The 182,027-nt window shown below is 57.1% G+C and carries 146 protein-coding genes and 1 tRNA gene (1 of these 147 running past the window's edge); 85 read left to right on the top strand and 62 right to left on the bottom strand.

Annotation, left to right across the window (positions count from 1 at the left end):
- Nucleotides 1–897 carry the start of a lectin-like domain-containing protein gene (locus K3G63_RS15225; protein WP_220614941.1) on the bottom strand. The gene continues 1,254 nt to the left of window position 1, outside the view, so 897 of the gene's 2,151 nt are visible here — the first part of the coding sequence; the start codon lies at nucleotides 895–897; the stop codon falls past the left edge of the window.
- Nucleotides 898–1,401: 504 nt separating this feature from the next.
- Between K3G63_RS15225 and radA the strand changes: the two genes are divergently transcribed.
- Nucleotides 1,402–2,790, top strand: coding sequence for a DNA repair protein RadA (radA, locus tag K3G63_RS15230; protein WP_220614942.1), 1,389 nt, complete (start codon nucleotides 1,402–1,404; stop codon nucleotides 2,788–2,790).
- 290 nt (nucleotides 2,791–3,080) lie between these two features.
- Nucleotides 3,081–4,535 carry a redoxin family protein gene (locus K3G63_RS15235; protein WP_220614943.1) on the top strand — a complete coding sequence of 485 codons (1,455 nt, stop codon included), beginning with the start codon at nucleotides 3,081–3,083 and terminating at the stop codon, nucleotides 4,533–4,535.
- A 90-nt stretch (nucleotides 4,536–4,625) separates the two neighbouring features.
- Here the strand turns inward: K3G63_RS15235 and K3G63_RS15240 are convergent, their stop codons facing one another.
- Nucleotides 4,626–4,988: a hypothetical protein gene (locus K3G63_RS15240; protein WP_220614944.1), complete on the bottom strand. Its 363-nt coding sequence runs from the start codon at nucleotides 4,986–4,988 to the stop codon at nucleotides 4,626–4,628.
- A gap of 275 nt (nucleotides 4,989–5,263) precedes the next feature.
- On the opposite strand from K3G63_RS15240, the gene K3G63_RS15245 reads away from it, so the two are divergent.
- The 3 genes from K3G63_RS15245 to K3G63_RS15255 all read left to right on the top strand — a co-directional run bounded on the left by K3G63_RS15245 (nucleotide 5,264) and on the right by K3G63_RS15255 (nucleotide 8,276).
- The gene (locus K3G63_RS15245) at nucleotides 5,264–6,286 is read left to right on the top strand and encodes an SPASM domain-containing protein (protein ID WP_220614945.1); all 1,023 of its coding nucleotides are present in this window, start codon (nucleotides 5,264–5,266) and stop codon (nucleotides 6,284–6,286) included.
- Nucleotides 6,287–6,536: 250 nt separating this feature from the next.
- The gene (locus K3G63_RS15250) at nucleotides 6,537–7,169 is read left to right on the top strand and encodes a helix-turn-helix domain-containing protein (protein ID WP_220614946.1); all 633 of its coding nucleotides are present in this window, start codon (nucleotides 6,537–6,539) and stop codon (nucleotides 7,167–7,169) included.
- 132 nt (nucleotides 7,170–7,301) lie between these two features.
- Nucleotides 7,302–8,276, top strand: coding sequence for a hypothetical protein (locus K3G63_RS15255; protein WP_220614947.1), 975 nt, complete (start codon nucleotides 7,302–7,304; stop codon nucleotides 8,274–8,276).
- 121 nt (nucleotides 8,277–8,397) lie between these two features.
- Here the strand turns inward: K3G63_RS15255 and K3G63_RS15260 are convergent, their stop codons facing one another.
- The 7 genes from K3G63_RS15260 to K3G63_RS15290 form a co-directional block, all read right to left on the bottom strand.
- Nucleotides 8,398–9,693: an erythromycin esterase family protein gene (locus tag K3G63_RS15260; RefSeq protein ID WP_220614948.1), complete on the bottom strand. Its 1,296-nt coding sequence runs from the start codon at nucleotides 9,691–9,693 to the stop codon at nucleotides 8,398–8,400.
- A 92-nt stretch (nucleotides 9,694–9,785) separates the two neighbouring features.
- Complete coding sequence (locus K3G63_RS15265; RefSeq protein ID WP_220614949.1) at nucleotides 9,786–10,124, bottom strand: hypothetical protein; 339 nt, start codon at nucleotides 10,122–10,124, stop codon at nucleotides 9,786–9,788.
- A 133-nt stretch (nucleotides 10,125–10,257) separates the two neighbouring features.
- Complete coding sequence (locus K3G63_RS15270) at nucleotides 10,258–10,458, bottom strand: FeoB-associated Cys-rich membrane protein (RefSeq protein WP_180754373.1); 201 nt, start codon at nucleotides 10,456–10,458, stop codon at nucleotides 10,258–10,260.
- 166 nt (nucleotides 10,459–10,624) lie between these two features.
- Nucleotides 10,625–11,419 (bottom strand): inositol monophosphatase family protein, encoded by a 795-nt coding sequence (locus K3G63_RS15275; protein ID WP_220614950.1) that lies wholly within the window; start codon nucleotides 11,417–11,419, stop codon nucleotides 10,625–10,627.
- A 130-nt stretch (nucleotides 11,420–11,549) separates the two neighbouring features.
- Complete coding sequence (gene lnt / locus K3G63_RS15280; RefSeq protein ID WP_310794592.1) at nucleotides 11,550–13,244, bottom strand: apolipoprotein N-acyltransferase; 1,695 nt, start codon at nucleotides 13,242–13,244, stop codon at nucleotides 11,550–11,552.
- Nucleotides 13,244–13,981, bottom strand: a complete 738-nt coding sequence (gene rsmI / locus K3G63_RS15285) for a 16S rRNA (cytidine(1402)-2'-O)-methyltransferase (protein ID WP_220614951.1) — start codon at nucleotides 13,979–13,981, stop codon at nucleotides 13,244–13,246. The genes lnt and rsmI overlap by 1 nt, the downstream gene beginning before the upstream one ends.
- A 204-nt stretch (nucleotides 13,982–14,185) precedes the next feature.
- Nucleotides 14,186–14,446: a 4a-hydroxytetrahydrobiopterin dehydratase gene (locus tag K3G63_RS15290; RefSeq protein WP_110976132.1), complete on the bottom strand. Its 261-nt coding sequence runs from the start codon at nucleotides 14,444–14,446 to the stop codon at nucleotides 14,186–14,188.
- 246 nt (nucleotides 14,447–14,692) lie between these two features.
- Here K3G63_RS15290 and K3G63_RS15295 point away from each other — a divergent pair, with 246 nt between their 5' ends.
- Nucleotides 14,693–15,964 carry a multidrug effflux MFS transporter gene (locus K3G63_RS15295; protein ID WP_310794593.1) on the top strand — a complete coding sequence of 424 codons (1,272 nt, stop codon included), beginning with the start codon at nucleotides 14,693–14,695 and terminating at the stop codon, nucleotides 15,962–15,964.
- Nucleotides 15,965–16,203: 239 nt separating this feature from the next.
- Here K3G63_RS15295 and K3G63_RS15300 read toward each other — a convergent pair whose 3' ends face one another.
- Nucleotides 16,204–16,716: a hypothetical protein gene (locus K3G63_RS15300; RefSeq protein WP_220614952.1), complete on the bottom strand. Its 513-nt coding sequence runs from the start codon at nucleotides 16,714–16,716 to the stop codon at nucleotides 16,204–16,206.
- Between the two features lie 12 nt (nucleotides 16,717–16,728).
- Complete coding sequence (locus K3G63_RS15305) at nucleotides 16,729–17,886, bottom strand: zinc-dependent alcohol dehydrogenase (RefSeq protein WP_220614953.1); 1,158 nt, start codon at nucleotides 17,884–17,886, stop codon at nucleotides 16,729–16,731.
- Between the two features lie 379 nt (nucleotides 17,887–18,265).
- On the opposite strand from K3G63_RS15305, the gene K3G63_RS15310 reads away from it, so the two are divergent.
- From K3G63_RS15310 to K3G63_RS15320, 3 genes are all read left to right on the top strand, one after another.
- Nucleotides 18,266–18,772, top strand: coding sequence for a hypothetical protein (locus K3G63_RS15310; protein ID WP_220614954.1), 507 nt, complete (start codon nucleotides 18,266–18,268; stop codon nucleotides 18,770–18,772).
- 74 nt (nucleotides 18,773–18,846) lie between these two features.
- A complete protein-coding gene (locus K3G63_RS15315; RefSeq protein ID WP_110976128.1) occupies nucleotides 18,847–19,062 on the top strand; it encodes a hypothetical protein in 216 nt (71 codons plus the stop codon).
- Between the two features lie 99 nt (nucleotides 19,063–19,161).
- A complete protein-coding gene (locus tag K3G63_RS15320) occupies nucleotides 19,162–19,860 on the top strand; it encodes a metallophosphoesterase family protein (protein ID WP_220614955.1) in 699 nt (232 codons plus the stop codon).
- Nucleotides 19,861–20,083: 223 nt separating this feature from the next.
- On the opposite strand, the gene K3G63_RS15325 is transcribed toward K3G63_RS15320, so the two are convergent.
- The 3 genes from K3G63_RS15325 to K3G63_RS15335 form a co-directional block, all read right to left on the bottom strand.
- A complete protein-coding gene (locus K3G63_RS15325; protein ID WP_220614956.1) occupies nucleotides 20,084–20,887 on the bottom strand; it encodes a tol-pal system YbgF family protein in 804 nt (267 codons plus the stop codon).
- Nucleotides 20,888–20,994: 107 nt separating this feature from the next.
- Nucleotides 20,995–21,507, bottom strand: a complete 513-nt coding sequence (locus K3G63_RS15330) for a hypothetical protein (RefSeq protein WP_220614957.1) — start codon at nucleotides 21,505–21,507, stop codon at nucleotides 20,995–20,997.
- A gap of 322 nt (nucleotides 21,508–21,829) precedes the next feature.
- Complete coding sequence (locus K3G63_RS15335) at nucleotides 21,830–24,067, bottom strand: beta-1,3-glucanase family protein (RefSeq protein ID WP_220614958.1); 2,238 nt, start codon at nucleotides 24,065–24,067, stop codon at nucleotides 21,830–21,832.
- A gap of 477 nt (nucleotides 24,068–24,544) precedes the next feature.
- On the opposite strand from K3G63_RS15335, the gene glyA reads away from it, so the two are divergent.
- The 3 genes from glyA (at nucleotide 24,545) to rpiB (ending at nucleotide 27,386) form a co-directional block, all read left to right on the top strand.
- Nucleotides 24,545–25,837 carry a serine hydroxymethyltransferase gene (gene glyA, locus K3G63_RS15340; RefSeq protein WP_220614959.1) on the top strand — a complete coding sequence of 431 codons (1,293 nt, stop codon included), beginning with the start codon at nucleotides 24,545–24,547 and terminating at the stop codon, nucleotides 25,835–25,837.
- 137 nt (nucleotides 25,838–25,974) lie between these two features.
- The gene (gene tatC / locus K3G63_RS15345) at nucleotides 25,975–26,832 is read left to right on the top strand and encodes a twin-arginine translocase subunit TatC (protein ID WP_310794594.1); all 858 of its coding nucleotides are present in this window, start codon (nucleotides 25,975–25,977) and stop codon (nucleotides 26,830–26,832) included.
- A gap of 125 nt (nucleotides 26,833–26,957) precedes the next feature.
- Nucleotides 26,958–27,386: a ribose 5-phosphate isomerase B gene (gene rpiB, locus K3G63_RS15350; RefSeq protein WP_220614960.1), complete on the top strand. Its 429-nt coding sequence runs from the start codon at nucleotides 26,958–26,960 to the stop codon at nucleotides 27,384–27,386.
- Between the two features lie 163 nt (nucleotides 27,387–27,549).
- Here the strand turns inward: rpiB and K3G63_RS15355 are convergent, their stop codons facing one another.
- Nucleotides 27,550–28,965 carry a hypothetical protein gene (locus K3G63_RS15355; RefSeq protein WP_220614961.1) on the bottom strand — a complete coding sequence of 472 codons (1,416 nt, stop codon included), beginning with the start codon at nucleotides 28,963–28,965 and terminating at the stop codon, nucleotides 27,550–27,552.
- Between the two features lie 276 nt (nucleotides 28,966–29,241).
- Between K3G63_RS15355 and K3G63_RS15360 the strand changes: the two genes are divergently transcribed.
- The 5 genes from K3G63_RS15360 (at nucleotide 29,242) to K3G63_RS15380 (ending at nucleotide 37,856) form a co-directional block, all read left to right on the top strand.
- Nucleotides 29,242–29,694: a ribosome-binding factor A gene (locus K3G63_RS15360; RefSeq protein ID WP_220614962.1), complete on the top strand. Its 453-nt coding sequence runs from the start codon at nucleotides 29,242–29,244 to the stop codon at nucleotides 29,692–29,694.
- A gap of 132 nt (nucleotides 29,695–29,826) precedes the next feature.
- Entirely contained in the window at nucleotides 29,827–30,636 is an 810-nt protein-coding gene (locus K3G63_RS15365) for a bifunctional 2-polyprenyl-6-hydroxyphenol methylase/3-demethylubiquinol 3-O-methyltransferase UbiG (RefSeq protein WP_220614963.1), read from the top strand.
- 428 nt (nucleotides 30,637–31,064) lie between these two features.
- Nucleotides 31,065–32,294 carry an FtsX-like permease family protein gene (locus tag K3G63_RS15370; RefSeq protein WP_220614964.1) on the top strand — a complete coding sequence of 410 codons (1,230 nt, stop codon included), beginning with the start codon at nucleotides 31,065–31,067 and terminating at the stop codon, nucleotides 32,292–32,294.
- A 387-nt stretch (nucleotides 32,295–32,681) separates the two neighbouring features.
- On the top strand, nucleotides 32,682–35,567 hold the full coding sequence (locus K3G63_RS15375) for an SNF2-related protein (RefSeq protein WP_310794595.1): 2,886 nt from the start codon (nucleotides 32,682–32,684) through the stop codon (nucleotides 35,565–35,567).
- A 594-nt stretch (nucleotides 35,568–36,161) separates the two neighbouring features.
- Nucleotides 36,162–37,856, top strand: a complete 1,695-nt coding sequence (locus K3G63_RS15380; RefSeq protein WP_220614966.1) for a T9SS type A sorting domain-containing protein — start codon at nucleotides 36,162–36,164, stop codon at nucleotides 37,854–37,856.
- Between the two features lie 153 nt (nucleotides 37,857–38,009).
- Here K3G63_RS15380 and K3G63_RS15385 read toward each other — a convergent pair whose 3' ends face one another.
- Nucleotides 38,010–38,456: a hypothetical protein gene (locus K3G63_RS15385; RefSeq protein ID WP_220614967.1), complete on the bottom strand. Its 447-nt coding sequence runs from the start codon at nucleotides 38,454–38,456 to the stop codon at nucleotides 38,010–38,012.
- Nucleotides 38,457–38,807: 351 nt separating this feature from the next.
- Here K3G63_RS15385 and K3G63_RS15390 point away from each other — a divergent pair, with 351 nt between their 5' ends.
- From K3G63_RS15390 to K3G63_RS15400, 3 genes are all read left to right on the top strand, one after another.
- Nucleotides 38,808–39,263, top strand: a complete 456-nt coding sequence (locus tag K3G63_RS15390; RefSeq protein WP_220614968.1) for a hypothetical protein — start codon at nucleotides 38,808–38,810, stop codon at nucleotides 39,261–39,263.
- Nucleotides 39,264–39,372: 109 nt separating this feature from the next.
- Nucleotides 39,373–39,921 carry a hypothetical protein gene (locus tag K3G63_RS15395; RefSeq protein ID WP_220614969.1) on the top strand — a complete coding sequence of 183 codons (549 nt, stop codon included), beginning with the start codon at nucleotides 39,373–39,375 and terminating at the stop codon, nucleotides 39,919–39,921.
- A 99-nt stretch (nucleotides 39,922–40,020) separates the two neighbouring features.
- Nucleotides 40,021–41,211 (top strand): class I SAM-dependent rRNA methyltransferase, encoded by a 1,191-nt coding sequence (locus tag K3G63_RS15400; protein ID WP_220614970.1) that lies wholly within the window; start codon nucleotides 40,021–40,023, stop codon nucleotides 41,209–41,211.
- Nucleotides 41,212–41,576: 365 nt separating this feature from the next.
- Here K3G63_RS15400 and K3G63_RS15405 read toward each other — a convergent pair whose 3' ends face one another.
- The 6 genes from K3G63_RS15405 to K3G63_RS15430 all read right to left on the bottom strand — a co-directional run bounded on the left by K3G63_RS15405 (nucleotide 41,577) and on the right by K3G63_RS15430 (nucleotide 52,846).
- Nucleotides 41,577–42,437: a family 16 glycosylhydrolase gene (locus tag K3G63_RS15405; protein WP_220614971.1), complete on the bottom strand. Its 861-nt coding sequence runs from the start codon at nucleotides 42,435–42,437 to the stop codon at nucleotides 41,577–41,579.
- Nucleotides 42,438–42,550: 113 nt separating this feature from the next.
- Nucleotides 42,551–43,357 carry a PKD domain-containing protein gene (locus K3G63_RS15410; protein ID WP_220614972.1) on the bottom strand — a complete coding sequence of 269 codons (807 nt, stop codon included), beginning with the start codon at nucleotides 43,355–43,357 and terminating at the stop codon, nucleotides 42,551–42,553.
- A 37-nt stretch (nucleotides 43,358–43,394) separates the two neighbouring features.
- A complete protein-coding gene (locus tag K3G63_RS15415; protein ID WP_220614973.1) occupies nucleotides 43,395–44,933 on the bottom strand; it encodes a RagB/SusD family nutrient uptake outer membrane protein in 1,539 nt (512 codons plus the stop codon).
- A 28-nt stretch (nucleotides 44,934–44,961) separates the two neighbouring features.
- Complete coding sequence (locus K3G63_RS15420; RefSeq protein WP_220614974.1) at nucleotides 44,962–48,093, bottom strand: TonB-dependent receptor; 3,132 nt, start codon at nucleotides 48,091–48,093, stop codon at nucleotides 44,962–44,964.
- 827 nt (nucleotides 48,094–48,920) lie between these two features.
- Nucleotides 48,921–50,924 carry a 7TM diverse intracellular signaling domain-containing protein gene (locus K3G63_RS15425; RefSeq protein ID WP_220614975.1) on the bottom strand — a complete coding sequence of 668 codons (2,004 nt, stop codon included), beginning with the start codon at nucleotides 50,922–50,924 and terminating at the stop codon, nucleotides 48,921–48,923.
- A 35-nt stretch (nucleotides 50,925–50,959) separates the two neighbouring features.
- Nucleotides 50,960–52,846 (bottom strand): cellulase family glycosylhydrolase, encoded by a 1,887-nt coding sequence (locus K3G63_RS15430; RefSeq protein WP_220614976.1) that lies wholly within the window; start codon nucleotides 52,844–52,846, stop codon nucleotides 50,960–50,962.
- 1,180 nt (nucleotides 52,847–54,026) lie between these two features.
- On the opposite strand from K3G63_RS15430, the gene crtD reads away from it, so the two are divergent.
- The 3 genes from crtD to K3G63_RS15445 all read left to right on the top strand — a co-directional run bounded on the left by crtD (nucleotide 54,027) and on the right by K3G63_RS15445 (nucleotide 56,975).
- Nucleotides 54,027–55,520: a 1-hydroxycarotenoid 3,4-desaturase CrtD gene (gene crtD, locus K3G63_RS15435; RefSeq protein WP_310794596.1), complete on the top strand. Its 1,494-nt coding sequence runs from the start codon at nucleotides 54,027–54,029 to the stop codon at nucleotides 55,518–55,520.
- A 90-nt stretch (nucleotides 55,521–55,610) separates the two neighbouring features.
- Complete coding sequence (locus K3G63_RS15440; RefSeq protein WP_220614978.1) at nucleotides 55,611–56,294, top strand: carotenoid biosynthesis protein; 684 nt, start codon at nucleotides 55,611–55,613, stop codon at nucleotides 56,292–56,294.
- A gap of 69 nt (nucleotides 56,295–56,363) precedes the next feature.
- Complete coding sequence (locus K3G63_RS15445; RefSeq protein ID WP_220614979.1) at nucleotides 56,364–56,975, top strand: TetR/AcrR family transcriptional regulator; 612 nt, start codon at nucleotides 56,364–56,366, stop codon at nucleotides 56,973–56,975.
- Between the two features lie 163 nt (nucleotides 56,976–57,138).
- Here K3G63_RS15445 and K3G63_RS15450 read toward each other — a convergent pair whose 3' ends face one another.
- The 7 genes from K3G63_RS15450 to K3G63_RS15480 form a co-directional block, all read right to left on the bottom strand.
- The gene (locus K3G63_RS15450) at nucleotides 57,139–57,381 is read right to left on the bottom strand and encodes a DUF6952 family protein (RefSeq protein ID WP_220614980.1); all 243 of its coding nucleotides are present in this window, start codon (nucleotides 57,379–57,381) and stop codon (nucleotides 57,139–57,141) included.
- A gap of 9 nt (nucleotides 57,382–57,390) precedes the next feature.
- A complete protein-coding gene (locus tag K3G63_RS15455) occupies nucleotides 57,391–57,708 on the bottom strand; it encodes a co-chaperone YbbN (protein WP_220614981.1) in 318 nt (105 codons plus the stop codon).
- Between the two features lie 125 nt (nucleotides 57,709–57,833).
- Nucleotides 57,834–59,351, bottom strand: a complete 1,518-nt coding sequence (locus K3G63_RS15460; protein ID WP_220614982.1) for a T9SS type A sorting domain-containing protein — start codon at nucleotides 59,349–59,351, stop codon at nucleotides 57,834–57,836.
- A 23-nt stretch (nucleotides 59,352–59,374) separates the two neighbouring features.
- The gene (locus tag K3G63_RS15465; protein ID WP_310794597.1) at nucleotides 59,375–60,049 is read right to left on the bottom strand and encodes a tail fiber protein; all 675 of its coding nucleotides are present in this window, start codon (nucleotides 60,047–60,049) and stop codon (nucleotides 59,375–59,377) included.
- A gap of 2 nt (nucleotides 60,050–60,051) precedes the next feature.
- Complete coding sequence (locus K3G63_RS15470; protein WP_259404455.1) at nucleotides 60,052–60,744, bottom strand: phage tail protein; 693 nt, start codon at nucleotides 60,742–60,744, stop codon at nucleotides 60,052–60,054.
- Nucleotides 60,745–60,756: 12 nt separating this feature from the next.
- Nucleotides 60,757–61,416 carry a phage tail protein gene (locus K3G63_RS15475; RefSeq protein ID WP_259404456.1) on the bottom strand — a complete coding sequence of 220 codons (660 nt, stop codon included), beginning with the start codon at nucleotides 61,414–61,416 and terminating at the stop codon, nucleotides 60,757–60,759.
- Between the two features lie 45 nt (nucleotides 61,417–61,461).
- Nucleotides 61,462–62,556, bottom strand: a complete 1,095-nt coding sequence (locus tag K3G63_RS15480; protein ID WP_220614983.1) for a hypothetical protein — start codon at nucleotides 62,554–62,556, stop codon at nucleotides 61,462–61,464.
- Nucleotides 62,557–62,756: 200 nt separating this feature from the next.
- Here K3G63_RS15480 and K3G63_RS15485 point away from each other — a divergent pair, with 200 nt between their 5' ends.
- Entirely contained in the window at nucleotides 62,757–63,353 is a 597-nt protein-coding gene (locus K3G63_RS15485; protein ID WP_220614984.1) for an arylesterase, read from the top strand.
- Nucleotides 63,354–63,495: 142 nt separating this feature from the next.
- Here K3G63_RS15485 and glgP read toward each other — a convergent pair whose 3' ends face one another.
- Entirely contained in the window at nucleotides 63,496–65,148 is a 1,653-nt protein-coding gene (gene glgP / locus K3G63_RS15490; protein ID WP_220614985.1) for an alpha-glucan family phosphorylase, read from the bottom strand.
- Nucleotides 65,149–65,541: 393 nt separating this feature from the next.
- On the opposite strand from glgP, the gene K3G63_RS15495 reads away from it, so the two are divergent.
- The 6 genes from K3G63_RS15495 (at nucleotide 65,542) to K3G63_RS15520 (ending at nucleotide 74,790) form a co-directional block, all read left to right on the top strand.
- Nucleotides 65,542–66,987 carry a hydrolase gene (locus K3G63_RS15495; protein WP_220614986.1) on the top strand — a complete coding sequence of 482 codons (1,446 nt, stop codon included), beginning with the start codon at nucleotides 65,542–65,544 and terminating at the stop codon, nucleotides 66,985–66,987.
- Between the two features lie 258 nt (nucleotides 66,988–67,245).
- Nucleotides 67,246–69,153 carry a glycoside hydrolase family 13 protein gene (locus K3G63_RS15500; protein ID WP_220614987.1) on the top strand — a complete coding sequence of 636 codons (1,908 nt, stop codon included), beginning with the start codon at nucleotides 67,246–67,248 and terminating at the stop codon, nucleotides 69,151–69,153.
- An 89-nt stretch (nucleotides 69,154–69,242) separates the two neighbouring features.
- Complete coding sequence (locus K3G63_RS15505) at nucleotides 69,243–69,950, top strand: SDR family oxidoreductase (RefSeq protein WP_220614988.1); 708 nt, start codon at nucleotides 69,243–69,245, stop codon at nucleotides 69,948–69,950.
- 127 nt (nucleotides 69,951–70,077) lie between these two features.
- Complete coding sequence (locus K3G63_RS15510; RefSeq protein WP_220614989.1) at nucleotides 70,078–71,925, top strand: alpha-amylase family glycosyl hydrolase; 1,848 nt, start codon at nucleotides 70,078–70,080, stop codon at nucleotides 71,923–71,925.
- A 111-nt stretch (nucleotides 71,926–72,036) separates the two neighbouring features.
- A complete protein-coding gene (locus K3G63_RS15515; protein ID WP_220614990.1) occupies nucleotides 72,037–73,455 on the top strand; it encodes an MFS transporter in 1,419 nt (472 codons plus the stop codon).
- Between the two features lie 285 nt (nucleotides 73,456–73,740).
- Nucleotides 73,741–74,790: a glycosyltransferase gene (locus tag K3G63_RS15520; RefSeq protein ID WP_220614991.1), complete on the top strand. Its 1,050-nt coding sequence runs from the start codon at nucleotides 73,741–73,743 to the stop codon at nucleotides 74,788–74,790.
- A gap of 7 nt (nucleotides 74,791–74,797) precedes the next feature.
- Here K3G63_RS15520 and K3G63_RS15525 read toward each other — a convergent pair whose 3' ends face one another.
- Nucleotides 74,798–75,205, bottom strand: coding sequence for a hypothetical protein (locus K3G63_RS15525; protein ID WP_220614992.1), 408 nt, complete (start codon nucleotides 75,203–75,205; stop codon nucleotides 74,798–74,800).
- Nucleotides 75,206–75,447: 242 nt separating this feature from the next.
- On the opposite strand from K3G63_RS15525, the gene K3G63_RS15530 reads away from it, so the two are divergent.
- From K3G63_RS15530 to K3G63_RS15575, 10 genes are all read left to right on the top strand, one after another.
- Nucleotides 75,448–78,480: a pitrilysin family protein gene (locus K3G63_RS15530; protein ID WP_220614993.1), complete on the top strand. Its 3,033-nt coding sequence runs from the start codon at nucleotides 75,448–75,450 to the stop codon at nucleotides 78,478–78,480.
- 235 nt (nucleotides 78,481–78,715) lie between these two features.
- On the top strand, nucleotides 78,716–82,159 hold the full coding sequence (locus K3G63_RS15535; RefSeq protein WP_259404457.1) for a DUF4175 domain-containing protein: 3,444 nt from the start codon (nucleotides 78,716–78,718) through the stop codon (nucleotides 82,157–82,159).
- 49 nt (nucleotides 82,160–82,208) lie between these two features.
- Nucleotides 82,209–82,673, top strand: a complete 465-nt coding sequence (locus K3G63_RS15540; RefSeq protein WP_220614994.1) for an ATP-binding protein — start codon at nucleotides 82,209–82,211, stop codon at nucleotides 82,671–82,673.
- 12 nt (nucleotides 82,674–82,685) lie between these two features.
- A complete protein-coding gene (gene ybeY, locus K3G63_RS15545) occupies nucleotides 82,686–83,171 on the top strand; it encodes an rRNA maturation RNase YbeY (RefSeq protein ID WP_220614995.1) in 486 nt (161 codons plus the stop codon).
- 171 nt (nucleotides 83,172–83,342) lie between these two features.
- Nucleotides 83,343–84,071 carry a GNAT family N-acetyltransferase gene (locus K3G63_RS15550; protein WP_259404458.1) on the top strand — a complete coding sequence of 243 codons (729 nt, stop codon included), beginning with the start codon at nucleotides 83,343–83,345 and terminating at the stop codon, nucleotides 84,069–84,071.
- Nucleotides 84,072–84,329: 258 nt separating this feature from the next.
- The gene (mnmG, locus tag K3G63_RS15555) at nucleotides 84,330–86,198 is read left to right on the top strand and encodes a tRNA uridine-5-carboxymethylaminomethyl(34) synthesis enzyme MnmG (RefSeq protein WP_220614996.1); all 1,869 of its coding nucleotides are present in this window, start codon (nucleotides 84,330–84,332) and stop codon (nucleotides 86,196–86,198) included.
- Nucleotides 86,199–86,742: 544 nt separating this feature from the next.
- Nucleotides 86,743–87,639, top strand: coding sequence for a bifunctional 2-polyprenyl-6-hydroxyphenol methylase/3-demethylubiquinol 3-O-methyltransferase UbiG (locus K3G63_RS15560; RefSeq protein ID WP_220614997.1), 897 nt, complete (start codon nucleotides 86,743–86,745; stop codon nucleotides 87,637–87,639).
- A gap of 196 nt (nucleotides 87,640–87,835) precedes the next feature.
- Nucleotides 87,836–89,461, top strand: coding sequence for an Ig-like domain-containing protein (locus K3G63_RS15565; RefSeq protein ID WP_220614998.1), 1,626 nt, complete (start codon nucleotides 87,836–87,838; stop codon nucleotides 89,459–89,461).
- A 1,114-nt stretch (nucleotides 89,462–90,575) separates the two neighbouring features.
- Nucleotides 90,576–91,067: a DUF4385 domain-containing protein gene (locus K3G63_RS15570; RefSeq protein ID WP_220614999.1), complete on the top strand. Its 492-nt coding sequence runs from the start codon at nucleotides 90,576–90,578 to the stop codon at nucleotides 91,065–91,067.
- Nucleotides 91,068–91,128: 61 nt separating this feature from the next.
- Nucleotides 91,129–91,611, top strand: coding sequence for a hypothetical protein (locus K3G63_RS15575; protein ID WP_220615000.1), 483 nt, complete (start codon nucleotides 91,129–91,131; stop codon nucleotides 91,609–91,611).
- Nucleotides 91,612–91,803: 192 nt separating this feature from the next.
- Here K3G63_RS15575 and K3G63_RS15580 read toward each other — a convergent pair whose 3' ends face one another.
- Nucleotides 91,804–93,207, bottom strand: a complete 1,404-nt coding sequence (locus K3G63_RS15580) for an inorganic phosphate transporter (RefSeq protein WP_220615001.1) — start codon at nucleotides 93,205–93,207, stop codon at nucleotides 91,804–91,806.
- A gap of 376 nt (nucleotides 93,208–93,583) precedes the next feature.
- On the opposite strand from K3G63_RS15580, the gene K3G63_RS15585 reads away from it, so the two are divergent.
- The gene (locus K3G63_RS15585) at nucleotides 93,584–95,101 is read left to right on the top strand and encodes a glycine--tRNA ligase (protein ID WP_220615002.1); all 1,518 of its coding nucleotides are present in this window, start codon (nucleotides 93,584–93,586) and stop codon (nucleotides 95,099–95,101) included.
- Between the two features lie 89 nt (nucleotides 95,102–95,190).
- Here K3G63_RS15585 and K3G63_RS15590 read toward each other — a convergent pair whose 3' ends face one another.
- The gene (locus K3G63_RS15590; protein WP_220615003.1) at nucleotides 95,191–95,586 is read right to left on the bottom strand and encodes a hypothetical protein; all 396 of its coding nucleotides are present in this window, start codon (nucleotides 95,584–95,586) and stop codon (nucleotides 95,191–95,193) included.
- Between the two features lie 236 nt (nucleotides 95,587–95,822).
- Between K3G63_RS15590 and K3G63_RS15595 the strand changes: the two genes are divergently transcribed.
- Together K3G63_RS15595 and ileS are read left to right on the top strand one after the other, a co-directional pair.
- On the top strand, nucleotides 95,823–98,261 hold the full coding sequence (locus tag K3G63_RS15595; RefSeq protein ID WP_220615004.1) for an RND family transporter: 2,439 nt from the start codon (nucleotides 95,823–95,825) through the stop codon (nucleotides 98,259–98,261).
- 146 nt (nucleotides 98,262–98,407) lie between these two features.
- Nucleotides 98,408–101,854: an isoleucine--tRNA ligase gene (gene ileS / locus K3G63_RS15600; protein WP_220615005.1), complete on the top strand. Its 3,447-nt coding sequence runs from the start codon at nucleotides 98,408–98,410 to the stop codon at nucleotides 101,852–101,854.
- 184 nt (nucleotides 101,855–102,038) lie between these two features.
- Here the strand turns inward: ileS and K3G63_RS15605 are convergent, their stop codons facing one another.
- Nucleotides 102,039–103,823, bottom strand: coding sequence for a hypothetical protein (locus K3G63_RS15605; RefSeq protein ID WP_220615006.1), 1,785 nt, complete (start codon nucleotides 103,821–103,823; stop codon nucleotides 102,039–102,041).
- Nucleotides 103,824–104,168: 345 nt separating this feature from the next.
- Between K3G63_RS15605 and K3G63_RS15610 the strand changes: the two genes are divergently transcribed.
- The gene (locus K3G63_RS15610; protein WP_220615007.1) at nucleotides 104,169–104,822 is read left to right on the top strand and encodes a lipoprotein signal peptidase; all 654 of its coding nucleotides are present in this window, start codon (nucleotides 104,169–104,171) and stop codon (nucleotides 104,820–104,822) included.
- A gap of 82 nt (nucleotides 104,823–104,904) precedes the next feature.
- Here the strand turns inward: K3G63_RS15610 and K3G63_RS15615 are convergent, their stop codons facing one another.
- Entirely contained in the window at nucleotides 104,905–105,891 is a 987-nt protein-coding gene (locus K3G63_RS15615; protein WP_220615008.1) for an aldo/keto reductase, read from the bottom strand.
- A gap of 205 nt (nucleotides 105,892–106,096) precedes the next feature.
- Here K3G63_RS15615 and K3G63_RS15620 point away from each other — a divergent pair, with 205 nt between their 5' ends.
- The 3 genes from K3G63_RS15620 to rnr all read left to right on the top strand — a co-directional run bounded on the left by K3G63_RS15620 (nucleotide 106,097) and on the right by rnr (nucleotide 111,591).
- Nucleotides 106,097–108,109, top strand: a complete 2,013-nt coding sequence (locus K3G63_RS15620; protein WP_220615009.1) for an ABC transporter ATP-binding protein — start codon at nucleotides 106,097–106,099, stop codon at nucleotides 108,107–108,109.
- Nucleotides 108,110–108,153: 44 nt separating this feature from the next.
- The gene (locus K3G63_RS15625; RefSeq protein ID WP_220615010.1) at nucleotides 108,154–108,879 is read left to right on the top strand and encodes an ATP-grasp domain-containing protein; all 726 of its coding nucleotides are present in this window, start codon (nucleotides 108,154–108,156) and stop codon (nucleotides 108,877–108,879) included.
- 174 nt (nucleotides 108,880–109,053) lie between these two features.
- Entirely contained in the window at nucleotides 109,054–111,591 is a 2,538-nt protein-coding gene (gene rnr / locus K3G63_RS15630) for a ribonuclease R (protein ID WP_220615011.1), read from the top strand.
- 147 nt (nucleotides 111,592–111,738) lie between these two features.
- Here the strand turns inward: rnr and K3G63_RS15635 are convergent, their stop codons facing one another.
- Nucleotides 111,739–112,197: an energy transducer TonB gene (locus K3G63_RS15635; protein ID WP_220615012.1), complete on the bottom strand. Its 459-nt coding sequence runs from the start codon at nucleotides 112,195–112,197 to the stop codon at nucleotides 111,739–111,741.
- Nucleotides 112,198–112,412: 215 nt separating this feature from the next.
- On the opposite strand from K3G63_RS15635, the gene K3G63_RS15640 reads away from it, so the two are divergent.
- The 3 genes from K3G63_RS15640 to K3G63_RS15650 all read left to right on the top strand — a co-directional run bounded on the left by K3G63_RS15640 (nucleotide 112,413) and on the right by K3G63_RS15650 (nucleotide 114,434).
- Entirely contained in the window at nucleotides 112,413–113,384 is a 972-nt protein-coding gene (locus K3G63_RS15640; protein ID WP_220615013.1) for a polyprenyl synthetase family protein, read from the top strand.
- Between the two features lie 33 nt (nucleotides 113,385–113,417).
- Complete coding sequence (locus tag K3G63_RS15645) at nucleotides 113,418–114,047, top strand: rhomboid family intramembrane serine protease (protein ID WP_259404459.1); 630 nt, start codon at nucleotides 113,418–113,420, stop codon at nucleotides 114,045–114,047.
- Nucleotides 114,048–114,158: 111 nt separating this feature from the next.
- A complete protein-coding gene (locus K3G63_RS15650) occupies nucleotides 114,159–114,434 on the top strand; it encodes a PLD nuclease N-terminal domain-containing protein (protein ID WP_220615014.1) in 276 nt (91 codons plus the stop codon).
- Between the two features lie 79 nt (nucleotides 114,435–114,513).
- Here K3G63_RS15650 and K3G63_RS15655 read toward each other — a convergent pair whose 3' ends face one another.
- Nucleotides 114,514–115,134, bottom strand: coding sequence for a DUF2939 domain-containing protein (locus K3G63_RS15655; RefSeq protein ID WP_220615015.1), 621 nt, complete (start codon nucleotides 115,132–115,134; stop codon nucleotides 114,514–114,516).
- Nucleotides 115,135–115,275: 141 nt separating this feature from the next.
- On the opposite strand from K3G63_RS15655, the gene K3G63_RS15660 reads away from it, so the two are divergent.
- The 3 genes from K3G63_RS15660 (at nucleotide 115,276) to K3G63_RS15670 (ending at nucleotide 117,574) form a co-directional block, all read left to right on the top strand.
- The gene (locus K3G63_RS15660) at nucleotides 115,276–116,118 is read left to right on the top strand and encodes a glycerophosphodiester phosphodiesterase family protein (RefSeq protein ID WP_220615132.1); all 843 of its coding nucleotides are present in this window, start codon (nucleotides 115,276–115,278) and stop codon (nucleotides 116,116–116,118) included.
- Between the two features lie 262 nt (nucleotides 116,119–116,380).
- A complete protein-coding gene (locus K3G63_RS15665; protein WP_220615016.1) occupies nucleotides 116,381–116,779 on the top strand; it encodes a helix-turn-helix domain-containing protein in 399 nt (132 codons plus the stop codon).
- A gap of 297 nt (nucleotides 116,780–117,076) precedes the next feature.
- Complete coding sequence (locus K3G63_RS15670) at nucleotides 117,077–117,574, top strand: acyl-CoA thioesterase (protein WP_220615017.1); 498 nt, start codon at nucleotides 117,077–117,079, stop codon at nucleotides 117,572–117,574.
- A 121-nt stretch (nucleotides 117,575–117,695) separates the two neighbouring features.
- Here K3G63_RS15670 and K3G63_RS15675 read toward each other — a convergent pair whose 3' ends face one another.
- Together K3G63_RS15675 and recF are read right to left on the bottom strand one after the other, a co-directional pair.
- Nucleotides 117,696–118,019, bottom strand: a complete 324-nt coding sequence (locus tag K3G63_RS15675; RefSeq protein WP_220615018.1) for a DUF721 domain-containing protein — start codon at nucleotides 118,017–118,019, stop codon at nucleotides 117,696–117,698.
- A 65-nt stretch (nucleotides 118,020–118,084) separates the two neighbouring features.
- Nucleotides 118,085–119,197 carry a DNA replication/repair protein RecF gene (recF, locus tag K3G63_RS15680; protein ID WP_220615019.1) on the bottom strand — a complete coding sequence of 371 codons (1,113 nt, stop codon included), beginning with the start codon at nucleotides 119,195–119,197 and terminating at the stop codon, nucleotides 118,085–118,087.
- A 68-nt stretch (nucleotides 119,198–119,265) separates the two neighbouring features.
- On the opposite strand from recF, the gene pdhA reads away from it, so the two are divergent.
- The 12 genes from pdhA (at nucleotide 119,266) to recJ (ending at nucleotide 134,278) form a co-directional block, all read left to right on the top strand.
- Nucleotides 119,266–120,429: a pyruvate dehydrogenase (acetyl-transferring) E1 component subunit alpha gene (gene pdhA, locus K3G63_RS15685; protein WP_220615020.1), complete on the top strand. Its 1,164-nt coding sequence runs from the start codon at nucleotides 119,266–119,268 to the stop codon at nucleotides 120,427–120,429.
- A 51-nt stretch (nucleotides 120,430–120,480) separates the two neighbouring features.
- The gene (locus K3G63_RS15690; RefSeq protein ID WP_220615021.1) at nucleotides 120,481–121,260 is read left to right on the top strand and encodes a tol-pal system YbgF family protein; all 780 of its coding nucleotides are present in this window, start codon (nucleotides 120,481–120,483) and stop codon (nucleotides 121,258–121,260) included.
- A gap of 161 nt (nucleotides 121,261–121,421) precedes the next feature.
- Nucleotides 121,422–121,898: a 6,7-dimethyl-8-ribityllumazine synthase gene (ribH, locus tag K3G63_RS15695; protein WP_220615022.1), complete on the top strand. Its 477-nt coding sequence runs from the start codon at nucleotides 121,422–121,424 to the stop codon at nucleotides 121,896–121,898.
- A 286-nt stretch (nucleotides 121,899–122,184) separates the two neighbouring features.
- On the top strand, nucleotides 122,185–122,568 hold the full coding sequence (locus K3G63_RS15700) for a TraR/DksA C4-type zinc finger protein (protein ID WP_139925056.1): 384 nt from the start codon (nucleotides 122,185–122,187) through the stop codon (nucleotides 122,566–122,568).
- Nucleotides 122,569–122,742: 174 nt separating this feature from the next.
- On the top strand, nucleotides 122,743–124,521 hold the full coding sequence (locus K3G63_RS15705) for a pseudouridine synthase (RefSeq protein ID WP_220615023.1): 1,779 nt from the start codon (nucleotides 122,743–122,745) through the stop codon (nucleotides 124,519–124,521).
- 150 nt (nucleotides 124,522–124,671) lie between these two features.
- A complete protein-coding gene (locus K3G63_RS15710) occupies nucleotides 124,672–125,412 on the top strand; it encodes a type III pantothenate kinase (RefSeq protein WP_220615024.1) in 741 nt (246 codons plus the stop codon).
- Entirely contained in the window at nucleotides 125,399–126,751 is a 1,353-nt protein-coding gene (locus K3G63_RS15715) for a hypothetical protein (protein WP_220615025.1), read from the top strand. Before K3G63_RS15710 ends, K3G63_RS15715 begins: the two co-directional genes overlap by 14 nt.
- Nucleotides 126,752–126,767: 16 nt before the next feature.
- Nucleotides 126,768–127,358, top strand: coding sequence for an LPS export ABC transporter periplasmic protein LptC (lptC, locus tag K3G63_RS15720; protein WP_220615026.1), 591 nt, complete (start codon nucleotides 126,768–126,770; stop codon nucleotides 127,356–127,358).
- 7 nt (nucleotides 127,359–127,365) lie between these two features.
- The gene (locus tag K3G63_RS15725) at nucleotides 127,366–127,632 is read left to right on the top strand and encodes a hypothetical protein (RefSeq protein WP_220615027.1); all 267 of its coding nucleotides are present in this window, start codon (nucleotides 127,366–127,368) and stop codon (nucleotides 127,630–127,632) included.
- 232 nt (nucleotides 127,633–127,864) lie between these two features.
- Nucleotides 127,865–129,994, top strand: coding sequence for a peptidylprolyl isomerase (locus K3G63_RS15730; protein ID WP_220615028.1), 2,130 nt, complete (start codon nucleotides 127,865–127,867; stop codon nucleotides 129,992–129,994).
- Between the two features lie 204 nt (nucleotides 129,995–130,198).
- Nucleotides 130,199–132,031 carry a tetratricopeptide repeat protein gene (locus tag K3G63_RS15735; protein WP_220615029.1) on the top strand — a complete coding sequence of 611 codons (1,833 nt, stop codon included), beginning with the start codon at nucleotides 130,199–130,201 and terminating at the stop codon, nucleotides 132,029–132,031.
- 525 nt (nucleotides 132,032–132,556) lie between these two features.
- Complete coding sequence (gene recJ / locus K3G63_RS15740; protein ID WP_220615030.1) at nucleotides 132,557–134,278, top strand: single-stranded-DNA-specific exonuclease RecJ; 1,722 nt, start codon at nucleotides 132,557–132,559, stop codon at nucleotides 134,276–134,278.
- A 27-nt stretch (nucleotides 134,279–134,305) separates the two neighbouring features.
- On the opposite strand, the gene K3G63_RS15745 is transcribed toward recJ, so the two are convergent.
- Nucleotides 134,306–134,788, bottom strand: coding sequence for a hypothetical protein (locus K3G63_RS15745; protein WP_220615031.1), 483 nt, complete (start codon nucleotides 134,786–134,788; stop codon nucleotides 134,306–134,308).
- 596 nt (nucleotides 134,789–135,384) lie between these two features.
- On the opposite strand from K3G63_RS15745, the gene K3G63_RS15750 reads away from it, so the two are divergent.
- The 4 genes from K3G63_RS15750 to K3G63_RS15765 all read left to right on the top strand — a co-directional run bounded on the left by K3G63_RS15750 (nucleotide 135,385) and on the right by K3G63_RS15765 (nucleotide 140,449).
- Nucleotides 135,385–137,223, top strand: a complete 1,839-nt coding sequence (locus K3G63_RS15750) for a peptidase M61 (protein WP_220615032.1) — start codon at nucleotides 135,385–135,387, stop codon at nucleotides 137,221–137,223.
- Nucleotides 137,224–137,473: 250 nt separating this feature from the next.
- The gene (gene lptB / locus K3G63_RS15755) at nucleotides 137,474–138,205 is read left to right on the top strand and encodes an LPS export ABC transporter ATP-binding protein (RefSeq protein ID WP_110976052.1); all 732 of its coding nucleotides are present in this window, start codon (nucleotides 137,474–137,476) and stop codon (nucleotides 138,203–138,205) included.
- A gap of 182 nt (nucleotides 138,206–138,387) precedes the next feature.
- The gene (locus K3G63_RS15760) at nucleotides 138,388–139,914 is read left to right on the top strand and encodes a GH3 auxin-responsive promoter family protein (RefSeq protein WP_220615033.1); all 1,527 of its coding nucleotides are present in this window, start codon (nucleotides 138,388–138,390) and stop codon (nucleotides 139,912–139,914) included.
- 31 nt (nucleotides 139,915–139,945) lie between these two features.
- Nucleotides 139,946–140,449 (top strand): toxin-antitoxin system YwqK family antitoxin, encoded by a 504-nt coding sequence (locus K3G63_RS15765; protein ID WP_220615034.1) that lies wholly within the window; start codon nucleotides 139,946–139,948, stop codon nucleotides 140,447–140,449.
- Nucleotides 140,450–140,946: 497 nt separating this feature from the next.
- On the opposite strand, the gene K3G63_RS15770 is transcribed toward K3G63_RS15765, so the two are convergent.
- The 9 genes from K3G63_RS15770 to K3G63_RS15810 all read right to left on the bottom strand — a co-directional run bounded on the left by K3G63_RS15770 (nucleotide 140,947) and on the right by K3G63_RS15810 (nucleotide 149,978).
- A complete protein-coding gene (locus tag K3G63_RS15770) occupies nucleotides 140,947–141,729 on the bottom strand; it encodes a TIGR00266 family protein (protein ID WP_220615035.1) in 783 nt (260 codons plus the stop codon).
- A gap of 180 nt (nucleotides 141,730–141,909) precedes the next feature.
- Nucleotides 141,910–142,281 (bottom strand): hypothetical protein, encoded by a 372-nt coding sequence (locus K3G63_RS15775; protein ID WP_220615036.1) that lies wholly within the window; start codon nucleotides 142,279–142,281, stop codon nucleotides 141,910–141,912.
- A gap of 219 nt (nucleotides 142,282–142,500) precedes the next feature.
- Nucleotides 142,501–144,045 carry a glutamate--tRNA ligase gene (gltX, locus tag K3G63_RS15780; protein WP_220615037.1) on the bottom strand — a complete coding sequence of 515 codons (1,545 nt, stop codon included), beginning with the start codon at nucleotides 144,043–144,045 and terminating at the stop codon, nucleotides 142,501–142,503.
- Between the two features lie 135 nt (nucleotides 144,046–144,180).
- Nucleotides 144,181–144,792, bottom strand: coding sequence for a pentapeptide repeat-containing protein (locus tag K3G63_RS15785; RefSeq protein ID WP_220615038.1), 612 nt, complete (start codon nucleotides 144,790–144,792; stop codon nucleotides 144,181–144,183).
- Nucleotides 144,793–144,987 (bottom strand): hypothetical protein, encoded by a 195-nt coding sequence (locus K3G63_RS15790; RefSeq protein ID WP_220615039.1) that lies wholly within the window; start codon nucleotides 144,985–144,987, stop codon nucleotides 144,793–144,795.
- 232 nt (nucleotides 144,988–145,219) lie between these two features.
- A complete protein-coding gene (locus K3G63_RS15795) occupies nucleotides 145,220–145,609 on the bottom strand; it encodes a RidA family protein (RefSeq protein WP_220615040.1) in 390 nt (129 codons plus the stop codon).
- Nucleotides 145,610–145,748: 139 nt separating this feature from the next.
- Complete coding sequence (gene glmS / locus K3G63_RS15800) at nucleotides 145,749–147,584, bottom strand: glutamine--fructose-6-phosphate transaminase (isomerizing) (RefSeq protein WP_220615041.1); 1,836 nt, start codon at nucleotides 147,582–147,584, stop codon at nucleotides 145,749–145,751.
- Nucleotides 147,585–147,697: 113 nt separating this feature from the next.
- A complete protein-coding gene (locus tag K3G63_RS15805; protein WP_220615042.1) occupies nucleotides 147,698–149,182 on the bottom strand; it encodes a DUF4270 family protein in 1,485 nt (494 codons plus the stop codon).
- The gene (locus K3G63_RS15810) at nucleotides 149,166–149,978 is read right to left on the bottom strand and encodes a glycogen/starch synthase (RefSeq protein WP_220615043.1); all 813 of its coding nucleotides are present in this window, start codon (nucleotides 149,976–149,978) and stop codon (nucleotides 149,166–149,168) included. Before K3G63_RS15810 ends, K3G63_RS15805 begins: the two co-directional genes overlap by 17 nt.
- A gap of 119 nt (nucleotides 149,979–150,097) precedes the next feature.
- Here K3G63_RS15810 and panC point away from each other — a divergent pair, with 119 nt between their 5' ends.
- From panC to K3G63_RS15845, 7 genes are all read left to right on the top strand, one after another.
- Nucleotides 150,098–150,949: a pantoate--beta-alanine ligase gene (gene panC, locus K3G63_RS15815; RefSeq protein WP_220615044.1), complete on the top strand. Its 852-nt coding sequence runs from the start codon at nucleotides 150,098–150,100 to the stop codon at nucleotides 150,947–150,949.
- Nucleotides 150,950–151,070: 121 nt separating this feature from the next.
- The gene (gene panD / locus K3G63_RS15820) at nucleotides 151,071–151,418 is read left to right on the top strand and encodes an aspartate 1-decarboxylase (RefSeq protein WP_220615045.1); all 348 of its coding nucleotides are present in this window, start codon (nucleotides 151,071–151,073) and stop codon (nucleotides 151,416–151,418) included.
- Between the two features lie 126 nt (nucleotides 151,419–151,544).
- Nucleotides 151,545–152,561, top strand: a complete 1,017-nt coding sequence (locus K3G63_RS15825; protein WP_220615046.1) for a lysylphosphatidylglycerol synthase transmembrane domain-containing protein — start codon at nucleotides 151,545–151,547, stop codon at nucleotides 152,559–152,561.
- A gap of 15 nt (nucleotides 152,562–152,576) precedes the next feature.
- A complete protein-coding gene (gene rfaE2, locus K3G63_RS15830) occupies nucleotides 152,577–153,056 on the top strand; it encodes a D-glycero-beta-D-manno-heptose 1-phosphate adenylyltransferase (protein WP_220615047.1) in 480 nt (159 codons plus the stop codon).
- 69 nt (nucleotides 153,057–153,125) lie between these two features.
- Entirely contained in the window at nucleotides 153,126–153,824 is a 699-nt protein-coding gene (locus K3G63_RS15835; RefSeq protein ID WP_220615048.1) for a zinc metallopeptidase, read from the top strand.
- Between the two features lie 286 nt (nucleotides 153,825–154,110).
- Nucleotides 154,111–155,250 (top strand): acyl-CoA dehydrogenase, encoded by a 1,140-nt coding sequence (locus K3G63_RS15840; RefSeq protein ID WP_220615049.1) that lies wholly within the window; start codon nucleotides 154,111–154,113, stop codon nucleotides 155,248–155,250.
- 157 nt (nucleotides 155,251–155,407) lie between these two features.
- On the top strand, nucleotides 155,408–156,331 hold the full coding sequence (locus tag K3G63_RS15845; protein WP_110976036.1) for an AraC family transcriptional regulator: 924 nt from the start codon (nucleotides 155,408–155,410) through the stop codon (nucleotides 156,329–156,331).
- A gap of 178 nt (nucleotides 156,332–156,509) precedes the next feature.
- Here K3G63_RS15845 and K3G63_RS15850 read toward each other — a convergent pair whose 3' ends face one another.
- Genes K3G63_RS15850 through K3G63_RS15860 form a run of 3 tightly spaced genes read right to left on the bottom strand, consistent with a single transcriptional unit; the run spans nucleotide 156,510 to nucleotide 158,414 of the window.
- The gene (locus K3G63_RS15850; protein WP_220615133.1) at nucleotides 156,510–157,289 is read right to left on the bottom strand and encodes a geranylgeranylglyceryl/heptaprenylglyceryl phosphate synthase; all 780 of its coding nucleotides are present in this window, start codon (nucleotides 157,287–157,289) and stop codon (nucleotides 156,510–156,512) included.
- Nucleotides 157,267–158,019 carry a hypothetical protein gene (locus tag K3G63_RS15855; protein ID WP_220615050.1) on the bottom strand — a complete coding sequence of 251 codons (753 nt, stop codon included), beginning with the start codon at nucleotides 158,017–158,019 and terminating at the stop codon, nucleotides 157,267–157,269. Before K3G63_RS15855 ends, K3G63_RS15850 begins: the two co-directional genes overlap by 23 nt.
- Before the next feature lie 8 nt (nucleotides 158,020–158,027).
- A complete protein-coding gene (locus K3G63_RS15860) occupies nucleotides 158,028–158,414 on the bottom strand; it encodes a phage holin family protein (protein WP_220615051.1) in 387 nt (128 codons plus the stop codon).
- Nucleotides 158,415–158,559: 145 nt separating this feature from the next.
- On the opposite strand from K3G63_RS15860, the gene K3G63_RS15865 reads away from it, so the two are divergent.
- Entirely contained in the window at nucleotides 158,560–159,714 is a 1,155-nt protein-coding gene (locus K3G63_RS15865; protein ID WP_220615052.1) for a J domain-containing protein, read from the top strand.
- 181 nt (nucleotides 159,715–159,895) lie between these two features.
- Here the strand turns inward: K3G63_RS15865 and K3G63_RS15870 are convergent, their stop codons facing one another.
- The 4 genes from K3G63_RS15870 to K3G63_RS15885 all read right to left on the bottom strand — a co-directional run bounded on the left by K3G63_RS15870 (nucleotide 159,896) and on the right by K3G63_RS15885 (nucleotide 167,002).
- Nucleotides 159,896–161,410, bottom strand: coding sequence for a SusD/RagB family nutrient-binding outer membrane lipoprotein (locus tag K3G63_RS15870; protein ID WP_220615053.1), 1,515 nt, complete (start codon nucleotides 161,408–161,410; stop codon nucleotides 159,896–159,898).
- A 24-nt stretch (nucleotides 161,411–161,434) separates the two neighbouring features.
- Nucleotides 161,435–164,923, bottom strand: coding sequence for a SusC/RagA family TonB-linked outer membrane protein (locus tag K3G63_RS15875; RefSeq protein WP_220615054.1), 3,489 nt, complete (start codon nucleotides 164,921–164,923; stop codon nucleotides 161,435–161,437).
- 189 nt (nucleotides 164,924–165,112) lie between these two features.
- Nucleotides 165,113–166,225 (bottom strand): FecR family protein, encoded by a 1,113-nt coding sequence (locus K3G63_RS15880; protein ID WP_220615055.1) that lies wholly within the window; start codon nucleotides 166,223–166,225, stop codon nucleotides 165,113–165,115.
- Between the two features lie 126 nt (nucleotides 166,226–166,351).
- Nucleotides 166,352–167,002, bottom strand: a complete 651-nt coding sequence (locus tag K3G63_RS15885; protein WP_220615056.1) for an RNA polymerase sigma-70 factor — start codon at nucleotides 167,000–167,002, stop codon at nucleotides 166,352–166,354.
- Nucleotides 167,003–167,593: 591 nt separating this feature from the next.
- Here K3G63_RS15885 and K3G63_RS15890 point away from each other — a divergent pair.
- From K3G63_RS15890 to K3G63_RS15905, 4 genes are all read left to right on the top strand, one after another.
- Nucleotides 167,594–167,938: a hypothetical protein gene (locus K3G63_RS15890; RefSeq protein ID WP_220615057.1), complete on the top strand. Its 345-nt coding sequence runs from the start codon at nucleotides 167,594–167,596 to the stop codon at nucleotides 167,936–167,938.
- Between the two features lie 238 nt (nucleotides 167,939–168,176).
- Nucleotides 168,177–169,436, top strand: a complete 1,260-nt coding sequence (locus K3G63_RS15895; protein ID WP_220615058.1) for a site-specific integrase — start codon at nucleotides 168,177–168,179, stop codon at nucleotides 169,434–169,436.
- A gap of 100 nt (nucleotides 169,437–169,536) precedes the next feature.
- Nucleotides 169,537–169,914 carry a helix-turn-helix domain-containing protein gene (locus K3G63_RS15900; RefSeq protein ID WP_220615059.1) on the top strand — a complete coding sequence of 126 codons (378 nt, stop codon included), beginning with the start codon at nucleotides 169,537–169,539 and terminating at the stop codon, nucleotides 169,912–169,914.
- A 76-nt stretch (nucleotides 169,915–169,990) separates the two neighbouring features.
- Nucleotides 169,991–171,013 (top strand): hypothetical protein, encoded by a 1,023-nt coding sequence (locus K3G63_RS15905; protein ID WP_220615060.1) that lies wholly within the window; start codon nucleotides 169,991–169,993, stop codon nucleotides 171,011–171,013.
- Between the two features lie 131 nt (nucleotides 171,014–171,144).
- Here K3G63_RS15905 and K3G63_RS15910 read toward each other — a convergent pair whose 3' ends face one another.
- The 6 genes from K3G63_RS15910 to K3G63_RS15935 form a co-directional block, all read right to left on the bottom strand.
- Complete coding sequence (locus K3G63_RS15910; RefSeq protein WP_220615061.1) at nucleotides 171,145–172,065, bottom strand: hypothetical protein; 921 nt, start codon at nucleotides 172,063–172,065, stop codon at nucleotides 171,145–171,147.
- Between the two features lie 12 nt (nucleotides 172,066–172,077).
- Entirely contained in the window at nucleotides 172,078–172,803 is a 726-nt protein-coding gene (locus K3G63_RS15915) for a DUF5131 family protein (protein ID WP_220615062.1), read from the bottom strand.
- 18 nt (nucleotides 172,804–172,821) lie between these two features.
- Entirely contained in the window at nucleotides 172,822–174,213 is a 1,392-nt protein-coding gene (locus K3G63_RS15920) for a three-Cys-motif partner protein TcmP (protein WP_220615063.1), read from the bottom strand.
- 416 nt (nucleotides 174,214–174,629) lie between these two features.
- Nucleotides 174,630–175,034 (bottom strand): hypothetical protein, encoded by a 405-nt coding sequence (locus K3G63_RS15925; protein WP_220615064.1) that lies wholly within the window; start codon nucleotides 175,032–175,034, stop codon nucleotides 174,630–174,632.
- Nucleotides 175,035–175,056: 22 nt separating this feature from the next.
- A complete protein-coding gene (locus K3G63_RS15930) occupies nucleotides 175,057–175,584 on the bottom strand; it encodes a Panacea domain-containing protein (protein WP_220615065.1) in 528 nt (175 codons plus the stop codon).
- A gap of 327 nt (nucleotides 175,585–175,911) precedes the next feature.
- Nucleotides 175,912–175,984, bottom strand: a tRNA-Phe gene (locus K3G63_RS15935).
- Nucleotides 175,985–176,173: 189 nt separating this feature from the next.
- Here K3G63_RS15935 and K3G63_RS15940 point away from each other — a divergent pair.
- The 4 genes from K3G63_RS15940 to K3G63_RS15955 all read left to right on the top strand — a co-directional run bounded on the left by K3G63_RS15940 (nucleotide 176,174) and on the right by K3G63_RS15955 (nucleotide 181,199).
- Complete coding sequence (locus tag K3G63_RS15940) at nucleotides 176,174–177,571, top strand: 4Fe-4S dicluster domain-containing protein (RefSeq protein WP_220615066.1); 1,398 nt, start codon at nucleotides 176,174–176,176, stop codon at nucleotides 177,569–177,571.
- 83 nt (nucleotides 177,572–177,654) lie between these two features.
- Nucleotides 177,655–178,509, top strand: a complete 855-nt coding sequence (locus K3G63_RS15945; RefSeq protein ID WP_220615134.1) for a (Fe-S)-binding protein — start codon at nucleotides 177,655–177,657, stop codon at nucleotides 178,507–178,509.
- Nucleotides 178,510–178,673: 164 nt separating this feature from the next.
- Entirely contained in the window at nucleotides 178,674–179,171 is a 498-nt protein-coding gene (locus K3G63_RS15950; protein ID WP_220615067.1) for a hypothetical protein, read from the top strand.
- Nucleotides 179,172–179,267: 96 nt separating this feature from the next.
- Complete coding sequence (locus K3G63_RS15955; RefSeq protein ID WP_220615068.1) at nucleotides 179,268–181,199, top strand: OmpA family protein; 1,932 nt, start codon at nucleotides 179,268–179,270, stop codon at nucleotides 181,197–181,199.
- Nucleotides 181,200–182,027: the final 828 nt, after the last annotated feature.

Raw genomic sequence — 182,027 nt, forward strand, 5'->3', positions numbered from 1 at the left:
TTCCATCGTCGCCCCCGACTCGTCGGCATCAGCAATGCCGTCGTTGTCGTCGTCCGCGTCCTGGTTATCGGTCAGGCCGTCGGTATCCAAATCGTAGTTAAAATTCAGACTGCACGCCTCCATTTTATTGGTAGCCCCACCCGTAGATGCTGTAAAGCCCCAATACACCAGCGGATTCTTGCCGAATATAGTGTTTACTATATCCTCGGTATAGGTAGCGCGTAGGGCCCCGTTAAAGTATACCTGCAACGTTTTAGTGTTCACGTTCCACGTTACCCTGACGGGGTAGTAGGTATTATTCTCGATATCGAGAGCAGTGCCGCTGGCATTAACGGCAGCCGGGGTAGAGGTAGTAGCGCCGGAAGCGCCCGTGAACGTCTGCGGCTCCGCAAAGTCTCCATTTTTGATAATGGCAAGATGGTCGGCCGAGATGTCGCCGATACCGCTACCGTTATCATAGGTATCAAACTCTACGCTGATGGACGGGGAGATGGCCGCCATGCCCATATTCTGGCCACCACCGCCCAAGGCATTGACACCGTTGGCGTTACGTTGCAGCGCGAATACCATGCCGTCGCCCCCATCGTGGTTGCCCAGGTATACGTTGAAGTTGAAAACAAAGGACTTAGCCAACGTTATCTGCTGCAGGCGCCACACCGAGCCCGCTTGGTTGCCCGCATCCGGCGTCAGGGTGTATCCTCCCGAGCAGGTAGTGCTGGTCGTGGCGTTACCGTTGGTTTTGAACAGCCCCTGACCCGCTGCCGCCGGGGCGTACAATGAGGCAAGACCTAGCATTGCTCCCGCCAGCCAAGACCGGGGCACCGTGGTGGCACGTTGGGCAGTTTGCACTGTGGGGGCAATGATAAAATCAGGGAGATACGAATACAGGTGTGGCATACAAACAGAGCATGAAGCAATTGATCCTGACAGCATGGCTAGGTGCTATCAGCACTACAAAGCTATCAAGCTCATCCGTGTAGCAACATATTTATAAAATAAATGCAATATCGAGTTGCGTACTGACGGGTATTCACTTTGCTTGGCATGCATATTCCGAGTGCACTGCGTGGGCGTACTCCTTCACTTTTTCTTGGTTTATTCTCTTACTCACTACGCTTTACGGTGCTTAGACGGAGGTAGCGAGAGTAAAACATACGCCAGTAAGTAATGCCGGAAGTCTATGTTATTTCCTGATAATATTAGTATAATCTAATACATAAATTTCACTTATGGGCCGTTCGGGCCACGCGCACCGTAACTAGCCTCAAGCTTGCCACTGTTTCCCTTTGCTAATGCAGCCCGGAAGGGCTCGTTGAGTAAGCGACAAAAACCCATTCTTTGCCAAACTTTTTAGCTTCGCGCTGCATTAAGTAATTTTCCCCTAGCTCTCAATTTTCCGGCATGGCCAAAGTAAAAACCCTGTTTTTCTGCCAAAACTGCGGCGCGCAATCGGCTAAGTGGATTGGCCGGTGCCCGAGCTGCGGCGAGTGGAACACGTACGTGGAAGAGGTCATTGAAAAAACCGACAACAACCCGGCAGCCAATGCCTGGAAAGCCTCTACCACGGTAGGCAGCACTACCAAGGCCGCTAAGCCCAAGCCCCTGGGTGAAATCCTGTACGAAGAAGAATCGCGCCTCGACACGCACGACGCGGAACTGAACCGCGTACTGGGCGGCGGCCTCGTACCGGGCTCGTTGGTGCTGATTGGGGGGGAGCCAGGCATCGGCAAAAGCACCCTGATGCTCCAGATTGCCATGCAGTTGCGCAACCTGCGCATTCTCTACGTTTCGGGGGAGGAAAGCGAGCAGCAGATCAAAATGCGGGCCGAGCGCCTGGGCAAGCAGCACCAGGGACTCTATATTCTTACCGAAACCAACACCCAGAATATCTTCCGCCAGATCGACCAGCTGCAGCCCAACGTGGTGGTAGTCGATTCTATCCAAACCCTGCACAGCACCATTGTGGAGGCCGGGCCCGGTTCCGTAAGCCAGGTACGCGAGTGCACCACGGAACTGCTCAAGTACGCCAAGGATACGGGCGTACCGGTGCTGCTCATTGGCCACATCACCAAGGATGGCTCCATTGCCGGCCCCAAAATTCTGGAGCACATGGTCGATACGGTCTTGCAGTTCGAAGGCGACCGGCACCTGACCTACCGCATTCTGCGCACCATCAAAAACCGCTTTGGCTCTACTTCCGAGCTGGGTATTTACGAGATGCAGGGAGCGGGCCTGCGGCAGGTAAGTAACCCTTCGGAGATTTTGCTCAGCCAGCGCACGGAGCAACTCAGCGGCATTGCCATTGGGGCTACCCTGGAAGGCAACCGCCCACTGCTGGTAGAGGTTCAGGCGCTGGTAACGCCCGCTACGTATGGCACGCCCCAGCGTTCCTCCACCGGCTTTGATGGTAAGCGCCTGCAAATGCTGCTGGCCGTGTTGGAGAAGCGCAGCGGCTTGCGCCTGAGTCAGCACGACGTGTTCCTGAACATTGCCGGGGGTATGCGCCTCGAAGACCCTGCATTGGACTTAGCGGTGTGCGCTGCAGTCGTAAGTTCGCTTAACGACGTGCCCATTCGCAATGAAATCTGCCTGGCATCGGAAGTTGGTCTGAGCGGAGAAATCCGGGCGGTAAGCCGACTCGATCAGCGCCTGAGTGAGGCCGAGAAACTGGGCTTCGCCGAAATGTACATTTCGCAGTTCAACGCCAAAGGCCTTGATTTGGCCCGCTATGGCATTCGGGTTCACCCGGCTGGCCGGCTCGATGATGTCCTGACTGGCTTGTTTGGCTAGTTTTTGCTTTTCAGGCAGTTATCCTGCTTCATGATGGGAACCCAATAGCCCAACCAGCAAAGTTGCTACTTCGCAATGGTGCTGGTTGGGCTACTGGGTATGTACAAAACTTTGGGGTTACGAGCAGGGTTACGCAAAAAGTAGCTCAGCGGATTGGACTTTCTTAACCTTTTTACCGTATCTTCGGTGAAGAAATTGACTTTTACCGCGAAACATCTGACCTCGAACATTTCGTTTCGGCCAGATGTTGGTCGGATTCAATTGACCCACCCTGACGTAGCCCTCCTCCGATGGCCCATAGATCTACCTTCGCCACTGCCCTGCTGTGGGCTGGGTTCCTGGCTGCCCCGCTACTGAGCCGGGCCCAAGGCACCGTGGTTCTGACCGGCAAGGTCAGCGGCCGCACGTCTGATACAGTAGCCGTATCGGTGCGTGAAAATCCGCTCGACGTCAAAGAGCAAATCACCTACGCGCGCCTCGATGACAAAGGCGAGTTCCGGCTGGCGCTAACGGTAAACGGCCCTACACGCGCCGACCTGGTATACGGCGACGATGTGGCAGACCTATTTCTGGAGCCCGGCAACCAGCTTGATGTACGCTTCAAAGGCTCCGACTTGGCTAGCTCGGTGCGCTACAAAGGCCGCGGAGCGGAGGCCAACACGTTCTTGTCGGAGATGGATGAGAAGTTCGTGGAAAATGATGGCTTCCAAGTGCTTCCCGACAACATCATGCTCTATGAGCCTGGCTTCATCTCATTCCTGGACTACCGCCGCAAGGAAGAGCAGAAGTTCATGGAGAACGGCATGGAAGGCATGAGCCCGGCGTTTAAAGAGTACGTTAAGGCCGAAATTGCCTACAGCTACGCCAACGACCGGCTCACGTTCCAGGATTTGCGCGAACAGGTGGTAGCCACCGAGAGCCGCCTGAAGATGTCGCCCACCTACTACGACTTCCTCAACGACAAAGCCCTGATCAATAATCCGGCGGCAGTACAAAGCGAGCAGTACCAGGAGTTTCTACTGAACTACATTCACTACCTGGCTACCAGCAGCGGCAAGCAGCGCACCGACCCCGATTTCTACCAGGTGTGCTACGATATGGCCAAAAAGCAGCTCGATGGCCCGGTAAAGCCCATCATTATGGGCCGGGTGCTGAAAGAATCCTTCCGGTTCGGGCACATCAAGCAGTCGGTGGCCATGCTGGAAGACTACCGCAGCGTAGACGCCAAAAACCAGTACTACCCCCTGCTCCGGCAAGATTTCGATACGCATAAAGCCTTTGCCATTGGGGCTCCCGCCCCAGATTTTCACCTGGTTTCGGCCAAAGGAGATACTGTAAGCCTAAAGCAGTTTGCGGGCAAGCTAGTGTACCTGAACTTCTGGCGCACCACCAGCGGCCTAGCCCTGCGCGACTTGCCCTACGCCGCTGAGTTGGCCAAGAAGTTTGAAGGCAAGAACATCGTATTCCTGAACGTGGCCCTCGATGAAAACGAAGGAGCCTGGAAGCAGCTGGTTGTCAGCAAGAAGCTACCCGGCGTGCACGTACGAACTTCCGGCGGACTGCGCTCGGCCATAGCCCGGGCCTACGCCGTGCAAGATGTGCCCAGCTACTTCCTGCTAGCCGAAGACGGTACCTTCCTCAATACCAAGCCCAAGCGCCTGAGCAGCCGCGCTGCCGTGGATGAAATTAAGGAGTCGTTCGGCAAGGCTAACACCTACAGCAGCACGCTGCCAGCCGGCAAATAGCTGTACCTGTGTCAGCCTCTGACAGCGAGAAGGGCCACCCGATGCATCGGATGGCCCTTCTCGTTGTCAGAGTTGGTAGTTTCCTACCGTTTAGGCGGTGCGGAAGCCGGTAGCCTGCTTGATATTCCGCTCGTTGCCGGAAGCGGGGTCGGCGTAGCTGTGCTCCCCTACCTCAACGGAAAGCCGCTTACCGAGCAGCTGCTTGGTATCTAAATCTTTGCCCGCCTCAGGATGGATGCCTACCGCTGCGTAGAGCGACAGCAGAATGGGCATAGCATTGGGCGAGGTGTAGAAGCGCTGAGTTACGAAGCCATCTTCGTTTTCCATGCGCGCCGCGAAGAAAGGCACATTCTGGTGCTCACTAATGCCTTCCTGAATATCGGTGATTTCCACTGTATGGCGTCCATCGGGCAAGAAGCCTTTTTCCTGGCCTGGTTCGACTGGTATTTTCATGACGAATAGCGAAGTGATGATACGCCTTTAACGCAAGCCAATATTTTTAGGTTACTACACTAATTACAATAGCCAAGCATTTCATAGTATTTTGGCTATCAAGCTAGTTATCATCCTGCTCAATTAAGATACGATAAGCTGCTCCTACAGGCTAGTTGCAAGCTGCTGGAAAGTCCCCCGGCGTAATTATTTTCTGTACGTGCAGTCAGAACCGAGGATTAACTGTTTGGCTTTTGCTCTTGGCTCAGCCGTGACGCTGTACCTTTATCTTCTCCATGGCCTCCTTACTTACCGACGGACTCAACTTCTTTTCGAAAGCTACCCCCGGCCGCCTCTGGAACGGGGCGCAGGTAGTGGGCGGGTACGTGCTAAGCAAGCTCACGGGTAAGGCCCGGCATTGGGGACTACCGGTGGCCCTAAGTTTTGAGCCTACCACCAGCTGCAACCTGCGCTGCCCGGAGTGCCCCAGCGGCCTGCGCTCCTTTACGCGCCCTACCGGCATGCTGCCCGATGAGCTGTTTCGCAAGACCATCGATGAGGTTGCTTCACGGCTGTGGTACCTGATTTTCTACTTCCAGGGCGAGCCGTACTTGCACCCCAACTTTCTGGATCTGGTGAAGTACGCTTCGGATAAAGGCATCTATACCGCCACCAGCACCAACGCCCACTACCTCAACGACAAGAACGCCCGCCGCACCGTGGAGAGCGGGCTAGACCGCCTGATTATTTCCCTCGATGGCACTACCCAGGATGTGTACCAACAGTACCGGGTAGGCGGCAAACTCGACAAGGTGCTGGAGGGCACGCGTAACCTGATTAAGTGGCGCCGGGAGCTAAATTCGCAGACGCCGCGGGTGGTATTCCAGTTTCTGGTGGTGCGCCCCAACGAGCACCAGATTGAGGACGCCAAGCGCTTGGCCAAAGAGCTAGGGGTAGATGACGTGTGGTTCAAGACCGCCCAGATCTACGACTACCACAACGGCTCCCCCCTTATCCCGACCATCGACTACTACTCGCGCTACGAGAACAACACGGATGGCACCTGGAGCATCAAGAATAAGCTGGTGAACCACTGCTGGAAGATGTGGCATTCGTGTGTCATTACCTGGGATGGGCTGGTAGTGCCCTGCTGCTTCGATAAAGACGCCGAATACCGCCTCGGCGACCTGAAAACCCAGACCTTCCGCCAACTCTGGCACGGCACCAAGTACCAACGCTTCCGCGCCTCCCTACTCAAAGGCCGCGACCAGATTGAGATGTGCCGCAACTGCACTGAGGGCACAAAAGTGTGGGGTTGAGCAGTCAAATTATAAAGCATTGATACTCTAGGATGAATTTATAAATAGAGTCACCTGCCTGGCCTTAATAAGACCGTCATTCCGAGCTTGTCGAGGAATCTCGCGTGCTGATGTTGCAATGCTATCCAGACGTCAGCACGCGAGATTCCTCGACAAGCTCGGAATGACGGTCTTGTCTTACTGTCCACACTCTTTGGATAGATGCAGAAGCCTATCTTGCTGACAGCTTTTGTCCTTCTACCCTATTGTTATGTTCTCGGCTGCTCGTATTGCTACTATTCGAAAAAGGAAAGGCCTTTCGCAAGAAGTGCTGGCGGAACAATCGGGGGTGAGCTTGCGCACGATTCAGCGGGTAGAGCAGGGCGAAACCATGCCCCGTGGCTACACCCTGCAGGCGCTGGCCACTGCCCTCGATGTGCCGCTCGATTCCTTCCGAACTGAAGAGGTAGCGGCGCCCGAGCCTGCCGTAGTGCCAGTGCCCGTAACCACTCCGGATGCGCCGGCCCCTACCCCCTCCTTACGCCCCGACCCCGATTTCCTGCAACTTCTTAACCTGAGTGCGCTGAGTTTTCTGGTGCTGCCCCTACTGAATATTCTGGTGCCGTGGTGGCTGTGGAAAACCCGGCGGCACACGATTGCGCACGCGGCAGAGGTAGGGCGGCGGGTACTGGGCTTTCAGGTGTTGTGGCAGGTAGGAAGCTCACTCGCCTTCCTGGTGGTGGTGATGGTGCAGCTCCTACTGGCAGGAACACACCGCACCCTGATGCCCGGGCTCTACCTCGTGGTGCTGGTGCTCACATATGCTCTCAACGTGCTGGTAATTGGGTACAATGCCTGGCAGCTGCGGCAAGGCCGTCTGAACGTGTATCCTATTCATCTTTAACGCGCCATCCGGCAAATAACTGGTTTTCAATTAACTGCGAAACATGACGGCAAAATGACGCAGGAATGACGCACGAGGCAGAGGGGTGAGTGCCCCACTTTTGGTGACATCAACCACCACGCCTCGCGTCCCATGAAACCGCTCTTCAAAATTCTGCTCGGAGTACTGACTCTACTTGTTGTTAGTGGCATCGGCGGCTACTTCTACATGAAACAGAAGTTCATGCCGGCCCCCAGCCAGCTTGCCGTTGCGAGCCTACCTGCTACCTGCCGCTTTACCTGGCTGGCCGACTCGACGACGAAGCCGACCACGCCGCACGCCGCCCTGCTGCTGCCCGTACGCCTGCCCGGCTGCCCCCGTACCTGCTACTTCCAATTCGATACCGGGGCGCCTACCTCCCTGATGTACGGCAAGGCGTTGGCAGCGCTGCGCGGTAGCTACCCCGGCCTGGCCCAGGCCCTGCCCGCCCAGGCTGATACGTTGCGCAACTTTCAGTTTGGATTAGGAACCGGCCAGGTAACTGCCCGCAGCATACGGGTGCTCGACTATGGCAGAGCGATGCTGCCCGCTGACACTACCCAGCCTTTCATCATCGGGACGCTGGGGACGGATGTGCTGGAGGGCCGGGTGCTGGTGCTCGACTATGCCCAGCAGCGCTTTACCCTGGAGGCTACCGTACCGGACAACCTCAGCCGCCAAGCCGCCTTTGTGCCGCTGCAATTCACTGGCCGCCGGGTGCTGCTCAACGCTACCGTGCAAGATGAGCCGCGCCAGCTGCTCTTCGACTCGGGCAGCAGCGCCTTCTCCCTGCTCACCAGTCAGGATACCTGGCAGACCATGATCCAGCCCAGCGCCACCGTCCAGCACGCCGCCGTCAACTCCATGGGCCGAACGCTACATGCTTACACGGCCCCTACCCCCACGGCCATGCAGCTTGGCAGCGTGGCAGTACCCTTCCGGACGGTAACCTACATTGAAGGTACCAGCTTGAAGGAGAGCTTACTAATGCGCTTTTCGGGTATGGGCGGCATGCTCGGCAACGAGCCCTTCGCACAGCGCACCATCATTCTGGATACCAAAGGCGGCCGCTTCGGGCTGGTAATGTAATAGGGGGTGAACCCTCCCGCATCGTAGCTGTCATTCCGAGCAGCGCGAGGAATCTGGGTCAGACCACAATGGTCAACTCAGATTTCTCGCGCTGCTCGGAATGACTGTTTTTGTTCGCTGTCTATTCGCCCCACGGATAGAGGTCGGGGGGGGTGTGCTCGTCTTGGTGGGTAGGCAGCGGATGCAGGGCCTGGGTTTGGTCGATGAACAGGAAGGCGTCGTAGCGGTCGGGGATGATAGAGGGCACGTAGTTGCCGAACCGTTCGAACTCGGACCGGTACACCACCCCAATGGCCCGGTGGCCGATGGGCTGGCGCAGGGCATCGTGGCCGCGCAGCTCCTCGGAGAACAGCAGGGCATTTTCGCCCTGAAGCTGCTGATGCAACAGGTTTTCCCAGGAGCCGCGGGTGCCTTCCGGTACGGTCATCTTCTCGGGGGTAGCGCCCCACTTGCGGCCCGCAATAACGGAGCCCTGATAGGAGCCGAAGCCCACCGCAAACACGTTTTCGCGGCCATACACCTCCCGGGCCAGCTGCCCTACGTTTACCATGTCGTCGCGGCGCATATCGGTGTAGCGGGCGTCGCCGATGTGGGTGTTGTGCTCCCAGATAATGGCCTTGCTGTCGGGGCCGTGCAGGTCCAGGAGTCGGGTGAGGGTTTCCATCATGTGCGTATCGCGCACATTCCAGGAGGCCGAGCCGCCCTGAATCATAGCCCGGTAGTAGCGCTCCGCATTCACGGCTACCAGGGCGTTTTGCTCGGCATTGAATTTCTGCTCTCGGTCCAGCAAGCCGTCGGTTTGCTGGCTGGCTACCTGCTTGCGCAGGGCCCGCAGCATCTCCGTCACCTCATCCTCACAATCCTCCGAGACGTAGGCCACGGCGTGGGCGTACTCTTGGGGGTCGTCACCGTAGGGCTCAAAGCACTGGAAAGCACGGTGGGCGGCCTGCACGGCCCCGTCGCCCTGCTTTTCCACGTAGTGCATAATCTCCTGCAACGACTCCCACAAGCTGTACACGTCCAGCCCGTAGAAGCCTACCCGCTGCTCGCGCGACAACTGCCGGTTGTGCTGGTGCAGCCACTCCACCAAGGCCGCAATTTCCCAGTTGCCCCACATCCAGGTAGGCCAACGGTTGAAGGTGCTCAGCAGCTGGGCTGCGGTGCCGTAGGTCGGCTCGTCCTGCTTGATGGCGGCGTTTACCTCGAAGCAGTCGGGCCAGTCGCCTTCCACGGCAATGAAGTTGAAGCCTTTCTCCTGAATGAGCCGCTTGGAAAGGGCCGCGCGCCAGGTATAGTACTCGGAGGTGCCGTGGGAGGCCTCACCCAGCAGTACCACGCGGGTGTCGCCGATGGCTTCGATGAGCGTGTCCAGGTCGCGGCTGGAGCGGAGGGGGTGGGTAGGCAGCGGGGTTTTCATAGCGTTGAGGTTGGGTAGGGCAGAAATAGCAGAGTGCGCCGCAACTTTCGCTGCGGCGCACTCTGGGAAAGGAACGGGTAGGGCGGATGAGCTTACTTAAACTTCTTGCTCAGGTTCTTGCCCAGGTCTTCTACCTGCTTCAGGAACTCAATCGAGTCCGATTCGCCGTAGGTACCATAGGCCGAGGAAATGGTGCCGCGCACGCCGTCGGCGGTTTCCAGAGCGTAGAGGATGGACATATCGTCGGGGTTGCTTTCGCCCTCGAAGCGGTAGAAGTCTACGATGGTTACATCTTCGGGGCCGTAGGTTTTCTTGTCGTCGCTCATGGCGTACAGGCGGCCGTCGCGCACGCTAAAGTCAGCCTTGAAGCCTTCTTCGTTGAGCTTTCTTTCTACGTTAACCAGCGAGCGTTCTTCTTCTTTGTCTTGCATGATGAGGGGCGTTTTTAAGGAAGGTTGGGAGAGATTCCGGGGGTAGGCAAGGCCAGCAACGGAAAGCCCCCGCACCGGCTATACGTAGCCAGTGCGGGGGCAGGTTATATCCCGTAGCAAGAATATTGCGCAGCTAGCGCCCGGTGCCTTCACGGGCGGCAGCCAGCTCGATGGTGCGCTGCAGCCGGTCCACATCAATCACGGAGCAGGCCCCGCCGCACCCCTTGGCGCAGCCCGACTGATCTTTAGAAAGAAAGGCCCGCCAGAAGATACGCCCCACGTAGAAGGCAGCTCCGGCAAAGAGCAAGGCGATAATGAGGTACTGTATCCACATGATGGTCACAAAACTACGCTGCGCCGGGAAAAGTTTGCGGTTGGGTCATTCCTCTTGTTTTCACGCTTGTCATCCTGAGCGGAGCGAAGGACCTCTACCGCTTCGTTATGATAATGGTTACTCACAGTAGAGGTCCTTCGCTCCGCTCAGGATGACAAAAGACTCTCTATTTCCAGGTTTCCCGGATGGTGGCCTGCATTTCCTCGTGCACGAGGCCGTTGCTGGCTACTACCTGGCGGCCGAACAGCGGGTCACCGTCTTCCAGGAAGGCCGTGACGCGGCCCCCGGCTTCGCGCACCAATAGAATGCCGGCAGCTACGTCGTAGGAGTTGAGGTTAAACTCGAAGAAGCCCTCGAAGCGGCCGGCGGCTACGTAGGCCAGGTCGGCAGCAGCGGAACCTACCCGGCGCACACCGTGGGAGCGTTGGATGAAGGCACTCAGCAGTTGCAGGTACTCCGTGAGCTGGGTGAAATCGGTGTAGGGAAAGCCGGTGGCAATCAGGGAGCTGTTCAGTTCGGGCACGTCGGAAACGTGAATGGGCACCTCATTGCAGAAGGCTCCGGCACCCTTGGCGGCCCGGAAGCATTCGTCGCGCACTACCTCGTACACTACCCCAGCTACCAGTTCTTGGTGGTGAATGAGACCCACGCTCACGCAGTACACCGGCAGGCCGTGCACAAAGTTGGTAGTCCCATCCAGGGGGTCAATAATCCAGTTGTATTCTTCAGCGCGGTTGGCGCCCTCGGTTCCTTCTTCCGTGATGAAGCCGGCCTCGGGCAGCAGCTCGCGCAGGCCGGCCACAAGTAGCTTCTCGGTTTCCTTGTCCACGTACGATACCAAGTCGTGTACGCCCTTGGTTTCGATGTGGCTCCGGTCGAAGGTGGCCGCCTCCTGGCGAATAAACTGGCCTGCGTGGCGCGTTACGGCCGCGAGCTGAAAGCTGAGTTGGTTGTAATCCATGAAGCGAAGGTAGTATCGTCGAGAAAAACCTGTCATCCTGAGGGAAGCGAAGGACCTTTACTGATGGCTCCCGTTTGGGTTGACACGCAGTAGAGGTCCTTCGCTTCCCTCAGGATGACAAGAACAGGCTTTACGCCGCTAGTTGTTTTCGGTTCTGCGCAGCCCGCACCACCGTCAGCACGAGCAGGAGCACGGCCAGCACCTGGCAGGCAGGGCCGATTAGCTCACCGTAGCGGACGTAAAAGGTTTGCTCCGTATTCAGGTGGACGGTGGCGCGGCTGGCCGCCTGTACCCACCAGCCGGTGCGCTGGGTGATTTCGCCTTTCTGGTTAATAAAGGCCGAAATACCGGTGTTGGCGGAGCGGGCAATGTCGCGGCGGGTTTCGATGGCGCGCAGGGTAGCGTACTGCAGGTGCTGGTTGTGGCCCGGCGAGTCGGACCACCAGCCGTCGTTGGTGATGATGCCGATAAGGGAAGCACCGTTCTTCACGTAGTCGCCCACGAAGTCGCCGTACACCGATTCGTAGCAGATAACCGGGGCCACGCTCAGGCCGGGGGTTGCGGTGCGGTATACCGTACGCTCGGGCTGGGAGCCCAGGCCGCCGGCCGTGCCGCCTAGGTCAATCACGAAGGCCGACAGCCACGGCGGCACGCCCTCTACCCCCGGTACCAGTCTCGACTTATGGTAGAACTCGGCGCGGCCGGTGGCGCTACCCAGGTGCAGGGCGGCATTGAAGATATCGTAGTAGCCCAGGTCCTCGCGGAAGCGGGCCGTGGGGCTAGCCTTGCTTTTATCGGAACCATACTGCTCCACCGTCGTCAGGCCCGTAATCAGCTCTACCCCTGGGTGCTGGCCCAACCACTGGCGTAGGCGCTGAATTTTGGGGTAGGTATCGATATTCGACTCGAAGTAGGTTTCGTCGAGGGAGGTTTCAGGCCAAAGCACCAGCTTAGTCTGAGGGGTCAGGTTCTGCTCGGTGAGGGTGAGCATACGCTGCAGCTGCAAGTCGTGGGAAATGAAGTTGGCGCCTCCCTCAAACTTCTCATTGAACGGGTCCACGTTGGGCTGAATCACCAGCACTTCGGCCGTAGGGCCTTTCTCCTGGTACCGGCTCCCGATTAGGTAAGAAACGGCCATCGGCAGGGCTACCGTCAGCACCGGCCACAACCAGCTTACCTTTCCGGCAGAAGCAATAGTATTGGCATGCGCCTGGAGGGTAGCACGGCGGAAGCCAAACCAGGCCCCAAACACCAGCAGGTTCACTAGCCACGCCCAGACGGAACCGCCCAGGAAGCCGGTGTACTCGTACCACTGCACCCACTGGTTGGCCTGCGCGAAGCCATTGCCGAGGGTCAGCCAGGGCCAGGTCAGGAACCAGTGCAGGTGCACTTGCTCGAAGGCAATCCAGTAGATAGGTAGGGACAGGTAGCCCAGCTTTGGGCCGAAGCGCTTCTTGGTGTGGTAGAACGCCGTGAGGGGCAGGCTCATCAGCAGCGCATTGCAGACCACGGCCGTAATGCCACCGCCCAAGGTGCTGTAGCTCACCCAGTAGGTAGTGAACAGGTTCCAGAGTACCAGCAGCAGGTAGCTGTAGCGCCACACCTTCCAGCCGCTGGCGCCATGCGCAGTGAGTTGCTGCTCCATTAGGAGGTAGGGAACCCAGCCCACCAGCAGTAGCAAGGCCAGCACCGCCGGGTGCACCGGCCAGCCCAGCCACAAAAGCACCGCGCCCAGCACGGCCAGCAAAGCTGGTTGCCAGGCCGCGAGCTTATCAGAAGCGGCTACCGGCGCAGCGGGAGCAGCAGAAGTAGTTTGTGTCAGCACTATCGTTCGTCGTCAGTATAACGGTCTTCCTTGGTGCGCTCTTCCTTGTGGCCCTGCACCACTAGCACAATTTCGCCCTTGATGGCTGAGCGGGCCGCGAAGTTGGCCGCCAGCTCCGCAAGGGGGGCCGTCACGGTTTCCTCGAACAGCTTGGTCAGTTCCCGGCTCACGGAGGCCATGCGCTCGGGGCCCAGCACTTCTGCGAGCTGCTCCAGGGTCTTCACAATCCGGTGCGGCGACTCGTAGAAAATCATGGTGCGGGTTTCCGCGGCTAGCTCCTTGAGGCGGGTTTGGCGGCCTTTCTTCACTGGCAGGAAGCCCTCGAAGGTAAACCGCTCCGCCCCAAACCCCGATTTCAGCAGGGCCGGTACAAAAGCGGTAGCGCCGGGCAGGCACTCCACCTTCAGCCCCCGGGCCAGGCACTCCCGCACCAACAAAAAGCCAGGGTCGGAAATTCCGGGCGTGCCGGCGTCTGATACCAGGGCCATGGTCTCGCCCTTCTCCAGGCGCTCCAGCAGGCGCTGCACTTGCTGGTGCTCGTTGTGGAGGTGGTAGCTGAGCATGGGCTTCTTGATATTCAGGTGCTGCAGCAGCCGGCCGCTGGTGCGGGTGTCTTCGGCCAGCACCGTATCTACCTCGCCCAGCACCCGAATGGCCCGCAGGGTAATATCTTCCAGGTTGCCGATGGGCGTGGGTACCAGATACAAAAGCGTAGGGGCAGGGGTAGCAGTGGTCATAGAAAGCAAAGGTAGCGGGCTTTAGCCGGCTGGATTTTCAAAAGCATTATAATGCCATACCCTGAATTTATACTGCTGTCATCCTGAGCAGCGCGAAGGACCTCTGCCGCTTCGCTGGGGAAGTAACGCAACGAAGCGGTAGAGGTCCTTCGCGCTGCTCAGGATGACAAGAGGGGGTAGGCTTTTAGCAACGGGCATCGGTCCCTACCCCTCCTGCGCCACGCCACCATACTCGGCGGCCAGTTGGTCAATGGCAGCGGCTAGGCTCCGGTCTTTCTCGGTTACCGTGTTACCGGCGTCGTGGGTGCGCAGCCGGAAGCTGACCACGTTGTACTCGTTGCTCCACCACGGATGGTGCTCTTGGTATTCAGCTTCTTCGGCTACGTCGCTCATGAAGCTGAAGGCCATCTTGAAATCTTTGAAGCGGAAGGTGCGGGTCAGGGCGTTGTCTTGTTCAGTCCACATAGGGTTGCGGGGTTGGAAGGGGGTAGCGCAAGGTAGGCTTCACTCGTCGGAAACGGACACAGGCCGCTCCTTAACTACCGCCCAACGAGTACCAGGCAGTCAACAGCTACCCCGGCTCTACCTTTGTGCTTTCGGTGGTGCCCGACGAAGCAGCCTGCAAAAACATTTTCCTGTCGAGCTAATCTTCTCGGGCCGTTCGTGGTTTAAAAGCCCAACTACTTCAAAACCTCAGTTTTTCTTTCTGTGATGGCGCCGACCACCCCATGGTCGGATGGCATTTCCTACCCCTGCATGAGCAAGCAACGCTACTTTTTTCTAATTCTGATCCTGGGCACGCTGTCGGCACTGGGGCCTTTTTCCATTGACATGTACTTGCCGGGCTTTCCGGCCATTGCCCAGGACCTGCACACCACGCCTGCCAAAGTAGCCCTGTCCCTATCAAGCTTTTTTGTGGGCGTGTCAGCTGGACAGCTGCTCTATGGCCCGCTGCTGGACCGCTTCGGACGCAAGAAGCCGCTGTACGTAGGCTTGCTGCTCTACGTGGTGGCCTCCGTAGGCTGCTACCTCTGCCATTCTATTGATGCCCTTGTGGCCCTGCGCTTCCTGCAGGCTATCGGAAGCTGTGCGGCTACGGTGGCGGCCGTGGCCATGGTGCGCGACCTGTTCCCGGTGCAGGATGCGCCCAAGGTATTCTCCTTGCTCACGCTGGTTATTAGTGTTTCGCCCATGCTAGCGCCTACCATTGGCAGCTACATGATATCGGCTTACGGCTGGCAGTCGGTGTTTCTGGTGCTGTTTCTGATGGGAGGCCTGATGTTGCTGGCCAGTATCTTCTGGCTGCCCGAAAGCTACCAGCCCGACCCTACCTACTCCCTGCACCCCAAACCCATCCTCACCACCTTCTGGTCGGTGCTGCGGGAGCCGCAGTTCTTTACCTACGCCCTCACCGGCGCCATGACGTTCGGGGGGCTCTTAGCCTACGTGTCGGGCTCGCCGCTGGTATTCATGGACATCTTCGGGGTTAGTGAAAAGACCTACGGCTGGATTTTCGCCCTGCTCTCGGTGGGCTTTATTGGGTCCAGTCAGGTGAATAGCTGGGTGCTACGCTACTACCGTAGCGAGCAAATTGTGCTGGTGGCCATGGCCTGCCAATCGGTTATTGGGCTGGTGTTTCTGCTCGGTACCTGGTTGGGCTGGTTCGGGGTGGTAGGCACCGTAGTGATGCTGTTTCTGTTCCTGTGCTGCCTGGGCTACGCCAACCCCAACGCGTCGGCATTGTCCATTGCGCCTTTTTCGAAAAACGCGGGTAGCGCCGCGGCCCTCATGGGTGCCACCCAAATGGGTGTGGGCGCGCTGGCTTCCTTCGGGGTCAGCATGTTCAATACCCGCACGGCCGTACCCATGGTGGCCATTATGGCCTCCACCGCCCTGCTGGCTCTGCTGATTCAGCTCATCGGCCGTCAGATCATTGGGCAGCCCGTGGCCGCATCTGAGGATGCTGGCGTGCTAGTGCACTAGCAGGACCGGCAGTAAACTATAAGACTGTCATGTCCAGCGTAGCCGAGACATCTTGCTCGAATCGTTGCAACACTAATCCAACGTCAGCACGCGAGATGTCTCGACTCCGCTCGACATGACGGTTTTTATAAAGTCTGGTACACTCTAACGACAAAAAGCCCCACCATTGCTTTGCGCAACGGTGGGGCTTTTTCATTTACTGCGCTTCTACATTTTTCAACGCAGAAGCCTACCGGCACCTAGTACCGGTACTTGCGCTTTTTCTTTTTGTCGCGGGTCAGGATGAGGATACTGCCGGCGGTTACGGCAGCTATAGTAGCCATTTTCGCTACGAAGGCCGTGCGATTGTGCTTCCACTCGGCAGCGTAGCCTTTCTCAGCGAAGATGTTGGGTACTTTGCCCTGGCCTAGGTCTTCAATGATGCCTTCCACTACGTTTACACGGTCGGCGAGCAGCAGGGGCAGCCAGTGGCCGTAATGCGATTCGCTGTACTTGAAGGCAAAGCGCCGGATCATGCCGCTCAGCCCTACCGGCGGCGACGACTCGCCATACACCGCCGAGACGTTCGGGCGCTCAATGGATTTTAGCACCTCTACCTCCACGGGCTGCAAGGAAGCTGGCCGGTGCTTGCTGTCGGGGTCCTGCGACACATTGAGGCGGGGCTCCCGCATGGGGTAAGTGGGGTCGTTTTCGGGGTTCGCATCAATTCCCCAACCGGGGAGCTTCTGCGGGTCTCTCAGAGTATTTTCCATGGGTGGGCAAGGTTAGATGTTGGCGGAAGGGAAAACCAGCAGCGGCTTGATGCAGTTGTCGAGCTTGGCCGAGAACAGGCGGTACCCGTCGGCCACTTCTTCCAGCGGAATCCGGTGTGTAATCAGCGCCTTCGGGTTAATCACGCCATTCTGCACGTGCTCAATCAGGCGCGGCAGCAGGCGCTTCACCGAAGCCTGGTTGCCTCTGATGGTCAAGCCTTTGTTCAGCACATTACCCATCGGAATCAGGTTATCGGTGGGGCCGTACACGCCCACTACCGATACTACCCCACCCTTCTTCACCGAGTTGATAGCCCAGTGCATAGCCGTAGCCGAGCCAGCCTGCAACAGCAGCTTGCGGCCCGTAATGGTTTGCATGGCATTGCCAGCCGCCTCGGCCCCTACGGCGTCAATTACGCAGTCGGCCCCCATGAAATCAGTGGTTTTCTTGATGAACACCACCGGGTCGTCCATGTCTTTCTCGAAGTTGTAGGCCTCGCAGTTGGCATAGTTGCGGGCAAACTCCAGGCGGTAGTCTTCTTTATCGATGATGATAACCCGGCCGGCACCGAACAGCCAAGAGCAGCGGGCAGCCATAATACCTACGGGGCCCGCACCAAATACCACTACCGTGTCACCCTTCTGAATACCAGCCATTTCGGCGGCCTGGTAGCCCGTGGGCACTACGTCCGTGAGCAGCACGGCATCATCGGGGTCCATGCCTTCGGGGATTACCGTAGGACCTACGTTGGCGTAGGGTACGCGGGCGTACTCTGCCTGTCCGCCATTGAAGCCGCCGGCGGTGTGCGAGTAGCCGAAAATACCCCCTACCGCGCTAGCCTGGGTGTTCGACTCGTGACAGTTGCCGAACATGCCTTGCTTACAGAAGTGGCACTCGCCGCAGGCCACGTTGAAAGGCACCAGCACATGGTCGCCAACTTTGATTTTGGTTACCTCAGGTCCAACTTCTTCCACGATACCCGTGAACTCGTGTCCGAAGGTCATCCCGACGCGCGTGTCCGGCACGTTGCCATTGTACAAGTGCAAGTCGGAGCCGCAGATGCAGCTACGCGTAACCCGGACGATGGCATCTTGGGGATGCAAGATTTCGGGCATGGGTTTCTGAGTAGCGCGGACCCGTTTGGGGCCCCGATAGTCCATTGCTAGCATAAGAATCCGATTTTGAGGGTTCTGGTGGGATTTTGAAGTGGCTGCCTTGCTTGGCTCCACGGAACCAAGTGGTGGCTCGTTTCCGAACTAGGCAGGGCAGCGGCCCCCTGTTGTACTGCCTGCTATGGTCAAGGTTGCAGGAGCCTATCAGATCGGGGGTAAACCCGTATTTACACGGAAAAACACCGGCGATAAATACGGATGCCCTACCTCTTCGCCGTGCTGAAGCGCTTCCTAAATGCTCTCGGGCAGTTCTTATATCGGTTTAGCATTCTGCGGGGGGTAGCAGAGCGGAAACGAGGGGGCTTACCTAAACCCAAACGCAAAAACCGCAGTACAACGGCTTATACTCTCTGCCAACCTGATACCAGTAATTCCCATGGCAACTGACCCGCATAACCGACCTGTTCGCGTCATCAACGACGATACTACGGAAGAAGAATTCGCTGCCGGACACATTATCCCCGGTGCCGATCCACCCAAGAACGAAGAAGCCCGCGGGGGTTTCGGCGACCGGATGGGTGGCCCGCAGGGCTACGGCACTGACAGCAGCGGCGGCATCACGGCCGTTTCGGTAAACGAAAACGCCGACGATAACCAGCGCATTGGTCAGGAAACCTTCCTTAGCAATGAAGAAGGCCGCCAAGACCTCCCCAACCAAGATATGCCCCAGGACCGGGACCCGGATATGCAGCCGCGCCGCCCGGTGGATGAGCTGGACGCCGACGATGACCGCCCGGGCCGCGACGAAATGCGTAACCCCAACTCCCGCGTAGGCATGGGCCAAATGGAACAGGTACAGCCTAACAACGACGAGCTGGCCCGCCAAGGCACAAACGCCGACCTTACCGACCCCAACGCCTCCGATACCGCCATTGTGCAGTAACGCCGGCCCGGGCAAGTCCCGGTATCCTACTGACCCGCCCTACTTATCCGAAAACAAGCTTGAGTTCAAACGTCATGCCGTACAAAAGCAATAATACCAACCAGCAGTCCAAGGAAAACCACGGTAGCCCTACCCAAACGGAGCAGCCGAAAGGCGCTGGCAACTTGCCAGTGAATGACCGCGACGACCAGACCGAGGACCGTTTGGAGCAGGAAGCGCAAGATGCGCCCCAGCGCCACCCCAACCGCAACCTTGAAAAGCAAGACATCGGCAAGCCGCCGTACGCATAGATAGGGGCGCCGCCCTGTTTGAAAAGCACCTGCCATGGGCAGGTGCTTTTTGTTTGTTAATCCTGTTACTCAACGCATTCCGTTGCTTGCTCTAGCATCATGGCCCGCTACGTTACTACCGATTTACACGGCTGTCTTCTCTCCTTCCGGCATCTGGTGGAGGAAAAGCTGAAGCTTACCCCTCAGGACGAGTTGTATGTGCTGGGCGACTACGTCAATAAAGGTCCCGACAGCCGGGGCGTGCTCGACTACCTCATGCAGCTGCCGGAGCGCGGCTACCGGGTTGTGTGCCTGCGGGGCAACCACGACCACGATTTGCTGAAAGCGGCCCAAGGCGAAATCACCCTGACCTGGGGCTCGGTCGCGGACCGGGAGCTGACATTACACAGCTTTGGCGTAGAACAGCCCGAAGATATTCCGGAGCGCTACCTCCGCTGGATCAACGACCTGCCCTACCAGTTTGAAATTCCGGGCTTTATCCTGGTGCACGCTGGGTTCGATTTTCGGCTGCCGCCGGACAAGATGCGGCAAGACTGGCCTACTATGCTCACTACCAAAAGCTTCGTGTATGACGCTTCCCGCACCGGGGGCTTGCGCCTAGTGCACGGCCATGTGCCTACCCCTACCACGGAAGTAGAAGCTCACGTGAAGGCCGAGCGCGGCGCCATCGGCCTCGATACGGGCTGCGTGTACCGGCACAACCCCGAGTTGCGTCACCTCGCTGCCCTCGACCTGGATGCTAACAAGCTCTACCTCCAGCCCAACATCGAACCCGCGTATACCATTGGGGTGCGGTAGCGAGTTAGTAAGTGCATGAGCCAGTAAGGCAAGAAGGTAGCAGACCACTACCGTTCGTCCTGGCCAGCCTACCATCTTTGGAGAAATGCCAGGTCCTTCCTTCCAGCACAGAAGGAAAGGCCTGGCATGTTAATAGGGTAGTTGCAGAAGAGCAGGCGGATGACACGGCGCGGCTCACCATACTTTGGCTTCTCCCTCAGCCACCGGATCATGTATTTACAACTTACTCTTGGGGCAGTGCCTCGGAGCGGAGCAGCTGACGAGCGGCATCCTGATACGGGTTGCGGGCATCGTTGGCGACGGCTCGCAGGGTGTTGCGGGCGGCCGTTATCTGCTGGTTACGCCAGTAGGCCATGCCCAGATGGTAGCGGGCCCGGCCGGCCAGTGGCGAAGTTGATTGCATGGCTACCCGCCGTAGGAAGGGCTGCGCCGCCCGAAACTGCTCGGGCTCCTCTTGGCTGAGCAGCAAAATGCCGCTGTAGTACAAGAGCGTATCCTGGCCCAGGTTGCTGGCCGGCACCCGCCGCAGCGTGTGCAGAGCGGGAGCGTAGTGTCCGTCGCGGTACTGGCGCATAGCTTCGGCCAGCAGGGGGCGGCGACTTTCATTCACTACGGTGTCGGAGAGACCGGCCTCGGGAACATAGTAGCGCGCCCAGGTGGCTTCCGGAGTAGGCATAGCCGGGCGTAGTACCATCCAGATAGCCAGTAGGGCAAGCACGCCTACCACCACCACCGCGCCCCACTGCTGCTGGGTTTTGCGCTGGCGCCGCCGGATGCGGGTCAGGGCTTCCTGGCGCTGGTCCAGGCGACGGTCGAGGGATACTAGGCGCTGGTGCAGGGTTTCGTGGCCGGCAACCCAGCGCAGATCGGCCGTGAGCTGCTCGTAGGCCTGATAGGCTTGGTAGAGGGTAGCGTCCTGTTCCAGCCGCGTTTCAAAGGCGGCTTGTTCGGCGGGCGTCATCTGGCCATCGGCAAAGCGTTCCAGCTCTTCCAGGTAAGGGCGTAAGTCGAAGGAAGGCGGCGTCATGGCAAAAGGAAACCGAAAATAAACCCCGTCAAGGCGCTGAGCAAAGGCACAAATACAAAAGAAAAACAGAACCAGGGGCTAAGCTACGCAGAAGTGACCAGCCACTGCTACCGGCCGGCGTCTTCCGTGCGCATGCGCAGTTCGTAGAGCTTGCGCAGGCAGGCCGCTTTTTGCAGCCGGGCTACGTTGGCGTTGGCAAAACCCATCTTACCGGCTACTTTCTCGAAGTTGTAGCCCCGAAAGTAGAAGTACATCAGCATTTTCTGGCAATCCAGGCCCAGCTGCCGAAACAGGCGCAGCAGGCGCTGGCGCCGACCGGCCTCGTCCTTGGGCAAAATCTCGGTGGTATGAGCCGAGCGGATCTGCTCATCGGCCAGCCCGTACACGTAGGCGCGCACATCGGGCGGGAGTTTCGTCAGGCGCCCGTCGGCTACCTGATCGTAGAACTTTACCAGCACCGTGCGCAGCAGCTCATGCGCCGCCACGGGCGTGAGCTGGTGCTGGCGCCGGGCCCAGCGGGCAAACAGGTCGCGGTTCTGCTCGTAGAAGCTCAGCAGATAGGACTGATTGCCAATGCGCAAACTGGTCAGGACTTCGGCCAGCTGTTGGGGTGAATTCATGTAGCAAGTAACGCGTAAGTGACCACACGGCGCAACCAATACGGGAAAATCCCCTACCCAGGCTAGCCTCAGGGCAGGCAATTGCCTAGTCAAACTCCCGAACCAGATCAACAAAAGCGTACGTTGTTGATCTGAAGACTTATATATGTTCCCGCAGATATAGCTGCCTGTTGTCCAGACGCCCGTTTAGCTCGTGGGGGGGCTGGTGCGTTACGGAAGGCGCTAGCTTTTTGAAGCGAACGGCCCGCGGCGTATTCAGGCTAGCAAAAAAGCAGGCTGCTCCGGGCGGAGCAGCCTGCTTTATCTGCGGTTCTACGCGGGCTTACTTGGCGAAGCGGTGAGTAAGCGTTTGCTGGTCTTTCGTGCGCACTACCAGCAGGTACATGCCGGCCCGTAAGGTGCTTACCTCGGCCGTACCCTGGTCGAAGGCGCCGGTAGCCACGGTGCGACCCTGCATATCCACAATGCGGTACTGGCTGCCAGCGAAGTTTACCTTACCGCCACTCAGCCGCAGGCGGTCCACCACGGGGTTCGGGTACAGCTGCGTACCGGCCGTAGCGGCTTCGGACTGAGTGGTAGCCGTTACAGTAGCGGGCCGGGCGGCGGCCTTCGTAATGCGCACCCAGTTGAGGTTCCAGCCCCCGGTTTGGGCAAATACCCCGAAGTTGTAGGTGCCCGCGTTGATGGTCACTGTCTTGGATACAGTGGTCCAGGTTTGCCAGCCGCCAGTGCCCGGGATGGTTGTGTTGCCAAACTGGGTGGTGCCCGCATTCAAGTCCGACGAGATGGTGCCACCGGCAGCGCCGCTGGCCACGCGGTACTCGATGAGGTAGGAGCCGGTGGTGGGGAAGTTAACCTGGTTCCATACCAGGTAGTCGCCGGCATCCACGAAGCCCATGTTCTGGCCCCCCTCCGAGCAGGTTTCCACGGTCATGCCGTTGTTTACGTTGGCCGCTTCGGCCTGCAGCGTTACGCTAAAGGTAGAGGCTGAAGCAGCGCGCACCCGCAGCGAGGTAGCCTTGTCGTTCCAGTTGCCGGTTCCTAGTGGGTTGTTTACCAGGCAGCCGTTGCCGGCGCTACCCACCGTAAGGGTGCTGCCAGTGAAGTTGTCATTCTCATAGAGCACCACCTCGTAGCCGGCATTAACGCGCAGCGAGGAAACGTCGTCGTTGAGAATGCCGCGGCTCTGTAGAGCAGCCAGGTTGTAGTCGCCCACGGGCAGGTTTACGGCCGTGCCGGTGTAGTTGCAGTCTTTGTACACGGTGCTGACGCCCGACACGGGGGGCGGGGTGCTGCCGGCGTAGCCACCGAAGGTAGCCACTACCCGGGTAGGCTGGGGCGTGTGCAAGGTGGCCGACTGGTCGTTCACGTCGTCGTAGGCAAAGCCGTAGGAAAGATTATCGACGCTGATGCCGGGCAGGTGCCAGAAGCGGGCGTAATAGTTGGCCGGGGCGGCCTGGTAGTACTTGCTGGCATCGTACCAGTTCTGCTGACCGGGGTTGGCGGTAGTCACGTCCACCACGTGGCGGTTAATGGCGGCCGTCATTTGGGCCTGCACCACTAGGTCACAGTCCCCGTCGCTTACGCGGTTATCGAGCAGGCCCTTGCCTTCGAAGGCCATTTGGGTGGTGGGGCGGCCGTTGATGATGCCCGTGCGGCCGGCAAAAGCGCCCGACTGGCCCACTACCACCAGCCGGTCGTTGGCATCCACGCGCCCTTTGAACACGCCCGCATTGCCGGCGTAGAAAATCAGATCCGTGGTCTTGTACTTGTTCCAGATGGCGTCAATGTAGCTCTTGAAGTAGTTGCCGTAGGGGCCGGGGGTAGTGCCGTTAGTGCCATCGGCAAAAGCAGCGGTTTTGGAAGGGAAGGTAATTTCGCCGGTGGTGTTGTTCACCGTGCCCTGAAACTCCGCAGGAACGTTGGCTTTGTAGGCCGCCACAATGTCGGCGGCCGTTTTCAGCTCGCCGGTGCGCTTCTGGTAGCCGCCCGCCCCAAACAACTCCAGGCCCATGGGGTAGCGGAAGGCATCTACCCGGGTAGTATTACCAAAGAACCCATACTGGTTGTTGGTCAGCTCCACAAACTCGTACATAATGTCGCGGTTCGGGTCGTTGGGGTTCAGCGAGTTGGGGGCCGCGTAGCCCGAGGGCGCGCCGGAGGAGCCGAAGAAATAAAGGTACAGCTGCTGCCCCCGCGAGATGAACACCCGGCAGCCTGCAATGTAGGGCAGGGTAAACGTCTTGTTCGGAATGCTGCTCAGCCGGGTGAAGCAGGCCGCGTACTTGGAGTTGCTACCGGGTCCCGTGTTGCCGTTATAAGTTGGGCCCGTTACCGTGTTGTAAGAGGGGCTCATGGGAAGCACCTGGCTGTTGGCGGCATTAATCCAGACGTGGTTACCGGCGCCGTCAATGCCTACGATGGCCACGTACAGGTCTGAGTCGGGAAAGGGCGAGTTGTTGGCAATGGTAAACGGAATACTGCCCTGGGCCCAGGCCCCGTAGGGCAACAGGGCGCTTAGCCAAAGCAGGAACAGAGAGTAGAGGGTACGCTTTTTCATAGATGAAATGGTTGTGGTGGGAGGAAAGAAACAAGCACACCGGCCCTAACTAGCCCCGACGGGGTAGGCAGCAAACCGGTGTGTGAGAGTAGGACAGGAGCGGAGAAAACGTCCGGGCGCGGGGCGCGGTACCTAACGGAGAAGCGGGGCTCCGAAGCAGTAGGACAATGGCAATGTAGGTGGGTTTTGCAGGGAAGAAAAAGCCCTTTATTGCAGGCTTACCGCGCCCGTAGCGCTTAGTGCGCACCTCTGGCTGAAGCTAGGGCACATTGCCGGGGCCATTCTGCGGGCACTTCGGGCCGTAAGCAGAGCCATAAAGTGCACTTACGGCACACGCTCTGAGCACACTACCACACCATGCTATGCCCGAATTTTATACCTGTCGGCAGCTCTTTTCATTTGAGGTGGGCGGCAGCGTATGGCGGCCCTACCGGCTACCTCATTACCTCATCACCTTTTACACGTACCTTTGGCCGTATGGAAACGCAAGCCACCACCCTCACCCTCGACACCGCAGTCTTCGACCTGATTCAGAAGGAGCAAGAGCGGCAAACTCACGGTATTGAACTCATTGCCTCCGAGAACTACGTTTCGGAGCAGGTGATGCGGGCCCAGGGCTCCATCCTCACCAACAAGTACGCCGAGGGCCTGCCCGGCAAGCGCTACTACGGTGGCTGCGAAATCGTAGACCAGATTGAGCAGCTGGCCATCGACCGCGCCAAAGCTTTATTCGGGGTAGAATGGGTAAACGTGCAGCCCCACTCGGGTGCTCAGGCCAATGCTGCCGTGATGCTGGCAGTGCTGAACCCGGGTGACAAAATCCTCGGTTTCGACCTCTCGCACGGTGGCCACCTTACCCACGGCTCGCCCGTTAACTTCTCGGGCAAGCTATATAAGCCTAGCTTTTATGGCGTGGAGCAGGAAACCGGCCTCATCGACTGGGAAAAGGTAAAGCAGACCGCTCGCCGCGAGCAGCCCAAGCTGATTATCTGCGGCGCCTCGGCCTACTCCCGCGACTGGGATTACAAAGCCCTGCGCGAAGCTGCCGACGAGGTAGGGGCCCTGCTGCTGGCCGATATTTCGCACCCCTCCGGCCTGATTGCGAAAGGTCTGCTGAACAATCCCTTCGATTACTGCCACATCGTTACTACCACTACCCACAAAACCCTGCGCGGCCCCCGCGGCGGCTTGATTATGCTGGGCAAGGATTTCGAGAACCCCTTCGGCCTGAAGACCCCGAAAGGCGAAATCCGGATGATGAGCAGCCTGCTCGACAGCGCCGTATTCCCCGGCACCCAGGGCGGCCCGCTGGAACACGTTATTGGCGCTAAGGCAGTAGCTTTTGGCGAAGCCCTCAGCGACGCCTACACCGACTACACCCAGCAAGTAATCAAGAATGCCCAGGCCCTGGCCGGCGCCTTTGTGGAGCGTGGCTACCAGATTATTTCCGGCGGTACCGATAACCACCTGATGCTGATTGATCTGCGCAGCAAGGGCCTCACCGGCAAGCTGGCGGAAAACACTCTCATCAAGGCCGACATCACCATTAACAAAAACATGGTGCCCTTCGATGACAAGTCGCCCTTTATTACCAGCGGTATGCGCGTGGGCTCGGCCGCCGTTACGACTCGTGGCCTGAAGGAAACCGACATGGCGCGCATCGTTGATTTTATTGACGAAGTGCTGACGCACAACGCCGACGATACCCGCATTACCCGAGTGCGCGGCGAGATAAATGAGTGGATGCAGCAGTATCCGCTCTTCGCGTAACATCCGGACTGCCTGAGTAGTTAGGCGGTTATAGAAATGAAAACCGGTCCGGCAGCATCCTGTTCGGGCTGGTTTTCGTTTGTGTTTTGCTCCGCCACCACTTCACTCATTTGTCCATTCCCTCATTCACTCGTTCTGTGGATCCTACTCAACCTGCGCTGGGCGACCAGCAGGAAATGTCTTTTATCGACCACCTGGAGGCGTTGCGCTGGCACATCATCCGGGCGGCTATTGCGGTGGTACTATTTGCCCTGGCAGCTTTCTTCTCCAAGGACTTTCTGTTCCATGACCTGATTCTGGGTCCTTCCCGCGCTGACTTCTGGACTTACCGCATGTTTTGCCGGGCCGGGGAATGGCTGCACGCACCGAGCTTGTGCATCGATAAGATCGGCTTTGTGATTCAGAACCGCGAGATGAGCGGGCAGCTGACCATGCACATCAGCACCTCCTTTATTGTAGGTTTGGTGCTGGGCTTCCCGTACCTGTTCTGGGAGCTATGGCGGTTTATTAAGCCGGGGCTCTACCCGCACGAGCGCCAAAACTCTCGGGGGGCCGTGTTCTTTGTGTCAGTGCTATTTGCCATCGGGCTTCTGTTTGGCTACTATATTGCCGCGCCCATGAGCATTCAGTTCCTGGCCAACTACGTGGTCGACCCAACCATCGAAAACCAGATGGACATGCAGAGCTACATCAGTACGCTCACTACCATGTCGTTGTCCTGTGCTTTTGTGTTTGAACTGCCCATGATTGTGTTCTTCCTGGCGAAGGCCGGGCTGATTACGCCCGAAATCATGCGCGTGTACCGGAAGCACGCCATTGTGGTAATTCTGGTTATTGCGGCCATCATCACGCCCCCGGACGTATCGGCCCAGATTATCGTTACCATTCCCATTATCCTGCTCTATGAGCTGAGCATCAACATTGCCCGGGTAGTGAGCCGCGGCCGCACGGCTGCCCTCAATGCCCGCCTCGCTGAAAATCAAGGAGTAGCGTAAGCGCACTACCTTCTGCAGGATGTGCTGATGAGCTCCGACAACGGCCCCGTCAGCACATTTTCTGTTTTCAGCGGTTCCTTCATTTCCTCTCCCTACCCCTTTTACCTTCCCTTACCCTGCATCCTATGAAACTTGCCATCGGCTCCGACCATGCCGGCTTCGAGCAAAAGCAAATGCTGCTGCAGTGGCTGCGCGACAATGGCTACGAGGTCCAGGACTTCGGCACCCACTCCGCCGCATCCGTTGACTACCCCGACTACGTGCACCCCCTAGCCTCGGCCGTGGAGCGTGGCGAGTTTGAGCGCGGAATTCTGCTTTGCGGCTCGGCCAATGGCGTGTGCATCACGGCCAACAAGCACCAAGGTATCCGGGCCGGCTTAGCCTGGGAGCCGGAGGTAGCCAGCCTGATTCGGCAGCACAACAACGCCAACGTCGTCTGCATCCCGGCCCGCTTTGTTGATGCGGAAACGGCCCGCGCCATTGCCAGCCAATTTCTGAACACGGCCTTCGAAGGCGGCCGCCACCAAACCCGCATTGACAAAATCAGCTGCTAGGCAGCACCTAACTTACAGTGCGCCCAAGCCAAGCCGTAGCTACCTTTTCGTAGCGGCTACCACCTCTGCGCAAAGAAGAAACCCTGGTTGTGCAGTACAACCAGGGTTTCTTCTTTAGAGCAGAGATGGTAGCGTATACTTTACCGAAGTATTTCGTTCAGGCTTACCGCTCTAGGCGGTACACACCGGGGGTATTGGTAGACTGGTAGCGGCCGAAGATGCCGGGGATTTTGTATTGCAGCTCGGGCACCAGGTTTGCCTGGTCAATGAGGTACTGGGGCGGGGCCGGCTGGAAGTTTTGGGCCAGGCGAAACACGGCATCGTATTGTTCCAGATGACCAAAATCGGCCTGGGCCAGGCGCCAGTCGAGGTAGGGAGTAGCCAAGCGGTTGTGCAGATACGGGCGCTGGTCGGGCCCCAACACGAGCAGACGTTGACCCTGCAAAAAGGCGTAGCGCGGGTTGGGCTGCACGGCGTACAGGCTCTCGGCCGGAATCTGCACGAGCTGGGTCAGGTGGAGCACGGCCCGGTAGCGCACCATCACTACCGCCCCAATCACGAACAGCAGCAGCAGTTCCGGCACCCAGGCCCGCTGGGCTTTCTGCCACAGAAACAAGCTAAAATAGGTAAGCGGAGGCAGCAGCAGCACCAGCGTACCGGTAGCCATGCCGCGGCCGGCCGCGGCAATACCGACGGCCACCAGCAGCCACACCAGCATCAGTTGCTGAAACTTCACCTGAAACACTAGCCCCAGCGAGGTAGTAAAGCTGCGCCCAATGCCCAGCAATACCAGCAGCCCTGGCAGTACTAGCAGCCGTAGCAGCACCCAGAGCGGCAGGCCGTCGGTTTCGTTTACCGCGCCTTGCAGGGTAGGCGTGAGGTGGAACTGCACGAAGCCCGGCAAGGACTCCGTGTACAGGAAAAAGGTAGTAGCCACGGCGTAGGGAAACAAAAAACCACACACCAGCAGCAGAAAGCTCCGGAACGAATTGGCCGCGAAGACGATAACGGCAAACAGGCCCACGAGCAGAAACAGCGCCAGCGGCAGGTAGCACAACGCCCCTACCCCTACCAGAAAGCCCGCCCGGAATAGGCGGCGGTTATCGTAGCCTTCGCGGGAGGTAGGCAGCAGGGCGCTGAGGGCGGCAATCAGGAAGGTGTGCCCCAGCAATAGGGGCGAGAGGGTATCCAGGTCCGTGGTCAGGCTGCCGATGAGCAGGTAGGTCAGGGCCCCCACATACCCCCGCTCGGGGTGCACATCGGCCCGGTTGAGCACGAAGTTGAAGCGTAGAGCCTGAAACGTGAGCAGCACCAAGGCCAGCGTACGATACACCCACAGCGGCCGGCTACCCACCACATCGAGCAAGGCAAACAAAGCGGCCGCCAGCGGGGCAGTGCTATCGTAGAGGGTGCGGTAGAGCAGGGCGCCTTCGTGGAGCCGCTCACCCACCAGCAGGGCCCGCAGCTCTACCGGCGTGAGGGCAATACCCAGCCACAACAAAGGCAGCCGCAGGGCCAGCAGCAGCAGCAGCAGCGCAAACAAGCGGGTAGGCAGGGAGCTTTTAAAGAATTGCAGCAAAGCGGTAACCTCGGGGAAAGAATCTACGGATGAAGGCGGGGAGCTGTAAAAGTACGCATCCGCCGGCCTGCTACTACCGCGCCTCGGCCAAGGCCAGCGGCTGGGTCTCTACCTGCCCGCCTTCTTTGTCCATCAGCCCTTCGGCAAACACTAGCAGCCGGGTCTTCTTCTGCCCCCCGAAATAAGGCGGTGAAACCTCTTTTCCGGGAGCTTCTTCCCTCACCCCCACTTCCCTACATACTTAATCCTCCTCAACCGGTATCTTTGCGGATTCTTATGGAAAGCAAACGACAGCAAAAAGTAGCCAGCTTACTCCAGCAGGAGCTGGCCACCGTATTCCAGCGCGACCTGCCTCACCTGTTTCCGGGCTTGCCGCCCGGCATCAGCCTGGTGCGCGTATCGCCCGACCTGGGCGTGGCCCGCGTGTACCTGAGCCTGCTCCTACCCCAGGGCAGCACCGGGGGCCAGGAGCAACTAGCGCTGATTCAGGACAACCTCAAGGGAATCCGGCAGGCCTTGGCCAAGCGCGTGCGCCAGCAGTTGCGCATCGTACCCGACCTGGTGTTTTTCCTTGATGACTCGGCGGCCTACGCCGCGCACATGGATAAGGTATTCGGCGACCTGCACATTCCGCCGGCACCCGGCGAGGAAGGCGAGGCCAGCCCCGATACCGATGGCGCCGCCCCCAAACGCCCCAAGCTCTTCGCCGACGACGAAGAGAGTAACTGAACAGCAGAGTAACGGAGTACGTGTTCTGTTTGCCCAGGTGGCGCCTACATCTGACAACAGCCCAATTACTCCGTTACTTCGCTACTCGGTTATTCTCCCTACTCGATTACTCAGCTCCTCAGTTACTCTCCCTTGTACTACGACCCGATTAAGAAGTCGCTTGGCGAAGTCTTCAACCGTACGCCGCTGCTGCGCCGCCTCTTCTACCACCTGCTCGATTTGCTGCTGCTGCGTACCTGGCACGTGCACCGCGAGCTGCGCCAGTGGGCCAAGGGCCGCACCGCTGAGCCGCTGACTATTCTGGACGCCGGCTCGGGCTATGGGCAGTACACCTACTGGCTGTCGGGGCTGAGCCGCAAGTGGCAAATCTTGGCCGTGGATGTAAAGGATGAGCAGGTGGCCGACTCAAACCAGTTCTTTCGCCAGATTGGGCGCACCAACGCCCAGTTTGCCGTGCAGGACCTGGTGCTCTACCAGCAGCCCAACTCCTTCGACCTGGCCCTGTCAGTGGACGTGATGGAGCACATCCTGGAGGACGTGGAAGTATTTCGCAACATCCACGCTTCCCTCAAGGACGGCGGCATGCTGCTCATCTCTACCCCCTCAGACCAGGGCGGCTCCGATGTGCACGCCGACGGCGAGACGTCCTTCATTGAGGAGCACGTGCGCGACGGCTACAACATCCACGAGATTCAGCAGAAGTTGCGTACCGCAGGCTTTGAGCGCATTGAAGCCCGCTACAGCTACGGCGAGCCGGGCCAGATTTCGTGGCGTCTGAGCATGAAGTACCCCATTCTCATGCTGGGCAAATCCAAGCTGTTTTTCCTGCTCCTGCCCTTCTACTACCTCCTGACGTTCCCCTTCTGCCTCATCCTGAACTGGTTCGACGCCAACCGCAAACATGATTCGGGCACGGGCCTGATTGTGAAAGCCTGGAAGTAGACCTTTTCGGGCCGGCGGCGTATCTTGGCTATCCTTCGAAACTGCGTCCTCTGGCTTTATCCCCCGTTGCTATGCCTGATAAGAATGATCTTTCTGAATTGCCGGCTGAAATGCTGATTCGCACGGATCGGCAACAACGCGCCATCAACCAGACGAATGACAGGCGGCGCACGGGTGTACAGGGGCAGAACAAAATGCTGCACCAGCTTACGCTAAGCTACCCCCATCAGCCCCGGGGAAGTGAACGTAGCCCTTTCCGGTGCACTTCGCCTTAGCCAGAAGGATGCGCGGAAGTTACAGGCAATGATGTTCCATAACCGCGAGGAGCGTCTGCGTTGCCTCGAAGATTTCATGCGCCGCGCCAGCTACTCATTCTTCTACCCTTTCTTTTTCCTTTCCCTATCTCCTTAGCCCTCCGCGCCCCGCACGTGAACGTACCCTTGCTCATTGCCCGGCGTTATTTTCTCTCGAAGAAGAAGCGCAACATTATCAGCATCATCTCTAATATCTCCATGGTTGGCGTGGCGGTAGGAACGATGGCGCTGATTATTGTACTGTCCGTGTTCAACGGACTGGAGGAAGTGGCGCGCAGCCTCTACGGTAAGTCTGACCCCGATTTGGTCATCAGTGCCGTGCAGGGCAAGTCGTTTGCCGTGGATACCCGGTTTGTCAAGCGCATTCAGACCTTGCCCGGTGTGGCTCTGGTAACGGAGGTAATTGAAGATAACGCCCTGCTACAGTACCGCGACCGGCAGATGGTGGTAAAGATGAAGGGGGTTTCCGACAACTACTATCACCAGAGTAATATTGACTCGGCCATAGTGGAAGGCAGCTCCCAGCTCCACCGCGACGGGATGGACTATGCCCTGCTTGGGGCCGGGGTACAGCACGAGCTCAGCATTGCCCTCGACAACCGCTTCTCGCCCATGCGCCTGCTCTACCCGCGTAATACGGGCCGCAAAACCTTATCGATGAACCCCGAAACGGCTTTCAATGAGCAGAACATCTTGGCCGGCGGAGTTTTCCTGATTGAGCAGCACGTGGATGACAGCTACATCTTTGTGCCCCTGGAGTTTGCCCGCACCCTGTTGCACTACGAGAACCGACGCACTGCCCTGGAAGTAAAGGTGAAAGACGGCCAGGAGATTGATCAGGTAAAAAAAGCCCTGAAGCAGCAGCTTGGGCAAGGCTTCAAGGTACTAGACTCCGACGAGCAGCACCTAAGCCTGCTCAAGGCCATTAAGGTGGAGAAGATGTTTGTGTTCATCACCTTCGCCTTTATTCTGCTCATTGCCAGCATTAACATCTTTTTCTCCCTCTCGATGCTCGTCATCGACAAGCACAAGGACATTGCGGTACTTATGGCCATGGGCGCGAGTTCACGCACTATCCGCAACATTTTCCTGCTGGAAGGTGCTATTGTGGCCCAAGTAGGCGCCTTTACCGGTCTGGTGTTCGGCATTGGCATTTGCTGGGCCCAGCAAACCTTCCATTTGGTGGGCATGGGCATGGCCACTAGCGTCGTCGACTCCTACCCCGTGAAGATGCAGTTCTCCGACATTGCCCTTACCGGCGTGGCCATCATCTTTATCACCATTGCCGTTTCTATCCGCCCGGCCCTGAATGCGGCCAGTTTGAACCTGCGGGACAACCTGTAGCCCGGCGGGTATGGGGCAGCTCCGCCACCGACAGGTGGGTGCTTTCTCCCTTTCTAGGTGTTTTAACAGAGGGTAGCTCGTGTGCAGGGCTACCCCTTTTTGTTGTGTATAAGCTACATGCTAGAACTATAGCCGGAGAAGACCATTACTTTCGTAGACTCCAAAGGGTAGTTGAGTACCCCACCAGAGGATGTTCATCTTAATAATGTAACTATTCATGGATTAAATTTTACTTTTTAGTAAAAAAATAAGTATTTAGCATTTGTTACTACTTTCAACACTGCATTATTGTCGTCGACTATGAAGGTTTCTACTTCACAGCCCTTTCAAATAGTTTATTCACTGCTCGAACACGAGTATTTAGGGTATCTTTTTGAATCGTACGTAGTGCAGCGGAATCAGCGTGGACAGCTTACGCTGCAGCACCAAACGGTATCGGCCAAGAATGCGCCGGAATTTGCCGATGGTCTGGACGAAATCGATTTCGAGCTGATTGCCCTCACCGACCAGATTCAGCAGGACGCTGTTATCAAGGAGTTCTGGTCGAAAAAGACTACCCCGGCCGACTTTTTCCTAAAAATCTACGACGCTGATAAAGGCGACAAGGGGCTACAGGAAGCCATTTGCCAGTACGTGCAGGAGCGCATGGGCCAGATACTAGAGCGGCTACAGGGCAAGCAGGTATTCATTATGGGCAAGGACGGGGAGCCTACCTGGCGCGAAATCAGCGTGGCTTCGGAGCGCGCCTCCGTGCTGTTCCACTTCCGCCGCAACGAGGACAGCACCCACTATTTCCCCACCATTCAGTACCAGGGGCAGAAGCTCGATTTTCAGTACAAGAACGCCGTGATTGTGTGTGAGCAGCCGGCCTGGCTGCTGCTCGACGACGTGCTGCACAACTTCCACAACGATGTAGATGGCAAGAAAATCAAGCCCTTCCTCAACAAGAAATTCATTGTTATTCCGCGGCAGGTAGAAGACAGCTACTTCCAGCGCTTCGTGGCTCCACTGGTAGAATCGTTTGATGTGCACGCGCGTGGCTTCGATATCCGCTCGGAGCGCTACGTGGCGCGCCCCCAGCTTACCTTCTCAGATGCCCCCGGCGCTACCGTGGTAACCGCTCCCCCACGGGCAGCGGCCCCGGCAGGCCGGCGCAGCCCGGCCGCCTCGGTAACCGCTGCCCCTGCCGAAGCCGCAGTATCGGAGCACATCCATTTTGACCTGAGCTTCCGCTACGGCGACCATACCGTGCACACGGCCCACAGCAAGCGGGTATGCGTAAAGCTGGAGAAGAAGGAAGATAACTACATCTTCCACCGGCTCATTCGCAACCTCGACCGGGAACAGGAAATCATCAGTGAGCTGCACGACCGGGCTCTGGAGGTGCGCAATGGGCGCGCCGTGCTGGAAAAAGCCACCGCCTTCCGCTGGCTTCACCACCACGCCGACGAGCTGGCCCGCCTGGGCTTCACGGTGCAGCAAGGCCCTACCTCGGGCAAAGACTACTTCATTGGGGCCGTGACGGTGCAGGTGGGCATCACGGAAACCAACGACTGGTTTGACGTGCACGGCACCGTACGCTTTGGGGAGTTTGAGGTTCCGTTCATTAAGCTACGGCCCTACATCTTGGGCAAGCGCCACGAGTTCCGCCTACCCAACGGGCAGATTGCCATTATTCCGGAAGAGTGGTTTACCCAGTATCTGGAACTGTTTGCCTTTTCGGAAGAGCACCACCACAGCCTTACCCTGCGCAAGCACCACCTCGCTCTGGTTTCGGACTTGCAGAACGGCAACCTGGCCACGGTAGTAATGTCGCGCAAGCTGGAGAAGCTGCGCGAGTTTGAGGTAGTGGAAGACCGGCCCCTGCCCCTTTCTTTCCGCGGAGAGCTGCGCCCCTACCAGAAGGCGGGCTACAACTGGCTACACTTCGTACAAGAATACCAGTTCGGGGGCTGCCTGGCCGATGATATGGGCCTGGGCAAGACAGTACAGACGCTGGCCATGCTGCTGCAACGCAAGGAAAGCGGCGCGGCCAAAGGCGCGGCTTCGCTGCTGGTGATGCCGACCTCCCTGGTCTATAACTGGATGACCGAGGCTTTCAAGTTCACGCCTACCCTGCGCCTGCTCATCTATACCGGCACGTACCGCGACAAAAATGTGGAGCAGTTTGCCGAGTACGACCTGGTGCTGACTTCCTACGGCATTGTGCGCCTGGATGCAAATCTGCTTAAGACCTACAAGTTCGACTACGTGATTCTGGACGAGTCGCAGGCCATCAAGAACCCGGGCTCCACTACCTCCCAGGCCGTGCGGAGCCTGCACTCCCGCCACCGCCTGATCCTGACGGGCACGCCGGTAGAGAACAGCACCATGGACCTGTGGTCGCAGATGTCGTTTATCAACCCGGGGCTGCTGGGCACCCAGGCGTTTTTTCGCAAGGAGTTTCTCAAGCCTATCGAAAAGGGCAAGGATGAGGCTAAAACGCGCCGCCTGCACACGCTCATCAAGCCCTTCATTCTGCGCCGCCACAAGGCTCAGGTGGCCCGTGAGCTGCCCGAGAAGATTGAGAACCTGAGCTACTGCCCCATGACGGAGGAGCAGCAGCAGTGCTACGAGGAAACCAAAAGCTTTTACCGCAACAAAATCCTGCAGAGCATTGAGGAGCACGGCACGGCCAGCACCCAGTTCATGCTACTGCAGGGCCTCACGAAGCTGCGCCAGATTGCCAACCACCCACGCATGGCCGACGAAGCCTACGCCCACGAATCGGGTAAGCTGCGGGAGGTGGTCCGCATGATCAAGAGCGTAGTATCGGAAGGTCACAAAGTTTTGGTATTCAGCCAGTTCGTTAAGCATCTTGATATTGTACGGGCCTCTCTGGATGAACGCCAGATTGAGTACGCCTACCTCGACGGCAATACCCGCGACCGGCACCAGGAGGTAGCCCGCTTCCAGGAAACTGAGGACCTGCGTGTGTTCTTGATTTCGCTGAAGGCCGGCGGCGTCGGGCTTAACCTCACCGCCGCCGACTACGTGTTTATTCTCGACCCCTGGTGGAACCCCGCCGTGGAGGCCCAGGCCGTGGACCGCGCCCACCGCATCGGGCAGCAGCGCACGGTGTTCACCTATAAGTTCATCACCCAGAACACAGTGGAGGAGAAGATTCTGGCTTTGCAAAACAAGAAAATTCAATTGGTTACGGACCTCATCACCACCGACGAGGCCATCATCAAGAGCCTGACCAAGGAAGATATTGAGGAGTTGCTGGGGTAAACTGCTTGCCGTTGCGTAACTGCACGAGAAGGCTGCCGCTCGGTAGCCCAGCAGCTTTGATTTTCTTCTGCATTTCCCCTTTGCGCAGCTGGCAGTACCCCGGATGAGGCAGCGAGCCAGGGCCTAAGAAGCAGCGCGTATGGGCACCTTCGAGCTGACCTTGACCGAGGTAGATACTGTGACGAGCCTGAGGAAGCTCTACCAACCCGGAACGCGCCTAAAGATGTTCGGGCCCCAATATGGTGCTTAATGGAGGCGCACTGGGCTTGCCTGGGCAATGCGGGCGGGTGAGAAGTGAAGTATCTGGACCGTACAGCCGTGCCAGCTACCTACTCTGTAGAGAGTGGAGTTATAGGCCCAGCAGAACCCGGTATGTTGTACCGTTGAATAAGCCGCCCACCTGAATCAGGTTCATTTCTACGAAGGATGGGAGACAGATAAGGCCTATTTTAAGCCAAGAAGCCGACTCTGAAAGCTGATTCTACTCGGTTTACCTCAACAGCAAGAGATTATTTTTAGAATAATTTTACTATTTTATATAAACAATTCAATCCTTTACTATCTTCCGTCAGCATACCTGACTAATTCCTCACTATGATGACGACTATTACGCCTTGGCTTCGTGCTGGTGCGCTGGCCCTGGGCCTAGCCATACCGGCCAGTTTACACGCCCAAACCTGGCAATGGGCCTCAGCCCATGCCGCAGGTAGCACCGGTAGCTCCGTGATATACGCGGCGGCCGTGGATGCTGCCGGCAACACGGTAGTGGCTGGTCTGTTTTCGGGTACTTCTACCTTTGGTACCACTACGTTGGTTAGCGCCGGGGGCACCGATGTATTCGTAGGCCGCCTGAGCCCGACTGGCACCTGGATTCAGGCCGTGCGGGCGGGGGGCACCGGCGACGACGTGGCTCTGGCCGTGGGTGTAGATGCAGCGGGAAATGCTGTGGCCGCCGGGTCCTTTAAGGGGGCATCGGCCGCCTTTGGCTCAACCACCCTACCCAATGCCGACAACAGCGGCGGCACCTCCGACGGTTTTGTGGCCCGCCTGAGCAGTGCCGGCACCTGGACCCAGGCCCTGCGCATGGGCGGCTCCGACAACGACGGTGTCATGGCGCTGGCGCTGGATGGAACCGGTACGGCTGTAGTGGCCGGTAATTTCTCCAGCAACACGGCTACGTTTGGGGGCACTACCCTCACCAACGGCAACACCGACCGGAGCAATGATGTGTTTGTAGCCCGGTTGGCCGCCGACGGCACCTGGGGTCAGACTGTGCGGGGCGGGGGTGCCGGCGACGACTTCGTGCAGGCCCTGGCCCTGGATGCCAGCGGCAGTGCTGTCATTGCCGGCCACTTCGCCCGCAGCACCGTTACTTTCGGCACCATTACCCTGAACAACGCGAACCCCGGTCAGTACAGCAGCGACGTGTACGTGGCTCGCCTGAGCAGCGCCGGCACCTGGACCCAGGCCCTGCAGGCCGGTGGCCCAGGTAACGACTACGGCCGCGGGGTAGGCATTGATGCCAACGGCAACGCCTACGTAGCAGGCAACTTTGCCAGTCCTACCATCAGCTTCGGCAGCACTACCCTCGCCAATGCCACTGCCAGCGGCAACACTTCGGATATTTTCGTGGCCCGCCTGAGCAACGCCAACGCCTGGACGATGGCCGCCCGGGCTGGGGGCGCTGAAAACGACTATGCCAATGCGCTGGCAGTGGATAGCAACGGCAGCGCCAGTGTGGGCGGCCTGTTCCAAGGCGCTACCTCAACGTTCGGCGCTATTGCGCTGACCAACGCGGACCCCACCGGGGCCAAATTCGACATTCTGGTAGCTCGCCTGAGCAGTGCAGGTGTTTGGAATTTGGCGCTGCGGGCTGGGGGCGTCGGCGACGACTACACCAATGCCCTGGCCCTGGATGCCAGCGGCAACGCGGCGGTGGGCGGCAACCTGAACAGCTCACCCGCTACCTTCGGCTCCATCAGCCTCAACAGCGCCGGCTCGGCCTTCATTGCCAAGCTGCAGGGCCTGACCACTAACAGCAAGACGGCCCGGGCGGCCTCGTTATTGAGCCTAGCTCCGAACCCAGCCCGCAGCCAAGTAGAGCTTACTTGGATAAAGCCTGAACCTCGCGCCCTGCCCGTGACTCTCCTCGATGGGCTAGGCCGGGAGGTGCGCCGGCAGATGCTACCAGCCCAGGCTACCCGTACCCACCTGAACCTAAGTGGGCTGGGCTCGGGCCTATACATCGTCCGCATTGGCGAATCGGCGCAGCGGCTGGTGGTAGAGTAACCTTGTTTTTCTTCCCCTACCCCGCAGCGGCCCGTGGCCACTGCGGGGTAGTCTTTTTCAGGGCAACTGGGTTGGCCGGCCACCGGACGACAGGAACAGTAACTTTTCTGTTACTGCCAGAAGCAACGCGTAAGCCGAATCAGGTAAGTGCTGCTAGTTAGTGAGCTGGTTCCCGTCGCAGTTCTCCGGGCACTTCTCGTAGCTTGCCGCAAGCAGATATTTTGCGGCCAGCCGCTTGCCAGGCAGCAGGTCATTGCCGTTCAGGTCCACGCCTACCAGCACAATGCCGTGCCCGTGCTCCCTATTGTCGGCATCCAGAACGCGGTAAATCCGTAGTCCGGCACACTCCTTGGGCTCCAGGATCTGCTGGATAATGGACTTATTGCAGTAGTTAGAGCTAGTGTTGTGCTTATACTTATTCTTATATGCCCTGGCGTATTCCCGCGCCTTATCTTCCTCTACTTCCTTGCCGGCCCCGGGCTTAAACGGCTTCTTCCGGCGCTTGCCCCAGTCGGCGTCGCCTCGCCCCGACCTGGTCAGCAGATACACTGCCCCGGCCGCCAGACCAGCCAGAGAAAGAGTTGCAGTTGAGTTTTTCACGGAAAGCAGGATGTAGGTGGGAAAGAAACTAGCGGAGGCCGTTGCTGGTCCCGGAGTTAAGTAATATAATGAATTCATTTATTTTTTACACTTATTTGACACACCCATCTGCTCCGCACTTTCTTGTGCAAGAAGGGAAGACATTCCGCTCAGCAGCAGTGCCAAATCAGGTAGAGCGTTGTACAGAGCGGAGCTGAAGCAGCGCCACGGTTTCGTTGCGCTGTGTAGCCGGTAGTGCTGCTCCTACTGTGCACCGCATGATGCCCGTTCTGCGTGGCGCTCGGCACTGCCTAGCTTGGTAGCAGCCCCGAGCGCCACCAAACAAAGCTCGCCAGCCGGTGGTATGCTACTATGCGCTTCTACCTCCGTACCCCCGTTGCTACCTCTCCGAAGCAGGTCTGGCAAGGCTTCAGCCGGAAGCTGTTCCTGGACCTGGCCCCGCCTTTCCCGCCGTTCCGACTGCGGCGCTTCGATGGGTGTCAGCGCGGCGACGAGGTGCATATCGAGCTAGGAACCAGCCGCCTGCACTACCCCTGGACGGCCCTGATTACCGACCACGGCGTGCTGGCCGACGGCACGTATTACTTTGTAGATGAGGGCCAGCAGCTACCGCCGCCCCTCCGCTTCTGGCGGCACCGCCACCTGCTGCAGCCCGCTCCCGACGGGGGTACCTATATTGTGGAAGATCTGGAATACCACACTGGCGGGCGGCTGCTCGACGCGCTGCTCTATCCCCTGGTATGGGCCCAGTTTGCCTGGCGCCGGCCCATCTACCGCCGGTGGTTTGGGACTCCGGGCCGGGGGTAGGCTCATCCGCCGCCCAGGTTTGCAGCCCCGGCAGGCAGCGCCGGGCCGGCTGCTTGCGTATAGGGTGGCAACAAGCCCCGTATCTTGCTGCTTCTCGCCTGTTCTGCCCATGCCCGCTGTTTCTACCCGTCCAGGCCGCCGCGCGCGGCTTGCTGCCTACTTGTCCTTCATCCTGGTTACTCTAGGGCTCACGGCCGGCTGCCGCAGCAGTCAGTCGGCCTACCAGTTTCGGCCGGCGCCGGCGGTAGCCCACGGTCGCGCCCCGCTACCCGATTCCGGGGCCGTTGCTGTGTCGGTAACACCGAGCCCGGTGCAGGCGCTGCCCACCCAGGCAGCCAGCCGCCGCACCACCCCCTACCCCAAACCGGCGTCCCGCAAGCTGAGATTACGCCTGCAGCGGGCCGTGGCTTCCTCCGTAAGTCAGGCCCGGCCGCCGCTTACGCGGGTTCGGACAGGGGCTCAGGCGGCGCGGCATAGCGCGGGGCCCCGGCGTGCTACTGAGGTGGGGCTCGGAACGACGGTGCTGGGCGTGCTGGGGCTGGTGGTCTTGCCAATTGCCTTGGTGGGCCTGCTGATCTGGGGCGGGGCGGTGTGGGCCGTGCTGGCCGGCCTGGCAGCGCTGGCCGTGCTCATTGCCTACCTCGACCCGTTTGCTTAGCCTATCCGGTTTGCTTGTTTTCCGGGGTTCCTCATTCTGGCGAAGTATCCTCGGCCGGTTAAGCTACCTTTGCAGTCCATCTTCTGCTACCCGCTGCTTATGCCTCCCGCCATCGTCACGCTCAAACCCGGTAAAGATCAGTCTCTTCGTCGTCGGCACCCGTGGGTGTTCTCCGGGGCTATTGGTCGGCTACAGGGAGAGGTAGTGGAGGGCGAGGTGGTAACGGTACAGGCCGCCGGCGGCGAGCAACTGGGGGTAGGCCACTATGCGCCGGGCTCCATTGCCGTGCGTATGCTGGCCTTCGGGCCCGATGCTACCCTCCCCGATGCTGCTTTCTGGGAAGATAAAATCCGCAACGCCTATCAGCTTCGGCAGGGCCTGGGCCTTACCGGCCAGGGCGCTACCAACGTGTACCGGCTGGCGCACGCCGAGGGCGACGGCCTGCCCGGCCTCATTATTGACGTGTACGCCGACGTAGCCGTGGTGCAGGCCCACAGTGCCGGTATGTATAAGGCCCGACCCTTCATTGCCCAGGCCCTGCAAGCGGTGCTGCCCGGTTTGCGGGCCATCTATGATAAGAGCGCCGAAACCGTGCCGGCCAAAGCGGCTCCTGGTGCTCAGAACGGCTACCTCTTCGGGGAAAGCACGGGCGCTGAGCACATTGTACAGGAAAACGGCCATCCGTTTGCCGTGGACTGGGAGACAGGGCAGAAGACAGGCTTCTTCATTGACCAGCGCGACAACCGCAGCCTGCTGGCTCGCTATGCTCCTGGCCGCCGGGTGCTGAATACGTTCTGCTACACTGGCGGCTTCAGCTCCTACGCTCTCATGGCCGGAGCCGAGCTGGTGCACTCCGTAGACTCTTCCAAAAAAGCTATTGAGCTGACTGAGCGCAACGCGGCGCTAACGGGCCGGCAGGAGCGCCACGAGGCCTACGCCCAGGACGTGTTTACGTTTCTCAAGGACCGCCACAACCAGTACGATTTGATTGTGCTTGACCCGCCGGCTTTCGCCAAGCACCTCTCGGCCCGGCATAATGCCCTAATGGGCTATAAGCGCCTGAATGCAGCCGGTATCCGGCAGATTGCGCCCGGGGGGCTCTTATTTACCTTTAGCTGCTCGCAGGTAGTGAGTATGGAGCTGTTCGAGGGCGCCGTCCTGGCCGCGGCCATTGAGGCTGGCCGCCCGGCTCGCATTCTGCACCGCCTCACCCAGCCCGCCGACCACCCCGTGAGCCTGTTCCACCCCGAGGGCGAGTACCTGAAAGGGCTAGTGCTGGCCGTGGAGTAAGGGCTGGCTCCTACCAACAAACCCGCAACGCCCGCACGAAAAAAGATGCACCGGGGTGTTGCGGGTTTATTGACCCTGAGGGCTAGCAAAACCAAAGGCCGGCCTGCACCCCTAACAGGCAGACCGACCCCGGCTGTGCTCACGCAAGTAGCATTGCGTGAAGTAGTTGACGAACTCATACTACAGCTCCGCACTCAGCCTCAAAACGAAGAGGGCTACACTAGAGCTTTCCGGTTTCGGGGGTGGCGGCGCCCAGTAAACCACAACTGAGCACCACCCCCACCCGGGCCAGCGGGAACGGTTCCCGGAAGCCACGGCCCTGCCTGGTTCGTTTCCCACCCCCGAGGGCCGGCCGCAGCGCTGGCTTATTTGTACTGATAATACCGCACGTAGTCTACCAGCATTTGCTGGGGGAACGTGGCGGTTCCATCGGGGTTCCCATCGAAGTTGCCACCTACGGCCACGTTCAGGATCATGAAGAACGGGTTATTGAAGGGGAAAGGGCTGCCGTCGGTAGCAGTGTAAGTGTAGTAGGGCGTGGCGCTGCCATCGAAGTAGAAGCGGGTCATGTTCTTGCTGCGCACCACGCTATAGGTGTGGTAATCAGCCGACAAGTCCACTGTCATTTTCTCGGTAGTGCCCCGGTACTCGTGCGCCCCGGCGTTGTTGGCCAGGTGCATGGTGGAGAGCAGTTCCGTAGGCCGGCTGCCGCGCAGCTCCATAATGTCTATTTCGCCGCACTTCGGCCAGTTATTCTGGTCGATATCGGCCCCCAGCATCCAGATGGCGGGCCATACACCCTTGCCCTTCGGAATCTTGGCCCGGATATCGAGGCGACCGTACTGGAAGCTCTGCTTGCCTTTGGTAATCAGGCGGGCCGAGGTGTAGCTGCTCCCTGACTGTACCGCCTGAATCACTAGCTTGCCGTCGCGCAGGTAGGCGTTGTTGTCGGAGGAGGTATAGGTTTGCAGCTCATTGTTGCCCCAGCCGCCACCGCCCTGCTCATACACCCACTTGCTGGGGTCGAGCACGGCCGCATCGAACTCGTCACTCCACTTCAGCTCGGTGTACTGGCCGTACTCACGAGCCTCTTCGTTGGTAACTGGCGTAGTAGGAATGGGAGCGGGAATGTCCTTGGTCTTGGTTTCGGTACAAGCCAGTAGGCTGAGGACCGCGCCCGCGCTGAGCGCGGCAAAACAGGGTCGGAGCCAGAATTGATTTTTCATGGAAAAGGGGGGCTACGCATGCTGCCAATGAGCGGCAGGCGTTGGTACTGATAGCAGCTTGCCGCCGGCCTGAAAAACTTCGGGCCGGCGGTGCTACGGGTGGGGCCGGTTTGTTACTTGACGGCCAGTTTGATGGTGAAAACGGTCCCGTTATTCCGGCCGCTGCCGGCCCGCAGGGTCATCTTCTGGTTATCAATGGCCAGAATGCGGTACACCTGCTCAGTAGGCGAGGCATCGGTAGTGCCGATGAAGGCCCCGGCCCGGGCTAGGGTTAGCTGGGCGAAGCCTGCGCCAGTAGCAGCTCCAAAAGTGAAGTTGGTATCACCTGTCTGTGGGGCCAGGCACGCAAACGAGCCGGCCGTAAACGTCTCTCCCTTCGCATCGTATTTCAGCACGTTGTTGGTAGAGAAGGTGTACTCGTCGTCCGACTGGCAGGCGGGCAGCTCGCCGGCTTTTACGCCCGCGAAGTACTCACTGGGGTTGGCTTCCGTGCCCACCACAATGGGAGCATTGGCCGTGTTGTCCAGCTTCCAGGTGCGGGAAGAGCCGCCCGTAAGCAGGTTTTTCACGATGTCCGTCACCTCGGGCAGCACAATGGTCTGCTGCTCCGATACGCTTGTGCCACTGCGGTAGGCTGTAATGAGGCGAGGCATTACCGGTCCGCCTTTCGAGTAGACGTGGGTTACCTGCTTGCCGGAGCCAACAGTACCATCGCCGAACTCCCACTGGTAGAGAAACCCGTCTTGGTTGGTAGCCGTGAACGTTACTTCGGTGGTTAAGCCCACCGAGCGGGAGGTAGTGGTAAAGCCGGAAGCCGGGATGGCGCCTTCCAGTTTGCCGGTGTCTTCTTTATCGCAGGAGGCAAACAGCAGCGGGGTAGCAAGTAGGGCCCAGGCTGCCTTGTTCCAGGTAGTTTTCATATTCGGTTACGCTGAAAATCGTCTGTGTAAAGGCGGCTTAGTAGCCGGGGTTTTGTACCAGGGCCGGGTTAGCATCCAACTCCGACTGCGGAATGGGCAGCACCAAGTTAGTAACCGTCGGGATGCCGCGCTGTGCCCCAATGTTGAGGGAACGGAGGTAAGCTGCCTGGGCCGTCATTACCGGAATCAGGCCGTATTGGGTACCGTGGTAGCGCTTCAGGTCAAACCACCGGTCGAACTCAAAGGCCAGCTCGTACTTCCGCTCGCGCAGCACTGCCCCGGTAAAGTCGGGGGTAGCGGCCGTCAGGTCGTGGGCCGGTGAGGGGGTGTTGTAATCCAGGCCGAAGGCCCGGCGGCGTACCTTGTTGATGGCTTCCAGACCTTCAGCCGTGGGCCCAACGGCCTCGGCCAGAATCAGGTACATTTCGGCCATGCGCAGCACGGGCACGTTCAGGGGCGAGTCCCAGATGTTGGTGTTTACCTTGCCCACAAACCACTTCTTGCAGTTGTAGCCGAAGGGCGAGCCAGTGGCCTTGGCCGACTGCTTGCCGCCGTCGGGGTAGGTGTCGCCGGGTACCCAGATGGAGGCCGCCTTGCGGGTGTCGCCAGCCTCGTAGCCGTTCACGAAGTCGGGCTCGGGCACGTTGAAGCCGTAGCCGCTGCCCGGGGTCTGGTTGGCGCCGCGGGGTCCGAAGAACTCGTTCATCGAGGAGCCCACGTTGTTGCGGTCGTACTCGTTGCGGCCGTTGATGTACTGCACTTCGAAGAGCGACTCCCGGCCGTTTTCGAAGGCAGGACCCGCCTTGAAGTTATCGGCGTAGTTGGCCAGCATGGCTTTGCCCGGAGCCGCAATTACCTCGCGGGCGCGCTGGGCAGCTTCTGTTTTCTTGCCTTGGGTAATGTACACCTTAGCCAGCAGGCCCGTAGCGGCCCACTTAGTGGCCCGGCCCAGATCGGCCCCGCTGTAGGAAGCCGGCAGGTTGCCAATAGCCTCAATCAGGTCTTGCTCAATCTGCTTATATACTTCGGCGGCCGGTGTACGGGGCATGTTTACAGCCTCCGGGCTGGCGGGCGGAGCCGTGAACAGGGGCACGTCGCCGTATACCCGCACCAGATCAAAGTAGTACTTGGCACGCAGGAACTGAGCTTCCCCCAGGCAGCGCTTCTGAATAACCGGGTCCATGCCCTGAATGCCCGGCACTTTCTGCAGCACAATGTTGGCGCGCTGTACCCCAATGAAGGAGCCACCCCAGAGGCGGTTAGCTACTACGTTGGTAGAAGGAATGTTAAAGGCCTCCAGCTGCTTATATTCGATACCGTCGCTGCCGTCGTCGCCGCCGGTCACGGAAATATCGGCCATGATATCAAAGGCCCACATGGCCTGGTTGTACTGGCCTTCCTTAGTCAGCTCGCTGTACACGGCCGTTACAGCCTGAATAGCGTCTTGCTGAGTTTGATAAAAGTTAGCGTCCGTAATCTGGTCAGCCGGAGTTTCTTCCAGAAACTTCTCGGTGCAGCTGGTCAGTAGGCCCAGCGACAGCAGGAAAGCGCCGCAAGCAATTCGTGAAATAGTCATGAGTACGAGGGGTGGGAAGTAAGATGAATTAGAACCCGATGTTCAGGCCGCCCATGAACACGCGCGCCTGGGGATAAATGCCCCGGTCAACACCGCTGGCACTTACTTCCGGGTCGTAGCCGGTGTATTTGGTGAGCGTCAGCAGGTTCTGGGCCGTCACATACACGCGCAGCTGGCTGGCCGAAATGCGGCTCATCACAGTTTTGGGTAAGGTGTAGCCGAACGTCAGGTTTTTCAGGCGCACGTAGGAGCCGTCTTCAATAAAGTGGGTGGATACCCGCAGGTTGTTGTTCGGGTCACCGCTGATAGCGCGCGGCACATCGTTGCTGGTGCCGGGGCCTGTCCAGCGGTTCAGCACGCGGGTAGTACCGTTAGTGGTGCCGTAGAGGGCGCTTTCCGTGATATAACGGTTGAGGTTATACACGTCGTTGCCCTGTACCCCCTGAATGAAGAAACTCAGGTCGAAGTTCTTAAAGTTCAGGTTGTTGGTCAGACCAAACGAGAAATTCGGGTTCGGATTGCCGATGAACGTGCGGTCTGCGTCGGTAATTACGTTGTCGCCGTTCAGGTCGCGGTAGCGGATGTCGCCGGGCGCCGTGCCGGGCTGCTGCGTGGGGGCAGCGGCTACCTCGTCTACCGTCTGGAACAAGCCATCGGCCACCCAGCCGTAGAACGAGCCGAAGGCCTGGTTCACATCGTAGCGCACTACGCTGGTGCCGCTGAGCGTGTTGGGTCCGTTGTAGGGCACCCCGGCCCCGAGGGACTCCAGCTTGGTTTTGAAGGCCGACACGTTCAGGGTAGTCGTCCAGTTCAGCCCGCCGTCGGTACCCGTGAAGTTGTGCGAGGTCAGGCCCACGTCGATACCCCGGTTGTAAGCCGAAGCTGCGTTGGCGTTTACCGACTCATAGGTACCCGACACCAGGGACGGGGGCACGCCGGCAATCAGGTTGGGCGAGTTCCGGTTGTAGAGGTCAATGGTGGCCTCGAACCGGTTATCCAGGAAGCCCAGGTCGATACCGAGGTTAGCCTGGTCGTTGTACTCCCAGCGCAGGTTGGGGTTAGCCAAACGGGTAGGTGCGCCCCCCGTGTTGATGGCTCCATCCGGTCCGAAGGGGTAGGTAATACCGAAGTTAATGGAGTACAGATAGGCAAAGCGGCCGGCGTTCAGCTCGTTACCCACGCGGCCGTAGCCCACGCGCAGCTTCAGGTTGCTGATCACGCTGTTGCCCTTCAGGAAATCTTCCTCGGAAATGCGCCAGCCGGCCGAAGCCCCAGGGAAGAAGCCGAACTTCTCGCCCGGCTGGAAGCGGGAGGAACCGTCGTAACGGGCTACGGCCTGGAAGATGTACTTGCCGGCAAACTCGTAGTTGAGGCGGCCAAAGTAGCTGGCCAGCCGCCGCGGGGGGTCAATGGTGCCGCCGTTGTTGAGCTGCGAGTTAATGGGGCCGGCACCGATAGTCTGCAAGTCGTTGCGCAGGTAGAGCGAGCGGTAGGCCTGTACGTTGCTGAAGTTAAACTCCTGCGCCGACTGACCCAGCAGCAAGGTTACCTGGTGCTTATCGGCGAACAGGTGGTCGTAAGTAGCCGTGTTTTCAATCAGGTAGCTGGGCGCGTAGCTGGAGGTAGCCGTGGCCCCAGCCGTGATGTAGCGCTGAGTGTAGCCGGGCAGCTCCGGACCCCGGGGCGCAAAGCTGTTGAAGTTGTCGAAAATCAGGTCGGCGCCCACGTTGGTGCGGAAGCGCAGGCCTTTCAGGGGCTCCAGCTCGGCGAAGAAAGTAGTAATAGCCCGGTTACGGGTGAACTTTTGGTTTACCCGCTGGGAGGTAGCCAGGGGGTTTTCCTCGGTGAAGTTGTCGGAGGCGCTGTTGGGCTGGTACCAGTAGCCATCGGGGCGGTAGGCCTGCACGGTGGGCGGAATGCGCAGCAACTGTTGCACGGCTCCGTATTCACCGTCGTTGCTGGTTACCTGCCGGTCGCCCAGGTGGGTCAGGGAGATGCTGTTGCCCAGCTTCAGCATGCGGCCCACCTGCACATCGCCGTTGGCCCGCAGCGTGAAGCGCTCGAAGTTGGTGCCCAGAATGATACCGTCCTGCTGGAAGTAGCTGCCCGACAATGCGTAGCGGGCTTTTTCGCTACCCCCGGTGGCGGACAGAGAGTAGTTCTGAATGGTGGCCCGGCGGAACAGCAGGTCCTGCCAGTCGGTGCCTTCACCCAGGGCCGAAGGGTTGCGCAGCTTGTCCAGGGCAATAGGCTTGCCAGCGGCCAGCAACGATTCGTTGTTGATAGTAGCGTACTCTTCGGCGTTGAGCAGGTCCAGCTTACGGGCTACCGTCTGAATACCGCGGTAGGCGTCCAGGTTCACGCTCGTCTTGCCGGCTTTGCCGCGCTTGGTGGTAATAATTACTACCCCGTTGGCGGCGCGCACCCCGTAGATAGCCGTAGCCGAAGCGTCCTTCAGCACGTCAATGGTTTCAATGTCGTTGGGGCTGATGGCGTTTAGCTGGTTGTCGCCGCCGTCGGGCAGCGGAAATCCATCCACTACGTAGAGGGGGTTGTTGTTGCCGGCCGAGGTAATACCCCGTACGCGCACCGACGTACCGGCGGCCCCTCCCGGGGCGCCCCCGTTGGAGGTGATGGTCACGCCGGCCACCTTGCCTTGAATAGCCTGGGTAGCATCTGGCACGGGCTGGCGCTGCAGTTCCTGTCCGCTCACGGAGGAAATAGCCCCCGTTACGCTGCCGCGCTCCTGGGTGCCGTAGCCTACCACTACTACCTCACTCAGGGCCCGCGCGTCTTCGGCCAGGGTTACGCTAATGGAGGTGGAAGCGCCGGTTACGGGTACCTCCTTGCGGGTAAAGCCCACGTAGCTAACAATGAGCGTCGAGTTTTCGGGTACGTTCAGAGAAAAGCGGCCGTCGCCATCGGTAGTCGTTCCGATGGTGGTTCCCTTTACAATAACAGTTACGCCAGGCAGCGGGTCGCCATTGCTCTGAGTTACGCGCCCCGATACGGGGACATCGGCCTGCACGGACCGGTGGGCACCGGGCGTGGGCAGCCCATCGGCAGGGGCTGCCGCTAGGGAGGGAAGAGCAGGCAGGCCGCAAGCTGCCAGCCACAAAGCCCGGCGCAGCAGCGCCTGAGGGTAGAGGTGTTGGTTCATTGATGTGTGGGAATTGTGGGAAATAATAGTAGGCAAGCACTCGTGCGGTGCTACCAGCTTGTGGGAAGGCTGGCTACCTGAAACTCTCGGAAAGGAAGAAGTAAACTAAGTCACTCCCGCAGAGGGGAAGTTGGCGCAGACCAGCAATAGGTCACGAGAGGCGTTAGGCGCCGGGCGCTAAAGGGCTCAGGCTGGCTGGTCGGACGGAGAGTTGCCAGGGGCTACCTGGGCAGTAAGCTGACCAGAGGCGAAGACAATGTAGCCGACAGGCAACTAAGTAGCCTGATTAGAGTCAGTGGAATGGGGGAGTAGGTGGGTCATGGGGCGGGGGGAATGCCCAAATATATCCGACCGTGTTTCGGAAAAGCAATAGTAAAAATGCCTCTACAAAGCCAAAACAAGGCTTTTTGACTTACTACACAACTATATTATACGCTTACTACACACGCGGAAAAGCTTCTTTGTGCCTTGTAGAAGCTGGTACAAGGGTTTAGTCAGCGGGAGTACAACACGTAAAAAACAATAGAAAAAATGTCCCGTGGTCTCAACTTTTTTTACAATTCTCAGCTAGTAAGTGTTGACTTACCTACCTAAGACAGAACACAGGCGGGAAGCCTACTATATATTAATAGAACTACTTTTATTGGATAATATGCAATTGGCTAGCAACACTTGGTATAGGTAGCAGGATGCATTTCCGGAGCTCTCATCATGTAAGGGTTCCACTTTTATCCGTGTGCTATAGCTCTGCTCTTTACCCACCAGCCAAAAAAGCGAAGGCGTAGGCCTGCGTTGACTTGGCTGGTGGGTAGAGGTGCTGCCAAAAATCAGACCCGGGCTGCTTCTTCCGTAGCAGCGGGCTCTTCGGCTTCCGTGCCGGTGGCATCAAGCAGCACGTGGGTCCAGCCTTCGTTCTCATCGAAGTCCGGAGCTTGCCGGCGCCGACGCATGGCCTCCAGCACTTTCTGGCTAAAGCTCCAGCACGTACCCTGTCGCAAATCCAAGACCCGGGAAAGCTCCTGCGAGGAGTAGTTCCCCTTATGGGTATAAATCAGGAATACAGCGTAAAAGGCTTTGATAATGGAAAACTTGCACTTCTGCAGCAGCGTGTACGCCGTCGCCGACTCTACGTAGCGGCACTTGGTACACCGTCGGGAGTGAGGTTCACGACCGTCGCAGTACTTCTCGTGGCCGCACTTGCGGCACTGGTAGCCATCGGCCCACTTCAGGTTGGCCAGGTATACCAAGCAAGCATCTTTATCGGGGTAGATCTGGCTGAACTCGCCGAAGTTCACCTCCTTAGATAATACTCGGGCTGTTTTAGCTTCTTGCAAGTCGCGCTGCAGATCAGCGTTGAGCTTTTCAATAGCCGCCGACTGAAGGGCCAGCAGGCCGTTAGCCTGTAGCAGCTCTCGGTTCTGGGCCGCAATGGTGTCGCTCTGCTGGCGCAGCTCATTGGTGCGTTGGGCAACCAGGTCTTCCAGCTCGGAGTTCAGCTGGTCTTTCAGCTCTTGGTTGCGCTGCAGCTGTTCTACCAGCTGTTCCTGCACCTGGTGCTTTTTGCGCAGCTGCTTTACCAGTTTGTCCTGCGCCCGGATGGTAGCGTCCTTGATGCCTTTAATCTTTTCGCCCAGGGCATAGGACAGTACTACTACCTCAATCACGAAGGCCACATTCATGCTGTACACAGTAGCCGTGTTAGTGAACGTGTTGATACCCAGCTTGCGCAGGATCAGGAAGCCCACGCTAATGGCAACCAGGGCGTGGGCCAGCAGAAAGAACCGGGCAGTACGCTGCCCCCGCTGCCATACCCGGTAGGCGGCGTAGTAAATCATGCCGTAGGGCAGCAGGTAAAACCAGAAGCTCCAGCCAGAATTTAGCCACACAGCATCAATCAGCAGGCCCACCACACTTAGCAGCACCACTGCCCGAATCCAGGGGTCGTAGGTGGGCAGGCGCTGGGGCGTGTCGAGGAACTGGCGGGCGTAGTAGCTGAAGGTGAGCAGCAGCAGAACAGGGGACCCGGCAGCAATCAGCTGATTCAGAGCCGGGTAATCGGGCCAGATGTACTGAAAGCCCAACCCGTCTTCCGACATAAATACCAAGCTGCAGCTCAGCACGTACAGCACGTAGCGCAGGTATGTTTGCTCCCCGATGAAGAGGTAGAGGCACAGGTTGTACACAACCATAATCAGCAGCACGCCATAAAAGGCACCCAGCAGGCCGTACTCGTTCTGGAAGTGCACGGCCAGGGGCTGCTCGGTGCGTAGCCGGCTGAGAAAGGTAGTTTTGGAAGTTGAGGTCAGGCGTAGGTAATAGGTCTGGGTCTGATCGGGTTGGAGGGGTAGCCGGAACAGAAAGTTCTTGTAGGGAAACTTGCGCGTAGTGAGCGGAAAGTCGGACCCGGTCAGGATGGGAGCGGCTCCATCGTCGGGAAAGAACTGTACCCCATTCAAGTGGGAATCAAACATTTCCAGGTACCAATGCTGGCGTAGCGGTCCGCGCGCCTGCACCACCAGCCGCAGCCAGTAGGCCGAGCCGGGGTGGTCCATGGTAGTGGGAATAGTGTTACCCGGCTGAAATTGCTTGGCCCAGGCCGGCTGGCGCACATCGGTGAGCGTGAGCCGGCCAGAAGGATCTTCCAGCACGCTGTAGAGGGTAGGGTCAATAAACAGCTCCTCCAGGCCGGCGTGGACCCGCAGCGTATCGGCGGGGCGCGCGCCAGCCGGGGAGCTGACCAGCAGGAGGCACAGGAGCAGTGGGATGCTCAGCGTCAGGAAAGGAAACCAGATAGCCCGACGCGGTGGGAGGTGGGAATTCACGAGCTTCATGGTGGGTTCAAGGTACGAAACCCGGGGGGCTTTGCCTACTGGCCGCCGCTGCCGCCAGCTTCGGCCGGGGTAAAGCGCAGCCAGTCCAGCTGCCCCACGGGTTCTTCTACGATAAGGCGCAGGCTGTGCTGCCCGGCGGGTAGCACGGGCGTGCGCACCGATACGGTAGCCCAGCCCGCCCCGGGAGCCACCGTTACCGCGCCCACGTTCAGCTCGCCGAGACGCAAAACCAGGCGGCCGGGGGTGCTGCCGGGTTGCAGGCGTAGCTCGGCCGTATAGGTTCCGGGCGTGGCAATAGTTACGGTGTAGGCCAGCCACTCGCCGGCCGCTAACTTGCTTACAGCAAATCCGTTACCGGCGTCCTTGCTGGTATTGATATCGACGCCATCGTTGCGGTAGGCACCGCCTTGGTTGGTGGGCGTCAGGTCGCGGTAGTCGGTGCGGGCCGAGAAATCGTCGTGGTAGGCTACCCCGTCGCGGCCTAGGTCGTAATCGGTAGCGGCAATGGTGCCGGGGATGGTGAGAGCCACGAAAGGAGCCCGAAAATCGGCCGGCTTGGTGAGGGCCGCGGCTACGTCGCGGTTTACCTGGCAATTAACGAACTGCACGTTCCGGAGCAGGGCTGCACGGCCTTCGGGCGTCAGGATGCTGCCGTAAGGTTTCACCCGCAACAGCCCCGCCCCGGAATCTACGCGCTTGATGTTCCAGTGACACCAGCCAATGTTCTGGGCGTTAAGGGCCTGCACAGCGGCAGCAAACCACTCATTGGAATTCTCGCCGGTTTCGCCCACCCATACCGGCACCTGCCACTGGTCGCGGAAGGCTGCCAGGTTGCGCAGCAGGTTAATCTGCTGGGGGTTAGGGTCGGCGGCCTCGGGCGTGTTGGGGCACCAGTAGCGGTGGGCGTTGTATACGAGGTTGCCCTTGTCTGTGATGGCCAGCTTATCGGGCGTAAGGTTGGTATACTCATTGCCGTAGCCATTGCCCTCCAGCAGCAGTAGGTGTTGGTCGCCCTGGGCGCGCACAGCATTGATCAGGCGGGCATAGAAAGCACTCAGTTCCTGATTATCAGCCGAGAGCCCAGTAGCCGCATTCAGATTGTGGGGCTCGTTGATGAGGTCGTACATGGCAATACGCGCGTCCTGGCGGTAGCGAGCAGCCAGTTTTTCCCAAAGGCGCACTGTCAGGTCCTGGTAAATCAGACGGCCCTTGGCATCCCGGCGCTTCCACAGGTCCAGGGGCTGGAAGTTGTCGTTGATGTTGCGGTCGGTGCCCTGCCCGCCGGGAGCCGCGTGCAGGTCCAGGATGACGTACATATTGTTGGCCGCGCACCACTTCACCACGTCGTCGATAAAGCGGATGCCCTCCATCTTCTTCGGGTCGACGAATAGTTGATTTTGGTCGTACCAACGGCTGAGTTGCTCCACGTAGGCCGTTAGCTTCTGCGGGTTGCGGATAACCTCGGTGCGAGCGTGGCGCTGCTCCGGGGTCAGAAACAAATCGTAGTGAAAGGGCAAGCGCACGGCGTTAAAACCCTGCTTGGCCAGAAAGTCGATGTCGGCCTTGGTGATAAATTTTTGCCGGTATTGGTGGTAGAAGTCCTCCATCTGCGCTTCCGACATGGTGCGGAGCAGCCCCTGCTTGATTCGCCATTGGCAGTTGAGCGTATCCGTTTGCAGGATGTAGCTTTCCTGGAGCAGCCACCCACCTACGTTGTAGCCCCGCAGCACCACCTCGCGGCCTGAGGCGTCCAGCATCTTCGGTCCCGCCGCCCGAAGCATGCTCAGATTCTGGGCGGTAGCGGGCGAGCCGGCACTACCCACCACGGCCAGCAGTAGGCCCAATACTCCTAGCCGGCGGGAGCGGGACGCACTACCCGGGGTGGTGCGCTGCTTACCGGGCAGCAGAAATCGACAATTCATCAGCGTAAAGTGATTAGAGGAAGGAGGTTTGGGAAGGCGGAAAGGGAAAAAAGGGGCGGAGATGCTCCGCCCCTTTTCCGCTTTTCTCACTCAATTCTCATGCGTACTCTTTTATCCTTTGCTAAGAAGCTACATTACAGCTTAGTACAGGCCGTAAGAAGTGGATACTGGCCGTACCGCTGACCGCCCGCGTATCACTTTTGGCCACGGGCATAGGTCAATAGGGGAGTGGGGGCCATGGGGTAGAGGCAGCAAACGGCGCAGGCACTTTCGGCAGCGTAGGGGGCGCGGCCCTAGAAGAGCTTCTCCCATAGGGCAAGGCCGCACACGGGTTAGAGCCAACGTGTGCTGCTGCGGACCCTCGTGAAACGGGCGTGTAGCTACCTACGCTACTCAGGCCCTATTTCTCCGGCTTGTACCAGAAGTAGCTACAAACGCGTACGTAGCGAGCAGCAAGCGCGAGGCGAGTGTTGCTGCCAGGTAGAGGTACTGGTCGCTCTGGTGGCGGCATCCCGGGAACTTTGCACCTGGTTCATGCGGGAACGGAGGCCCTAATCTACGTAGAGCTAGGGTGGGCTGGCCTAAGTTGCCACTAAGCCGATACCAGCGTTGCTATCCTCGGCCGCTGGTCGGGGGGAGGTAGTAAAACGTTCTTCATAAAGTAAGTGGGTGTTTGGGTGGGGTAGAGCACAAGCCGGTTGCTACCTGGGGCAGAAGTAACTCGGTAAAAAGCAGGCGGGGGAGTGCGCGGGTAGGCTACTGCTGAGGGCGGCCGGAATAGCGGCGGAACGGGAGCCAGCAGGCCAGGGCACGACCAAATATATTGGGCCATGGGCTAAAAAAACAAGCCGCAAAACGTTGATTACAGGGCCGAAAGCCGTTTTTACATACCAGTGTATACAGGTGACTATACACTTACTGCACACGCGAAAAACTACCCCGTAGGCTTGTTCCGGCAGGCTTTCCACCAGCACGGACGCCTACGCAACAACTAAAAAAACAGCCGCGCCCCCGAAATATTTCTGTGGGCACCCTTTTCCTCTGCAAGCCAGGCCAAGGCAGCTAAACATTTCTTCGCCGTACTTTGTGTTGCATCGTGCGCCTCTCGCGTAATGCAGCGCCTATGCTTGCCCTTCACTGGTTCAGGGGGCGCGCTTTCTCTGGTCCTTTACCTTACTTCGTGTTACGCTCCCAATCTGCTTCTGCGAAACAGCCCGCCGCCATTGTGGGGGCGGGCATTGGTGGTATTGCTACGGCGGTGCGTTTGGCCGCGCATGGGCACCGCGTTACGGTGTTTGAGGCCCAGGAGTCGTTTGGGGGGAAGATGCACCAGCTGACGCTACCCGGCGGCTACCGCTTCGACGGGGGGCCCTCTTTGTTCACGTTGCCGCACCTAGTGGATGAGCTGTTTCAGCTGGTGGGCCGCACCCCACAGGATTACTTCCGCTATCAGCGCCTCGACCCTATCACGCAGTACTTCTTTGCCGATGGCACCCGGCTTACAGCCTGGGCCGACGAATCCCGGTTTGCCCAGGAGGTAGAGGCAAAGCTGGGCGTACCGGCCCAGGAGGTATTACAGTTTCTGCGCCGCAGCGGGCAAGCCTATGAAGCTACGGCCGGAACCTTTCTGCAAAAGTCCTTGCACAAAGCCCGTACCTACCTTAGCCCTGAAGTACTCAAGGCCCTAACTGCCCTACCCCGCCTCGGGCTGACCAGCACCATGCACCAGCGCCACACGGCAGCCTTCCAGGACCCGCGCCTCGTGCAGCTCTTCGATCGGTTTGCTACCTACAACGGCTCCGACCCCTACCAGGCTCCAGCCACGCTCAGCCTGATTCCGCACCTGGAACACGGGCTGGGGGCTTACTACCCCGAGGGCGGCATTTATGCCATTGCCCAAAGCCTGGTGCGGCTGGCCGAGGAGCTGGGGGTGCAGTTCCGGTATCAGGAGCCGGTGCTGGAAATTCTGACCGCTGGGGGCCGGGTAACGGGTGTGCGCACTTCCCAGGATGTATACGATTTCCCCTTGGTTGTCAGCAACATGGATGTGGTGCCAACCTACCGGCGCTTGCTGCCTCAGCAGCCTGCCCCCGAACGGACCCTGAGCCAGCCCCGGTCTTCTTCGGCCCTGATTTTTTACTGGGGCATTGGGCGGCGCTTTCCGGAGCTGGGGGTACATAACATCTTTTTCTCCGAGGATTATAAGCGCGAATTCTCGGCCATCTTCCAGGAGAAAACCATTGCCGACGACCCTACCGTTTACGTGAACATTACCTCCGGCCATACACCAACCGATGCTCCGGCCGGCCACGAAAACTGGTTTGTAATGGTAAACGTACCCCATGACCAGGGCCAGGACTGGCCCATGCTGGTAGCACGCACCCGCCAGGCCGTGTTGCGGCGCGTAAGCCAGGCCCTGGGCACCGACGTAGGAGCGCTTATCCGGGCCGAGCACGTGTGGGACCCGCCCGGCATCGAGGCCAGAACTTCCTCCTTCGGTGGCGCTTTATACGGTAGCTCCAGCAATAACCCCCTGGCGGCCTTTTTGCGGCACCCCAACTTTTCGGGGCAGTTGGAGGGGCTATATTTTTGTGGGGGCTCCGTGCACCCGGGAGGTGGGATTCCGCTGTGCCTGCTTTCGGCCCGGATTGTCTCTGAGTTAATCAACCAATAAACCGGCCCTGGGTGGCCCCACCCCGAAGGCTGCTTGTTCGCGGCGGTAGGGGTAGTTTCCTTGTTAGTTCTCGTCTTCTGATTTTTCTCCATGACTGATACCACGCAACAACTTCCTACTGCTGCCCTCATCAGTGCCGATGTGCAGCGGCGGCGCCTACGCTGGGCCCAGGGCGTGTTGCTGCTATTCCACGTAACGGGCTTTCTGGGCCTGGCTTTCTCCCAAGACCCTTCCTTCTACTTGCAGTTTGTGCCCCTGAACCTGCTCCTGACGCTGGGGTTGCTGCTGGCTTTCCAGCCCCAGCGCACGCCCGCCTTCTGGAGCTTCTGCGTAGTGACCATGGTGGTAGGCTTCTTTGTAGAGGTAGTAGGCGTACGCACGGGCCTGCTGTTCGGACACTATACCTATGGCTCAACCCTGGGTCTCAAGTGGCTGGGCGTACCGTTGCTGATTGGGGTAAACTGGCTGATGCTGAGCTACTCGGCGGGCGTTCTGGCCCGCTACTTACCCCTACCCGACTTTCTGCGGGCCGTGGTGGGCGCTCTGCTACTGGTGGGCCTGGACGTATGCCTGGAGCCCGTGGCTGTTCGTTTCGATTTCTGGAGCTGGCAGTACGACGTTATCCCGTTGCTCAACTTTAAGGGGTGGTTTGCCGTCGGCCTGATTTTGCAGGTGTACTTCAACCGGGTAGAGTTCATCAAGCGGAACCCCTTGGTGCCCTTTGTATATCTGTTGCAGCTGCTGTTTTTTTTCGGCCTTGGTATGCTATTTTAACAGTCCGCAGCGTTGGGGTGCAGTTGGGCAGCGCAGCTAGAATGTATCCCATAATGTATTATCCTTCGCATGGAGAAAGTTGTACTCCAGAAGCTGCTCGATGGCGCCAACACGTTGTTTCTGCAAGTAGGGGTAGGCATGGTGCACGAGGAGCAGCTAGCCGCGGCCCTCGATGTTTCACCAGCTACCTTTCGGGAGTTGTTTGGCTCCAAGGCCGGCCTGCTGCGGCAGGTTGTGCAGCATAACCTGGCCCGGCAGCGCGCTGAACACGAGCTGCTGCTCCAGAATCTGGCCACACCGGTAGAGTGCCTGCTGGCGTTGCTGCATCATAGCTTGCAGGAGATGCGCCGCTCGCCCCACTTCGACTACCACGTGCTACGGGAACAGTTTCCCGGCGCGTGGGCCGTAGTCCAGGAGTATCTGGCGCAGTACATAACGCCCCTGCTGACCCGCCTGCTCCAGGCCGGGATTCAGGAAGGGCACTTCCGGGCCGAACTGGACGCTCGCCTGATAGCCCACTTACTTCTGGCCCAGTTCCACTTGCTGCTCGACGAGCAGCTGTTCCCACCCGACTACACTAACCTGGCTGAAGTGTACCGCAACCTGTTTTTCCCCTACGTGCGCGGCCTCTGCACCGAGGCCGGTGCCCGCCTGGTCCGGCATCACTTTGCCCGGCTCTAGCAGGTATTTGGCCTGGCCAATGTGCTACCCCTTCAAAACGAAAGAAGCCTTTACCACCCAGGCAGGCGGTAAAGGCTTCTTTCGTTTTAAAGGGGTAGCGCAGAGAAAGGATGGCTTCCTCGCCCGGAGAGCTTATTCCATCATTACCTCGCTAACTTCCTACTTAGCTAATGGACACGCGCACTTTAGCAGTGTACTCACGCAGGGCGGTTTTAAAATCGGTGCCGTGGTCCTGCATGTGGTTGAGGATGAAGATGGCGGCAAACACATGCGTAAGCTGTTCGCCTTCGTCTTCACCTTCCACCTCGAAGGCGGGCGCCTGCTCTTCCAGCAGGGCCTGCTCAGCGGCTACCAGGGTTTCCAGCGTCTGGGTTTCTACCAGGCGCTTGATAACGGGCATTTTCATGGCGCAGACTTAGTTGAGGCGGGAAATCAGGCTGGCTACTGCCTCTTCTTTGCTGGCGGCCACAGTTTCTACCAGTTCCCCGTTGCGGAACACAGCAAAGAAGGGAAGGTTGGTGACGCTGGCCAGCTTGCGGGCTTCGGGGCTGGTTTCGGCATTCACGTCGAGGAAGGCGATACCTTGGTTGTGCTCGGCCTCAGAGAGGCGCTTGAACTTGGGCGAAAATAGGCGGCAGTTACCGCACCAGTCGGCGTAGTATTTCACTACTACTTTCTCGTTGTCTTGCAGTAGTTGTTGGAAATCAGCGTCGGTGGCTTTCGTTACGGGCATTCTATGAAATGTTAGTTGACAAAACGCAATCGGCAGATAAGAATAATTCTTATCTGCCGGCAAAGGTAAAGCCCGAAACGCAGAAACTGGTTCACTAGCTACCGCTAAAGGGAAGTAATACTAGGTTATTCGCGTACTAGCCGGGTCCGGAGCACCTGTCCGTCCACAATAGTGGAAAGCAGGTAAATACCCGTGGGTTGGGTAGATGCGAATGAGGCAGGCACGTGGTTTTCCCCTGCTTGCAGAGGTGCAGAAAGCTGAGCAACCTGCCGCCCAACTGCATCATGGAGAGTTAGTTGTACCGTTTGCGGGCGTGCTGCAGTCAGGATAATAGTGTAAGCATCGTGCGCCGGGTTAGGGCTGGCCGAAAGGGTAGCAACTGCGGGTTCAGTGCTAAACACTACAGGCTTTACTGCAGAGTAAGTAGAGGTGCCGTTCAAATCAAGCTGGCGCAAGCGGTAGTACTGCTGTCGGCCACGGGCAGCCGCCCCTACATCCGTATAGCTATATTGTTGAGCCGTACTCGTGGTACCATGCCCGGCTACGAAAGCTACCCGCTGAAAACGGTGGCCATCTGAGCTTACTTCTATCTCAAAGCCTTTATTGTTCAGCTCCTGAGCGGTAGCCCAGGTCAGCAGAGCATTATTACCCTTGGCCACGGCGGCAAACATGCGCAGCTGCACTGGTAACGGACGACTTACATCGGCCGCCGCGAAGGTGCCATAAGTATTTTGCAGATCGGTGGTGAGGGTGTTGGCGACCGGACTTACGCTACCCTGCGGCGGCTCCCAGTTCGTACCATTCCACCGCTGCAGGCGCAGGCGACTTTCCACAATGGTGTTCGGGGCAGTGCTCCACTCGGTATCTTGGTAACCGAGAGTAAGTACAGCGGTAGGGGCAAGCGTGTAGTTAATGGGCTGTACTATCCAGTACCGGTCCATTGCATAGGCCGCATCACCTTGCAGGGAGGAAATACCGTTGGGTAAGGGCAGGTTATTGGGTGTGGTGGGATAAGTAACAAAGGTCAGGCTCCCATTACTGCTGCCACCAGCGGTGATGTTGGCGCTCATCGGCAGGCTAGTGGTACCGCTGCTCATCGGCACACTGTATGCGCCCGTATTGGAGCCGATAACCCAGATCAGGCGCCCGTAGCCCGCAGTACCGTTAGTTTCGCCCACCAGCGTGCCAGTCGTGCGGCTTAAGGCTGAGGAGGCGCCATTATTGAGCGTGATGGTGTGCGAGCTAAGCAGCACCTGGGTAGCCCCTAGCACAAGCAGGCCGCCGTTGGTTCCTACCCCTGCATCGGCGGTCAAGGTTACCGGACTAGCAGCCCCGCTTAGGTCTAAGGTGTGAAACGTGGTGACCGAAGTACCTCCGATTTGCTGTGCCGCCGTGCCCACCAACTGCACCGCGCCAGTACCGGGCGTAAGTGCCCCGCCACTAGCATTATTAGCCCAGTTACCGGTTAGAGAAAGTATGCCCGCATTGTTAATGGTACCAGCGCCGTTTACTACCACGTCGCCGACAACCGACAATTGGGCATCGGCCTGAATGGTAAGTATGGCTCCCTGGTTGGTCAGTCCCTGCCCGGCGGCCGAGGTAGCAGCAACCAGAACTCCGCAGATAAGTAAAGCGTGCTTCATATGATATAGGCTGCGGCTGTGAGTTAAGGGCGCTGAGGAAAAATGCCTTGCAGGGCAATGCAATACGTGAGGGCAAGGTAGGGCTGCATGTTGTTGTGCGGGGCGGCCTGGCCTGTGGCCCCAGTGGCCATAAACCCCGTACCGGAAGCCTCATACTGGGGCTCGCCAGAGCCGTTGCTGGCCAGGTACGCATTTTCTGGGGAGCCCAGCGTCCCTAGCTCGGTACTGTAAGTTAGGCTCAGCGTGTGGGTGTGCGCGGGCAATTCACTCTCCAGTAAGGTAGTCGTGGCGCTACCCCCCACCTGGCCCAGAGCGTAGTTGCTAAGCCCGTTGCCCTGGCCAGCCCCAATGGCCACGCGTCCGTTCAGGTTGGGCAGGGCAAACGTTGATTTGCCGTCCCCACCGTAGGTAGTACCCAGCAGGGAAAACAAGGCTGTGTTCTGGCTGATGGGCATCAACTGCCCGTCGCAGCGGGCGTAGCCGTTGGGTACAAAGTTGAAGGGAACCGTAATAATTTCGGCCAGGAAACCACTAGTACCGCTCGAGAGGGTACCCGCGGTGGCGGGGGTAGCCCGGCCCAGTAGGGCCTGTAGGGGTCCGACTAGAAAGCTTCCGGCCACCGCGCCGGACAAGCGCTTGAGCAAGCTCCGCCGCGTGGGCTGGCCAGGGGCGGAAGCAGCAGTAGGTACAGTGGACACGGTTAGTTAGGCGAAGGAAAAATGCCTTCCAGGCAAATAATGTAATTGAGGACAATGTAGGGCTGACGGTTTTCGTGCGCCTGACTGCCGCCCGTGGCACTTGACACGTTGACGGGCGGACTGGCGGAGGGCGAGTTGGCCAACTGGGTATTGATGCCGCCCCCGTACTGGGGGGAGCCGCCCCCGTTATCGGCTAGAAAGTGGTGCGCGTTCGTCGGCAGTGAGGTACCCGAGAGGTTGGTGGTGCCGGTGGCGGTGCTGGCCTTTATTCCGTGCGTGTGGGGCGGAATCTGGGCGGCTGTCAGCACGTGGCTTTCTGCCCCGCCCTGCTGACCTAGTGTCAGGCTGTCCCCGATATGGGCAACAACCCGGCCCCGCAGGTTGGGGAGGGCAAAGTTGGTTTGGCCATTACCGCCGTAGGTGGTGCCCAACAGGGAAAACAGTGCTTGATTCTGGTTGATGGGTAACAGCTGCCCATTGCACATGGCCCAGCCTTTGGGCGCGAAGTCGAAGGAAACCAGCATAATCTCCGACAGGAAAGGCTCGGCTCCCTGGGTAGAGGCCACACCGTACGTGCCGGCTGCCGCGCTCTGGCTTCGGCCCAGCAGAAAGCCCCCGCCCAGCACCCCACCCAGCTTTTTCAGCCAGCTCCGGCGGGAAGAATTCCCGGCCGACAAATCAGTCATTGAGGACATACAAGGAGAGCTTTAGTCTGGTGAGGGAAAAACGCCGAACAGCGAAATGATGTAGTTGACGGCCAGGTAGGGCTGCATATTATCGTGGGGCCGACTTCCGCCTACCGAGGCCAGGGTCTGGGAGGGTTGCGTCACTAGGCTGGTAGTGCTCTGCGTATACTGGGCCGAACCCGAGCCGCTGTCGGCCAGCGTGGAGCCAATGGGAGAAGCCGACGTGCCAGGCGCCGTGCTGGCGGCCAGCGTGTGCGTATGCACGGGTATCTGGTGGGTAGCGAGGGACACGGACTCCACCCCTGCCTGTTCTCCTATTTGATAGGTGGTACCCGTAACTGGGCTGGTGCCGAAGTGCAGGGGCACCCGGCCCCGCAGGTCGGGCAGGTTGAAGGTAAACTCTCCGTCGCCGCCGTAGGTAGTGCCAATTAACTGGAATAAGACGTCATTCTCAGAAATAGGCAGCGCCTGTCCGTGGCAGAAGGCCCAACCATCGGGAGCAAAACTGCCCGCAAAAATGGCAATTTCACCCACATAGGGCTGGCTGCTGTTAGGGCGCATGGATACCAGCGGCCGGGCCGGGGTTGAAGCTGACATGGGCCGGAGCCAGCCTTGAAAGCGCTGAAACAGGGAGCGGCGCCCGGCCGCGAAGCTGGCTGCCGAAGAAGAAAAGAAAGCCATGAATGTAACGGGGCTCGAAGGGGAAATAGAGGAAAGGATGGCCGCTTACGACTCCCGCCGCCAGGCCCCGTTGGTGTAGATATACCGTGCCGCGTACTTCGACAGGATGTTGCCCGTGCCGCTGTTTGATACGACCGTCAGATACCCGTTGTCGTTGTTGACGATAACCAACCGCTGTCCTTCTGAGCCCGTGCCCAGCGTCACGGTGCCGTTGCCAGCGTTGTTATCGTTATACACAATGTTTGTCACGGCCGGATTTACAGTAACCGCAGTGGTAGGGGCCAGGGCCACCGAGTTCCCCTCAACACTGTAGTTCCCCGCACCTACCGTCGACCAACCCGTGGCCGTGTACTGGTACAAGCCAGGAGTATTGTCGGTCTGGATAATCAGCAGACCTACTGCCGGGGTACTAATAGCATTACGCTGTGCCAGGGTCATGCGTGGCGGAAGCAGGCCCTTGGTGGTGCTAGTTACCTCCAGCGCGGCCGTGGAGGCCGTAGGGGCACCACCAATGCCCACAGTGCCCGTGCCCTTAGCCTGCAGAATCAGGTCCTGGTTGGTGGCTGAGCCAGCAGCATACACCGAGTTAGAACCAATACCTACCCCCTGCGTGGCGTCCGAGGTCCGGAACTCCGCGCCATTGGTGCTGGTCAGGGCGCCAGTAACATATAGCGGTTTAGCCGTGGGGTGGGTGTTGGTGCGTGATGCCGACGCCACATCGAGCTTGTTGGCTGCCGTAATGCCCACGCCCACATTGCCGGAGCCGTCAACACCCAGGCCCGTGGCAGCAGCCGCCGAACCGGTGAGCAGCTTCCCGTTCAGGTTCAAGTTTTGGGTAGCAGTATGGTCGCCAAGGTTGTCGGCTACCATTCGCACCCAACCACTGGCCGTGCGTTGGTAAATACCGGGCGTGTTATCAGTTTGATATACGATTAGGCCTTCAGCCGGGCTGGCTATAGCATCGCGCTGGGCTTGGGTTAGGCGCGGGGGTAGCAGACCCTTACTCGTGCTGCTGATGTCTAGGGCCGCCGAGCTGTTTGGCGAGGAGGTGCCTATTCCAACGGAACCAGTCTGGGCATAGGCGCTGCCGGCTATGGCAGTAGCTCCAGCCAGCAAAAAATAGCGTAGCGGTGTAATCATGCAAGAAAAGAGGTAGAAAGAAAGCGCCGGCGAAACTGGAGGAGTAGCCCGAATTCATCAAAGGTACCACGACAGGGGAAACAACAAAATATTATACATTATGTAAACCTTATATTCCTCTTTTCTCCTTTACCGCCGCTGGAACTCTCTGCTGGCTGTTATGTTATTTCTTATTCTTCTCAGCTATTCTCTGCCTTTCTATGCAGTATATTGTGTTCTTCGGCGACTCGCTGACGGCCGGCTACCAGCTCCGCGCCAGCGAGTCGTTTCCTTCCCGTATTCAGGAAAAAATTGACGCGCTTCAGCTTTCATATAAAGCCTACAACTACGGCGTCAGTGGCGAAACTACCGCCGGGGGCCGGCAGCGCATCAGCTCGGTGCTGAGCCGCTTCGAGCAGATTGATGTGTTTGTGCTGGAGCTGGGCGCCAACGACGGCCTCCGCGGCATTCCTGTTCGGGAAACCACCCAGAATCTACAATACATCCTCGATGAAGTGCGCCGCACCCACCCTGAGGCGCGCGTGGTACTGGTAGGCCTGGAGTTCCCCTTCGACCTGGGCCCGCTGGCTACCTTGGGCGGCGGGCGCTTCGGGCACTATGCTCAGGAGTTCAAGGCGTTGTTCCGGCAGCTAGCCGAGAAAAACCAAGTCGATTTCGTGCCTTTTCTGCTGCATGGCGTCATTGGCCAGCGCCACCTCAACCTACCCGACGGGGTGCACCCCAACGCCGAGGGCCAGAAGATTCTGGCCAACAACGTGTGGGCCGTATTGAGTGAAGTATTAGGGGTAGTAAAATAGGAGAGGGCCACATCAACTACTTGGCCCTAATGTGCTACCCCTTATTAACCAAACAAGCCCTTACTTCCGGCCGGAGGTAAGGGCTTGTTTGGTCAGTAGGCTTCACCCAATGGCAAAGTAAAAGAACGGGGCCGCTACGGTATTACTTAGCGTTATACATCCGCTCGTAGTATTCCGTAGCCATGCGGTGCGATTCGAACTCGGGCTCCACTTCACGCATGCCGGTTTTTACCAGCTCCAGGAATTTCTCGGGCTGGCCGTAGTAGAGCGGGATGATTTCGTTTTCCAGCACGTCGAGCACGTTCGTGGCTTCGATGTTATCCTTCTCGTCGTCAGGCTTCGAGACGTCGGTGTGCTCGATGATGAAGCCGTTTTCGCCGTGGCGCACGAACTCCGGAATCCAGCCGTCGGCGATGCTCAGGCTGGCCGAGGCGTTCATGGCGGCCGTCATGCCGCTGGTTCCGGAGGCTTCGCGGGGGTAGCGCGGCGTGTTCAGCCAAATGTCCGAACCCTTCTTCAGGGCCGCCGACAACGCCAGCTCGTAGCCCGTCAGGACGGCGCAGTTCTTCAGGTTCTTCGTTTTCTCGATGATGCTGTTAAACAAAGCAATAGCCCCGAAATCCTTGGGGTAAGGCTTGCCAGCCCAAATCACCTGCACCGGCCGCTCCTGGTTGTTCACGATTTCCAAGAACCGCTCAAAGTGGCGCAGAATCAGGTCGGCGCGTTTGTAGCCGGCAAAGCGGCGGGCCCACACCACAGTCAGCACGTCGGGGTCGAGCAGGGTGCCGGTCTGGTCAGCTACGATATCAAACAGCTGCTTTTTCAGCTCCCGCTTGCGGGCTTTCAGGGCCGTATCATCACCAGCTTCCAGGGCGGCGTGCAGTTGCTTGTCGCGCCAGTAGGTGCCGTTCTGCGAGTTGGTAATGGCAATTATGGGGCTGATGCCTTGGTAGTGGCCCCACATTTCGTTGGCTACCTCGCCATGCACCTTGGATACACCGTTGCTGATGCGCGAAAAGCGCAGGGCCGTGAGCGTATAGTTGAGCTGCTCATTCTCGACAAGGCCCAGACGCTGAATCTCTTCCAGGGGCACGTTGCCGAAGAACGACATTTTGTGCAGCAGCTTCACGGGGTGCTCCTCGTTGCCGGCCAGCTCGGGGGTGTGGGTGGTGAACACCATGCGCTTTTTCACCTCCTCCAGGTTGCGGCCGTGCTTGTCGTAGAGGTAGAACGCCAGGGGTAAGCCGTGGCCTTCGTTGAGGTGGTACACCTCCGTCTGGCGGCCCAGCACATCCAGCAGCTTGCCGCCGCCTACCCCCAGCAGAATGCTCTGGGCAATGCGGGCCGCGGTGTCGGCGTCGTAGAGGTGGTGGGAGATGGTGCGCGAGATGTAGTCGTTTTCCGGAATGTCGGTGGTCAGGAAAAACATCGGGGCCGTCCCGAACGTGTCGGGGGCCAGGTAAAGGGCCTTCACCAGCACTTGGGCGTTGTGAATCTCGATGGGGAACACTAGGCCGGTATCCTGCAGGAAGCTGTAGTACTTCAGGCGGAAGTCGGCGCGCATGCTCTGGTCCTCGTTGCGGCCCTGGTCGTAGTAGCCAAACGACCACAGGATGCTAATGCCGATAACGTTCTGCTTGAGCTCATACACGGAGCGCATGTGCGAGCCGGCTAGGAAGCCGAGGCCGCCGGAGTAGGTTTTCAGCGCTTGATCCAGCGCAAACTCCATGGAAAAATAAGCGGCCGGGGTGCTGAACTCCGGCGCGGGCGTGTACATCTGAAAGTCAAATGCCATAAAGCAAGGTAGGACTGAATGAAAGATCAGGCGGTTTGTCCGCCAATTGAATCCGCGTACGAATTCGGACTCAAAAAAAGCGGAAAAGTGCAGACTCTATAGGGTAGAGGCCGGTAGCAGGCCTAAAATGCAAACGAGCCACCAGCAAAAGGCAAATCAGCATCATTTACGGGCGCGGCTAAGGGTAAAAAAGGGCCAGACTAGTGCTGTCGTTGCCAACCACCTGCTGCCGTTGACCCAGCATTCGGTAACAGGCTATTTCTCTGAGGCTTTGGTAACAATTCTATAATATTAACCTGCCGGATCATGGGCTACCGCGCTGGTAGCTTTGTGGTGCGGGAAATAGTTCTTTTCCATCATTCCTCCATTCCACAACCATCCACCTCCTTCCGTATGCGCTACCCCCTACGCTGGCTTACAGCCTCCCTGCTAAGCCTCTCCGTTCTGTCCTGCGCCAAGCAGGAAAACCTTCCGGCCCCCGTTGCCGCCACAATTACCACGGCCGATGTAAGTAGCCCCGGCTTTCCCGAAGGCTTCGAAACCGGTACCAAAACAGCTTACAGCACCGGCTCTGTTACCCTCGGCTCCGGCTCCTGGACCCTCAACGACGCGCTGCTGGGCAACACTACCGCCGACCCCAAAACCGGCGCGCAGTCGGTGCGGGTGCGTAACGTAGGCTCCCTTACCACCAACTTCGACCTGACCAGCGGCGCCGGGGTAGTAACCGTACAGCATGCCGTGTACGGCACCGATGCCAGTTCGCAGTGGGAGTTATGGGTAAGTCAGAACAGCGGCTCCTCCTACACGAAAGTGGGTAGCACCATTACTACCAGCAGCTCCACGCTCAGCACGGCCTCATTTACGGTAAACCTGAGCGGTAACGTGCGCCTGCAAATCCGGAAAATCTCGGGTGGCACCAACCGCATCAACTTCGACAATGTGACGGTGGAGCAATATGGCAGCGGTACTACTACGCCGCCACCCGCTACCACGGGCAAGAAATTCCTCTTCGATGCCTCCCACGGGGAGCTGGCCGGCAACGCCGACTGGGTATTGGATGTAGATGGCGGCCTGACGCCACGCTACCCCTCGCCGGCCCAGAGCGGCATTACCAGCACTACCTCTGAAACCTATTGGACCGGCGCTATTTCGGCCTGGGGCGTGGCCCTCGTGAAGCTGGGCCATACGGTGGAGCAGTTGCCCACGGGCACGGCCATCACCTACGGCAACACCAGCAACCCCCAGGACCTAAGCAACTACAGCGTGTTTGTGGTAGATGAGCCCAACACAGTATTCACCGCGGCCGAAAAAACGGCCATCCTGCAATTCGTACAGAACGGCGGGGGCTTGTTCATGATTTCCGACCACGACATCTCAGACCGCAATAACGACGGCTGGGACTCGCCCGACATCTGGAACGACCTGATGCAGAACAACTCCGTGAAAGCCAACCCTTTCGGCTTTAGCGTGAATCTGGACAACATTGTAGAAAACAGCACCAACGCGCTGACCTCTACCACCAACCCCATCATGAACGGCTCCCAGGGCCGCGTGACCCAGCTTTCTTTCCACAACGGCGCTACCATGACGCTTTCGCCTGCGGCAAATAGCACGGTGCAGGGCTTGGTATGGCGCACCTCCGCCACCCAGGGCAACAGCCTGGCTATGGCCGCCAGCAGCACCTTTGGCACAGGCCGCGTGGTGATTATCGGCGACTCTTCGCCCGCCGACGATGGTACCGGTTCGCCGGGCAATACCGTGTACGACGGCTGGAACGAGAACGTCAGCCATGCCCGCCTGCACCTCAACGCTTCGCTGTGGCTGGCTAAGCTGCAATAAGGTAGCGTTTGAAAGCCGAGGCTCAACAAGCCCCGCCGCTGGCACGTGCCAACGGCGGGGCTTTTTTGTTCCTACTGTCTGAGTCTTTTTGCCGCTGATACAACCCCATTGGCAACCGCAAACCAACCATGTAAGTAAACCCATCAACAAGGCACCATAAATCTGTCAATAGGTCACCATTTCGGGTGGCTACAGCAGTAGCGTACAGACGTGGGGGTGCGTACCTTGGCTGTTCCGTTTCCTGATTCCCACTCGCGTATGATTTCTGCCCGATTTCTGCCTTTTCTGGCCGGCTCGCTGCTAGCCACCGCCGCGCCCGCTCTGGCCACGGCCACTTCAGTTTCTTCAGCCTCCACCGCGGCACCGGCCGCCAAAGCCGCCGGTATTCAGCGCATCGACCCTACCTTCTGGTGGGTAGGTATGAAGAACCCCAAGCTACAGCTGCTGGTGCACGGCCCTGGTATTGCCAGCAGCACGGCTACCCTAAAGGCCTACGAAGGCGTGACGCTGGATGGGGTGCAGAAGCTGGAAAGCCCCAACTACCTGCTGCTCAACCTGACCATCAGCCCCGCGGCTAAGCCCGGCAAGCTGCAGCTGGAGTTCAAAGGTGACAAAAAGCAGACCTACTCCTATGAGCTGCGCCAGCGCACTACCCCCGGTGATAAGTCGAAGGTGCAGGGGCTGAATCAGCAGGATTTCATCTACTTTTTGATGCCGGACCGCTTCTCGAATGGCGACCCGAAAAACGACTACATCAAGGGCATGCGTGCCCCCCAAGTGGCCCGCGACTCGATGTACTCCCGCCACGGCGGCGACTTAAAAGGCATTGAGAACCACTTTGATTACATCAAGAGCATGGGAGCCACCGCCATCTGGATGACTCCGGTGGTGGAAAACGACATGCCCAAGGCCAGCTACCACGGCTACGCCCTAACCGACTACTACAACACTGACCGGCGCTACGGCACGCTGGAGGAGTACAAGCAGTTTGTGGACCGCGCCCACCAGAATGGCCTGAAAGTGGTGCACGACGTGGTGCTCAACCACATGGGTAGCAAAAACTACCTGTTCCTCGACCAACCCGCCAAGGACTGGTTTAACCAGTGGCCCCAGTTCACGCGCAGCAACTACAACTCCTCGGCCCTCAACGACCCCTACGGCTCCGACCTGGACCGCCGCCTCTACAACAAAGGCTGGTTTGACACCACCATGCCCGACGTGAACCAGAGCAACCCACTGGTAGCTACCTACCTGATTCAGAACTTCCTGTGGTGGGTGGAGTACACCGGCCTCGACGCCTACCGCATCGATACCTACCCCTATTCCGACCCCAAGTTCCTGATGCAGTGGGGCCAGGCTCTCAATGAGGAGTTTCCGAACCTGTTCGAGTTTGGCGAGGCCTGGGTGGGTAGCACAGCTCAGCAGGCTTTCTTCGCTCGCAACATCTTCCAGCCCGTAGATGGCTTCAAGTCTAATCTGGAGTCGGTGTTCGATTTCCAGTCGCAGGGCGCTATTCATGATGCGCTGCGGGGCGACAACGGCAACATGAACCGCCTGTACGAAGCCCTGCAGGGCGACTGGATGTACGAGGACGCCTCCCGCAACGTGACCTTCCTCGACAACCACGACATGAGCCGCTTCTACTCCGTGATAGGGGAGGACTTCGCCAAGTACAAAATGGGCGTGGCCTGGCTGCTCACCACCCGCGGCATTCCGCAGCTCTACTACGGCACCGAGGTGCTGATGAAGAACTTCTCGAACCCCGATGGCAAAGTGCGGGAGGATTTCCCCGGCGGTTTTGCCGGCGACAAGCAAGACTACTTCACCGCCGCTGGCCGCACGGGCCAAGCCGGCGAGGCCTTTACTTACCTGAGCACCCTGGCCAACTACCGCAAAACGCACCCCGTTATGGCCACGGGCAAGCTCATGCAGTTTATTCCGCAGGACGGGGTATACACCTATTTCCGCTACAACGACCAGGGCCAGGCCATCATGGTGATGCTCAACGGCAACAAGGACGAGAAGACCGTGGATGGGGCCCGCTTTGCGGAGCGTACCGGCGGGTTTACCTCCGGCACCGAGGTAGCAACGGGCGCCACGCTTGCTGACCTCAAAACCTTCAAGATTCCGGGGCGTACGGCCTGGGTAGTCGAGCTGAAGAAGTAAGAATCCGGAAGGGCGGCGGAACCACTGCCGCCCTTCGCTACTTATGTACTACCACTCGGTACTATTTTCAGCTTAAATCTGATAAATCCATGACTGACTTAACTGATAAAGTAGCCATCGTGACGGGTGCCAGCCGCGGTATCGGCCGGGCCACCGCGTTGCTGCTTGCCATGCAGGGCGCTAGGGTAGTAGCAGTAGCACGCACTGCCGAGGAGCTGGAAGAGCTGAACGCCAAAACCCAGGGCCTCGCTATTCCGGCCGACGTAGCCGATGAGGCCGACGCCGAGCTGGTGGTAGCCGAAACCCTTAGCCGCTTTGGCCGCCTCGACATCTTGGTGTGCAATGCAGGGGTAGGCTCCTTTAACCTGCTCGAAAACTTCGAGGCCGCCGAATGGGACCGAATCTTCGATGTAAATGTGAAGGGCACTTTCCTGATGTGTAAGGCCATTGTACCCCATTTGAAAGCTCAGGGCCACGGCCATATTGTGGGCATTGCCTCCGACGTGAGCAAGCGCACGTTTGAGCACGGCACGGTGTACGGCGCCAGCAAGTACGCCCAGGATGCGCTGCTTGGCTCCCTACGCAAAGAAGTACGCCCCTTCGGGGTAAAGGTCAGCACCATCTATCCGGGCATGGTCGATACCTACTTCAACGAGTCGAAGCCAGGTAGCACGGAAGCCGAGAAAACCCACCTCAAACCCTCGGATGTGGCCCAGGCCGTACGCTACGTGCTGGAAGCCCCGGCCCACGTCGTCGTCGATGAGCTGATGCTTCACCCCCTGACGCAGGAGTGGTAGAAAGGTGACTTTGTGAAAGAGTGAGTTGAATAGTAGGCTGGCGCAAACTACTCTGGCTTACACATTTAACTCGCTTTTTCATAAAGTTTCCATCTCACTGGCTTGCCATTACCCGTTTTACTTGCCTATGAAATACCTGCTACTTTCAGCGGCGGCCCTTTCTTTGGGGGTTGCTTCGGCTTCATCTTCCTTTCTGAACTCGCAACCTTCCGCGCCCGTGGCAGAAACTCCTTTTTCCTCGGACCCCAACACCACCGATGAGCAGCCTCAGGACCATAAGCTGGTGATTTACCAGCTGATGACGCGCCTATTCGGCAACAAAACCACGGTGAACAAGCCCTACGGCACGCTCCAGGAGAATGGCGCGGGGAAGTTCAACGACATCAACAACACCGCCCTGCAAGCCATCCGGAAAATGGGCACCTCGCACGTGTGGTTTACCGGCGTGATTGAGCACGCTACCATGACGGACTACACCAAGTATGGCATTGCTCTCGACGATGCCGATGTGGTAAAAGGCCGCGCCGGCTCGCCCTACGCCATCAAGGATTACTACGATGTAGACCCCGACCTGGCCGTGGACGTGAAGAACCGCATGCAGGAGTTTGAGGCCCTGGTAAAGCGCACCCACGACAACGACCTGAAGGTTATTATCGACTTCATTCCCAACCACGTAGCCCGCACCTACAAGTCGGACGCCCACCCTAAGGGGGTAGTAGATTTGGGTGAGAAGGATGATAAGACCAAAGCGTTTGCGCCCAACAACAACTTCTACTACCTACCCGGCAAGTCGTTTGTGGTGCCGGCTGGCTACAACCCATTGGGCCCCCTGAGCGGCCCTCGGGAAGACAAGAAGTTTCAGGAAGTGCCCGCTAAAGCTACCGGCAACGACGTGTTTTCGGAAGCACCCAAGGTCGACGACTGGTTTGAAACCATCAAGCTCAACTACGGCGTCGATTACCAGAACGGGCGGCAGAAGCACTTCTCGCCCATTCCGGATACCTGGCTGAAAATGCGCGACATCCTCATCTTCTGGACCAAGAAAGATGTGGATGGCTTCCGCTGCGACATGGCCGAAATGGTGCCGGTGGAGTTCTGGGCCTGGGTAATTCCAGAGCTGAAAAAGGTGAAGCCCGAGCTGGTGTTCATTGGGGAGGCCTACGATGCTAAAACCTACAAGATGTACATCGAGCAGGGCCACTTCGACTACCTCTACGACAAGGTGGGCCTCTACGACGGGTTGCGCCGCCTGATGCGGGGCGAGGGCACAACCGAGGACATCACCAAAGTGTGGCGCGAGGAAAGCCGCGGCTTCTCTAGCCACATGCTACGCTTCCTGGAAAACCACGACGAGCAGCGCATTGCCTCCAAGGATTTTGCCGGCAACCCCCGCGCCGCTATTCCGGCCATGACGGTTTCGGCTACCCTGGCTACCGGCCCCGTGATGCTATACTTCGGGCAAGACGTAGGGGAGCCGGCCCACGGCTCGGAGGGCTTTTCGGGTGAGGACGGCCGCACCACCATCTTCGATTACTGGGGTGTGCCCGAGCACCAGAAATGGATGAACGGGGGCAAGTTTGATGGCGGGAAGCTAAGCACGGAGCAAAAGCACCTCCGCGACTTTTATTGTCGCCTGCTGGCCCTCACCAGCCAGAGCGACGCCATCCGACGCGGCCGCTTCTACGAACTACAGGATGCTAATAATCTCGACCCGCAGTACAACCAGCGCCAGCTGTATACCTACCTGCGCTGGACGGATAAGCAGAAGCTGCTCATTGTGGTCAATTTCAGCCCCGATAAAACCTACCGGCCTACCCTCCGCATTCCGCGGGAAACCATGCAGCTGATGGGCCTGAACCCCACTAAGTTCTACACTTACACGGAGTTGCTAAGCCAAGCCCCGGCCGTGGAAACCCTGAACCTGACGCTGGCCCCGCAAGGTGCCTACGTGTTCGAAATCAAGCCGGAAGAGTAGCACTCAGCACATATGTTGTAGAGCTTAGAAACCTTCCTGAGCTTCTAATTCTAAGCTTCTGAGTTCTGCTATCTAGGCTCTCATTCCTACCCCCTAACTTCCCACCACCCCATGGCAATTAGTGCAGCGGCCGCTCCCACCAGCACCCGCGAAAAACCCCGCCTGAGCTTCTGGCAAATCTGGAACATGAGCTTTGGCTTTTTGGGTATCCAGTGCGGCTTCGCGCTCCAGAACGCCAACATGAGCCGCATCTTCGAAACCATGGGTGCCAACCCCGACGACCTGGCGTTTCTGTGGCTGGCGGCTCCTATTACTGGCTTGCTGGTGCAGCCCGTTATCGGCTACCTTTCCGACCGCACCTGGAGCCCGCGCTGGGGCCGTCGGCGCCCCTTTTTCCTGATTGGGGCTATCCTGGCGTCGTTGTCGTTGCTGGTGATGCCCAACGTATCGGCGCTGTGGATGGCGGCAGGGATGCTGTGGATTATGGACTCCAGCATCAATATTTCCATGGAGCCGTTCCGGGCCCTGGTGGGCGATTTACTACCCTCCGAACAGCGCACAGTCGGGTTTGCCTTCCAGACGTTTCTGATTGGGCTGGGTTCCATCATTGGCTCGTCGCTGCCCTGGGTGCTTACGCATTGGTTTGATGTTTCGAATCAACCCGAGCCCGGCCACATTGCTCCGTCCTTGAAGTACGCCTTCTACATTGGCGGGGCGCTGTTTTTCCTGGCCGTGCTCTGGACGGTACTGAACACCAAGGAATACCCGCCCGAGAACTTAGAGCAGTTTGAAGAAGAGAAGCGCCGCACCGCGGGCTTTGCTAACGGCTTCCGCGAGTCGTTTATGGGCGTGTTCAACATGCCCCGCACCATGCAGCAACTGGCGCTGGTGCAGTTTTTTACCTGGTTCGGGCTTTATGCCATGTGGATTTACACAACTCCCGCCGTAACCAGCCACATTTACCACACCACCGATACTACCTCGAAACTTTACAACGAAGGCGCCGACTGGGTAGGCATTTGCTTTTCCGTATATGGCGGAGTATCAGCCATTTTCGCGCTTCTGCTGCCAGTGGTAGCCAGGGCCACCAGCCGCCGGTTTACTCACCTGATTTGCCTGATTGCGGGCGGCGTGGGTCTGATATCCGTCTTCTTCATTGAGAACCCCTCGTTGCTGGTGCTTTCCATGATTGGGGTGGGCATTGGCTGGGCCAGCATCCTTTCCATGCCCTATGCCATGCTAGCAGGCGCGTTGCCCGCCAACCGGATGGGCTACTACATGGGGGTATTCAACTTTTTCATCGTCATTCCGCAGAGCATTGGCGGTCTGGTGCTGGGCCCTATCACCAAACACCTCTTCCACGACCAGACGATTTACACCATTGTGCTGGGGGGCGCTTCCCTGGTGGTTGCCGGACTGTTATCGTTGCGCGTTGAGGATGCGGATGACGTGCGTACTACCTCGAATGAGCCGGTTACCCTACCCGCGCCCGGCTACGATGCCCCCGTTGAAACTGACCCGCGGCTGTAGCCACCAGGCTACCCCCTGGGGCAATAAAAAAACCTCTGCCATACCGGTAGAGGTTTTTTTATTGCCCCAGGGGGTAGCGGCCGCAGGATGCATCCGTATTTGTACGCATATACCTGCCCGGAAAATCAGCATTTAACCGGCAACGGCAAACGGGTAGTTCCTCGTATTTCCTAGTTGCGCCACGCTATTGCCTTCTCTTCCCAAACACCGTGGCTTGCTCTTACTTAACAGCAGCATATGGTGTTTCCAGCAGTATTCTTCGGCCTGTTTTTTGGAGTTTTCTTGTTGGTAATCATTCTATTGGTGGTGTCGCGGCGGCCAATCCACCCCACTAGTGCCCGGCCGCGCGTGAGTATCCTGATTGCCGCGCGCAACGAAGAAACTACCATCATCCGCTGCCTGACGGCGCTGACCAAGCTTAACTACCCCGCCGAGCAGCTGGAAATCCTGATTGGCGACGACGCCTCCACCGACAACACGGCCGCTCTGGTGGAGGAGTTCAGCAAAGACAAGCCCCAGTTTCGGCTGCTGAGCATCCGGCAGCGCCTGGGCACGGCCCGCGGCAAGAGCAACGCGCTGGCTCACTTGTGCCGCGCCGCTACCGCCGAGTATCTGCTGTTCACGGACGCCGACATGGCCATGCACCCCGACTGGGTCCAGACCATGCTGGCCGCCGCGCCCGAAGGAGTTGGCATTGTAACGGGCATCACCACGGCCGAGGGCAACCTGTTTGGCCGCCTTCAGGGCCTGGACTGGCTGTTTGGCCTGAGCCTGATTCGGATGCTGACAGACCTGGGCCTGCCTATTACGGCCGTAGGCAACAACATGCTGGTGACCCGGACGGCTTACGAGTCGATTGGGGGCTACGAGGCGCTGGCCTTTAGCATCACCGAGGACTTGCAGCTATTCGAGAAGGTAGTAGGGCAGGGGTGGGGCTACCGCAACATTATCGTGCCCAGCGCTTTGGGTATTTCGGTGGCTCAGCCTACGGTACGACACTTGCTGCAGCAGCGTAAGCGCTGGATGAAGGGCGCCGTGCGACTACCCTGGCAGCTTAGTTTGCTGTTCAGCTCTTACAGCCTTTTTTACACCGTACTGGGCTGGCCCGGCCTGCTGCCGCTGGAAACCATTGCTCTGCTGTACGCGGCCAAAGTAGCCTGCCAGACAATCTGTTTGCTTATTACCCTGCGCCAGGCTGGGCACCGCGAAAACCTGGCCGTGCTGCTGCTCTACGATGGGTACTTGCTGTTTATGTCGCTGGCCGTGCTGGCGTACACGTGGTGGCCTTCCGGCATTCAGTGGAAAGAGCGGCGTTACCGCTGGGCCGAGGGGTAGGGCCGGTTTACTGTCCGGTTTGCAGCCAGTGATACGCGGGCATTTCCTCCGTGAACACCTCAATCTGCAGTCCTGAGCTTTGGAAGTGAGGATGTTGCAGCAGCCGCGGCCGAAGTATATCGGCGTAGTAGGGGGTAGTGAAGTAGGCAATGCGCCGGTCGGGGATGGCAAAGGTGGCACGGGCTTCCGCGGCAAACTCCTGCAGCACCCAGTCCAGATCCGTCAGGTCGGCCAGCCCACGGCTGCGTAAGTCCACGAGCCAGTGGCTGGCTTGTTGCTGCTTGCCCAGCACCAAGGCCGCGCGGTATCCGGCGCGGTGCTCGGCCGAGGTAGCTGGCCTGGTCCAGCGCATAAGCAGCAGGTGCAAATCCGGACGGTAGGAAAGACGCAGGTAGTCAGATTCGAAAGGCAGCATCAGAAGGAAAGCGGCAACAAAGGTAGCAAGCTCCTCAGTAGAAAATTTGTTTTAACTATTTACGCCCGTTGGTAAAGAATCACAGCCCGGCAGACGGGGCGGACGCTGCGGTGGCGGCGTAGTTTACGGGTTTCCGGGCCCTAAATACCTCTATTTTTACTGATGCATCCCCGGCGATGTTGTACTTGTCTTTTGGCGCGTAACTTCCCGCTGGTATTATTCTCAACTCTACATCTTTTTTAATGACTCGCAACCACCTGTTGCTGCTGGGTTTAGGAACTTCGCTGGCGCTGCAGCCGGCGCTGGCCCAGCAAAAACCGGCTACTAAGCCGGCCACCGTTACCAAAGCCCCTGCTGCTACTGCTGGTGGGGCCCGCCTGGTTGAAAAAGTAACTCGCAAAGGCTCCGAGCTAGTCATTCCGTACGAAAAGTACGTGCTGCCGAACGGCCTTACGCTCATCGTAACAGAAGACCACTCCGACCCCCTGGTACACGTGGACGTAACATACCACGTAGGCTCGGCGCGGGAGCAGATTGGAAAGTCGGGCTTTGCCCACTTCTTTGAGCACATGATGTTCCAAGGCTCCGACCACGTAGCCGACGAGCAGCACTTCAAGACGGTAACGGCCGCCGGCGGTACGCTCAACGGCTCTACTAACCGCGACCGGACCAACTACTACGAAACGGTACCCAGCAACCAGCTTGAAACGGCATTGTGGCTGGAGGCCGACCGCATGGGTTTCCTGCTCGACGCCGTAACCCAGCAGAAGTTTGAGGTGCAACGCTCTACCGTGAAAAACGAGCGGGGCCAGAACTACGACAACCGCCCCTACGGTCTGGCGTCGGAAAACATTGCCCGCACGCTCTACCCCTACGGCCACCCCTATAGCTGGCTGACCATCGGCTACCTCGAAGATCTGGACCGTTCCGACGTAAACGACCTCAAGAACTTCTTCCTGCGTTGGTATGGCCCCAACAACGCTACCCTTACCGTGGGCGGCGACGTGAAGCCCCAGGAGGTAGTGAAACTGGTGGAAAAGTATTTCAGCCCTATCAGCAAAGGCCCGGCTGTGGCGGCCCAGAAGCTGCCCGCGCCCAAGCTGGCCCAGGACCGCTACGTAAGCTACACCGACAACGTGCGCTTCCCGATGCTGCAGATGGTATTCCCGACGGTGCCCAGCGGCCACCCCGACGAGTACGCCCTTGACGCTCTGGCCGAAATTATTGGCCAAGGCAAAAACTCCCTGCTCTACAAGAACCTCACGAAAACCCAGCAGGCCGTGCAGGCTTCGGCCTACAACAACTCTTCGGAGCTGTCGGGTGAGTTTACGCTCGTAACGCTGCCCTTCCCCGGCAAAGGCCTCGACAGCCTGGAGCTGAAGGTACGCAAGACCCTGACCGAGTTCGAGCGTGCCGGCGCTACGGCCGAGCAGGTAGCCCGCTTCAAGGCCAGCACCGAAGCCCAGGTGGTAAACAGCCTAGCCAGCGTCAGTGGCAAAGTAAGCCAGCTGGCGGCCAACCAAACCTACTTCGGCAACCCTAACCGCCTGCCCGAGGAGCTAAAGCGCCTGCGCGCCGTGACGCCCGCCGATGTAAACCGCGTGTACAACCAATACATTAAAGGCAAGCACGCCGTGGTGCTAAGCGTACTGCCCAAAACCGGCGGCACGCCGGCTAAAGCCGACAACTACACCGTATCTAAAGAAGGTTACCAGGCTCCTGACTACGGCTACAACGGCCTGACCTACGTGAAGGCCACCGATACCTTCGACCGGAGCAAGCAGCCTGCCGCCGGCACCAATCCCGTGGTGCAGGTGCCGCAGGTGTGGCAGTCGTCCTTGGATAACGGACTGCGCCTGATGGGCTCCCGCAACACGGAAATCCCGACGGTAACCATGCTGCTGACCATCCGCGGCGGCCACCGCCTGGAGCAGGCCAACGCCAACCAGGCCGGTATTGCCTCCCTCACGGCGGCTATGCTCAACGAAGGCACCCAGAAGTACACCGGCGAGCAGTTCAGCTCGGAGCTGGATAAGCTGGGCAGCACCATCCGCGTGTCGGCCGGCGACGACAACACGACCGTGTACGTGCAGAGCCTGACCAAGAACCTGCCCGCCACCATGAAGCTGCTGGAGGAGCGCCTGCTGCGGCCCCGCTTTGATGCGGCCGATTTCGCCCGCATCAAAAAGCAGACGCTGGAAGGCATTGCCAACCAGAATACCCAGCCGGTAGTTATTGCCGATAAGACGTACGCTCGCCTGCTCTACGGCCCGGCCAACATCATGAACGTGCCCAGCAGTGGTACCACGGCCACGGTAACCAGCCTCACCCTCGACGACGTGAAGCAGTTCTACCAGCAGAACTACGCCCCCAACGTGAGCTACCTCGTGGCCGTAGGCGACGTAGACCAGGCCACCCTCACCGGCCAGCTAGGCTTCCTGAAAGGCTGGGCGAAGAAGGATGTGCGCCTGCCGGCCGGCGAAAAGGCACCTCAGCCCGATAAAACCCGTATTTACTTCGTGAATAAGGACGGGGCCGCGCAATCGGAAATCCGGGTGGGCTACCTTACCCCGCTTACCTACGACGCTACCGGCGACTATTACCGCGCCTACCTCTCCAACTACATCCTGGGGGGAGCCTTCAACTCGCGCATCAACCTGAACCTGCGCGAGGACAAGGGCTACACCTACGGCGCCCGCTCGGGCTTCCAAAGCTCGCGCTACGTGGGTCCCTATACGGCCAGCGCCGGCGTGCGCGCCGATGCCACTGCTGCCTCGGTTAAGGAGTTCATGAAGGAAATCCAGAACTACCGCAACGGCATTACCGATGAGGAGCTGCAGTTCCTGCAGTCCTCGGTGGGTCAGAGTGATGCCCTGCGCTACGAAACGGGTCAGCAGCGGGCCGCCTTCCTCTCGCGCCTGCTGGAGTACGACCTGAGCACCGGCTACGTGAAGCAGCAGAGCGACATTCTGAAGGGCCTGAAGCGCGAAGACGTGCAGGCTATTGCCCAGAAGTACCTGCCCGCCGATAATATGTACATCGTGGTAGTGGGCGACCGTTCTAAGTCCTTCCCGGGTCTTGCGGAGCTAGGCTACGAAGTGGTAGAGCTGGATGCCGACGGCAACCGGGTAGCCGCCCCGGCGGCTCCGGCGGCCCCGGCGGCTACCGCCGTCACGCCGCCCGCCGACAACGAGAAGATGAAAATCAAGACCAAAGACGCCGACGGCAAAAAGGAAAAGCGTAAAGCCAAGAAGGATAAGGAAGACACTAAGTAATTCCAGCTTTCCTACCCTGCAAAAAGCCTGAATCCAATGGATTCGGGCTTTTTTGTATCCCTCCCCGTCCTTTCTGCTATGCAGTAGCTCTGAACTCAGGCCACCGGCCTGGGCGGCGTAGCCGTCAGAGCCGGCGGCCTGAATACGCCTCTCGCTGTTTGCGGAACCTCTTGCCCTACCTCTGGTGTCCGGTACATGCAGCCGCCGGGGCGAAATACGTATCTTTCCCAAGCCCATGTTAGGCGGCAACCTTATGGTAGTGGAGAAAGACCCCGCAACAACTCGGGGGGCCCTGGACGATGTGCTGGCCCGCCTCGATGCTTTTAAGCGCAAGTTTTACCTGAACCTGCTGGTTCGCGGCCTAGTGGTGGCCGGCGGCCTGCTGCTCAGCTTATTTCTGGTATTCAACCTGCTCGAATACTTCCTGTACCTGCCTACCTGGGTGCGGGCCGGGCTGCTGTTCGGCTTTGTGGCTGGCATGCTCTACGCTTTCGGGCGCTGGATCTGGCAGCCCCTGGCCGCCCTGACCAACCTGCGCCGGATGCTGAGCGATGAGCAGGCTGCCCGCAGGGTAGGGGAGTTGTTCCCGGATGTGCAGGATAAACTCCTAAACGCCCTGCAATTGCGTGGCCAGGCCCAGGAAAACGCTCTACTGGCCGCCAGCCTGGAGCAGCGCGCCGGGCAGCTGCGCGGCGTGGAGTTCAGCCAGGGCATTAATATTCAGGCTCAGACCAAGCCGCTGTGGAAGTACGTGGCCATTCCGGGAGCTGTAGTGGTGGTGCTGCTGCTCATTTATCCTAGCCTGTTTGTGCAAGGCACCGAGCGAATTCTGAACTACAACCAGAAATACAGCCCGCCCGCGCCCTTCCGCTTCGTGGTGGAAAACAAGAACCTCACTGCTTTCAAGGGCGAAGATTTTACCCTGAATGTAACCGTAGAAGGCGAGGCGCTGCCCAACGAAATCAGTATTGTGTACGGCGGCCGGGAACGGCATTTGGTACGTGAAAACGGCAACCGCTTCCGCTACGACTTCCGCCAGCTGCGCGAAAACGTGGAGTTTCAGTTGGCCGCTGCCGGCTTTACCTCCCCGGAGTACGACCTCACGGTGAAGGCCCGCCCCAACCTGCGCGACTTTGCCGTGCGGGTTTCCTACCCCGCCTACCTCGGCAAACCTGCCGAAACCATCCGCAACTCCGGCAACCTCACCGTGCCCGAAGGCTCCGACCTGCGCTGGGAGTTCAGCACCGAAGCTACCGACCAGCTACAGCTCAAGTTCCGCAACCCCGATGAGGTAGTGAGTGCCCAGGCCGACGACGAGCAATTTCTGCTTTCCCGCCGGGCGATGCGCAGCCAACAATACTCCGTGCACCTGCGCAACGCCAACAGCCCCAACCGGGACCCCATCGAATACCAGCTTACCGTAATACCTGACCAGGTACCCGACGTGACCCTGGAAGCGTTTCAGGATACTACCTCGTTGCGCTACCTCGCCTTGGGTGGCAACGTGCGGGACGATTACGGCCTCTCGCGCCTGCAGCTGCACTACCGCGTGCTGAGCAAAGGCCGGCCCAACGCCCCCTACCAAACCCGCGCCCTACCCCTGGGCAGCGGCCCTAGCCAGAGCTACGCGTACCAGTGGGATGTGCGCCCCCTGAACCTGCGCCCCGGCGACCGACTGGAGTATTTCGTGCAGGTGTGGGACAACGACGGCGTGCACGGACCCAAGTCGGCGCGTAGCCGCACCGCCGAGTTCCGCCTGCCGTCGCGCACCGAGCTGCGCCAGCAGCTGGCTTCTCAGAGCCAGGCCGTGCAAAGTCAGCTGAGCCAGGCCGCCCAGCAAAGCAAGAAAATGGAGCGGGAGCTGGCCAAGGCCGAGGACAAGCTGAAAGTAAAGCGTGACCTGAACTTTCAGGACCGCAAGCAGCTGCGTGACATGCTCGACCAGAAGCAGCAGATGGACCAAGCCTTGGATGAGCTGAAGCGCCAGTTTGAGCAGTTGCAGGAGCAGCAAAATCAGCTGGATCCGCAGAAGAACGAGGAGCTGGCCCAGAAAGCTGAGGAGCTGAAAAAGCTGATGGAAACCCTGCTCGACCCCGAGACCAAGAAGCTTTACGAGGAGCTACAGAAGCTACTGGAACAACAGCAAGACCAGAACCAGCCCGAAATGCAGCGCCTGATGCAGCAGCTCGAAAACAAGGAGAATACCCTGCAGAAAGAGCTGGAGCGCGCCCTCGAAATGTTCAAGCAGCTACAGTTTGAGCAGAAGCAGGACCAAGCCCTGGAAAAACTCCAGCAGCTGGCTCAGGAGCAGCAGAAACTGGCCGATGAAACCCAGAAGAACGACAAGAACAACCCCGACAACAACCTCAGCAAAGACCAGCAGCAGCAAAAGCAACAGGACCTGAAGCAGCAGCAAGCCGAGCAGCAACAGAAATTTGAGGAGTTGAAGCAGGACCTCAAAGACATGAAGGAGCTGGACCAGCAACTCGGCGGCGAAAACCAGGCCGACGAGATGAAGCAGGACCAGCAGCAGGTAGATGAGCAGCAGCAGGACAGCCAGGAGCAGCTGGGCAAAAACCAGAACCAGAAAGCCAGCCAGAGCCAGAAGCAGGCCGCCCAGAAAATGCAGCAAATGGCTCAGAAGATGCAGCAGCAGATGAACGAGGAGGAACAGGACCAGCAGCAGGAAAACATCGACGACCTGCGCGACATCCTCGAAAACCTGCTCAAGCTCTCCTTCGACCAGGAAAACCTGATGAAGCAGTTCCGCACCGTGGACCAGTCGGACCCGCGCTTTGTGCAACTCGGCCAGACCCAGCGCAAGCTCAAGGACGATGCCCGCGTGGTGCAGGATTCACTCTATGCCCTGGCCAAGCGCGTGTTCCAGATCAAGTCCTTCGTGACGCGGGAGGTAGGCGAGATGAACGGCCGTATGGACGAAAGCCTCGACCAGATTCGGCAGCGCAACGTGGGCCGCGCCACCAGCTCCCAGCAGCTGGCCATGACCAGCATGAACAACCTGGCCCTCATGCTGAATGATGCCCTCCAGCAAATGCAGGAGCAGCAGCGCCAAAGCCAGAGCCAGCAACAGCAGGGTGGGGGCAAGCCCGGGCGCAAAAAGAAGAAAGGCAGCTCGGCCGGCGAAGGCCAGCTGGGCCGCATGCAGCAGCAGCTCAACCAGCAGATTCAGCAGCTCCAGCAGAGCGGGAAGCAGGGCCGCGCCCTCTCCGAGGAGTTGGCTAAGCTGGCCGGACAGCAGCAAATGCTCCGGCAGGCCATGCAAGAGCTGGAGCGGATGCAGCAGAAAGGCGGCGGGAAACCCGGAAATAATAAAGACGGTAAAGGGCAAGACGGCGCCGGAGGCCTCGGCGACGTCAAAAAAATGATGGAACAAACCGAAACCGACCTCGTAAACAAGCGGCTGACGGAGCAGACTATTATGCGCCAGCGCCAGATCCTGACTCGTTTGCTGGAAGCCGAGAAGTCGGCCCGGGAGCGGGACCAGGATGAAAAGCGCGAAGCGCAGACGGCCCAGAACCGTCCGCCTGTGTTTCCGCCGGCGTTTCAGCAGTACAAACGCCAGCAAAACCGGCAGACGGAGCTGCTCCGCACCGTGCCGCCGGCCCTCACGCCCTACTATCAGCGGGAGGTGAGTGAATATTTTCAAAAAATGAAGTAGCGTTCAGCTACTTTTACCGCCCCTACGTCGCCTTCCCCTTTTCCTTTCTATGAAGCAGGTTAAAATTCAGATTCCTTCGCTGGTCGAAAATATCCGCGTGGTGGAGAGCTTTATCGACAACTCGAAGGATACGTTTCACATCGAAGACGATATCTACGGCAACATCATGGTGGCCGTCACGGAGGCGGTAAACAACGCCATCCGCCACGGGAACAAGTTCGATAAGGACAAAAACGTGTTCCTGTCCTTGTTTGTGGACCAAGACCGGGTAAAGTTCGAAATCGAGGACGAAGGCACGGGCTTCGACTATACCAACCTGATTGACCCCACGGCCCCCGAAAACCTGGAAAACCCCGGCGGCCGCGGCATCTTCCTGATTCGGCATCTGGCCGATGACGTAGAGTTCACCAAGGATGGCCGCAATGTGCAGCTCACCTTTATGTTACCCACGTCCACGTCCTCAGCTTCGGAGTCTAGCTCGGCCATCAACGGCGCAGAAACTGCCACCCATTAGTTTATTCTTGCGATGAGCGACCTGCCCACCGAGTACGACGATCAGGAAGACGATGACTTTGGCCGCGACGAAGGCCCGGGCATTGAATTCCTGGTAGAAGATGTTGATTTCGAGCTGGCCGACGCCCAGGACCTAACTTCTTGGATTGAACGCGTAGCGGAGGTGCACGAACACGAAATCGTGCAGCTTACCTACATCTTCTGCTCCGATGAGTACCTGCACAAGGTCAACATGGAATACCTTGAGCACGACACGTACACCGACGTTATCACGTTCGATAACGCCGACGATGCCGATATCATCGAGGGCGACATCTTTATTTCGGTGGAGCGCGTGCGTGAAAACGCCCAGATTCATGGCGTCACGTTCCGCGACGAGCTGCACCGCGTCATGATTCATGGCGTGCTGCACTTACTTGGCTACGCGGATAAAGACTTGCTGAGCCAAACGGCCATGCGCAAGAAAGAGGATGACTGCCTGCTGTTGCGCACCTTCTGATAAGGTTTGCGCTCTGAGCAGTGGTAGCACCCAGAAATACTTAGAAAACGCCCGCCCCAAGCGGGCGTTTTTCTGTGATGACTGTTCGAGCCTATACTTCCTTACCTATCAGGTGGGTAGTAGGTATAGATTCGTGTGAGCTGCTGCCGTGCTCTGTACTAGTTATTTCTTATGGCTGCTTTTCCTTTTACTACCCCTGTCATTCGGGCTGAAGCCCTGGACTTTTACTTGGGCCAAGGCTACTACCGGATGCACCAAGACTTATTTACCTGCCGGTTTCTGCCCCTGGATGATGCGCTCTATACCGTGCACTGGCTGCGGGTGGTGCTATCGGAGGTGCACTACGGCCCGGAGCAGCGCCGACTGCTGCGGCTTAACGAGCGGTTTACTACCATCATCCGGCCCTTTCACCTTGCCCCGGAGTACGAAGCTCTTTACGCCATCTATCTCACCTCTATCACCTTCGATGCGCCCGAAACGGTGGAGGCCTTTCTGCTTGCAGGGGCTACGCACAATGTCTTCACTACCTCTGTACTAGAAGTGCGCGACCAGGGCCAGCTGATTGCGGTTGGTATTTTCGACAGCGGCGCCCGAAGTGTGGCCGGCATCATGAACTTCTACCACCCGGCTTACCGCAAGTATAGTCTGGGTAAGTACCTGATGCTGCTCAAAATCAACTACGCGCGGCAGCAGCAGAAAGCCTATTACTACCCCGGCTATCTGGTACATAACTACCCCAAGTTCGACTACAAGCTGTTCCCTTGCCTGGCCGCTACGGAAGTATTTGAGAGTGCAACGGGGCGCTGGCTACCCTTCTCCTGGGATACCGTAGCGGCGCATTCCGCTGAGCTACTGGCCGACTGGTCGGATGATGAGCTGGAGCTAGATAACCAGGAATAAGCGGCGGTAACGCACGCAAGCCACGGAGTGCGTATCTTTGTGCACGTATTGAGCGTGTTGCGTCCGCCTTTCTGAAGTCGATTTCTTGAAGAAGCGCCCGCCCATACGCGGGCGTTTTCTGTTTGGAGCCCACGGCGAACTTTCCAGCCGGAAGTTCCTGTTTCCTCCCGACGGCCAGCGCAATGCGGCGTGTTTCCACCCATCAGGGGGTAGCCAGCCGGCCGCGTTATCCGTCCCATTCGTTTAAATCCGCGATTCATGTTTCAGCAAGAAGAGTACGACGTTATTGTAGTAGGAGCCGGCCACGCGGGCTGTGAGGCGGCCGCCGCCGCGGCCAACATGGGCTCCAAGGTCCTGCTCGTGACGATGAACATGAACACCATCGCCCAGATGTCGTGCAACCCAGCTATGGGCGGGGTAGCGAAGGGCCAGATTGTGCGCGAGGTGGATGCGCTGGGCGGCCAGTCGGGCATCATCACCGACAAAACCATGATTCAGTTCCGGATGCTGAACCGCTCGAAAGGCCCCGCCATGTGGAGCCCCCGGGCCCAGAGTGACCGGATGCGCTTCGCCGAGGAGTGGCGCCTGACCCTGGAGCAAACCCTGAATGTGGACTTCTGGCAGGAAGCCGTAACGGGCCTGGTGGTGGAAAACGATACGGTAGTGGGTATCAAAACCCAGCTTGGCATTGAGTTCCGCGGCAAAGCCGTAGTGCTTACCAATGGTACCTTCCTCAATGGCCTCATTCATATTGGGGAAAAGAACTTTGGCGGCGGGCGTGCCGCGGAGAAGGGTAGCACCGGCATCACGGAGCAGCTCAAGGAGCTGGGCTTCGAGGCCGGCCGCATGAAAACCGGCACCCCGCCCCGCGTGGATGGCCGTAGCCTCGACTACTCCAAAATGGAGGAGCAGCCCGGCGACGAGGTGCCCAGCAAGTTTTCCTACCTCGATACGCCCACGCTAACCAAGCAGCGCCCCTGCTACATCACCTACACTAACCCGGAGGTGCACGCCATCCTGAAGGAAGGCTTCGAGAAGTCGCCGATGTTCCAGGGCCGCATCAAGGGCCTGGGGCCACGCTACTGCCCAAGCGTGGAAGACAAAATCAACCGCTTCGCCGACAAGGACCGCCACCAGATTTTTGTGGAGCCGGAGGGCTGGAGCACGGTAGAGGTGTACGTGAACGGCTTTAGCAGCAGCTTACCCGAAGATGTGCAATACCGCGCCCTGCGCAAAATTGTCGGGTTCGAAAATGCGAAGATGTTCCGGCCGGGCTACGCCATTGAGTACGACTTCTTTCCGCCAACTCAGCTGCACCTTACGCTGGAAACCAAGCAAATCAGCAACCTCTATTTCGCGGGCCAGATCAATGGCACCACGGGCTATGAGGAAGCAGCCTGCCAGGGCCTGATGGCCGGCATCAACGCCCACAACAAGGTACATGGCAAGGAGCCCTTTATCCTGAAGCGCAGCGAAGCCTACATTGGGGTGCTCATCGATGACCTGGTAAACAAAGGCACCGACGAGCCCTACCGCATGTTCACGAGCCGGGCCGAGCACCGCCTGCTCCTGCGCCAGGATAACGCCGACCTGCGCCTAACACCGCTGGGCTATGCCCTGGGGCTGGCTTCGGAGGCGCGGATGGAGCTGGTGCGCGAGAAGGAGCGCCAGACCCAGGAGGTAGTAGAGCTGCTGAAAACGCACGGCATCGAGCCCCAGGAAATCAATCCGTGGCTGCAGGAAATCGGCTCGGCTACCATCCACGAAAAGACGCGCGCCGTGAACCTATTGCGCCGCCCCAATGTGGAGCTGGCCTCTTTGGCCCGCGTACTGCCCGGCCTGACCTTGGCGCTAGCACCCTACCGCCCCGAGGCGCTGGAGCAGGCCGAGATTCTGGTGAAGTACGAGTCGTATCTGGAAAAGGAGCACCAGCAGGCAGCCCGCGTGCAGGAGCTGGAAAACTTCCAAATCAGAGGCCGCCTCGACTATAAAGCCATGCCCGCTTTATCACACGAGGCCCGCGAAAAGCTCCTGAAAATTCAGCCCGAAACACTAGGGCAGGCCTCCCGCATCAGCGGCGTATCACCGGCCGACGTGTCGGTGCTGATGGTGTACCTGGGCCGGTAGGGTAGTAGTAGCAATGATTTCATTATACCAGCGACGCTGGCCGCTGGGCTGGCTTTATATCCTGACATTAGGTATAGACGCTGCCCTCGCGGGTCGTCTGGCATGGGTATTTCTTGTTGATTTCAAGGACTACCAGCGGACCGCCTCCTGGTATTGGCTGCCCGCCGGATTGTGGTGGTTGCTGGCGAGCATAGGGGTATTAGCACTGGTAGCGGGGGTGGTTACTGCGTTTCGTCGGCGGGTAGGGCGAACGGCAGCTTGGCTAGGGCTGAGCGTACTGGCTATGGGCTCGTGCGCGGCCATGAGTATACCAGTAGTGGTTACTATAGGGGGTGGCGTTTCTGCGGGCGACCCACCCGGCGTATATGAACAGTAGAAGCTAGATGCCAAACTAACTTCCCGCTGAGTACGGACAGCTCTCAAACGGCCGCAGATTCTTTTCAGATTCTGCGGCCGTTTTGGTTTTGTATCTTCGTCCTGCTATTGATTCTGTAAGTAGCTTGGTTGTCGCAATCAGCGTAATCAAATTAATCAGCGCAAATCTGTGATTTACGAGCGTTTGGAGAAGTGCCCGGTCTGCGGGAAAACGGAGTTTCGCAACAAGCTGGTAGTAGAAGATAAGTCGGTGAGCAAGGAAAGCTTTGCCATTCAGCAATGCGAGGCCTGCACGTTTCAGTTTACCAACCCCCGACCCGATGCCGCCCACATTGGCCGCTACTACGAGTCGGACGAATACGTGTCGCACAACAGCGGGGCAGGGGGGATGATCAATCAGGCGTATAAGGTGGCCCGCTTCTTTACCATGCGCCGCAAGGTGGCCCTAGTCAACAAGCTGGCCCCACGCAAGGGTCGCCTCTTTGATTACGGCTGCGGCACCGGCCACTTTCTGGCCGCAGCTAAGAGCGACGGCTGGCAGGTAGCCGGCTGGGAGCCTAATGAGCGGGCCCGCCAGGATGCCGCCCAGCGCGTAGGCCAGAACCTGGATCTGCAAGTCAACCTCAGCCAGTTTCCCGCCGAGTCTTACGATGCTATTACGCTCTGGCACGTGTTGGAACACGTTCATGAGCTGAACGATACCCTCCAGCAGCTCATCCGGCTGTTGAAGCCCGACGGAGTAGTGATAGTAGCCGTGCCCAACGTAGACAGCCTCGATGCCCAACACTACCGCCAGGACTGGGCCGCCTACGATGTACCTCGCCATTTGTATCATTTCAGCCCCAAAACCATGACCCAGCTGCTGAAAAAGCACAAGCTGCAAGTGCGCGAGGTGCTGCCTATGCCCCTGGATGCCTACTACGTGAGCATGCTCAGTGAAAAACACCGCGCCGAGCGGGGCGGCGGTATGCTTACCGTTCTCAAGGCCGGCTACCAGTCGAACCGCTACGCGGCCAGCCACGAGGGTCAGTACTCCAGCCTGATGTACGTAGCCCGTAAGCGGTAAACAGTGGGGTAGGGGAGAGGCTGCCCTGCTAGTGCTCAGCTAGTTGTCGTTTCGGGTGGGGCGCGGAATCTGGCAGACGCCTCAACTTCTGCACGCGGCTCGGAATGACAGGTTTTGGCCGCTTCAGCGTTGTGCATTGTACCTTCGATTTGCGGCGGCTGACTATCCGCCTTTCTTTTCCCGATCTGCTTTCCGTATGGCGTTACCTGCCCGAGCTAGTTTGTTTTTTGTTGTAGTAGCTGCCGCCGGGCTCGGTGGCTGTGCTGCCATCAGCTCGCCTGAGGGTGGGGTGCGGGATACTGTACCGCCCAAGCTTGTGCGCAGTACTCCGGCCAATGGAGCCCGCAATGTGCAGGGCCAATCCGTGCGGCTGGAATTTTCGGAGCAGGTGCAGCTGAAAGACCTGCAGAAAAACCTGATTGTAGCGCCCCTGCTCGACGAGAAAAACACCTACAAAATCCGGGAAGACCGCACGGCCATTACCCTGACGTTTGACCAGCCGTTCGAGCAAAACACCACTTACTCCTTCAACTTCGGCAATTCTATCAGCGACATCACCGAGAGTAATCCGGCTCAGAAAGCTATTGTCAGTTTCAGCACCGGGGCCCAGCTGGATTCGGGCTCGGTGCGCGGGGTAGTAACCAATGGACTTACAGAGGCGGCGGTCGAGAATGTGTCCGTGGTACTGTATCCCGAAACCGATACGGCCAACGTTCGGCGGGGCAAGCCCTACTACCTGGCCCGCACCGACAAACAGGGTCAGTTTGAGTTGCGGTACCTGAAGGAAGGCCGCTACCGGGCGTTTGCTCTGCTCGACAAAAACCAGAGTAACCGTTATGAGGAAGGAGAGCGTATCGGCTACCTACCCGATCTGCTCACGGTGCGGCCCGGCCTCGACAGTCTGCGCTTCCGCCTTACCCGACCCGATACCCGGCGCCCGCTCATCGTCACTCAAAAGCCCAACCCTACCGATTTCCGCGTGACCTATAATGAGGGAGTAGAGCGGATAACCCTAGCGGCCCTGGGCGCGGGACCTCCCGCGCCGGGGCTGGCCGAGGCTGTGCAGGCCGCCGAGAAAGGCCGTACAGCCGTGCTTTACCGCATTCCGGAGTTGGCGGAGGGACGTTACTTGCTCACGGCCACTGACAGCGCCGGCAACACCGGCCGCGACACCGTGAACGTGCGCTTTCAGGGCACAGCTCCTGCGCGCAAAGGCCCGGCCTACGCCGTGGAGGGCAACCCGCGGAGCGTATACCGGCAGGGGCAGGTGAAGTTTGTATTCACGGAGCCTATCCGGCTGGCCTCCAACAAACCCATTGGTACGCTGGTAGAAGATTCGCTGAAGCGCCGCCCGCTACGCCTACCCCAGGACGGGGCGCTGCTGCCTGACCGGACTACGCTGGCGCTTAACCTGAACACCACGGCTAAGAAAGCAGTGACCATTCTGCTCGACAGCACGGTTATCAGCAGCATTACCGGGCAGCGGCTGGGCCTAAAGCCGCTGCGCCTGCAAGTATCGGAGCAGAGCGTGACGGGTACGCTGAGCGGTCCGGTCCAGACTAGCTTCACCCGCTTCTGGGTGCAGTTGCTTGATGCCAGCGGCCAGGTACAGGCTACCCTCGACAGCCCCCGCGGTACCTACCGGTTCGATTACCTTTCCCCGGGTACCTACCGCCTACGGGTGCTGATTGATGCGGACAAAGATGGCCGCTGGCTTAGCGGCGACCCGCAGTTCCGGCTAGCGCCGGAACCCGTTTTCCTTTTTCCGAAGCCAATAGAAGTGCGCTCCAACTTTGACATCGTCGAAACTCTGCGCTTTTAGCGTCTAACTACGCTTTCCTGAATAGAACTGCGCCCGACTCCCTACCAGGAGTCGGGCGCTTTTGTATGAGCTACGGCAACGAGCACGTGTTACTAGTTTCCTCACCGATGGTGATGCAGAGGGCAGAGACGGAGTTCCCCCAGACTAGCGTAGCTCAGCATCTCGCCCGGTTGAGGTTGCCTAAGCCGACCAGGCCTGCTCCAGTCGGCACCTTCACAGAGTCCTACTTCCGGCTATATAGCACAGGCTCTGTAAAGATATCCACAGTCGAAATCTAGCCCTGGATACTACCAGCGGCCTTTTCAGGGGTTATCCTCCGCATAATCCACAAAGTTTTCCACGCTCAGGCCGTTAACTCACATAACCTGTGGATAATAGTGGGGAAACCTGCGGATAACTCGTGGAGAACTTGCGGAAAAGTTTTTTTGGATGTGTCCGGGCCCTGGCAGCTCTCTTGCCCTGCCCACAGCACGTGGATAAGGGTGGATAACTATCCCCCAAAAATCACACAATCCACACTAGGGTGTGGATGTGAATTGTGGATTTGTGAACAAGCTATGTGGATTGTGAAAAACGTATATAACTACTTGTAAAACAGTGTTTTATTATCCACACACCCTGTTGATACGCGGTGCATAACTCCGGTTTTGTGCACACGTTATCCCCAGTGTGCATAACCTTTGATTTTTATCCACTTATGCACAGCCCTAACGACGGAGGACAAAAGAGAATTTATTTAAAAAAGAATTTTAAAAGTTATTAACCCTGTGGAAAAGCTCGGCCGGTTCCGGTTTCCTCCGAAGCCCGCGTCTGCTCAAGCCAGCGGGACTCTCAGAGTCAGCTTCACCCCTGCGAGGCGGTCATACACTATCTTCCCTATAGCCGCCGCTTCCGTTTGCGACCCCGCAGGTTGATTCTTTTCCACAGGTTGGTGGACTGGTAAGCCCAATCGAGCCGGATATCCACTGTCTACACAGTAGCATGTTGATAACTAGCTGTTTATCCACCCCATCGTTGGTATAGGGTGGGGCAAGTAGCAGGTGGTGTCGACGCGGCAGGCAGCTTCTTCCGGTTAGTTGCCGTATAGATGGGCCCACCTCTGCTCTTCGCTCCCATGCCTTTCGACTATAGCCTGGATTTCCGGACCGTAGACTTTCGCCAGCACCCCGAACTTTACCGTGTGGGCAAAGGGGAACAGGGAGTGTTATTGGTGCAGCCCTATAAAGGCGAAATTCTGCCCTTCTGGCGCTTTCGGACACCGGAAGCAGCCCGGGAATCGTCGGAGCAGATTTACGCGCTGTTTGAGGCGTATTTACAAGCTCATGACTTTGTGGGTGCCGATATGGCCCGCAAGTTTTTGCAGATGGGCTTCACCCGGGCCCGCCGCTACGCCAACCACCGGGGCGGCAAGAAGTACGACGGTCCCGTACCTTCCGATAAGAAAGGACAAAGCGGTGCCCACGGACGGGCCGAACTTCCCCGTTCCCCCGAAGATCCAGTTAAGGCGGAAGCCGCCGCCATTTTCAAACGCAAGTGGGACGAGGCCAAGCAGCACCCCGCCTACCTGCAGCAGCGGACTGAATTTGAAGCCCGTTACGGTAAATGACCTCGAAGAACCTCTACCTTTACTTCCCTGTAATCATCCCTCCATCCTTCATTCACCGGCTATGCAAACACCAGCCCAATCCTTCAGCACCGACGAAAATGAAATTAGCCTCGGCATCGGCATGGGCCCCCTCAAGTTTGGCGCTTCCATGGACGAAGTGCGCGCTCTGATGGGTGAGCCCGAAGAAATTGAAGAGTCGGAAGACGATGACGAGTTTGAACACCAGGCCTGGAACTACCTGGAGGAAGGGTACTCCCTCTATTTCGACCGGGAGGACGACTACCGCCTGAGCTGCATCGAAACTGACCACCCCGGTATCCGCCTCTATGGCGAGGCCATTCACGGCAAGTCGCCCGAGGAGATTCAGGAGCTGATGAAGCGCCACGGTCACGAGCAAAGCGAAATCGAAAAAATGGATACTGGCGAGATGCGCCTCTCCTACGAGAAGGAGATGATTGACATGTATTTCGATGAAGATGAGCTGCAGTTTGTCAACTTCGGCGTGTTTATCAACGACGACCTAGAGGTGCAATGGCCCGCGTAGCCTGAGTTATCCACAAAAATGCTTGTTTTTCCTGTGGATAAGTTGATAACGTGCTTAGCGTCCGGGGTTTTCAACACTTCATGTCAGATTGGGACGTACGCCAACGACCGTAGCTAAGTAGCTTCTTCCAGCAGGTATAATAAAAAAGCCACCCCGGCAACGGGGTGGCTTTTTGGCTTCTTCCAAGAAACCCTAGGAAGGCATAATGGTGCGGAAGAGCAGAAACAAGCCGCCTGCCAGCACCATGGTAACGGGAAGGGTGAGCACCCAAGCTAGGGCAATGTTGCGCACCATTTGGGGGTTGAGGTTCTTGATGCCCCGGTTGGCTACCATGCTACCAGCAATGGCTGAGGACAGCACGTGGGTAGTGGAGGAGGGCAGGCCGAAACCGGTGGAAGCGCCAATCATGGCCGCCGCTACCAGCTCAGAGGAAGCACCCTGAGCATAGGTCAGGTGCTCTTTACCAATCCGTTCCCCAATGGTTTTCACGATGCGCTGCCAGCCAATCATGGTGCCGATACCCAGCGACAAGGCCACCATCAAGGACACTTGCCAGGGAGCATAGTCGGTGAAGGTACGCATCTGGGCAATGCTGTCCTCGTAGGTTTTACGGTCGATGGAGCTCAGCGGTACCTTCTCACTTGCCGTGAGTTTCTTGGCGCGGTTGTATAGGAGCAGAATGGCTTTTCGAATTTCAAAACGGTCCTGCTCAGGCAGCTGCTTTACGTCGGTCTTGCCTTCGAAAATACGGTCGAGCGTGTTGGTTTGCACGCGCACCTCGGCCAGCAGCTGACGGTCGGCCTCACTTAGCTCGGCGGCATTGAGCTTGCCCATTACCTGCTCCACGCGCACCAGCGAGTCGCGCATGTCCAGGGGGTTGAGCTTGGAGTTAAGGGCAAAGTGCACGGGCACGATGCCAATCAGAATGAGCATAATCAGGCCTACGCCCTTCTGCCCGTCGTTGGAGCCGTGGAAGTAGCTCACCAGGGTGCAGGTGGCAATCAGGATCAGGCGGATCCAGATGGGTGGGGGCTTACGTTTGTGAGGCTCCTTGAAAATGGCCTTGTTGCGCACAAAGCGGCGCAGCAAAAACATCAGCACGATAGTGAGCGAGAAGCCGAACAGGGGACTAACCAGCAGGGCCAGGCCGGTTTCGCCGGCTTTGCTCCAGTTCACGGCGGCCGCGTTGGGACTCAGCAGGGAAAAGGCAATGCCCACGCCCAGGATGGAGCCGATGAGGGCGTGCGACGACGACGAGGGCAGGCCGTAGTACCAGGTCCCTACGTTCCAGATGATGGCCGCCACAATCAGGGCGCCCACCATGGCAATGCCGTGGTACACATTCTGGTCCACGAGGCTTTCTACGGGCAGTAGGTACACAATACCCATGGCCACGCCAATGCCGCCGGCAATAACCCCGACAAAGTTCCAGAAGGCCGACCATACCACGGCTACCCACGGGCGTAGCGAGTTGGTGTAAATCACCGTCGCTACGGCGTTGGCCGTGTCGTGGAAGCCATTCACAAATTCAAACGCGCAGGCTGCCACCAAACAGGCAATTAGCAGCAACAGCACATGAGGCTCTAAGCCAAACATAGAGGGGGGATTGGTGAGAATTCAGTTTCGGTAACCAAAGGTAGGACCGCCCAAAGGGGGCGCAAGATTATGAAATTGTTACCGGACCAACCGGCAGCGCGGGTCATTGAGGCGCTAAACGCAAGAAGCAGCAGTGGGTTTAAGCCCAGTAGCTGAACCACAGTAAATTATTGATTGGCAGCCGCCCGGGCCTATTTATAGCGCCGGGGGTAGGGTGCAAGCTAAAGCTTTGGCTACTTTTGCCTCTGATTTAGAAGTGAGAGGCGAGAAGTGAGAAGTGAGATACCGTGGAGTGCTCCACTGAAGGAGCTGCCGCGAGCGTCAATGAACTTCCCTTCTCACCTCTCACCTCTCATCTCTCACTTCTACTGATAGCATGAGCAACGAGCAGAAACCCGCCGCCACGGCCGAAAGCACCCTGGCTGATATCGTGTCGCACGCCAAGGAATACGGCTTTGTATTCCCCTCTTCGGAAATCTACGACGGCCTGGCCGCGGTGTACGACTATGGCCCCAATGGCGTGGAGCTCAAGAATAACCTCAAGCAACTCTGGTGGCGGGCCATGACCCAGCTCAACCAAAATGTAGTGGGCATTGACGCGGCCATCTTCATGCACCCGCTCACTTGGAAAGCCTCCGGCCACGTCGACGGCTTCTCGGACCCCATGATTGACAACCTCGACAGCAAGAAGCGCTACCGCGCCGACGTGCTGCTGGAGGAAAAGGCGGCCGAATACGAGAAGAACGGCGAACTAGCCCGCGCCGAAACCCTGCTGGCCGAAATGGGCCGCCTGCTCACGGCCGAGGACTTGGCCGGCGTCAAGCAGCTCATCATCGACGAGCAGATTACCTGCCCCGTCAGCAAGACCAGCAACTGGACCGACGTACGTCAGTTCAACCTGATGTTCTCGACGCAGGTAGGGGCCGTGGCTGGCGACTCCTCCCAGATTTACCTGCGCCCGGAAACGGCCCAGGGCATCTTCGTGAACTTCCTGAACGTGCAGAAGTCGGCGCGCCAGAAGGTGCCGTTTGGCATCGCCCAAATCGGGAAAGCCTTCCGCAACGAGATTGTGGCCCGCCAGTTCATCTTCCGCATGCGGGAGTTCGAGCAGATGGAAATGCAGTTCTTCGTGCGCCCTGGCACGGAGGGCGAGTGGTACACCACCTGGAAGGAAACGCGCCGGCGCTGGCACGAGGCCCTGGGCCTGCCCGCCGACAAGCTCCGTTTCCACGACCACGACAAGCTGGCCCACTACGCCAAGGCCGCCGTCGACATTGAGTTTGAGTTTCCCTTCGGCTTCAAGGAAATCGAGGGCATTCACTCCCGCTCCGACTTCGACCTGACCCAGCACCAGAACCTGAGCCGCAAGAAGCAGCAGTACTTCGATAACGACATCAACCCCGAGACTGGCAAGCCTTACGGCAACTACGTGCCCTACGTAGTGGAAACCTCCGTGGGCGCCGACCGCCTGTTCCTGGCCACGCTCTGCCAGGCCTACCAAGAAGAAACCATCACCGAAGGCGAAGGCGACAAGCAGCAAACCAAAACCCGCAAGCTGCTGCGCCTGCACCCGGCCGTGGCCCCCATCAAAGCCGCCATTTTCCCGCTGGTGAAAAAGGACGGCCTACCCGACAAGGCCAACGAAATCTACAACTCCCTGCGCCACGACTTCCGGCTGGTAGTGGAGGAGAAGGATTCCATTGGTACGCGCTACACCCGCCAGGACCTCATCGGCACGCCCTTCTGCATTGCCGTCGACCACCAGACCCTGGAAGACAATACCGTGACGGTGCGCCACCGCGACTCGCGCGAGCAGACGCGCATGCCCATCAGCGAGCTGCGCAGCTACATCGGCGAGGCCGTGAGCTTCTCGCGCATTTTCGAAAAACTGTAGGAGCACGCGTTTGCGTTCTACCAACGAGAAAGGCCACCGGACTGCTCCGGTGGCCTTTCTCGTTGGTAGAACGCAAACGCGTGCTGGCCCTAGTTCTCGTTGAGCCAGGCGGTAGCGTCGCGACGCGACGTGAAGTAGTTAAACTCCACCTGAGCCGGAGTAGGAAGGTAGGACGCCAGGGAGCTGCCAATCTGGTACCGGTATTGGCCCTCCGACACGACAGCGGCTATAAACAAAGGGCGCGACAGTTGCTGGGGTAGCAGGGTGGCCAGGGGATGCAGAAGCTCCGTTTCCTCGGTTAAGGAAATATTGCGTTTCAGATCCAGGAGCAACTTGCCCACATTCTGCGCCAGCATAACCTTTAAGGCCTGTTGGTAAGCCTGCCTGAACGATACGCCCGAGCGGGTAGCGGTGAAGTGAAGGTGTAGGGTATCAGAGGCCGGATGGTACGTAATAGACGCATCCGAGGAATTGTACAGTGTCATTGCAAAGAAAAACAACAAGCAATACGGGGTAAAATACAACTACTGAATACCTCAACGTACTGATGCCAGGTACTTTACGCGGATAGGCTCATAAAATGTTCCCTATATTCAGAACAAAAAACAAGATAACCAACTAACTGGCTCAACCTGAGCTGTAAGCCATAGCGAAGGGTAATCCTGATACTTAGCCGCATACCTGCCCGGGGTTGCGTACCTTTGCTGCATTTTAGCAGCCTATGTGGAGAAACCTCGCCCTGTTTGTCATTAAGAACCGCCGCTTGCTGGTAGGGCTGCTGGCCGCTATTACGGTATTCATGGCCTGGGAGGCCCGCAAAATCGAAATGACCTACGATTTTGCCCAGGTTGTCTCGCCCGACGACCCGGACATGGTGTACTTCCAGAAGTTCAAACAGAAGTTTGGCGAGGATGGCAACGTGCTGGTGCTGGGCATGCAAGACAGCTCGGTGTACCAGCTGGGCAACTTCAACGAGCTGCGCATCCTGACGGATACCCTAAGCAAAGTGCGCGGCGTAAATGGTATTCTGGGCGTGACGCGCCTGCCCCGCCTGGTGAAGGATACCGCTACCCAGTCGTTTCGGGCCGAACCTATTTTCCGGGGCCTACCGCAGAACCAGGCGGCGCTTGACTCGCTGATGCGGGTAGTGAATGCGCAGGAGTTTTATAAAGGCCAGCTCATTTCGCCCAGTACCGGAGCAACTTTGCTGGCTCTTACCATGGACCCCAAGTACCTGAACTCCAGTAAGCGGGAAGCCGTGATGCAGGAAATTCTGGGGCATGCCGAGCGGTTTCAGCAAAAGACCGGCATCCGGATGCACTACGCCGGCCTCCCCTACGTGCGGGCCACCATGACCACCAAAGTAGCGTCAGAAATGAAGCTGTTTGTGGCCCTAACCGTGGTGATGATGGCCATCACCCTACTCATGTTCTTCCGGACGTGGTCGGCGGTGGTGTTTCCTCTGTTGATTGTGCTGATTGTCGTGACGTGGTGCATTGGCAGCATGGTGCTGCTGGGCTACAAAATCAACCTGCTCACGGGCCTGATACCGAGCATCATCATCGTTATCGGCATTCCGAACTGCACCTACCTGCTCTCGCGCTACCACTACGACTACCGCAAATCCGGCAACCAAGTGCTGGCTATGGCGCGGGTGGTGCGCAAAATTGGGCTGGTAACGCTCATGAACAACACTACCACGGCCATTGGCTTCGTGGTGTTCTGCTTTACCAACATTGCCATTCTGTTCCAGTTTGGGGCGGTGGCTACCCTCAACATCTTCGTAGCCTTTGCGGTGTCGTTTATTCTGATGCCCATTGTGTTTACCATTCTGCCGCCGCCTACCCCCAAGCAGCTCGAACACCTGGAGGCCAAGCCCCTGACCAAGCTCCTAGAGTTCTTCGACTACCTGGTGCTGGAGCGCCGGCGCACGGTGTACCTGGCGGCCCTGGTCTTTATGGTACTGGCTGCCTTTGGCGTGAGCAAGGTAAAATCGGTGTCCTACATGGTAGATGATTTGCCCAAGGATTCCTCGGTAAACTCCGACCTCAAGTTCTTCGAGCAGCATTTCAACGGGGTGATGCCCCTAGAAATGGTCGTAAATACGGGCCGGGCAAAAGGCTTATTGAAGCTTAAAAACCTGGAGCGCATCGACCGGCTGGAGAACTTCCTGCGCACCCAGCCCGTGCTGACTACCCCCGTGAGCGTGGTCACCTTCCTGAAGGCGTCGACCCAGGCGTTCTACAACGGCAATGCGGAGTTTTACCGCCTGCCCGATAACTCGGAGAAGAACTACGTGTTTAGCTACCTGGCCCACTCGCAGTCTACGAAAGGCAATGAAGGCCAGCTGACCAGCAAGCTGCTGCGCTCCTTCACGGATAGCACCATGCAGGAAGCCCGGATTTCGCTGAAAATTGCGGACATCGGCTCTCACAACCTCGATACACTCATTAACAACCGCATCAAGCCGGAAATCAACAAGATTTTCAAGGGCACGGGTATGGATGTGAAGCTGACGGGCACCACCATCATCTTCACCAAGGGCAACGAATACCTCATCGGTACGCTCAAGGAAAGCCTGATTATTGCCTTCGTGCTGGTGGGTTTGGTCGTGCTCATTCTGTTCCGCAGCGTCCGGGCAGTGTTCTTTACGCTCCTGCCCAACTTCTTTACCCTGCTGCTCACGGGCGGTATTATGGGCTACTTCGGCATCCCGCTCAAGCCCAGCACCGCCCTGATTTTCAGCATCGCCCTGGGCATTGATGGCGACAATTCCATTCACCTGCTGGCTAAGTTTCGGCAGGAAATGGCCGCCAACGGCCGCCGGGTGAAGGCCGCCATCAGCACTACCCTCTCGGAGGCCGGCACCAGCATGATTTACACCAGCATTGTGCTATTTCTGGGCTTCTCGGTGTTTGCTTTTTCGGAGTTTGGGGGCACGAAGGCCCTGGGCCTCTTGATGTCGGCCAGCTTGCTTATCACCAACTTCTCCAACCTGATTCTGCTGCCCTGCTTGCTGGTTACCTTCGAGCACGGCAAGGATGAGGACGTCATTAACCAGTCGGGCATCAAGCACTACGACGACAACTACCACGAGGAAGACGACGACCTGGAACTCAACCTCAGCCGGATGAAAGTCCAGCCCAAATTGAACGGTTAACTCTCCACAACCATCAACGCCATCTGCCATTCAGAGCATTAGCAAAAACCTTTGTTACTTCATTGGGGGTAGTAATTCTCCTCGGTGGCGGCTTTTTGCTGGGGTTTAGAATGACAGATTAGAATTTGCTTAGCTCCCTAGATCATATGAACTACCCCGAATTTAAGCAGCCGCTCAACTACGGCCAGGTCGGCACCGATATCCTGGCGTGGTGGAAGCAGAACGGCATCTTTGAGAAAAGCGTGAGCACCCGCGAAGGGCAGCCCACCTTCGTGTTTTACGAAGGTCCGCCCTCGGCCAACGGCGCCCCTGGCATTCACCACGTCATGGCCCGGACGGTAAAGGACATCTTCTGCCGCTACCAGACCTTGCTAGGCAAGCAGGTAAGCCGGAAAGGCGGCTGGGATACCCACGGCCTGCCTATTGAACTGCAGGTAGAAAAGGAGCTGGGCATCACGAAGGAGGATATCGGCAAGAAAATCAGCATCGAGGACTACAACCAGCGCTGCCGCGAAACCGTGATGCGCTTCAAAGCCCAGTGGGACGACCTCACCGAGAAAATGGGCTATTGGGTAGACCTCGACGACCCCTATATCACCTTCGAGCCCGAGTACATTGAAAGCTGCTGGGCCCTGCTCAAGAAGCTCTACGACAAGGGTTTGCTCTACAAAGGCTACACCATCCAGCCCTACTCCCCAGCCGCCGGCACGGGCCTGAGCAGCCACGAGCTGAACCAGCCCGGCACCTACCGCGACGTAAAGGACACGACCATTGTGGCCCAGTTCAAGGTGAAGCGGGATGAAAAGTCGGAGGCGTTGTTCGGCAATGTGCAGCTGGATGAAGTGCCGTTGGCAGAGCTCTACGGTGACGGGGCCACCGAGCCGGATGTATATATTCTGGCCTGGACCACTACGCCCTGGACCTTGCCCGCCAATACGGGTCTGGCCGTGGGAAAGAACATTCCGTACGTGCTGGTGAGCACCTTCAACCCCTACACCTATGCCCCCGTTCGGGTGGTGCTGGCGGAGGCGCTGGTAGGTCGCTATTTCTCGGAGAAAGGCAAGAATGCTTCGTTTGAAGACTTCAAGCCCGGCGACAAAGTGCTGCCCTGGCGCGTTGAAAGCACCTTCAAAGGCGCTGACCTGGTAGGCATCCGCTATGAGCGGCTGTTTGGCCAGGACAAAGGCTTCCCGGCGTTTGAAGGCGAGGAGCGCGCCTTCCGCGTGATTCCCGGCGACTTCGTAACCACCGAGGACGGTACCGGCATCGTGCACATTTCCCCCACCTTCGGCGCCGATGACTTCCGGGCCGCTCAGCTGGCAGATATTCCGGCGCTGATTGTGATGGACGCCGAGGGTAAGCCCACGCCCATTGTGGACCGCACCGGCCGCTACGTACCCCAAATGGGCGAATTCGGCGGCCGCTGGGTGAAAAACTACGACGGCCACGACCAGTCGGGCGCCGACTACAAAACCCTCGACGAAAGCATTGCCATTCGCATGAAAGGCGACGGTACGGCCTTCAAAGTGGAGAAGTACGAGCACACCTACCCCCACTGCTGGCGCACCGATAAGCCCGTGCTCTACTACCCCCTGGACTCCTGGTTTATCAAGACCACGGCGGTAAAGGACCGGCTTATCGAGCTCAACAAAACCATCAACTGGCAGCCCGTCAGCACCGGCACCGGCCGCTTCGGCAACTGGCTCGAAAACCTGGTGGACTGGAACTTGAGCCGCTCGCGCTACTGGGGTACGCCTCTGCCCATCTGGCGCACCCAGGACGGCTCGGAGGAAATCTGCATTGGCTCCGTAGAGCAGCTGAAGCAGGAGATTGACAAGGCCGTAGCGGCCGAAGTCATGACCCATAACCCCTACGCCAATGGGGAAAAGATGGACCTGCACCGCCCCTACGTGGACGACATCTTCCTGGTGTCGCCCTCGGGCCAGCCCATGTACCGCGAAACCGACCTCATTGACGTGTGGTTTGACTCCGGCGCCATGCCCTACGCCCAGTGGCACTACCCCCTGGAAAACCAGGAAGTCTTCCAGAAGAATTTCCCGGCCGATTTCATTGCCGAAGGCGTAGACCAGACCCGCGGCTGGTTCTTCACCCTGCACGCCCTGGCCGTAATGCTGGAAGACTCGGTGGCTTACAAAAACGTGATGGCCAACGGCTTGGTACTGGACAAGAACGGCAACAAGATGAGCAAGCGCCTCGGCAACGCCATCGACCCGTTCAGCACCATCGAGCAGTTCGGCCCCGACGCGACGCGCTGGTACATGATTGCCAACGCCCAGCCCTGGGACAACCTCAAATTCGACCTCAACGGCATCACGGAGGTACAGCGCCGCTTCTTCGGCACCCTGTTCAACACCTACTCGTTCTACGCCCTCTACGCCAACCTCGACGGCTTCCAGGCCCGCGAGTTCGACCGGGTGCCCTACGAGGAACTGACCGAGCTGGACCGCTGGATTCTGAGCAAGCTCCAGTCGCTGATCCTAGAAGTGCGCGGCCACTACGACTCCTACGACCCCACGAAGGCCGCGCGCGCCATCCAGGATTTCGTGACGGATCAGCTTTCTAACTGGCACGTACGCCTCTCGCGCCGCCGCTTCTGGAAGGGCGAGCTAACCCCGGACAAAAAGGCCGCTTATGAAACCTTGCAGGAATGCTTGGTGGTAGTGGCCCAGCTTATGGCTCCAGTGGCGCCCTTCTTCGCCGAATGGCTCTACAAGAACATGACCGATGGGATGCGTACGGAAGCCGTAGCCAAGAACACGCCCCTGGCCCCCGAATCGATCCACCTCACCCTACTGGTGAAGGCCGACGAAACCCGCATCGATAAGGCACTGGAGGAGCGTATGGAACTGGCTCAGCGCATTTCTTCGCTCACCCACTCCCTGCGGAAGAAGTCGGTGCTGAAGGTTCGTCAACCCCTGCAGCGCATTCTGGTGCCGGTGTTCAACGAGACAACGCGCGAGCAAGTGGGCAAGGTAGAGGACCTGATCTGCGCCGAGGTGAACGTGAAGCACGTGGAATTCCTCGACGATACCAGCGGCGTGCTGGTAAAGTCGGTGAAGCCCAACTTCAAGCGCCTCGGTCAGCAGTACGGGGCCAAGCTGAAAGCCGTGGGGGCCCGCATCCAACAGATGACCCCGGAGGAAATCAGCACCCTCGAAAAAACCGGCCAGCTGGCCGTGGAAATCGACGGTGAGGCCTACACCCTCACGCCCGACGATGTGGAAATCCGTACCCAAGACTTGCCCGGCTGGCTGGTAGCCACCGACGGCCCCCTCACCGTGGCCCTCGACGTGACCCTGACCGACGAGCTGCGCCAGGAAGGTGTGGCCCGCGAGCTGGTAAACCGCCTTCAGAACCTGCGCAAAGACAGCGGCCTGGAAGTGCAGGACCGTATCCGGGTGACCCTGGGCCAGCAGCCCGAGCTGGAAGCCGCCGTGCAGTCCTTCGGCGACTACATCCGCGAGGAAGTGCAGGCCCTGGCCCTGAATTTCGCTCCGGAAATCAGCGGTGGCTCAGTGCTGGAATTTGATGACTACAGCGTGCCCGTGCAGTTGGAAGTAGCTACTAGCTAGCACACCTAGATAGAAGTTAAAAAGCCCACAGAGCGCAAGTTCTGTGGGCTTTTTATTTGAAGTCGTCTGCGTATAACCAGCTGTCTTACTGAACTCCGGACGGCCTGCCACTGCCTACCCAAAAACGAGGGACGAAGCCTAGAGATGGGTTGTGTGATGTAGCATGAGGTTCTTATAGCTGGTCCTACTTCACCACCAGCTCCTCTCGAATTTCCTCTTTCTGCCTTTCTGAGAGCACGCGGTAAACATACCGGCCCGGTACCAGCCGCAAGGCCAGAACGTCGTCTGTCGACCGCAATTCGTGGGTATAAACAGGTGAAATATCTTCTCGATTAGCTAGCTCCGACTGTAGGTATAGCTGTATCATGCGGCGGCCGGTGGCAGCTGTGGGCTTGTAGGGGCGCACATCAACCGACGTAGGTTGCACGTTTTCGGCATCTGAATAGGGTAGGGGAAGCTGCTGCGGATGTAGGTTGTTGCGGACTACTAGGTCGTTTTCGGGGTAGGGCGAACGGCGCTTGCCTTTGCGTAGCTGATACACTACTTCGGCGGTGCCGGCAGGGGTAGCCGCAAGGTTGCTGCGGGCATCGTTGTTCATGCGCGCCTGGTTTACGCTCAGAAGGGGCCAGCCTGTAAGATCAACGAGGTGCTGAGCCATCCACTTTTTCTCTCCTTTGCCGGGCATGACGAGCATGTTCATGTGGGCTCCGCCGCCATACACGAAAACCTTTGCCTGCGGGTCGTGGCGCAGAGCGTGGTGCAAATTCGTTGCCTGGGCTACTTCCCGCTCAGGCTGCCCCCGGCTTGCTTCATAGGCCACCAATGTGAAGCCTAGCCGCCGGGCCGTGCGCACCAGGTTGGCATAGGTGGGTTCCCGGGTATAGAAGCCGGCTTTCAGCGGCAACGGATTCAGGGTACTGGCCGCCGAATCCTCCAGGGTTTCCAGAGCCAAATAGCGGAATCCTTGCTGATATAGGCCCGGTAATAGTGCTGCCGCTAGTGCCCGGTCGCGGGTGTGCGTGTGCGACTCGTTTAGCAGAACTGCCCGCGCGCCCGCTGCCCGCCGCAAAATCTCGGGTACGGCCTCTGTGCTTACCAGCGTATCCGTGGGTGCTGTGGTGCGCCTGGATTGTGCCGTGGTAGATGCGGCGGCGGCCGGTAGTCGTACCTTATCAGGTGCTTGGCGCTGAAAATACGCTACTGAATCGGTGTTGCCGGCCATGGCGTGGTATTGCAGCAGCATCTGCCAGAGTATGCCATCCAACGACGGATCGGGCGGAGCATGGCGGCTCTGAGCCAGTGCCGACAGCGGGGCTAGGTAATTGCCGTTAGGGCGGCTTAGAAACGCATCGTTGGCTAATCTGACCGGCGATATGGTACGCGGCCAACGACCTTGCTGCACCGAAGGAAACGTGAAAGTGATAAACTCCGCGTCCATCTCGGAGCTGCGGTGCAGTATCGGGGTAGTAGGCTGCGAACTGGCTTCATCGGTAGCCACCAGGTAGAGCCAACCCTGGTTATCGGGCAATGGCGCAGCGTACTCCATGAGTAAATCTGCCCCGGCCGTGGACGTGCGTTGATAGCGGCCAACGCCGGTTTCCTGGAATCCAAGGGCGCGCCAGTCAGGGTTGGCAGCTAGCCGCAAACCCCGCAGCCGGTAGGTAGGCGTCAGGTTTGTTTGACTCGTGAAAAGCAAAGCAGCCTGCTGGCGGGGTAGGTGCATCTGCTTCAAACGCGTTTTCGTGACAACATCCGGCCGATTGCGGGGATGCAAGTCCAAGTCGTAGTCGCCGTTGAGCAGCAAACAGGTATTGAGTTGGCTGTTGTAGACAGTGGTGGTCATGGTCTGCTGTTGCTCATTGGCTCGGGTAAGCGGATGCGGCGTGGCGCAGGCACCCAAACCTGCCAAAAGCAGCAAGGACCAGTGCGTCGTGGGTACATACGACCTTCTAATTTGAGTAGCTGGCATAGGATACGGAGTTGGAATAGAGGCTGATAGAAATGTATAACTAAAAATCTAGTTTTCATATAGGTTGCTCTTTCTACTGCTTGAACATCACTGTCAGGGCGATTCGGGCTGCGCATGTAGGTGGGCCAGAAGAAGCTCAGGAAACACCATGGGGCCAGCTACCCGGAAAAACATTTGTTTCCAGTAAGTTTGTCCTACCAGATCCTTTTGGCAATACGCCGCACAAATCCTTTAAAATCGGGTTTAAATCGGCACAAAAGCTACCTCCAGACATATACCAGCGACCCGCAAGGGGTGATGGGACGCCACGCAGGAAAGTCAAAAATTCTGCGTCACTTTGTACTTATGAAGTATTGGAAATACTACCTCGTGGCCCTGCTGGTCATCGTCATTGACCAACTCTCGAAGTGGGCTGTGCACCGCTATATGCCCATGGGTATGGCTGGTGAAGTGCCCGTGTTCGGTGACTGGTTTAAGCTGCATTACACGCTGAATCCGGGCATGGCCTTCGGGGTAGAGTTGCCGCCGCCCTACGGCAAAGTACTGCTCACCCTGTTTCGCTTGGTAGCCGTTACGGGCATCAGCTACTACATCTACCGCCTCTGGAAGCAGCACGCCCCTAATGGCCTTATCATCTGCATTTCCATGATTCTGGGCGGGGCCATCGGCAACCTGATTGACTCCATTTTCTACGGCATCATCTACGATAACGCACCCTTTGGCGCGCCTACCCCCTGGTTTCATGGGCAAGTGATAGATATGCTCTACGTCGATATTTACGAGGGCATTCTGCCCGCTTCCTGGCCCTTGGTAGGCGGCTCGCACGTTTCGCTCTGGCCCATCTTTAACATTGCTGACTCCGCCATATTTGTAGGGGTAGCACTCATCCTGATCTTCCAGAACCGTTTCTATGGCCAGCAGCTGGAAGCTGCCCACCCCGTAGCTGCTGATGATGCCGCCGCGGCCCAGGCTCGCCGTGATGCCTCGGAGGTAGCGTAGGGAGGTTATCTTTAAAAGCTGAAAGGCCCGCTGGAATTGTTCCGGCGGGCCTTTCAGCTTTTACTCCTTGTGAAAATCTCTCCTACCAGCCATAATGTACCAGCGGCTTGATTCGCTGCTCATAAATGGCGCGCACGGCCTGCATTTGCTCGGTGGTGAGGGCGGGCAATTCAGCGGCTTGCAGGTTAGATTCAAGTTGGCTGGGTTTAGAAGCACCCGGAATTACGCAGCTTACCTCATCGAACATTAGCACCCAGCGCAGGGCAATAGGGGCGAGGGTAGGCTGGTCGGGGAATACTTTTTTCAGTTCCTCGACGGCAGCCAGGCCGGTTTCGTAGTCGACGCCGGAGAAAGTTTCGCCTTTATCGAAGGCTGCGCCGTCGCGGTTGAACTGGCGGTGGTCGTCGGGGGAAAAGGTGGTCTGGGGCGAAAATTTACCGGTGAGCAAGCCGCTGGCCAAAGGTACGCGCACAATCAGGCCCACATCATGGCGCTGAGCCTGCTGAAACAGCAGCTCCGCCGGGCGCTGCCGGAACATGTTGAAGATAAGCTGAATGGTGGTGACGTTAGGAAAAGTCAGGGCTTTGAGGCCTTCTTCCACTTTCTCCACGCTTACGCCCAGGTTCAGGATCTTGCCTTCGTCCTTGAGCCGGTCGAACAGTTCGAAGATTTCGGGGCGGTAGTACACCTCCGTAGGCGGGCAGTGCAGCTGGATCAGGTCGAGGGTTTCGAGCTGCATGTTGCGCAGGCTGGCCTCTACGAACTCCCGCAGGGTTTCCGGCTGATACGCTTCGTTGGTGTGAGGCTGGAGCTGGCGGCCGCACTTGGTAGCCACGTACACCCGCTCGGAGCGGCTGCGCACCAGGCGGCCCACGGCCTTCTCACTTTCGCCGTCGCCGTACACGTCGGCCGTATCAATGAAGTTGATGCCGGAATCTACGGCGGCGTTGAGGATGGAGTCGGCCGTTTCGTGGCTGAACGGGTCGCCCCACTTGCCGCCTACCTGCCAGGTGCCGAGGCTGATTTCAGAAACGTGGAAGCCAGTTTTGCCGAGTTTGCGGTACTGCATGGGGTAGGGAAGTGTGTTGGATGATGGAGGTCGAAGCAAAGGGTAGAGCTGTCCTTCTGAGCGAAGCAAGGAATCTGGGTTACCTTCTGGAAGCTAATCTTCCTCCTTGTGCTCGGAATGACAACTTCAGCATACGCCAAATGCGCGGAGCAAGCTACTGCGGCCCTGCCTATCTTTACTTTTTTCTGCCTCGCCTCTCGTCGCCGTGTCCCAGCCCATTCTTGCCGTCCGCAACCTGACCATCGACTTCCACAGCCACCGGGGCAACACCCGGGCCGTGCAGGATATTTCCTTCGACCTGCGGCGGGGCGAGACGCTGGCCATTGTGGGCGAGTCGGGGTCGGGCAAGTCCGTTACGTCCTTGGCGCTGATGGGGCTGATTCCGCTGCCGCCCGGCCAGATTGTATCCGGGCAGGCGCGGTTTCAATCGGAGGCCCTCGGCGAGGTTGATTTGCTCCAGCTCACGGACGAGCAGCTGCAGAAAGTCCGCGGCAACGACATCAGCATGATTTTTCAGGAGCCGATGACTTCGCTGAACCCGGTGTACACCTGCGGGAGCCAGGTAGTGGAAGCCCTGCGCCTGCACACTACGCTCTCCGAGAAAGAGGCAGCGGCCCGCACCGTGGAGCTGTTCACGATGGCCCAGCTGCCGCGCCCCGAAAAGATATTCAGTAGCTACCCCCACGAAATCAGCGGAGGCCAGAAGCAGCGCGTGATGATTGCTATGGCCATGGCCTGCAACCCCGCCATCCTGATTGCCGACGAGCCCACCACGGCCCTCGACGTGACAGTGCAGGCCCGCATGCTTCGCCTCATCGACGACCTGCGCCGCCAACACCACACCGCTGTTATTTTCATCACCCACGACCTGGGGGTAGTGGCCGAAATAGCGGACCGCATTCTGGTGATGTACCGCGGCCGGGTAGTGGAGCAGGGTTCCGTGCTCGACATCTTCACCAACCCTCAGCACCCCTACACGAAGGGTCTGCTTGCTTGCCGGCCAAAACTTTCGGTTGGCAAAAAAAAATTGCCGGTAGTAGCCGATTTCATGCGTGAAACTGCCGATGGAGGCTTCATTGCTACTGAAACTGATGTGGTGCAAGTGCTTACTAATGAAATGGGTGGGCCCTTGGCGTTAAACTCTCAAAACATTACTGAAACTACCAAAACGTTCCCCGTGGAACATACTGTTTCACGCCCTGTGGAACCGCACTTTGGGTTGGAAACCGCCCCTGGCCTGGAATCCGGGCAGCCCCTGCTGACAAATGCAGTAAGTGACCCTGCGAATTCTGAAGGGACTTTTCCAGGGCAAGAAGGTGGCCCGGCTGGCAGCAGCCTTGGCAGTGAAACGACTATTGCTAGTCCGGCTGGCAGCGGGTACTCTACTGCTACCGAGCCTCTGCTGAGCGTTAAAAACCTCAACGTACACTTTCCGATTCGCAAGGGCTTCCTGCGCCGCACCACCGAGTACGTGCGGGCTGTGGATGGCGTGAGCTTCGACATCTACCCCGGCGAGACGGTGGGGCTGGTAGGAGAGTCGGGCTGCGGCAAGACCACGCTGGGCCGGACGTTGCTGCGGCTAGTGGAGCCGACCTCAGGGAGTATCCTGTTTGAGGGCGTCGATTTGGCTACGCTGCCCGCCGAGGAGCTGCGCCGCAAGCGCCGGGAGTTTCAGATGGTATTTCAGGACCCCTACGCCGCCCTCAACCCGATGATGACGGTGGGCGAAGCCATCCTGGAGCCCATGCGTGTACACGGGGTAGGCGGCACCAGGCAGCAGCAAAAAGACCGGGTGCTGGAGCTACTCCGAACGGTTGGCCTGAAGGACGAGCACTACCTGCGCTACCCCCACGAGTTCAGCGGAGGCCAGCGCCAGCGCATCTGCATTGCCCGGGCCCTGGCCCTGCAGCCCAAGTGCATCATCTGCGACGAGTCCGTATCAGCCCTCGACGTGTCAGTGCAGGCGCAGGTGCTCAACCTGCTCAACGACCTCAAGCGCGAGTTCGGCATCACCTACCTCTTCATCACCCACGACCTGTCGGTGGCCCGCTTCATGAGCGACCGGCTGCTAGTGATGCGCCAGGGGCAGATTGTGGAAAGTGGCCCGGCGGCCGAGCTCTACGCCAACCCCCAGCACGAATACACCCGGCAGCTATTGGCCGCCATTCCCAAAGACGAGCCTGCCGACATTCGGGCGGCCGTAGCCAGTCGGGCCTAAGAGGGATGTGAGCATCTTTGGGCATGCACATTCTCTACCCCTCTTTGCCCTACGAATCCTGGGAGGCTGATCCTCTCTGGAAGCCGGAGTATAGCTGGGCCGGGGCGGCTGGTTTACCCGTTGGGTTGTTTGATGTGGAAACGCTTCGGCTGTGGCCCAAGGCGCCGGCAGCCCCAGCGTTGTACCGTGGCTGGATGTTGACGGAGCCGGAGTATAAGCTCCTGGAGCAGGTCGCCCCGGTGCTGATTAGCCACAAGTCCTACCTGTCGGCGCACCTCGCCTCGGGCTGGTATGAGGCGATTCGTGAGTACACCTTTGCCAGCACCTTTCAACCTGCCAGCCACCTGCCCGACTTTTCCGCGGGGCAACGATATTTTGTGAAGGGCTTGGTGAAATCGTTTGGGCCTGACTCCGTGGTAGCCTCAGGAGCCGAGTGGCAGGAGCTTCTGCGTAAACACGGGGTGCTGAGCGACGAGCTGCTCTTCGTGCGGCAATACGCAGAGCTTCAGCCCGACTCCGAGCGTCGCTACCTCGTGGTAGGGGGCGTAGCCTATGGGGCCGAAGGAAAGCTGCTGCCAAAGAAGCTAGAGCCGGCACTTTTTCAGCTCCGCCCTCGTTTGTTCTATAGTTTGGATGTCGCCCTTACCGCAGCTGGGCATCCCATCATCGTGGAGGTAGGCGACGGGCAAGTGTCCGACCTGAAAGAATGGGATGTGGCTGATTTTGGCCGTACGGTGCTACGTGCTCTGGCTGCCGTAACCCAAGCGTAACCTCCCTTTTTCGACTAGAAATAGTTATTCCCCGATATATTCCGTATCATCTGTTCGAAGCCCAATTGTGGGCTGGATTACTTTACCTCGGGAAACCTCGTAGTACTACCAGTTTCCCACTCATTCAACCCCGCCGCCTGCGAAAAAGACAACCACTGGCGGCCCCTTTTCTACATGAAAGAAAAAGATGAATCCGCCGCCCAACGCGCCCCTCGCGCGAAGGCAGCCCGCCGCAGCGACGTCGCTGTGCCTTCCATTTCCAAGGACCTCGTGTTTCGCATCTTTCGCGACAACCCGGATAAAGTCTTCTCCTACCGCCAGCTTTCCCGCCGCCTGGGCGTGACCACCAAGGAGCAGCGCGAAGATGTTTTTGAGCACCTGAAAAGCCTCAAGAAAACGGGCTTACTAACGCTGCTCCAAAACGACGATTACCGCCTAACGGACCCTGGCACTGCCCATGCAGCTACGGAGCCCGCCAGCGGCCGCAAAACGCGCCGTAACGAGCGGGAGCCCTTCGCCGGAATGACCCGTGGTGGCGGCCGCCCCGTCGAGACGGAGTTCGGCCAGGGGCCTGTGGTTCACCGCCGCCGGGAGGCTGGGTTTGATTTCCCCGATGCCGACGAGCCAGCTACCCCGCGCCGCAGCCGGCACGAAGGTGGTGGCGACGTCATCACGGGCACTGTGGCCCTGGCTACCGACAAGTACGCTTTCGTCATCTCAGAGGAAAGTGAGCAGGACGTGCGCGTCTTCACCGACCGGCTGAAGTTTGCCATGCACGGCGATACGGTGCGCCTCCGCCTTCGCGGCACCCGCGACGGCCGCCCGGTGGGCGACGTAGTGGAGGTAGTAAACCGGGTGCGGCCCGAGCTGGTAGGCCGCCTGCACATGCAGGGTGGCATCGGCTTCGTGAAGCCCGATAACCGCAAAGTCTACTTCGACGTGTTCGTGCCTTTCGAGAACTTGAACGGCGCCAACCACGGCGAGAAAGTGCTGGTGCGCATTGCCGAGTTTTCGGAAAGTGACGCCGGCCATCTGCCCGTAGGAGAGGTAGTGCGCAGCTTCGGCAAGGCCGGCGAAAACGAAGCCGAAATCAACGCCATCATGGCCGAGTTCGGGCTACCGTTTGAGTTTCCCGCCGAGGTAGAAGAAGAGTCGGAGCACATTCCGATGGAGATTCCGCAAAGCGAGATTGAGCGCCGCCGCGACTTCCGCAACATCACCACCTTCACCATTGACCCTGCCGACGCCAAGGACTTCGACGATGCCCTCAGTATTCAGCAGCTCGAAAACGGGCACTGGGAAATTGGGGTACACATTGCCGATGTAACGCACTACGTGCGGCCCGGCATGGCCCTGGAAAAGGAAGCCCGCTACCGTGCTACCTCCGTCTACCTCGTGGACCGCGTGATTCCCATGCTGCCCGAGCGCCTCAGCAATGGCCTCTGCTCCCTGCGCCCTCACGAAGACAAACTGACCTTCTCGGCCGTGTTTGAGCTCGACGAGAAGGGTAAGCTGTATAACTCTTGGTTTGGCAAAACCATCATCCACTCCGACCGCCGCTTCGCCTACGAAGAAGCCCAGGAGCGCATCGAATCCGGCGAAGGTGACTACGCCCAGGAAATCGTGCTGATGAACGACATTGCCAAGAAGCTCTGCGCGGCCCGCTTCAAGCAGGGCGCCATCAGCTTCGAAACCCAGGAAGTGAAGTTCAAGCTCGATGAGCAGGGCAAGCCCCTGTACGTGTTCGTGAAGGAGCGCAAGGATGCCCACAAGATGATTGAGGAGTTCATGCTGCTGGCTAACCGCAAGGTGGCCGAGTTCGTGTTCAAGCTCAAGAATCGGAAGCCGCGCTTTACCATGGTGTACCGCGTGCACGACGCCCCCGACGAGGAGCGTCTGCAGAACTTCGCTCTCTTCGCCCAGAAGTTTGGTCACCAGCTCGACCTCTCGAACCCGAAGAAGTTGAGTACGGAGCTGAACGATTTGAGCAGTGAGGTAGTGGGTCGGCCGGAGCAAAACGTCATCCAGACGCTGGCCATCCGGACCATGGCCAAGGCTACCTACACCACCGATCCGCGTGGGCACTTCGGCCTTGCCTTTGACCACTACTCGCACTTCACCTCGCCCATCCGTCGCTACCCCGACATGATGGCCCACCGCCTGCTGGAACACTACCTGGAGGGCGGCAAGAACGTGGAGGTAGAGCCTATTGAGGAAGAGTGCAAGCACTCCTCGGAGCGCGAAAAGCTGGCCGCCAATGCCGAGCGCGCCAGCATCAAATACAAACAAGTAGAGTTCCTGCAGGACCGCATCGGCGACACGTTCACGGGCGTGGTGTCGGGCCTGACGGAGTGGGGGCTCTACGTAGAAATCGAGGAGAACAAGTGCGAAGGCATGGTGCGCGTAGCCGACATTCCCGGCGACTTCTTCGAGCTGGATAAAGACAACTACCGCCTGGTAGGGCAGCGCAGCAAGCGCATCATCCAGTTCGGCGACGAGATGCAGGTAGTAGTAAAATCGGCCAACCTGCTCGACCGCACCATCGACTTCGATCTGGTTGACAACCGCCCCGACTCGGTGAAAAGCCGGGAGCGGGAGGAGCGCGACGCCAGCCGTGAAAGCCGCCGTGGCTACCGCCCTGAGCGGAGCGGCGGGGGTAGCAAAAGTGGCAAGGGTGGCCGCCCCGGAGGCGAGAGTAAGCGCCGCCGGTAAGCCCGTCAACCAGCCGTGTCATGGCAAGGCATGAAGGCCTTCGTCCTGACTAATGGCTGCCTTTCGATAGGTGAATAAGCCCCTGCTGTCCGAAGTGGAAGCAGGGGCTTTTTGCTGGATATATCGAGCCTGAGTTGGTCGGCCGACTCAGGGGAAAACTACTGGCAGTGTGAGGGCAGTGTCAGCGGTTTTGCCGTTGCGCTTTCCGGGTTCAAACCGGGGTAGGCGACGGATGCACTCGACGGCGGCCGCATCGTAGGCGGCATTGATGCCGTGCCCCGGTGCTACCTGCACGTCTGTCACAGCGCCAGTGGACTCTACGACAAGATTCACCATTACCTGGCCGTGCTGCTTGGGGCCGGATGGTCGCTTCAGGGTTTTCTGAATGACCTTTAGAAGAGCTTCCTGACCGCCCGGAAATATCGGTACCTGCTCCGCGTAGAGGTAGCCGCCACTGGTTAGCGGAAGTGAGTCGGAGGCTACTGGCACGGGCACAGAAACGGCAGGTTTGCGGGCCGGGCGCGGCGGGGTGGTAACGGGTGCTGGCGGCCGGGCATCCCACCAGTTATAGGAGTTCTGGGCAACTGCTGCGGCCGGCAGAAGCATACAGCATAGAACAGCATAGGAGTGCGCAAGTCTCATGACAGATGCCGGAGGTAGGAGCAAGGCGGAGCCGGCTGCTGAAGATAACTAATTGCCCCGTGCCTCTGCTACCTCCTCTCTATCCCCTCACCCTTTACCTGTCACGATTCACCGGCCTACCCCATCACCTGCTCCCGTACTCTTCCGTACCTTTCCCATCCGAACTTTTACCCCATTCCGTGGATCTGTCTCAACTCACTGACCGCATCAACACCGGCCTCTCCCAGCTTCGTTATGGCGAAGAACCGGTGGCCCTCTACGAGCCCATTCGCTACATCATGGCCCTCGGTGGCAAGCGCATTCGACCCCTGTTGACCTTGCTTGGCGCCCACATTTTCACCGACGAGCTGGAGCCCGCCCTGAAGCCGGCCCTGGCCACCGAAGTCTTCCACAACTTCACCCTGCTCCACGACGACCTGATGGATCAGGCTCCCCTGCGCCGCGGCAAAGCCACCGTGCATGAGAAGTGGAACCCCAACGTGGCCATCCTAAGCGGCGACGTGATGCTGGTGCGGGCCTACGAGTTGTTTCTGGACGTGCAGCCCGAGCTATTGGCCCATGTGCTACGTCGTTTCTCTCAAACTGCCGCCGAGGTGTGCGAGGGGCAGCAGTGGGACATGAACTTCGAGACAGAAACCGAGGTCAGCATTGACCAGTACCTCGATATGATTCGGCTGAAGACGGCCGTGCTGCTGGGCTTTGCGCTGGAGCTGGGGGCCCTGCTTGCGGGCGCCTCCCGCGAGGATGCCGACCACCTGCGGCAGTTTGGGGTAGGCATTGGGGTAGCCTTCCAGCTCCGCGACGACCTGCTCGACGTGTACGGCGACGCGGCCACCTTCGGCAAGCGCGTGGGCGGCGACATCCTCAGTGACAAGAAAACCTACCTTTTGCTCACGGCCCAGGCCCAGGCCAGCGAAGCTCAGCGCACCATCCTGGCTCAACACATCGGCCAACCCGTCGCCGATGCCGAAGCGAAGGTGCAGGCCGTCCGGACTATCTACGATGAGCTAGAAATTCGCCCTCAGACGGAAGCTCTCATCAATGATTACTTCCTGGATGCTTTGCAGCATTTGGAGCGTGTAGCGGCCCCCGAAACGCGTAGACAGCCCCTGCGCCAGCTTGCCTTGCAACTGCTGGAGCGGGAGCAATAGCCCTGTTGTCCTTTCATTCTTTCCTTTTGCTTGATGGAAATATCCCCAACCCTGGTGCTGACGGTGCTTACCGTTGGCATCTCTTTGTACGCTTGGTCTAACGCATCCTTCTTAGACAGTTGGATTCTGGAACCCTACCGCGTGAAGCGTCATAACGACTACTACCGTTTCATTACTTCTGGCTTTCTCCACGCCGACTTTGGGCATTTGCTCTTCAACATGCTGGCGTTTTACTCCTTTAGCCAGGTAGTAGAGACAATCTTTTTCAGCGTATTCGGGCCTACTGCTGGGTTGCTGTACTTTCTGTTGCTGTACCTGGGCGGTATCATTCTGTCTGATATTCCTACCTATCTGCGCCACCGCGACGACCCGAACTACCGCAGCTTGGGTGCCTCGGGTGGGGTAGCTTCCGTGGTTTTCTCCGCCATCCTATTCAATCCCACGGCCGGCATCCGCATCTTCCCAATTCCGGTAGCAATTCCCGGCTTCATCTTCGGGTTTCTGTACCTAGCTTATTCCTACTACATGGGCCGCCGTCGGGGCGATAATATCAACCACGACGCGCACTTCTACGGGGCGCTCTACGGTATCGTGCTAACACTCATTCTGTTGCCACAGGTTGGACCCCTGTTCTTCGAGAAGATACGGGAATTTATTAATTAAAACATTGATAATCAATTGGTTATAAGTATATATCAAGCCTGATAATATCCATTTCAGGCAGTGTGCGTACAGAACGGCATACTCTCCACCATTCTACACACTCCCTGCACCATGAATAAGCTTGTTGCTCCTTTCCGCCAACTCTCTGTAACTGGCATCTTAACGCTTCTCATCTCTTTTGCATTAAGCAGCTGCGGCCGTACCCGCAATGCTGATGGTTCGCTTACCACGGCTGGCGTTATCCACTTCATTCTGGCAGTGTACGCTCTGTACCGTTTGTTTCAGCAGCCTTGGTCGCTGGGTAAGAAACTCATCTGGGGCTTGATTATTTTCTTCTTCCCATTCCTAGGTTCTCTAGCGTTCCTGCTGTTCGGTAAAGACAGATAACTGTACCTGCTGCATGAAGTAAAAAGCCCCGGCGCTCCAATGAGCGCCGGGGCTTTTTACTTCATGCAGCAGAGGCCGCCTACTTACCCACTAGGCGCTGCTTTTCCATTTGAGCTACGTGCTTCAGAATGGCCCCGGTATTGGTTATTTCAGTAGCCTGCCAGTGGTCACCCTTGTCCAACATCTTTACCTCCAGCACCAAGGTAGTATCGTAGCGAGGTTGCGTGAACTCCAGCCCAACCAGGGCCTGCTCGCCTTCCTGCCGCGTGTATTTCACCCCCTTAAACGTACTTTCCGGGCTAACCACGGCGCCTGCTAAGCCCAGCACCGATACATTAAGCATTCCTTTAGAGGAGGCCGCGGCGGCGGCCTGAATTGAGCCCGTTTCCACATAGCGCTGTACTTCTTGCCGGGCCGCCTGGGTTAGCTGAGGCTTGAGTAAACGAAGTGCCCCCTGCATGGCTATGCCTCCCGGGTTAATAATTCCCAGTGCCGACCCCTGGTCAGCCACTTCATCCACTACACTGGCAGCTACGCTGCCCACATCCACGTAGCGCTCGAATGCGGCAGAGTCATGGTCATGAACTGCTTTGGCAGCCTGTAGCAAAGAGTATTCGGGGCTGGTGGTAAGACTACGGTAGTAGAGATACCCCCCGATAAGTACCGCGGCCAGCAAAAGGGCTAGGATTGTTTTTTTCATGAATGTGTGGGAGCGGAGAGACGAAAATCGTAGACAAAATACGCACAGTTAAACAGCCGGACGTACTCCACCTACTCTCGCTTCCAGAAGCGGCCGGTGGAAGAACAGCTTCTATGGCCTTACCTGCTATACTTTCTTTCGATGGCATTAACAGCACCCTTTTTCCCCGAGGTCCACGGACACCGTGGCTGCCGTGGATTACGTCCTGAAAATACATTGCCAGCGTTCCTACACGCTCTGCGTTTAGGCGTTGATGTAATCGAGTTAGACGTAGTTATATCAGCCGATGGCAGGGTAGTGGTTTCGCATGAGCCTTGGATGTCTGCCAGCATCTGCCGAACCCCCACAGGGCATGATGTAGATCCTGCAAGGCAGCTTCAGTACAACCTCTACCAGATGTCTTACGCCGCCATCCAACGCTACGACTGCGGCCTTAAACAGCATCCCCTGTACCCTGAACAGATCGGGGAGCCCGCATACAAACCTCTTTTAAGCGAGGTGATAGTGGCCTTGGACAAGCTGGCTTTCACTCTGGGGAGAGCACCTGTACCGCTTAGTGTTGAAATCAAAAGCTGGCTCACCGGCGATAATCTTTTTCATCCTAGCCCAGCTCGGTTTCTAGAGTTGGTACTAGCGGAGCTTGGGGCAGTAGGGGCCCTCACCCGCACAACGCTACTCTGCTTTGACAAGCGGGTGTTGCAGCTGGCCCGGCAAGAACTTCCTGCACTACCGCTGTGCCTATTGGTAGAAGACGAGCGCTCCTTGGCGGACCACCTCACGGAGCTTGGCTTTCAGCCGCAAGTCTACGGACCTGATTTCCGGCTGCTGACTCCACACTTAGTACAAGAGCTCCAGCAGCTGAACTTAGCATTTACTCCTTGGACTGTAAATGAGCCGGCAGATATGCGGCGAGTTATGGCCTTTCATCCAAAGGGTATCACCACAGACTTCCCAGATCGGTTACTAGCGTTACGCTCTATTTAGTGCTAAACAGGGATTCCACCTAATCCCGTCCCCGTAGGCCCTGTTTGTGCTAGAATGTAGTACAGTTACAACGGTGATACAGATACAGTAATGTAACAAACACCAACGTGTAACGTTTACACAAACTGTAAAATGTATTTTCACTGTAACAAGTGTTGTTAACTGTATAGTGTGTTACTCGAAACGTATTTGTATATTTATCAGTTGTAACAAACAAGAGGTTTCTAACTTTTCCTACGTACTCTTTACACCGCGCTTACATATGCCCCATCAAGGCGAAATACTGCAGGAAGCCATTAAAAACAGCGGAATATCTATTACGCGTATTGTGGATGAACTGGGTATTACGCGCCCTACTATATATCGTAAGTTTAAGGAGGAAACACTCGATTACGCTTTTGTAAAGCGAGTAGGGGATGTAATATCACATGATTTCTCGCAAGACTTTACAGCTTTACAGCAAACTGTGTTGCCACTTGTTGCGCCTATTGTTACAAATAGTGTAACAGGCGTTATTGACAAAAGTGTAGCAAGTAAACAAACTGCTGTATCTGTAATAGAGCCTGATATAGCAAAACAGCTCCTGGCGCTCCAGCAGAAGTATATTGCTCTGCTGGAGTCGTATAATGAACTGCTACTAAAAGTTTATGGGCCCAAGTGACAAATGTGTTCCACGTGAAACATTTTTGTTCACTTCTTCAAGCTTGACTGCCGAAACAGAAGGCAGGTAGCCACAGGTTGTTGATCATGCCTGTGTCGCGTATCATCTCAAATACGTAGCCCGGCGCTGTGTTATGCCTACTGTCAACTGTATCATTCCCTCTAAGGAGATTCGGGTAGTAGAGAGATGATGTACTAAAGAAATATTTGTTGCTCGCACGCCTGGTCCTGTATGATAGAACCCCAACTCCCCTGGTCCCGTCCGGTAGCGTACTCGCGCGTTACCTTGACCGAATTAATGATTCCTTCCTATGCCAACTTCGGTGGGAAGATCCACGGCGGCATCCTGCTCTCCCTAATGGATAAGGTGGCGTACGCTGCCGCCTCTAAGCACGCCGGTACTTACTGCGTAACGGTTAGTGTCGATGGAGTCAATTTCCTGCAACCAGTGGAGGTCGGAGAGTTGGTGTCGTTGCTCGCCTCCGTGAATTATGTGGGCCGAACTTCCCTGCTGGTGGGTATTAAGGTGATTGCCGAGAACGTGCGTACCGGGGTAGTTAAGCACACCAACACATGCTACTTTACTATGGTAGCAAAAGATGAGGAAGGGAAACCCGTGATGGTGCCTGAACTGGAGTTAGAAACTCCGGAGGATACCCGTCGATTCCTTGAAGCTATCAAACGGAGAGAATTCAAAACTCAGTACAAGGAAAGATTCGACAATGCTCGCACGGCAATACTAGCTGAACAGCAACAGGGCCTGTTGCAAGGTGAGCGTTGCCAAATAAAGTACTAGGCAGGAAATTCCCGGTAGAAGCTCTGACAGGTCAACTGCACGGTGAAGAGCTAGTCAGCTTAAGCACTGAGGTGTGCCGATAGGGTAGGGGGTACGCAAAAGTGTTTCTACCGGCTTTGCTCTACAGAAACACTACTTCCTTAATAATGTCTTCGCCAACCTCTGCGTTGAGGTTAGCTAATACGCGGGTTTTGGCCATCACTAACTCGTGCTTGAGAGGGGCCGAGGATAGGCGCACGAATAGCTTATTATTGCTCACATATACTTGCTGGGTTTTCATGGCTACTGCCTTACCCATCACCTTTTCCCAACTGGCTACTACTGTCACTTCGTTCAACTTGCCCTGTAGCCGGTAGACCCGGAGCAGCGCCGTGATGCCGTCTTTCAGTGGCACAATATCTGACTGACGGGAATTTTCGGAGGAGAAAGGTTTTTTTAGAGCCATTAGCTTACTTAACGCGCGTAGAACTTGCTTGTTGCCAGCTCTACAAAGATACCCTTCCGCGGTGGTTAAAGAGGGGTTACCACGCCCGATTCAACCCGAAACCGACGGATATCTTCCGAGAGAGCGGCCAGAGCCCGGTCAGTCCGCTCCAAGTGCGTATCAGTTAGAAATATTTGTCCGAACGTGTGGTTGACGACCAACTGCATCAGGCGAGTGATTCGCTTCTCATCCAGCCGGTCAAATATGTCGTCGAGTAGGAGCAAAGGCTTGTGCTGCTTATGATGAGCCAGTATTTCAAACTGCGCCAGCTTAAGAGCAATAGCAAATGATTTCTGCTGTCCTTGTGAGCCGTAATTTTTTACTGCTACCCCATCCATTAAAAAGGAAACATCGTCGCGGTGGGGGCCGGCTGAAGTGCGTTGCAGGCTTAAGTCCTTGCGCTCCTGCAGGCGTAGCAGCTTAAGAAAATCAGTGCCTAGCAACTCACTCTTATACGACAGGGTCACCAATTCACGGCCATCGGCGAGCTGCTGGTAGTGGCGTTGGAAAATGGGCTCGAACTCCGTAAGAAATTCCTGCCGCCGCTGGGCAAGCTGTTCGCCTAAAGGCGCCAGTTGCTCATCTATTACAAGTAGGTAGTCACGGTCGTAGCCCGCCTGCCGGTCAGCGGCCAGCTTAAGCAGGGAGTTGCGTTGCTTCAGTAGGTGCGCGTACCGGATTAGTCGCTCTAGGTAATCATGGTCCAGTTGAGAAATCAGACTGTCGAAATACTTACGTCGCTCTTCGCTACCCTGCCGGATAAGGTCAGTATCATAGGGCGAGATAAGTACTACCGGGTAGCGGCCAATGTGGTCGGAAACTCGTTCGTAGGGTTGCTTGTCGTGGGTGACTGTTTTCTTCTGCCCAATGCGGAGGCTGCATTGAATCACCTCTGGCTTGCCTGCTGAGTCGGCCCGAAATTTTCCCTTTACTACGAAGAACTCGGCCCCCTGTTGAATGCTCTGAGTATCGACGGAAGTAAAGGCACTTTTAGTAAGGGAGAGGTAGTGAATAGCATCCAGTAAATTGGTCTTGCCACTTCCATTATCCCCTATAAAGCAATTGATGTGCGGAGAGAGACCTAAGTTGGCTTCTTCGTAGTTTTTAAAGAACAGTAAATGCAGGCTTTCTAGTATCATGCGTAGGGTTCGGAATTGCAATCCTTTTACGTACTTTCGCATCCCAAACGCGAACAACCGAAAGCAAGATGGCGGAGACGAAAGTAAAGGCTGCCCCCAAGGCTTCCAATTCGACGAAAAAATCGTCAGCCCCGAAAGGCAAGGATGCTACCGATACGGTAAAGCAACCCGATCCGGTATTGCCCCCCGCCAACAGCGAGGCTGAGCAAGCTACTGGTGCTCCTAAGGCGACCACGCCGGCTCAGCCGGAATTTCCGAAAGAAACGTATTTGCAGTGGTATGAGCAGATGCAGCTCATGCGCAAGTTTGAGGAAAAGGCTGGTCAGCTTTACGGTCAGCAGAAGATTAAAGGCTTCTGCCACCTCTACATTGGTCAGGAGGCTTGCGTAGCCGGTGCCGTGTCGGCCCTGACCAAAGACGACAAGTGGATTACCGCTTACCGTGACCACGCGCACCCGCTGGCACTGGGCACTTCTCCTAACGCCATTATGGCGGAGTTATACGCTAAGGCAACGGGCTGCTCTAAAGGCAAAGGCGGCTCTATGCATATCTTCGATAAGAGCGTGAACTTCATTGGCGGCCATGGCATTGTAGGTGGCCAAGTACCACTCGGAGCAGGTATTGCTTTTGCGGAGAAGTACAACAAGACAGGCAACTTGTGCATTTGCTACATGGGCGACGGTGCGGTGCGCCAGGGTGCCCTGCACGAAGCCTTCAACATGGCTATGCTGTGGAAGCTGCCCGTTATTTTTGTGGTAGAAAACAACGGCTACGCCATGGGTACCTCAGTGCAGCGTACTTCCAACGTGACGGAGCTATATACTCTAGGCGAGAGCTACGATATGCCTTCGGAGCCAGTAAACGCTATGAACGTGGAGGACGTGCATAATGCCGTAGCTCGTGCGGCAGAGCGGGCCCGTGCAGGTGAAGGTCCTACCTTCCTGGAGTTTAAAACCTACCGCTACAAAGGGCACTCCATGAGCGACCCGGCGAAGTACCGCACCAAGGAAGAGCTGGAAGACTACCGCTCCCGCGACTCCATCGAGGCCGTGCGCCACACCATCCTCACCCACAACATGGCTACCGAGGAAGAACTCACGGCCATTGATGAGAATATCAAGGCGCAGGTACAAGAGTCCGTCGAGTTTGCTGAAAACTCGCCCTTCCCCACGGCTGATGAGCTGTACAAGGATGTGTACGTGCAGCAGGACTACCCCTACATCCGCGACTAGTACAGCGGAGGTTTACCAGGCCCTCACCGGCCGTCTTTTCGAGTAATTCCCATGTCGAAGATTCCTTTCACTGGTAAAAGTCAACAGGCCCGCCAGCAACAGACGCAGCGGGTTGTGTCTTCGGACCCGCTGCAACCAGCAGAGGCCTACAACCCGGAGCTTCCGCTACTGGAAGACCCCGATGCGCTGGCGGCTCGGCTAGCTAATTCGGAGGATTTTCTGCGCCGTAACAAAAATGTCCTGCTTGGCTTACTGACCGTGGTAGTGCTGGCCGTGGCAGGGGGCTTTGGCTATTACCTGTGGCGTGGCTCGCAAGACACCAAAGGGCAGGCTGCTTTGTTTCAAGCCGTAAACTATTGGGAAGCTGACTCATTGCAGAAGGCTATGAAAGGTGACGGCAAGAACCTGGGCCTGGAACGCGTGGCTGCGGAGTATAACGGAACTGATGCCGGCAACTTAGCCAACTTCTATGCTGGAGTAGCTGCTCTTAAGCAAGGGCAGTATAAGCAAGCCATTGATTACCTGGAAGACTTTAGCTCGGATGACTACTTGGTACAGGCCCGAGCCTACTCGCTGCTCGGTGATGCACACGCCGAGCTAAATCAACCCAAGGAAGCAGCAGACTTCTACAACAAAGCAGCTAACCACAACGCCAACGAGTACTTCTCGCCGGGTTATTTGCTGAAAGAGGCTACCGCCCGCGAAGCTGCCAAAGACTACTCGGGTGCCATCAGCGCCTATACTAAAATCATCACGGAGTATCCTGCCGCGGCTGAGGCCACCGAAGCCAAACAGTACAAAGCCCGTGCAGAAGGCTTGACTGGTAACTAACTATATCCAGCACCTTATTGACGAAAGGACGGGCCAGCCCGTCCTTTCGTGTTTTCTGGTTCCTGGAAGCCACCCGAGTATGCTGGAGTAACTAAGGAAGCACAAACTGCCTGTACCTTTGCTTTGCTAACTGTTCATTTACCTTAACCTGCGTTTCTACAATGGCCACTTCCCTCAAAAACCTAAGCGACTATACTTCCGATACCTTCATTGATATTTCCGATAAGCGCTTTGGGTTAGTAGTAGCGGAATGGAATCGGGAAATAACGGATACCCTGGCCCGCGGCGCCTACGACACACTGATCAAGCACGGTGCCAAGCCCGAGAATATTTTCCGTAACACCGTACCGGGTAGCTTCGAATTGACTCTGGGCGCCCAGTTGCTGGCCCAGCACGCCGAGATTGATGCGGTTATTTGCTTGGGGGTAGTAATCAAGGGTGAAACAAAGCACGACGACTACATCTGTCATGCCGTGGCCAGCGGCATTACCAATGTGGGATTAAAGTTTAACAAGCCAGTCATTTTTGGCTTGGTAACGACCAACACCTTGGAGCAGGCCTGGGACCGGGCGGGTGGCAAGCACGGAAATAAAGGGGTGGAAGGCGCAGTAGCGGCCATTCATATGCTAGGGTTCTAGGTAGCCCATCTTCTGCTTGTACGGCTACCTTCGTAGCTCCCGCAAGGGAGGTTGTCGAGTATAGGAGCCGTGTGCATTAGCGGACAAAAGTGTAGCTTTGCGGCCGAAACGGCTTGGTCATCGGGACGTTCCGGGCGCCAGTGGATCGTCCTAGTTGCGGAGGTACCGTGGGTAAGGTAAACTTATTCGCGCAAGCCGCTGTTGAGTCAGAACTGCTGGTACTCGTCCCATTTCGGTACCACCGCTCGGCTAATCATTAATCTTATTAACCTCTCCCTGCATCAACATGAGTGAAGAACCCCTACGCTATTCCAGGGAAGAACTGGCGGAGTTTGAGCAAATCATTCAGGATAAGCTTACCGCGGCTCGCAAGGAAGTAGCGTTCATCAAAGAAACGCTTAGCCGTAAGAACGATTCGGGTACTGATAACACGGCTTCTTCGTCGAAGGTGCTGGAGGACGGTGCTGATACGGCCGAGAAAGAGAGCCTGAACCAGTTGGCCTCGCGCCAGATGAAGTTTATTCAGCAGCTCGAAAACGCTCTGATTCGCATTAAGAATGGCACCTATGGGGTGTGCATTGGCACGGGCAAGCTGATTCCGAAGGAACGCCTGCGCGCCGTGCCGCACACGCAGCACTCCATTGAGGCGAAGATGGCGCGCCGCGACTAAGGCGGCTACCATTTTGTTTATTGCCCGGACTTGTGACTGGCTGTCGTCTACGGCGGAGCTGGTTTGCTAGTCCGGGCACTGTTTTCAAAAGCCCCTCGTTACGGGTTTTTCTGAAGTTATCACCTGATTTTTTTCCGACGTACCGTAGCGATACGGCACCTACGCTTCTTCCATATGGGTAAGAAACACTTCTCCGGCGATACGCCCGGCCGCCGTGGCCGCACCACTGGCCGTCCTTCTGGGGCTTCCAATGGCCCCGACGGGTCCCGTAAATTCTCTCAGCCTGGCCGCGGCCGCGACGAGCGACCGGGAAACGGTGTTCCGCGCTTTGGTGCTCGAGGTGATGAGGCGCGTGGTAACGATCGGCCAAGCTTTGGGCGTTCTGCCAGCGGTAGCACACCCGCTAAAAAGTATAGTGGAGTAGGCGGCTTTGGTGGCTTCAAGAAACTAGGAGCAACGAGTAATACGTTTAACCGCTCCAACGAAGGTCGGGCTGGGGGCTTTGGTCAGCGGAGCGGTGCCCGCCGATTTGAGGAGGAAGGTCGCCGCGAGGAACGGCCGGTTCGGAACTTCGAGCCAAAGCAGTCCTGGCAAGGGCAACCCTACCAGCAGGAGGGCAAGCCTACGGTTCCCCGTGGCCAACCCGGTGAGCGGAACCGTAAGTTCATCAAGCAGAACCCACGTCCGGAGGAAACGCCTCGTTCCAACGATTCCCGCACGTATGCTCCGCGGCCCGAAGCTACCCCTCGGCCCGCGGGTAATGGCGAACGAGAAATCCGGCCGGCCCGGCCTTTCGATTACCGCGGCCGACCAGATGACTTAGATCGGCCCACTGACCGCCGCGACACCCAGGCAGAGGATTATCCAGCGAACCGCCCCACGCGGGCAAGCTCTCCGTTCGGTGCCGAGCGACGGGAGCGGCGCGAGAGTGGCCTAGGCGGCGGTAGCTTTGGAGAGAAGCGTACGGCCCGCCCCGGTAGTTTCAGCGGTAGCGACAAGCGCGAAAGCCGCTCATTCGGGGAGGAGCGCAAGGGTAGCTTCCGGCCCCAGCGGGAAGAGCGTCCTCGTCGGGCTCATGATGAGCACGTAGGACGGGGAGAGCAGACCGCAAATCCTAATCAGGCCGGTAAACGCAAATATGGCGAGGTGGCCGGCGAGGCTCCCGACTATAAAAACCTCAGGCACTACGAGGAGGATAAAACCCGCGGCAACAAGCGTCGGCGGGAAGAAGACGAGTTGGGCTCGGAAGAGGTGCGCCTCAACCGTTACATTGCCAACGCCGGCATTTGCTCCCGCCGGGAGGCTGATGCGCTGATTGCCGCCGGCGAGATTAAAGTGAATGGGCAGGTAGTAACGGAAATGGGCTACAAAGTGCAGCCCTCCGACACGGTGCAGTACGGCAAAACCAACCTCAACCGCGAGAAGCTGGTGTATGTGCTGCTCAACAAGCCCAAAGACTATATCACGACCACAGACGACCCCGAGGGCCGGCGCACGGTAATGGAGCTGGTAAAGGGCGCTTCCAAGGAGCGCGTATTCCCGGTAGGTCGCCTCGACCGCAATACTACGGGCCTGCTGCTGTTCACCAACGATGGGGAGGTAGCGCAGAAACTCTCGCACCCTTCGCACCGCAACAAAAAAATCTACCAGGTAGAGCTGGATAAGCCTCTGACGGAGGCGCACCTGCGGCAGATTGCCGAGGGCTTGGAGCTGGAAGATGGCAAAGCAGAAGTGGACGATGTCGCTGTGGTAGCCGGCAACCCGCACTTTGTGGGGGTAGAAATTCATATTGGCCGTAACCGTATTGTGCGCCGCATCTTTGAGCACCTGGGCTATGAGGTAGTGACCCTGGACCGTGTGCAGTATGCCGGCCTCACGAAAAAGGATCTGCCCCGCGGCAAGTGGCGCTTCCTGACGGAAAAGGAGGTAATCCGTCTTAAGTATTTCATGTAGGCACGCAACCCCTAACCTATCGGGTGGCTCTTGAGGGTGAGGCTGTGGAAAAGAAGTGGCTACAGGCGCTTTCTGGCTAGGTCAGCCGGACGCATAGTAGTCTTCGGTTTTCGCAGCCTCACCTTTCACTATTTCACTGTTTCGCGGATAGTGCGCACGTTCTCTCTTGATATCGGTAATACAGCGGTTAAGTACGGCTGCTTTGAGGCAGATGAGTTACTGGAATCGGCTGCGGGGCAGACGGCCGCGCAAGTGCGGGCAGCAGTAGCTAGGTGGCAACCCGAGCATGTGATCGTAGCCTCTGTGGCCGAGCCTACTGCGCAGTGGGCAGCCGAACTCCAGGCCCTGGTACCCGGTAGGGTAGTAGAGTTCGTACCGGCAACTACGGCACTGCCTATCCGAAATGGGTATGCCACCCCGCATACCCTGGGCGCCGACCGATTGGCGGCGGCGGTGGGTGCCGCGTGGCTGCTGCCCGGCCGCGACGTCGTGATTATAGATGCGGGCACGGCCATCAAGTGCGACCTGGTAGAAGGCGGCCACACCTTCCGCGGAGGAAGCATTGCCCCGGGCCTAAGCATGCGCTTTCAGGCTCTGCATACGTTTACTGGCCGGTTGCCGTTACTCAGCCACCACGCAACGGAGGGGCAGGTCCCTCTGATCGGAACCGATACCGAGTCGGCCATTCGGAGCGGAGTAGTCAACGGGGCTGTGGCGGAAGTGCAGGGGCTGCTGGCCGAATACCAGGCCAAGTTTCCCCGGCTCGCCGTGGTACTGGCCGGGGGCGATACCGCTTTTTTCCGCACCCGACTGAAAGGACCTATCTTTGTTATTCCGGAGCTCGTGCTGATGGGGCTCAACCGAATTTTAGTACACCATGTCTCAACCTAACTTCACCGGTCTGGCCGGTGGTCTTTCGCTGCTGGGCTTGCTGGTAGCTTCGCCAGCCGTACTGGGGCAGGGCCTCGGTAACTCGCCTTACTCGCGCCTGGGCCTGGGCGACGCCAGCCTGAACGCCGGCGGGGTACGGCAAATGGGAATGGGTGGCATTGGGGTGGCTGCGCCTAATAGCGTGAACGTCAACGAAATCAACCCGGCGCTGGTGTATTACACGTCCCGGACTACATTTGAGGGCGGCTACACGGGGCAGTTCAAAACTCTGCGTAACACAGTCAGCCGGCAGCGCACGGGTTCGGCCAATCTGGGCTACCTCGCCCTGGCCGTGCCCATCAACCGGCGCTGGGCCGGGGCCATCGGCTTGAAACCGTATAGTACCGTCGACTACGAATCGACTACGTTGGACAACAGCGTAATCGGCGACCCGACAGCGCAGGTAGAAAAGCAGTACAAAGGCAGCGGCGGGTTAGCTGAAGCCTACATGACCCACGCCGTTCGGTTGGCTAAGGGCCTAGCCGTTGGGGTATCGGCAGGGTACGTGTTCGGCAGCATTGATCAAGAGGCTGGCACGCGCATTGGCACCAGTACGTTGGCGGTGGACCTGGCTGATAAGGATATTTATCAACAGCACGTATACTACTCGGATTTTGCTTTTCGGGCGGGTGTGCACTACCGGGGGAAGTTTACCGATAAGCTGAACTACAACCTCGGAGGTACCCATAGCTTCCGTACCAATCTCAACGGGCAGCGGAGCCTGAACATTCTCCGGCAGAATAGCGAAGGAATTCAGTCCTCAGCTACAGCTCTGGAAACTGACGCGCCTGGCCGGGCGCAGGTACCGGCGCTTACGCAGGTGGGCCTTAGCCTCGATAATAACCGGAGTTGGAGCGTAAGCGTGGAAGGTACCCGGCAGCAATGGTCACAGTTCCGCTCGTTCGGGGAGCAGGGTGGCACGGCAGGGGTGCCACTCAGCGACACGTACCGTGTGGGCCTGGGTGGGGAGCTAACCCCGGATGCTACCTCCGTAGACAGCTACTTTAAGCGCGTAACCTACCGCGCCGGCCTGAGCCTGGCCCAGTTGCCCTACCGGCCCGGGGGCAGCACCCTCTACGACCGCTCGGTAAGCTGGGGCTTTGCCTTGCCGCTGCCTACCGCCACACCGCTTGATGCTACAACTATTAGCCTGGCCTTCATTTATGGGCAACGTGGCAATACCAACGTGCTGCAACTTCCCGACGGCTCCCTGGAACGCAATGTAAAGGAAGACTACGTGCGGATGCAGCTGGGCGTAACGCTCAATAACCGCTGGTTTATCAAGCGCCGCATCGAATAAGAAGACAGCTGCCATCATGATGCAAGGCCATTACCACTGCCTGGTGCTAGGAATGCTGCTCAGCAGCGCATTGGTGGGTTGCCACCACCGTGATGAGGAGGTAGTAGCCAAAAAGACGACCTACACGGGGCCGTTCATGGAAACCCGCGACTTGTCGATGATAGTCAGTGATTCCGCCAAGCTCCGGGTCCGGCTAACTTCGCCGCTCCGGCAGGACTTCGAGAATAGTAATCAGATTTACCCGAAGGGAGTTAAAATCACCTTCCTGGCTGAAGACGGCCGTACGGTCGTCAACACCATTACGGGTAACTACGGCCTCTATGAGAAAAATAAAAACCTCTACACGCTGCGAGGTAACGTGCAGGTAACCAACGTGCCCAAGCAGCAGAGCATGAATACTGAGGAAGCTTTCTTTGATCAGAACAAGGCCCTGATCTATACCAAGAAAGAAACCGAAATCCGGGTTACTACCCCCACTGAGGTACTGACCGGGCGCGGCCTGACGGCCAACCAGGACTTCTCGCTCTACAGCATCCTCGATCCTACTGGCGTTTTCACCCTTCAAAACGCGCCCAAGGCTAATCCTGCCCCGGCTGCTACCCGCTGATTACTGCATGAAACGTTTCTGGGACCCTGGCATCAGCCGCACTATTCTGTTTGTTCTGGGGGTAGTAACCTTTGTTATTGCCTCCTACCAGACCCTGGTAACGGGCAATATGGAAGGCCTCTACCAAAATTACTGGCTGTTCATGCTGTCCTTCGGGGCCATTATCTGGCTGCGCTACCTCCGCCAGCAGGACAAGATTGCCGCCGCGGAGGCCGAGGCTGCCCGCAAGGCCGCCGAAGCTGCCGCGAAAAAGCCCGCCAAGAAGAAACGCTAGCCACCCACAGGCTCTGCCCGTTACCCAACGGGTAGTGCGTATCTGCAAGAAAATCACCGTAATAAAGCCTTTTCTGGTAGTCCGGAAAAGGCTTTTCGCAGTATCTGGCCAGCTCCGCCCTTTGTGGTTGGCTCACTTGGCCAAGCCGGGGGGATTTGATTACCAAATCCCCATGTTTTTTGGTTATTTTGCGCCTCTTTCCACTTTTCTTACCGCGCTTCTTATCAAGTAAATGGCATTAATTAACACGATTCGAGAAAAATCGGGCTGGGCAGTCGGGGCCATCATCATCGGCCTGCTGCTCTTTATGCTGGGAGGAGACTTCCTGTACGGCCGAAACAGCTTCTTCGGCAAGAACGATCTGACGGTCGGCGAAATTGCCGGTGAGAAGGTGGAGTACGATGACTTCAACGCGACTCTGGAGCAGGCCAAGCAGGCCTTCATCGCCCAGCAGCAGCGCCAGCCCGACGAGCAAGCCCTGGGCTACCTGCGCGACCAGGCCTGGAACCAGACCATCTACCGCATTGCCTTTCAGCAGGAGTTCGACAAGCTGGGCCTGAAAGTCTCCGACGAAGAGCTGACTGATATGGTGCAGGGCAACAATGTGCACCCCAGCATCCGTCAGGCTTTCACTGACCCGGCTACCGGTCAGTTTGACCGCAACAAGGTAATTGAGTACCTGCGCAACCTCGATAAGCTGCCGCCCCAGGCTCAGGATGCCTTTCGCAATTTCGAAGCCAACCTCGGTCCGGAGCGCCTGGCTACCAAGTACAACAACCTGCTGAAGCTGAGCACCTACGTAACGGCGGCGGAGGCCAAACGCTTTGATGAGGGCCAGAATACCCGCGCCTCTGTACGCTACCTCATGGTGCCTTATTTCACCGTTTCCGACTCGAGCGTGAAAGTAAGCGACGACCAGCTGCAGGCTTACCTGGATAAGAACAAGGGCCGCTACAAGGTGGAAGACGGCCGCAGTATCGAGTACGTATCGATTCCGGTAACGGCCTCGGTGGAAGACAGCGCCGCCGTGCGCAAAACTGTTGATGAGCTGGCTAACCAGTTTGCTTCGGCTCCGGTGGACTCGGCCTTCGTGAAGCTGAACTCTGAAACCCCCACTAGCCCCACCTACCTTTCGCCGGCCGACATGCCCGAGAAGCTGCGTGCCCAGCTACCCCTGCAGGTAGGGAAAGTGTATGGACCCTACGCCGAGAACGGCACCTACTCGCTCTACAAAGTATCGGGCCAGAAAGCTGGCGCGCAAGCTGCCGCCCGGGCCAGTCACATCCTGATCAAGCCCGAGGGCACTACCCCGGAGGCCGATGCCGCTGCCAAAGCCAAGGCGACAGAAGTACTGAATAAGATCAAAGGGGGTGCCGATTTCGCCGCCATGGCCCGCCAGTACGGCACCGATGGTACCACCGCCACCGGCGGCGACCTGGGCTGGTTCCAGCAGGGCCGCATGGTGCCCGAGTTCGAGAAGGCCGTATTTGGGGCTACCTCGGCTGGCCTGCTGCCTGCGCCGGTAAAAACTTCGTTTGGGTACCACGTTATCAAAATTACCGCTCCCAAGACCTCCCAGACCTATCAGGTAGCCACGGTGCAGAAGAGCATCCAACCCACTGATGCTACCCGCGACGCCGCCTACCAGAAAGCCCAGGCCCTGAAAGGCGAGGCTACGGATTTAGAATCGTTCCGCGCGGCTGTGGCCAAGGACAAGAGCCTGCAGAAGGTAGAAGCCAAGGGTCTCGGCCGCGGCGACCAGGCCATAAACAATATTCAAGGTGCCCGCTCTATTGTACGCTGGGCCTATGGCTTCAACCCCGAGGGTGAGCCCACGAAAGTAGGGGACGTGTCGCGGGTGTTTGACGACGTAGGCGACCAGTACGTTATTGCCGTCCTGACCGGCGAGCGGACCAAAGGCACGGCCGACGTGGCCAGCATAAAGCCGGAAATTACGGCCCTGGTGCGCAATGAGCTGAAGGCCGAGCAGATCATGAAAAAACTAAATGCCTCGAAGGGTACCCTGGAGCAAATTGCCCAGGCTTATGGCAACGGTGCCCAGGTGAAAACGGCCGATGGGGTAGTGCTAGGCCAAGGGCTGCTCCCAGGCCTGGGCAACGAGCCCGTAGCTGTGGGCAAAGCCTTCGGTCTGAAGCCCGGCCAGAAGTCGGCCGCCTTTGCTGGTGAGCAGGGCGTCCTGATAGTGGAGCCCGTGAGCGTACAGCCCGCCACGGCCCCGACCGACGTGAAAGCCGTGCGGCAGCAGCTCACGGCCCAGCGCGCTGCCCGCACGGATGGCCTCACCTACGAAGCCATCAAGCAGCACGCTAACATCAAGGATAATCGCACGAAATTCTTCTAACCGACCTCGTGCTTCATACAAGCAAAAGGGCCGTACCTTAGGGTGCGGCCCTTTTGCTTGTGGGGAAGGCAGAAGCTAGTGCCTTTATATGCCCTTATTGCGCAGCTAGTGCAGTGCAGACCGTTGGAGCATGAAACGCATCAGTTCATACCTTCCTCATTTCACCGCTCGGCACTCTGGCTCTGATCTTTTCGTTATGCGTGTATGAATAAGTCGTTGCGTTTGGTTTTGGGGAAGAGTGCCTTGGCGGTGGTGTTGCTGACCACCACGCAGGCCGTAGCCCAGCAGGCAGAAGATAACACCGTACAGCTGGCGCGCGAGTATGAGCGCACCGGTGAGCACGAAAAAGCGGCTTATCTGTTTGGCCGCCTCCGTAGCGAGGAGCAGACGGCCCCCAACATCCTGCCCGATTACCTGGCGGCTTTGCAGGCCCTACGCCGCGATAAGGACGCCGAGAAGCTGGTAAAGCGGGCCCAGCGCCAACAGCCTGGCAACTTGGCCCTGGGGGTTACCTTAGGACAGGTGTACGCTAAGGCCGGCGACGCGGCAACGGCACAAAAGCAGTGGGAGCGGGTAGTGGCGCAGCTGCAGAGCGCCCAGGTAGTGCCGGTAGCAACAGAGTTCCTGAAAGGTGGCTTGCCTGACTGGGCGGCCCGTACCTATCTGCACGGGCGGGAGTTGGCCAAAAACGAAACAGAATTCGCCCCCCAGCTTATTCAGCTCTATACCCAGAGCGGACAGACGGAAAAGCTTATGAGCGAAACCCTGCGCTTGGTGCAGGACGACGAGCAGCAGCTTCCCTTTGTGCGCAACATGCTGCAGAATACTCTGCAGGAAGACAAGGACTTTATAGCCTTGGAGAAAGAGCTGTTGGGCCTCGTGCAGAAATACCCGGAGCGAGGCGTTTACAGCGAACTGCTGCTGTGGCTGCAGGTGCAGCGCCGCGACTTTACGGGGGCACTGGTGCAGGCCAAAGCCCTGGACCGCCGCGGCCGAACCGAGGGGCAGCGTGTGCTGGAGGTAGCCGAAATAGCCCGTCGTAATAAAGACTACGAAAGTGCCATCAGCGGCTACCAGTATCTGGTGCGCGAATACCGCGGCCGGCCTTACTATGCGCTGGCCCGGCAGCGCTTGGTGCAAACCCGCGAGGAGCAAGTGCGCACTACCTACCCCGTGAATGTAGCGCAGTTGCGAAGCCTACTGCAAGACTATCAGCAGGTGCTCACCGACCTGGGCCGCACACCCGAAACGGCACCCGTGCTGCGGAGTATGGCAGCGCTGCAGGCCTTTCAGCTCGATGAGAAGGAGGCAGCCATCAAGCTGTTGCAGGAGGTTATTACTATGCCCCGCGCCAACCTGGACGTAGTGGATCAGGCTAAAATCGACTTGGCCGACATTTATCTACTGCGCGCCGAGCCCTGGGAAGCTACCCTACTGTACTCACAGGTAGAGAAGTCGCACAAGGATACACCGCTGGGCTACGACGCCAAGCTGCGCAACGCCCGCCTCAGCTACTTCGCCGGTGATTTTAAGCTGGCTCAGAGCCACCTGGACATCCTGAAGCAGGCAACCAGCCGGGAAATAGCCAACGACGCCATGCAGCTCAGCCTGCTTATTACTGATAACACGGCCATGGACACTGCCGGCGTGGCCCTGCGCGACTACGCCGCGGTGGAGCAGCTAGTATTCCAGAACAAGATTCCGGAGGCCCTACGCGGCCTTGACGCCCTGTTGCAGAAATACCCCGGCCATGCCCTACAGGATGAAGCCTGGTACCTGAAGGCCCAGCTGCTGCGCCGTACCGGCGACTATGCCGGCGCTCTGAGTACACTAGAAAGCATCACGGCGAACCCTAAGTACGATGTGCTCAGCGACGACGCCCTGTTTCTGGCCGCCAGTATTCAGGAAGAAAACCTGCGGGATGCTGGCAAAGCCCAGCAGCTCTATAATCAGGTACTGGTAAAGTACCCCGGCAGCATCTACGTAGCCGAGGCGCGCAAACGCTTCCGCAAGCTGCGCGGCGACGTAGTAAACTAAGCGAGAAACCTAGCAGCGCCAAAGGAGCGGCCAAGCCTGTAATGCAGGCTTGGCCGCTCCTTTGGTGTTAAAGGGTACGAAACAAGAGCCTCGTCCCGCCTTACACCCACCAAGAGAATACCCAAACCATCTTGCTTTACTATTACAAACTATGCAATTCTAGTAAAGCAAACATAACTTACGACGGTTCTTGATCTAATGCTTTACACTATAATAAAATAGTCAATGCGTAAAGCAAGCCAATAACGTGAACCCAGACAGATCATTGCTAGAATGGGTCGCCAGGCAGCGGTAGAGGGGTAGGATAGTATTTGCCAGTGATATAGCCGATCGAAGAGTGGTGCTCCGAACTAGGGTAGGGCTGCCGCTACGTGGCTGGTCGCGCAGCGCCGGCACCAGAACCGTCACTGAAACCTGCCGCTGGTTGCGGGCAAAATTCGCCGCTGTTGCTGCGAAATAGCCGCGGGAAGCGCCATTTTTCTTCGTACTTTTGAAGATATAGCTCGTAGGAGCCCCGGCACAAGTATGGAAAAACGATGGATTCGCAAGCCCGCGCCCGACGCTGAAAAAGTCCGGCATTTGGCCGACGCCCTGCGCGTCAACGAGGCTATCATTACCCTCTTGTGCCAGCGGCAGGTGTGCAGCTTCGAGGAAGCCCGGGCCTATTTCCGGCCCTCCCTGGACTCGCTGCCCGACCCCTTGCTGATGCGTGACATGGACCGGGCCGTGGAGCGCTTGGTGCGGGCTCTGCACATGGGCGAACGGATCCTGGTGTTCGGCGATTATGATGTGGATGGGACAACCTCCGTGGCGTTGGTATACAGCTACCTGCGGCAGTTCTTCGGGGCCGAACGGGTCGATTACTACATCCCCGACCGCTATAAGGAAGGCTACGGCGTATCGGAAGCGGGCATTGATTTTGCCGTCGACTTCGGATATGAGTTGATTATTGCCCTTGACTGTGGGGTGAAGGCTGTGGAAAAGGTGGCGTATGCCACCCGGCGCGGCGTCGATTTTATCATCTGTGACCACCACTTACCCGGTGCCGATCTGCCGGCAGCGGTGGCCGTGCTGGACCCCAAGCGCGCTGACTGCCCCTACCCGTTCAAGGAGCTGTCGGGCTGCGGGGTGGGGTTCAAGCTGATGCAGGCCCTGACCCAGCACCAGGGCTGGCCTGAGGAGGAACTTTATGAGTTGCTGGACCTAGTAGCTGTGAGCATTGCCGCCGATATTGTGCCTATCACCGGTGAGAACAGAACCCTTGCCTACCACGGCTTGCGTCTGATCAACGACCGGCTGCGGCCCCAGCGCCCCGGTCTGGATGCCCTACGGGAGCTGGCCGGTTTACAAACGGCCGAGCTGAACATTAGCAGCCTTGTGTTCGGCTTTGCGCCCCGTATTAACGCGGCCGGCCGCATGGGCGACGCGAAACGCTCAGTGGCCATGCTGCTGGCTGAAAGTACCGACGAAGCAAAAGAAAAAGCCGGGGTGGTAGATAAAACCAACCAGGAGCGCCGGGGCTTTGATACCAGCATCACGAAGGAGGCCCTGGAAATGATTGAGCAGGACGTTCTGCTGCGCACGGCCAGCACTACGGTGCTATTCAAGCAGGATTGGCACAAAGGCGTAGTGGGCATTGTGGCCTCGCGCTGCCTCGACAAGTACTACCGCCCCACCATTATTCTCACCGAAAGCAATGGTAAAGCCACCGGCTCGGCCCGCTCAGTAGTCGGCTTTGATGTGCACCAGGCTATCGAGGAGTGCGCCGAGCTGCTGGACCAGTTCGGGGGACATATGTACGCCGCTGGCCTCACGCTGCCCGTGGAAAACGTGCCCGCCTTCCGCGAGAAGTTCGAGCGGGTAGTAGCCGGCCGTATTTTGCCCGAGCAGCTAATTCCGCCGGTTGAAATTGACCACGTGCTCCAGCTCAGCGACATCACGCCCTCCTTCTTTCGGCTCCTGAGCCAGATGGAACCCTTTGGGCCGGGCAACCCCAACCCCGTGTTCGCCTCCACCCTGGTGTACGCTACCCCCGACTCGGCCCGGATTGTAGGCAACTCTCACCTCAAACTCACCCTCACCCAGGATGGCCGCCATACCGTTGATGCCATTGGGTTTGGGCTGGGCGAGTACTACGAGCAAATCCGGCAGGGTCACCCGTTCAGCGTGTGCTATACCGTGGAAATGAACGAGTTCCGGGGTGTGAAAAACCTGCAGCTGCGCGTGAAGGACATCCGCTGGGAGTAGCAAGCTGCCCGCAGTAGCAGAGTAGCCTCAACGGGTAGTAACTGGTAGGACGTACTGATTTTTATTCCAGCGCAGGTAGCCCTCGCGCATGTACATCCCCATATGCCCGCGCGGAATGTTACTGGCTGCCGTGGGCAGAGGCAGTTGCAGCTGGAGGTAGGTGATAACGCCATTAAGGCGCCGCTCCCGCAGAACCTGCCGGCCTTGCTGTAAAGCGATATAGCGTTCTACTACAGCTCCGTTCCGACGCTGGATAGTTTTATGCTTCCAGTGAAAGCGGCCTGAAGCACCTGGTAAAAAGCCTTCTACCACGTGGCGGCGGGCACCTAAGTGCGATGTCTTGGCTTTGAAGTGTGCCGATTGCTGCTGAATAGCCAGCTTAGTTTCGCCGGCAAAATTGAGCAGAGAGTCTCGCGCGGCTACAGCGCGGGCTGGGTCAGTTATAATCTGAGCTACGCTAACTTGAGCGCCGCATAGGAACACGGACAGAAGTAGAAGTTTTTGAATCATGTGACTAGATAAACGAACGGAGGAAGATAATTGCTTTTCCTGGCCTTCGTTCACAAAAACAATACCATTTTTATATATAGTGAAATATATACTCTTAGAGCGTGCGTGTATCTACCCACCCGTGCTATAAGCAGTAGTTGGGGCCATAGCCGCTACAGGAGTATAGGCAGGCCGGAGCCACGGGCTTGCAGCCTATACACATTGGCCAGAAACACGGCAATCAACAGTGAAAGTAGCCCTAGGCAGGGGCCAGGCTATTTTCGCTGCCTCACTTAGGCATACCAGTAGCAGCGGGGCGGGCAGATAGGGTAGCACAACGCGCACGAAACCAGCCGGAGCCACACGGTGCATCACTCCAGCTCCCGGAAAGAAAAAACCAGCAGGGAGCAGCTATAGGCCGTGAAGCGTTTTCTGGCTGTTGCCTGACGAAAGCAAGCGGCCGGGAGTTCTGCCAGCTGAGCAGTGAACGGCTGCTACGAGTTTCGTCGTTACCCAGCAGGACCGGGCTACGGCGCGACACTGCCCCGGCCCCGCTGGCAATGCGTACCTTGGTGCCGGCGTTATAGCCTCCTCCATCCATCTATTCTTGTTTGTTAATGAAGACGCTTTATCTGGCGCTCGGTCTCGGGCTGGCTTCTGTGGGTAGCGTTGCCGCCCAGCAGTCAACGGGTTACCGCATCAACCTCGACCTGCAGAACGTGCAGAACGACCGAGTTCGAGTAGTTATTAACACGCCGGCGGTAAAGGAAGCCCAGGCTACCTATGTAATTCCTTCGGTGGTGCCGGGCTCGTACTCCAAAAAGGACTATGGCCGCTTCGTGACGGATTTCAAGGCCTTCGACAAGCAGGGCAAACGTCTGAAAGTAAAAAACAATGGGCCGAATCTGTTTGTCATCGATAACGCCAAAAATCTGACCCGGCTTGAGTACCTCGTCGATGATACCTGGGATGCCAAGCAGGACGACTCGTTTATTTTCCAGCCCGGCGGCACCAACATCGACGCCGGCCGCAACTTCACCATCAACCACTATGGCTTCTACGGCTACTTGGAGGGCTATAAGATGCAGCCCTACCAGGTAAATGTGCAGAAGCCCGCCCCCCTCTACGGCGCTACCGCCCTGGATGTGCGCCGCGAATCGGCCACGCAGGACGTGTTTACGGCCCCCGACTACGTTACCCTGGCCGACGGCCCGATTCTGTACGCCCAGCCCGATACGGCCAGCTTCAGCACCGGCGGCGCGCGCATTTCGGTAGCGGTGCTGTCGGAGGGCGGAGTCGTGAAGGCCGCCAACGTAAGCCAGATGCTGCGGCCCATGTCGGAGGCCCTGACCAAGTTCTTTGGTAAGATGCCCGTGCCGCGCTACCAGTTTCTGTTCTACTTCCCCGGTATGAACTCGCCGCTCAACAGCAAAAACGGTGGCTACGGGGCCATGGAGCACAGCTATTCCTCTCTCTACTTCCTGCCCGAGATGCCCGATCCGGAGCGCCTGCGCAGCATGGTGCTGGAGGTAGCCTCGCACGAGTTCCTGCACATGCTGGCCCCGCTCAACATCCACAGCCGCGAAATTGGGGAATTCGACTTCCGCGACCCGAAAATGTCGCAGCACCTGTGGCTGTACGAGGGCGTGACGGAGTACGTCTCGCAGCTAGTGCAGGTACGCGGCGGCCTGATTACGCCCGACGAGTTCCGGGAACGGATAAAAACCAAAATCGATAATGCCGGCAAGTTTGAGAACGTATCGTTTACCGAGATGAGCCGCCGGATTCTGGAAGCTCCCTACAAGGATATGTATCCGAATGTGTATGAGAAAGGTGCCCTTATCGGGCTGCTGCTCGATATCCGCATCCGGGAACTGAGCCAGGGCCGTCAGACCCTGCGCGATGTGCTGCTGGCCCTGCGCGAGAAGTACGGCCCCACTCGCTCCTTCGAGGATAAAGACCTCATCCCCGAAATTGTGGCCCTCACCAGCCCCGAGCTACAGCCCTTTTTCACGCGCTACGTGCAGGGCAACGAGCCCTTACCGCTGGCCGAGTACCTGGGCAAGATTGGCTGGACGTACGCTCCCGTTGGCCAGGCTCGGGTGAAGGCTTTCGGCAACCTGGGCTTTGGCTACGACCAGGAAAAAGACCAGTTCCGGGCCGTGAAAACTAAGGCCGATGAAAACGCCTTCGGCCTGAAAGAAGGCGACGTGATTGTGGCCGTAAACGGACAGGCCGTGACCATGCAAACCGCCGAGAAGCTGCTGCGCCCCCTGGTAGAGCCCAAGTCGGGAAACCCCGTGCGGGTAAAATTCCGGGATGGAGCCAGCGGCCCGGAGCAGGAGCGCCAGGCAGCCCCGCGCGAGTTCGACGTGGAGGTCAAAAACCTGGTGGAGCCCGTGCCTACCCCCACGCCCGCCCAGCAAGCCCTGCAGGAGGCGCTGCTGAAAGGGTAACGGGTAGGGCAGAAGTGGCCAGCGACGGGTAGCCCGCGTGCTCTAGCGTCTGCGCAGTGGAAGCCTCTGGCCGCTGTTTTATCGGTCCACGATGAATACTCCCTGGCTCAGGGAATAACCCCCGGGCCAGGCGCCGCCATGAGGCGCGCAGGATGCTTCTACTGCGCCTCGGCATGACATTTGGCGCCCTCTTACCCCCACGCCTGCTTACCAAGTACCTACTGCCCAATACCACTTACCTTTGCCTTCTATGATTCTTCGCGCTGAACACCTAGTCAAGAAATACAAGTCGCGCACGGTGGTGAACGATATGTCGCTGCACGTGGAACAGGGCGAAATCGTGGGCCTGCTGGGGCCGAACGGGGCCGGCAAAACCACCTCCTTTTACATGACGGTGGGCATGGTGAAGCCCAACGAGGGCAAGGTGTTTCTCGACGACAAGGATATCACCAAGTTGCCCATTTACCAGCGCGCCCGCCTCGGCATCGGCTATCTGGCGCAGGAGGCATCGGTGTTCCGGGACCTCACGGTCGAGGAAAACGTACTATCAGTGCTGGAAATGACCGACTTGCCCAAACAAGCTCAGCGCGACAAGGTTGAGGAGCTGCTCAACGAGTTCAGCCTAACTCACGTGCGCAAAAACCTGGGCCGGGTGCTAAGCGGGGGGGAGCGACGGCGCACCGAAATTGCCCGGGCTTTGGCCGTCGACCCCAAGTTTGTGCTCCTCGATGAGCCGTTCGCCGGCGTCGACCCTATTGCTGTGGAAGAAATCCAGGGCATTGTAGCCAAGCTCAAGCACAAGAACATCGGCATTCTGATTACTGACCACAACGTAAACGAAACGCTTAGCATCGTTGACCGGGCCTACCTACTCTTCGAAGGCAAGCTGCTGAAAGCCGGCACGGCTGAGGAACTGGCCGAAGACGAGATGGTACGCCGCGTGTACTTGGGCAAGCACTTTGAGCTAAAGCGCAAGATTTGAAAACAACAGGAATCAATTGCAGTCTGCAGAGGATGAGGCAACTAGGGCGAGGCACTGCTTCGCCCTTTCTCGTGGCACGGCCAGCCGAATCGGATTTCGTGGTAGTCTGGTAACTTTCCGGTGCGGGCAAGGGTACAGAAAACCCCTTTCCCCGGTCTTTCATCTCCCACCCATCTTTCCCCGTGATTAGTACCGTTCTGACTTGGGCCGTGCAGCGCCGACTGGCTAGCATTGAGCACATCCGCCGCTACCCCCACGAGGTGCAGCAGCAGGTGTTGCAGGAGTTGCTCCGCACCGCGCGCCCCACCGAATGGGGGCAGCGCTACGGCTTTGGCGAGGGCCTAACAGCCCGGGAGTTTGCTCAGCGCGTGCCTATTAGCAGTTACGAAGAACTTTACCCCGAAATCGAGCGGGTGCTGCGCGGCGAGGCCAACGTGCTCTGGCCCGGAACGGTGCAGTGGTTTGCCAAAAGCAGCGGCACTACCAACGCCCGTAGCAAGTTTATCCCCGTCACGCGTGAGTCGTTGCAGGAGGGCCACTACCGCGCTGGCCGCGACATGACCGCTCTGGCTACCCTTCATTACCCCGACGTAAACATCCTGGGCGGCAAAACCCTGTCGCTGGGCGGAACGCACGGTCCTAACCCCTTCCGCCCGGCAGACGCCGGTTCGCGGGTGGGCGACGTGTCGGCCGTGATTATGCAGAACCTGCCGGCCTGGGCCGAGTTTGTGCGCACGCCGCCCCTGGAACTGGCTCTGCTGGATGAGTGGGAAGAAAAGATTGCCCGCATTGCCCGCCACGTGCTTACAGTTGATGTGCGCGTGTTGGCTGGCGTGCCCACTTGGATGATTGTGCTGCTACGCCGCGTAACGGAGCTGGCCGGGGCCGCCTCCATCCTGGACGTGTGGCCGCGGCTAGGCTTGTTTCTGCACGGGGCAGTAGCCTTCGGGCCGTACCGGGAGCTGTTCCGGCAGTTGATTCCGAGCTCCCGAATGCACTATCTGGAAATCTACAACGCTTCCGAGGGCTACCTCGCCCTTCAGGATGAGCCCGACTCCGAAGACCTGCTGCTGCTGCTGAACCACGGCATCTACTACGAGTTTCTGCCCCAGGACCAGTGGGAGGCCGCCGAGCCCCGGGCCGTCGGCCTAGAAGACGTGCAGCTAGGCCGCAGCTACGCTCTCATTATCAGTACCAACGCCGGCCTGTGGCGCTATAAGATTGGCGATACCGTGCGCTTTACCAGCTTGGCGCCCTACCGCATTCGAATTTCGGGCCGGACCAAGCACTTCCTGAATGCCTTCGGCGAAGAGGTAGTAGTGGAAAACGCCGATGCCGCCATTGCTGCCGCCTGCGCGGCTACCGGCACCACCGTGCGCGACTATACCGCCGCCCCGATCTACTTCGCTACTCACGACGGTGGCTCGCGCGGCGGCCACCAGTGGGTGATTGAGTTTACGCAGCCGCCAGCGGATACCAGCCAGTTTGCCGAGGTGCTGGACACTACCCTGCGCCAACTCAACTCCGACTACGACGCCAAACGCCACCGTGACCTGGCCCTGCTGCCGCCCCACCTGACCATGGCTCCCGCTGGTACCTTTGAGCAATGGCTGGCCGGCCGTGGCAAGCTGGGCGGCCAGCACAAAGTCCCCCGCCTGAGCAATTCCCGGGAACTGCTGGAGGAACTGCTTGGTCAACTAAGAAAATAGTTACATTCGGAAGTCGTCTTACTTCCTTCCGATGTTTTTCCGAAACCGAATAGCTAGTACACCGCGGCCTGACTGGGCCATAGAGTGGTTGTTGCTAGCCAGCACCCTGGTGCTTACTTCGTGTGCCACGGCACGCCGCGGCCCTGTTGGCTTCTGGTCGCACAACCGCTACGACGGGGGCGGGGAGCAGCGGCATGGGCCGTGGCGGGAGTATTTCGATGCCCAGGAGCAACGGCTCGCCAACCGCGGGCGATACCAGCACGGCCTGCCAGTGGGCCGCTGGCATACTTATACCCCCACGGGGCAGCTAGAGCGCACGGAACGGTTTTACCGACACCCGTATGGCTTAGTCAGGCTGACCTACTACCACCCCAATGGCCAGGTGGCCAAACGTGGGCGGGCCCGCTACCGCGCTGAGCCCACTGGCGCGCATTTCTTTTGGTTCGGGGAGTGGCAGCGTTTCGCCCCGGATGGCCAGCCGCTGCCCTCGGAGTGGTATCTGGATGGCCGGCAGACTGCTCCACCATCCCAATAAGGGAATCACGGAACCACAATAAAACAGTAGTATAGCGGGGTAGGGTAGTTTATTGTATTATAACAAAGCATGCTGAGTAGGCGACGGACCCAGTGCATGCGGTATAAATCCGATTAACAGCTGATTGCGTACTTGGACAATGGAGTTGTTCACCGGGTATATTGACCCCGGGAACGAGTAGTCATGCATTTTTGTAAGAGCAGGACCTATCTTGCTTCTCATAAATTATCCTAAAACTCAACCCATGTCTGTTACTACCTCCTCTTCGCATCGCTCGGGCAAAGGGCGTCGCCGCAGCCTCAAGAAGAATGATACTGTATCAGTTCGGAAGACGCGCGCTACAGTAGGGTTTCTAGGCTTATTGCTATTGGCATTGCTGGCTAGCCTAGGCGTTATTGCCGCCACAGCAACGCAGTAAAACAGTACTACGGTACTTGGCGGGCCCCACTCTCGAAGTATGACCGAGGGCGGGGCCCACGTGTTTGTGGGCAAGTGCCTTACTCGTCGAGAATACCGCCCACCAAGTTCCCGAAAACACCGCCGCTTTCTTTCTGTACATTACCCCCGGCAGGAGCCAGAGCTTGAATCAGCTTCTTAATGGGCATGGATTGCAGCCATACCCGGCCGGTGCCGCGCAGGGTAGCCAACAAGAGCCCTTCACCCCCGAAAATCATGGACTTAAGGCCGCCGGCGCGGGCAATGCTGAAGTCGATGCCCGGCTCAAAGGCAACCACGCAGCCGGTATCCACGCGCAGCAGCTCATTGTGGAGGCGCTTTTCAATAATGGTACCGCCCGCGTGAATAAAGGCTTTACCGTCGCCGGTGAGCCGCTGCAAAATGAACCCCTCGCCCCCGAATAAGCCGGCGCCCAGCTTCTGATTGAAGTGCAGGTTGATTTTGGTACCTCGGGCTGCGGCCAGAAAGCCGTCTTTCTGCACAATAAGTCCCTGCGGTAACTCGCGTAAGTCAATTGGGATAATGGTACCGGGGTAAGGGGCTGAGAAGGCCACGTGAGCTTTCCCGTAGCCACCCCGGTGGGTGAAGTGCGTCATAAACAGCGACTCGCCCGTAATCAGACGGGTGCCGGCCGAGAAAAGCTTGCCCATAAAGCCTTGCTCCGGTTCCGAGCCGTCGCCCATCTTGGTTTCAAAGGCAATACTCTCGCTCATGTACACCATGGCCCCGGCCTCGGCAATTACCGTCTCGTTGGGGTCCAGCTCTACTTCCAGCACCTGGATATCGGTGCCAATGATTTTATAGTCGACTTCGTGGGAGCGCATAGGGTAGGGGCAAAAGAACAAGGAAAAAGCTGGCCCAAGTATAGCAAAACGCGAATTGATAACGCAGTAAAATCAATCGTCCGTTACCGGGGCGCTTCGCTGCATTGTCAGGCTAGGCCATCTGCAGGCGGAAGTGCCCCGGTAACGGACGATGTTCCTCGTTATCAGCATGCGGTAGGCTTACTCTTCGTCGCTGGCTTTTAGCTCCTCGTCGTCGGGGTCAGCTTCCGCCTTAGGTCCTTTCTTTTTCGCCTCCTTGCTGGTACGGCGCATAAAATCCTCATCCGACTCTTCGGGCTCCTGGGCTCCTTCCTCCAACGGGAAGTCCTCATCCTCCTCGTCTTTCTCCCCAAACTGCCCGTCGCGGTTAACCAGCTTCTTGTCGCGCACGTGCCGATTCAGAAACTGGTTGATATCCTCGATGGAATAATTGGAGGTGATTTCGCCGAGCGGGTTCACCTTGATTTCAAAGCCCTCTAGCTCCTTATGGACGCGGGCTTTTTTCTCGGGGTCGTTCTTTTTCTTTTTGGGGCTAACGGGTTTCTTGGCCATGATGCGGGCAGCTAAAGTCGGTTCATCGGTTCAATGCGCCGGCCACCTACGCGGGTAAGCAGCCTTGAAACGATAGTACGAGCCAGCTCCCCTACCGGTTGATGCCGCCCTTCTTCTGTCGTCGTTTCGTGCCCTCTGCCCACTAAAAAACGCCTGCCTGACTTGGTAAGTCCGGCAGGCGTTTTTTAGTGGGAAATCGGCTAAGTGCCGGGCCTAACGTTAGGCGGTTGGTAGCTGGGCTACGGCTTGTTCAATGCGTGCAGCAGTTTCCTGCGGACCCAGAATGCTCATAATGTGCATCAGGTCGGGGCCGGCGCCGGCGCCCGTTACAGCCACGCGCAACGCCTGCAGTACCTGCCCGATTTTGATACCTTGGGCTTCGAGCACCTGCGTGAGCAGCGCCTTAATGCCGTCGGGGGTAGCGTCGGGGGCACCGGGCAGCTGGCGGGCAAATTCCAATAGCGCCCCGGCGACCTGCGCGTTCCACTTCTTGCTGATTACCTGCTCGTCGTAGGCAGTTGGGCGCGCAAAGAACAACTGGGCTTCGCGGGCCAGATCGGCCGGGAAGGTGGCCCGCTCTTTCACCAGGGCGGCAATCTGCTCGGCCGTATCAGTGGGCACTGTCATGCCCTGGCCTTGCAGGCTTGCGGTCAGGTACTGAGCCAGCTCAGCATCGGGCTTAGCGCGCAGGTACTGCTCGTTGTACCAGCGCACTTTGTTCTGGTCGAAGCGGGCCGGCGACTTGCTCACGCGCTCAATCGAGAAGGCCTCAATCAGTTCAGGCATCGTGAACAGCTCCTGCTGGGAGCCGGGATTCCAGCCCAGGAAGGCCAGGAAGTTGATGAAGGCCTCGGGCAGGTAGCCTGATTCGCGGTAGCCGCTGCTCACGGTAGGCTCGCCGGTTTCCGCGTCCTTGCCGTGCCATTCCAGCGGGAACACCGGGAAGCCCAGCCGGTCGCCGTCGCGCTTGCTAAGCTTGCCAGTACCGTCGGGCTTGAGCAGCAGGGGCAGGTGGGCAAACTGCGGCATGGTATCTTCCCAGCCCAGGTAGCGGTAGAGCAGCACGTGCAGGGGCGCGGAGGGTAGCCACTCTTCGCCCCGAATCACGTGGGTAATTTCCATCAGATGGTCGTCCACGATGTTGGCCAAGTGATACGTCGGCATGCCATCTGACTTCATTAGCACCTTGTCGTCGATGCTGGAAGAGTGTACTACCACCCAGCCGCGGATCAGGTCGTTGAACCGTACTTCCTCCTTGCGGGGTACTTTCAGGCGAATCACGTACTGCTCGCCGCCTTCCAGCAGCTGCTTTACTTCCTCAGCCGGCAGGGTCAGGGAGTTGCGCATTTGGGCGCGCGTGATGCTGTTGTACTGCGGGTTGGGCACTTTGGCCGCTGTCAGGCGGGCGCGCATGGCATCCAGCTCCTCAGGAGTATCGAAGGCATAGTAGGCGTAGCCGCTGTCGATGAGTTGCTGAGCATACTGCCTGTACATGGGTTTCCGCTCACTCTGGCGGTAAGGCGCGTGGGGGCCACCGTTCCAGGGGCTTTCGTCCAGCTCAATACCGCACCACTCCAGGCTCTGGCGGATGTAGTCCTCGGCGCCGGGCACAAAGCGGTTCTGGTCGGTATCCTCAATGCGGAGCAGCATCTTGCCGCCCAGCTTGCGGGCTAGCAGATAGTTATAGAGCGCAGTGCGCACGCCGCCGATGTGCAGCGGGCCGGTGGGGCTGGGCGCAAAACGCACCCGTACTTCTCTTTCCATACAAACAGCTGATTTGCGCCCGATTCAGGTCCGAAACGCGCCGCAAAGGTAGGGAATTCGCCGGGGAGGTAGGCGGATATAAAATTGGCGTCGGATGTCGGCGCGGTGCTGTGCAGTGGACTTACAGCGGCAATTCTATTCGACAATCAGTCCGTGCTTGGTAAGCAGCCCCGGCAAGCTCGACAGCACAAAGCGAGCCTGCTGCAACTCATTCACTTCTGGGTCGAGCAGCATATTATAGGCCGTCCGGAAATCGGCGCCCGTGAGCTGGGTCCGGTGAAATACGGCGCGGTCTAGCTCGCACCGCTCAAAAACAGCGTTGGTCAGGTCTGTCTGGGTGAAATTGGCTTCGCGCAGGGAGCAGTCCACGAAGCGGGTAGTGGGCATAACCCGGCCCGAGAAGGAGGCATAGTCCAGCTGGCACTTATCGAAATGAACCCCGAACAGCATGTCGCGGCAGGCCTCAAACTGCAGCCCAAGCAGCTTGCAGCCCTCAAAAGCCACATTCTGCAAAGACGTACCGGCCAGGCTAGCACCCGCCAGGTTGCAGTTCTCAAACCGACATTCGCTGAATAAGCGCCCGGCCAGGGTGGCCTGGCTGAAGTCAAAACCAATAAAGTGGTACTGCTCAAACTCCCGCTCACCTACCAGCTCAGGCGGCAAGACCCGCGTAAGTAGGCGCTCGGGCGGGAAATACTCGGGTTTGCGCAAGGGCTTAACAGCCTTACGCGGGGTAGAACGCCGCATTTAGTTTTGGTTTCGAACGCGTAGCCAAAGGACCAGCCCCAGCAGCACCGCGCCGCCCCGGATTAGCCAGGCTATAGTTGGTCCCCAGTTATTGATCCAATCCAGCAGGGGAAAGCGAAAGTTAGCTGGCAGCAGCAGCGGCGCTACCATGGCCACCAGGCCCCCTAGCAGCAGGAAAATGCCTACTTCCTTCATAGAGGCAAGATAATGCAGGGAGTTCGTGATGCAATAGTGGAGTAAGAAGTATCGTGGCGAACGGAGCGCGACGCCATCCATGCCTGCCGTTGCCCAAAGCCCAATAAACTGACAACCCCTTCTCGGTCTGTACGGAAAGGCTGGTCACACTCTGAGAGGTAGCACGCTAGCCAGCACAGGGCGAATGGCGTAGTCGTGCCTTCCTGCCATGAGAACTTACTCCATCACTAAATCATGATTTTACGGCAACGCAGGAAATTTCTACCTGTACATCTTTGGGGAGGCGGCTTACTTCTACCGTTTCGCGGGCCGGGGCATAATCGGCGGAAAAGTAGCTGCCGTAGATTTCGTTAATCAGGCCGAAGTTACCCAGGTCTTTCACGAAGATGCTGCACTTCACCACGTCGCGCAGGGAACAGCCGGCTGCTTCCAGCACGGCCTGCAGATTGCGCATTACCTGATGCGTTTCCTGAGCTACGTCGCCTTCCCCGACGAGCTGACCCGTATCAGAGTCCAGGGCAATTTGCCCGGAAACATAGATAGTATTGCCCGCCTGAATAGCCTGGCTGTAGGGGCCAATGGGAGCTGGGGCATGGGCGGAGTAAACAATGGTATTTGCCATAAAAACGGGTAGGGGGTGGACGTAATGTTTACCAGCACTCAAAGTAAGCCCAAAATAGGCGGGCGGGTAAACCAAGCAGTTGAATTGACGCAAAAAGGCCGCCCCACGGGTAGGGCGGCCTTTTTGTACAGACGACGGTTTACTCTACTGTCACCGATTTCGCCAGGTTACGGGGCTGGTCGACGTTACAGCCGCGCAGCACCGCAATGTGGTAGGAGAGCAGCTGCAGCGGTACTACTGATACCAGCGGCATGAGTACTTCGCTAGTGGCGGGCACCTCGATGGTAAATTCCGCCATTTCCGGAATCACCGTGTCGCCCTCCGTTACTACGGCAATAATGCGGCCCTTCCGGGCTTTCACTTCCTGAATGTTGCTTACTACCTTCTCGTACGAGCTGTCCTTCGTGGCAATAACCACTACCGGCATGTTCTCATCAATGAGGGCAATAGGACCGTGCTTCATCTCGGCCGCGGGGTAGCCCTCAGCGTGGATGTAGCTGATTTCCTTCAGCTTCAGAGCCCCCTCCAGGGCTACCGGGAAGTTATAGCCACGGCCCAGGTACAGGAAGTTCGGAACGTCCTTGAAAATTTCCGAAATCTGTTCGATTTCCGTGTTAAGCTGCAGGGCTTTCTCTACTTTGGAAGGGATGGTATTCAGCTCCATCATCAGCTCCCGCAGCTTGGTATCGGAGAGAGTGCCGCGCTTGTGGCCCACAATCATAGCCAACAGAGTCAGGACGGTTACCTGAGCCGTGAAAGCTTTTGTGGAGGCCACCCCAATTTCCGGACCGGCGTGGGTGTAAGCTCCGGCGTCAGTGGCGCGGGCAATGCTGCTGCCTACTACGTTGCAGATGCCGAAAATAGTAGCGCCTTTGCTCTTGGCCAGTTCAATAGCCGCCAGCGTATCAGCCGTTTCGCCAGACTGCGAAATGGCAATTACAATGTCGCGCTCCGTAATGATGGGGTTCCGGTAACGGAATTCAGAGGCGTACTCTACTTCTACCGGAATGCGCGCCAGGTCCTCAATGAGATACTCTGCTACCAGCCCCGCGTGCCATGAGGTCCCGCAGGCCACAATAATAATGCGGTCGGCGTTTACAAACTTCCGCTCATAGGCGCGCACGCCGCCCATGTTCAAGTGGCCTGCTTCCAACTCCAGGCGGCCGCGCATGGAGTCCAGGATGGAGCGCGGCTGCTCGAAGATTTCCTTCAGCATAAAGTGCTCATAGCCCCCTTTCTCGATGCGGTCTAGCTCCAGCTCCAGAGTTTGGATGTAGGGTGTCTGCTTAACGTCTTCCTTCGTTCGGATTTCCAGCTGTCCATCTTTGATAACAGCCAGTTCGTAGTCGTTTACATACACTACCTCATTGGTATACTCAATGATAGGGGTAGCGTCGGAGGCCAGGAAAAACTCATTCTCGCCTACCCCAATTACCAGCGGCGAGCCTTTACGGGCTGCAATTAGCTGATTGGGATTGTCCTTGCTCAGTACCACAATGGCATAGGCACCTACCACCTCGTGCAAGGCCAGACGTACGGCTTCTTCCAGCGAGCAGCTGTTCTGCTTCTGAATCTCTTCAATCAGATTGACAAACACTTCTGTGTCAGTGTCCGAATGAAACACGTGGCCCTGCTGCTGCAAGTGCTGCTTTAGCGCTGCGTAGTTTTCAATGATGCCGTTGTGAATGATGGCAATCCGCTCCGAAGTGGAGTAGTGTGGGTGGGCATTCACGTCGTTGGGCTCCCCGTGGGTAGCCCAGCGAGTATGGCCCATACCAATGTTGGCGTGCGTATCTTTTTCCGCAATAAAGGCTTCCAGATCAGCTACTTTGCCTTTTTTCTTATACACGCTGAGCTGCCCATTCAGCAGAGCAACCCCTGCTGAGTCGTACCCGCGGTATTCCAGGCGGCGTAGGCCTTTGATGATGATGGGGCAGGCCTCACGGTGCCCGATGTAAGCGACAATTCCGCACATAAGTTAGTTGGTTGTGACAGAGCAGAAACTTTCAAGAATGAAAGCAAAAACGGGCGGCATCGGCAAAAGCCGTGCCGCCCTTGTGCCTTTACAGCACTAGCACAAAATGCTGTTTAGCGGAGGTTGGAATAGTATACGCGCAACTTGATATTCTTGGCATCAAGCTGCGCCCGGTTCAGCGTCAGGCTGGCATCAGTCCGCAGAATGGGTGATAAGAGCAGCGCTGATGGCAATTCTCCCTCCAAGCGGTTTTGCAGATAGGCTTGCAGGTATTCCGTGAGCGGAACGCTGTAGTACTGCGGAGCATCGTAGCTAGGATACAGCACTGCTGATGCGGGACTACCTACACTTGTGGGGGTGATACGCACATTCTGGACGACGCCTTCCGCCTGCACCAGTCGCTCGTAGCTGGTTGCGCCCACGGCTCGCGTCAGAACTTGGTTGCTGGCGTTTGCTTCGTACAAGAATACGTTGGCTGGGTAGGGGAAGAGGCCGTTTGTATTCTGCTGAATAGGCAATAGCAGCTCAGCGCGGTTAACTGCCAGCTCCGGTTTGTTGGTAAGGGCTTGCAGCCCCTGAAACTCCAGGCGAGTAGCCAGACCGGTACCATCCTGCAAATACGTGTATTCATCCGTCGCAGCAGAGCTAACCTGCTGAGCACTGGTTGTCAGACTAGCCAGGGGTGTGCCGGATAAATCAGTGGTGATTTGCGTGAAATATTTCGGGCCAGCGGTTAGGGCATTAGCCGGGAGGGGGCCAGCCACTAGGCTATACGCATGGCGGTTCCAGTTTTTGCCACTCGCATTTGTGCCACTGAAGTAGAAGACAACCCGGGAGTTGAAGGAACGGCTAAAGGCGACAATATTATCGGCAAAGTTTGCTGTTGGAGTCAGCAAAATCCCCTTCCACACGGCGTCCAGCTTATCCTGGTTAAAGGAGGCATCTTGGAGGGCCGCAAAAGTTGAGTTAGCCAGTGTAGTAGTGGCCGGGTACTTCAGCAGACGAAGGCGCAATACCTTGTCAACAACTGTCACCTGCACACTGTCACGGTTGTTGGTCGTGTTTGTGGAAAGCTGCTGCCAAACTTTTATCTCCCGGTTGAGAGGAGCAGCAATATTTGTCAATAGCACTGTACTGGACGGGCCTGCCGAGGCAGAATTGTACACCGTCCGAGCATCTAAGGGCTGTTGCAGAGTTGCGAAATTAAACCGCAACGGCTGAGACGTAGTGCCATATACCTGGTTAAACCCCAGGCTAAATACCACAGAATCCAGGCGGGCCGTCTTGCTGGGCAGAGAATCAGGAGGGCTCAGCGTGGCGTTGTACTGCAGGTTTAAGAAGCCTTGCGCAGTAGTGGTGCCCACTTTGCTGTCGCGCAGCCGGCCTACCAGCACATAGTCGCTGTTTACAGTTTCTACCGGTTGCTGCCGTACGGTGTACGTCGCAACGGGCAAATCAAGGTATTGTGAAGTAATAGGAGAAGTGCCGGGTAGCTCCAGACCAAGGTCGTTGGCTTTTTCGCAACTGGCAAGGACCAGCAGAGAAACGGCAAAGAGGGAAACCGACGGGAGTCGGCTGGCGCTAGCTGGCCAATTCATTATAGAGAGCGTAGTAAGAAGTCAACAGGTTGTCATCAGCGCCGACCTGCTCAATTTGTTTCTTGGTAGAATACTCCGTGAACAACGTGTTCAGGTTTTCGCTGAACTCTTCGTCGGACTTTACGACCGTGTCGGAATATTCCATGCCTACTTTGATGAAGCCGCCAAAGTCGGCTGTTTTCAGCGCCGCCAGCATATCGTCCTCAATGTCCAGCATTTTTGCCTTCTCAATGATGTCGCCCTCAAATTTGTGGTCGAACTCATTGTTGTAGATGGTGAATACCGATTTAGCGTCCTTGAAAATCGGATCCTTTTTGTAGGTCGTTTTCAAGTACATCGGAATCAGGCCTGTCATCCAATCATTGCAGTGTACAATGTCAGGGGCCCAGCCTAGCTTCTTCACCGTCTCCAGCACACCTTTGCAGAAGAAAATAGCCCGTTCATCATTGTCGGCGTGGAACTTGTCGTTCTTGTCTACCAACACGGACTTGCGGTGAAAGTAATCTTCGTTATCGATGAAGTATACTTGCAGCTTAGCGTTCGGAATGGAAGCGACTTTAATGATTAGTGGCTTTTCGTCCTCGCCCACGGCAATGTTAATGCCCGAGAGCCGCACTACCTCATGCAGGCGGTTCTTGCGTTCATTGATGATGCCGAAACGGGGTACGAAAATGCGGATTTCCATCCCCATTTCCTGCATTCCCTGCGGCAGGCGCCGCAAAAACTCTGCTACCTTGGTGGTCTGCAAAAACGGGTTGATTTCCGTGGCAGCGTAGAGTATTCTCAACTTGGACATATAGAGTCAGTTGGGGTGATTAGGAAAGGGCAACACTTTGGGATGCACAAAATTAAACATTTTTGAGGGAAATTTCAACCTAACTCATTCGGCACTCGTTCAAGTGCCTGCTTTACTCTATGGAGATACTCAATACCGTGGCGGCGTTGCATGCCCGCACGGAAATGTGGCGGCGCGAAAACAAGCGCATTGGCTTGGTACCAACGATGGGTGCTCTGCATGAGGGCCACTTGCAATTGGTGCGCGCCGCAGCTCAGGAGTGTGACGTGGTGGTGACCAGTATTTTTGTCAACCCGACTCAATTCAACAACGCCGAGGATTTTCAACTCTACCCCCGCTTGCCGGAGGCTGATGCAACTTTGCTGGCCCCTGCTGGCTGCACCGCGTTATTTCTGCCCTCCGTCGCCGAGATGTATCCGCAGCCTACAGTGCTGCGCTTTGACTTTGGGGCGCTGGAGCGCGTAATGGAGGGTGCCCACCGGCCAGGACACTTCAATGGGGTAGCCACGGTAGTAAGCAAGCTATTTCACCTGAGTTCTCCGCACCGGGCGTATTTCGGACAGAAGGACTTGCAGCAGGTAGCCATTGTGCGGCAGTTGGTAGCCGACTTATCGTTTAACCTGGAACTGGTTGCCTTTCCTACCGTGCGCGAAGCCGACGGGCTGGCCATGTCGTCGCGAAACCGACGGCTGGATGCTGCTGCGCGGACCGTAGCTCCTTTGCTCTATCAGGCTCTTCAACAAGCCGCAGTAGTAGTGCAAGAAGGCCAGGCTACCCCAGCTGCTGTTCTGGAGGCGGCCCAGGGGGTGCTGGCTACAGAGCCCACTATTCAGACGGAGTACGTGGAGGTAGTGGATGCTCAGACTTTGCAGCCTCTGGCAGAGTGGCAGCCAGGACAAGCCGTTGCCGTATGCTTGGCAGCATATATAGGCGGGGTACGCCTCATTGACAATGTAGTAGTAGCGCGTTAGCCCAGAATAAAAGATCGGCTCTTTGCCTTCTATAAGGCAGCCGAGGATATAGCTTCCTGTGGGACTTCTCCCAACTTCCCTTTCGTATCTTTGCCGCCCAAAAATCACCCGTTTTTCACCCATGCATATCGAGGTTCTCAAGTCAAAGATTCACCGCGTTAAGGTTACGCAGGCGGAGCTGCACTACGTGGGCAGCATTACCATTGATGAAGACCTGCTGGATGCGGCGAATATGGTGGAAAATGAGAAAGTCACGATTGTGAACATCAACAATGGGGAGCGGTTTGAAACTTACACTATCAAAGGCGAGCGGGGTTCCGGCATGATCTGTCTGAACGGTCCGGCAGCCCGCCGCGTGGCTGTAGGAGACATCATCATTATTATCTCTTACGCCCTTATTGACTTCGCTGAAGCCCGCGCCCATAAGCCCACTGTTATCTTCCCCGACCAGCATAACCACGTCAACTAATTGCCTGTAGGCAAGCTAGTAGCTGGTGAGCCAAGACCGGAGTAGCCTCGTGTAAGTAGGTGGCCGGAGCACTGGCTCACCAGCTATTTTCTTGTTTGGCGAACAGACATTTACCTATTTACCGCCATGAAGCACCTGCTGAATGTTCTGAAATACGGTTTGCTATTAGTGCTATCGGGGCTCCTGATGTGGTACGCCCTGCGCGGGCAGGAACTCGCACTGGTAGGAAAGTACATGCGTGAGGCCAACTACGTCTGGCTGGGTCTGACAGTGCTGCTGTCGGCACTTGGCTACTTCAGCCGGGCCCATCGGTGGCAGATGCAACTAGAAGCCAGCAAGCAGCCCACCAATTACTGGGATGTGTATCACGCCATGATGGTAGGCTATCTGGCTAATCTCGTGCTGCCCCGCATGGGAGAAGTGATTCGCTGCTCCGTGCTGAACCGGACGGGCCGGGTGCCCGTGCAGGTGTCGTTAGGGGCTGTTATAACGGAGCGGGTCATCGACCTGCTGATTTTGGCGGGCCTGCTGGGCCTAACGCTGCTGCTGGACTTTCAGAAATTCTGGGCTTTCGTAGTCAGCCTGTTCTCTGACCGCTACGACTCCCTGGCTACCCACAAGCAATTGCTGCTTACTGTGGCAGGTGTGGCCGTGCTGGTACTACTGATGCTAGGCTACGCGTTGTTTCGCAACCTGGAAAAGCTACGGCAGCACGCCTTGTTCGTGAAGCTGGAGAACTTCGTGCGGGGTATGCTGGACGGTGTGTTCAGTATTCGGAAGCTGCGCAGCCCGGGCTTGTTTCTGCTGCATACCGCCTTTACGTGGTTGGTGTACTACCTCATGGATTATCTCGCCTTTTTCGCCTTCCCAGCCACAGCCGGCCTAACGCCCGCCGCTGGCCTCGCCGTGCTGACCTTCGGGGCCTTCGGCATGGCTGCCCCCGTGCAGGGGGGCTTTGGTGCTTTTCACCTGATGGTGCAAAGTACCCTGCTGGTGTACGGCATTAGCAAGGAGGCTGGTATTGCCTACGCCCTAGTGGTACACGGCTCCCAAACCCTGCTGGTCGTGCTGATGGGCGGCATTAGCTTCGTTGCCAGCATGATGAAATCAGGACGGGCAGTAAAACAGGTTGCTCTCACCTAATCGGAGTTGATCCTCATGTGGACGAAAGATAAAATACTAAGCCTGGAGGATACGCTGACCGCGGTGGCTGGCTGGAAGGCTGCCGGGGAGCAGGTTGTCTTTACCAATGGGTGCTTCGACCTCTTGCATCTGGGCCACGTCGACTACCTCGAGAAAGCCCGTCATCTGGGGCAGCGGTTGGTGGTAGGGTTGAACACCGATGCTTCCGTCAGCCGCCTCAAGCCCGGCCGGCCCCTGCAAGACGAAGTGTCACGGGCGCGGGTATTGGCCTCGCTTTTGTTTGTAGATGCCGTAGTGCTCTTCGATGAGCAAACCCCGCTGGCCCTGATTGAAGCCATCCGCCCCGATATTCTGGTGAAAGGCGATGACTACCAAATCAGTGGAATTGTGGGCCACGAAGTGGTGTTACAGAACGGTGGCCAGGTGCTGACCGTACCACTGGTAGCCGGCTACAGCACCACGCGCATCGTCGAGCGAATTGTAGGCAATAGCTGAACCGGGGGGTAGGGTAGCGGTGCTCCTGATCCTCGTGATTCGTTGCTCCTCACTCTAATCACCTTTCCCATGTACTACAGCTCAAGCCCCGTTTATCTCATCATCCTTCTGGCCATGGTGGCCGGCTGGCTAATTCAGTGGCGGCTCCGCAGTAAATTCACCCAGTACTCCCAGATTGGGTTGCAGTCGGGCCTTTCGGGCAAACAAATTGCCGAACTGATGCTGGCCGACCACGGCATTACGGATGTGCGCGTCATCAGTACCGAAGGCCGCCTCACCGACCACTACAACCCTGCCGATAAGACCGTAAACCTCAGCGAGGAAGTGTATGCTGAGCGTAGCGCCGCTGCTGCTGCCGTAGCGGCCCATGAGTGCGGCCACGCTGTGCAGCACGCCACCGCTTACAGCGCCCTGCAGTTCCGCTCGGCCATGGTGCCGGCCCTGAGCGCCGTCTCGAAGTTTATGCCGCTGGTGCTACTGGCCGGGGTGGTAATGGTTCGGACTACACTTGTTCCATTAGGGGTAGGTATTGTGCTGTTCGCCCTCACTACCTTGTTTTCCTTCGTGACCCTGCCAGTGGAGTTTGATGCTTCAAAACGAGCCCTGGCCTGGATTGATAAGCGCGGCATTGTTACGCCTCAGGAACACGCTATGGCTAAGGATGCCTTGTGGTGGGCTGCCATGACCTATGTGGTGGCGGCCATTAGCTCCTTGGCTACCTTGCTCTACTACGTGAGCATTTTCATGGGTAGCCGCGACCGGCGCTAAGCGCTTCATTGAATCCCTAAACAGCAAACCGCTGCCCGTAAAAGGCGGCGGTTTTCTTTTCCCGTCAGGAATGGTGGCGGCCCTCTTATACTTGCTGCATTGGTAGGGAAACAGGGCTGGCTGGGAACCTAAAAAGCAGGCAGCCGCATTATTCTGCTAGCCTACTAAAAAATTGTGAACTGCCTGCGTAATGTGCAAACTAGTCCGTTAATTTTGAGGCCTGCCCGCGAGTTTACCCCGGGCCGTTTACAGAAGCTTTTCCCACCCCACCCCCCTTTTACAGTACATGGATTTTCAGCTCACTGAAGAACAATTGGCCGTTCAGGCCGCTGCCCGCGACTTTGCCCAGAGTGAACTGTGGGCCGGCGTTATCGAACGAGACGAGCACCAGAAGTTTCCTGCTGAGCAGGTAAAGAAAATGGGGGAGCTGGGCTTCCTGGGCATGATGGTAAGCCCCGAGTACGGTGGCGGCGGCATGGACACCGTGAGCTACGTGCTGGCCATGGAGGAAATCAGCAAGGTAGATGCTTCCTGCTCGGTTATTATGTCAGTGAATAACTCACTGGTATGCTGGGGCTTGGAGAAATACGGCACCGAGGAGCAAAAGCGTAAGTATCTGCCCGGCCTAACTTCGGGGGAGATTATTGGCGCCTTTGCCCTGTCGGAGCCCGAAGCCGGCTCGGACGCCACTAGCCAGCGCACTACCGCCGAAGACAAGGGCGACTACTACCTGCTCAATGGCACCAAGAACTGGATTACTAATGGCACCACTGCTTCGGTGTACCTGGTAGTAGCCCAAACCAACCCCGAGTTGAAGCACCGCGGCATTAATGTGCTCATCGTGGAGAAAGGCATGGAAGGCTTTGTGCAAGGTCCCAAGGAAAACAAGCTGGGCATCCGCGGCTCTGATACTTGCTCCCTGCTTTTCAACGACGTGAAGGTGCCCAAGGAAAACCGCATCGGCGAAGATGGCTTCGGGTTTAAGTTTGCCATGCAAGTACTGGCTGGTGGCCGCATTGGTATTGCTGCGCAAGCATTAGGAATTGCGTCCGGCTCGTATGAGCTGGCCCTGAAATACTCAAAGGAGCGCAAGGCCTTTGGGGTGCCAATTTCCCAGCACCAGGCCATTCAATTCAAGCTGGCGGACATGGCTACCAACATCGACGCCGCCCGCCTGCTCTGCTTGCAAGCTGCCGCCGATAAAGACGCCCACCGCGACTACGCCAAGTCGGGGGCTATGGCCAAGCTGTTCGCCTCCAAGACGGCTATGGAAGCCTCTGTTGAGGCTGTGCAGATTCACGGAGGCTACGGTTTTGTGAAGGAATACCACGTGGAGCGCCTAATGCGCGACGCCAAAATCACGCAGATTTACGAGGGAACTTCTGAGATTCAGAAAATTGTAATCTCTCGGGAAATTCTGAAATAGCTTTTGAATTGCCTAAAAGTCAGAAGTATTGCACAAAACCCAGCCCTTTTTAGGCTGGGTTTTGTGTTTGTGTGAATTTTTATATGTTATTTTGCATTGGATTAGTGCGGGGTACTATTTCCTTCCCTACACCTGACTTTCAAAATGCCCGTCGAAGATGGAAGATTATAATAAAGTGATTGAGTCGCTTGGTGTTCGATACATCAAGGCGAAAAATCTAGTGTTGCAGCAGCCTTTCACGGTACGCAACTCCTATGATGTAGGTAATAACCTGATTCTGTTGCATAAAGGTCGTATATCCTTTGGCGACGAAGATCAGGTAGTAGAGGAAGGGGAAATGCTCTTTATTCCTGGTGGCCGTGCCACGAAGGTGACCTACGGGGAATCTTCAAACAAGAGCATTACCAACGATGACCTGATTACTAATAAGGACAAGTTCTTCCATTCGAATTCGGACCTGGACCTTATCGGCGACGCAGAGGAAAGCCACTCTTTTGTGAGCTTCGAGGCCAAGGTGTTCGACTCGGTGAACTTCTTTGCTTCCCTCGATGTGCCGGCCTTTCTGATTACGGGCAACTCCAAATTGGCTAACCTCGTCATTAAGGTAGTGGAGGAGAGCTTGCAGGAACTGCCCGGGCGCGAGCGGCTTATTACTATCTACACCGAGAACATTGTGGTGGAGATTGTACGCTACATCTTGAAAAACAAGATGTTCGTGGAACAGCTGGCCACTAACAGCACGTACTTCAAGGATCCTCGTCTCATCGATCTGTTCAACTACATCAAGGAGAACATCGGCGGCGACCTGTCGAATAAGGTGTTGTCTGGCGTAGCTAACGTGAGCGAAGATTACGTAGGCCAGTACTTCAAGATGTTGACGGGTATCAACCCCCAGGATTACATTGAGTACCAGCGTATGGAGCGCGCCGTGTTCCTGCTCCGCACTACCAAGAAAAGCATCCGCGACATTGGCAAAGAAGTGGGCTATAAGGACACTGCTTACTTCTGCCGCCGCTTCAAGATGATGTTTGGCATTCCGGCCGGTAAAATGCGCCGCCGAGAGTCGGCCATGAATATTTAATCATTGATTCCAGCGGATTCGGTGAAGTAATTGGAGTGTTTAATAACACAAAAAGCCTCGCATTTAGCGAGGCTTTTTGTGTTGCCGGAGCCGGTAAATAGCAGAAGCGAGAGTAGCAGCCTAGACCTTGGCATACTACGAACTTCTTTTGAAGAACTCAATTGGCTATAGAATCCGCCTAATCCGTCGAGTCTGCCAGTATTCGTGAGTTGTTGAAGCTGCGCACTACCTGGGCTACGTCCGCCAGAAAGTCGGGGGATTTTTCGATCTGGTTGCCAATAACAATGACATCGGCGCCGGCAGCTAGTGCGGCGTGGGCCTTCTCAGTGGTGTTGATACCGCCTCCAACTAGCAGCGGAACATCAACAGCTTGGCGCACGGCCCGAATCATAGCGGGCGATACGGGATATAAGGCACCACTGCCGCCATCGAGGTACATTAGACGCAAGCCCAATTGCTCGCCGGCCATAGCTGTGCAGGCCGCAATGCCGGGTTTGTCGTGAGGCAGAGGGGTAGTACCGCTGATGTAGCTGGCCGTGGTTTGGCGGCCCGTATCTACCAGCATGTAGCCAGTAGGCAGAATCTGAAGGTTGCTTTGGCGTAGCAGCGGCGCGGCAATAACATGCTGCCCAATTAGAAAATCGGGGTTACGGCCCGAAATCAGGGACAGAAGTAAAATGCCATCCGCTTGGTTGTCGAGGTGCAGGCTATGGCTAGGGAAGAGTAGCACGGGCACCGCCGAGCGGCTTTTAATAAAACGAATGAGGGCAGCCTGGCGAGAGTTCATCACCAAGCTGCCACCCACAAAAAAGTACTCTACCGTATGTTGCTCACTAAGCTCCAGCACGCGCCGGCAGCCAGCCTCATCTAGGTTATCGGGGTCCAGCAGCACAGCCAGCGACTTCTGGCCGTGCGTCCGGCGTTTGCTTAAGGCATCATACAGGCTGGTGAGGCGCATCCGCGTCGTCGTGGTGATAAGTAAATTCAATATCCTTGGTTTCGGGCTCGGTATGAACCGGGCCTGAAGATGCAAGGTCGGGATTTTTAAGGATTGGCAAATATTCGCCGGCCTTCTTGGCCACGTACGCCATGAGTACAGCCGAAGCCTGAGCCACCAAGAGCTTACCCGTATCAGATTGCAGGAACGCCTTTACGGCGCTAGCTAAGATAGAGGAAGCCTCCCCAGACTGCGCAGCGGGGCGGGATGCAGGCACGGAGCGGTAGGCAGTGGGACCATCAAAGCCAAGCGGCCGGAACGGATCCGCATCGGTATGGTACACCTCAGGGGCAATGTCGGCCCGTTCCGAATGCGTGCGATGCGAGGGCACGGCGGCGCGGCCCCGGTCGTAGTGATGATGACCCGTTCCGAAGCCCAGATCATCGGCTACGGCAGTGTCAACATCGGTCGTGGCTACGGGCCGACGCGGCCGGCTGGCGCTTTTCAACTGATGCCGCGCATACTCATCTTCGTTTTGGAGGGCGGCGTGTTTTTTTTTTCCGCCAAACGCCTTGGTCAGCAGCCAGACGCCACCCAGCACACCAGCCCCGATGGCTACGTACTTGCTGACTACCTGAGTTTTGGCTTTGATGCCTTCCACGTCGCCCATCAGGGCGCGTTCGTATTCCAGCTTCTGGCGCTCCAGAAACTCTTTTTCATCTTCAAACAGCGGGTTATGCAGATCGGCCATACGAGGGGTTAGGCTTGACGTTTATCAGATTTATAGATGGTATTGTTCAGGAGCTTATCGGCCAGACCCTGGAATAGCTTTTTATCTACTCCGACCACGAAAATGATAAGCAGCACCAGATAGAAGCCAGCCACAATGCCAAACCCCCAGTACGGGCTGTCTAGCACGTCGTTGAGCAACAGCCCCAGAAATATGTTCAGGAACAGAAAGAACATCAGGCCGATAATGCCCAGGGTCACGCCGTGGACAGTACCCACGAAGGCAGTTTTAACTTTTTCTTGTGTTTCGAGACGTACCAAGTCAATCCGGGTATCCAGGTAGCCCATCAAGTTGCCCATCAGGTTATCGGTGCGGGGCGTTTTGGTGGCGTCGTCTTCAGTGGAGAACAGGCCCATAGGGGAGAATTTTTGCGGGGAACAATGTTACAGGTTCACAGGTCAGAAAACCACGCCGCAGCCGGTTTTGCAGATAGCCCTTTCTTACGGAAAAGGGAAAGCTGTGTCTGAAAATTGGCGTACTTTTACTATATACTGTTACAGTTTGAGCCAGAATCACTACCAGATACTAGGTATTGCGCCTACCGCTACGGCGCGCGAGATAAAGCTGGCCTACAAGAAACTGGCAGTGAAGTACCACCCGGATAAAAACGGGGGTAGCTCGCTGCACGAGGAACTGTTCAAGGCTGTGGCCGCTGCCTACCACGTGCTCGGCGACCCTGGGCGGCGCGCTCAGTACGATTTTCAATTGCAGGTAGCGGCCCGGCGGGCGGAGGAAGTACGGCGGCAACAGCAGTTTCGGAACCAGGGCCAGCGGGTGTATGGCGTGCCCATGCCCCCGCCTACTCCCGCCGTGCGCACCCGGCGTCCGGCCGGCTCGCACGAGCGGCACTACCGCACTATTCCCCGCCAGCGGGTAAAGTTTACCCGGCGTGATTTGCGGCTGATACTGCTGCTAATCGGCGGCATTTTGCTCTTCGTGCTGGCTGTGCGCATTACGATGTACCGCGTAACGGCGGCCAGCAACTACCGGCGCGGCCTGGCAGCCTACGCCCGGCAGGAGTGGAGCGCAGCGCACAGCTTTTTTTCCGAAGCCCTACACTTTCGCCCCGATTACGCGGATGCACTTCGGCGTCGGGGCGAACTGGAAGAAATCATCTACCACCACCCGGCCCTGGCCGCTGCCGACTACCGAGCCGCCTTGGCTGAAACCACATCCCCGGCCCGGCGGGCGCAACTATTGGTGCGCCTGAGCTTATGTTACCGGGCCCTGCAGCGTCCTGATCTGGTCCAGACAACTATCCGGCAGGCACTGGAGCAGGACTCAACCCTGGCGCGAGCCCGGCTGCTGCGGGGTGAAGCCCGGCTCTTCGCTCACCAATACGCCGCCGCCCGTCGGGACTTTGATGCAGGGTTGCGCACGGCCGCTGCCGAGCCCGCATATGTTGAAGCACAGTTGCTGCTTTACCGCGGCCTGGCGCACTTTAAAGCACACGACTTGCGGGCAGCCCGGGCCGATTATTGGCAGGTGCTGGCGACCTACCCGCGGCAGGGGCAGGTGTATTTTTTGCTGGGCCGGATTGCGCAGCAGGAAGGTAATGCCACTGAAGCCTGCGAATTTTTTCGGCGGGCCGTGGTGCAGGGCTACCAGTTTGCGGAGGCGGCCCGGGCCGACACCTGCCCGCAGCCTAGCAAATAAGAGCCCCTTCCCGCGTCCGGAAAGGGGCTTTGGTCACTAGTAATAACGGGTAAAAATTCACCCATAGCTGCACTGCACACACAATGCCCAATTTTGCGCTCGGGAGGGTAGGTAAGGATTCTACCTACAAGACGCCCGGTAGAGCTTTATCCCCTAAGCCAGTACCCCAAAATCAGAAAAATTAATTGTCCCACCATACCGGAGTAGTCATGGCATCGGGGCCCTGCTGCGTGAGGGCGGCTTGGTAAGAAGCAGGATTCAGCCGCTGCTCCGACTGCGGATAGCGCAGGCGGTGAGGTACTTGGCCATTAGTTTCGCCGGTGCTGGCAATAGGGCGTAGATTCGGGAAGCCCGTGCGGCGGTACTCCGCGTATGCCTCAAACCCGTTGTGCCCAAATAAGGAAAGCCACTTCTGGGTAATAATCTGCTGTAAACCATTGGCCGGAGTAAAACGCACCTCCGGCTCCTGTAAGTAAGCGGCTACCACCGCAGGGGTAGAGATGCCTGCTAACGCTAATGACTCCCGCACCCCGGTAGTGTACCAGTACTCCGCCGTGCCAGCATCGTCCCATCCTCGCAGGCTTGCCTCGGCCCGCAGAAAGCAGACTTCCGCGTACGTGAGCAGGTTCTGATCGTTCGCCAGGGAGCGGTAGCGGGCGCCTGCCTGCGAAAAGTAAGCGGGGCTGTACTGCCGAAGTGTAAGCTGCACCGTAGACAGCCCGTTAGGTAAGCCAATACGCGCCGGGTTCAGTTCTGATACGGCATCAACGAAGACGAGCAGCCGAGGGTCGTGGTAGCGAGTTAAGTAGTCAACCAGCGTGGCGCTGATGCGGCAGTCGCCGAAGCTAAGGACCACGGCCAGCGGGTTCTGGTTGATGCGGATACTCTCGCCGGTATTCTTCATAATGGCCGACTCCTGGTTACTTTCCATCACGCCATCGGCCAAGGCTGCCCGTACCTGCTGCTCGGCCAGCTGCGGATCGGCATTGGTCAGGCGCATGGCCGTGCGCAGGCGCAACGAGTTAGCAAAGTGCCGCCACCGGGCGTTAGCGCCGGCTGTGGTAGGGGCCGGAAATGCGGCGGCCGGGTTGGCATACAGAAGGTCCGCAGCCTCATAGTTGCTGAGTTGGGCGTCATCGAGAGCCGCTGCTGCTTCTCGTAGCTCCCGCAGCAGGTCAGAGTAAATGCCGCGTTGCGCATCGTAGGCCGGTTGGGTATGACCGTCTGCGCCCTGAAAGGCGGAAAAGTACGGCACGTCGCCCCAGTAATCGGTAATACGCTGAAAGAGGAACGCGCGCCAGATGCGGGCTTGGCTGAGCTTGTTGACGTCTTTCGGATTCTGATTTACGTGTCGGATAGCCTGCTGCAGATCCATCCCATAGCCCGAGTAGAAATCATTCCAGAAGGTAGTCGCCCACTGGTCGTTGCTCTCGTACCGGTCGGTGCTGAAGCCGGGGGTGGAGTTGGCAAAGTACTGCACCCACATGTTTGCGTGCAGATGCTCGCCCACCTGCTGGTCGTTGTCGTATAGGCTCCCGTACTTTAGCGCCCGCGAAAACAGCATGTCGGCCGAGGCGTCACCGGCTTTGGTGGGGTCCGTGTTGATTTCAGCAAACCTATCCGTGCAGGCTGCGGTCAACAACAGCCCTAGGGCGCAGGTCAGACAACGAACAGAGCAAGGAAAAAGTCGTCGCATGAGCAAGTCAGCCGCAGCTGAAGGTTAGAAGTCCAGGGTAAGGTAGTACCCAACGGTTCGGCTGTTCGGGTAAGCCCCTGACTCTAGGCCCTGGGCCCGGGAAAGGTTATACGCCGATTCTGGGTCGAAGCCCGCAGTGCTGCGCTTGAGAAACCCCAGGTTGCGGCCGACAAGAGCAATACTAGCTCCTTTAAAGCGTCCGAGTCGGGCAGCCACAGGTGCCGGCAGCCGGTACGTAAGGGTCACTTCCCGAAGTTTGATAAACGTGGCGTCGTAAACAAAGGGCTCCGCAATAGTTGATAAGCGGGCCCAGTACGCCTGCGGGTTCACGTAGCGGCGGCTGGGTGTGTACGTGTTGTCGGGGTTGCGTAGGAGCCCTTCGACCAGTACGCCGCCGGTGGGCGTCCAATCAGCTGTCGATACCTGAGCAGCCTCACGGGCAGCCTCCGAGGCGTACCAGCCCGCCCGCCCGCCCAGCGTGGCGCCAGCATTGCCGAACAGGGCCGCTTGCTGCTGAGAAACAGAATATATCTGGCCGCCCCACCGGGCATCCAGCAGCACGCTCAAGCTCAGGCTGCGGTAGGTGAAGCGGTTGAGCAGGCCCCCGAACCAATTAGGCTGAAAGTTGCCCAGGCGGGCCGTCGTCGTACCCGGCTCCAGCGGAAGGCCATCAGCGCCCACTACCAGTTGCCCGTCGGGGGCGCGTTGGAACTGCGTGCCGACAATGTCACCGAACGGCCGGCCTACTTGTGCCACAATGGCCACCCGGTTGGCTTCGGTTCCTAGTTGATAAGTGCTGCTCCCCTCGTTGAGGCGTACCACTTTCGAGCGGTTTGTGGCCCAGTTCAGCGTCAGGTCCCACTGCAGGCGGGTGCCGGGGCGCAGTGGAGCCGCGCTGGCAAGTATTTCCAGCCCCTGATTCTGAATGTTTCCGGCGTTGATGAGCTGGGTCCGAAAACCGGATGCGGCCGCTACCTGCACGCTCGTGACCTGGTTAAAGGTATTGGTGCGGTAAGCCGTTACATCCAGGCTCGCCCGGTTCTTACCAAAGCGCATTTCGGAGCCCAGCTCAATGGAGCGGGTAAGCTGGGGCTTGAGGTGCAGCACGGCCAGTTGATCCTGTAGGGTAGCAAACGGCTGCCCCAGGTGCGAAGCGCCTACCCCAGGGGCTTCGGGTACACCCGAGCCAAAATCGTACTGAGTGGTTAGCTCGTAGGGCCCCGCCCCCTTGCCCACGCGCGCCCAGGAGGCGCGCAGCTTGCCTGAGGTAAGCACCGGCGAATGCCAGCCCAGCAACTCAGTGTAGGACGTAGCCAGCGAAGTGCTGGGGTAGAAGTACGACCAGCTGCCGCGGGGCAGGGTAGAGTCCCAGTCGTTGCGGCCAGTAGCTTCCAGAAACACCGCTTCGCGGTAGGCCAGCAGGGCGCGGGCAAAAACTGACTGCACCTCGAGCCGGGAGTAGGAGTGTACTGGCGATTTGCTGGCGGCATTATTCAGCGTAAACACATTGGGCGTCAGCAACCCCTGCCCGGTCTGACCGCGCGTTTCGTTGTGCTTCTGCAGCAAGCTGCCAAATGCCTGCCCCGTCAGGGACCAGTGCGGCCCCAGCCGGCGGTTGCCGCTCAAAATAAAATCAAAGTTATCCTCCTGCATCGTGAGGCTACTTTCGGCAACCCCACCCCGGTCTGGTACGGCTGTGCTATTCCAGGAGGTGTAGCTGGCATAGCGGTACCCCACATCCGTGGCGTAGCGGTCGGTGCCGCCGCGCAGCTGCAGCCACAGCCAGTCGGTAAGATCGTAGCGCGCCGTTACGGAGCCATTGAGACGGTGCTGAGCCGCCTGATTCGTGTTGAGGTAGGCGGCCCAGAAAGGGTTCTGACGCATGGTAGTACGAAAGGCCGTACCCCGGTTCTGATTCCACAACACGGGTTGCAGAGTCTGCGGGTCGCGGTAAGGGCGCAAATCATCTAGGTCAATACTGCGCGGCAGACGCTGAAACTGGGTCATTACGTTGTCGGGATTTGCGCCCAGCGTTGGCCGGTTGCCATTGCGCGAGTAAGTATAGGCCACTTTCACATCAACCCACAAGCGGGTAGTCAGCTGTCGGGTGCCGCGCAGGGTCACGAAGTCGCGGCTAAGCCGGCTGTTAGGGTAGGTAGTGCGTCCTCGCATATCCGCCACCGAGACGCGTAGCGTGGAGTGGTCGGTACCCGTAGACAAGGCTACTGTGTTGGTCGTAGTATAACCTAGTTGAAAGAAATCCTGGAGGTTAGTGGGCTGGGCAGCATAGGGCTTGAGTTCACCCGTCCAGTGTCGTACCAGCTGCCCTTCCATGCGGGGGCCCCAGCTGCCCACCAGCTCCCGGGCTTCCTCCAGTTGCGGGTATCCTTCCGGAGTAAGAAGCAATTGTCCTGCTGCATCCGTCAGAAAGTGCCCTTGGCTGCCCTGGCCGTACTCATTCTGGTAGTCAGCCAGCACCTGTGCCTTGTCAAACGTAGTGGTCGAGCTAACCTTCAGGGCAAAACCAGGCTTTCCCTTCTTTGTAGTGATAACCAGAACTCCGTTGGCCGCGCGGTTTCCGTAGAGCGCTGCCGCATTGCCACCCTTCAGCGCCGAAATACTCTCGATATCCTCGGGGTTAATCGAGGAAAGCCCGTCCCCTGAGTCGTACCCGCCAAACCGGGTAGCCTGGAGCGGGTTGCGGTTGTCAATGGGTACCCCATCTACCACCACCAGCGGCCGACTGTCGCGGGTAAGGGAAGTATAGCCTCTGATAATCAGGTTGGTAGAGCCCATAGGCCCCGACCCAGTGCGGCTCAGGTGCACCCCCGCGAGTTTGCCACTTAAGGAATTAACAAAGTTAGGCTCCCGTGATTCAACCAGGCTAGCTCCTGCTAGCTCCTGCACTGAGTAGCCCAGCGACTTCCGTTCGCGGGCTAGCCCGTAGCCGGTTACCAGTACTTCCGCCAGTGAGCGGGTGTCTTCTTGCAGCGTAACGAACAGCTGGGTTTGACTGCCTAGGCGTACCTCCCGGCTGGCAAATCCCAGAGAGTTTATAACCAGCACGGAATCAGTAGGTACAACTCGGAGGGAAAAATAGCCTTCTGCCGAAGCCACAGTGCCGCGAGAAGTCCCCTTTGCCTGCACGCTGGCGCCCGGTAGGGCTAGGCCGGTGCCCTCCGCTACTACACGGCCCTGCACGGAGCGCCCCACAATTGCTGGCACCGGGCCGGGGGCAGCGCTAGCAGCAGAGGCCGGCGGTGATACCCGGGACAGCAGGATAATCTGCTGCCCGACGATACGGTAGTCTAAACCAATGGGGTGAAGTAACTGCTGCAGGGCTTCCTGCAAGGGCACTTTAACAAGGCTGAGCGCAGGGGCAGAACGGCCCGATAACTGGTTGTTGCCATATACAAAAGTGTACTGGCTTTGCCGCTCCAGTTCGCGCAGTGCCGTAGGAAAGTCGCCGCGACTGGTGTGCAGTGTTACGACAATCGCAGTCGTTTGCGCCACAAGCGGGTGGCTATGAACAACAAGTGCTGCGAGTACCGCCGCGGTACCAACTTTTCGTCCATAGCGGCTCCATCCTGTGCCGATGTTAACCCATGCTTCCACTACGGAAGACAGCGGCCAATACTTCATGCAATCGAAAACGCAAATAGGGGTAGAGCAAGTCGATTCCCCAATATACGCCGTTCTGGCTTATAGCGCGTGTACTGCAGGAGCAGCCAAAGCTGCCGGTGCGCAACCCGGACCGGTGATGAGCAGCCGCTCGTTGGTCAACTCAAAGCCGAAGGTTCCGGTGAGCGACAGGATGCTTACTACCTCGCGCAGGCTTTGGTCGCGGAAGCGGCCGGTCAGCTGGCAGCGCCGAAGCTCCTCGTTGGCAAACTGTACCTGCACATTATAGTGACGCTCCAAGGCGCGGGCCACGTCGGCCAGCGACGTGGCCTGAAACACGAAGCCGCCCCGGCTCCACGTGGCGTAATCCTGGCTGTTTACCGTTTCCCGGCGTAGCGCTTCCGTTTTTTTAGAGTACACCACGCGTTGGTTTGGCACGGCATACACCGTATCGGGGGAGGTAGCCGACTCAGTTCCAGCGCGGATAAAGGCAACCTTGCCCGTCACCACCGCCGTTTCCATGGTTTCGTCTTCGTGGTAGGCTTTAATGTTGAAAGACGTGCCTAGCACGCGCACCTGCTCCTGCCCTAGGTGAATAATGAAGGGCTGCTGCCGATTCGGTTTCACGTCGAAAAAAGCCTCGCCATCGAGATACACTTCCCGCTGGCCCCCTCGAAATGACCTGGGAAACCACAGGTGGCTGTCGGCATTCAACCACACGGCGGTACCATCGGCTAACAATACCTTGGAGGTAGCCCCCCGGGCTGTAGTCATCTCCTCGAAGGCCAGCGGAATGTCGGTACCGTTGACAGAGTGGTGGTAGCGCCAAAATCCTACGGCGGCGCTGCCCGCCACTACCAAAGCAGCCACTGCTGCTGCCACGCGCGTACGCCACCACGGTGCTGGGGCAACAGGCGTCAGAAGCACGTGGCGCCGGCTTGATGCTTGGGGCACGTGCTCTGTTGTGGCCGAGTCATCGAGTTGAGCCAGCAGGCGGTGCAGCGCGGCAGCCGTGTCCTCCGCCGACACAGCCGGGGGCACCGGGGTCTGCCAGTACCGGATGGTTTCCTCGTACACGAACTGCTCCTCGGCAGTAGCCTGGGCTAGCCATGCCTCCAGCACCTCATGCTCTGGAGTGGAAAGCTCACCGGCCAGTTTCTTCCCGATAAGTTCGTGTAACGCTGATAGCTCCATGTTGAAAAACAGGAGCTGAGTGCGGCTCCTGTACCATGTACAGACATAATTGCTGGCGGATTCCCCTAATCACGCCCAAAAGGTGGCTGAAATTACACGGCAGCACCCGCAGAGTAGGGTTCGGAATTACGCTGATACCCCAATCGTGGTCAGTGCTACGCTCAGGGCGATGCGCAGCACCCGGTTAGCCGCCGTGGCAGTGGGGGAGGCCCGCAGGCGCACGTAGTGGTGAAGCTCCGCACTGATTTTTTTGATGGCAATGCCCATCTGCACCTCTACGGTTTTAGCCGAAATACCCATGATTTCCGCTACCTCCCGGTACTTGAGGCCATCTTCCCGAATCAAACGAAAAATAGCCTTACACTGAGGCGGTAGCTTATCAACTGCCGCCTGAATCTGGGCTTGCAGTTCCACTGTCAGTAGCTCCCGCTCCGGGGTCATTGGCTCCACGGTCAGGCCCAGCGGCACGTCCTCCAGGGAGAGATTGGGCTGGTTTTCCATTTTCTGCCGGTAGTTCAGGGCTTGGTTCCTGACGGCAATATAGAGGTAGCTGGTAATGTGGCTGACCGCCGTTAGAGTAGCGCGTTTTTGCCACAGCTTCAGAAACACATCGGCCACCGCCTCCTCGGCTAGTTCCCGGGCCCGCACGTAGTGCATGGCAAATGTGAGCAGCTTGCCGTGGTAGCGGGTGAAGAACAATGCAAAGGCCTGCCGGTCGTCAGCGGCTATGCGCTGCACAAGCTCTTCGGTAGTGGGGGAGGCGGCATTCATCTGCATACGTCGGCGAAAGATAGTTGCCCCTAGGGGGTAAAGCAAATAAGCTCAGCTATATAGGCAAGAAGGCCGTAAAATCAGATACGTAAGGTAGGCCACGGCGCAATAAAAGAGGTGCAGCTACCCAATGCCTCAAGCGAGAGATTTTCTTCCGCATAAAGCCGCCGTAGGCTGCTCAAATTTCCAGCGGACAAAGGGTTCACTAGCTACGTACTCCGGCAGGCTCGGCTAGTCGTAGAGCCGGGCCGTGGTGCGGCTGCGCTCCTCGGCCTGCAGTAATGGACAATATCCCTTGCCACTGCCTCCCGAAATTGTTTGGCTGCGCAGGCCCGGCTGGAACAGTAGCTACTGGTCTACCAGAGGATAAAAGTCTTCTTACCCGAGTGCCGATACACACTAGGTCAAGTCACAAAACGAGGAACCTAAGTGCTCTTGAATGCGCAGAATCTGTTAAAACAGGGGATAAAACACTCCTCCCAGGCATCATAGGTCAGTCACAATCTGGGTATGTTGGTCCTTTCCTTTCGCCTAGTTGTGGTGCATCTTGCAAAGATCAGTTTGGGTAACTCCACCCGCTGGTACTCTAGCACAACTATGCTTTCCTCGGATGTTAAAGATGCTTACCTGCGTCAGCTTGGCTTTATTCGTCTTTCGCTTTACCGTTCCTGGGACTACCCCGTAACCAGCGCGGAGCCTTCCTTTATTCCTGCTTCTGACGTCCGTTACGAACACCAGTTCTCCGCTTCTGATGGCACCCGGCTCTATGCGTACGCTTGGGTGCAGCAGCCCGGCTACCTGCTCAGCACTGCCCGGCACCTATCAGCCTTAGGGCAAATTGTGGCTGAGTTGGAAACCAATGACTTAGCAGGGCTGCAGGCGCAGGTCAGCGAGTTTTTCCAGCGGCACGGGGGCTGCTCCCCACTGCCGTTACAGGGATGAGCCGTAAACTACAATGCACCAAAAACGAAAAGGCCCTTCACTCGGAAGTGAAGGGCCTTTTTGTGGTAATGGTTGAACCACAAGCTTTTTCTAGTATGGTACACAGATATGGCTTTCAGGGCTATTTTAGGCTGTTCTTGCTAAGAATTGCAGCTTTGTTTTCACTATATTCTACTGTTTTTGCATACTAAACGCATACTAAACCGTATAAGGGGTATACTTCAAAGTTCCTCTATTGATGAAAGCTGCTAGCCTCGTACTTCGAAATCCTAAGGATGGTATTGCGACCCTTTACGCTGAGTATAGCCATGACAGGAAGATTAAGCGAGTGCCTACTGGAGTAAAGGTTGTTCCTCGACTTTGGGATGCCACCAACAATACTATCAAGCGCAATGGGTCGGCAAACCCTGAGAAGGACACACAACATGTGCGTGATATCTTATCCAGAGTCAATGGTTTATTGCGGGACCTGCACAAGAAGCTAGAACGGATGCCATCAATAGATGAGCTGAATGCTGCTTTAGAAGCAAAAGAGGCTCCAATAGCTTCATCTCTTACGGTATGTGGTGCTCTCGAACAGTTGATAAAGACAAAACGTCCTACGAAGCAGGAGGCAACTGTAAAAAGCCTAGTAACCTTGCTTCATAACATCGAAGTTTATCAAGTCGCAAAGAAGACAACTTGGCTAGTAGCAACATTAACCAATGCGCAGGTTGATGAATGGCAAGATTGGTTGATGCATACCTATGCTTACAAGAATTCAACTCTAAGAAAGCGTGTACTGTTACTTAAGCAACTCTTCAATGAGAGCGTAGAAAGCGTGCCTATAGCCTTAAATATATCAAAAGTGAGGCCTAAGTACAGCCAGGGCGAGAAAGTCCCGTTTACCTTAAATATGAGCGAAATAGAGGCAATCAGAGCCTTAGACCTCTCAAAGAATAAACGGCTAGAGAAATCAAGGGATATGTTGGTACTACAGTCCTTTACTGGGCTGCGGTGGTCTGATTGTAGTCGATTAGAAAAGCACCATATCAGTAATGGGATGATAAAGATGAGGATGCAGAAGCTGAAGGACAAGCGAACTTCTGTGCCCTTATTACCTCAAGCCAACCAAGTTATACATAAGTATACTGACCCTGAAACTGGGCAATTACACCTGCCCATCATCAGTAATCAAAAACAGAATGACTATATCAAGGAGCTATGTGCGCTAGTACCAGCTCTAAATGAAATGGTGCTAGAGGAATACAGCAAGGGTAAAGAAACTATAGAAGAGAAGGTACCCAAATACAAGCTGGTTGGCACTCACACAGCTCGACGTAGTTTCATTACGCTCTGTCTGGAGATGGGGGTAGAGGCTAGAATAGTCATGGGCTGGTCAGGGCATGCTACTTATAAATCCTTTCAACGCTATGTTAACAAGTCACAAGGCCAAGTTGATGCTGCTCTACATTTCGCCCAAGCTTACGCTGCAAAAGCCGCTCAGTTGACTTCTTAACTTCGAATATCTAGGAGTGTAAAGGCCCGTCTAATGACGGGCTTTTTTTATGCTATTGTAACAAGTGCTAAAAGTTGTTAGTATCATTTATACCCTGAAATTGAAACTTGAAATAATAATAAATATGAAAAACCGAAACAACGGACAATCAAGTAGTGCCGTGGCTCCGAGTTTGTTGCCAACAGTATTCTCTAGCCCTGTAATTACAATGGAACATGCGGCTTTCCTTCATCTCTGTCAACAAATTGCTGAGCTGCATAAGCTAATTGCTGACCAAAAGAAAGCTAATCAGCCTGAGCGATTTTACGAAGTAGTAGAAGTAGCGAAACTGCTAAAGTACAGTTCTAAGACAGTTCGAGAATGGATTAACTCAGGTAAATTACCAGCCTACAATACCAGTTCAGGTACAGGAGTCAGGAACTCTATAAGGGTCACAGAATCTGACCTGAGACTTTTTATGATGGGTAATCGATTATAAGTCTCTGGCCCTAACTGTAGGGTATGCCATAAGCATCAGAAATAAAGAAACACTGTACTTAAAAACAGACTACGACATGACTACTGACAACATCACTACATCTAATCGCGGCATAGATTCAGTTAAGCTGCTTTTCCCATTAGATAGCCTTGCTTCCGGTTCTACAAAGCCACGAGTGTTTAAATCAGGGCAAAGAAATAAGAATCAGTTTCCAGAAGGACTTATCTCAATTCTGCCAGACTATTACAGTGCAGGGTATAATGTGGAGGTCAAATCTAGTATTCTAGGTGAGTCAACACAGCTAATACATTCAGGGAATGTTCAAATAGTGTTAGAGAAACTAAATGCTTCGGGCTATATTAACTTGGTTTCTGATGCTATGAGCAAAGCCTGCATTCAGTCAGGAGATTTCACAACAGACGTAATCACTGAAGACGACCCAGACGAATACTTGAGGCTTATTAAAGCGCTCTATACAGGGGTCCGGTATCGCAAGGAGACATACAGAGGAAAAGAAAACGTAACTTTTTACTACGACCTTGCTAAAGGGGGGCCTAACAAGGTCAAGTTGACACTTTATAACAAAGGGGTTCAATCTAAAGGCAGGGTATTTCATCCGCATACTTTACGGTTCGAAGTACGCCTGAAAAATTACAAGCAACTGCGTAAGCATCTAGGCTTAACTGAGAGCAAAAGTGGGGATGGGATTAAGCCTATATCATTCTTGGAAGCACTAGGCTCCAAGATGAATCCTGTATTTAACATTTATAACGATGTTACTCAGGAGATATATCAACCTTCAGTTGTCTCTGTTCCTAATCCTTTTCAATGCATTAGCACTACTATCGACAAGCAAGTGCTTTTTAGAGGCACTCTGACATCGCGGAAAGAGCTTGAGCGTTATGCTTTACTCAAAGAAGCCGGTTATAGCCTCGATAATCTTTACAGCCTTGTGAAGCCCACACTGAAATCATTCCCAGGAAAAGCTAGGACCGTAGCTCCTTACGGTGCTGTCCTCGCTAACTTCAATATGTACAATGCTCAGTTGCAACCTGAATACAACAGGCTGCTGGAGATTAACGAAAAGCTGAGGCTATAACCTAGCGCTTTCTTAATATAGAATGCTTCTGTTTTAATGCAATAATCAATATACTTAAGGTAGGTTACATTTATTGTTGTATGAGGTGTTAATAATAGGTGATGAGTATTGTTTAATTATCAGGTATAAAGTTATCTCTCACTATATTTCCAGCCACTTATATCACCTCCGAGTAATATATGCCAGCCTTTACTTTCACAAGTAAAAAATATGCCAGAATCGACAAAGCAACAAGACACCTCAATAGGCTCCGCATTTTCCGATATTGATATTAAATCGCCAGTTTCAGTGTCTACAGCTCTAGAAGAGCTTCGCAACTTTAATACTATTTCCTCAGAAGAATTTTTAGCGATTTGAGTGACTCTAAGTCTCATTCCTCCCTTAGCTAATACAGGTAATTCCGTCTCAGTATAGTAGTTTGGGAAAGTTTCTTGAATTGAAGGCGGGAGGAATTTGAAGAAATCCTCATACATAGAGCTAGGTTTAGCCTGTATTTCAAGTGTTGATGGTGGAATTTCTATAGCCTGTAATTCAGTGCCAGGACCATTGGAAGACGCTAAATGCCTAATGTTTGATATTTCGAGTCTATTTGTATTGGAAATGTTATTGCGTATTCGATTTATTAACTCAAGTGAACTATAATGGTGGGCTATTTGCATTGTTTGAGTTTCAGATGCAATGACAGCCTCCAAAGTCTCATCGAAATATACATGGTAGTGTCCAGTTATTGATGAGGCAATTCTCAATGTGTCCTCTTCTGAAGCTAAACCAAGTTTTTGGTTTACTTCCTTGTTCCATTTCATTAGTAATATCAATATTCCTAATGCAGTAGTTTGCCTTTTGGAAAAAACAAACCAATTTATAGAGCCTACTACTCTTTGTAAATCACGATGCGTGGGTATAAGTCGATTTCTATACCATAAAGCTAAGGCTGACTGGGTAATTTCAGCTTCTGAAAGCTTAGTAATTAGCTGTGTTGCCTTTATTTCACCAAAATCTCTTGCATATAATTTAAAAATATTAGTCACTAGGATAGATAATTGGTCTTGCATTTAGTACTGAAATTAAAGGGTTACAGCTATTTGCCTAGAGGGCATTTCATCATAGGTTTTTCCGTCTAATAAACGGCCAGTAGCTTTCTTATTCACGCCACCCCATTGTTTAAAGAAAAAAGCTGTGTTTGTATTTCTACATTGTTGTTGAATGTCCTTAACCCAAGCTTCCTCAATTGGCCGAGACTTTCTTCCTGACTCCCCCCCTACAATAACCCAGTCTATTCCTTCTAAGTCGAGTTCAGGTAATGGACCTAGAAGAGGTTCTAGTGATAAGAACTTCGTCTTTGCCCCACAGGCTCGAAGAGAATCTATGCGATGTTTGACTTTGCTGTCTTCAACAGAGACACCCATCCAAATATTATCTGTCCATAGAAGGGCATCAGAGAACCTCTCTAGTACATCTCCTCGCTTCGTCAAAACCTGAAAAATATGCTGTGGGCACAAATTCATAGTTGAGAAAACTCGTCGAATGAATGACAATGGGACATCCTCATGAAATAAGTCACTCATAGAGTTCACAAAGACCGTTTTAGGCTGCTTCCAACTAAAGGGTCTAGTAAGCTCATCTTCATGCAGCGAGAGTTCGAAGCCTTTGGCGTACTTATCAATGCCCATAGCCTTGAGTCGCTTTGCCATCACTTCAGCATAGCAGTTCTTACACCCCGCTGATATCTTGTTACAGCCAGTAGTTGGGTTCCATGTAAGCTCGGTCCATTCAATACTTGACTGTGCCATTGCAAAATATATTAGTAATTAGCTAGAATTGCTAGCTAAATTAGGAAATTTAATTAAGACTCTTTCGCCAAGGGTAGGCTGGCCCAGCCTCTTTGGACGCAAAGGTCGGCTAGGGGTAACAGTTATCAGCCCTTGCTCCTCTAATAAGAGCACTGCCTTACGGTAATCCTTTTCTAAGTACTTGGTAGTAAATTGATGCTGATTGTGTAAGTCAGGATAGGTTAGCTCTTTACCAGCAAAGAAGCTTTGAAGTTGCTTGGCTAGTATTTCTAGTGGCCTAGGCTCTTGAATAAGCAATTGTTGTACAGGTCCACAACCAGGGTTTGGGTTGTGTTCAAATAGCTGGCCTGTTCCTGCACTAGTACTTTGCCCAGCCATGATTTCTTTCATAAGCGCATAACCCCGCTTATCAGTTGTTGCAAAAATAAGGTGGTGGGTTGTGCGGCTACCATGTTCATCACGGAACCGGAAATCAATTGTGTAAAGGTTCGAAGCTCCTACCGATTCTTTCAAGGCCTGTTCGACCGCATTTACTATAGCTTTCTCTCTCTTAGCTGACCTGATTTGTCCTTGGTCAGTAATAGCATCAAGTTCCTGTCTGAGCAATTCAGTGCGCTTTTCTCCAAACAGTAACTCCATAGTCTTCCTAAGAGACTTGTCGCTGTGGTGGATAGCAGCATTGATTCTATTGTAGTTAAAGAAAAAAATTACTTCGCATCCAGGTTTACGGAGAATAGATGCGAATAAGTCAATAGATAAGCCCTTGTAACCCCAAGGGTCTGCAAATACTAGGGTAGGAGCACGCTTAGTATCATTAAAGAGTTCGGTTACCTCTTTGCTTCCCACAACTAAATTGGTAATGACAGGGCGATACTTCAGAGTTTCAAGACCTGGATATGAGGCAACCTCTTCTTGTAAACGTGAAAAGGTCTTCTCATCCTTTTCATTTAGAACAAGGTGGACGTACTGGCGAAACTTCGGGTTCTCAATGACCCTAGCTAGTATCTTCAGTGGAGTAGATTCCTGGCCATCATCATACCTTCCTTGCCCAGCGAATAAGTCAGCATATACCAATCTAGGTGAGAATCGATTTGGGTAACGCTGCATGTGACCAATCAATATATTGGCCCACCCATCAAAATAATGGTCTACAATAGTAGCCTTGATAAGCGAATGCTTCTTCTGCTCTTCAAAGAAGTTCGCTGATTTCCACGCACGCTTTCTTTGGTTAGTTCTGGCCTTTGCTAGCATTTTTGGACCGCATGCTTGGCAAAAGGACAGGGATTTAGCCCTGGTAAATTCATTTACAAAGCTTGTCTGCTCAGGTGTCAAATAACCTATGTTGGCAAAGAGGCTTGGTTGAGAAATCGGGGTTTGACAATTGGGGCAATTTTCTAAATAAGCAAGCATAAGTATAGTAAGTGAACCTACAAGTTACTGGCTTACTGATATACTTCAAACTCGATATATCTAGAAGTTTTTTTACCGGGTATTAACCCCCATATAACTATCCTTAATAGTACTTATAGCCTGAGCAATAAGCGTTTATTGTACCTCGAAATCAGCCTTTAGAGTCTTGTAAAGCAATATTTACAGTAATATCAAAGTTGAATAAACGCAAGGTTTCAAAAAAGGACATATTAAGCCCTTTTGTAAGCAGGTATCCGGTAGCCTCTCCCCCCGGTGAGGGGGGTAGTCAATTAATGTAGGGTATGCAAAGAAAATATACGCCCCAAAATTTAGCCGGAGTTTAGAAAGCTTGTTTTAAGCCTCTTGTTTGTGTAGGTGTTAAAATAAAAAAGGCCTCATATAGAGGCCTTTTGTGCTTATGTGTTCTTCAATGTCGAATGCCAGAATTCGTGATTCTCATCGAAGAAAACAACGTAGAAAACGTTTCTAACAATATGGCCAATGAGGCAATGAACTCCATCAACGTGGATTCTAGCCCAGTTGGCATCCGGAGGAACCTGTCTAGGGTGATAAAAGCTAGTTTTGTCGCTAGGTGGAAAGTTACCATACTCAGTAAACTTATCACCGTCTAACTGTTCCCTGAGAGGACGGAGGCAGTAATTCCAAAGTGTATGCATTGCCTCAGATAGCTTCTGCGACATCTGCCAATGTTCAAAAGACTGCCCCTGTTCTCTATCTAAATGTTGAAAACTAAGGAGGAAATTGCCGTTATCAATATCATTGACGCTTGCAGATAAACGCTTCTTCAGCGCTTGCTGCATAACAGTCTCTTGATTATGAGGCTTAAACTTCGCCTTCGCCATACAAGAACTGCTTGTAGTAACGCATCATCGAATCTTCAGATAGAGTTCTATCACAACGGTCCGCAGGTCCATAACCACGGCGAGCCTCAATCCAAGGAGTTTCGCTATGGGTCATTGCTTCCAAAGCATAAGCTGACTTCGGACCAAACTCAGCAAGTACATCATTGATGAACTCTACCTGGTCAGGGCTTAGTGTTGAGCTTAGGCGTTCTGCAGGAGTTGGTTCGCCTTCTTCCTGTTGAAACTTTACTTCACCATGCAAGACGGAGAAATCCTTAATCTCGTCGTAGATTTTACGCGAAACTGGACCATGCACCCATGCTTGAAACTGGTCATCAACAACAGGGCTGTCGAAGTAAGCTAGGTGGTAGGCTTGAATATAATATAAAAGCTTCTGCAGCTTAAGGTGCGAAACTCCACCATTTGGTGCCACCTGGGTGATAATGTACTCACATAAGTGGGTAGAATCAATTTTAGCAGGCTTAGTAGTGGGGAGGGTAGTCAACATGGCTGTATTATGAGATATAACCCTACTTAATTGGGCTGCAAATGTAACGTTAAAAGCATGCTACAAGTGCCATTGCTCATCAATGTAGCAAAATTTTTCCTAGGAATTTTAGCAATGTTGCTTTAGAAGTTCCAACCTAAATACGTTAAAAAGGCTATTTAGTGTACCCTAGGAGTAATAAGAAACCTTACTCAATAATGGTGTACGCGAACAAGTACTTTTATATTACTCCTGTGAAATTAGGAGGCACAGCATACTAGAGGTATACTAGGATAAAACAATAAGCCCGTAACATGCTCTTAGTGAGTTTGTTACGGGCTTGTATTGTGGTAATGGTTGGAATCGAACCAACGACACCAGCATTTTCAGTGCTGTGCTCTACCAACTGAGCTACATTACCAGCTCTTGGTTCCCCAGAGGCGTTGTGGCCGTTGGGGAGCACAAAAGTAGTAAACCAATTTCAACCTGCAAGCCGTATTGAAAAAAAAATTTTTAGCCGGGATCAGGCAGGCAAAAAGGCAGGCGAAGTCTGTAATTTGTTATGCATAACGACTATATTTCGGCCTAAACCCAAACCTACCCATTTCCCGTGCACTTTTCTTTTCAAAACATTCTCTTTCTGCTAGTAGCAGTGGCGGGCTTCGGTCTGTTCTTCTGGCAAGCACGAAAGATTCGGGCCAATATCCTCGTCGGGCGCGACCGGGATATGAGCGGCAATGTGAACGAGCGGTTGTGGAAAACGCTGCTGGTTGCCTTTGGGCAGCAGAAGATGTTTAAGCGCCTAACGCCGGCGCTGCTACACTTGGTCGTGTACATTGGCTTCATTGTTATCAACATTGAAGTCATTGAAATTCTGGTAGATGGCATCTTCGGTACTCACCGCTTCCTGCAGTTTCTCGGGCCGGTGTACTCAGCCCTTACTGCTACCAACGAGTTGCTGGGAGCCCTAGTTATTCTGGCGGTAGCGGCCTTCTGGTGGCGACGTAACGTGCAAGGTGTACGTCGGTTCACGGGTCCTGAAATGCGGGCGTGGCCCCGGCTGGATGCCAACGTCATTCTCTACATCGAGGTGATTCTGATGCTGGCGCTCTTCACAATGAATGCGGCTGACCTGAAGCTGCACGGCTCGGCGCTACCTGGCGCTTTTCCCATAAGCCAGTTTTTGACTGGGTTGCTACCTGATAGCCCGGCTGCCTTGCACGTGCTGGAGCGAGTAGGCTGGTGGGCGCACATTGTAGGCATTTTGTTGTTTCTGAACTACTTGCCTTCGTCCAAGCACTTCCACATCATCCTGGCCTTCCCGAACGTGTACTTTTCGCGGCTGGTGCCGCAGGGGCAGTTCTCGAACGTGGAAAGCATCACCCACGAGGTGAAAGCCATGATGGACCCAACTTATCAGGTGCCTGCTCCGGCCACTGAACCCGATGGCTCGGCCGCAGCGCCTACCCCCTTCGGCGCCAAAGACGTGGACGATCTGGCCTGGACTAACTTGCTCAACGCCTACTCCTGCACGGAGTGCGGACGCTGCACTTCGGTGTGCCCGGCTAACCTAACCGGGAAGCTTCTGTCGCCTCGTAAAATCATGATGGATACGCGGGACAGGGTAGAGGAGAAGTATAACTCGCCGCTGATTTTCAGCCCCAACCTCTACGGTAAAGAAGCCAAGCATAGCGAGCAAGAGCACCTGGATAAAGAAAACCACACCCTATTGCGTGGCTACGTAACGCCCGAGGAACTCTGGGCCTGCACTACCTGCAATGCGTGCGTTGAAGCCTGCCCGGTGAACATCAATCCTCTGGAAAGCATTGTAGAGATGCGACGCTTCCTGGTGCTGGAGGAATCGGCGGCCCCTAACTCGCTGAATGTGATGTTCAGCAACATCGAGAATAACGGTGCTCCGTGGGCATTTTCCCCGTCTGACCGCTTCAATTGGGCCGACGACCTATTCCTGACAGAAAAAGGCACCTCGCTGGCAAAGCAAGCCTAGGCCTACTCTCATCTTTAAACTGACACCTGTCAACCGCTATAATGGCTGAGCAAACTGCTAAGCGTCAAATCAACGTTCCGATGATGGCCGACCTGGCCGCCCGGGGCGAAACTCCGGAGGTTTTATTTTGGGTAGGCTGCGCCGGGGCCTTCGACGACCGGTACAAGCGCGTTACCCGGGCTTTCGTGCGTATTTTGGAGCATGTGGGCGTGAAATATGCCGTGCTAGGGATGGAAGAAACCTGCACTGGCGACCCGGCCAAGCGTGCCGGTAACGAGTTCCTGTTCCAGATGCAGGCCATGCAGAACATTACTACCCTCAATGGCTACGGCATTAAGAAGGTAGTCACGGCCTGCCCGCACTGCTTTAACACGATTAAGAATGAGTACCCGGCCCTAGGCGGCGAGTACGAGGTAATTCACCACAGCACTTTTCTGCAGCAGCTTATTAATGAAGGTCGGGTGACGGCTGAAGGAGGCGAGTCGTTCAAGGGCCGCCGCATCACTTTCCACGACTCTTGCTACCTGGGCCGGGCCAACAACATCTACGAAGCGCCCCGGGCCGTGCTGGAAGTGCTGGACGCCGACCTGCTGGAGATGAAGCGCTGCAAAACCAACGGCCTCTGCTGCGGAGCCGGCGGCGCTCAGATGTGGAAAGAGCCTGAGCCGGGCAAGAAGGACATCAACATTGAGCGGGCTGAAGAAGCCCTGGCTACCTTGGATGGCAACGCCGACGTGCTGCGCCATCTAAACGGGGTAGAAAGTACGGCCCCGGCCCTGCCTGCTGGCTCCAACCACGGCGGCAGCGTTATTGCGGTAGCCTGCCCCTTCTGCATGACCATGATGGCCGATGGCGTGAAAAACAAAGAGCGGGAACAGGATGTGCAGGTGTTTGATCTTGCCGAGCTGATTGCCTCTGCCGAGGGCCTCAACGCCTAAGAACTGCCTTTGCCTTGTCTTGCTCTCAATGCAGCCCCGCCGGAACTTCTGAGCGGGGCTGTTTCTTTGTATACCACGGCGCTTCACGGTGACGGATACTCTCTGCCGGTTCTCAGGGTCAGCCACCGTCGACATCGTCTTTTTATCCGCATACCTTACGGCTTATGTACGTACCCTTGAGTCAATTGCCAGCGTCAGCACGCATCTGGATTTATCAGGCGGAGCGGCCCTTTAGTTCTGCGGAGCTAGCGGCCGTGCAACCCGCCCTGCAGCATTTTGCTACCGAGTGGACCAGTCATGGACGTATGCTGGCAGCTTCGGCCGAGGTGCTGCATCAACAGTTTTTGATTTTGGCCCTGGATGAAGCTGTGGCTGATGCTAGCGGGTGTTCTATTGATGCCTCTGTGCGGTTTGTACGCGAGGTAGAGCAGCAAGTGGGCCAGCAGTTGCTGGAAAAGTCGAAGTTGGCTTTTCTGTTGGAAGGCACGGTGCATCTGCTCGACCGGCGCGAGCTGCGGGCAGCCGTGGAGACTGGTTTACTACGCCCCGACACGCTCTATTTCGACAACACCATTGCTACAGTAGGCCAGCTGCGCACGGCCTGGCCTGCGCCGGCTGCCTCTACTTGGCTCAGTCGGTATTTTCGGCCCGTAACCTCCTGAACAGGAAATTCGTCCTGCCGGTTGTATCTTGATATACTTGCTGCCAAAATGTTCGTTATTCGTTTTGGTATTGCCCCCATCCCATTCCTGCACTTCATGAAAACCTATATTCTACTAGGAGCACTAGCCGGCTCGGCCGCCTTGCTCGGCGGCTGCGCTACTTCCGGTAGCCTGAGTAAGGCTGATAAACGCTTCGCCCAAGGGGAATACGAAACTGCTATCGGCTTATACAAGAAAGATGTAGCAAAGGGGCGCAATGTAGCGCAGTCGAACTATCGGATTGCGGAAGCCTACCGGCTCTCAAACCGTTTGGAGCAAGCAGAGCCGTATTACAAAGCGGCCCTGGATGGTAAGGCCAAAGCCCCGGACGCTGGGTTTCGCTATGCCCAGGCCCTGCGCGCGGTAGGTAAAACGGAGGAGGCTGCTACCCAATTTGAAACCTATGCGCAAGCCGGCAGCAACCGTACGCTGGCGGAGCAGGCGGAAGCTGCGGCCCGTACTGCCCGGGCTTCTACAGCCATCTTAGCCCTGCGCACCAACGACGAGGTGACACCGCTGGATCAGATCAACACCCCAGCCGCTGAATTCAGCGCTACCCGTATGCCAGAAACCAAAGAGCTGGTTTTCGCTTCGGGGCGGGAGGGCAAGGTGTTTCAAGGTAACGGGGAAGGATTCAACGACTTGTATGCCATCAAATTTGAGGACGAGCAGAAGCTGACCGGTGGTACCGTCCGGAAGCTCGAGCCTATCTTTAACTCCGATAACCGCCACGAAGCCAGCGCTACCTACTCGCCCGACGGGAAGATGATGGTATTTGCGCGCTCCAACGATGGATCGAAGAAGGGATACCTCAGCGTTGACTTGTGGGCCTCGTACTACCGCAACGGTGCCTGGACGGAGCCCGAGATTCTGCGCGTAGTGAACAGTAGTACCGCTGACGAGTTTTCGCCGGTATTCTCCCCCGATGGGCAGACGCTCTACTTCACTTCCACCCGTAAAGGCGGCCTCGGGGGCAACGACTTGTATAAGTCAACGATGGAAAGCCCTGGCCGTTTCTCTTCCCCCGAAAACCTGGGTGACCAGATTAACACATCCGGCAACGAGAACTTCCCCGCCATTGCCCCGGATGGCACCCTGTATTTTTCCTCGGATGGCCATCCGGGCTTTGGCAAGCTCGACATCTTCAAGGTCCAGAAGGGCAAAGTGGTAAACCTTGGGGCACCTATTAACAGTAACGGCGACGATTTTGCCCCCTTCTTCACGAGTCAGCGAGTAGGTGTATTCTCCTCCAACCGCGCTGGCGGTAAAGGGTCAGACGACTTGTACCTCTTCCGGGAGCGGCCCTACAAGTACGTGACCTTTTACGCCGATGGCACCTTGGTAGAGCGTAACGATAGAACCGGCTCATCAGCTCCCATCGCCAACGAAACCGTTACCCTTTACAGCAGCAACGGGCAGAAACTGCAGGAAGCCACTACAGGAGCCGATGGAAAATTCAGCTTCAAGCTCGACACGGCTACTGCTGCTTACTCCTTGGTAGCAAACCGCTCCGGCTATTTCACAGCGCGAAATTCGTTGAGCACTATAGGACGTCGGCCGCCCCAAGAAGCCTTGCCAGATCTAATGAACGATATACGAGTGCCCGTTACCCTCACGCTCACCAGAATCGTGAAGAATAAGGCCATTGTCGTCGACAATATCTTTTACGATTACGATAAAGCAGATATCCGGTCCGACGCTGCTGTGGAGCTAGATAAGCTGGTTCAAACACTAAACGACAACCCCAAAATTACCATCGAGCTTAGCTCCCACACCGACTCCCGCGGTAAAGACGCCTATAACTTAGCCCTTTCCCAGCGTCGTGCTGAATCAGCGGTGGCTTACATCGTGTCAAAAGGCATCGACAAGTCGAGAATAACGGCTAAAGGATACGGAGAGTCTCGTCCGGTTATCAAAAACGCTAAGACGGAGGAGGACTACCAGCGCAATCGTCGCACAGAGTTCAAAGTCACTAGAATCGATGAGTAATTTATAAAGCGCCAAGACAAGTGAAAAGCTGAGCTGCGTGAGCAGCTCAGCTTTTCACTTGTCTTGGCATTTGGGTCGCATTTCCATCTCAATTCTTCTAATGAGTAGCTTATGCGACCAGCACCTGCCATCGGACGGGGTTTTAGAAGTAATGATGCTCTCATTATCAGTTTGTTAACCTGAATTTCTTGTTGATCTCCAGTAAAAAATTACTGTATGCCCCCATGCCGTGAGAGATAAACCAAATTAAGATAATAAGCCTTCAAAAAGATCATAGCGTTTGGGAAACGCATTTATCCTTGTAGTTTTGCACTCCCAATCCGAAACGCGGTTGGAAGACAGACTCACTCAAGTTTGCTTTATCTATGGATTGTTAGGGTGTAAACTCTGATTAGAACGAATAGATAAAAAATGCGAAAGTCTATTGCAATTTTGAAGTAAGCCTCTTTATCTTTGCAGCCCGCTTCAACAGGAAGCGCGAGCAAGAGAAGAGAGCAATAAAAAAGTTTGCCGCTTTTCTTGCTCTACTAGGAAAAAGCAGTACCTTTGTCGCCGCTTCCGATAGAAACGCTATTGGCGTAGGGAAGGCAAGGCAAGCAGCTTGCCACGAGGCTGGTTCCAATAGGGGACTGGCAGACGTTCTTTGAATGATTGGAAAAGACAAATAGGTAAGGCAGCGTGGGCGAAAGCTCGGGCTGCGCATAAGCAGTGTTCCCGGGCATGACTCGGGCATACACTACAGAGTCGGATCAGCACTTGACATCGGCCCTACTGCGGTAGGTGCTACGTAATTTATACAATGGAGAGTTTGATCCTGGCTCAGGATGA

Origin of the sequence: Hymenobacter sp. HSC-4F20 (assembly GCF_019599275.1) — a bacterium.
Lineage (GTDB): Bacteria > Bacteroidota > Bacteroidia > Cytophagales > Hymenobacteraceae > Hymenobacter.

Bases quoted from the DNA above. Each gene is read 5' to 3' on its own strand.
- K3G63_RS15730 (WP_220615028.1), top strand. From the start codon at position 127,865: ATGGCATTAATTAACACGATTCGAGAAAAATCGGGCTGGGCAGTCGGG.
- K3G63_RS15245 (WP_220614945.1), top strand. From the start codon at position 5,264: ATGGCCTCCTTACTTACCGACGGACTCAACTTCTTTTCGAAAGCTACC.
- gltX (WP_220615037.1), bottom strand. From the start codon at position 144,045: ATGGAAAGAGAAGTACGGGTGCGTTTTGCGCCCAGCCCCACCGGCCCG.
- K3G63_RS15925 (WP_220615064.1), bottom strand. From the start codon at position 175,034: ATGCAGCAAGCGCTGAAGAAGCGTTTATCTGCAAGCGTCAATGATATT.
- K3G63_RS15460 (WP_220614982.1), bottom strand. From the start codon at position 59,351: ATGAAGCACGCTTTACTTATCTGCGGAGTTCTGGTTGCTGCTACCTCG.
- K3G63_RS15825 (WP_220615046.1), top strand. From the start codon at position 151,545: ATGAAGCACCTGCTGAATGTTCTGAAATACGGTTTGCTATTAGTGCTA.
- K3G63_RS15320 (WP_220614955.1), top strand. From the start codon at position 19,162: ATGGCCCGCTACGTTACTACCGATTTACACGGCTGTCTTCTCTCCTTC.
- K3G63_RS15575 (WP_220615000.1), top strand. From the start codon at position 91,129: ATGCAAACACCAGCCCAATCCTTCAGCACCGACGAAAATGAAATTAGC.
- K3G63_RS15405 (WP_220614971.1), bottom strand. From the start codon at position 42,437: ATGAAAAATCAATTCTGGCTCCGACCCTGTTTTGCCGCGCTCAGCGCG.
- K3G63_RS15910 (WP_220615061.1), bottom strand. From the start codon at position 172,065: ATGCAAGACCAATTATCTATCCTAGTGACTAATATTTTTAAATTATAT.
- K3G63_RS15805 (WP_220615042.1), bottom strand. From the start codon at position 149,182: ATGAATTGGCCAGCTAGCGCCAGCCGACTCCCGTCGGTTTCCCTCTTT.
- K3G63_RS15540 (WP_220614994.1), top strand. From the start codon at position 82,209: ATGAAGCAGGTTAAAATTCAGATTCCTTCGCTGGTCGAAAATATCCGC.
- mnmG (WP_220614996.1), top strand. From the start codon at position 84,330: ATGTTTCAGCAAGAAGAGTACGACGTTATTGTAGTAGGAGCCGGCCAC.
- K3G63_RS15235 (WP_220614943.1), top strand. From the start codon at position 3,081: ATGGCCCATAGATCTACCTTCGCCACTGCCCTGCTGTGGGCTGGGTTC.
- K3G63_RS15955 (WP_220615068.1), top strand. From the start codon at position 179,268: ATGAAAACCTATATTCTACTAGGAGCACTAGCCGGCTCGGCCGCCTTG.
- glmS (WP_220615041.1), bottom strand. From the start codon at position 147,584: ATGTGCGGAATTGTCGCTTACATCGGGCACCGTGAGGCCTGCCCCATC.
- K3G63_RS15870 (WP_220615053.1), bottom strand. From the start codon at position 161,410: ATGCGACGACTTTTTCCTTGCTCTGTTCGTTGTCTGACCTGCGCCCTA.
- K3G63_RS15850 (WP_220615133.1), bottom strand. From the start codon at position 157,289: ATGCGCCTCACCAGCCTGTATGATGCCTTAAGCAAACGCCGGACGCAC.
- K3G63_RS15505 (WP_220614988.1), top strand. From the start codon at position 69,243: ATGACTGACTTAACTGATAAAGTAGCCATCGTGACGGGTGCCAGCCGC.
- K3G63_RS15510 (WP_220614989.1), top strand. From the start codon at position 70,078: ATGAAATACCTGCTACTTTCAGCGGCGGCCCTTTCTTTGGGGGTTGCT.
- radA (WP_220614942.1), top strand. From the start codon at position 1,402: ATGGCCAAAGTAAAAACCCTGTTTTTCTGCCAAAACTGCGGCGCGCAA.
- K3G63_RS15845 (WP_110976036.1), top strand. From the start codon at position 155,408: ATGGAAGATTATAATAAAGTGATTGAGTCGCTTGGTGTTCGATACATC.
- K3G63_RS15495 (WP_220614986.1), top strand. From the start codon at position 65,542: ATGCGCTACCCCCTACGCTGGCTTACAGCCTCCCTGCTAAGCCTCTCC.
- lptB (WP_110976052.1), top strand. From the start codon at position 137,474: ATGATTCTTCGCGCTGAACACCTAGTCAAGAAATACAAGTCGCGCACG.
- ileS (WP_220615005.1), top strand. From the start codon at position 98,408: ATGAACTACCCCGAATTTAAGCAGCCGCTCAACTACGGCCAGGTCGGC.
- K3G63_RS15775 (WP_220615036.1), bottom strand. From the start codon at position 142,281: ATGGCCAAGAAACCCGTTAGCCCCAAAAAGAAAAAGAACGACCCCGAG.
- K3G63_RS15650 (WP_220615014.1), top strand. From the start codon at position 114,159: ATGAATAAGCTTGTTGCTCCTTTCCGCCAACTCTCTGTAACTGGCATC.
- K3G63_RS15470 (WP_259404455.1), bottom strand. From the start codon at position 60,744: ATGTCCTCAATGACTGATTTGTCGGCCGGGAATTCTTCCCGCCGGAGC.
- K3G63_RS15905 (WP_220615060.1), top strand. From the start codon at position 169,991: ATGACTACTGACAACATCACTACATCTAATCGCGGCATAGATTCAGTT.
- ybeY (WP_220614995.1), top strand. From the start codon at position 82,686: ATGAGCGACCTGCCCACCGAGTACGACGATCAGGAAGACGATGACTTT.
- K3G63_RS15295 (WP_310794593.1), top strand. From the start codon at position 14,693: ATGGCGCCGACCACCCCATGGTCGGATGGCATTTCCTACCCCTGCATG.
- K3G63_RS15880 (WP_220615055.1), bottom strand. From the start codon at position 166,225: ATGGAGCTATCAGCGTTACACGAACTTATCGGGAAGAAACTGGCCGGT.
- rpiB (WP_220614960.1), top strand. From the start codon at position 26,958: ATGAAACTTGCCATCGGCTCCGACCATGCCGGCTTCGAGCAAAAGCAA.
- pdhA (WP_220615020.1), top strand. From the start codon at position 119,266: ATGGCGGAGACGAAAGTAAAGGCTGCCCCCAAGGCTTCCAATTCGACG.
- K3G63_RS15335 (WP_220614958.1), bottom strand. From the start codon at position 24,067: ATGAAAAAGCGTACCCTCTACTCTCTGTTCCTGCTTTGGCTAAGCGCC.
- K3G63_RS15860 (WP_220615051.1), bottom strand. From the start codon at position 158,414: ATGGGCCTGTTCTCCACTGAAGACGACGCCACCAAAACGCCCCGCACC.
- K3G63_RS15770 (WP_220615035.1), bottom strand. From the start codon at position 141,729: ATGCGCTCCCACGAAGTCGACTATAAAATCATTGGCACCGATATCCAG.
- K3G63_RS15360 (WP_220614962.1), top strand. From the start codon at position 29,242: ATGGAAAGCAAACGACAGCAAAAAGTAGCCAGCTTACTCCAGCAGGAG.
- panD (WP_220615045.1), top strand. From the start codon at position 151,071: ATGCATATCGAGGTTCTCAAGTCAAAGATTCACCGCGTTAAGGTTACG.
- rsmI (WP_220614951.1), bottom strand. From the start codon at position 13,981: ATGACCACTGCTACCCCTGCCCCTACGCTTTTGTATCTGGTACCCACG.
- K3G63_RS15480 (WP_220614983.1), bottom strand. From the start codon at position 62,556: ATGATTACACCGCTACGCTATTTTTTGCTGGCTGGAGCTACTGCCATA.
- K3G63_RS15635 (WP_220615012.1), bottom strand. From the start codon at position 112,197: ATGCTTCTGCCGGCCGCAGCAGTTGCCCAGAACTCCTATAACTGGTGG.
- K3G63_RS15380 (WP_220614966.1), top strand. From the start codon at position 36,162: ATGATGACGACTATTACGCCTTGGCTTCGTGCTGGTGCGCTGGCCCTG.
- rfaE2 (WP_220615047.1), top strand. From the start codon at position 152,577: ATGTGGACGAAAGATAAAATACTAAGCCTGGAGGATACGCTGACCGCG.
- K3G63_RS15410 (WP_220614972.1), bottom strand. From the start codon at position 43,357: ATGAAAACTACCTGGAACAAGGCAGCCTGGGCCCTACTTGCTACCCCG.
- K3G63_RS15290 (WP_110976132.1), bottom strand. From the start codon at position 14,446: ATGTGGACTGAACAAGACAACGCCCTGACCCGCACCTTCCGCTTCAAA.
- K3G63_RS15325 (WP_220614956.1), bottom strand. From the start codon at position 20,887: ATGACGCCGCCTTCCTTCGACTTACGCCCTTACCTGGAAGAGCTGGAA.
- K3G63_RS15535 (WP_259404457.1), top strand. From the start codon at position 78,716: ATGTTAGGCGGCAACCTTATGGTAGTGGAGAAAGACCCCGCAACAACT.
- K3G63_RS15485 (WP_220614984.1), top strand. From the start codon at position 62,757: ATGCAGTATATTGTGTTCTTCGGCGACTCGCTGACGGCCGGCTACCAG.
- K3G63_RS15305 (WP_220614953.1), bottom strand. From the start codon at position 17,886: ATGCTAGCAATGGACTATCGGGGCCCCAAACGGGTCCGCGCTACTCAG.
- K3G63_RS15890 (WP_220615057.1), top strand. From the start codon at position 167,594: ATGCTTTCCTCGGATGTTAAAGATGCTTACCTGCGTCAGCTTGGCTTT.
- recJ (WP_220615030.1), top strand. From the start codon at position 132,557: ATGGAAAAACGATGGATTCGCAAGCCCGCGCCCGACGCTGAAAAAGTC.
- K3G63_RS15715 (WP_220615025.1), top strand. From the start codon at position 125,399: ATGTCTCAACCTAACTTCACCGGTCTGGCCGGTGGTCTTTCGCTGCTG.
- K3G63_RS15450 (WP_220614980.1), bottom strand. From the start codon at position 57,381: ATGAAAATGCCCGTTATCAAGCGCCTGGTAGAAACCCAGACGCTGGAA.
- K3G63_RS15735 (WP_220615029.1), top strand. From the start codon at position 130,199: ATGAATAAGTCGTTGCGTTTGGTTTTGGGGAAGAGTGCCTTGGCGGTG.
- rnr (WP_220615011.1), top strand. From the start codon at position 109,054: ATGAAAGAAAAAGATGAATCCGCCGCCCAACGCGCCCCTCGCGCGAAG.
- K3G63_RS15950 (WP_220615067.1), top strand. From the start codon at position 178,674: ATGTACGTACCCTTGAGTCAATTGCCAGCGTCAGCACGCATCTGGATT.
- K3G63_RS15790 (WP_220615039.1), bottom strand. From the start codon at position 144,987: ATGAAGGAAGTAGGCATTTTCCTGCTGCTAGGGGGCCTGGTGGCCATG.
- K3G63_RS15610 (WP_220615007.1), top strand. From the start codon at position 104,169: ATGAAGTATTGGAAATACTACCTCGTGGCCCTGCTGGTCATCGTCATT.
- K3G63_RS15300 (WP_220614952.1), bottom strand. From the start codon at position 16,716: ATGGAAAATACTCTGAGAGACCCGCAGAAGCTCCCCGGTTGGGGAATT.
- K3G63_RS15835 (WP_220615048.1), top strand. From the start codon at position 153,126: ATGTACTACAGCTCAAGCCCCGTTTATCTCATCATCCTTCTGGCCATG.
- K3G63_RS15885 (WP_220615056.1), bottom strand. From the start codon at position 167,002: ATGCAGATGAATGCCGCCTCCCCCACTACCGAAGAGCTTGTGCAGCGC.
- glyA (WP_220614959.1), top strand. From the start codon at position 24,545: ATGGAAACGCAAGCCACCACCCTCACCCTCGACACCGCAGTCTTCGAC.
- K3G63_RS15275 (WP_220614950.1), bottom strand. From the start codon at position 11,419: ATGGATTACAACCAACTCAGCTTTCAGCTCGCGGCCGTAACGCGCCAC.
- K3G63_RS15785 (WP_220615038.1), bottom strand. From the start codon at position 144,792: ATGCGGCGTTCTACCCCGCGTAAGGCTGTTAAGCCCTTGCGCAAACCC.
- K3G63_RS15550 (WP_259404458.1), top strand. From the start codon at position 83,343: ATGGCTGCTTTTCCTTTTACTACCCCTGTCATTCGGGCTGAAGCCCTG.
- K3G63_RS15330 (WP_220614957.1), bottom strand. From the start codon at position 21,507: ATGAATTCACCCCAACAGCTGGCCGAAGTCCTGACCAGTTTGCGCATT.
- K3G63_RS15315 (WP_110976128.1), top strand. From the start codon at position 18,847: ATGCCGTACAAAAGCAATAATACCAACCAGCAGTCCAAGGAAAACCAC.
- K3G63_RS15455 (WP_220614981.1), bottom strand. From the start codon at position 57,708: ATGCCCGTAACGAAAGCCACCGACGCTGATTTCCAACAACTACTGCAA.
- K3G63_RS15690 (WP_220615021.1), top strand. From the start codon at position 120,481: ATGTCGAAGATTCCTTTCACTGGTAAAAGTCAACAGGCCCGCCAGCAA.
- K3G63_RS15590 (WP_220615003.1), bottom strand. From the start codon at position 95,586: ATGACACTGTACAATTCCTCGGATGCGTCTATTACGTACCATCCGGCC.
- K3G63_RS15795 (WP_220615040.1), bottom strand. From the start codon at position 145,609: ATGGCAAATACCATTGTTTACTCCGCCCATGCCCCAGCTCCCATTGGC.
- K3G63_RS15765 (WP_220615034.1), top strand. From the start codon at position 139,946: ATGTTTTTCCGAAACCGAATAGCTAGTACACCGCGGCCTGACTGGGCC.
- K3G63_RS15750 (WP_220615032.1), top strand. From the start codon at position 135,385: ATGAAGACGCTTTATCTGGCGCTCGGTCTCGGGCTGGCTTCTGTGGGT.
- K3G63_RS15810 (WP_220615043.1), bottom strand. From the start codon at position 149,978: ATGTCCAAGTTGAGAATACTCTACGCTGCCACGGAAATCAACCCGTTT.
- K3G63_RS15945 (WP_220615134.1), top strand. From the start codon at position 177,655: ATGGCCGACCTGGCCGCCCGGGGCGAAACTCCGGAGGTTTTATTTTGG.
- K3G63_RS15840 (WP_220615049.1), top strand. From the start codon at position 154,111: ATGGATTTTCAGCTCACTGAAGAACAATTGGCCGTTCAGGCCGCTGCC.
- K3G63_RS15565 (WP_220614998.1), top strand. From the start codon at position 87,836: ATGGCGTTACCTGCCCGAGCTAGTTTGTTTTTTGTTGTAGTAGCTGCC.
- K3G63_RS15395 (WP_220614969.1), top strand. From the start codon at position 39,373: ATGCCCGCTGTTTCTACCCGTCCAGGCCGCCGCGCGCGGCTTGCTGCC.
- K3G63_RS15930 (WP_220615065.1), bottom strand. From the start codon at position 175,584: ATGTTGACTACCCTCCCCACTACTAAGCCTGCTAAAATTGATTCTACC.
- K3G63_RS15725 (WP_220615027.1), top strand. From the start codon at position 127,366: ATGAAACGTTTCTGGGACCCTGGCATCAGCCGCACTATTCTGTTTGTT.
- K3G63_RS15475 (WP_259404456.1), bottom strand. From the start codon at position 61,416: ATGGCTTTCTTTTCTTCTTCGGCAGCCAGCTTCGCGGCCGGGCGCCGC.
- K3G63_RS15525 (WP_220614992.1), bottom strand. From the start codon at position 75,205: ATGCTGCCTTTCGAATCTGACTACCTGCGTCTTTCCTACCGTCCGGAT.
- K3G63_RS15745 (WP_220615031.1), bottom strand. From the start codon at position 134,788: ATGATTCAAAAACTTCTACTTCTGTCCGTGTTCCTATGCGGCGCTCAA.
- K3G63_RS15675 (WP_220615018.1), bottom strand. From the start codon at position 118,019: ATGGCTCTAAAAAAACCTTTCTCCTCCGAAAATTCCCGTCAGTCAGAT.
- K3G63_RS15605 (WP_220615006.1), bottom strand. From the start codon at position 103,823: ATGCCAGCTACTCAAATTAGAAGGTCGTATGTACCCACGACGCACTGG.
- recF (WP_220615019.1), bottom strand. From the start codon at position 119,197: ATGATACTAGAAAGCCTGCATTTACTGTTCTTTAAAAACTACGAAGAA.
- ribH (WP_220615022.1), top strand. From the start codon at position 121,422: ATGGCCACTTCCCTCAAAAACCTAAGCGACTATACTTCCGATACCTTC.
- K3G63_RS15670 (WP_220615017.1), top strand. From the start codon at position 117,077: ATGATTCCTTCCTATGCCAACTTCGGTGGGAAGATCCACGGCGGCATC.
- K3G63_RS15645 (WP_259404459.1), top strand. From the start codon at position 113,418: ATGGAAATATCCCCAACCCTGGTGCTGACGGTGCTTACCGTTGGCATC.
- K3G63_RS15585 (WP_220615002.1), top strand. From the start codon at position 93,584: ATGAGCAACGAGCAGAAACCCGCCGCCACGGCCGAAAGCACCCTGGCT.
- K3G63_RS15570 (WP_220614999.1), top strand. From the start codon at position 90,576: ATGCCTTTCGACTATAGCCTGGATTTCCGGACCGTAGACTTTCGCCAG.
- K3G63_RS15920 (WP_220615063.1), bottom strand. From the start codon at position 174,213: ATGCTTGCTTATTTAGAAAATTGCCCCAATTGTCAAACCCCGATTTCT.
- K3G63_RS15240 (WP_220614944.1), bottom strand. From the start codon at position 4,988: ATGAAAATACCAGTCGAACCAGGCCAGGAAAAAGGCTTCTTGCCCGAT.
- K3G63_RS15665 (WP_220615016.1), top strand. From the start codon at position 116,381: ATGCCCCATCAAGGCGAAATACTGCAGGAAGCCATTAAAAACAGCGGA.
- K3G63_RS15255 (WP_220614947.1), top strand. From the start codon at position 7,302: ATGAAACCGCTCTTCAAAATTCTGCTCGGAGTACTGACTCTACTTGTT.
- lptC (WP_220615026.1), top strand. From the start codon at position 126,768: ATGATGCAAGGCCATTACCACTGCCTGGTGCTAGGAATGCTGCTCAGC.
- panC (WP_220615044.1), top strand. From the start codon at position 150,098: ATGGAGATACTCAATACCGTGGCGGCGTTGCATGCCCGCACGGAAATG.
- K3G63_RS15260 (WP_220614948.1), bottom strand. From the start codon at position 9,693: ATGAAAACCCCGCTGCCTACCCACCCCCTCCGCTCCAGCCGCGACCTG.
- K3G63_RS15915 (WP_220615062.1), bottom strand. From the start codon at position 172,803: ATGGCACAGTCAAGTATTGAATGGACCGAGCTTACATGGAACCCAACT.
- K3G63_RS15500 (WP_220614987.1), top strand. From the start codon at position 67,246: ATGATTTCTGCCCGATTTCTGCCTTTTCTGGCCGGCTCGCTGCTAGCC.
- K3G63_RS15855 (WP_220615050.1), bottom strand. From the start codon at position 158,019: ATGGCCGATCTGCATAACCCGCTGTTTGAAGATGAAAAAGAGTTTCTG.
- K3G63_RS15705 (WP_220615023.1), top strand. From the start codon at position 122,743: ATGGGTAAGAAACACTTCTCCGGCGATACGCCCGGCCGCCGTGGCCGC.
- K3G63_RS15270 (WP_180754373.1), bottom strand. From the start codon at position 10,458: ATGTGGATACAGTACCTCATTATCGCCTTGCTCTTTGCCGGAGCTGCC.
- K3G63_RS15425 (WP_220614975.1), bottom strand. From the start codon at position 50,924: ATGAAGCTCGTGAATTCCCACCTCCCACCGCGTCGGGCTATCTGGTTT.
- K3G63_RS15595 (WP_220615004.1), top strand. From the start codon at position 95,823: ATGTGGAGAAACCTCGCCCTGTTTGTCATTAAGAACCGCCGCTTGCTG.
- K3G63_RS15655 (WP_220615015.1), bottom strand. From the start codon at position 115,134: ATGAAAAAAACAATCCTAGCCCTTTTGCTGGCCGCGGTACTTATCGGG.
- K3G63_RS15400 (WP_220614970.1), top strand. From the start codon at position 40,021: ATGCCTCCCGCCATCGTCACGCTCAAACCCGGTAAAGATCAGTCTCTT.
- K3G63_RS15415 (WP_220614973.1), bottom strand. From the start codon at position 44,933: ATGACTATTTCACGAATTGCTTGCGGCGCTTTCCTGCTGTCGCTGGGC.
- K3G63_RS15440 (WP_220614978.1), top strand. From the start codon at position 55,611: ATGACTGATACCACGCAACAACTTCCTACTGCTGCCCTCATCAGTGCC.
- K3G63_RS15310 (WP_220614954.1), top strand. From the start codon at position 18,266: ATGGCAACTGACCCGCATAACCGACCTGTTCGCGTCATCAACGACGAT.
- K3G63_RS15660 (WP_220615132.1), top strand. From the start codon at position 115,276: ATGGCATTAACAGCACCCTTTTTCCCCGAGGTCCACGGACACCGTGGC.
- K3G63_RS15615 (WP_220615008.1), bottom strand. From the start codon at position 105,891: ATGCAGTACCGCAAACTCGGCAAAACTGGCTTCCACGTTTCTGAAATC.
- K3G63_RS15430 (WP_220614976.1), bottom strand. From the start codon at position 52,846: ATGAATTGTCGATTTCTGCTGCCCGGTAAGCAGCGCACCACCCCGGGT.
- K3G63_RS15420 (WP_220614974.1), bottom strand. From the start codon at position 48,093: ATGAACCAACACCTCTACCCTCAGGCGCTGCTGCGCCGGGCTTTGTGG.
- K3G63_RS15390 (WP_220614968.1), top strand. From the start codon at position 38,808: ATGCGCTTCTACCTCCGTACCCCCGTTGCTACCTCTCCGAAGCAGGTC.
- K3G63_RS15530 (WP_220614993.1), top strand. From the start codon at position 75,448: ATGACTCGCAACCACCTGTTGCTGCTGGGTTTAGGAACTTCGCTGGCG.
- K3G63_RS15895 (WP_220615058.1), top strand. From the start codon at position 168,177: ATGAAAGCTGCTAGCCTCGTACTTCGAAATCCTAAGGATGGTATTGCG.
- K3G63_RS15445 (WP_220614979.1), top strand. From the start codon at position 56,364: ATGGAGAAAGTTGTACTCCAGAAGCTGCTCGATGGCGCCAACACGTTG.
- glgP (WP_220614985.1), bottom strand. From the start codon at position 65,148: ATGGCATTTGACTTTCAGATGTACACGCCCGCGCCGGAGTTCAGCACC.
- K3G63_RS15265 (WP_220614949.1), bottom strand. From the start codon at position 10,124: ATGCAAGACAAAGAAGAAGAACGCTCGCTGGTTAACGTAGAAAGAAAG.
- K3G63_RS15250 (WP_220614946.1), top strand. From the start codon at position 6,537: ATGTTCTCGGCTGCTCGTATTGCTACTATTCGAAAAAGGAAAGGCCTT.
- K3G63_RS15700 (WP_139925056.1), top strand. From the start codon at position 122,185: ATGAGTGAAGAACCCCTACGCTATTCCAGGGAAGAACTGGCGGAGTTT.
- K3G63_RS15515 (WP_220614990.1), top strand. From the start codon at position 72,037: ATGGCAATTAGTGCAGCGGCCGCTCCCACCAGCACCCGCGAAAAACCC.
- K3G63_RS15580 (WP_220615001.1), bottom strand. From the start codon at position 93,207: ATGTTTGGCTTAGAGCCTCATGTGCTGTTGCTGCTAATTGCCTGTTTG.